The following is a 210,049-nucleotide window of genomic DNA, read 5'->3' as shown; positions in this document are numbered from 1 at the left end:
TACAAGAGCGAGTTCCTGGCGAACATGAGCCACGAGCTGCGCACGCCGCTCAACTCGCTGCTCATCCTGGCCCAGCTGCTGGCCCAGAACCACACGCGCAACCTGACGGCCAAGCAGGTCGAGTACGCCGAGATCATCCACTCGGCCGGCTCCGACCTGCTCCAGCTGATCAACGACATCCTCGACCTGTCCAAGGTCGAGGCGGGCAAGATGGACATCAACCCCGAACGCGTGCCGTTGCGCCAGCTTCTGGACTACGTCGAGGCCACGTTCCGGCCGATGACGTCGCAGAAGAGCCTCGACTTCACGATCACGAACGCCCCCGGCATCCCGGTGGAGGTCGTGACCGACGACTCGCGGCTGCGCCAGGTGCTGCGCAACCTGCTGTCGAACGCGGTCAAGTTCACCGAGACCGGCAGCGTCGAGCTGCGCATCGAGCCGGCCGCCCAGGACGAGCTGCCGGCCTCGGTGCGCCAGCACGGCGCGGCCATCGCCCTGCGGGTGGTCGACACCGGCATCGGCATCGCCGCCCAGCAGCTCGAAGCCATCTTCGGCGCGTTCCAGCAGGCCGACGGCACCACCAGCCGCAAGTACGGCGGCACCGGCCTCGGCCTGTCCATCAGCCGCGAGATCGCCCACCTGCTCGGCGGCGCGATCGGGGCGCAGAGCACGCCGGGCCAGGGCAGCGTGTTCACCCTCTACCTGCCGATCGCCCGGCCGGACTTCATCGGGCTCTCCCCGAAGAAGGCCCTGGCCGACCCCTCGGTCGTCGTCGAGGCCGCCCGCGTCACCACGCCCGAGCAGGAGGCGGCCGCTCCGGCCAGGTCCCACCAGCCGCAGCCGCGCCGCCTGCTCGTGATCGAGGAGCGGCCGCAGGGCCTGCTCTCGCACGTGGCCGAGAGCGTGGTGACGGAGCTGGCGCTGAGCAAGGACGAGACGATCGAGATCGTCACGGCCGCCGGAGCGCAGGAGGCCGCGGCCACGCTCGCCGCCGACCCCTGCCACTGCATCGTGCTCGACCTCGACCTGCCCGACCAGAGCGCCTACCGCCTGCTGGAGGCCATGGACGGCGACCAGGCCCTGAACTCGGTGCCGGTCCTGGCCTACAACAACTGGCGGGCCAGCTCCCAGCAGGCGGTGCCGTTGCAGACGCGCGAGGGCGGCCAGCCGCTGGAGCTGCTGTCCAGCCTGGACGAGCTGCGCGAGCGCATCGCCCTGCACCTGACCGCCGACCAGCCCGGCGACGTGCTGCCGCTGATCCGGGCCGGGAACGTCAACCAGCTCTCCGGGGCCGAGATCGACACCTCGCTGACGGGCCGGACCGTGCTGATCGTCGACGACGACGCCCGTAACCTGTTCGCGCTGACCAGCATGCTGGAGGTGCACGGCATCGACGTGCTGCACGCCGAGGACGGCCGCAAGGGCATCGACACGCTCGTCGCCCACCCGCAGATCGACCTGGTGCTGATGGACGTGATGATGCCCGAGATGGACGGCTACACCGCCACCGCCCGCATCCGCGCGATGGCCCAGTACGCCGACCTGCCCATCATCGCGGTCACGGCCAAGGCGATGCCGGGCGACCAGGAGAAGGCGCTGGCGGCCGGCGCGAGCGACTACGTGACCAAGCCGGTCGAGGCCGACCATCTGGTCGAACGCATCCGTCACTGGCTCGGCGCCTGACCCGTCCCCCCAAGGAGCAACGCAGTGCACCACCCGCACGATCCGGCGGCCGCCGTGCCGCCGGAGCGTACCGAGCCGCCCAATCTCGGCCGCCTGGCCGCGACGGTCGACCGCCTGCACAGCCAGATCCTGGAGGCCCAGCGGGCCGCCGAGGGCCGCGCCCTGGTCGAGGTGGCCAAGGGCGTGCTGGTCGAGCGCCTTCAGTGCAGCCTGGCCGCCGCCGCCAGGCAGCTCGCCACCCTGGCCGACCAGGCGGGGGTGACGCAGCTGGAACTGGCCGCCGACATCATCAACCAGGCCGCCCACGACCGCATCAGCGAGGCCGCCCGCGACTTCCTGAGCTCGGCCCGCGCCGAGGAGTCCGCGGAGGTGGCGGTGCGGCTGCGTACCGCCGAGAACGGGGCGCTGACCGCCACCGACGCGCAGGCCGTGGCGCAGTCGCTGCTGGAGCACGCCCTGTCCGCGCTCGGCGCGACGACGGTCGCCATCTGGGAGGCCGGGCCGGACGCGTCGCTCACCCTGGCCGGATACGCGGGGCTGGCCGACGAGGAGGCCAGGCGCTGGCGTTACGTGCCGCCGGGCGTCGCCACACCGGCCCGCCGCGCGCTGCTGGCCCGTGGCACGGTGTGGCTGGACGACCTGGCCGCCGTCGGCCTGCCCTCGATCGGGCAGCGCCAGACCCCCGGCGCGCGGGCGACCGCGCCCGCCGGGACGGGCGGCCGGATCCTGGGCGTGCTGGAGATCGGCTGGCCGCACGCGATGCCGCGGCCCGACGCGCGGGTCGTCAAGCAGATCGAGGTGCTGGCCGACCTGTGCGCCCACACCTTCGAGACCACCGACCAGGCCGTCCACGAGCCGCAGGTCCTGCCCGAGCTGATCGACCTGGCCGACGCGATGCCGGACGCGGCGCTGGTGCTGCGTCCGCAGCTGGGCACCGAGGGCCGGCTGACCGACTTCCGTATCGTGCACGCCAACCCGCGCTTCCTCGACCCCGCCGGGCGGCCGCGCGGCGAGGTCGTCGGGAGCCTGTTCCTGGAGGCGTACCCGCTGGCCGCCGAGGAGGGCGCGCTGCTGGCCAGGATCGAGCACGTGCACGCCACGGGCGAGACCTTCAGGGCCGAGAAGATGACGATCACGGCCCTGGTGGACCAGATCCCGCTGCACACCGTCGCGGGCATCGCGATCATCCGGCTCGGCGACGGCGTGCTGCTCATCTGGCGGCTGCAGGACCAGGACGCCCAGCTCGCCAACCTGCTCCAGCACGCCCAGCGGCTCGGGCGCATCGGCGGCTTCGAGGAGAACCTGCTCACCAGCGAGATCGTCTGGAGCGCCCAGCTCCACGACCTGTACGGCATGTCCCTCGACGAGCCGCCCATCCCGCTGGAACGCCTGGCCACGCACGCCCACCCCGACGACGCCGTGGCCATCGGCCGGTTCGTCCGGGCCGTGCTGCACCACCGCCGTCCGGCCTCCACCGCCTACCGGCTGCAGCGGTCCGACGGCACCGTACGGCACATCAGGGTGGTCGCCGAGCCCGTCTTCGACGACAGCGGCCTGCTGCTGTCCATCCGCGGCGCCTATCAGGACATCTCCTCCCAGCACTGGACAGAGGTGGCGCTGGCCGCCACCCGCGACCAGCTCGCCCACACCGAGCAGCAGGCCGCCGAGCGCAACCGGCTGGCCCTGCAGCTCCAGCAGGCGATCATGCCGCCGAGCCGGGAGCCGCTGGAGGCGTTCGACCTGCAGATCGCCGTGCGCTACCGGCCGGCCGAGAAGGAGCACCTGGTCGGCGGCGACTGGTACGACGCCGTCGTGCTGCCCACCAAGCAGATCCTGCTGTCGGTCGGCGACGTCGCCGGGCACGGCATCGAGGCGGCCACCGGCATGGTCGTGCTGCGCAACGCGCTGCGCGGCCTGGCCGCCACCGGCGCCGGGCCGGGCCAGCTGCTGACCTGGCTCAACCTGGTCGCCCACCACCTGACCGCGAACGTCACCGCGACCGCGATCTGCGGGCTGTTCGACCCCCGCACCCGCGTGCTGCGCTACGCCAGGGCCGGGCACCTGCCGCCCATCCTGGTCCGCGACGGCCAGGCCAGGGAGCTCGACATGACCAAGGGCCTGCTGCTCGGGGCGGTCGCCGAGGCCGAGTACGAGGAGACGCACGTGCAGCTCGCCTCCGACGACATCCTGCTCATGTACACCGACGGCCTGATCGAACGACGTGACGTCAACCTGCACGAGTCCCAGCAGCGGCTGCTGGACACCGCCCGGCATCCCGCGGCCACCCTGGAGCAGCGCCTCGACCACCTCCTGACGCACAGCAACTCCGACACCGACGACGACACGTGCATCATCGGCGCCCGCCTCCAGTAACCGTCCGCGCCGCGGCCGGGCGGCCCGGGAGTTTGCCGGGCTCCGGTCTGGTAAGCAACCAAAGCCGGGTTTCCCGCCACGCCACACCCAGGCAGGACTGATCAGACCATGGGCATGGAACCGGAGCTACGCTGTCCCATCAGCACCGATCTCGACGCCATCCGCGGCCTCGTGCGCGACCACGCCGGCCGCGGCGGGCTGTCCGGTGAGCGCCTGGACAACTTCGTGCTGGCGGTCAACGAGGCGGTCACCAACGTCCTCGACCACGGCGGCGGCACCGGCACCGTGGTGGCCCGCACCGACGCCGGCGGCGTCATGGTGGAGATCGCGGACGAGGCCGGCCGGCTCAGCGCCGCCCACCTGGCCGCGGCCGAACACGGCCGCGCCCACTCCGCGGGGTTCGGCTTCGGCCTGTGGCTGATCCAGCACCTGTGCGACCGCGTCGAGCTCGACCAGAGCCCGCGGGGCTCCCGGTTACGCCTGCACATGAGCGTGCGGACCGCCCACGACCGGCAGCCCGGCACCCTCGTCCCGCAGGGCTGCGACCGGCCGGGCCAGCCCGGCCTGGCCCGGCCGGATTTCCCGGAACCCTAGGATGAGGCAGGTGAAATACATGCTGCTCATCTACAGCAACCCCGCCGCCCAGCAGGCCGTCGCCGACGGCTTCGACCAGGTCATGGCCGAGGTCGACGCGCTCATGGCCGAGCTGGAGGCCAACGGCGAGCTGGCCGGGGGCCAGGCGCTGGGCGACCCCGCCTCCTCCAAGACCGTGATGGTGCGCGACGGCGTGCCCGCCGTCACCGACGGCCCCTTCCTGGAGGCCAAGGAGTACCTGGCGGGCTATCTGATCGTCGACTGCGCGAGCGTCGAGCGGGCCACCGAGATCGCCGCGCGCTGGCCGGACGCGCGACTGTGCGCCATGGAGGTGCGGCCGGTCATCGACGAGGTGGCGGAGTGATCGAAGGGCTGCTGCGCGAGCTGGCGCCGCAGGTGCTCGGCGTGCTCGTCCGCCGCTACGAGCAGTTCGACGCCTGCGAGGACGCCGTCCAGGAGGCCCTGCTCGACGCCGCCGTGCAGTGGCCCGACCAGGGCGTGCCGGACAACCCGCGGGCCTGGCTGATCACGGTCGCCTCCCGCCGGGTCATCGACCACTTCCGCAGCGAGAGCGCGCGCCGGCGGCGGGAGGAGAGCGCGGCGGTCGCCGTCCCGGCCGACGAGTTCGTCGAGCCGGCGCCGGGCGAGGAGCGCACGCCGTCCGGCGACGACACGCTGACGTTGTTGTTCCTGTGCTGTCACCCGTCGCTCTCGGAGCCCTCTCAGCTCGCGCTCACGCTGCGGGCCGTGGGCGGCCTGACCACGGCGCAGATCGCGGCGGCATTCCTGGTGCCGGAGGCGACGATGGCCCAGCGCATCAGCCGGGCCAAGCAGCGCATCAGGTCCACGGGGGTGCCGTTCGGGCCGCCGCCGGAGCAGGAGCGGGCCGAGCGGCTGCGCGTGGTGCTGCACGTGCTCTACCTGATCTTCAACGAGGGTTACACCGCCACCTCCGGGCCCGATCTGCAGCGGCCCGAGCTGACCGGCGAGGCGATCCGGCTGGCCCGGCTCGTCCACCGGCTGCTGCCCGGCGACGGCGAGGTCGCCGGGCTGCTGGCGCTCATGCTGCTGACCGAGGCGCGGCGGGCGGCGCGCACCGGGCCGGGCGGCTCGCTGGTGCCGCTGGCCGAGCAGGACCGCTCGTCGTGGGACCGGCGGCTGATCGAGGAGGGCGTCGAGCTGGTCAGCAAGGCGCTGGCCACCAGCGCGCTGGGCCCGTACCAGTTGCAGGCGGCGATCGCGGCCGTGCACGACGAGGCGCCCACGTCCGCCGAGACCGACTGGCCGCAGATCCTGGCGCTCTACGGCGTGCTGGCCGGGCTGGAGGACAACCCGGTGGTGCGGCTCAACCAGGCCGTGGCCGCCGCCATGGTGCACGGCCCGCGGGCCGGGCTCGACCTGCTCGACGGCCTGGCCGGCGACGACCGGCTCGCGGGCCATCACCGGCTGGCCGCCGTCCGCGCCCACCTGCTGGAGATGGAGGGCGACGCGGAGGGGGCGGCGCTGGCCTTCCGCGAGGCGGCCCGGCGTACGCTCAGTCTGCCTGAGCAGCGCTATCTGGAGGGCAAGGCCGCCCGGCTGGCTTGACAACGATTTTTTTCGGTGCGATCGTTCAGGCATGCACGAAGTGGCAGTGATCGAAGACGCGGCGGCCGCCGAGGCGTCGCTCGACCCGATGCGGTCGAAGTTGCTGGCCGAGCTGGTCGAGCCGGGCTCTGCCACGTCCCTGGCCGCCAAGGTGGGCCTGGCCCGGCAGAAGGTCAACTACCACCTGCGCACCCTCGAACGCCACGGGCTGGTCGAGCTGGTCGAGGAGCGCAGGAAGGGCAACGTCACCGAGCGCGTCATGCAGGCCACGGCCGCCTCCTTCGTGATCTCCCCCACGGCTCTGGCCGCCGTGCAGCCCGATCCCGCCCGGTCCCCCGACCGGCTGTCGGCGCGCTGGCTGCTGGCCCTGGCGGCGCAGCTCGTCCGCGACGTCGGCACGCTGATCACCGGCGCGGCCAAGGCGCAGAAGAAGGTGGCCACGTTCGCCATCGACGGCGAGGTGCGCTTCGCCTCGGCCGCCGACCGGGCCGCGTTCGCCGAGGAGCTGGCGCAGTGCGTGACCTCGCTGGTCAGCAAATATCATGACGAGTCCGCGGAAGGCGGGCGGGATCATCGTCTGATCGTCGCCGTGCACCCGTCCGTGAAGAAGGGCTCCTGAGGTGGGGCACGAGTTCGAGATCCCCCTCGAGTCCATGGTCGAGGCGACGCCCGAGCAGGTGTGGGAGGCCATCACCACCGGGCCGGGCATCGACTCGTGGTTCATGGGCCGCAACGAGGTCGAGGGCGGCGCGATCCGCACCGCCTTCGCCGGGGCCGAGCTGCCCGAGTCCAGGGTGACCGCCGAAGATCCGCTCAAGCGCTTCGCCCACTCCGGCGTCCCGGGCCCCGACGGCCGTTTCGTGGCCTACGAGTTCCTGCTGGAGGGCCGCGGCCAGGGCAGCACCCTGGTCCGCATGGTCACCAGCGGCTTCCTGCCCGGCGACGACTGGGAGCAGGAGTACGAGGCGATGTCCACGGGCCTGGCCCTGTTCTTCGCGACGCTGACGGAGTACCTCGGCCACTTCGCCGGCCGTACCGCGACCCCGCTCACCGAGTCCGGCCCGCCGGTGGGCGACTGGCCGCGCGCCTGGCGGTCCCTGTACGCCGCCCTCGGCGGCCGCCCCGAGCCCGGCGACACCGTCCGGCTCACGCCGCCCGGCCTGCCCCCGGTCCAGGGCGTGGTCTACTTCCGCAACGCCCAGAGCGTCGGCGTCCGCACCCCCGATGCCCTCTACCGGTTCGTCCAGGGCATGGGCGGCAGCATGCTCGCCATGCACCTGCTGTTCGGCGACCCCGCGCACCAGGCTCCGGCCTGGCAGGCCTGGCTGGAGGATCTGCCCGCGGATCGGGCATGACTCCTGGATGAACGTGGTGGCTCTGTCCGACACCCACGCGCCCAGGCGGTGGCGCACCTGCCCGCCCCGGGTGGCCGAGCACCTGCGTCGGGCCGACGTCATCCTGCACGCCGGCGACGTCTGCGTGCGCCCGGTGCTCGACGAGCTGGCCGCCTACGCCCCGGTGCACGTGGTGAAGGGCAACAACGACGGCCCCGACGTGGTGGCGCCGGAGACGCTGGAGCTGACCCTGGAGGGCCTGCGGATCGGGATGATCCACGACAGCGGACCCGCCAAGGGCCGTCTGGCCCGCCTGCGCCGCCGCTTCCCCGAGGCCGCCCTGGTGGTCTTCGGCCACTCCCACATCCCGCTCGACGAGTCGGGCGACGGGCTGCGCATCTTCAACCCGGGCTCCCCCACCGACCGCCGCCGCCAGCCGCACGGCACGCTCGGGCTGCTGACCGTCGAGGACGGCGTGCTGACCCGCGCGGAGATCGTGCCCGTCACCTGAGCGGCTCGACGGTGACGGGCACGCCGTTGAGCGCCGCGGTGCCGGTGAGCTCGTCCAGGAGGTGGGGGTCGGTGAGGTCGTTGGCGCTGGCGCCGCCGAGCGTGGTCGCGACCGACAGCAGCACGCCCGGCCGGTCGTGGCCGTAGCCGTGGGGCAGGCTGACCACGCCGGGCATGACGTCCTCGCTCGCGCCGACCTCCACCGTCACCTCGCCGCTGCGGGAGCGCACCAGGACCGGCGCGCCGTCGGTGAGCCCGCGGGCGCGCAGGTCGTCGGGGTGCATGAGCAGGTGGTGCCGGGGGCGGCCCTTGGCCAGCCGGGCGGAGTTGTGCAGCCAGGAGTTGTCGTCGCGCAGGTGCCGGCGGCCGATCAGCAGCAGCCCGGCGCGGGCGGTGGCGGGGGCGGGGGCGAGGAGCTCGGCGCGGGCGCGGGCGAGCCCGTCGAGCAGGACGGGCGGCGCGGCCTGGACGCGGCGGCCCGGCGTGCGCAGCCGGCCCGGCAGGCTCGGCTTGAGCGGGCCCAGGTCCAGCCCGTGCGGGTGGCGGCGTAGCCGCGCCACGCTCAGCCGGTACGGCCCCGCCCGCAGCCCGAGGTCCACGATCCGCTCCGGCGAGAGCCGCAGCATGAGCCGGTCGGACAGCGAGCCGGCCCGGACCAGGCGGCGGTATCGCCGGGCCAGCTCGCGCAGGATCTCCCAGTCGTGCCGGGCGCCGGGCGTCCTGGGCAGCACGGCCGGGGTGTAGCGGGCGTGGTCGCGGACCGCGACCAGGTTGAAGACGAGGTCGTAGTGGTCGCGTTCGAGCAGGTCGGTGGGCGGGAGGATGACGTCGGCGTGCCGGGTGGTCTCGTTGACGTAGAAGTCGAGGCTGACCATGAAGTCGAGCCCGGCCAGGGCCCGCGACAGCTCGTGCCCGCCGGGGGCCGAGCGCACCGGGTTGCCGGCGATGGTCACCAGCGCCCGCACCTGCCCCTCGCCGGGTGTGCGGATCTCCTCGGCGAGCGCCGCGGCGGGCAGCTCGCCGCCGAACTCCGGCAGGCCGCGCACCCGGCTGCGCCACCTGCCCTCGTGGCCGGGGTCGATCAGGCGGTTGCGCACCGGGTCGACGGCCGGCCTGCTCATCAGCGTGCCGCCGGGCCGGTCGAGGTTGCCGGTGACCAGGTTCAGCAGCTGGATCCCCCACTGGCACAGGGTGCCGAACCGCTGGGTGGACACGCCGATCCGGCCGTAGGCGGCGGCGGTGGGGGCGGCGGCGAACTCGGCCGCGATCCGGGTGATCACCTCGGCCGGCACGCCGGTGACGGCCGCGGCCCGCTCGGGCGTGAACGCCTCCAGCGCCGGGGCCAGCCGGTCGAGCCCGTCCACGTAGAGCGCGGGACGGGCGGCGCCACCGGCGATGATCAGGCCGACCATGGCCAGGATGAGCGCGGCGTCGGTGCCGGGGCGGACGAAGTGGTGCTCGTCGGCCAGCCGGGCGGTCTCCGTGCGGCGCGGGTCGAACAGCACCATCCGGCCGCCGCGGGCCCGCAGGTCGCGGATGCGCCGGACGACGCCGGGCGCGCTCATCACGCTGCCGTTGGAGACGGCCGGGTTGGCGCCGAAGGCCAGGAAGTAGGCCGTGCGGTCGATGTCGGGCACGGGGAGCAGCCACTGGCTGCCGTACAGGTGGCGGGCGACGTACTGGTGCGGGAGCTGGTCGAGGGAGGCGGCGGAGTAGCGGTTGCGGGTGCCCAGCAGGCGGGCGAACGGCGGCGCGTGCGTCAGCGCGCCCAGGCTGTGGACCACCGGGTTGCCGAGGTAGACGGCCACGGCGTCAGGGCCGTGCACGATGCGCGTACCGGCCAGCCGGGCGGCGACCAGGTCGAACGCCTCCGCCCAGGAGACCTCGCGCCAGCCGTCCGGGGTGCGGACCACGGGACGGCGCAGCCGGTCGGGGTCCTCGCGCACGTCCTGCAGGGCCACCGCCTTGGGGCACAGGTGCCCGGCCGACAGCGGGTCGTCCTCGTCGCCGCGGATGCCGGTGATCCGGTCGCCGTCCAGGTCGACGCGCAGGCCGCACATGGCCTCGCACAGGTTGCAGGTCGCGAGCCGGGTCACCATGTGACCAGGCTATGAGCGCACGCGCCCGTCCCCGAGGCGCCACCCCGGCGACCGTCCGACCAGGTCGGCGCGGTGTGTGCGGCGCGGGGTGGGTCAGGCGCCGCGGTCGCGGGTCAGGGCGCCGCCCGCCATCGGCGGCAGGGGCCGGTCGTGCAGCCACGCCGTCAGCAGCGCGCCGGCCGGCACGTGCCGTTCGGCGTGCGCGGCGAACTCCCGCGTGGTGACGCTGCCGTACCGGCGGCTGTCGGCCCAGGAGCGCAGGATCGTGAAGAACGCCTGGTCGCCGGCCGCCCGGCGGAGGGCGTGCAGGGTGAGCGCGCCGCGCTTGTAGACGCGGTCGTCGAACAGCGCGGCCGGGCCGGGGTCGGCCAGCACGAAGTCCTGCGGCAGCGCGGCGAGCCTGCGGTGCCAGCGCAGCGCGTGCTCGTCCGCTGGCGGGCCGCCCGAGCGCTCCGACCACAACCACTCCGCGTACGTGGCGAACCCCTCCTGCAGCCAGATGTCGTTCCACCCCGCCACGGTGAGGCTGTTGCCGAACCACTGGTGGGCCAGCTCGTGCGCGACCAGCCGCTCGCAGCCGCGCGCGCCGTCGACGTGGTTCCTGCCGAAGATCGACATGCCCTGCGCCTCGACCGGGATGTCCAGGTCGTCGTCGGCCACGACGACGGTGTAGCCGCTGAACGGGTAGGGCCCGAACAGGTCGCCGAACAGCGCCATCATCTCGCCCTGGCGGCCGAAGTCGTGCCGGACGCGGGCCGCCAGCCGCGCGGGGTGGGCCAGCCGCGTGCCGCCCACCTCCGACAGCTGGTAACGCCCGATCTGCACGCTGGCCAGGTACGTCGCCATCGGCTCGGCCTGCTCGTAGACCCACGTCGTGGTCCCGGACGCCCGCCGCCTGGCGGCGAGCACGCCGTTGGCGATCACCTGGTAGGCCGGCGCCGTCGTCACCGAGATCCGGTAGGACGCCTTGTCGTCCGGCCGGTCGTTGCACGGGAACCAGGAGGGCGCGCCGATCGGCTGACCGGCCACGAGCGCGCCGTCGGTCAGCTCCTCCCAGCCGAGCCCGCCCCACGGGCTGCGCACCGGGACGGGCGTGCCCGCGTACCGCACCTCGACGACGGCCCGCCCCCCGGCGGCCAGCGGCCCGGGCAGGGTGAGACGCAGCTTGCCCTGGCCGTGCGTGTGGCGGACGGCCCGGCCGTCCACCGTGACGCCCTGGACGCGGAAGTGGCCGAGGTCGAGGCCGAGGTCGCCGAGCGGCTCGGCGGCCGAGACCGTCAGGCGGGCCGTGCCGTCGAGCCGGTTGGCCCCGATCCGGTAGTGCAGCGCCAGGTCGTAGTGCTCGACCGCGTACCGGTGGTCGCCGTGCCCCGGGAAGTACGCCGTCATTGCCACGCCGAGACGGGGTTGCCGAACCACCGGCTGCCGCCGGGCAGCACCTCGCCGCGCATGACCAGGGACGCCGGCCCGACCGTCGTGCCCGCGCCCACCCGCGCGGCGGGCAGGACGACGCCGTGCGGGCCGAGCGTCGCGCCGTCCTCCAGCGTCACCGTGTCGATGCTCATGACGCGGTCGTGGAACAGGTGCGTCTGCAGCACGCATCCCCGGTTGACGCACGCGCCGTCGCCGAGTGTCACCAGATCCGCCTCCGGCAGCCAGTACGTCTCGCAGGTGACCCCACGTCCGATGCGTGCCCCGAGGGAGCGCAGCCACACGTTCAGCGGGGCGGTCCCCAGCCAGGGCTGGGCGAACCAGGGCGCCGCCAGCACCTCGACGAAGTTGTCCGCCAGCTCGTTGCGCCACACGAACGAGCTCCACAGCGGCCTGTTCCCGGCCGAGATCCGGCCGACCAGCGCCCATTTGGCGGCCGTCGCGACCGCCGCGGCGAGCACCCCGGCGGCCAGCACGACCAGCCCGCCCAGCGCGGCGGCGACGGCGAAGCCGTAACCGGCGGCCAGCCACTCGAACGCGGCCACGGCCAGGACGGCCAGCGCGACCACGCCCATCGCGGGCACCACCCGGCACGCCTCGACCAGCGCCCGCGCCGCCTTGTACCGCGCGGGCGGGTCGTAGGTCCTGCTGCGGTCGGCCTCCTCGGCCGTGCGGCGCAGCTTCATGGGCGGCATGCCCACGTACGAGGAGCCCGACTTGGCCTTCTTGGGCGTCGCCGAGAGCACGCCGACCAGGCCGTCCTTGGGCACCTTGCGGCCGGGGGCGGTCATCCCGGAGTTGCCGAGGAAGGCGCGTTTGCCGATCCGCGCCGAGGCCAGGCGCATCCAGCCGCCGTCCAGCTCGTACGGGGCCACCATGGTGTCGTCGGCCAGGAAGGCGCCGTCGCCGACGGAGGTCATCGTGGGCAGCGCGAGCACGGTGGACAGCTCGGCGCCGCGGCCCACCTTCATGCCGAGCGCCCGCAGCCAGACGGGCGTCAGGACGCTGGCGTACAGCGGGAACAGCCACACCCGGGCCGAGGCCATCAGCCGGCCGGTGACCCACGCCTGCCAGGCCGGACGGCTGTGCACCGGATGGTGCCCGGGGTGCAGCCCCAGGCCGAGCAGCCGGACGCCCGCCAGCGTGACCAGCGCGAAGGCGGCCATGCCGGCGACCGTGGCCAACGGTACGGCGGGCAGGGCGGCGGCCAGCGCGCCGCCGAGCGTGGGCTCGTCCCCGGCGAAGGCGGCCAGGACGGCGAGCGCGACACCGGCCGCGGCCACCGGGAGCAGGCTGAGCACGACCGCGCTCACGCCGTACAGGGCGACCCACGGGCGGGAGCGGGCGGCGCGTTCGGCCGGCCGGGAACGGCGCGGCCTGCCCTGGCGGAAGGCCGGGACGCCGGCCCAGCGCTCGCCCGACGGGACCGTCCCGGCCACCGCGGAACCGGGGGCGACCTGCGAGTTCTTGCCGACGCGCGCGCCGGGCAGCAGGGTCGAGCGGGAGCCGACGGTGGCGCCCGCGCCGATGCGGATCTCGCCGACGTGCAGCACGTCGCCGTCGTACCAGTGGCCGGCGAGGTCGACCTCCTGCTCGACGGAGGCGCCCCTGCCCAGCTTGAGCAGGCCGGTGATCGGCGGGGGCGAGTGCAGGTCGGCGTCCGGGCCGACGGTGGCGCCGAGCAGCCGGGCGTACCAGGCCATCCAGGGCGCGCCGGCCAGGTCGGGCACGCCGAGCCGTTCGGCGAACCGCTCGGCGAACCACAACCGCAGGTGCACGCCGCCGCCGCGCGGGTGGGCGCCGGGGCGCACGCCGCGCAGCAGCAGCCGGGCGACCGCCGCCGACAGGCCCATGCGTCCCATGGGGGTGACGAACGCCAGCGCGCCCAGCGTCACCCACCACCACGACAGCCGCGGCGCCCATGGCGGGGCGAGCACGTTGCCGAGCGCGGCCAGCGGCACGACCCAGCGCAGCGCGCCCACGGTGAGCAGCGGGATCATCAGCGCGGTCTGCGCCAGCGCGGCGCGTCCGGGCATGGGGGCGGCCGCGGCGTGCGCGGGGGCGTGGGTCCCGCCCCTGGCGGCCAGCAGCTCGGCCAGCCCGGCGAGGGTCGGGTGCGCGTAGACGTCGCCGACGGCCACGTCGGGGTGGGTGGCCCGCAGCACGGAGACCAGGCGGGCGGCGGCCAGGCTGGTGCCGCCGTCGGCGAAGAAGTCCGACTCGGGCCCTTCCGGGCGCACGCCGAGGATCTCGGTCCACTGCGCGGCCAGCAGCGCCTCGGCCGGGGTGAAGGCGGCGTCCGCAGCTGCCGGGCCGTCCAGCGGCCACGGGAGCGCGTCCCGGTCGATCTTGCCGGAGGTCCTGGTGGGCAGGACGTCCACGGGGGCCAGGCGGGGCACAAGCGCGGCGGGCAGCGACCCGGCCAGCAGCTCGCGGGCCCGTCCGGCGTCGAAGCCGGGCCCGGTGACGACGTAGCCGACGAGCACCTGGTGGCCGCCGCCCGCGGTGCGGACGGCGGCGGCCGCGCCGGTGACGCCGGGCAGCGCGCTCAGGGCGGCGTCCACCTCGCCGAGCTCGATCCGGCGTCCGCCCAGTTTCACCTGGTCGTCGGCGCGGCCGGCGAAGACGAGGCCCTCCGGCTCGGCGCGGACGAGGTCGCCGCTGCGGTAGGCGCGCTCCCAGCCCAGGGACGGCAGCGGCGCGTACTTCTCGGCGTCCTTGGCCGGGTCGAGGTAGCGGGCCAGGCCCACGCCGCCGATGATCAGCTCGCCGGTCTCGCCCATGGCGACCGGCTCGCCCGCGCCGTCCACGACGGCCAGGTCCCAGCCGTCCAGGGGCAGCCCGATGCGTACGGGGCCCTCCCCCGTCAGGCGGGCGGCCGAGGCCACCACGGTCGCCTCGGTGGGCCCGTAGGTGTTCCACACCTCGCGACCGGGCACGGCCAGCCGTTCGGCGAGCTCGGGCGGGCATGCCTCGCCGCCGAAGATGAGCAGCCGGATGCCGTCGAGGTGCGCGGCGGGCCAGAGCGCGGCCAGCGTCGGCACGGTCGAGACGGCGGTGACGCCCTGCCCGGCCAGCCAGGGGGCCAGGTCCATGCCGGTGCGCACGAGCGCCCTGGGCGCGGGTACCAGGCAGGCGCCGTGCCGCCAGGCCAGCCACATCTCCTCGCAGGAGGCGTCGAAGGCCACCGACAGCCCGGCCAGCACCCGGTCACCCGGGCCGAGCGGCCGGTCCTGCAGGAAGAGCCCGGCCTCGGCGTCGGCGAACGCGGCGGCCGACCGGTGCGTCACCGCGACGCCCTTGGGCCTGCCGGTGGAGCCGGAGGTGAAGATGATCCAGGCGTCGTCGTCCGGGGTGGGCCGCTCGGGCGTGGCCGCCTGCCGGACCGGCGTGGCCGGGCCGCCGTCGAGCACGGCGTCCACGGCGGCCTCGGCGAAGACGAGTTCGGCGCGTTCGTCCGGGTCGTCGGCGTCCACGGGGACGTACGCGGCGCCGGCCGCGAGCACGGCGAGGATGGAGACGTACAGCTCGGCGGTGCCGGAGGGGATGCGCACGCCCACCCGGGAACCGCGCCCGACGCCGGCCGCGGCCAGCTCGGCGGCGACGCGGTCGACCTCGGCGCGCAGCGACCGGTAGTCCAGGCACACGGCGCCGTCGTCCAGCGCGGGCGCGTCGGGGTGGCGGCGGGTGGTCTCGTCGAGGATGTCGATCAGGGTGCGCGGCGGCGGGGCCAGCATGCCCGCCGGGTAGACCGCCGACGCGGTCCTGAGTCTTAAGTCTGCCGAGTCGGTGCGCAAACGCTGCTCCTTCGGTCGGGCGGTCGGCCCCGGCCCGTCAATGCCACGGGCTGCCACTGGCGTGGCGTTCGCGCCACCTCCGTTCGCAACGGTCGTCGATTCGCCAACTATTCCACGATGTGACGGAGATCGCCGTGCCCGGCGGAGGCCGGACGGGTCAGTGGAGCCAGGCGTCGACGGCGGCCAGCAGGTCCGTCTTGAGGGCGTCCGGGGCGAAGGAGGCCCTGATCGAGGCGCGGGCCAGCTCGGCCAGGACGTCGTCGCCGTACCCGAAGACCTCGCGCAGCCGCAGGTACTCGTCGGCCAGCGCCGTCTCGCCGTCGGTGTTGACCGTGACCGCGAGCCCCGCCTCGCGCAGGCGCGGCAGCGGGTGCTCGGCCAGCGACGGCACCAGCCCGAGCAGGACGTTCGACGTGGGGCAGACCTCCAGCGGGACGCCGCGCTCGCGCACCTCGGCCACCAGCGCCGGGTCGTCCAGCACCCGGATGCCGTGGCCGAGCCGCTCGGTGCGGCCGAGGTCCAGTGCCTCGCGGATGCTCGCCGGCCCGGCCGCCTCGCCCGCGTGGTGCACCAGGTGCAGGCCCGCGTCCCCGGCCGCGGCGAACACCTCGGCGAAGGGGGCCAGCGGATATGCCTCGTCGCCCGCGAGCCCGAGGCCGATCACCTCGTCGTGGCGGGTGGCCAGCTCGTACGTCCGCCACAGCCGTTCCAGGGGCCGCCGCCTGGAGTGGTCGAGCAGCACCCGGGACTCGATGCTGTACCGCCTGCCCTCGGCCAGGCCGTCGAGCACCGCCTCCAGCGGCATCTCCGGGGCGCCCAGCCGTTCCCCGTGGGCGGCGGCGGTGAAGGTGACCTCGACGTAGCGGGTGCCCTGGGCGGCCTCGTCCTCGCAGAACTCCAGGGCGACGCGCCGGAAGTGCTCGGGGGTGCGCAGCAGGTCGCGCACCTTGGCCCGCTGGTCGGCGAACTCGCGGAAGCTGGTGAACCTGCCCTCGGGCTCGGGCGGGCCGCCCAGTTCGCGCACGGTCGCGGGCCGTACGGTGCTCTCCAGGTGGACGTGCAGGTGGGCCTTGGGCAGCAGGCGAAGGTCTCTCACTCTCCGGGAGGTTATCGCCGGGTGATACGGATTTTCGACTGTTTATGTGGGGACTGCTCCCAGTCGTCCATGAACGTCGCTTTCAGTCCGTACTGGCGGGCCAGCTCGACCAGCGTCTCGGTGCGGTAGTAGAAGTCCTCGCGCAGGACGTGATGCTCCTTGCCCTCGGTTCGGTCGAAGGTGAAGTCGAACCAGCCGTCCGGCTTCATGACCCGGCCCACGTTGGCGAAGCACTCCTCGATGACCTCGATCGGCGAGTGCGAGAAGACGCTGTGGGCGTGGACGACGTCGAAGTACTCGTCCGGCAGGAACGCCAGCCGCAGGTCGCGCACCGGCGCCAGGTACGGCAGCTTGTCCTGCAGGGCGTGCTTCTCGATCGTGTCCTGGGCGGCCAGCAGGATGTCGGGCGAGATGTCGATGCCGTAGTAGTTGCCGGTGAACAGGTAGCCGATGAACAGGCGGCCGGCGCGCAGGTTCCCGCAGCCGATCTCCAGCATCCGGCAGTCGGGCTTGAGCCCGTGCTCCACCAGGTAGTCGAACTGCATGCGTCCCAGGGCCAGCCAGCGCCGGTGCTTGTGCGACCCCACGGCGCCCTCGGGGTCGCGGGCCGTGTCGGACCTCATGACGGCGCGGTAGTAGGTGACGTGGTCGTGGGTGCGGAGCCGGAACCAGGTGTCGCGGGCCAGCCGGCGCAGGTGGGGGGCGATCCTGTGGGGGTGCCGGAACGCGTATGCGGCCTGGTGGACGAGGCTCGTACGGGAGCGTTTCACGTTGGGCAGAGTAGGTCCGGCCCAACCGGCCCGCCTTGAGCTCCACACACTCCAGAGCCCCCTTTTACCCCCTCTTTCCCACCCCAGGCCCCCTCCGGGCTTCGCCGGTTTCCCGCGGTCCCCGCCGGTGGGTGGCGGGGCGCCTCGTCGTAGCTCGCGGCACGCGGATGCCCGGGGGGCCGTCGCCGGGGCGGACGGAGGTCGTGCCTGTCGCTGGTCTCGCCGGCGGCGCGGCGGTCGGTTCGGTCGACAAGGCGGTGACGCTCCACGTCCACACGGCGAGCCCTGCTCGGCGTGTCGCGTGATGCTGCTCCCGGGCGCGAACGATCGGCTCGGACAGCGGCGTGCTGCCGCTCCCGGGATCGGGCGGTCAGCTCAGGTAGTCGCGCAGCGCCATGGCCCGGGAGGGGTGGCGCAGCTTGGACATGGTCTTGGCCTCGATCTGCCGGATGCGCTCACGGGTGACGCCGTAGACGCGGCCGATCTCGTCGAGGGTACGGGGCTTGCCGTCGGCCAGGCCGTAGCGCATCGTGATCACGCCCGCCTCGCGCTCGGAGAGCTGGTCGAGCAGGCTGTGCAACTGCTGCTGCAGCAGCGTGAACGAGACCGCGTCGGCCGGGGAGACGGCCTCGGTGTCCTCGATCAGGTCGCCGAACTCGCTGTCGCCCTCCTCGCCGAGCGGCGTGCTCAGGGAGATCGGCTCCCGGCCGTAGCTCTGCACCTCCGACACCCGCTCGACGTCGAGATCGGTCTCGGCGGCGATCTCCTCGGGAGTGGGCTCGCGGCCCAGGTCGGACTGCAGGCGGCGCTGCACGCGGGCCACCTTGTTGATCAGCTCGACCATGTGCACGGGGATGCGGATCGTCCGGGCCTGGTCGGCCATGGCGCGGGTGATGGCCTGCTTGATCCACCAGGTGGCGTAGGTGGAGAACTTGTAGCCGAGCCGGTAGTCGAACTTCTCGATCGTCCGGATCAGGCCGAGGTTCCCCTCCTGGATCAGGTCGAGGAAGAGCATGCCGCGGCCGGTGTAACGCTTGGCGATGGAGACGACGAGCCGGAGGTTGGCCTCCAGCATGCGGCGCTTGGCACGAAGGCCGTCGTCGGCGATCCACTCCAGGTCGGCACGCAGGTCGGAGGACAGGCCGGGCTCGCTGTCGAGCCGTTCCCTGGCGAACAGGCCGGCCTCGATGCGCTTGGCCAGCTCGATCTCCTGCTCGGCGGTGAGCAGCGGGACGCGCCCGATCTCCTTCAGATAGGTCTTGACCGAGTCGGCGCCGACGGTCGTGCCACCGTCGGCGATGGTGTCGTCCAGTTCGAGAACCTCTGCTGCTTGGGACAAAATTCTCTCCTCGCTCGCGTTGGGTGGACGCTCAGTGACTGAGCCGGCCTGCGGGCAGGGCCGGCGGGAAAACGTAGCGGGCCGATAGGCGTCGGGACCTTCAGGGCATGAGGGAACGGAAGAAGCGGGGCCTGGCAGGGCCGTCTCTGACCAGGCTACCCAACACTTCCTCGAACGTGGCTTCGACGAACACCCGATCATCGCTTCCCCGCCGGCGCCATCCGCCCCCTGACCAGCCCCCCAACCCCGTCCCCTCGCCACCACCCCCGCCGGCCGACGGCACTCCAGAAGACGCCCGCCCCCTCACCCCGCCTCTGATCGCGATGTCCGACCCGCACGCTTCGGTGAGAGCCGGTCGCCACGCGTTTGCGAAGACGCCGGCGATCAGGACCCTCGATGACGTCCGCCGCCATGGCGCTCGGGTGCTGGAACGCGAGGCCCGCCGGGCGATCGTCGGGGGGGCGGGCCGCATTCGGACAGGAACTCGGACCTCGGGTGCGCGTGCTGCCGTCCGGGTACGACACGGACGTCGACGGCAACCCCGGTTGCGTCATCCGACGCGCCCTTCCGGCTCGGCCACGGGCCACCCGTCCAGGTTCCGTTACGTGACCGAGCCGGAAGGGACCTACTTCCGGATCAACACCTGGTCAACCACGGCTTCGCCGCCTGATGGCAGGTGCACCGGCACTGGTCCGCTGGTTGTCTCGATGCACTAGGGGCATTGGATCATGCCGCCGCCGTCTCCTTCGCTGGAGACCTGGCTGAAGTGGATGTAGCGGTCCGGCTGGCCCTGGCCGCCACGCCAGGTGTACCAGCGGTTGTCCCCGCCGCTGTAGTCCCCACGAACCCAGCAGCGCGGGTAGATCTGCGTCCCCACATAGCAGGTGAAGAGGAAGTTGGGCCGTCCGAGCCGGGGAGAGCTGCGGACGTTGCCGTCGTACTTGCACTTGAAGATCAGGGCGGTGGCCGTGCCGGCCGAGGCCACTGCGGGAGTCGCGGTGAACAGCACGGCGACACCACCCAGCGCTACGACGGCGCTGCCCAGACCGGCGGTCAGACGTCGAAGCGGCATTTTATTGATCACGGATTGCCTCTCACGGCTCGATGAGGAGCACGCCCCAGTAGGCGTGTCAGGCTCAGTCTTGGCGGCTGGTGGATTGTCTGGAACCCGGCTGCGCCGGCCCAGACAACGTCGTCCGGTGCCCTACGAGGTGCCTGGCACCAGCCACTGACGCTGTTGCGACACCATGATCACGTGCGGTATTGATCACGGATGTCCTTGATACGGGTGATCACGGCCGCGGCCGAGCTGCTCGACAAGACCTCGCGGATGCGTGCGGGCCGGTCGTGGGAGGATCCCGCGCTGGAGCAGGCGCTGCGCCAGGTGCGGGCCGGACGGCTGGAGCCGGGCCTGGAGCTGGTCCGCCGGGCGCGCGACGACCACGAGGTGCGTGCGCTGCGCGTCGAGCAACTGGGGATCGCCGCCCGTGCGCACACCAAGGCGCTGCTCCGGCTGGCCGGCGACGACCCCGACGCGTTGCTCTGGCTCGGCGCCGCCCGGATCAGGCAGGCATGGGCGATCCGCGGCGCCTCCTACGCCACGTACGTGAGCGATCAGCGCTTCGCCCGCTTCCACGAGGTGCTGGCGGACGCCGCCGTCCCGCTGCGGCAGGCCGCCGAGGCCCGTCCGGACGATCCCGTTCCGTGGGAGCGGCTGCAGTGGCACGCGCTCGGCGCGCAGGCCGGCCGGCAGGAGCTCGACCGCCTCTGGACGGAGCTGACCGCCCGCGCTCCGCACCTGTATCTGGGCCACTACACCCGCGTCCAGGTGCTGTGCGGCAAGTGGTACGGCTCCGACGACGAGGTGCTGGCCTTCGCCCGCCGCACGGCGGACGCGGCGCCCCCGGGCGACCCGGTGACGGCAACGCTGGCGCTGGCCCACTTCGAAGTCGTGTGGGGCCTGATCGGCGAATCGGAGCGTACGGCGCGGGAGATCCTCGAAGGCTACTTCGGCGACCCTGAGGTGGCCGGCCCGCTGGTGGCGGCGTCCGACAAGTGGCGCGAGGGCGCCCGGCCGCATCCAAGGGCGCTGGACGCCGCGCACCTGTTCGGCGCGGCGCTCTACCACGGCGGCCACCTCACCGGCGCGCAGCGCCTGCTGGAGGGCTTGGGCAGGCGCATGCCGGAGAACCAGCCGTGGGCGGTCGGCAGCCTGCTGCCGGGCCGCCACTACGCCCGCGTGCGGCGGGACCTCGGCCTCGCCTAGCCAAGCCGTGCGCGCCGGACCTCGTCCTGGCCCGGCACGTCGGCGCGCCAGGACGGGTCAGAGGGTGACGTTCACCGACACCTCGGCCTACGTCGACCTCTCCGGCAAGACCGCCTTTCTGCGGCGCGAGGGCGTGCTGCAGTTCGGCAAGCCGGTCAAGGGCGGCCTGGGTGTCATCGTCGCCTCCGCCATCAAGGCGACGTACACGCCGCACGAAGGCGGGATCTTCAACTCCCTCGACGCCCTGCTGGGCGACGAACGCACGATCACCGTGGGCAAGGTGAGCTACAACAAGGGCGGCGCGCTCAACGGCGATGTTCCGTCGGGCAAGCCCTGGCTCAGGTACGACAGGCCGCTCCCTGGCGGGATCAGCGGGCTCTACAGCCAGCTGGTGAACCCGGCCGAACCCGCGACCCTCCAGGCCCTCATCAAGTCCGGCACGAAGTCAGGACGTACGTTCAAGGGCCACATCAGCCGGGCCGAACTGTGGCGGGTCTCCCCCTGGTACCGAGCCTCCGCCATGTCCAAGAGCAAGGACCGCGCGTTCGCCTTCGAGCTCACCCTGGGCCCCGACAACCTGCCACAACGGCTCGTCACCTCGCACCCGGCCGCGGAGCACCGGGTGCAGAGCCTGGTGGGCGACGACGTGATCACCGTGGAGTCCCGCTACACCAGATGGGGCGGCAAGCTGCGTGTGACGGCTCCGCCCGCCAAGCAGGTCTACTCGCGCAAGAAGGGCGGCAGCTGATCCCTGGGCGGGCCGTCGGGGTTCAGCTCGCGGCCGATGTGCCCGTCCAACCGCCTCGCGTAGTCGTCCAGCGTCTTCGGCCGGCCGTCATCTGCCCGGGGCAAGGAGGCGTTCCAGCGTTCGCGGCAGGGGATACACCCGCTCGGCGGGGAACAGCCGTTGGGCCTTGGCGGCGTGCCCGGTTTGTGTCAATGCCGTGGCCTTGCGGACCTGCGGGGTGAGGTCGGTGAGGCTGACGATCCAGTCGTCGGTGAAGGTGCGGATCAGGTCGCGGCCGATGCCGACCTGAATGCTGTAGTGGTTCAGCGCCGCTCCGCGCGACGAACGTTCCGGGTCCCACTGGACATGTACGGCTGCCCGGGTCACAGCTGCCGGATCCGCGGTCGTGAGCACGGCCCGGGACAGAGCCTCCTCCCAGCCCCGCCGGGTCATCCGCACGGCGAGGACGCGCTCCTGACCAGGTTTGCGGGCCCAGTTGCTGCGATGCATGAGCCACAGGAACGAGGGCTTGATCCAGGTCATCCTGTGGAACGAGAACGGCGCAACGAAACGGCCCGCGCGCAGCGCGGCGTCGGCTATGGCAGGTGCGTATGCCTGGTAGACCACGATCGTGTCAGCGTCGTAGTCTGCGCGGATCTCGTACTGGGGTGCCATGCATCGCACCCTGCCACCCGTTGCACTCACATCGCGAAGCCTTTTCCCCGGTCACAGCGACTCCCCGATGGTCAGCAGAAAGGGACAGGACCGAGCGATTCGATCCAGGACGCGAAGCCCGCGGCCACGACGTCGAAATACGCGGGCTCCAGATCGCCCAGACCGGAGGAGAACACGGCGGAGCCCGGGTCATCGGCACGCAGGAGGAATCCGCGGCCACCGCTGTCATCGCCGACGAGGAGGAATCCAGGTGCATATTTCGCCACTTCGTAGGTGGCGTTGCGTTCACCGATGTCCCCCGGTACACCGCGACCCCGGACTCCGTGTGCAGGCCGTCCCTCACGCTCCACAGCGCCACCAGCGGAGCTGGAAGGCTCATCGCCGTCTCGTCCCGCGCCCGCAGGACATCGTCCGGCGTTGCCGCCGGCCCCACCGACCCCGCCACCCTGCACCCCTCCCGACAGACTCCGGCCCCGACATGATCACCGACGCGCCTACCCGCAGACGCGGGCGTCGGCTGCACGGGCCCTACTGGTCGGCCGATCGTGGCGAACCGAGGTCGGGGTCCATTTCCGCTTTCCAGCGCCTCTGTTCTTCGAGCCAGTGCACGTAGCGCGGCGAGGCGTTACGCAGGTCGACGCTGAGGGGGTAGGGGTCGTACTCGTCCAGGAGCAGCGTGCGGAGGAATTCGACCATGCCACAGGGGAAGAGGGTGAAGTCCTCGCGGGTGTGCCGGCCGCAGACCAGGACGGGCCACCGGTCGGGGTCGGGGTCGGTGGTCAGCCAGCACAGGATGTCGGGGCCCGACGTGACGCCCCAGGCGAGGATGTCGTTCGGGTCGATGTCGAGACCTTCCTGACCGCCCAGCATCTCCCAGGTGTGACGGGCGTTCTTCGTCTCCTCCTCGAAGGTCCCGGGGTCCCACTGGATGTATTCCTTGGGCAACGGCATGAGGATGACGACCTCGGCGAACGAGCCCGCCCCGTAGACGGACATGAAGGACATGTAGTCACGCGGGAACCGCGTGCCCCACCGCGCCTCTGCTGCCGACCAGTCGATCTCCTCGTCCACGCCGAGATCTGGAGGCAGGATCTCGGTCAGCGCTGCGACACCTGTCGGGTCTTCCACGGCAATCCCTTCGACGACGTGGCCGGGGAGTCTACGAGATCACGCCGACACAACGCCGCAACGGGGTCAGTCGCACCAGGCTCTAGAGGGCCGGCCATGCCCCGCGGCCCAACAGGTCGAGGACGAGTGCCGCGATGTTCCACGCGTCGTCCTCGCCGCGGTGATGGCGTCCCTCGAGCGGCAGTCCGGCGATCTGCAGAGCGTGGTCCATGCCGGGTTTCCTGCGCAGCCCGTACGCCGCCGCGAACACGGCCTTGGCGTTGGTGTGGGTGCGTTCCGTTGGATGACCGAACGGGTAGGCCACCCCGTCGGCCCGACTCTGCCGAGCGAACTGCCGGCGGTCGTACTCGCCCCAGCTCGCCCAGGGGCGCTGCCCGGCGTCGTACTCCTCGGCAAGGACCCGGCATGCCTCGGCGAAGGTGACGCCCCGTTCCACCTCGGCTTGCGTCAGGCCGGTCAGTTCCGTGCAGAAGTCACTCACCGCCGATCGGACAGGGCGGACCAGGATGCGGTGCCGGGACACCCGGCGCCGCGCCGGCACGTCCACGACGGTGAGGCCGATCTCGATGATCTCGTTGACGGAGCCGGGCGGCGGCTGTCCGTCCCAGCAGGTGGCTTCCACATCGATGACGTTCAACAGGGCGGATTCGTGAGGCATGGGGCCGAGGCTAGGGAGGCACACCCTGCTCCGGCACCTCGATTTCACCAGCACCACAGAGGCGGCGACGCCATCGTGCCCAAGGCCCACAGTCTGCTCCGGGCGGGGTGGTCAGTTGGGTGGGGTGTGTTCGAGGGTGTAGGTGGTCGCGTCCGGTTCGGCGAAGGCGAGGAGCGCCAGCCCCTCCTCCTCCAGGACGTCCAGGGGCGTCGGGGCGGCGAAGGGGCTGATGAGGAGCTTGGCCTTCTTGCCGGACCGCTTGATCTGCCAGGTCCCCGCCGCGAACCCGTCCACCAGGTACGTGGCCTTGATCCGCAGGTTCTTGGTCGCGACCAGCGGCCTGAACTCGTCCGCCAGCACCCGCGTACGGTCGGCGTGCCCCAGGACGAGGTTGTCGAAGTCGGGCAGGAAGCGCACCGGCGCGGGCACGTCGCCGCCCGGCCGCGGCGCGCCGGGCAGGTCGAACAGTTCGCGTCCCGTCTCGTCGGCGAGCCTGTCCAGCTCCATCCCCTTCATGACGGCCCGCATCCCGCCCAGTCCCGACCAGGTCTGGACGTCGGCGGGCGTGGCCGGGCCGAACGCGGCGAGGTACCGCTCGACCAGGCGTTCCATGCTGGGCGCCGGGTCCAGTTCGACGCCGGGCAGCCCGAAGGCGGACTCCCGCGGGAAGCTCCACCGGTCCTGCGTCGGCACCATGACCAGCGGCGTCATCATGCGCACGGCGTACCCGAGCACCCGCTCGTCGGCGCCGGGGAACTCCTTCAGCAGCAGGGGCCGCAGCTCGTTGAAGGTGAGCGGGCCGTCGGCGAGCAGCCGGTCGGCGACCGCGGCGACGGCCTCGAAGTCGACGCCCTCGAACCGGCGCGCCGCGGCGGCCAGCATGGGACGCAGCAGCGGCCGGAAGGACACGAAGTCCTCCGCCGTCACCAGGTGCAGCGTGGCCCGCATCATCGTCGCCCGCACCAGGCCGCCGGCGTGCAGCGAGGCGTGCAGGTCGTCGCGCCGGAACCCGGCCAGCCGCGTCCACACCCCCAGGTAGGGCGGCCGCGGCTCCTGGGCCTGCAGCCCGGCCAGCCGGTGCACGACGTCGGCCGGCCGACCCTCGTGCCGGGCGAGGAGGTGCTGCCTGGCCAACGTGGCGCGGTTGAGGTCTCTGAGGGTGAGCATCTACTTATCATGCCTTTCCCCCTGGAGTCCGTACGTTCCTCCTATCCCGCGCTTTCCGATGGTTTCGCCTACCTTGACGGCGCGGCCGGCACCCAGACGCCGCAGCCGGTGATCGACGCCATCTCCGCCGCATACCGGGCCGGGCTCGGCAACGTGGGCGGGGCGTTCCCCGCCAGCCACCGGGCGGACGAGATCGTCGCCGCCTGCCGTGCCGCCGTCGCGGACCTGGTCGGCGGCCGTCCCGACGGCGTGATCCTCGGCCCGAACATGACGACGCTGACGTACCGGCTGGCCAGGGCGCTGACCGGGCCCGGCGACGAGGTGGTGGTCTCCAGGCTGGACCACGACGCGAACGTGCGCCCCTGGACCCAGACGGGCGCCGCCGTCCGCTGGGCCGAGGTGGACGCGGTGACCGGCGAGCTCCCGGTCGACCAGTACGCCGACCTGATCGGGGAGCGGACCAAGGTCGTCGCGGTGACGGCGGCCAGCAACATCCTCGGCACCCGTCCCGACGTGGCCGCCATCGCCGAGCTGGCCCACCGCGCGGGCGCCCTGCTGTACGTGGACGGCGTGCACGCCACCCCGCACGGCCCGGTGGACATGCGGGCGCTGGGCGCCGACTTCTACGCCACCAGCGCCTACAAGTGGTCGGGGCCGCACGTGGGGGCCGTCGTCGCCGACCCGGCGCTGCTGGAGACGGTCCGTCCGGCCAAGTTACGGCCCTCCCCCGACACCGTGCCGGAGAGGTTCGAGACGGGTACGTCCGCGTTCGCCGACCTGGCCGGGGTCACCGCGGCCGTCGACCATCTGGCCGCCATGGTCCCCGGCACCGGCACCCGCCGCGAACGCCTCCTCGCCTCGATGGCCGCCGCCGAGGAGCACGAGCTGGAGCTGTTCGCCGGCCTGATCTCCGGCCTGGAGACGATGCCCCACGTCACCCTGCACGGCAAGCCCGCCAGGCGCACCGCGACCGCCTACTTCACCGTCGCCGGCCACACCCCGCGCCAGGTCGCCGAGCATCTGGCCGGGCTGGGGGTCAACGTCTGGAACGGCCACAACTACGCCTGGGAGCTGACCGGCGCCCTCGGCGTGCGCGACTCGGGCGGCGCCGTCCGCGCGGGCCTGGTCCACTACAACGACCGCTCGGACGTCGACCGCCTCCTGGAGGGAGTGGCCGGCCTCTCCTGATGGGCCTCCTGGGATCGCACCGGCCCGCACGGGTGCGGCGTGACATCCTGAGGGGATGTTGCCCCCGATCGACGTGCTGCGCGAGCAGGTCACCGCCCATCTCGCCGCCTTCGACCGCCGGGAGGTGCCGCCCGTCACAGGGGTGCGCCGGGCGGCCGTGACGGTGTGCGTGCTGGAGGACGCCGAGCGCGTCCCGTACACGGTGCTGATCCGCAGGGCGGCGCGGGGGCGCAACCCGGGGCAGTGGGCGCTGCCGGGCGGGCGGCTCGACGACGGCGAGCTGCCGGTGGAGGCGGCGCTGCGCGAGCTGGCCGAGGAGGTCGGGGTGACCGGCGTGGCGGTGGCCGGGCTGCTCGACGACTTCGTCGCCGACTCCGGGTTCGTGATCACTCCGGTGGTGGCGTTCGGAGGCCGTCAGGAGCCGGTGGGCGACGCCCACGAGGTGGCCTCGGTGCACGCGGTGCCGCTGGAGCGTTTCCTCGCGCCCGGCGTGCCGCGCTGGCAGGGCGAGCTGCTGCAGATGCCGCTCGGGCCGGACATCGTGATCCACGCGCCGACCGGGGCGATCCTGTGGCAGTTCGCCGAGGTGGCGCTGCGCGGGCGCGAACAGCGGGTGTTCGACGTCGCGCAGCCCCACTGGACGAGAACCTGACCCACCGGGCCCCTCGTTCGGGCCCGGCCGGTCAGAAAGGGCCGGTCAGAAGGGGCCGGTCAGAAGGGGCCGGTGAGTTCGCCCAGCTTGCCGGTCAGCTCCAGGTTGGCCGCGTAGTCGACGGGCACCGCGATCACCGACACCGTCTCGTCGGCCAGCGCCTTGCGCAGCGTGGGCAGCAGCTCCCCGGCGCTGGTGATCCGGTAGCCGCGGGCGCCGAAGCTCTCGGCGTAGGCGACGAAGTCGGGGTTGCCGAAGCGGATGCCCGAGTGGCGGCCGAGCTCCAGGTCCATCTTCCACTCGATCAGCCCGTACGCGTCGTCGACCCACACCAGGACCGTGATCGGGATGCGCTCGCGGACGGCCGTCTCCAACTCCTGTGAGTTCATCAGGAACGCCCCGTCGCCGGTGGCGGCCAGCACCCTGCGCTCGGGGAAGGCCAGCTTGGCGGCCAGCGCGCCGGGCACCGAGAATCCCATCGATGACAGCCCGTTGGAGACCAGCATCGTGTTGGGCTCGTACGTCGGGTACATGCGGGCCATCCACATCTTCACCGCGCCGGTGTCGGCCAGCACGATGTCCTGGCGCCCCATGGCCTCCCGGATGTCGGCGACCACGCGCCGCGGCGACAGCGGGAAGCCGTCCTCCGAGCGCCCCTGCGCCAGCTCCTCGCGGATCAGGCGGCGGATCTTCTCGCCGGTGCCGTTGAGCTCGAAGCGGCGCGGGACGGCGTCGGCGAGCGCGTCCAGCGACCGGGAGATGTCGCCGTGCACCCCGACGGCCACCGGGTAGTGGTCGTCGACCTCGGCGGGGAACCGGTGGAGGTGGATGATCTCCTTGTCGCGGTTGGGATTGATCTTGACGGGGTCGAACTCCTGCAGCTCGTAGCCGACGCTGATCAGCACGTCGGCCTCGTCGAAGCCGAAGTTGACGTAGTCGTGCCGCATGAAGCCGACCGCGCCCAGCGCGTGCGGGTGGTCGTCGGGGAAGACGCCCTTGCCGTTGAACGTGGTGGCCACCGGCAGCCCGAGCCGCTCGGAGAAGCGCACCAGCGCGGCGGAGGCCCCGGCCCGGCCGGCGCCGTGCCCGGCCAGCACGATCGGCCTGCGCGCGCGGGCCAGCACGTCGGCCGCGCGGGCGATCTGCGCGGCCGAGGGGTCTTGGGGACGGACGACGTTGACCGGCAGCGGACCGAGGTCGGCCGGCACGGCAGCCGACTCGACGTCTTCTGGGATGGCCAGGTAGACGGCGCCGGGCCGCTCGGTCTGGGCGGTCTTGAACGCCTTGCGGATCATCTCGGGCAGGGCCAGGGCCGTCGGCGCCAGGTCGGCCCACTTGGTGATCGGCCGGAACAGCGACACCAGGTCGACCACCTGGTGCGACTCCTTGTAGATGCGGTCGAGGCCGACCTGGGCGGTGATCGCCACGACGGGGGTGCTGTTGGTGGTGGCGTCGGCCACGCCGAGCTGCAGGTTGATCGCGCCGGGGCCGAGCGTGGCCGAGGCCACCCCCGCCTTGCCGGTGAGCCTGCCGTAGATCTCGGCCATGAACGCCGCGCCCTGTTCGTGCCGGACGAGGATGTAACGGATGGAGGAGTCGTTGAGCGCGTCGACGAAGTGGATGTTCTCCTCGCCGGGGATGCCGAAGACGTACTCGACGCCTTCCGCCTCCAGGGCTCGCACGATCAGATGGGCCGCGTCCGCCTGCGGGGACATGGTTAACGCCTTCTTCCATGAGCGACTGCGTCCCTGACAGCACCCGGGAGGCGCGCTTCATTCCGGGACGCGGCCCTGTGCCCGCGCGACGGCGGATTCACGCGGGCACAGCGGGTCAGGAACCCAGCGCGCGCGTGGCCAGCGCGCCGAGGACCATGCCGACGACCATGCAGGCCGCGGCGGCGATGGCGGCCCACCTGCCCAGGGACTCGCCGCGGGTGTGGCCGACGATGCCCAGCACGATGCCGGCCAGGCCGAACAGGATCGGTATGAACAGGATGGCCACCGCGGCGCTGACGAACCCGATGATCGACAGAACCTGGGCGCCCTGCCGCTGCGGCGGCCCGCCGTAGGGCGGCGGCTGCGGCCGGCGCCCTTCACGTGTGTGCTCGTCGTCGCCCGGGGGCGGGTCTTGCGAAGCGGTCATTCTCCGGCTCCCTCGTGAAGTGAATCACATCACACACCAGAGCCGTGGGCCTGTCGAGCCGCCGAGTCCAGACATCTGCCCATTTCAGAAGGCTTATGACGGGCGGGAAAACTGAGGGGGAAGGGGTTCGGCGTGGACGACGTCGAGCCGGGAGACCGCGCGGGTGAGGGCGACGTACAGACGGTTGAGGCCGCGCGGTTCGGCCGCGACGACGGCGGCGGGCTCGGCGAGGACCACGTGGTCGTACTCCAGGCCCTTGGACATCGAGGCGGGCACGACGCTCAGCCGCTCGCCGAGGTCCAGGCCCTCGTTCCAGAGCGCGCAGGTGATCGCCTCGACGTGGGCGTCGGCCGCGATCACCCCGATCGACCCCTCGAACCCGCCCGCCTCCCGTACGGCCGCCACGACCCCCTTCTCCAGCTCGGCCGTCGCGATGACGCGCAGCCTGCCGTCGGAGCGGTAGGAGCGGGTGGGGGGCACGTCGGCGTCGAGCGCGGCCAGCAGCGTGTTGGCCAGCTCCACGACCACGCCGGGCACGCGGAAGCCGGTGGTCAGCTCGACGATCCGGCCGCCGGGGCTGCCGAGCAGCTCCAGGTGCTCGGGCCACGACCTGGCCGCCCACGGCGTGGTGCCCTGGGCCAGGTCGCCGAGCACGGTCAGCGAACCGTGCTCGCTGCGCCTGGCCACGGCGCGGCACTGCATGGGCGACAGGTCCTGGGCCTCGTCCACGATCACGTGGCCGTAGCCGCGGGGGCGTTCGAGCAGGCAGGCCAGCTCGTCCAGCAGCACCAGGTCGGCCTCGGTCCACTTGGCGCTCTTGGCGCCGCGCGGCGGACTGGGCCAGGCGAGTGCGGCGCGTTCGGCGTCGGTCAGCAGGCCCTCGGGCGGGGCGCTGAGGACCTCGTGCAGCACGTCCTCGGGGCGGACGGCGGGCCAGGTCGCGTCGAGCGCCGGGGTGAGCGCCCGGCCGATCCGGCGTTCCCAGGCGGCGTTGCAGGTCTGGCCGCGGGCCTCGGCCTGCCGCCGCATCGCCGCCACCGTCCTGGCCCTGACCCGTTCGCGGCCGACCCCGTACGGGAGCGCGGCCCGCCTGGTGTCCTCCACGATGCGGCGCAGCTCGTCCTCGCCGACGCGCCAGCGGTAGGAGCCGTCGGCCACCACGGCGGGCTCGGCGGGCCTGCGGATGCGGCCGTACAGCGCGCGGCGCAGCACTTCGGCCATCCGGACGTCGTGCTTGACCGCCGCGGCCGCCGCGGAGTCGGCGGCCCGTACGGGGTAGGCGCCGAGCAGCACTTCCAGGGTGGTCTGCTCGACGTCCACCTCGCCGAGCGCGGGCAGCACGGCCGAGATGTAGCCGAGGAAGGTGCGGTTCGGGCCGAGCACCAGGACGCCGGAGCGTTCGAGGCGCCGGCGGTGCGCGTACAGCAGGTAGGCGGCCCGGTGCAGGCCGACGGCGGTCTTGCCGGTGCCGGGGGCGCCCTGGACGCAGATGGTGGTGTCGAGGTCGGCGCGGACCAGGTCGTCCTGCTCGGGCTGGATGGTGGCGACGATGTCGCGCATCGGGCCGACGCGGGGGCGTTCGATCTCGGCCGCCAGGAGTGCGCCGCCGCCCTCCTCCCCCGCGCCGAGACGCTCGTCCTCGTACCCGGTCAGCGTCCTGCCCGACCAGCCGAAACGGCGGCGTACCTCGACGCCCTGGGGGTCGCGGGCGCCGGCGCGGTAGAAGGCGCGCGCCACGGGCGCGCGCCAGTCGATCACCACCGGCGGCCCGCCGTGCTCGCCGGTGATGTGCCGCCGGCCGATGTGGTACGCCCGCCCGCGGTGCTCGGCCGACTCCTGGCCGAAGTCGAGCCGGCCGAAGAACGGCGGCCCGTCGGGCTCCTCGCTCAGCTCCTTGGCCAGGCTCTTGAGATGGCGGCCGAGCCGCTCCGCGCTGTAGCGGTCGCCGGCGACGGTCTCGCCGACGATCACGTTCTCCCGCGCGCCCTCCAGCATCCTGCGCAGCCCCGCCCTGCACCGTTCGACGTGACGCCGTTCGTCGTCGAGCGTTCCCATGCCCACCCCCAAAGCGTTAACTCGGTTAAGACATTAACCAGGTTAACACTTTGCTAGACTGCGGTCATGACGGGACTGCGGGAGCTGCAGCGGCAGCGGGTGCACGAGGCCATCTCGACGGCGGCGATCGCACTCTTCCTGGAACGCGGCTTCGACGAGGTGCCGGTGACCGAGATCGCGGCGGCGGCCGGGGTGTCCAAGCCGACACTGTTCAAGTACTTCCCGACCAAGGAGGACCTCGTCCTGCACCGGTTCGCCGACCACAAGGGCGAGGCCGCCCGCGTGGTGCGCGGGCGGGCGCCCGGCGAGCACCCTGTCGCCGCCCTGCGCCGCCACCACCTCGACGGGCTGGCCGCCCACGACCCGGTCACCGGGCTCAACGACCACCCCGAGGTGCTGGCCTTCCACCGCATGGTGTTCGACACGCCCAGCCTGGCCGTCCGCCTGTTCCACCACATGACCCAGGACGAGGCCGAGCTGACCGAGGCCCTGGCCGAGAGCATGGACGAGCTGACCGCCGCGCTGCTGGCCGCGCAGGCGCTGACCGTGCAGCGGGTGCTCGCCCGCCGCACCTGGGCGCAGCTCGCCGGGGGCCGTCCCCTGGCCGAGGCCGAGGCCGACGCGGTGCGCGCCGCCGAACACGCCTACGCGCTGCTCATGGACGGCCCCGCCCGCCCCTGAGCTGCGGCGCGCAGGTCACGCGCGGCCCATGCGGCGGGCACGATTACCTCCAACGCCAGAGGCTGTGCTTAACTCGGAAATGCCGATGTGGCTGTGTCCCCCGGGCCGCAAATTACCGCCTTCACGGAATACCGTTCGGCTGGAACCGTGTTGTGCACCTCGCCGAGGAGGCGACCACCACATCGGCCTTAAAGCTTTCCGGGTGTCCCGCTGCCTTAGGGTGGCAAGGTTGACTGCCCATGATCCAGGAGAGCCCGTTGCTGTACGAAGTGGTCAAGTTCGCCGCCGCGCCGCTCGCCCACGCGATGTGCCGGCCGCACATCACCGGCGCCGCGAACGTGCCGAGGGTCGGCCCGGCCATCCTGGCAGCCAACCACCTCTCCGTGCTCGACTCCTTCCTGCTGCCCGCGCTGCTCCCCCGGCACGTCACGTTCACCGCCAAGAACGAGTACTTCGACGGCAACCCCGTCTCCGGCTTCTTCATGCGCCTGGGCGGCAGCCTGCCGATCGACCGCGAGAGCGCCCACGCCGCCCAGGCCATGCTCGACGCCGCCGCCGAGCTGCTGGAGCGCGGCGAGCTGTTCGGCATCCACCCCGAGGGCACCCGCTCCCCCGACGGCCGCCTCTACCGCGGCAAGGTCGGCGTGGCCTGGCTGGCGCTCAAGACGGGCGCGCCCGTGCTGCCGGTGGCGCTCAAGGGCACCGAGAAGGTGCTGCCGGTCGGGGCCAAGGTGCCCAGGCCCGCCAAGATCGGCATCTCCATCGGCCGGCCCCTGCGTTTCGAGGGCGACCACACCAAGGCGCGCGACCGGCGCCGGGTCACCGACGAGGTCATGGAGGCCGTCCAGAAGCTGTCCGGGCAGGAGTACGTGCCCGCGTACGCCTCCAGTTTCAAGACCACCAATGGAACGACGTGACCGGTCACCGCTAGGCTCTGACACCTGACGTCGAGGACCGGGGGGCTGACCAGTGGCGCGGGGCCGTACCATCGCGATCGTGTCGGTGTCCGCCGTGCTCGTGGCGGGGGCCGCGGGCGGGGGCGCCTACTACCTGCTACGCACCAAGGGCACACCGGGCGAGACGGCGCAGCGCTTCGCCGCCGCCTGGCAGGCCGGCGACAAGGCCGCCATGACCGCCGAGCTGGCCACCCAGCAGCAGCTCACCGCCTACGACCAGCAGCGCGCCGCGCTCGGCGTCGAGTCGGCCACGGTCAAGCTGGGGCGGGTCGTCGAGGGCGACGGCCGGGCCAAGGTCCCCTACACCGCGACCCTGGCGCTGAAGAACATCGGCTCCTGGTCCTACGACGGGCAGCTCGACCTCGTGGTGGCCGACCGCATGTGGAAGATCGACTGGCGGCCCACCACGCTGCACCCGCAGATGACCTCGGGCGCGGCGTTCGCCGTCAAGACGAGCTGGCCGCAGCGCGCGAAGATCACCGACGCCGACGGCGACCGCATCGACACCGGCACGTCCGGCGGCTCGGTTCAGCAGCTCGTCGGCTACCTCGACAAGGCCACCAAGAAGGACGTCGCCAAGCTCGGCACCTCCTACAAGCCGGGGCAGGCGATCGGGCGCGGCGGCCTGCAGGAGACGTTCCAGAAGCGGCTGGCCGGCACCCCCACCACGCAGATCCAGCTCGGTGGCAAGACCCTCGGCACCATCGAGGGCACCGACGGCAAACCCGTGGAGACCTCGCTCGACCCGCGGGCGCAGGCGGCGGCCGTGGCCGCGGTCAAAGACGTCCCCAAGCCCACATCCATGGTCGCCATCCGGCCCTCCACGGGCGAGGTCCTGGCCGTGGTCAACAACCAGGGCGGCTTCAACCGGGCCCTCGACGGCCGCTACCCGCCCGGCTCCACGTTCAAGGCGGTCACCGCGATCGGCCTGCTGGCGGCCGGCCTGTCGCCCGCCGACAAGGTCACCTGCCCGATGTACGCCACCGTCGGCGGGCTGAAGATCCGCAATTCGGAGAAGGAGGAGTTCGGCTCGCTGTCGTTCCTCGACTCCTTCGCCCACTCGTGCAACACCACCTTCGCGCCGCTGGCCGAACAGCGGCTCGGCGCCGACAAGCTGCTCAAGACGGCAGAAGGCGTCGGCTTCAACCAGCCGCTCAACCTCGGCGTGCCGGCCACGAAGGCCAGCTTCCCGCGGGCCCAGTCCGACGCCGAGCTGGCCGCCGAGTCCTTCGGCCAGGCCAGGATCACCGCGAGCCCGCTGTCGATGGCCTCGGTCGCCGCCGCCATCGCCGACGGCACGTGGCGGCCGCCGACGCTGGTGCCGTCGATCAAGCAGAAGGCCGGCGAGCAGGCGCTGCCCAAGGGGGTCAAGGAGCAGCTGCACAGCATGATGGCGGCCGTGGTCTCCAAGGGCACCGCCAGGGGCAGCGGCCTGCCCGCGGGCACCCACGGCAAGACGGGCACGGCCGAGTTCGGCACCGGCGACAAGCTCGACACCCACGCCTGGTTCATGGGGTTCAAGGGCGACGTGGCCTTCGCGGTGGTGGTGGAGGGGGGCGGCACGGGCGGCAAGGTCGCGGCCCCGGTGGCGGCGACCTTCCTCAAGGGCCTCTGACCCGCTCCTCCCGCCCGTTCCTCCAAGGGCTTCCGGCCCCTTCTCCTGCCCGTTCTTCCAAGGGCCTCTGACCCCTCCCGCCCGCTTCCCAATGACCTCCGCCCCCTCCTTCGCGAGCCTCCTGTCTCCGTGCGTTCCCCACCGGTCTGGAGCCGTCGCATGCATTGCATGCAATGTATGCAAAACGCTAGAGTCGTGTCCGTGCAGAGCGATGTGGCTTGGAGCCGGTTGCGGGAGCTGATCCTCGACGGGACCTACCCGCCGGGGGTGAAACTGACCGAGACGGAGGTCGCGGCGAGTCTGGAGATGAGCCGCACCCCGGTGCGCGAGGCGCTGCGAGCGCTGACCGCCGACGGCCTGGTGCGCCCGGCCGGGCGCGGGGTGGTCGTCGTGGCCCTGGAGGCGTCCGCACTGGAGGACGCCTACCAGGTACGGGCGGCCCTGGAGGCGCTCACGGCCGAGCTGGCGGCGACCCGCCAGGGCGAGGGCCGCATCGCCCCCGCCGACCTGGCTTCGCTGCGCGAGGTCGCCGACGCCACGGCGGCCGCCACCGCGCAGGGCCGGCTCGGCGAGGCCGTCGGGCTCAACCGCCGCTTCCACCGGCGGATCGCCGAGCTGGCGGCCAACGCCATCGCGCTGCACACCCTGGAGCGCGTGTGGGACCAGATCCAGGTCTCCACGTTGCGCTCGCTGGCGCCGCCGTCCCGTCCGGCACACGTCTCCGGCCAGCACGAACAGCTTCTCGCCGCGATCACCGAGGCCCGGCCGCAGGACGCCGCGGCCATCGCCCGCGCGCACGTCCTCGACACCCGCGCCGTCACTCACAGCAAGGACGAACCCGCATGACCCGCCACCACACGTACACCACCACCGTGACCTGGACCGGCAACCGGGGCACCGGCACCAGCGGCTACCGCGACTACGACCGCGACCACGATCTGTCCACCGAGGGCCGACAGGTCATCGCGGGCAGCTCCGACCCCGCCTTCCGCGGCGACCCCGCCCGGTGGAACCCCGAGCAGCTGCTGGTCGGCTCGCTCTCCCAGTGCCACATGTTGTGGTATCTGCACCTGTGCAGCGAGGCGGGCGTCGTGGTCACCGCGTACGCCGACCACGCGGTGGGCACCATGGCCGAGAGCGGCGCCGGCGGCCACTTCACCGAGGTCGTGCTCCGCCCCGAGGTGACCGTGGCCGCGCCGGAGATGACCGAGACCGCCGCCCGCCTGCACGAGGACGCCCACAAGGCGTGCTTCATCGCCGCCTCGGTCAACTTCCCGGTACGCCACGAGCCGACCGTGCGCACGGCCTGAGGCGCGACCGAAAGCCGCGAACGACCCGCGAACGATCCGGGACCGGTCCGGGAGCAGCCCCGGAGCGGTCAGCGCGAGGCGGCCAGCGCCACGGCGGTGGCGGCCTCGTGCTGGAGGACCATGATCAGCAGGGTGGCCACCAGCGTCGCGATGAGCACCCAGCTGATCACGATGATGACCGTCGACCGGCGTGGCCGCCTGTGGCCCGGCTGCCCCTTCGCCCGCGCCTCGCTGCGACGGGCCCGCTCGTTGAACGACTCGAGCCGGGCGACGAGACGTGGATCGTCGTCGACGAGGTGCTGCTCGATCTGGGCCAGCAGTCGTTCCTCGTCCTGCGACCAGGCCATAGACGCACCTCCGGAACGCAAGCACTGTGGCGTGTTCCTCCCCAACCATGAAGATCATTAGCCTTGACGTGACCCCCTAATTACCGCCTCTTTTCGGTTTGCGATCACGCTCGAACTTTTGTTCTAATCATGGGATGCGCTGGGACAACCTGCGCCTGACCGGCCCCGGTCAGGTCGATCCGGCCGTGCCGTTGTTCGCCCGCGGCGCGGTCACCCGTACGTTCGACACGCCCGAGTTCAGGGGCATGACCTTCTACGAGGTCCAGGCCCGGACCATCATCAACCGGGTGCCGGGGGCGAGCCGGGTGCCGTTCGAGTACACGATCAACCCCTACCGCGGGTGCGGGCATCGCTGCGTCTACTGCTTCGCCCGCAAGACGCACGAATACCTCGACCTCGACGCCGGGGCCGACTTCGACTCGAAGATCGTCGTCAAGGTCAACGCGGCCGAGCTGGCCCGAAAGGAGCTGGCCGCGGCCCGCTGGGGCGGCCACCACGTGGCCATGGGCACCAACGTCGACTGCTACCAGCGCGCCGAGGGCCGCTACCGGCTCATGCGGGGCATCCTGGCCGCGCTGCGCGACGCCGCGAACCCGTTCTCGGTGCTCACCAAGGGCACGCTGATCCTGCGCGACCTCGACCTGCTCACCGAGGCGGCCGAGGTCACCGACGTCAGCACGAGCATGTCGGTCGGGTTCGTCGACGAGGCGGTGTGGCGCGGGGTCGAACCCGGCACGCCCAACCCGCGCCGGCGGCTGGAGGCGTGCGCCACGCTCAACGACAACGGCGTGGCGTGCGGGGTGCTGATGGCGCCGATCCTGCCGTACCTGACCGACTCCCCCGCCCAGCTCGAACGCACGGTCAAGGAGATCGCCGAGGCCGGCGCCACCCATATCGCCCCGATCGTCCTGCACCTGCGGCCGGGGGCGCGCGAGTGGTGGCTGAGCTGGCTCGGGCGCGAGCACCCGCGCCTGGTGCCGCGCTATTTGGAGCTGTACGGCCGCGGCGCCTACGCCCCCGCCTCCTACCAGGACCGCGTCGTCGCCCAGGTCAAGGAGCTGGCCCGACGCCACGGGGTCGGCAGGGCCACCCCCGCCATGGCCCGCCGCGTACCGCCCCGCCGAACGCCCGACACCGTCGCCGCCGTCGCCGAGCCGGAGCAGCTTCGTCTGTTGTGACCCGGTTTAAATCGGTGGCCCGCCGGCCCGTCCCGGTGTCAGGATGACCGGGCACCAGCCGGACGACGTTCAGGAGCATGAGATGCGGCGCCGCCCAGAGATCTTCCAGCGCCCCATTGGCACGAGAGTTCTCGAGGGCTCCACCACTCATGCACATCCTGAACATCGGCATCCTCGCGCACGTAGACGCGGGCAAGACCAGCCTCACTGAGCGGCTGCTGTTCGAGACCGGGGTCATCGCGCGCCTCGGCAGCGTCGACGACGGCAGCACGCAGACCGACAGCGGCGAGATCGAACGCCGCCGCGGCATCACCATCCGCTCCGCGGTGGCCTCGTTCACCATGGGCGACCTGCGGGTCAATCTGGTGGACACACCGGGCCACGCCGACTTCGTGGCCGAGGTCGAACGCGCGCTCGGCGTGCTCGACGGCGCCGTCCTGGTGTTGTCGGCCGTGGAGGGCGTGCAGCCGCACACGCGGGTCCTGATGAAGACGCTGCGGCGGTTGCGGCTGCCCACGCTGATCTTCGTGAACAAGATCGATCGGATGGGGGCTCGGGAGGCGGGGGTGCTCGCCGAGATCCGGCGGTGGTTGTCGCCGCGGGCGGTTCCGCTCAACACGGTGAGCGGCATCGGCGGTCCGGCCGCCACCGTCCACCCCTTCACCTTCGCCCCGCCCCCCTTCGGCACCACCCCAAGCGCCCCCCCTCATCCCCTCGCCTTCAGTTCCCTTGCCTCCGGGCCCGCTCCCCGCGACCCGGCCGCTTCCCACCCCTTCACCTCCACTCCCCCGGCCTCCGGGGCCGCTTCCAGCGACCCGGGCCCCACCCCCCGCCCCCTCACCCCCTCGACTTCCGGGGTCGCTCCCAGCGACGCGGCCGCCGCCACCCACCCCCTCGCCCCCACTCCCCCGGCCTCGGGGGTCACTCTCCGTCCAGGGGTGGCGGGCGGCGGCTCGGAGGAGGTGGTGCGGGCCGGTGGGCCCGTCGAGGTCGAACCCGCCAAGGCGGAGGCCGACGCGGAGGCCGACGCGAGGCCCAAGGCGGGGCCCGACGCGGAGCACAGCGCGGAGCCCACCGCGGGGCCCGAGGCGGAGCACAGCGCGGAGCTCACCGCGGGGCCCGAGGCAGGGCCCGAGGCGGAGGACAGCGCGGGGCCTAACGCGAGGGCCGACCTCAGAGCCGACGCAGGGGCCGACGCGGCGGCTAACGCGCGGGCCGATGCAGGAGCCGACGTGCGGGCCGACGTGCGGGCCGACGGGGAGTATGGCGTCGAGGACGCTGGGATGGTGGCGGCTGAGGTGTTGGCTGAGGGGGATGACGGGCTGTTGGAGTTGCTCGTCGACGATGTGGTTCCGGGGGCGGAGCGGGTGCGGGAGGCGCTTGCGGCGCAGTGCGCGGCGGGCGAGGCGCATCCGGTGTTGTTCGGGTCGGCGATCACCGGTCAGGGGGTGGCCGAGCTGCTCGGGGCGGTCCGGCTGCTGCCCGCGGTTCCCCAGCCGCCGACCGGCCGGGACGGAGGCACCGACCGCGCGACGCCGAAGGCCACGACGGCAACGCTCGCGACGACCGCGCCCGCAACGGCGACGGCGACGGCGACGGCGACGGCGACGGCGACGGCGACAGGGACAGCGACGCCTGCGGCGACGGTGACCACGCCCGTGACGGCCACGTCCACGTCCACGACGGCTGCAGCTACGACGGCAACGCCCGCGACGGCAGCGACGGAGCCGGCAGCGACCGCTCCAGCGGCGGCGGGTGCGGCTGACGCGGCGGCGGGTGGCGCGGCGGCGGGTGCGGCGGCGGGTGCGGCGGCGACGGGTGCGGCTGGCGCGGCGGTGGGGGTGGTGTTTGTGGTGGAGCGGGGGCGGGGTGGGGAGAAGATCGCGTATCAGCGGATGTGGGGCGGGGAGCTTCGGGCGCGGGAGCGGGTGACGTTTCTGCGGCGAGAGCCGGGTGGGGGCGTCCACGCGTACGAGGGGCGGCCGAGCGGGGTGGCCGTCGTGGGGTCCGGGGGGCGGGTGGCGGTGGCGGGTGACATCGCGACGGTCCGGGGCGTGCCCGAGATCAGGGTCGGCGACCGGCTGGGCGAGCCGGGCCCGGCGGGGCAGGCCCACTTCACGCCGCCCAGCCTGGAGACCGTCGTACGCCCCCGGGTCCCCGGCCAGGAGCCGCGCCTGCACGCCGCGCTGGTCGCGCTGGCCGAGCAGGACCCCCTGATCGGCACCCGTACGCTCCCCGGCGGCCAGACGTCGGTCCTGCTGTACGGCGAGGTCCAGAAGGAGGTCATCGGCGAGACCCTGGTCAGGGACTTCGGCGTGGAGGCGGAGTTCGAGCCGAGCCGTCCGGTGCACTTCGAGCGTCCGGCGGGCACCGGCGCGGCCAGGGAGGAGATGCGCCAGGCCCGGGACGCGTTCATGGCGACCGTGGGCCTGCGGGTCGAGCCCGCACCGCCGGGCTCCGGCGTGCTCTACCGGCTGGAGGTCGACCTGGGTTCGCTGCCGCTGGCCTTCCACCGGGCGATCGAGGAGAGCGTGCGGCACAGCCTGGGCGCGGGCCCGCGGGGATGGCCGGTCACCGACGTGCTGGTCACGCTGACGGCGACGGGCTACGCCTCCCCGATCACGACCGCCGGCGACTTCCGCGGGCAGGCGCGGGTCGTGCTGGCCGAGGCGCTGCGCAGGGCCGGGACCAGGGTGTACGAGCCGTGTCACCGCTTCGAGCTGGAGGTGCCCGCCGACGCCTTCGCCGCCGTGTCGGCCCGCCTGGCCGGGCTGGGCGCGGTCCTGGACGGCACGAGCAGGCGGGCTGAGACGTGGGTGCTCGAAGGGGAGATCCCGGCGGCGGCCGTGCACGAGGTCGAGCGGCGGCTGCCGGGGCTGTCGCACGGCGAGGGGGTGTGGTGGTCGCGTCCGTCCGGAGATCGCCCGATTAGCGCACGATAGGCGGTATGTCGGATATCGGGGGTAGATGGGTATTAATTCGCCATAGTGTGCCAATCGGGCGCAACCGTTTCAGGGGGAAGACGATGGCTGACACGAAGAAGAAACCGGCCACCAAGTCGGGCAAGGCCAAGAAGCAGGCCATCAAGACGAGCCGGCAGGCCAAGGAGACCAAGAAGGAAACCAGAAGGACCGACGAGGGATGACCCCGTGAGGTGAATCGCGCAGCCGGGGGCCGGCGGCCCCCGGCTGTCCGGTGGAAGAGGAGCTGCGCACATGTCGGCCTATCTCCGCTTTCCCACTGTCTTTCAGGACGTGGTGGTCTTCGCCGCCGAGGACGACCTCTGGATGGTCTCGGCCCAGGGCGGCCGCGCGTTCCGCCTGACCGCCGGCGCGGCCGAGGCCGGCTACCCGCGCATCTCCCCGCGCGGCGACCAGATCGCGTTCGTCGGCCGCGAGGAGGGCCCGGAGGAGGTCTACGTGATGCCGGCCGTCGGCGGCGCCGCGCGCCGGGTCACCTTCCACGGCGCCCGCTGCACGGTCACCGGCTGGGACCACGAAGGCCGCATCCTGTACGCCAGCGACCAGTCCCAGCCGTTCGCCGGGCGCAAGTGGCTGCACCGCGTGGCGCCGGGCGGGGTGCCGCAGCGGCTTCCGTACGGACCGGCGAACTCGATCGCCCACGGCCCCGACGGGATGATCGTGCTCGGCCGCAACACCGCCGACCCCGCGCGCTGGAAGCGCTACCGCGGCGGCACGGTCGGCGACCTGTGGATCGACACCGACGGCGACGGCGAGTTCAGGCGGCTGATCCGGCTGCCGGGGAACCTGGCCTCGCCGTGCTGGAGCGGCCGGCGGGTCTGCTTCCTGTCCGACCACGAGGGGGTCGGCAATGTCTACTCCTGCCTGCCGGACGGCGGTGACCTGCGCAAGCACACCCATCACGACGACTACTACGCGCGCAACCTGTCCGGCGACGGCCACCGGCTGGTCTACCACGCCGGCGCCGACCTGTACCTGCTGGAGCCGGACGACGAGCCCAGGCGGCTGGAGGTGCGGCTGGCCAGCTCCAGGACGCAGCGCAACCGCCGGTTCGTCGACGCCGAGGACTACCTCGACAGCGCGACCCTCAGCCCGGACGGCAGCGCGCTGGCGATCACCTCGCGCGGCAAGGCGTACGCGATGGCCGACTGGGAGGGCCCGGTGAGCCAGCACGGCGAGCCGGACGGCGTCCGCTACCGCTTCCTGACCTGGCTGAACGACGGCGTACGGCTGATCGCCGCGGCCAGCGGCGAGTCCGACGAGGAGACGCTGGTCGTCCTGGAGGGTCACGAGGGCGGCTGCGGCGTCGAGGTGGCCCGGCTGGGCCGGATCAACGAGCTGGTCCCCGACCCCGCGCACGACCGGGTGGCCGTGGTCAACCACCGCCATGAGCTGTACCTGCTGGACCTGTCGACGGGCACGGCCACGCTGGTGGAACGCAACCCGCACGGCCCTCCCGAGGACCCGGCCTGGTCGCACGACGGCCAGTGGCTGGCCTACGCCGGGCCGCTCAACGCCCAGACGACCGCGATCAAGCTGCACCACCCGGAGACCGGCCGGACGGTGGCCGCCTCCGAGCCGGTGCTCAAGGACTCGATGCCGGCCTTCGACCCCCAGGGCCGCTACCTGTACTTCATCGGCCAGCGAGTCTTCTCGCCCGTCTACGACCAGTTGCAGTTCGACCTGGGCTTCCCGCTGGGCACCCGGCCGTACGCGATCGCGCTGCGGGCCGACGCGCCCGACCCGTTCGTGCCCGCGCGGCGCCCGCTCAACGGCAAGGACGAGGAGGAGGACGAGCCGGAGGAGGCCGTCCGGGTGGACCTGGACGGGCTGGCCGCCCGCGTCACCGCCTTCCCGCTGCCGGAGGGCCGCTACGAGGGGGTGGCCGGGCTCAAGGGCAAGGCGCTGCTGCTGACCAGCCCGCTGGAGGGCGAGAACACCCTGCACCTGTACGACTTCGCCAAGGGCAGGAACGAGACGTTCGCCGACGGCGTCACCGCGTTCGAGCTGGGCCGCGACCACAAGACGCTGCTGTACCGGGCCGGGAGCCGGCTGCGCGTGGTCAAGGCCGGCGAGGTGCCCGAGCACGACGACGACCCGCCGGGACGCGAGAGCGGCTGGATCGACCTGTCGCGCATCAAGGTGTCGGTGGCGCCGGAGTCGGAGTGGCGGCAGATGTTCCGCGAGGCGTGGCGGCTGCAGCGGGAGAACTTCTGGACCGAGGACATGGCCGGCGTCGACTGGCCGGGCGTCTACCGGCGCTACGAGCCGCTGGTGGACCGGGTCACCACCCGGGGCGAGTTCTCCGACCTGCTGTGGGAGCTGCACGGCGAGCTGGGCACCAGCCACGCCTACGAGAGCGGCGGCGAGTACCGTCCCGGGCCGGACTACAGCCAGGGCAAGCTGGGCGTCGACTGGGACTACCGCGACGGCGTCTATCACGTGCACGCGATCGTCACCGGCGATCCGTGGGACCCCGAGGCCACCTCGCCGCTGAACCGGCTGGGGCTGGACGTGCGGCCGGGGGACGCGGTGCTGGCCATCAACGGCGCGCCCATCGGCCGCGCGGCCACCCCGAACGAGCGGCTGGTCAACCAGGCCGGCGAGGAGGTGGAGCTGACCCTGCGGCGCGCGGAGCGGGTGTTCACGGTGACCGTGCGCGCGCTGGCCGACGAGCAGCCGGCCCGTTACCGCGACTGGGTGAACCTCAACCGCGCCGAGTGCCACGAGCGTTCCGGCGGGCGTATCGGCTACCTGCACGTCCCCGACATGGGCACCGAGGGGTTCGGCGAGTTCCACCGCGGCTTCCTGGCCGAGTACGACCGGCACGCCCTCATCGTGGACGTGCGCTTCAACGGCGGCGGGCACGTCTCGGCGCTGCTGCTGGAGAAGCTGGCCAGGCGGCGGCTCGGCTACGACTACCCGCGGTGGGGGGATCCGGAGCCGTACCCGCCGGAGTCGCCGCGCGGGCCGCTGGTGGCCATCACCAACGAGTGGGCGGGCTCGGACGGCGACATCTTCAGCCACACCTTCAAGCTGCTCAAGCTGGGCCCGCTGGTCGGCAAGCGCACCTGGGGCGGGGTGATCGGCATCTGGCCGCGCCACCGGCTCGCCGACGGGACCGTGACCACGCAGCCGGAGTTCTCCTTCGCCTTCGACGACGTCGGCTGGCAGGTGGAGAACTACGGCACGGATCCCGACATCGAGGTGGACATCACCCCGCAGGACTACGCCAAAGGCGTGGACACGCAGCTTGAGCGGGCCATCGACGTCGCCCTCGGCCTGCTTGCCGAGCATTCGCCGCATACGCCGGATCCGTCGCATCGGCCAGGTATGCAACCTTAGGAACCTCTTGGGCGTCTAAAGATCATAGGCGGGGAAAGCGCACAGGGGATGACATGTGCACTCCGCTCGCGCGCGGCTTGACGACCGGCCCCGCGCGTATGCGAATGCAACCGAGCACAAGGGGGATCGTCCAGGTGCGCGCACTGGCACGCAGGGGGAAGTCGGCGATGGTCCGGTTGTACCGGGGGTACAACCGCCGCAAGGCACGCAACGCGCCGCCGCCGTCGACCGACCGCATCCGAATCCTGCTCCTGCACGCCAACGGGATGGGCGGCACGATCAGGACGGTGTTCAACCTGGCCGGCTACCTGGCCGAGAAGCACGACGTCGAGATCGTCAGCATTCTGAAGGAGGCCGAGGAGCCGTTCTTCCCGATCGACCCGCGGGTGCGCTTCCGCTTCCTCGACGACCGGCTCAAGCCGAGCCCGGACCCGCTGCGGGCGATGTTGTCGAAGTTCCCCAGCAAGCTGATCCCGCCGGAGGAGACGGCCTACCACCGCTTCAACCTGTGGACCGACTACAAGCTGGCCCGCTTCATCCGTTCGCTCGACAGCGGCGTGCTCATGGCCACCCGTCCCGGGCTCAACCTGGCCATGGCGCAGTTAGCGCAGCCGGGCGTGATCACCATCGGGCAGGAGCACGTGGCCCTGCGCACCCAGGCCGAGCCGATGCAGAAGCTGATCAAGTGGCGGTACCGGCGGATGGACGCCCTGGTCACCCTCACCAAGGCCGACCTGCGCGACTACCGCAGCACGCTGCCGAAGAAGCCGAAGAAGCTGGCGCGCATCCCCAACGCCGTCCCGCCGATGAGCGGCGAGGTGTCCAGGCTGGACGCCAAGGTCGTCGTCGCCGTGGGCCGGATGACCCGGCTCAAGGGCTTCCACCGGCTGATCACCGCGTGGGAGACCGTCGCCGCCGCGCACCCCGACTGGAAACTGCGCATCTTCGGCGCCGGGCCGCAGGAGGACAACCTGGCGGCGCAGATCGTCGAGGCCGGACTCCAGGGCAAGGTGGAGCTGCCGGGGCCGACCAGCGACGTGGGGGCCGAGCTGGAGAAGGCGTCGATCTTCGTGCTCAGCTCGCGGCACGAGGGCTTCCCGATGACGATCCTGGAGGCCATGGCCAAGGGGCTGGCCATCGTCAGCTTCAACAGCCCGCACGGGCCCAAGGAGATGATCACCGACGAGGTGGACGGGCTGCTGGTCAAGCCGCGTACCAACGCCAACCTGGCGGCCTCGATCATGCGGGTCATCGAGGACGAGCCGCTGCGCCGGTCGCTGGCGGCGGGCGCGCTGGAGACGGCGCGCACGTACGACGTGGACGCGGTGGGCCAGAAGTGGGACGAGCTGCTGGCCGAACTGGTGGCCCGCCGCAACGGCACGTACGTCCGCCCGCCCCGCCCCGCCCCCGAGGCCGCCGAGACCACCGCGCCCGTCGAGGCCACCGAGCCGGCCGGACCCCGGGCTTAGCGGACGGACGTCACACCGCCGAGCCGGGAAGTCCGCCGGCTCGGCGAAGACAGGCGCCGGCGATCTGGCGGCCCGCGACCCCCTAGGTAGAGTTAGAGCATGGGAAGCCTCCCTCGCATGACCATGCCGACCATGCTCGTTCTCCACGCCCTGCTCGAAGACCCCGCCCGCGCCATGTACGGGCTGGAGATCCGCTCGGCGGCCGAGCTGCCCAGCGGCACGATCCATCCGATCCTGGCCCGGCTCGAAGGCTTCGGCTGGCTGGAGTCGAGCTGGGAGGAACTGGATCCGCGCGAGGAGGGCCGCCCGCGCCGCCGCTACTACCGCTTCACCTCCGACGGCGCCCAACTGGCCCGGCAGGCGCTCGACCGCGCCGCCGCCAAGCGCGCCGCCCTGCGGCTGCGGCCGTCCGAAGGTGTGGCGTGACCACCGTGGCACCGGCCTGTCCGGCGAGGGGTTACCAGGGCGGATCGGCCACCGCCTGAAAGCGGCGGCAGGGTGATCAGTGACGGAAGCCTTCCTGTGTCAAATCCGGCGATGGCGGGAATTCTCTAGACAACTTCGCCTACGGGAGCCACGGAGGGCTGCTTGAGCACGAAGGACGCCATCGCGATCCTCGCCGGAGCCGTCATCGTCGTTTCCTTCGTCGGCAGTGCCAAGAGCCCCGCCGCCACCGCCGCCAGCCCCCTGAGCAACGCCAGCGGGACGCTGCCCGGCCTCGCCCCCGTCCTGTCCGACGGCGACAAGGCCAGGGCGCGTACCCTCATCGGCCGCTTACGCGTCAAGGGCCGCGGCCCCAACACCGGCTACGCCCGCAGCCGGTACGGCGAGAACTGGGCCGACACCGCCACCGGCGTCCCCTACGCCCGCAACGGCTGCCGCACCCGCGACGACCTGCTCGCCCGCGACGGCACCGGCGTCGAGTACCGGCCGGGGTCGAGCTGCGAGGTCGTCGCCATGGAGCTGACCGACCCCTACACCGGCCGGCTCATCTCCTGGCACAAGGCCCAGGCCGACGAGGTGCAGGTGGACCACGTCGTGCCGCTCAACTACGGATGGCGCATGGGCGCGCCGCGCTGGCCGATGTCGAAGCGCCTCGACTTCGCCAACGACCCGCTCAACCTGTTACCCGTCGACGGCCGCGCCAACGAGGAGAAGGACGCCGCAGGCCCGGCCGGGTGGCTGCCTCCCCAGCGCCGCGTCCGCTGCGCGTACGTCACCCGCTTCGCCCAAGTCGCGCTCAAGTACGACCTGCCGGTGACCAGGGCCGACAAGAACGCCATGCTCGCGCAGTGCCGCTAGCCCCGGCCCAGGGCCCAGGGAAGAAGAATCCACCTTTCTCGGAACAAGAGGAGAAAGCGATCGATTTCTCTTCTTGCGAGGATCAATGACGTTAGGCAAGGGACTGCTGGCAGCGGTCCTGGCAGGCACGCTGGGCATGGGCGCGACGACGGGGACCGGCACGGCCGACGCCGGCCGGACAGGCCCCGGGCAGCCACGCTCGGGCACGGCGGGCAGTGTGACGCTGCTGACCGGCGACCGTGTCGTGGTCACGGGCCGGAGTTTCCGGGTGGAGCCGGGCACGGCCCGGGAGGTGCACTTCTCCTCCGGGTACCGCGACGGGCACCTGTACGTCGTCCCCTCCGACGCCGCGCCCCTGGTCGCCCAGGGGGTGCTGGACGAGCGGCTGTTCGATGTCACCCAGCTGCTCGCCTGGCGCTACGGCGACGCGGACACCCCCGACATCCCGCTGATCACACAGTCGCCGCACGGCACGGCCCCCGCGCTGCGGGGCGCGGCGACCACCCGGCGGCTGACCAGCCTGAACATGACAGCCCAGCGGGTGGCCAAGACGGGCGCGGGCGAGGCGTGGCGGAGCCTGCTCGGCGGGGCGTCCACGCTGGCCGCGGGCAAGGGCAGGATCTGGCTCGACGGCCGGCGTTCGTACACCCTGGACCGCAGCACCAGGCAGATCGGCGCGACCGAGGCGTGGCAGCGGGGATTCACCGGACAGGGCGTCACGGTCGCCGTGCTCGACAGCGGGTACGACCCCACGCATCCCGACCTGAAGGACGTGGTCACCCAGTCGCGGAACTTCTCCGACGAGCCCGACATCGTGGATCGTCTCGGCCACGGCACGCACGTCACCTCGATCATCGCCGGCGCCGGCGAGCGGTATCGCGGCGTGGCGCCGGGAGCCCGCATCGCCTTCGGCAAGCTGGGCACGAGGATCAGCGACTCCGGGATCCTGGCCGGGATGGAGTGGGCCGCCACGGAGGTCAAGGCCAAGATCGTCAACATGAGCTTCGGCGGCCCCGACGAACCCGGCCTCGACCCGATCGAGCAGGCGGTGAACACCCTGTCGCAGGCCACGGGCACCCTGTTCGTGACGGCCGCGGGCAACGACGGCGGCGAGGGCACCGTGAACAGCCCCGGCAGCGCGGACGCCGCGCTGACCGTCGGCGCGGTGGACCGCTCCGACCAATTGGCCCCCTTCTCCAGCACGGGCCCGCGCATCGGCGACCATGCGGTCAAGCCGGACATCACCGCGCCCGGCGTGGACATCGTGGCCGCCGCCGCGGCGGGCACCGCCGACGAAGCCCATGTGGCGATGAGCGGCACGTCGATGGCCACCCCACATGTGGCGGGCGCGGCGGCCATCCTCGCCCAGCGCCATCCCGGCTGGAGCGGGCAGCAGCTCAAGGCGGCGCTCGTCGGCAGTGCCCGGCCGACCGGCGGCGCCACGCCGTACCAGCAGGGCACCGGGCGGGTGGACGTGCTCCGCTCGCTGGCCCAGGAGGTGATCGCCGCTCCCACCGGCGTGTGGGCCGCGTTCCCCTGGGAGCAGCCGGGCGAGCGACGGGCCACCGGGAAGATCACCTACAGCAACACCGGGGCCACGCCCGTCACCCTGGACCTCGCGGCCGACTCCGACGTGCTCACGCTGTCGCCGCAACGGCTGGAGGTGCCCGCGGGCGGGCAGGCGGCGGTCATGGTGACGATCGACGCCGAGGGCAAGGGCCCCGGCGACCATCCCGGCATCGTCACCGCCACCGCCGGTGACACGGTGGTCCGCACCCCGGCCGGGGCCTACGTGGAGCCGGAGTCCCATGACGTCACGGTGACCGTCCGGGGCAGGGACGGGACGACCGCCGACGGCGTACAGGGCCGCGTCTACGACCAGGCGACCGGCACGCAGCGCACCCTCGTCTTCCACGGCGACACGGCCACGATCAGGCTGCCGAAGGGACGCTGGAACCTCTACACCGAGATCTGGGGGAAGGCGGAACACAGCCTGACGTTCGCGCACCGGCCGTTCGAGATCGACGACGCCGACGTGTCGCTGACGGTCGACGGGAGCAAGGCGAAGCGGATCACGTTCACGGTCGACGACCCCACGGCCGTCCCCGATCCCGCGCTCTCCCTCTCCGTGGTCAACGGGCCCTGGAGAACCGCGATGATCGCGTTCGGCTACTCCGGCGGCTTCTACCTCGTCCCGGTGCGGCAGCCGGGGCTCACCTACCTGGCCCAGACCGCCTGGACCAAGAAGGACACGACGCCCAGCCCGTACCGCTACGACCTCGTCGACCAGCGTACGGACGGCTTCCCCGACAACCCCGGGTACGCCGCGCGGACCCGGGACATGGTCAAGGCGACCGAGACCTACCGCTCGACCGTCCCGGGTGCCACCGGCACGCTGAACACGGGGCCGGTGCTGCCCGGCGACGTCCTCTCGCCGGGAATGAGCACGTGGGAGGACATGCCGCTGCCGAGCAGCCTGACGCGGTACCTCACCCCAGGGTTCGCGTGGAACGACGAGTTCAGCACGGGCGGCCTGATCGAGCACGGCACCGGCCCGGTGCGCGACAGGAACTTCACCCAGCTCTGGAACGCCGCGGTGACCGGCCCCTCGTTCGCCGTCCCCGGCGGCAGCCGGGCCGGCGACACCCTGGCCTTCCCCGCCGACGGGCTGTACAGCAGCGGAGTCGCCGGACGTACCGGCATGGACGCGGCCGCGACCGGCACCCTCACCCTGACCGGGAACGGAACGGAGATCGCCACGACCGGCATCACCGGCTGCCTCCCCTACCGCAGCGAGGAGTGCACGCTCACCGCCACGTTGCCGCAGGCCGACGCCGCCTACACGCTGACCGCCTCCTCCCGGCGGCCGGAGGCGAATCTGTCCACGGCGGTCGACGCCGTCTGGACCTTCCACTCCGCCCGTACGGCGAAGCCCGAGCCGCTGCCGCTGATGGCCGTGCGCTACGCGCCACAGGGTCTCGATGACGCCAACCGCGCCAGACCGGGATCACGAACCATTCTCCCGATCCAGGTCGAGCGCGCTCCCGGCGCCGCCAGGGCGGCGGTCTCCTCGATAAGGCTGGAGGCGTCCGCCGACGACGGCAGGACGTGGCGACCGGTGCACGTCCGGGCGAGCCGATCGGGCTGGACGGCACGGCTGGACAACCCCGCCACCGCGGGGTACGTCTCGCTGCGCGCGACCGTCACCGACAAGGCGGGCAACGGCGTCACCCAGACGGTGACCCGCGCCTACGCCGTGGGCTGACCCGGACGACCGGTGAGCTGAGGCTCCCGGCGCATCACGACTCGTCCGCCCCCGGGCCTTCCAGCCCGGGGGCGGACGAGTGAGCAGGCCCGTCAGCGGCCGCGCTCACCCGCGGGGCGCACGGAATCCCGCCTCAGCTCCGCACCGCAGGAAGCTGATCCGTCCACTCGGTGGTCACGGAGATGAAGTCGGCGCTGAACGCCGCGTCGCCGTCGTCGACGAGGACGAGGTTGGCCCGGACCACCCGGGCCGTCTCGGGATCGATGACCAGCTCGATGTCGCCACCACCGTCGGGGTTGGGAAAGCGCAGACGCTGGCCGCCTTCGACCGCGCCCGCGTTCTCCACCCCCGGTGTCGCGGCGAGCGCGCGGAACGCCGCCGAGCGGGCCTCCGCGGGCGTCGGCAGGTCGGTGATCAGCGCGAGCAGGGTGAGCGTGGGATCGCCGCGCAGCTCGGACGCGGACATGTCCCTCCCCTCGCCCTTGCGCGCGACGAGCCACGCCTTCAGCGCCTCCGGCTCCGTCGGCAGCCCTTCGAGCTCCTCGAAGCTCACCTTGGCGCCCTTGAGGCTGAGCGACTTCCAGGCCGGCGCCTGGATGACGGCGCCGGCGGGATCCCCCGGCACGGCCCTGGTCCAGCGCTTGCCGTCGCGCCGGGTCCAGCTCTCTATCGGCGGGGCGTCCGACCCGAGCCACCGGCGCGTGACGTGCCAGTACGTCCCGGAGCCCTGGGGCGTACGTTCAGCGCTGACGGCGGCCATGAGCAGGACCTCCTTGCCCGTGACCGGTGCGCCGTCGTTCGTGGGCGCCCCCGTGGCGAGCACGACCGCCGCGACGGCACCGGCGGCGGCCAGAGCCACTCCCGGGACGAACCAGCCGGCACGCCGGCGCGCCCGGCCCGCCAGCGCCCTTCGCTCCAGGCGCTCCCTGCCGCGCGCGACCGCCCCGGCGGACGGCTCCGGCTCCTCCAGCAAGGTGGCGATCTCTTCCAGGTCATTCATGGGTGGTCTCCTTGTCGGTGAGGGCCTGGATCTTGGCGCGGGCCCGGCTGAGCCGCGACCCCACTGTGCCGAGGGAAATGCCGAGCGCCTGGGCGATCTCGAGGTAACTGAGCTGGCCCAGCGCCAGGAGCAGCAGCACGTCACGCTCGCCGCCGTTCAGCGAGGCGAGCGCCATGGCCAGGTACGGCTGCGCGGTCGCGGCGGTGACGACCCGGTTCTCGTGCCCTTCCACGACCGGCACGGGGTCCAGCCGGGCCAGCGCCTTGTACCGGCGGGCCTCCTTGTGGCGATGCCGGGCCACCAGGTTCGTGGCGATGCCGAGCAGCCAGGGCCGCAGGGCACCTCGTCCCAGGTCGAAGCGGTCACGCCGGTCGAACGCCAGCAGAAACGTCTCCGCCGCGATGTCCTCGGCCACCTGGGCGCCGAGGCGTCCCGCCACGTACCGGTAGACGTCATGGAAGTACCGGTCATAGACGGCGGTGAACAGCTCAGGGTTGCGCCGGTAGCCGGCGACGAGGTCGGCGTCGGTCACCTGCTCGCCCACGTCGGCGGTCATGTGCCGGTGTCCGTCATGAGTGTGCCTTCCGGTGGGTGATCATCACTTTCACCCATCCTTCGCGGCGCACGCGGCTTTTCTTCCCGCGCGCCGAGAGGCGGCCACTCACCGGGACCGGCGGCCCGGACCTACGAGACCTCTGCGGAGGACCGGGCTAGCGCGGGTCCTCCCAGACGAAGCCGTGCTCGAACGTCTGCTCGGCCAGCGCCTTCTGCCCGGCGAGGTTGGGGTGGAAGAAGTCCCACTTGCTGACGTGGTCGAGCGTGAACGGGAAGGAGAAGATCGCGCCCTCGTCGGTGTCGCAGGAGGGCCCCATCGCCTCGCACGCCAGCGCCGCCTCCTTGTTGTAGGCCATCACCCGCGCCCGCACCCGGGCCCGCCGCTCGACGTCGGCCTTCTTCGTCGAGGCCGGGTCGGCCAGCATGGTCTGGCAGATCCTGCCGACGGTCCAGAACGTACGGGCCAGCGGGTTGCCCTTGCCGACCTGCCACAACCGCCGCAGGTCGGGGACGCTGGCGATGAACACCCTGGCCTGCGGCATGCCGGCGCGCAGGGCCGACAGCGCGGCGTCCATGCGCCGGCGGTAGAGCGCGACCGGCGTCATCTCCCGCTCGGTGCGCTTGCACGCGTCCTGGGCGCCTATGAGGATCGTCACATAATCGGCCTTCGCCGCGATCGCCTGGTTGACCTGGCCGAGCAGCTCGGCGCTCGTCGAGCCGGGCACCGCGAAGTTCTCCCGCTGGAGCGTTCCAGCCAGGCTCCGCAGCCGGAAGTAGTGGCTGCCCACCTGCGAGTTGTCGCCGGCCGCCCAGGAACGGGCCGCGCAGGAGACGTACCAGCCGCAGGAGTTGAAGCCCGTGGAGATCGAGTCGCCCAGCGCCGCCATCGTCTCAGGGACGGGCTGAGCTGCGGCGACGGCCTGCGCAGGACCCGAGGCGGCCAGAACGAGGACGGCGGTGACGACTGGGGACAGACGACCGATCATGGCCCCAAGGTAGGGAGTGGATCAAGGTCGCACCATGACCTTCCGGCGAGGTCTGCCATTTCAGGACCGTCTTCGTATCGCCGCTTGACAGTGCGTCCGCGAGCGGGGCGCCCTCAATAAACGTCAAGATCCGGTTATTTCCTGGCTCGCGGGCAGTAACACCGCATTCACGGGGGTCCGAGTCGAACGTGTTCAGTTCCCGCATAGAGTGTCTTGAGTGAGTGTCGCGCTCGGAACAACCCGCCCGCTACCGGTTCGCACCACCCCTGTCGGCGACCCCGGTGACCTGCTGGCATCCCTCCCGAAGACGGCGCCCTACGCCTGGATCAGGAACGGCGAGGGCCTGGTGGGATGGGGCCAGGCCGCCCGCGTCGCCGTGCCGCCGGGCCCCGGCCGCTTCGCCTGGGCCCGCGAGTGGCTGCGCACCGTCCTCGGCGACGCGCCCGCCGACGACGCCGGACGCGCCCCCGGCTCCGGCTCCGGCCCCGTCGCCTTCGGCAGCTTCACCTTTGACGAGGACGCCCCCGGGTCCGTGCTCGTCGTCCCCCGCGCCGTGCTCGCCCGCCGCGGCGGCCGCGCCTGGCTCACCACCGTCGGCGAGGCCCCGCTGGAGACGTTCAGCCCCATCCGCGAGCCCGGCCGCATCAGCTACGGCGACGGCAGCCTCACCGCCCCCGAATGGGAGCACGTCGTCGCCCGGGCCGCCCGCCGCATCCGCGACGGCGAACTGGAGAAGGTCGTGCTCGCCCGCGACCTGCTCGCCACCGCCGAGCACCCCATCGACGTACGCCTGCTGCTGACCCGGCTGGCCCGGCGCTACCCCGAGTGCTACACCTTCTCCGTGGCCGGCCTCGTCGGCGCCACCCCCGAGCTGCTCATCCGCCGCACCGGGCAGGAGATCGAGTCCCTCGTCCTGGCCGGCACCACCGCCCGCGGCACCGGCGCGGCCGACGACGTCGCCCGCGGCGCCGCGCTGTTCGCCTCCCAGAAGGACCGCCACGAGCACGAGTGCGCCATCGCCTCCGTGCGCCAGACCCTCGCCCCCCTCTGCTCCTCGCTGCACACCCCCGACGAGCCCGAACTCCTCGTGCTGCCCAACGTCCAGCACCTGGCCAGCCACGTCACCGGGCGGCTGGCCGACGGCGCGTCCGTCCTCGACGTGGTGGCCGCCATGCACCCCACCGCCGCCGTCGGCGGCACCCCGACCGACACCGCCATCAAGGTCATCCGCGAGCTGGAGGGCATGGACCGCGCCGGCTACGCGGGCCCGGTCGGCTGGATCGACGCCCACGGCGACGGCGAATGGGGCATCGCCCTGCGCTCGGGGCTGATCGAGGGCAACCGCGCCCGGCTGTTCGCCGGCGGCGGCATCATGGGCAACTCCGACCCGGCCGCCGAGCTGGCCGAGGCCCAGGCCAAGTTCCGCGTCATGCAGTACGCCCTGGAGGGCTGAGCGGCCTCAGCCGGGCACGTGCACGCCCTCGCCCAGCTCGACGCGGGCCCGGCCGGCCGTCAGCGCGGCCACCCACTCGCCGAACGCCGCCACCTCGTCCTCCCCCACCGCCACCGAGAACGTCACCCCGGCCGCGTAGGTCACCTCGCGCAGCGCGTAGCGGGAGGCGCGCAGGTCGTTCTCCACCCGGCCGGCCTGGTCGTGGGCCACCGAGACGCTCACCAGCCTGGCCGGGACCATCCGCACCGGCTCCACCAGGTCGAGCGTCTCGGTCACCGCTCCCCCGTAGGCGCGCACCAGCCCGCCCGCGCCCAGCAGGACGCCGCCGAAATAGCGGGTGACCACCGCGACCACGTCGTTGAACCCCCGGCCGACCAGCGCCTGGACCATCGGCGTGCCCGCCGTGCCGCCGGGCTCGCCGTCGTCGTCGCCCTTCTGCAGCCGCCCGCCGATCACGTACGCGCTGCAGTTGTGGGTGGCGCCGGCGTGCTCGCGGCGGCGGGCGGCGATGAACGCGGCGGCCTCCTCGACGGTACGGGCGGGGGCCAGCGCGCAGACGAACCGGGAGCGGCGCACCTCGGTCTCGTGCTCGACGCCGGTCGCGAGGGTGAGGTACGACTGGGACACGCCCGCCAGGCTACCGCCTTTACGTTGTAGATTTTTGGACGGGTAGGCGGGGTTGAGCGTGATGCACGGGAGGCGCCCCTTCCCTGTGCAGGACGCCCATGATCGCGGCGCCGCCCCGCGCATACGGTGCGGCGCATGACCTATCGCGTCGCCATGGACATCGGCGGCACCTTCACCGACGTCGTCTGCTACGACGAGCGCACGGGGGCCGTCACCGCCTCGAAGGCGCCCACCACGCCGGGGGACCTGGCCGAGGGCGTGTTCGCCGCGCTCGGCCGGGTCGTGGACGACCCCGCGGCCATCTCCTTCTTCGTGCACGGCACCACGCAGGGACTCAATGCCCTGCTGGAGCGCAAGGGCGCGCGGGTGCTGCTGCTGGCGAGCCGGGGCGCCGGGGACGTCTACCGGATCGCCCGCGGCAACCGCGACCGCATGTTCGACCTGCGCTACCGCAAGCCGTCGCCGCTCGTGCCGCGCCACGACGTCATGGAGGCCGGCGGCCGCCTCGACCACCGGGGCCGCGAGCTGGAACCCCTCGACGAGGAGGCGGTGCGGCGGGCCGCGCGGCGCGCCCGCGCGGAGGGCTTCGACGCCGTCGCCGTGTGCCTGCTGTTCTCCTTCGCCGACCCCGCGCACGAGCTGCGCGCGGGCGAGATCCTGCGGGCCGAGCTGGGCGAGGACGTGCTCGTGGTGCTCTCGCACGAGGTCGCGCGGGAGTGGCGCGAGTACGAGCGCACCTCCTCGGCGGTGCTGGAGGCCTACACCGGGCCGGTCGTGCGCAGGTACCTGGCCAGGATCGAGCGGCGCTTCGCCGAGCACGGCCTGTCGGTGCCGGTGCACGTGATGCAGTCGTCGGGCGGGCTGGTCAACGCCTCGTACGCGATGCGGCGGCCGTTGCAGACCCTGCTGTCGGGGCCGGTCGGCGGCACGATGGGCGGCGTCGCCGCGGCCCGCATGCTGGGCCGGGAGAACGCGATCTGCGTGGACATGGGCGGCACCTCCTTCGACGTCTCGCTCGTGGTGAACGGGCGGCCCGACGTCAGCGCCGAGGCCCGCATCGAGGGCTACCCGGTGCTCATGCCCATCGTGAACCTGCACACCATCGGCGCGGGCGGCGGCTCGATCGCCTACGCCGAGGCGGGCGCGCTGCGCGTCGGCCCGGAGTCGGCCGGGGCCGTGCCGGGCCCGGCCTGCTACGGCCGGGGCGGCACCCGGCCCACCGTGACCGACGCGAACGTGGTGCTCGGCCGGGTGGACCCGGCCTGGTTCGCGGGCGGGCTGATGACGCTGGACGAGGAGGCGGCGGGCGCGGCCGTGGTCACGCTGGCGCGGGAGCTGGACCTGGACCCGCTGCGGCTGGCCGAGGGCATCTGCGACGTGGCCAACGCCAAGATGGCCCAGGCGATCCGCACGCTGACGGTCGAGCACGGGGTGGAGCCGCGGGAGTTCGCGCTGGTCGCCTTCGGCGGCGCGGGCGCGATGCACGCCGTGTTCATCGCCCGCGAGCTGGGCATCTCCGAGGTGGTCGTCCCGCGGTTCCCGGGGGCGTTCTCGGCCTGGGGGATGCTGGAGGCGGACGTGCGGCGGGACCTGACGCACCCGTACTTCCGGCCGCAGGACACGCTCGACGGCGACGACATGTCCCGAAATCTGGTGACATTGGAGCGGGAGGCGCTGGAGGCGCTGGCCGGGCAGGGCGTGCCGGAGGAGCGACGCCGGGTCGAGCACGCCGTGGACATGCGCTACGAGGGCCAGGACTACACGCTCACCGTGCCGCTGCGCGACGCGGCCGAGCCCGGCGAGCCGGGCTTCCTCGCCGCGGTCGCGGCCCGCTACGCCGAGGCCCACACCAGCCGGTACGGCCACGCCACCCCCGAGGCGCCGGTCGAGTTCGTCATGCTGCGCAGCACCGGGTTCGGCTCGTTCCCGCGCGCCGCCGCCGGGGCCGCCGAGCCGCGCGAGGAGACGTCCGGGGACGTCCGGGACGTGATCTTCGACGGGGTGGTGCACCGCACGCCCGTGTTGCGGCGGGCGGGCCTGTCCGGCTCGTTCGCCGGGCCCGCGATCGTGGTCGAGGAGACCGCGACCACGGTCATCCCGCCGGGCTGCCTGGCGGCCGTCGACGACAACGGTTTCCTCATCGTGAAGGTGGACGTCCAGTGATCGACCCAGTGATCGACCCAATGATCGACGCCGTGACCACCGAGATCATCCGGTGCGCCCTGCTCCAGGCCGCCGAGGACATGAACACCACGCTGATCCGCAGCTCGTACACGCCGGTGATCTACGAGGCCAAGGACTGCGCGGTGGCGCTGCTCGACCGGGACCACAACGTGCTGGGGCAGTCGTCCGGCCTGCCGATCTTCCTGGGCAACCTGGAGGTGTGCACCCGCGAGACCGAGCGCATGTACGGCCGCGAGGTGTGGCAGGAGGGCGACGTGTGGGTGCTGAACGACTCCTACGTCGGCGGCACCCACCTCAACGACGTCACCGTCTACGGCCCGATCTTCGCCGGCGGCGAGCTGGCCGGGTTCGCCGCCTCGCGCGCCCACTGGCTGGACGTCGGCTCCAAGGACCCGGGCGGCTCGATGGACTCCACCTCGATCTTCCAGGAGGGCCTGCGGCTGGGCCCGGTGAAGGTGTACGCGGGCGGGCGGCCGTGCCGCGACCTGCACGAGGTGATCGCCCGCAACGTGCGCTTCCCGCACGCCACGCTCGGCGACATGCGGGCCCAGGTGAGCTGCGCGATGACCGGCCAGCGGCGGCTGCAGGAGATCGTCTCGCGCTGGGGCCTGGAGACGGTCATGGCCGCCCGGGACGAGATCTTCGCCCAGACCGAGCGCATGGAACGCCAGGCCATCGCCGCGATCCCGGACGGCGTGTACGAGGCGTCCGGCTTCCTCGACAACGACGGCATCGACCTGGCCACGCCGCTGCCGGTGAACGTGCGCGTCACGGTGTCGGGCGAGTCGATGCACGTGGACCTGACCGACTCCGCCGACCAGGCCCGCGGGCCGGTCAACTGCGGCGCGGCGCAGGCCGTGGCGGCGGTGCGGGTGGGGTACAAGCTGCTGGTGTCGGGGGACGTGCCGCTGAACGGCGGCTCCTTCCGCCCGCTGAGCGTCGAGACCCGGCCGGGCTCGATGCTGGCCGCGCGCTCGCCGGCCGCCTGCCAGTACTACTACTCCCACCTCGGGCTGCTCATCGACCTGGTGGTCAAAGCGCTGGCCCCGGCGCTGCCGGGCAAGGCGGCGGCGGCCTCGTACGGGGACTCGATGATCGTGCAGTTCACCGGGACGGACCCGCGTACCGGGAAGTTGTACGTCTCCCAGGAGGCCACGGTCGGCGGCTGGGGGGCGTGGGAGGGCGGCGACGGCGAGTCCTGCCTGATCAACAACGTCAACGGCTCGCTGCGGGACATGCCGATCGAGGTGCTGGAGACACTGTTCCCGGTCCGGGTGCGCCGTTACGAGGTGCGCCCGGACACCGGCGGCGCCGGGCAGTGGCGCGGCGGCAACGGCGTGGTGCGGGAGTACGAGTTCTGCGGCGACACCTCGTTGTCGTTGTGGTTCGAGCGCTCGGTCACGCCCGCGTGGGGCCTGGCCGGCGGCGCGGCGGGCGCTCCCCCGCGGGTGACGCTCAACCCTGGCACGGCGGACGAGCGCCGGATGCTCAAGGTCAACGCCCTGCCGGTGTCGGCCGGCGACGTGCTGCGCTGCGAGTCCGGCGGAGGTGGCGGCTACGGCCCGGCCGATCGCCGCTCCCCGTCGACGCGGGCGGCGGACCTGGCCGAGGGCATGATCACGAACTGATCCGCATTCGACCGAAAAACGCACGGATTGTTCTCCGGTCTGTGAAGATGATCGACAACGCGGGGGCACGCGCAAGCCTGGGGAGGCTGTGTCCCCGTCATGACCATCTTCACGAGGGGACTCACATGACTGCGTTACGAACGCGCCTTCTCGCGGGCTCGGCCGCGCTCGCCGCGGGCCTGGCCGGTGTCGCCGTGCTGACGCCGGCCGCGCCCGCCTCGGCCGCCAGGGTGGAGGCCGCCTGCTCCGACGCCCCCGGCGACGCCGCCGCGATCCAGGCCGCCATCGACTCCTCCAAGGACGGCGACGAGATCGTCATCAAGGGGCCGTGCCTGATCAACGCCACGATCAGCCTGGCCGACCGGCGCACCTACCGGGGCGACGCCAAGGCCGGCACGGTGCTCAAGCAGGCCGACGGCGCCAACCTGCCCGCCGTGCTGGCCTCCAAGGGCTGGCTGGAGGACACCGAGTTCAGCGGCGAGAGCGTGCGCGTCGAGCGGCTGACCATCGACGGCAACCGCGACCACAACACCGGCACGGTCGGCCTGCTGCTGCGGTCGTGGAACACCCGGGTCTACGACGTGGACATCTACGGCACGCCGTCCGACGGCATCCGCATCAGCAACCCGTCCAAGAACGGCACGACGCTGCGCAACACCATGGTCAACAGCGTCATCAGCGACGTCTACATCGAGGGCGCCGCCGAGGCCGGGATCCGCGTCGTCGACCCCGGCAACTCCGTCACCGACTGGACGCTGCAGCGCTCCTGGATCGGCTTCAGCGGCACCAACGCCATCCAGAGCGACAACGCGGCCGGCTGGACGATGAGCGGCCTGCACCTGTACGGGACGCCGAAGAACGCCATCGACGCCCACCGCTGCTTCGGCACCTCGATCCAGGACAACTACATCGAGGACTTCGGCGCCGAGAGCACGGCCGGCCAGACGTACTACGGCATCCGCTGCGACCTCCAGGGCGATGCCGCCACCACGATCACCGGCAACCGCGTGCACAAGTTCCTGCCGCCCCCGAACGCGCTGGCCGAGCTGCGCAAGGCCCGCCAGAGCGGTTCGGCGCCGCCCGAGCGCAAGATCGCCGCGACCGGCCCGCTCCCCGACGGCGTGGACTTCGTCTACCTGGCGCTGGACGCGGTCAACTACGGCGCGGGCCACGCCGCGATCACCGGCAACACCGTCGTCGGCCACGGCACCAAGCGCGAGACCGGCATCCTGCTGGCCAAGGGCGAGGGCGAGTCGATGTCGATCGCCTCGTCGGGCAACCTCCTCGACGGCGTCGGGAAGCGGCGCAAGGTCGGCGCGGGCGTCCGCCTCACCAGAGGTTACTGACCCGGCGACGCCGCCCCCGGCTCAGCGCAGCAGCACGTGACAGGCGAGCTGGAGCGCCAGGCGGGTGGCGGCGTCGTCCAGGTCGAAGCCGGCGGCCTTGATGCGGTCCAGGCGGGTGGTGACCGTGTTGCGGTGCACGCCCAGGCGTTCGGCGGCCTTGAGCGCGCCGCCCTCGTCCAGGACGGCGGCCAGCGTCACCAGCAGCGTGCCGTCCTTGTCGACGGCCAGCAGCGGCTGGAGCACGACGGTCGCCGGCGCGCGCAGCACCCCCGCCGGGAGCGCGCCGAGCAGCTCGGCCGGTCCCATCCGGTCGGCGCGGGCCACCGTGCCCGCGCCGGCCACGAACGCCGCCGCCTCGGCGCCGAGCAGCGACTCCCCCACCGCCTCCAGCCCCTCCACCGCCGCGCCCACCCCGGCCGCGCACGGCCAGGGCATGCCGTGCACGCAGCGTCGCAGGTGCTCGGCCAGCTCGCCGGGCGGCTCCGGCGACCACCCGGCCCACCCCTCGCCGCGCCGCAGCACCGGCACCTGGCCCAGCGCCGCGGTGACCAGCGCCTGCACCAACGGCCCGTCGTCGGCCAGCGCCCCCATCGGGCGGACGTGGTAGGCGGTCAGCGTGCCGCGCACCCCCCATCCCAGCGCGACGGCCTCGGCCGGGGCCCCTTCCAGCCAGATGCCGCCGTCGCCGGCCGGTTCGTGGGCCGGCCGGCCCGCCGCGAGCAGCCGCCGGGCCAGCGCCGACTGCAGCGCGAAGTCGCGCGAGGCGCGCAGGCGCTCCTGGGCCGCCCACGCCGCCAGCGGGGCCACCGCCAATCCCAGGACGGTCCGCACCACCGCCGGCCAGCCGGGCGAACGCGACGTGCCGGCGGCCACCAGCGTCCCGAGCGCGGGGCCCTCCTGGCCGGGCACCTCGACCTCGGCCGCCCACCGGGACCCCGGCGTTCGGGCCGGCTCGTGCTCGCCCGGCGCGCGGGTGGCGCTCTGGCGGCCGGCGACGTGCAGACCGTACCGGTCGAGGAAGGCCACCGACGTGCCGGGCAGCTCGGCGTTGAGCACCCCGAGCACCCGCCGCGCCGAGGGGCCCGCGTCGGCCAGCCGGGTCGCGCAGCGGGCGACGAGCTGGGTGCGGGCCGCCTCCGGCCTGGAGGCCGCCGAGGCGACCCGGACGGCGACGATCAGCGGGTCCTCGTCCACGAAGATCAGGGTCACGCCGAGCCGGTCGGCCAGCACCTCGCCCGACCCGGCGCTCAGGCCGCCCGACGGCGCGATCACGCAGGCCGCCGCCTGCTCCCAGGCCCGGCGCATGGCCATCTCGACCGCCCAGCCGCCGCCGGCCGCCGCCCCGATCAGCACGACCGCCGTGTGCGGCGTCACCGCGCCGAACACCGACAGGTCGTCCACGATGCGGACCTGGTGCACGGGGTTGTCGCCGCTGCCGTACATCCGGGCCCCGGCCAGCGGGCCGGTGTTGACCAGCTCCGCCACCGTGACCGGCGCCTCCCAGCCGGGCTCGCGCAGGCCGCTCACGGCGACTCCGCCCGCTGCTCGAAGGGGATCCCGAACGCCCGCAGCCCGCCCAGCGCGAGCCCCGCGTCCGTGTGCCAGACCGGCGCGGCCTTGACCACCATGACCTCCACCTCCATGCCGGGCGCCGCCTTGTCGACGTCCACGACCAGGCCATCGGCGGACGAGATCATGCAGACCTGGTCCGGCGCCATCGCCACCGGCGCCCCGTCGGCCAGGGCGAGCACGATCTCGTTGTGCGCCTCCAGCCGGACGAGCCTGCGCAGGCCGCCCGTCTCCTGCACCACGATGCTGGAGGGCAGCGAGGGCATGGCCACGTCGGCGCCGTGCCCCGTACTGCCCTCGACGGCCAGGATGCGGCCCGCGCACAGCGTGCGCACCCCGTACGGGGCGGCCGCCGAGCGCGGCGCGCCGGGCACCCCGGCCGCCAGCAGCAGGCTGACCGTGCCCGGCACCAGCACCCGGGCCAGGTCCCGCGCCGCCATCGGGTAGCAGGCGGCCACCGCCCAACCGCCCACCGCCAGCACGACGGGACGCAGCAGCTCCTCCACCCGGCCGCCCGCGGTCTCCAGCAGCACCAGCTCCCCCGACGCCCCGGCCAGCGCCAGCGGGGTCGCGCTGAGCCCGCCCAGCGTGTACGTCGTCTGCTCCACCAGCGGGAACACCCGGCCCGTCCCGTCGCCGTCGACCAGCGGCACGCCCAGGGCCGCCGCGGCGACCAGCGGGATCAGCGCGTTCTCGGCCGCCAGGTTGAGCGCCGCCACGGCCCCGGCCCGCTCCCCCAGCCGCCGCTCCAGCGCCCGCACCGCCCGTACGGGCTCGTCGCCCGCGGGCAGCTGCTCGCCCAGCGCGGTCGTGGACCCGACCAGGCTGACCACCATGCACAACGTCCCCGGGTCCAGCTCGTGCGCCGCGGCCAGCTCGACGCCGTCGCCGAGCACCGACTCCGCCCAGGCCAGGGTGAGGCCGTAGGAGGACTCGCCCGCGCCCGTGGCGAACAGCCGCGACCCCGCCGAGAAGCGGCGCAGCTCATCGGGGCCGACGAGCCGGGTCACGGCGTCGCGCCTTCGGCCGTGACGCGCACCCGGTAGAAGCCGTCGGGCAGGTAGGACAGCGGGTTGACGGTGGTCTCGGCGATCCGGGCGAAGCCGGGGGCGGCGCCGGCGCTGACCACGCGGGTCAGGGCCTCGTCCCTGGCGTCCTGCAGCGCCCGGTCCAGCTCGGCCCGGCCGCGGGCCTGCACGATGCGCTCCACCTGGGCCTCGGGACGGGCGAGCGCCGCCCCGTAGGCCGCGGCCAGCAGGTCGTCGCCCGCGCCGCCGGGCTCGATCACCTCGAACGGCGCCGGGACGTCCGCCGTGGCCAGGGCGGCCCGGCCGCGGCGCAGGCTGGTCGTGCCGCCGCGGTCGCAGGCCCGCGGGTACCTGCGGAAGTAGTGCGCCGACACCAGGCCGCTGCCGGTGCGGGCGAAGAACACCGGCACCCCGGGCAGCTCCCGCGCCACCCGGTCGGCGATCCGGCCCGCCTCGGGGCCGAGTGCGGCGTTCCTGATCGCGTGCGCCTCGCGTTCCCGCAGGCCGGGGCGGCCGAACTCGTACGACAGCGTGATCCTGGCCGCGGGCACCTCGGCGGCGATGATCGCGGCCACCGCCAGCTCGTGGTCGGCCAGCATCGGCGACCCGGTCGCCGTCACCGCGAAGTCGACCAGGCCGCAGCCGGCGGCGAACTCGCGTACCGCGCCGGTGTCCAGCGGAGCCAGCGGGCGGCCGGTCAGGCTGTGCCCGCCGCGCACGATCGTGGCCACCCCCGGGTCGGCCACCGGCCGCAGCACCGGCGGGCACGGTCCGCCGACGCGGATCGCGGCCACCGGCGCGCGCGGCATCCCGTCGAGGTCGACCGCCACGCAGGCGCGGACGGCCCGCGACGGCGGCGCGCCGTCGCCGACGGCCACCACCGCCGGCGACGGCCCGTCCAGCGCGACGCCGAGGATCACTCCAGCTCGCGCCCTTCGGTCTCGGGCAGCGGCATGGCCAGCAGCGCCGTGGCCACCATGAACGCGTTGATCACCAGCATCGTCGCGGTGAAGCCGGTGGCATGGGCCAGCAGCGCGCCCACGGCCGACGGCGCGACCGTGGTGGCCACGAGCTGGGAGGCCGTGGCCCAGGAGTAGCCGGTGCCGCGCAGGGCGGTCGGGTAGAACTCGCCGTTCCACGTGTTCCAGACGCCCCACGCGCCCAGGCTGAAGAACGACAGGACGAAGTTGCCCAGGTACAGGCCGGTCAGGCTGCTCGCGGTGGCGAACCACAGGCCGCCCAGCACGGCGGCGACGACGTAGAACAGGAAGACCTTCTTGCGGCCGAACCGGCCGGTCAGCAGGGACGCGCTCACGTACCCGGGGATCATCATCAGCGCGCTGAGCGCGGCGAAGCCGAGCGAGGCCGACAGCGACAGGCCCTTGGCCTGCAGCAGCGTCGGCAGCCAGGTCTGCAGCCCCCAGTAGCCCCAGTTGAAGACGAAGTTGAGCAGCAGCATGAGCACGGTGATCCGGGCCAGCCGGCCGCGGAACAGATCCAGGGGGTTGCCCGCGCGCTCGCTCGCCACCGTCCCGGCCACCGTGAATGTGGCCTCGGCGTCGGGGCTGCCCAGCACGCGCAGCACGGCCCGCGCCTCCTCCTGCCGCCCGCGGGCGGCCAGCCAGTACGGCGACTCGGGCACCCACGCCCTGATCGCGAACGCCCACAGCCCGGCCGCCGCGCTGGCGATGACCACGACGTGCCAGCCGAGCCCGCCGAGCGTCACCGAGGCGGCGATGGCCGCCAGCATGCCGATGGGCCAGCCGATCGACAGGTAGACCGCCGCCCGGCCCCGGTGCCTGGTCGGCAGCAGTTCCAGGAAGAGCGGGAAGGTGATCGTGTAGATTCCGGCCAGCGCGAGCCCGGAGCCGACGCGCAGCGCGACCAGGGTCGCCATGTTCGGCGCGAACGCCGAGGCGAGCGCGATCACGCCGTAGGCCAGCAGCGACCAGAACGCGGTCGGCCTGCGCCCGACGCGGTCGGCGAGCGGCCCCCAGACCAGCACGCCGGGGATCATGCCGAACGCCACCGCCGACAGCACGACGCCGATCCCGGCCTCGTCGATGCCGAACGCCGGCCCGAGGTCGCCGGCGACGTAGACCAGGGCGAGCTGCTCCCAGGACTCGATGACGAAGGCGATGAACAGGGCGAGCGCGATGAGCACGTGCCGGCGGGAGAACGGCATCCGGTCGAACGCCGCCCCGATGGGGAGCGTCGGTGCGTCGGTGGCGGTCATGCAAGCTCCTCGGAGGGGGGCGCGAAGTATTGCCGCACCATAGGGCCGTCCCCCTTTCGCCTCGGTGTGCGCGACGCCCGGCCGGGGCCGCCCCGGCTGTGCGCGGCGCACTGCCGGGGTCACTGCCCGGGTCACTGCCGGGACCGTCACACGGCGCGCCCGCGCCCGTTCACGTCGTCAGGGCGTGTCCTCGCGCACGTCGTCCGTGTGTGTCCTGGTGCACGAGCTGAGCGTGTTCTCGTGCACGTGGACGATCTTCCACTCGCCGTCCACCAGACGCAGCACGCTCGTCGTCCGGACCAGTTCCGGGTCGCCGTGCTCGAAATCCACCTGCAGCAGGTACCGGGCCAGGGCGGTGTCGCCCCACACGTCCACGATCTCGTCGAAGGCCCGGACGGAGGTCTCCGCCGGGCCGTCCGACGGACGCGCGTCGCGCACTCTGTCGAGCTGCCGCCTGTTGGTGATCAGGCCGGGCTCGGCGGAGTCCCAGATCGTGGCCTCCGGGTGGAGGAGCCGGTCGATGCCCTGCCTGTCGTCTCGCGCGTAGGCGTCGTACATGCCGGTAATAACGGCCCAGACAGCGTCGCGTGCCACGCTTCCGTACTCCTTTGTCTTGGTGGAGAAATATGGTTCTTTCTCACCGTATGGGCAGCGTGGAACGCAGGCGTCTTTACGTTGTAGATCAGGGCCTCAGCCACTCGCGCAGCTTGGCGACCGCCAGGCTCATGGCGGCCTTGTTGGCGTTGGTGTCGCGCAGCAGGTCCACCATGGCGAAGTCGTGCACCATCCCCGCCAGCTCGACCGCCGTGACGTCGTTGCCCGCCTCTCGCAGCCGGGCCGCGTACGCCTCGCCCTCGTCCCGCAGGACGTCGGCCTGGCCGTTCAGCACCAGGGCCGGCGGCAGGCCGCGCAGCTCCTGGTCGCTCGCGCGCAGCGGCGAGGCGTGGCTCTCCGCGCGCTGCGCCGGATCTGTCGTGTACTGGTCCCAGAACCACTTCATGCCGTCCCGGTTGAGGTAGTAGCCCGTGGCGAACTGCTTGTAGGACCCGGTGTCGAAGTTCGCGTCCGTGACGGGGTAGAACAACACCTGGCCGAGCAGCCGCACGTCACCGCGCTCCTTGGCCATCAGCGTCAGCACGATCGACATGTTGCCGCCCACCGAGTCGCCGGCCACGGCCATGCGGGAGGGGTCCAGCCCCTTCTCCGCGCCGTGCTCGGCCACCCACTGGGCGGCGGCGTAGTTCTGCTCGATCTGCGTGGGGTACTTCGCCTCGGGCGCGCGGTCGTACTCGGGGAAGACGACGGCGGCGCCGGTCCGCACGGCCAGCTCGCGTACGAGCCGGTCGTGGGTGTGCGCCGAGCCGAACACCCAGCCCGCGCCGTGGATGTAGAAGACGACCGGCAGCGTGCCCGTGGCCCCCTTGGGCTTGACGATGCGCACCGGGACGATGCCCGTCGGGCCGCCCTGGACCTGGATCCACTCCTCGTCGATCTCCGGCTTGGGCACGCCCGGGTCGGACTGCAGCTTCTCCAGCACCTCGCGGCCCTGCTCGGGCGGCAGCTCGTAGATGAAGGGCCGCTTGGCGTTGGCGTCGGCGAACTCCTGCGCCGCCTTCTCCAGCACGATCTGCTTGCTGATCATCGTCGTCACGGTGGCCGCCCCGGGTCGTCAGTCGTCGTCCACCCCGTTCCTGCCTTGGCGCACCTCGATCCGATCGCCCGGTTCCGTCAAATTCCGATCAAGCGGCTCTCATTCGCGCCGGAGCTCGTGGTCCAGCTCCGCCAGCTCCGCCCCGCCGGCCATCAGCGCGGTCAGCTCGTCCTTGCCGATGTCGGCCTTGGCGTACTCGCCCATGCCGGTCCCGCGGTTGAGCAGCAGGAACCGGTCGCCGACCGGGTAGGCGTGGTGCGGGTTGTGGGTGATGAACACCACGCCGAGCCCCCGGTCGCGGGCACGGGCGATGTAACGCAGCACCATGCCCGCCTGCTTGACCCCCAGCGCCGAGGTGGGCTCGTCCAGGATGAGGACGCGCGCGCCGAAATGCACCGCCCTGGCGATGGCGACCGACTGCCGCTCGCCGCCCGACAGCGTGCCGACGGGCTGGTCGACGTCCCGGATGTCGATGCCCATCGCGCGCAGCTCCTCCGCCGCCACCCGGCGGGCCCTGGCCACGTCGAAGGCCAGGCCCCTGCGGGGCTCGGAGCCGAGGAAGAAGTTCCGCCAGACCGACATGAGCGGGATCATCGCCAGGTCCTGGTAGACCGTGGCGATGCCGCGGTCGAGCGCCTCACGCGGGCTGGCGAAGCGCACCTCGGCGCCGTCCACCAGGTACGTCCCCGTGTCGTGCTGGTGCACCCCGGCCAGGATCTTGATGAGCGTGGACTTGCCGGCGCCGTTGTCGCCGAGCACGCAGGTGACCGAGCCCGCCTCGACGCCCATCGACACGCCGCGCAGGGCCAGCACCGAGCCGAACGTCTTGCCGATGTCGCGGGTCTGCAGGATCAATGCCGCACCTCCTCGGCGTAGCGCCGGACCATCCGGTTGGCCAGCGTGGCGAGCAGCAGCATGGCCCCGAGGAAGAACTTGAACCAGTCGGCGTCCCAGCCCAGGAACACGATGCCCTTGTCGGCCATGCCGAAGATCACCGCGCCGATGGAGGCGCCGACGGCGGAGCCGTACCCGCCGGTCAGCAGGCAGCCGCCGATGACGGCCGCGATGATGTAGATGAACTCCTGCCCGATGCCGATGTTGGCCTGGACGGAGGTGTAGCGCAGCGCCAGGATCGAGCCGACCAGCCAGGCGGCCACCGACGTGGTCATGAACAGCGCGATCTTCGTCCGGGCGGCCGGCACCCCGACCGCCCGCGCGGCCTGCTCGTCGCCGCCCACCGCGAAGATCCAGTTGCCCGGCCTTGAGCGCATGAGCACCCACGTGGCCAGCGCGGTGATCGCGATCCACCACAGGATCGCCACCCGGAACGACGTGCCGCCGATCTGGATCGTCCCGGCGAGGAGCGCGCTGGCGCCGTCGAACCCGGCCGCCCGGCGCAGCCCGCCGACCTGCACGGTCCCGGTGATGGCCTTGGTGACGCCGAGGTTGACGCCCTGCAGCATGAGGAACGTGCCCAGCGTGACGATGAAGCTGGGCAGCTTCGTCCGGGTCACCACCAGGCCGTTGGCGAACCCGACGGCGAGCGCCACGACCAGCCCGGCCAGCATCGCCGGCCAGACGCCGAACCCGTAACGGGTGGCCAGCGTGACCAGGATCAGCCCGCTGGTGCCGGTCAGCACGCCCGCCGACAGGTCGAACTCGCCGCCGATCATGAGCAGCGCCACCGCGACCGCCATGATCCCGAGCGTGGCGGCCGGGTCGAGCCAGTTGGCGATCCCGGCCGGCGAGCGGAAGACCTCCGACTGCGCGGCGAAGAACGCGAACACCACGACCAGCCCCACCACGGCGCCGAGCTCGGGCCGGACGATCAGGCGGCGGGCCAGGCCGACCCGGGCGACCCGCTCGTCGGCCCGCGCGGGAGCGGCCGTCATCGGCGGCCCTCCCCGCCCCGGCCCTCGTCCCGGCGGCCGCTCATCGGGTGCCCGCCTCGGCCAGCTTGGCCACCTGCTCGGCGTTGTCCTTGGTGACGAACCCGGGCCCGGTGTTGACCGGCAGCCCGCCGCCGACGGTGTTGAGGTTGTCCCTGTAGAGCTTCAGGAACGTGATCGGCAGGTAGCCCTGCAGGTACTGCTGCTGGTCGACGGCGAACAGGATCTCGCCGTCCTTGATCGCGGCGACCACGTCGCCCGACAGGTCGAAGGTGGCGAGTCTGGCCTGCGAGCCCGAGTCCTTGATCGCGTCCCTGGCCGCCACGGCGACCGCCGGGTTGAGCGCGAGCACGCCGTTGACCTGCTTGTCCGACTGCAGCTTGGCGGTGACCTTGGAGGTGACGTCGGCCAGGTTGGCGACGTCCACCTGCAGGCGCTCGACCGTGCCGCCGAGGGTCTGCTCGGCGCCCTTGCAGCGCTGGTCGAGGCCGACGTTGCCGGCCTCGTGCACGACGCACAGCAGCTTGGTGACGCCCGCGGCCTTGAGCTGCTCGCCCGCGCCGCGCCCGGCCACGTCCTCGGACTGGCCGACGTGGGTGAGGGCGCCGAACGCCTTGGAGGAGTCGGCCCCGGAGTTGATGGTCACGACCGGGATCCTGGCCGCGACGGCCTTGCCGATGGCCTCCTTGAGCGCGTCGGGGTTGGCCATGGAGACGACGAGGCCGTCCACCTTCTCCGAGACGGCCTGGTCGATGAGCTGCGACTGCTTGGCCGGGTCGCCGTCGCCCTGGTAGGTGACCTTGACGCCGTACTGCTTGCCGGCGGCCTCGGCGCCGTTCTTGACCACGTCCCAGAAGGCGTCCCCGGCGCCGCCGTGGGTGATGACGGCGAAGCTGCCGCCGGCCGCCGGGGCGGCGGCCGAGCCGGGCGCGGCGCTCTGCGCGCCCGGCTCGGCGGAGGAGGAACAGCCGGTCAGGGCCAGTACGCCGGCCAGCGCCAGCACGATCGGGGTACGTCTCATCGAATACCTCCAAGACCAACGGGCTAGCCTGGTTCTACCGCACTGTGATCTCTTTGTATAGACATACGGACCAGCGCTTCGATCTTCGCCGGAAGTAGAACGGAATCTTTCGTTCCCGTATGCTGAAGGCATGACCAGCGCACCCATGAGCGGCCGCAAGGCTCAGGCCGCCCGCAACGACGAGTTGATCCTCCAGGCGGCCAGAGCGGTCTTCACCGCCGATCCGGGCGCCCCCATCGCGGCCGTGGCCGAGAAGGCGGGCGTCGGGATCAGCGCGCTCTACCGCCGCTACCCCAGCAAGGAGGCGTTGCTGCAGAAGTTGTGCGGCGACGGGCTGAAGCTCTACGCCGCCGTGGCCCAGCGGGCGATGGACGACGAGGGCGACCCCTGGGAGGCGTTCGCCTCCTACCTGCGCGGCATCGTGGACGCCGACACCAACTCGCTGACGATCAAGCTGGCCGGCACCTTCCAGCCGACGGAGGAGCTCTACCACGACGCCGTCCACGCCGGCGACCTGGCCGCCCGGCTGCACCGCCGGGCGGTCGAGGCGGGTGTGCTGCGGGCCGACGTCACGGTGGCCGACATCGCGCTGCTGTTCGAGCAGATCGCCTCGATCAAGCTCGGCGACGAGGAGCGCACCGCCCAGCTCCGCCACCGCTACCTGACGCTGATGATGGACTCGCTGCGGGTGCCGCCCGCCCACCGCGACCTGCCCGGCCCGGCCCCGGCGGACGAGGAGCTGCAGGTCCGCTGGTACCCGTCCCGCTAGCCGTGCGCCGCCGGGCCCGCCGGGTCCGCGGGGGCGAGCCGGCGGGCCAGGTCCAGCACGCGGCGGGCCCTGGCGAGGACCGGGGCGTCCACGAAGCGGCCGTCGGGCAGGGCGACCGCCCCTGTGCCCGTGCCCGCCCGCTCGGCCGCCTCGACGATCTCGGCGGCCCGAGCCGTCTCCTCCTCGGTGGGGCGGAAGGCCCGCCGGATGGCCGGGAGCTGCGCGGGGTGGATGGCGGTCCTGCCGAACAGGCCGAGCGCGCGGCCGGCCCGGCAGGAGGCGAGGAGACCGTCCTCGTCCTTGATGTCGGGGTAGACCGACAGGGGCACCGGCGGCAGGCCCGCGGCCGCGGCGGCCAGGACGACCTGCAGCCTGAGCTGGTTCATGGCGGTCTCGTCGGTGAGGGACAGCTCGGCGGCCAGGTCCTGCTCGCCCAACGCCACGCCGGCCACCCGCGGGTGCGCGGCCACGGCGCGGGCCTCGACGATCCCGGCCGCCGACTCCAGCAGCGCGTACAGGGGGGCCGTGCCGGGCAGGGCGTCCAGCGCGGCGGCCGACTCGACCTTGGGCAGCCGTACGGCGTCGGCCAGCTCGCCCACGGCCGCCAGGTCGTCCAGGCCGCGCGCGGTCGTCACGTCGTTCACCCGGACGTGGATCCGCGGCCCCGCCTGCCTGGGCCCGCGCAGGTAGGCGACGGCGTGGGCGCGGGCGGCGTCCTTGGCGGCGGGCGCGACCGCGTCCTCCAGGTCGATGATGACGACGTCGGCGCCCGAGGCGACGGCCTTGGCGAAGCGCTCGGGACGGTCGCCGGGCACGTACAGCCAGGTGACGGGGGGGTTCACGCGATCACCCCGGCCTCGCGCAGGGCCGCGACGGTCTCGGCCGGGTAGTCCAGCTCGCCGAGCACCTCGTCGGTGTCGTGGCCGAGCGGGCGGCCGGGCCAGCGGATCTCGCCGGGCGTCTCCGACAGGCGGAACAGCACGTTCTGCAGGGTGACCGTGCCCAGCTCCGCGTCCGGCAGCTCGACGAACGTGCCGAGCGCGGCGTACTGCGGGTCGGTCGCCAGGTCGGTGACGTCGTAGATGGGGGCGACGGCGGCCTGGGCCTCCTCGAAGCGGGCGATCACCTCGTCGGCGTCGCGCGCGGCGATCCAGGTGGCGACCGCCTCGTCCAGCTCGTCCACGTGCTGGACGCGACCGTGACCGCTGGCGAACCACGGCTGCTCGACCAGGTCCGGCCGCCCGACGAGGGTGACGACCCGCTCGGCGATGGGCTGGGCGCTGGTGGAGATCGCCACCCAGCGGCCGTCGCGGGTGCGGTAGGTGTTGCGCGGGGCGTTGCTGCTGGACCGGTTGCCGGTGCGCCGCGGCACCACCCCGAGCGCCTTGTACGCGGTCATCTGCGGCCCGAGCAGGCCCAGGATCGGCTCGATGATGGCCAGGTCGATCACCTGCCCGCGGCCGGTCGCCGCGCGGGCGTGCAGGGCCACCATGATCGCGTACGACATGGCCAGGCCCGCGATGCCGTCGGCCAGGGCCAGCGGCGGCAGGGTCGGGGGGCCGTCCGGCTCGCCGGTCATGGCCGCGAACCCGCTCATGGCCTCGGCCAGCGTCCCGAACCCCGGCTGCCCGGCCATCGGCCCGACCTGCCCGAACCCGGTCATCCGGGCCACGATCAGCCGCGGGTTGGCCTTGAGCAGGTCCTCTGGGGCCAGGTTCCAGCGTTCCAGGGTGCCGGGACGGAAGTTCTCGATCAGCACGTCGGAGCGCTCGGCCAGGCGGCGCAGGATCTCCTGGCCCTCGGCGCGGGAGAGGTCGACGGCGGCGGTGCGCTTGTTGCGGGACAACGACTTCCACCACAGGCCCACGCCGTCCACCGAGGCGCCGTGGCCGCGCGAGGGGTCGCCGCGGCGCGGGTGCTCGATCTTGATCACGTCGGCGCCGAAGTCGCCGAGCATCATCGCGGCGGAGGGACCGGCGAACAGCGTCGCCGCGTCGATGACCCGCAGGTCGGCGAGACTTGTCATAGTTTGTAAGTTATAAGAAATAAGTAATAGCCGCGACCGGCCGTGCGAGAGACTGGGGACATGACAGCCAGCGAGCCCACGCCGCCCATGAGCAAGGCCGAGTACGTCTACAGCGTGCTGCTGGACGAGATCCGCGGCGGCCGCATCCCGGGCGGCACCGCCCTGCGCGCCGGGGCCGTCGCCCGGCGGCTCGGCGTCTCGGTCACCCCCGTGCGCGAGGCGCTGCGCCGGCTGGAGAAGGACCGGCTGATCAGCTACGAGGCCCACCACGGCGCGACCGTCATCGACCTCGGCGACGACGCCCTGGCCGAGTACTACGGGCTGCGCGCGGTCGTCGAGGGCCTGGGGGCGCGGCTGGCCGCCGCCCGGATCACCGCCGACGACCTCGCCCGGCTGCGCGACCTGCACCGCGAGATGGCCGCCGACGCCGAGCAGGGCAGGCACGACCGGCTGGCCGAGCAGAGCAGCCGCTTCCACCTGCGCATCGTCGACATCGGCGGCCCGGCCTTCCTCGGCGCCCACGCCAGGTCGGTGCGCAACGGCGTCCCGGTGCCCGCCGAGGCGTCGCTGTGGCTCGACCCGGCTCAGGTCGGGCGGCAGCTCCAGGCGCACGAGCGGCTGCTGGCCGCCCTGGAGGCGGGCGACGCCGAGGCCGCCGAACGCGTCATGATCGACCACATCCGGCAGGCGGGCGAGTACCGCAAGCACCACTGATGACAAACATCATCGTTCACCACCGGTTCATTGATTCACCGTGACGGGTGTTGCACGATGAGTCACTCTGATGGTCTTGCCGCGACCCCGACGCCGAAGGAGCCGACACTGTGGCGGACGCGTGGACGCTCAATCCCGACTACCGCACCCCCCGGGTCCCCGCAGACCAGGCCACCGAACCCGGCCCCTGGCGCCACCCCGACGGCCAGGTGATGAACGGCGCCTACGAGCGCAGGCGTCCCAAGCGGCGCACCGAGGTCGTCACCGTCTGGTACGGCTACGCGCTGAGCCGCTGCCTCGGCCCCCGCATGCCGCGCTTCAGCAGCCCGCTGGTCTCGGCCTGGAACCCGGTGCTGGCCCAGGGCCTGAGCTGCGACCCGGGGTCGCCGACGCCGTACCGCGACGAGCAGTGGTGCGACCGCTGGATCGCCGAGGCCCTGCTGTACGGGCGCAAGCCGTACGGCACCTTCACCCTGCCCGCCGAGGAGGCGCTGCGCTGGTTCGCCAAGAGCGGCGGCACCGGCCTGGTCTACCGGGCACGCGCCGACGGCGCGGCCGTCAGGGTCGTGGCGGGCACCACCGAGCCCTACGAGCGGCTCTTCGACCTCGACTCCCTGATCGCCGACTACCACGAGGCCCTGCCCCCCGAGCGGGCCGCGGCCGAGGTGGCGGCGCTGGAGTCGCATCGCGGCCTGTCCCCCGCCCTGGCCTACGTGCTGGGCGAGGACGCCGAGGCCCGCTTCGCCGGCGCGCCGCGCTCGGTGCGCGGCCTCACCCTGGGCTACCCGCCGCGCGAGACGGCGGCCCGCGTCGCCGCCGATATGCTCGCCGGGTGAGCGGCACCATCAAGGGCATCCTGTTCGACCTCGACGGCACTCTGCTCGACCATCGCGGCGCGGCCGATGCCGCGATCACCGCGTGGGCGTCGGAGCTGGTCCCCGGCCATTCCCGCCTGCCCGAGGTCGCCTCGCTGTGGGCGGCGCTGGAGATCCCCCACCTGGCCGCCTGGCAGGCCGGCGAGTGCTCGTGGCAGGAGCAGCGCCGCCGCCGGGTGCGCGCCCTGTGCCGGGAGCTGTCCGTCGAGGCGCCCGCCGACCTGGAGGCCGCCTTCGCGAGCTACGCCGACCACTACCGGCGCGGCTGGGCCGCCTACCCCGACGTGGCCCCGGCGCTCGCCGAGCTGCGCGGCTACACGCTGGGCGTCCTGACCAACGGCTCGCAGGGCGTGCAGGAGGCGAAGGTCCGCGCGCTCGGCCTCGACGTGGGCCCGGTGCTGACCGGCGAGTGCCTGGGCGGGCACTTCAAGCCGTCCGCCGCCTGCTACGCCGCGGCGGCGCGGGCCCTCGGGCTGCCGCCCGAGCAGGTGCTGCTGGTGGGCGACGACCTCGACAACGACGTACGCGGCCCGGCGGCGGCCGGCATGCCCTCGGTGTGGATCGACCGGCTGGGCGCCGAGGCGGCGCCGGCCGGATTCCCCCGCCTCACCTCGCTCGCCGGGCTGCCCGCGCTGCTCGCCACTCGCTATTTGTCTTGACATTCTGACCTCGGTTAGGCTGATCAGCATGACCCCGAACCTGGCCATCGACCTGGACCGATCCAGCCCTGTGCCGCTCTACTTCCAGGTGGCGGAGCAGATCGCCGAGGCGATCCGGCGCGGCGACCTGGCGCCCGGCTCCCGGCTGGACAACGAGATCCTGCTCGCCGACAAGCTCGGCCTGTCCAGGCCGACGATCCGCCAGGCGATCCAATACCTCGTGGACAAGGGCCTGCTGGTCCGCAAGCGCGGCGTCGGCACGCAGGTGGTGCACGGCCAGGTCAAGCGCTCGGTCGAGCTGACCAGCCTCTACGACGACCTGCGCCGCTCGGGCCAGGAACCGGCCACGCAGGTGCTCGCGCTGGAGCCGCGCCCGGCCGAGGAGGACAAGGCGGCCATCCTGGGCGTCGAGCCCGGCACCGAGATCCTCTACCTCGAACGCCTGCGTTTCGCCGCCGGCGAGCCGCTCGCCGTGCTGCACAACTGGCTGCCGCTGGGCCTGGCCCCGCTCTCCGCCGCCGACCTGGAGGGCCGCGGCCTGTACGAGGTGCTGCGCGGCGCGGGCGTGCGCATGCGGGTGGCCAACCAGCGCATCGGGGCCCGCGCCGCCGGCCAGGTCGAGGCCAAGCTGCTCGACGAGCGCCGCGGCGCGCCGCTGCTCACCATGATCAGGACGACGTACGACGACCAGGGCCGGGCCGTCGAGCACGGCTCACACGTCTATCGGGCCTCTCACTACTCCCTCGAGGTCACCCTCATCGAGCGCTGAGGCCGCGCGGCGCTTGAGGTAGAGCGTGGTGCCGATGCCGAACAGCACGGCCACCCCGAGCCCGACCCAGGAGAAGCCCTTCAGCCATTTCTCGGCCACCATCCCGAGATAGTAGATCACCGCGGTGGTGCCGCCCGCCCACACGATGCCGCCCAGCACGTTCGCCACGGCGAACCGCCAGTACGGCATGCGCAGCGCCCCCGCCAGCGGCCCGGCCAGGATGCGCAGCAGCGCGATGAAGCGGCCGACGAACACGGCCCAGACGCCGTACCGGTGGAAGTAGTCCTCGGCCTTGGCGACGTGGCGGGGGCCGAAGTGGCGGGGGAAGCGGCGGCCCAGCCGTTCGAACAGACGACGGCCGCCCTTGCGCCCGATGGCGTAGCCGGCGGAGTCACCCACGATCGCCCCCGCGCTCGCGCACACGCCGACGGCGACCGGGCTGACCACGCCCTTGGCGGACAGAATGGCGGCGCTGACCAGCACGATCTCGCCGGGCAGCGGGATGCCGAGGCTCTCCAGGCCGATCACGAGCGCGACCATCGCGCACAACCAGGCGGCGGGGATCGCTTGCAGCCATTCGTCGATATGCACGCGGCCACCCTAACCCCGCTCCCCACCTCCTCCATCCCTCCGCCACCCGACCCTCACTCCCGGGCCGCCGTTGGCGGGGCCCGCCGTACGGCGGTGGGGGTGCGGAGACGGAGGGGGCTCAGCCGAGCAGGCCGCCGAGGCGGCCCTCCAGGACGAGCAGCAGTTCGGCCAGCAGGTCGGCGAGCTGGCGTTCGCGGTCGCGGGGAAGCCCTTCCAGCAGCTCGGTCTCGTAGTCGAGCTGCTCGGGCAGCAGGCGCAGGATCAGCTCCCTGCCGCGTCCGGTCAGCGAGAGGTGGGCGACACGACGGTCCCGCTCGTCCACCCGACGGGCGACCAGGCCGATCTCCTCCAGCCGCCTGACCCGCTTGGTCACGGCGGCTCCCGAGGCGAACGTCTCGCGAGCCAGCCTGCCCGGCGTCAGCTCGCCGCCGACCCTGAGCAGGGCGCACAGCAGGTCGTACTCCGGGCGGCTCACCCCGGCCCGCCCGAGCGGGGCATCGGCGGCCTGCTGCAGGAGCGCGGCGCAGCGGTTGAGCCTGCCGATGACGGCGATCGTGTCGAGGTCGGCGTCGGGAAGGACCTGCCGCCATTGCCGCAACGCCTTCGCGACGGCGTCCTCCACGTGCTCGTTCCTCTCATCGTGCCGATCTTCCGGTGGCTCCGATCGTACGCGCCGACGGCGCCCCCTCGGCCCCGGGCAGAGCGATCAGGCGTACAGGGTGGCGAGTCTGCGGTGGCCGGCGCGCTCGGCGGCGGCGATGCGCTCGTGCGGGAGCGCCCCGGTCCACCACTCGCCCGCGGCCACGTCGGCCGCTTCGCGGACCTCCACCAGCGCCGCGCGGAGCCGGTCACGCTCCCCCGGTTCCGGCGTCCCGGCCAGGATCCGCTCCAGACGTACGAGCCCCGCCCGTACGCGCCGGGCCGCCCTCCGGTCCGGCACCAGCACGCAGGCCAGCAACCCGGCCACCGCGCCGAGACACGTGTCCAGCCATCGATCGGCCACGAGCTCGGCCACCGGCCGCGTCCCGGCGAACTCCCCCATGAGGATGGCCATCGGCGTGACGAAGACGCTCCCCAGCCAGTAGTTGCGCGTGATGGCCGCCTCCGTCGCGAACTGCAACGCCAGGACGGCCACGACGAGCGCCATCGCGCCCAGCCGGGTCACGGGGGCGACCAGGGTGAACAGCCCGACGCCGAGCAGGTTGCCGACGACGCGCTGGATGGCGCGGCTCCAGGAAAGGGTGGTGTTGGCCGCGAACACCGCCGCCGCCGTCACCACCGCCCAGTACGGCCTCCCCACCCCCAACGCCATCGACCCCCACCCGGCCACAGCGGCCCCGGCGAACACCATCCCGACCACCCGCCACCGTCTCGCCACCTCGACCATCACCCGCACGACGCCACCCCCTCCCCCGCACCGCACTCCACCGCCCGCTGCTGCGTGCCCCGGCCTGTCCGCTCCGGTCGTCGCGAACTCGTCCCGTTCAGCCGCGACACCGGCGAGTTCGGCCCGCTCGTCCGCGGGGAGCGCGACCCCGGGCGGGGACGGCAGTGGGCGGCCTTTGCGCAGGTCCCGGGCCCAGCCGGCGAACTCTCCGACGACGGCCCGCCGCGCGGCCCCGGAAGGGGCCGGAGCCCCAGAAACCCCCCGCCCCCCTGGAACGCCCCGAACGCCCTGAACACCCTGAACACCCTGAACGGCACGAAAGCCGCGAACTCCCTGAACACCCGAAGCGCCCGAAACACCTGAAGCGTCCGAAGCCCCGGGAGCGCCCGGAACCCTCGTAGCGCCCGGCCCGGTCTCCTCGGCTATCCCAGCGGCGGCCGACTCTGCGCGGACCAGCAGCCAGGACAGCGCGTCGCGACGCCGAGCGGGGACGCCGGAGCGCATGAGCGTCTGCCAGGCGGCGTTGACCGCCGCCGCAGCGGCATGGCGCGCCTGCCGAACCGCGGCGGACTCGCGTTCCTCGGAGAAATCGCCGGCCTCCGAGAGGTCGCAGGTCTCGGAGAGGCCGCGCCCCTCCAGGAGACCGCGGGGGTCGGGGAGGTCGCGGGGGTCGGGGAGGTCGCGGGGGTCGGGGGACGTACGCAGGAGGTGGGCGGTGGATTCGAGGGCGCGGGCGACGGCGATGCGTTCGGGGCCGTCGGGGCGGAGGAGGCCGGGGGCCATGCCGACCGTCCAGGCGAGGAGCCCGCCGAGCAGCCCGAGGCCGACGTGGGCGGGCACGTCGCCCAGTTCCTGCGGTACGAACACCGCACTGGCCGCGACGAACGTGAGCACGACGTTCCCCGGCGGCCCGATCCGGGTCGCGTCGCAGACCGCCTTGTGCAGCCCGGCCAGCAGGGCGGCCACCGCAACCCGGACGGCGACCGAGCCGGTGAGGGCCGAGGCGACCAGCGCGACCGCCGTGCCGGACGTCATGCCCAGCACCACCCAGGCCAGCGCCCTGGCACGGGCCACGTACGGCAGGCCGTGACCGTACAAGGCGCACATCGAGCCGGCGGCGGCGTAGGGCACCAGGTCGAGCCGTCCGGCCCACAGGAGGGCGAGCAGCGGGACGGCGAGGGCGACGACGGCGCTCAGGGCGGGCTTGTGCCAGATGTCGCCAACGGGCCCCAGACGCAGCGCCGCCCGCACGGGCAGCCGCGCACGCCACCCCGACAACGCCCACGAGGACGCCCACGAGGACGGCCCTGACGGCGATCCCGACGGCGATCCCGAGAGGGTACCGAGCGACGGCGAGGCAGGGGACGGCACGGATCGGGCACGAGGTCGGAGGGCACTGGTCATCCCAAAAAGATTACCAGGTGTTTTACTAGTGAAATAAACCAGGTCGGCGACGGGATCTTGCAACCGGCGATCAAGCGGCGGTCAAGCCGTCCCGGCTAGAAAGTCCTTCGAGATCGAACGGAACGAGCCGCCCGGACGCCGGGCGGAGGACAGAACTGGGGAAGCACAGTGACCACGGGAATCTTGCTGGCTGTGGCGATCACCGCCGGGACGACGCTGATCACGGCCGCGGTCGGCGTGCCGTTCCTGATCATGGCGAGGAACGGCCAGCGGCTCCTGGCGACCGGGATTCCCGCGCAGGCCGTGGTGGAGTCGATGGCCGACACCCACATGTCCGTCAACGACCAGCCCGTCGTCAGCTTCGGCCTGGTGGTCCAGCCGCATGAGGGCCCCGCCTACCGGGTCGCCCACCGCCAGACGCTGCCGCGCATCCCCATGGGCCTGGTGGTCCCGGGCGCGGTGCTGCCCGTGAAGGTGGACCCGGCCCGGCCGGACCGGGTGCGCATCGACTGGGCGGCCTGGCGCCCCTCCCCCGCCGACGCCCCCTGGCGCCCGGCCACCCACTGACCGCGCCACTGACCGCACAACTGAGCACACGACCGAGCACGCCGACAGGAACCGGCACCCGGCCCGAGCACCGCGCGACCGGGAGTGGTCCTCACACAACCGGGGCAGACGGCCGGGCGGCGCCAGGACGGCCGCGGCTGATGCCCGACCGGCCGGTCTGGCGCCCGTACAACCCGAGCTGGCACCCGTACGACCGGGCCTGACGCCCGTACAACCCGAGCTGGCACCCGTACGACCGGGCCTGACGCCCGTACGATCCGAGCTGATTCCAGGGTGACCCGAGCTGGTGTCCGGGCGGTGGCCCAGCGGCTGGGGCCGGGGCTCGATCGGTCAGGCCTGCCGCCCCGCGGCCACCCGTTCGACCTCGAAGACCAGCGCCGAGGCCGGACGCAGCGCGGGCCCCGGCAACCCCAGCTCGGCCAGCGCCGCCCCCGGTACCCGCGCCGGCGCGAACACCCACTGCGGCAGCCCGGCGCCCTCCGGCAGCGGCCCCGCGGCGCGCACCTCGTACAGCGCGGCCGGGTCGAGCCCCGGCAGCCGCAACGGTTCCGGGCTGACGGTGACCCGGCTGGTGAGCTGGACGCAGGCGAACACGGCCCGTTCGGGCAGCACGACCCCGTGCAGCAGCGTCGAGGGGTCGGGGTGGTCGGCCCGCACGACCCGGCCCGCGTGCAGCACCGGCCGCAGCCGCTTGTGCAGCGCGATCCAGACGCCCAGCTCCGCCAGCTCCTGCGGGCTCGCCGAGGTCAGGTCCCACTCCACGCCCATGTGGCCGAACATCGCGGTCGCCGCCCGGAAGGCGAGCGGCAGCGCGCGGCCGGTGATGTGGTCGTGGGGCGCGCCGACGTGGCAGCCCATGCGGTCCGGCGGCACCAGCAGCCCGGTCCAGCGCTGGATGGCCTGCCGGTCGAGGGCGTCGTTGCTGTCGGAGGCCCACACGCGGTCGGTACGGGCCAGGACGCCGTAGTCGATGCGCGCGCCACCCGACGAGCACGACTCGATCTCCAGCCCGGGGTGGCGACGGCGCAGCTCGTCGATCAGCCGGTAGACCGCGGCCGTCTGCGCGTGCACGCCGGGCGTCCCGTCGTGGACGGCCTCGGCCAGGTCCCGGTTGTGGTCCCACTTGATGTAGTCCAGCGCGTACTCGCGGGTCAGCGTGTCGAGGCGGTCGAGGAGGTGGTCGTAGACCTCGGGCCGGGCCAGGTCGAGCACCTGCTGGTTGCGCCAGAGCGCGGGCGGGCGGTCGGCGCGGGCGAGGATCCAGTCGGGGTGGGCGCGGGCCAGGTCGGAGTCGGGGTTGACCATCTCAGGCTCGAACCACAGGCCGAACTGCAGGCCCAGCTCGCGCACGTGCTCGGCCAGCGGGTGCAGGCCGCCGGGCCAGACGTCCTCGTCGACGTACCAGTCGCCGAGCCCGGCCCGGTCGTGGCGGCGGTGGCGGAACCAGCCGTCGTCGAGCACGAACCGTTCGATGCCGGCGGCGGCCGCCTTGTCGGCCAGCTCGCGCAGCCGGTCGAGGCCGTGGTCGAAGTAGGTCGCCTCCCAGTTGTTCAGGGTGACCGGGCGCACCGGGAGCGGACGGGCGGCGCGCAGGTGGTCGTGCAGGCGGCCGGCGGCCTCGTCCAGGCCGCTGCCGGACCAGGTGAAGTAGATCCACGGGGTGCTGTAGGCGCCGTCCTGGGCAAGGGTGATCTCGCCGGGTTCGAGCAGTTCGCCGGCGGCCAGCACGGCCTGGCCCTCGACGAGCCGTTCGGCGTAGTGCACGTGGCCGCCGCTCCACCCGGCGTGCACGGCCCACACCTCGCCGGAGCGGAAGCCGAAGCCGGGCGTGCCGGCGACGAGCAGGCCGGTCGCGTCGTGGCCGGTGCGGCCGCGGCGGCTCTCCCGCGACCACACCCCCTGCCCGAACTCCCTGCGCTGCGGCACCTTCTCCAGCGCCCACCGTCCGGTGAAGTCCAGCAGTTCGCCGGCCCTGGCGGGCAGCGGCAGCGCGCACGTCAACCCCTGCAGCCGGTACGGCGAGGCGGCGGTGTTGGTCACCGTGTGCCGCATCATGACGACGCCGGAGGCGTCCATCACCAGCTCGCTGAGCAGCCGCAACCCCGCCTCGGCGTCCACGGCGGCGACGGTGACGCGGCCGCCCGCGCCCGGCTCGGCCGCCGTCTCGACGCTCTCGGCGCTCCAGCGCACCGGCCAGTGCTCACCGGCCCGGTCACCGGACAGGCCCGGCCGGCCGAACCAGGACTCGTCCTGGCCGGGCAGCAGCGCCAGCGCGGGGGTCAGCGACAGCAGGGCGGGTGCCAGGTCGGCGCCGGTGACCGGCCCGAGGTCGGCGCCATAGTGCCGCACCCGCGGCAGGCCGGGGCCGGAGTCGTCGAACACCAGGGCCGAGCCGGCGGCGGAAAGGATCACGGGGGGCACGTCACGCTCCTCAATGTCAGTACATCAGGTGGAACGAGACGTTACCGGGCAGTACGCCCCCGCCCGCAACGCCCGCGGCGCCGGTCTTGTCGGGCTCTTCGCACGGAGGGGGCCTGCTCCGCGAGCCCGGACAGGAGGGCATGTACACTCCTCTTCGGAAACAGACCGTAGCGCTGCGTGACGATCATCGCATCCGGCGCCTTCGGCCAGGGGCGGGTCCCCGTAGTCAGCACCACTTCCCCCGCCCGGACCAACAGCGGGGAGCCGACATGGATTCTCTTCACCTGACCACCAGCCGCCACGACACGACCGTGACCGTCTCCCTGAGCGGCGAGCTCGACATCGCCACCACCGAGGCCGTCCGCGGCCACCTGCTCGGCGTGCTGGAGGAGGCCGGGCGCGCGCGGCGGCCGGACATGTCGGTGGTGATCGAGGTGGGCGGCCTGTCCTTCATCGACGCGGCCGGGCTCGGCATCCTGGTCTCCCTGCACAACCAGGCCGCCCGCGGGCACACCAGCCTGCGGCTGGCCAACGTCCCGCCCAACATGAAGCGCCTGCTGCGCATCACCGGCCTCGACGCCCACCTGACGCCCCAGTAGTGACGGTACGCCCGCCTTGAGTAGGTTGTGGGCGTGTCGATGATTCAGGTTCCTGGCCCGATCCCCGCCAGGCTGGAGGACGGGTTCGACCGCGTGCTGCGCGAGCAGCGGCTGCCCGCCGGGTTCCCCCAGGACGTGCTCGACGAGGCCGACTGGGTGGCGCAGGTGCCCAGGCTTGACGCCGAAGACCTGACCCACGTGCCGTTCGTGACCATCGACCCGCCGGGCTCGATGGACCTCGACCAGGCCCTGCACCTGGAACGGCTGCGCGACGGCTACCGCGTCTGGTACGCCATCGCCGACGTCGGCGCCTTCGTCCGGCCGGGCGGCCGGGTCGACGCCGAGGCCCGTACCAGGGGGGAGACGGTGTACCTGCCGGTGGGCAGGGTGCCGCTGCATCCCAAGGTGCTGTCGGAGGGCGCGGCGAGCCTGCTGCCCGGAGCGATCCGGCCGGCCGCGGTCTGGCGCGTCGACCTCGACGCCGAGGGCCGGATCGTCGGCGCGGACGTGCAGCGCGCCCGGGTGCGCAGCCGCGAACGGCTCGACTACGCCTACGTGCAGGCGGCCGTGGACACCGGCACCGCCGACGGCACCCTGAGCCTGCTGGCCGAGATCGGCGCGCTGCGGCTGGGGCTGGAGCGGGCGCGCGGCGGCGTCACGCTGCCCACGCCCGAGCAGGAGGTCGTCCGGGACGACGACGGCGGCTACCGGCTGGAGTACCGCATGCCGCTGCCCGCCGAGGCGTGGAACGCCCAGATCTCGCTGCTGACCGGCATGGCCGCCGCCTCGATGATGCTGGACGCCGAGATCGGCATCCTGCGCGTGCTTCCCGCGCCGCAGCCGGAGGACCTGGCCAAGGTGCGCAGGGTCGCGCAGGCGCTCGGCGTGCCGTGGCCCGAGGGCGCCGGTTACGGAGAGGTCGTGCACGACCTCGACCCCAAGAACCCGCAGCAGGCGGCGTTCCTGCAGGAGTCGAAGGTGCTGCTGCGCGGCGCGGGGTACGCGGCCTTCGACGGCGCGCCGCCCAAGCTGGCCGAGCACTCGGCGGTGGCGGCGCCGTACGCGCACGTCACGGCTCCGCTGCGGCGCTTGGTGGACCGGTACGCGACCGAGGTGTGCCTGGCGGTCGCGGCGGGCGAGCCGGTGCCCTCGGACGTCCGGGCCGCGCTGCCGCTGCTGCCCGACATCATGTCGGCGACCGGCCGCCGCGCCGGTGCGGTCGACCGGGCCTGCGTGGACCTGGTGGAGGCGTTCCTGCTGCGGGAGCGGATCGGGCAGGCGTTCGAGGCGATGGTGATCGACGTGGACGAGCGCCGCGGCGGCGGCCAGGTGCAGCTCGTCGAGCCGGCCGTGATCGCCCGCTGCGACGGCGTCCTGCCCCTGGGCGAGCGGGTCACCGTCCGCCTGACGCAGGCCGACCCGGCCACCCGCGAGGTCCGCTTCACCCTGGCCTGACGCCGGGCCGGGCGCCCACGGGCACGGCGAGGGGCCGCGCGCGGGACGATCTCGCGCACGGCCCCCGGTGGACCCGCCCTCACCGCTTGAGCGGCGACCATCCCGCGCCGACCCCCAGCAGGTGGAGGGCGACGCACAGCAGCCCGGCCGTGGTGAGCGTGCCCGCGGTGAGCACGTTGCCGACGGCGGTGCCGGCGATGTCGAGGATCAGGGCGAGCAGGAAGAACAGGGCGGCGATGAGAGCGAACACGGGTTACCTCCCGAGCTGACCGGACCCCGGCCCGATGGGCCTGAAGGGGAGTCCCTTTCCTACGCCTTGGGGATGTCCGCCGGATTCGGCGGAGAAACTGCCTCGAGGGTGACGATCTGTAGCCATATGACGACACACCCTTGACCGGCCGGTCAGTCGGGCTCGGGCCGCCCGCCGTACCTCACGACCGGTCACCTCACCCCGGCGCGCATGCCGTCGCACATCACGGCCGCCATCCGCCCGGCCGCGCCCCTGCCCCGCGCGCGGCGTTCGGCCACCAGGGCGCCGCGCAGCAGGTCGCGCACGTCGTCGGCGGACAGGTCGCGGCGCACGGCTCCGGCGCGCTGCGCGCGGGCCAGCAGCCGCCCGATCGCGTCGGCCAGGTCGGCCTCCAGCGTCGAGCCGGGCCGCGGCGCCGGCCCCGCGCCGCCTTCCAGCAGGTCGCACAGCACCTGGTGGGCCGCGGCTTGCTCGGCGACCCGGCAGAACCAGCCGAAGAAGGCCCGCCCGGCGTCCTCGGCGGTGGCCAGTGCGCGGGCGTCGGCCACGAAACGTTCGGCCCGGCCCAGCAGCACCGCCTCCAGCAGCGCCTCCTTGGTGGGGAAGTGCCGGTGAACGGTGCCGACCCCGAACCCGGCGCGGCGGGCGATCTCGTCGAGGGAGATGGTCAGCCCGTCGGCGGCCAGCGCCTCCTGCGCGATCTGCAGGACCCGCTCGCGGTTGCGGCGGGCGTCGGCGCGTAACGGCCGGGCGGAGCTGTGGTCGCCCATGGGGAACCTGCCTTCGGCAAGCGGAGGGAGGGCTCCGATTCTACCGGGCGGTAGCCCGGCGTGGCGCGGCCGCCCGCCCTGGCCGGAGCCAGGAGGGGCGGCCGCATGGGACCTGTCACACCGGCCGCTCAGGGCGGCGCCGCCAGCGGCGGCCTGAGGCCGAACGAGCCGACGCGCTTGAGCCGGATGCGCTCCTCGCGGGGCAGCGGCTCCAGCTCCACGGCTCGCGCGCCCTCCGGCACGTGACGCAGGTCGTGGGTGATGAGGATGGTCGTGCGCCCGGCCATCAGCCGCCGCAGCGGCTTCATGACCTGGGCGACGGTGGCGTCGTCCAGCCCGGTCATCGGCTCGTCGAGCACCAGGACGGGCGCGTCGCGCAGGATGGCCCTGGCGATCCCGATCCGCTGCCGCTGGCCGCCGGACAGCAGCCGGCCCCGCTGACCGACCGGGGTGTCGTACCCCTGGGGCAGCAGCTTGACGAAGTCGTGCACGCCCGCCGCCTCGGCCGCCCTGATCACCTCGTCGAGCGAGGCGCCCGGCCGGCCGTAGGCGATGTTGTCGCGTACGGACCCCGAGAACAGCAGCGTCTCCTGGTGCAGGATCGCCACGTTGGCACGCAGCGACTCCCGCGTCAGGCCCCTGATGTCGCGGCCGTCGAGCAGGATGCGGCCGCGTTCCGGGTCGTAGAAGCGCAGCAGCAGCTTGGCCAGCGTCGACTTGCCGCTCCCGCTGGGCCCGGTGCAGACGATCAGCTCGCCGGGCCCGGCGGTGAACGACACATCGCGCACGGCGGGCCGTGTGCGTCCCGGATAGGTGAAGCCGACGCCGTCGAACTCCACCCGTCCCTCGGCCCGGCCGGGCAGCGCCACCGCCCCCTCGCGGTCGGTGACGAGGGGCCGGGCGCGCAGGACCTCGATCACGCGGTCGGACCCCGCCGCCGCCTCCGACACCGTCAGCGCGAGCTCCCCCAGGCTCTGCACGGCCGGGTAGAGCATCGCCAGGTAGGCGGCGAAGGCGAGCAGGCCGCCCAGGGTGAGCCGTCCGGAGACGATCTCCCAGGCGCCGAACCCGATGATGACGATCAGGCAGACCGTCTCGATGACCTGGACGACGGGCTGGTAGAGCCCCGACAGCCAGGCCTGGGACAGGTTGGCGCGCAGCCAGTGGCGGCCCTCGCCGTGCAGGCGCCCGGACTCGGCCCCCTGCCGGTTGTAGGCCTGGACGAGCGCCTGGTTGGCCAGACCCTCCTCCAGCACGCTGTTCATGGCGCCGTTGCTGAGCCGCTCGCGCGCCGCCGCCGTCCTGAACCTGGCCGCGAACAGCTTGGAGACGACCAGGAACGCCGGGATCAGCGCCATCGTGATGAGCGCGAGGTCCCAGCGGATGAGGAAGGCGGCGCCGGCGAAGAACACCACGCTGGCCGCGGTGGTGAACAGCTTGACCAGGCCGGAGCCGACCAGTTCCTCGATGGCCTGGACGTCGTCGGTCAGCCGGGCCATGAGGTCGCCGAGCCGCCGGTTCTCCGAGAAGTCCGGCGACAGGGTCTGGATGTGCGCGAACACGCGGTCGCGCAGGGCGAGCAGGAAACGTTCCGCGCCGTAGGCCGTGGCGTACGTCCCGACGAAGGACGTCACCCCGGCGAAGGCGGCGAGCCCGAGCCAGGTGAGGGCGGGCGCCCAGAAGGCGTCCAGATCGCGTGTGGCGAGCACGTCGTCGGTGATGTGCCCGAACAGGCGGATCGCGGCGACCTCGCAGAGTGCTGCAAGGACGGCGAACACCACGCCACACGCGAAGAACCGGCGCAGACCTTTGGTGTCCGGCCAGAACTCGCGAAATGTTCGGCGGATGGAAACGGCGGGAGCGAGTTCACGGCCGGAGAGCGTAAGGGAGAGCCGGCGGCTGGGCCGCCGGCTCTCACGGGGTTGCTCTACCACCCCCAGCCCCACCACCTGCGGTAACCGCAGCAGCGGCGGCGGGCCCACCGGCGCCGGCGACAGCGCCAGGACTCCTGGAAGCCGGCCTGGGTCAGCTGGTTGTTAGCCATGTCTTCCTCCCCCGTATGGCTGTTCCATTCGACAAATGGGACGATACCCACGAATTCGCCGCAAATCACCCGAAGTTCAGCCGTTAAAGGGAGAATTGACCGGTGAATCCCGGCCACAAAGGCACTTCTGCCGGCCACTTAAATGAGCCGTAAATCGCGAAAACCGCTGATAGCGGTAACGGGACGCTCAAAGATGCTACTCAGAACTGGTTCTCACCTAATCGGAAAACCCGAAGGGCGGGCGGATCCGGCCGGATCCGCCCGCCCTTCGCGGGCATTCCCGCACGTCAGGCGAGCCCTCAGGTGAGCCCCTCAGGTGAGTGACGAGTACGCCACGACGCCACGTCGCATGGCGTCCATCGCCTTGCCCGCGGTCTGCTTGATCTTGCTGCCCTCGGGAGCCGCGCTCCCGAGCTGGCCGAGCAGGTCCATCAGCTGCTTGATCCACCGCACGAAGTCGCCGGCCGCCAGCTCGTTGCCGGCCACGCCCTCCAGCAGCACCGCGTCGAGGCTGTGGCCCTTGGCCCACCGGAACGCCGCCCACGCGAACCCCAGATCGGGCTCGCGGATGGTGGACAGCCCGTGGTCGGACTCGATGCCCTCCAGCTCGCCCCACAGCCGGACCATCGACGACAGCGCGTCCTGGGCCCGCCCGGCCGGGATCTTGGGACGGCGCGCGTCGTCGGACTGCCGCGACTCGAAGACCAGCGCCGACACGCACGCGGCCAGCTCGGCCGGTTCGAGCTCCTCCCACAGGCCGCCGCGCAGGCACTCGGCGGTCAGCAGGTCGAGCTCGGTGTAGAGGCGGCCCAGGCGGCGGCCCTCGTCGGTGACGGTCTCGCCGTCGAGGTAGCCCAGCTGCTCCAGCACCGAGCAGATGCGGTCGAAGGTGCGGGAGATGACGTGGGAGCGGCCCTCGACGCGACGGCGCAGCCCCTCGGTCTCGCGCTGCAGCTTGTAGTAGCGCTCGGCCCAGCGGGCGTGGTCCTCCCGCTCGTCGCAGCCGTGGCACGGGTGCTGGCGGATGCGCCGGCGCAGCTCGTTGACCTCGTCGTCGTCGACCGAGTGGTCGCGCGCCCTGACCGGCTTGCCGAGATCGCGGTCGCCCATCTTGGCCAGCAGGGTGGAGACGAGGTTGGCACGCTCCTTCGGCGAACGACCGTTGAAGTTCTTCGGGATGCGCAGCTTCTCCAGCGGCTCGACCGGCACCGGGAAGTCGGCCGGGTCGAGCTTCTTGATCTGCTTGCCGATCGTCAGCACCAGCGGGCTCGGACCGTGGCCGCGCGGGTTGCGGCCGGGGTCGAGCACGATCGCCAGGCCCGCCCTGCGCCCGCCCGGCACCCGGATCACGTCGCCCGGCTCCAGCGCCTCCAGCGAGCGCACGGCGGCCGCGCGCCGGGCCGCGCCGCGCTGCTTGGACAGCTCGGCCTCCCGGTCCGACAGACGCCGGCGCAGCGCGGCGTATTCGGGGAAGTCGCCCAGGTGGCACGTCATGGCCTCCTGGTAGCCCTCCAGGGCCTCCTCGTGCTTGCGCAGCTGCTTGGCCAGGCCCACGACCGCCCGGTCGGCCTGGAACTGCGCGAAGGACTCCTCCAGCAGCGTGCGGGCGCGCTCCCGGCCGAACTGGCCCACCAGGTTGACGGCCATGTTGTAGGACGGCTGGAAGCTGGAGCGCAGCGGGTAGGTGCGGGTGCCGGCCAGCCCGGCCACCGACAGCGGGTCCATGCCCGGCTGCCACAGCACGACCGCGTGCCCCTCGACGTCGATGCCGCGCCGCCCGGCCCGCCCGGTGAGCTGGGTGTACTCGCCCGGGGTGAGGTCGGCGTGGGTCTCGCCGTTCCACTTGTCGAGCTTCTCGATCACCACGCTGCGCGCGGGCATGTTGATGCCCAGCGCCAGGGTCTCGGTGGCGAAGACGGCCTTGACCAGGCCGCGGGTGAACAGCTCCTCGACGACCTCCTTGAAGGCCGGCAGCATGCCCGCGTGGTGGGCGGCCAGGCCGCGCTCCAGGCAGTCGCGCCATTCCAGGTAGCCCAGCACGGCCAGGTCTTCGTCGGGCAGGTGGGCGGTGCGCTCGTCGACGAGCTGCCTGATCTCGTGGCGCTCGCGGTCGGTGGTCAGCCGGATGCCGGCGTAGAGGCACTGCTGCACGGCCGCCTGGCAGCCGGCCCGCGAGAAGATGAACGTGATCGCCGGGAGCAGCCCCTCGGAGTCGAGCTTCTCGATCACCTGGACGCGGTCGGGCGGGCGTGAGCGGTGGACCTTGCCGTAGCCGCCGCGCCCGCGCCGCCCGGCCATGAGCCGCTCGGCGTCGCGTGTCACCCGCATCAGCGCGGGGTTGATGCGCAGCGTCAGGTCGTCGGTCATGAACATGTCGTAGACGCGGTTGCCGACCATCATGTGCTGCCACAGGGGCACCGGCCGGTGCTCGTCGACGATGACCGTGGTGTCGCCGCGCACCTCGCCCAGCCACTCGCCGAACTCCTCGGCGTTGCTGACCGTGGCCGACAGCGCCACCAGGCGCACCGACTCCGGCAGGTGGATGATGACCTCTTCCCACACCGCGCCGCGGAAGCGGTCGGCGAGGTAGTGGACCTCGTCCATGACGGCGAAGCCCAGCCCGGCCAGGGTGGCCGAGCCGGCGTAGAGCATGTTGCGCAGCACCTCGGTGGTCATGACCACGATCGGGGCCTCGCCGTTGACGCTGTTGTCGCCCGTCAGCAGGCCGACCTTGGCCGTGCCGTAGCGCTTGACCAGGTCGTTGTACTTCTGGTTGGACAGCGCCTTGATGGGGGTGGTGTAGAAGCACTTGCGGCCCTGCTCCAGGGCCAGGTGGACGGCGAACTCGCCGACGACCGTCTTGCCCGACCCGGTGGGCGCGGCCACCAGGACGCCGTCGCCCGCCTCCAAGGCCCGGCAGGCGTCGAGCTGGAAGTCGTCGAGCTCGAAGTCGTAGAGACCGCGGAACGATCTCAGCGCCCCTCCGTCGTCTCCGTGCTTCTGACGGAAGGCCGCGTAGCGTTCCGCTGGCGTTGTCATACCCGTCAGCCTACCGAAATCGCCATTCCGGTCCGTCCCGGCGGACTCGGCCCGCGGCGAACAGCCTTCACGTCGTGGATCAGGTGATCACACGGAGCGCGCCGGGCTGGATCTCGCAGGTGACCGGCACCGGCCCCACGCGCTCGCCGTCGGCGTAGGCCACCACGTCGGCCGCCTCCAGCGTGACCCGGCGGGCCCGCCGCACCGACACCGCCGGGTGCCCCACGTGGGTGCCCCGGTAGACGCCCGGGAAGACGCGCAGGAACTCGCGCTTGGACACCGCGCCGACCATCATCACGTCGAGCAGGCCGTCGTCGGGCGAGGCGTCGGGGCACACCCGCATGCCGGCCCCGTAGGAGCGGGTGTTGGCCACGGCGACCATCATGGCCTCCTGCTCGACCACCTCCCCGTCGTCGAGCGTGACCCGGAACGGGATGGGCCGGAAGGCGCGCAGCTCCTCGGCCACCGCCACCAGGTAGCGGCCCTTGCCGGGCGGCCAGGTGCGCCGGTTGGCGCGTTCGTTGACGCGCGAGTCGAAGCCGCAGCACAACACCCCGGCGAACAGCTCCTCCGACTCCCCGGCCCGTACGCGGGCCGCGTCGACCGGCCGGGCCCGCATCCGCAGCACGGTCCTGGCCGCGGCCAGCGGGTCGCGGTGGGCCAGGCCCAGGGCGGCGGCGAAGTCGTTGCCGGTGCCGGCCGGGATGATGCCGAGCGGCACGTCGGTGCCCGCCACAGCCTGGACGGCCAGGTGGACCAGCCCGTCGCCGCCGAAGGCGACCAGCGCGTCGGGACGCTCGGCGACGGCGGTGCAGGCACGTTCGAGGGCGTCGGCGGCGTCGGTGCCGACGATCACCGACAGCTCGGCGCCGCCGGCGCGCAACCGGCGGGCGACGGGTTCGAGCAGTCGCAGGGTGCGCCCGCCGCGTGCGGCGGGGTTGACGAGCAGGGCGATTTGGGGGGCCACGCCCGGAACCTATCGCCTATCGGGCGCCGTCGGAATCCTCGGCGTCGGGCGGGACGTCCGCCAGCGGCGAGGCCTCGTCGTCGGACAGGTGCGAGAAGTCCTCGCCCGCGGGCCTGCGGCGCTCCCGCACGTACATGAAGAGCTCGGCGAGGAAGTACAGGATGATCATCGGCGCGGCCAGCGCCATCATGGTGAGCGGGTCGCCACCGGGGGTGATGACCGCCCCGAACACGAACATCGCGAAGATCACCGTACGCCGGTGCTTCTTGACGGTCGCGTGCGACAGGACGCCGATGACGTTGAGGAAGACCAGCAGCAGCGGCAGCTCGAACGACACGCCGAAGATCATCAACATGATCAGGACGTAGTCGAGGTACTCGTCGATCGAGATCGTCGCGACGGTGTCCTCGAGCGAGAAGCTCAGCAGGATGCCGAGGCTGGTGTCCATGATGACGTAGGCCAGGCCCGCGCCGAACACGAACAGCGGGACGGCCAGGCCGAGGAACGCGATCGAGTAGCGCTTCTCGTTGCGGTAGAGGGCCGGGGTGACGAAGGCCCAGATCTGGTAGAGCCAGACCGGTGAGGCCACCACGACGCCCACCATCGCCGCGACCTTCAGCGTGATGAAGAAGGACTGGAAGATGCCGTTGTAGACCAGGCTGCAGTGACCGTTGAGCTGGCGCGACTGCACCGTCTCGCAGTAGGGCGCGCGCAGCGCCTCCCACACCGGGTCGAACAGGATCCAGCCGACGACGATGCCCACGACCACCGCGAGAACCGAGATGAGCAGCCTGTTGCGCAGCTCACGCAGGTGCTCCATGAGCGGCATCCGGCCCTCGGGGTCGGGGGCCGATCCGGAATCACTCGACCGTTTGAGCAGCGCCATTCGCAGTCCAGGGGTGAAGGAGGAGGAAGGGGGGTCAGCCTTGCTTGTCGGCCTGGGCGGCGCTGGCGCGCAGGCGGGCGGCCTGCTCCTCGAGCTGGCGGGCCTGCTCCTCGGCCGAGAGCGCCGGGGCGGCGGCGGGGGCCGGGGCGGGAGCGGGGGTGATCGGCTGCGGTACGGGCTGCTGGGCCGGAGCCGGGGCCGGCTGCGCCTGGACCGTGGTGTGGGGCGTGTCGTCGTCGTCATCGCGGAGCTTGGCGGTCTCCGACTTGAAGATGCGCAGCGACCTGCCGACGCCCCTGGCCACGTCGGGCAGCTTCTTCGCACCGAACAGCAGGACGAGCACGCCTGCGATGATCAGGAGCTCGGGAACTCCAAGGTTCGACATGAAACGTCCTTTATCAGCGAGTGCCGGTCTTCAGCCCCGATGGTACGCCCCCAGGGGCCGTGGTCTCATCCTCCCGGGGCGTCAATCTGGCCCGCCCCGGCTCCAGACGCGCCTTCGCCGCGGCGACCTCCCTCTTCAGGGTGCGTGCCGCGGCGGCGGCCCTGGCGCCCGCGACGCCGAGCACGGCCAGCCCGGCCAGGACCAGCCCGGCGGCCAAGAAGATCCACGTCATGGGTGCTGAGCGTACAGGGCCAGGGCCCGCTCGGCCTCCCCGCGCACGGTCTCGGCCATCGCCGGCGGGGAGACGACCCGGCCGGTGTCGCCGAGCCGCAGCGCCAGCTTGACGATCCAGTCCTCGTCACGCGCCCGCAACGTTATCTTCAGCCGCCCTTCACCGAGCTCGGCGACCTCCTCGCACGGGTAGTACTCGGCCACCCACCGCCCGGCGGCGCTGACCTCCAGCTCGACCAGCTCGTCGGTCGGCGAGGGACGGAAGACGCCGCGGGTGACGTCGATGGGCTCGGCCTCGGCCGGCGGGTCGGCCGGCACGTCGAGCACGTCGACGCCGAGCACCCGGTCGAGCCGGAACAGCCGCATCGCCTCGGCCCGGTAGCACCAGCCCTCCAGGTAGGTGCGGCCGTCGACGACCACGACCCGGGTCGGGTCGACCTCGCGCGGGGTGACCTCGTCGCGCCCCGGCACGTAGTAGCGCAGCGACAACCGGCGCCGGCCGGTGAGCCCCTCGCGCACCCGGCCGAGGGCGTCGGGGGCGGCCTCGACGTCGAAGGCGACCTGGCTGCTGACGGTGGCCGCGCCCTCGCCCGCGGCGCGCTCCAGCTTGGCCACCACGCGCGGCAGCGCATCGCCGGCGGCCACGTCGGCCAGCTCGGGCGTGGCGGCCAGCATGCGCAGCGCGACCAGCAGCGCGCTGGCCTCGTCGATGCCGAGCCGCAGCGGCCGGGCGATGGTGTCGGCGTTGTCGATGATGATCTCGCCGCCGTCCCAGGAGACGTCGATGAGGTCGCCGGGGGTGTGGCCGGGCAGGCCGCACATCCACACCAGTTGCAGGTCGTCGATCAGCTGCTTCTCGCTCAGCCCGAACACCTCGGCGACCTCGCCGACCTGGGCCCCCGGGTGGGACATCAGGTACGGCACCAGCGCCAGCAGCCTGGGCAGCCGGTCAGCCGAACCGCTCATGCCAGGGCTCCCTTCAGTCGGCGGATGACGGCCTCGCGGGCGTCAGGAGGCTCGACCACCTCGACGTCGGCGCCGAGGCTGGCCATCCAGCCCGCGAGGCGTTCGGGGTCGGCGAAGGCCAGCTCGGCCTCGTCCCAGCCGTCCTCGCGCGGGTGCACGGCCCTGGCGAGCTGGCGCAGGCCCTCGCAGGTGCCCCGGCGCACCCGGATGACGGCCACGCGCTCGTCCACGGGCTCCTCGGGGAAGCCGACCATGGCCCGCAGGTCGACCCCGTGGGGCACCTCGACGACGCCGGCGCGGCCGAGTGCGGTGACCGCCCCGGCGATGCGGCTGAGGCGGAAGGCGCGCGGCGCGTCGCGGTCGCGGTCGAATCCGGCCAGGTACCAGCGTCCGCGCCGGCTGACCACGCCCCAGGGCTCGACGGTGCGGGCGCGCACGGTCTCGCTGCCGGAGGCGCGGTAGTCGAAGCGCACCACGCGGCGGTCGCGCACGGCGTTCCACAGGGCGGGGAAGGCCGGGTCGCGGGTGTCGACGCGCAGTTCCAGGGCGCCGCCGCCGATCGGGCCGCCGACCGGCTCGTCGGTGGCCACGCCGGCGGCGCGCAGCTTCAGCAGCGCCCCCGAGGCGGCCTCGGCCAGGCTGGCCCGCTGCCACACCTGCGCCGCCAGGCCCAGCACGGCGGCCTCGTCGGGCTCCAGGGTGATCTCCGGCAGCTCGTACGACTGCGGGTCGATGCGGTAGCCCGGCTCGTCCTCCCACGGGTCGCGTACGACGTCGATGGGGATGCCGATCTCACGCAGCTCGTTCTTGTCGCGTTCGAACATGCGCTGGAACGCCTCGTCGCCGTCGCGGTCGTAGCCGGGAACCGCCTGGCGGATCTGCTCGGCCGACAGCGGGCGCCGGGTGGCGAGCAGGCAGATCACCAGATTCAGCAACCGCTCGGTCTTACGGCGCGACATCTGCCTCACTCCTCCTTCATCGACGCTACCCTGCCCCCGTGATCAGATGGCGCAAGGGCGAGGTTGTCCGGATCCGACGCGAGTGGCCGGGAGCGGTGGAGCTGGATGTCGCCGTCCCCGAAGGTGAGTGCCGGGCACTGGCCTACCCCCCGTTGGTGGGCCGCCCGGAACCCGGTGACGAGGTCCTGCTCAACACGACCGCACTCGCGATGGGTCTCGGTACGGGAGGTTACGCCATGGTGGTGGCCGTCCCGAACCGTTTGCCGCAAGATCCGGTGGGTCCAGGGCACCTGGTGAAGGCCCGCTACACGCCGCTGCAGGCCACGGTGCTGGGCGCCGACGAGCAGGATTCGCAGTTCCACGACGTCCTGAGCGAGGCCGACGACCTGGCCGGGATGCCGGTGATCGTGGCCGATCTGCACTCGGCGCTGGCCCCGATCCTGTCCGGACTGTACGACGGCGCCCCCGGCCTGCGCGTGGCGTACGTGATGCAGGACGGCGGCGCGCTGCCCGCCTGGTTCTCGATGTCGGCGGCCCGGCTGCGCGAGACCGGCTGGCTGGCCGGGGTGGTGACGACGGGCCAGGCGTTCGGCGGCGACGTCGAGACGGTCACCGTCCACACCGGGCTGCTGGCGGCCCGGCACGTGCTGCGGGCCGACGTGGCGATCGTCACGCAGGGGCCGGGCAACCTGGGGACGGGCACCCGCTGGGGCTTCTCGGGCGTGGCGGCCGGCGAGGCGGTCAACGCCGCCGGGGTGCTGCGCGGCCGTCCGGTGGCGGCGCTGCGGGTCAGCGAGGGCGACGCGCGCGAGCGGCACGTCGGCCTCTCCCACCACTCGCTGACCGCCTACGGCCGGGTCGCGCTGTCGCCGGCCGACGTGGCGGTGCCGGAGCTGCCCGGCACGTTCGGCGAGCGGGTGCGCGAGCAGGCCGAGCCGCTGGCGGCCCGGCACCGGCTGGTGCCGGTGCCGGTGGACGGCCTGCACGAGGCGCTGCGCGCCGCGCCCGTGAAGCTGTCCACCATGGGCAGGGGCCTGGAGGAGGACCTGCCCTACTTCCTGACCTCGGCGGCGGCGGGCAGGCTGGCGGCCTCGCTGCTGTCGTAGGAGTCCTTGTACGTGAACGCCTCGGGGCTCGGCCCCTCGGTCCTGAGGCGTTCCAGCCGCCGCATGCCCTCGGCCAGCGAGGGGATGTGCCCCTCGGGCACCCACCACATCACCATGTACGGCTCGGCCACGCGCAGGAACCACTCCCTGCGCCGGCGCAGCACGCCCAGGTGGACGCTGCGGTAGGTGAAGTCCCACAGGGTCTCCAGCGACTCCCACACCGAGAAGTTGATCAGCAGGTGGTCGCCGAAGTCGTGCACCACGGTGGCGGTGGGGTCGCTCTCGCTCTCCTTCATCCGCCACACGAAGCCGGGGGCCTCGTCGGCGACGGCGTTGACGGGTTCGAGCAGGGCGACGAACTCGGCGAGTTCGGGGGCGTCGATGGGCGCGCGCAGGTGCGCGACGTTGAGCTGGGCCAGATGCATGGGGCTCAGCACATCACTCTCGCGGCTTCTATGTCAATCTTCATTTGTTTTAGAAAGCGAGACGCAGCACTCCCCCGGCCTCGGATCCAGCCGCGCCCTGCCCGGGTCCTCGCCCATGCCCTCCAGCAGCCCCTGGCACAGCGCCAGGTTCATCGAGCACACCAGCAGCGGCTGCTCCTGCGACAGCAGGTGGAAGGGGCAGTTGCGCAGCCGCAGCGCGCCGCCCTCGTCGTAGGGTTCGTAGCCGCGCTCGCGCAGCACGCGGTCGACGGGCTCGCCGCAGCGCCCCCTGCCGATGCGCGCGCCCGCCCGGCGGGCCGCCTGCTCGGCCTGCTCCTCGGCGCCGAGCAGCTCCACCACGTCGGCCAGCACCGAGGCGGGCGTCGCGTAGTCGCGCGGGGGCAGGCTGACCGTGCGCTCGCCCTTGGCCCTGCGGTAGACCTTGGCCGGGCGGCCGCTGCCGGGGCCCTTCCTGTCCTGGGGGCGAAAGCCGCTCTCCAGCAGCCCGGCCTCGACGAGCTTGTCGAGGTGGTGGCCGGCCAGCGTCCGGGACACGCCGGCCGCCTCGGCGGCCTCGCCCCTGCCGACGTCGCCGCCGCCGGCCGTCACGGCCTCGTACAGGCTGCGGCGCACGGGGTCGTGCAGCAGGCCGAGCGCCTGCAGGTCGTCGTCACTGCTCACAGCCGGAGTCTACGGAGCCTCAGTAGGCGGCCAGGACGTCCACGACGAACACGAGGGTGTCGGAGCCCTTGATCCCGTACGCGGGATGGCCCGGCGCGCCGTAGCCGTAGGCGGGCGGGACGATCATCAGCACCCGGCTGCCGACCGGCACCCCGACCAGCGCCTTGTCCCACGCCTTGATCACGGCGCCGTCGCCGATCCGGAACGCCTTCGGCAGGCCGGTCGACCAGGTGGCGTCGAAGACCTCGCGCCGGGCCCAGATCGCGCCCTCGTACTGGGTGACCAGGAGCTGCCCGGCCTGCGCCGGGCCGCCGCTCCCCCGCCGCAGCACCTTGGCGGCGAACGCCCGCGGCGGCGCGGCGGACGGGATCGACAACTCCGGCCGCTCGCCCCCGGTCACGCGGACGCCGGCCAGCGACCCGCCGGCCGCCTCGACCGCGGCGCCCTTGCGGTGGGCGCCCAGGATGTCCACGACGTAGACCAGGTCGTCGGCCGGGCCGACGCCACGCGGCGGGGTGGCGCCGAAGCCCTGATCGGGCGGGACGGCCGCGAGCACCCTGCTGCCGACCGTACGGCCGCGCAGCGCCCTGCCGAGCCCCGGCAGCAGCGAACCCACCGGGAAGGCCGCCGGGGCGCCCCGGTTGAAGCTGGAGTCGACCAGGCGGTTGTCGCGGCCGTCCCAGACGTGCGCGGTGTACTGGACGACCGCGACGTCGTCGTCGCCCAGCCGGTCGCCGCCGCCCGTGGTCAGCTCGTCGACCTGGAGATCGGCGGCGGGCCGGCCGGCGGGGAAGACGATCGTGGGCCGGGCGCCGAACGCGCCGCCCACCTTCAGGTCGAGCTGTCCGCCCGCCTTGGCGGCGGGGTCGCCGGCCGTCGGGCCCGTGCAGGCGGCCAGCAGGAGCAGCGACGCCAGCGACGGCACGATCGTACGGCGGCGCATCTGCCCTCCCACGACGGAGTGGCCCGGCGGCGAGACGCCACCGGGCCACGAGATGCTACCGCGTCGTCGGACGGCCCGTCAGGAGATCACCCGGTCAGGAGGCCGCCAGCACGTCGACCACGAACACCAGCGTGCTCTTGGCGGGGATCTTGTCCTGGGCCTGGTCGCCGTAGCCGAGGTCCGGCGGGATGCTCATGACGACCCGGCTGCCGACCGGCACCCCGGCCAGGCCCTTCTGCCAGCCCTGGATCACGTTCGCGAGCGGGAACTCGGCCGGCTCGCCGCGCTCCCAGCTGGAGTCGAACTGGCTGTCGGTGCCCCAGACCTTGCCCGTGTAGTGGACCGTCAGCGTCTGGGTGGGCTGCACCTTGGCGCCGGTGCCCTCGATGAGGGTCTTGACCACCAGCTCCTTGGACGGCTTCTCGTCGGTCTTGGTGGTCAGCGTCGGGGCCTTGTCCCCACCCGGGCTGACGACCTTGACGCCCTTGAGGGTCTGGCCGGTCTCCTTGCCCGTGGCCGCCTTCAGCGCGGCGGGCCGGGCGCCGACCACGTCGAGCACGAACACCTTCGTCGGCTCGGCGCCGGCCGTGGCCTGCCCCGCCGGAGCCGAGTCGTTGGCCAGCACGGCCAGCAGCCGGCCGCCGTGCTTGACCTTCGTGAAGCCGTCGCGCAGCACCTGCGGGAGCTGCTCGTTGACCGGGACGGTCTCGGGCTGCTTGGTGTCGTAGGAGGAGCCCTGGATCGCGTTGCCCTTGCCGTCCCAGTTGTAGACGGTCAGGTTGACGATCAGCTTGTCGCCGGTCTTGACCTCGGGGCCGGTGCCCGGCTGGATCACCTCGTAGGAGGACTTCGTCGCCGGCGAGCCGGCGGGGAAGGTCACCGTGGGCTTGGCGCCCACGTTCCCGGTGACCTTGAGCCCGGCCGAGCCGGTGCTGGTGGCGGCGCCTCCGTTCGCCCCGGCGTCGGTGTCGCCGCACGCGGCGGCGAAGAAGATCAAAGGCACGGCTGCCAGTACGGCCAGAGCGCGGCGCATGGATTTCCCTCGGAAAAGACGTCAGATTCGCGTCACCCTACCCGACATCGAGGTAGGGCCGAGGTAAACACCACGCCCCGGCCGTTTCCTCACATGCCGGCGATGAGCTTGTCGACGCGCTCGTCCACGCTGCGGAAGGGGTCCTTGCACAGCACCGTGCGCTGGGCCTGGTCGTTCAGCTTCAGGTGAACCCAGTCGACGGTGAAGTCGCGCCGCTTCTCCTGCGCCTTGCGGATGAACTCGCCGCGCAGGCGTGCCCTGGTGGTCTGCGGCGGCACCGACTTGGCCTCGAAGATCTTCAGGTCGGAGGCCACCCGCTCGACCGAGCCGCGCTTCTGCAGCAGGTAGAACAGGCCGCGCTTGCGGTGGACGTCGTGGTAGGCCAGGTCGAGCTGGGCCACCCTGGGCGAGGACAGCGGCAGGTCGTACTTCTTGCGGTAGCGCTCGATCAACTGGTATTTGGTCACCCAGTCGATCTCCCGCGAGACCAGGTCGAGGTCGCCGGTCTCGACGGCGCGCAGCGTGCGCTCCCACAGCTCCAGCACCCGGCGGGTGATGGCGTCGCCGCCGCGCCGGTCGACGAAGTCCTGGGCCTTGGACAGGTACTCCTGCTGGATCTCCAGGCTGGAGGCCTCCCGGCCGTTGGCCAGGCGCACCCGGCGGCGGCCGGTCATGTCGTGGGAGACCTCGCGGATGGCCCTGATCGGGTTCTCCAGGGACAGGTCGCGCATCACCGTGCCGGCCTCGATCATGCGCAGCACCAGGTCGGTCGCGCCGACCTTGAGCAGCATCGTGGTCTCGCTCATGTTCGAGTCGCCGACGATCACGTGCAGGCGGCGGAAGCGCTCGGCGTCGGCGTGCGGCTCGTCGCGGGTGTTGATGATCGGCCGGGACCGGGTGGTGGCGCTGGAGACGCCCTCCCAGATGTGCTCGGCCCGCTGCGAGACGCAGTAGACGGCGCCGCGCGGCGTCTGGAGCACCTTGCCCGCCCCGCACACGATCTGCCGGGTCACCAGGAACGGGATCAGCACGTCGGCCAGGCGGCCGAACTCGCCGTGCCGGCCCACCAGGTAGTTCTCGTGGCAGCCGTAGGAGTTGCCGGCCGAGTCGGTGTTGTTCTTGAACAGGTAGATGTCACCCGCGATGCCCTCTTCGCGCAGGCGTTTCTCGGCGTCGACGAGAAGGCCCTCAAGGATGCGCTCGCCCGCCTTGTCGTGGGTGACGAGTTCGATGACGTTGTCACACTCGGGTGTTGCGTACTCAGGATGGCTGCCCACGTCGAGGTAGAGACGTGCGCCGTTGCGGAGGAAGACGTTGCTCGATCGGCCCCAGGACACGACCCGCCGGAACAGGTAGCGCGCGACCTCGTCGGGGGACAGCCTGCGCTGTCCCCTGAACGTGCAGGTCACGCCGTACTCGTTCTCCAGCCCGAAGATGCGACGATCCATCACCTCACACTATGCCCACGGATCGGCGATCGGGAGAGATCTTCACAGGTGTTTTCCGGCGGACGTCCCATTTGCCAGATTTGCTGGGTGGGTTTTACCAGGTCCGCGCCCGCCCCCGCGAAGCGCGGAGCCGGGATCACGGGGTGTAGATCTCCTGAACCTTGACGATCTTGCCCTGGTACACCGTGATGAGGGACGGCTGCCGCTGCTTGTCGTGCCGCTTGACCAGGACGGACGTGGGGCAGCGCTTGGCGCCCAGGCCGGTGTGGCGGTCGACGGTCATGGCCGCCATCACCGGCTTGCAGCCGTAGGCGGACAGGAAGACGACGTCCTTGGCGATCGGGGAGGCGTAGGCCGTCACGTCACCCTCGGGCGGGCCGACGAAGTAGCCCTCGGTGGTCTTGGACCGCTTCCACTTGATGGGCTCGTACTCGGCGACGCCGTCGCGGACGTCGGTGATCCAGCCGCGCAGGATGCCGTTGCGGCGGGAGTGGATGCCCTTGGTGAAGTCGTGACCGGGGTCGGCCTGGAAGCTCGTGCCGAAGATCGCGGGCTTCTTGTACGCCGGGTAGGCCGCGGTGGCCCCGCTCGCGGTGGCGGCGGTGGCGGCGGTGGCCGCCTGGGCGGCGACGCCGGAGGCCAGCAGCGCGGCGGCGGCGGTGCCGCCGGCGAGGAGGGTGCGCATCGTTGTGTTCACGCTTGCTGAGATCCCACCTCGCGCCCCGGGGTTCGCCGCCACGCCGGTGATACAGGTCACACAGCGCGGCCCCTCGCGGCCCCTGTGGCGGGCGGGAGCCTCACGGGACAGGGCGGGGGCCGCCATCGCGGCCCCCGCCCTGTCCCGGCGGTCTTCGAAGGCTCAGAGCGGCCCGGAGCCGTCGTCGACGTCGCCCTCGGGGCCCGTGGGCGGACCGGTCGGCGGCGCGGCGGGCGGAGTGGCGGGCGGGGTCTCAGGCGGGGTCTCAGGCGGGGTCGCGGACGACTCCGCGGCGGCCCCGGCCGGCGGGGTCGCGGGCGGGGTGGCGGACGTCGTCGTCTGGGCGAGCAGGCGCTCCAGCCGCGCGCCCGTCAGCCGCAGGAACTTGCGGTGCTCGCGGTTGCGGTCGAGGACCGCGACCTCGAGCTGGGCGACCGGCGGCCGCTCGCCGCCCGGCTCGGTGAGCGCGGCCAGCGCCACCTCAAGGGCGTCGGCCAGCGACATCGACTCGCGGTAGCGCTCCTTGAGCCGCCCGGCCACGGCGTCGGCCTGGCCGCCCATGGCCGCGAAGCCGTGCTCGTCGAACACCGAGCCGTCGAAGGTCAGCCGGTAGATGGCGTCGCCGTCGGGGGTGTCGCCGACCTCGGCGACGACGACCTCCACCTCCAGCGACTTGATCGACTCGGTGAAGATGCGGCCCAGGTTGGAGGCGTAGAGGTTGGCCAGCCCGCGGCCGGTCACGTCGGAGCGGTCGTAGGTGTAGCCGTTGATGTCGGCGTAGCGGATGCCGCCGAGGCGCAGCTCCTCGAACTCGTTGTAGCGGCCGACGGCGGCGAACCCGATGCGGTCGTAGATCTCGCTGATCTTGTGCAGCGCCCGCGACGGGTTGGGCGCCACGAACAGGATGCCGTCGACGTACTGCAGCACGACGACCGACCGGCCCCGCGCGATGCCCTTGCGCGCGTAGTCGGCCTTGTCCCGCATGATCTGCTCAGGGGACGCATATCCAAAAGGCATGGACACGGGCAGTGGTCCTTTCTAGCGCAGCGGGGCGATGGGGCCGTCGGGCGAGATCATCCGGGCCTCCAGCATCTGTTCGACCTTGGCGGCCACCTGCTGGTCGGTCAGCTTGCGGAAGCCGTCGGCGTCGATCACCGACACGATCGGCCAGATCTTCCTCGACACGTCGGGCCCGCCGGTCGCCGAGTCGTCGTCGGCCGCGTCGTAGAGGGCCTGGATCACCGTCATCACCATGTCGTCGGCCGAGGCGCCGTCGCGGTAGAGCTTCTTCAGCGAGCCGCGGGCGAAGATCGAGCCGGAGCCGATGGCGTCGTACCTGTCGCGCTCGTAGGGGCCGCCCGCCACGTCGTAGCTGAAGATGCGGCCCTCGTCGCGGTCGGGGTCGTAGGCCGCGAACAGCGGCACCACCACCAGGCCCTGCATCGCCATGCCGAGGTTGCCGCGGATCATGGTGGCCAGGCGGTTGGCCTTGCCCGCCACCGAGAGCGTGCGGCCCTCCATCTTCTCGTAGTGCTCCAGCTCCACGCGATAGAGGCGGGCCATCTCGATGCCGGTGCTGGCCGTGCCCGCGATGCCCATGCACGAGTAGTCGTCGGAGCGGAACACCTTCTCGATGTCACGCTGCGAGATGATGTTCCCCGACGTGGCCCGCCGGTCGCCCGCCATCACCACGCCGCCGGCGAAGGTGGCGGCCACGATCGTGGTCGCGTGCGGGACCTGGTCGCCGATCGGAGTGGCCAGCGCCTGGTGACGCTGGGGCAGCAACTCGGGCGCGTACGAGCCGACGAACTCGGTGAACGAGGAGTTCCCTGAGTTTCGGAAAAGCTGGTCCACCAGGCCGACGGGCAGATCCCTGTTCGGTGCCACGCGACTCCCTCCCAACATCAGTGTCTCTAGGCCGACCCTACTCATGTTGCGTTGCTGTCTGCACTTCCCACGATCAGCTCACGGCGAACCGTTCATCAGATCGTTTCTTTACGCCCGCCACACCCCGTGCGATTGTCGGTATGTCTGCACGTCCTGAACAGGAGGCCGACTTGCGACTCCCCAGCCGGCCCGCGCTCGTCGCGGCCGCAGCCGTCCTGGCCCTCACCTCCTGCGGCTCCGGCACCCAGTCCGGGGGCAGCATCACCCTCACCATCACCGCCAACTCCATCGAGGGCGGCAAGAACTCCGAGTCCGCCGCCTGGATCAAGAAGTGGGTCATCCCCGAGTTCGAGAAGACCCACCAGAACGTCAAGGTGCTCTTCCAGGGCAACGGCGTGGACGACGAGCAGTACAAGACCAAGATCGCTCTGGACCTCAAGTCCAGGACCGGGGCCGACGTCATCGACCTCGACGGCATCTGGGTCGGCGAGTTCGCCCAGGCCGGATACATCAAGCCGCTCACCGAGGTCGGCGGCGCCGGCGTCGAGCAGTGGGAGGGCTGGTCGCAGATCCCGCAGGCCGTCCAGGGCCTCGGCATCTTCGACGGCAAGAAGTACGGCCTGCCCCAGGGCACCGACGGCCGCGTGCTGTTCTACAACAAGGCGCTGTTCAGGAAGGCCGGTCTGCCCGAGACCTGGCAGCCGACCAGCTGGCAGCAGATCATCGACGCCGGCGTCAAGCTCAAGGCCGCCGGGGTGCCCACGCCCGTCCAGATCGACGCCGGCACCGCCATGGGCGAGGCCACCACCATGCAGGGCGTGCTGCCCCTGCTGGCCGGCGCCGGGTCGGAGATCTACGCCTCGGGCAAGTGGACCGGCGCCTCCCAGGCCGTCAAGGACGTCCTGGGCTTCTACCAGCAGGTCTACGGCGGCAGCGGGCTCGGCGACCCCAAGCTCCAGCAGGAGGCCAAGGGCCGCGACAAGTCCTTCGCCCAGTTCGCCGCCGGCAAGATCGCCATCCTGGCCGAGAGCGACTACTTCTGGCGCTCGGTCATCGAGCCCAAGGCCGGCGTCGCCCCCATGCCCGACCGCGACCAGGTCGTGGGCTACGCCAAGATCCCGGCCAGGCAGCCCGGCGGCGGCATCCGCGGCCAGGACTTCGTCAGCATGTCCGGCGGGGCCGTCCGCGTGCTCAACCCCTTCTCCAAGAACCCCAAGGCGGCCTGGGAGCTGCTGGCCTTCATGCACTCGGCCGCCGCGACCAAGTCGCAGCTGGCCGGGCAGGCCCGCGTCAGCGCCCGTACCGACGTCAACGAAGAGGTGCTGACCGCCGACCCCATGCTCAAGTTCGTCGCCGTCGAGGTGCTGCCCATCACCGCCTACCGGCCGGGCCTGGCCGTCTACCCGCAGGTCTCCACCGCCCTGCAGGAGGCCACCGCGGCCGTGGTGGCCGGCAGGAGCGCCGACGAGGCGGCCGCGGCGTACCGGAGCAAGCTGGAGGGACTGGTCGGTGGCGCGGCCAACGTCGGCGGCTGACGCCGCGGGGCTGGGCCGGGGCAGGGCGGTCGCGTTCGTCCTGCCCGCCCTGGTCCTGATCGGCGTCTTCCTGCTCTTCCCGGCCCTGTGGACCATCTACCTCGGCCTGACCGACTACCGGCTGACCGGCCTGGCCGCCGCCGACCCCCAGGTCGTCGGCCTGGACAACTACACCGCCGCGCTCGCCGACCCGCGTTTCCTGTCCTCGCTGTGGCTCACCCTGCTGTACGTCGGCGGCTCGGCCGTCGTCGGGCAGGCCGGGCTGGGCTTCGCCCTGGCCTGGATCCTGCGCTCGCGCACCGGCCCGCTGCGCCGGGTCGTCGAGGGCGCGGTGCTGCTGTCGTGGATCCTGCCCAGCACCGTGGTCGGCATGTTGTGGTTCGCGCTGCTCGACCGCGACGACGGCACGCTCAACGCCCTGCTGCACACGCCCGGGTTCGCCTGGCTGCTGGACTACCCGCTGCTGTCGATCATCGTCTTCAACGTGTGGCGCGGCACCGCGTTCTCGATGATGCTCTACTCGGCCGCCCTGGAGAACGTGCCGCCCTCGCACCTGGAGACCGCCCGGCTGGCCGGCGCGAGCGTGCCGCAGCAGCTCCGCGACGTGGTGCTGCCGGCCATCAGGCGGCACGTCCTGACGAACCTGCTGCTGATCAGCCTGTGGACGTTCAACGACTTCACGCCGTTCGTGCTGACCGGCGGCGGGCCCGAGGGCCGCTCGGAGATCCTGCCCGTGTACGTCTACCGCGTCGCCCTCCAGGACGGGCAGCTCGGCGTCGGCGCCGCCATCTCCTTCCTCATCCTGCTGATCAACCTCGTCTTCGCCCTGGCCTACCTGCGGTTGCTGCGCGGACGTCGCCGCACGCGGGAGGTCGCCGCCGCCGGAGGACCGCCCGCATGATCCGCCACACGCTCGGACGGCTGGCCGCCACCGTGTTCGTCGCCGTCGTCCTGGCCTTCTTCGCGCTGCCCATGCTCTGGCTGGCCAGCGCGCCCTTCGACGACACCCCGACGATCACCACGTCGATCCCCGAGTTCACGTTGCGCAACTTCGCCGCCGTCCTGGACAACCCGTACGCGCTGGGCTCGATCCGCAACTCCCTGATCCAGGGGGGCGGGGCGGCGGTGCTGGTCGTCGTCCTGTCGGCGCTGGCCGCCTACGCCCTGTCGCGGGTGCGGCTGCCCGGCCGCGACGTCCTGCTCTACCTGCTCCTGCTGCTGTCGTCCGTGGTCACCGGCACCGCGGCGATGGTGCCGATCTTCGAGCTGGCCACCCGGCTCGGCCTCATCGACACCCATCTCGGCGTCGTCCTGGTGGTCTCGGCCGGCCTGCTGCCCGCCGCGATCTTCATCCTGAAGGACTTCATGGACGAGACGCCCACCTCCTACGAGGAGTCTGCCCGGGTCTTCGGCGCCTCGTCGCTGCAGATCCTGCGGCACATCGTGGTCCCGCTCGTGCGGCCGGGGCTGGCCACCATCGCCGTGTGGGCGCTGGCCAGCGTGTGGGGCGGATTCCTGTTCCAGTTCATCCTGCTGCGCGACCCCGAGAAGGCGCCCGGCTCGATCATCCTCTACACGCTCTACACCGAGGGCGGCGCGCCCCGGCTCGACCTCATCTCCGCCTTCTCGCTGCTGTACTCCCTGCCGGTGGTCCTGATGTACCTGTTCGTCTCCCAGCGGTACGGCTTCCGCTTCCACGGAGGAATCAAGCGTTGATCTCCCTGCACGGCCTGACCAAGGTGTTCCCCGGAGGCGTACGCGCGCTCGACGACCTCGCGCTCACCGTCGCCGACGGCGAGTTCTTCGCCCTGCTCGGCCCCTCCGGCTGCGGCAAGACCACCCTCCTGCGCAGCATCGCCGGCCTGGAGACCCCCACGTCCGGGACCGTCGCCATCAACGGCAAGGACGTCACCGCCCTGCCGCCGGGCGAGCGCGACGTCGCCATGGTCTTCCAGGACTACGCGATCTTCCCCCACATGGACGTCACCGCCAACATCGCCTACCCGCTGCGCATCAGGAAGGTCCCCCGCGCCCGGCGGACGGAGAAGGCGGCCGAGGTCGCGGCCCGGCTCAGCCTCACCGAGCTGCTGCTGCGGCGTCCGTCGGAGCTGTCCGGCGGCCAGCAGCAGCGGGTGGCGCTGGCCCGCGCGATCGCCTGCCACCCGGCCGCGTTCCTGTTCGACGAGCCGCTGTCCAACCTCGACGCCCGCCTGCGCCTGGAGGCGCGCACCTTCCTCAAGCGGCTGCAGCGGGAGCTGGCCGTCACCACGGTGTTCGTCACCCACGACCAGGCCGAGGCGCTCGCGCTGGCCGACCGCATCGCCGTCATGTCCAAGGGCTCGATGATCCAGGTCGGCACCCCCGCGGAGATCTTCCACCGGCCTGCCACCACGTTCGTGGCCTCCTTCATCGGCTCCACCCCGATGAACCTCCTGCCCGCCCGGGTCACCGACGCCGGGCTCGAGGTGGCCGGCGCCCTGCGCCCGCTGCCCGAGGGCCTGACCCCGGACGACGACGCCCCCGTGACGTACGGCGTGCGCCCGGAGTACATGGACCTGTCCCCCGCCGAGCGCCCGGACGCCTTCCCGGGCGTCGTGTCCGTCCTGGAGAACATGGGCACCCACACCCTCATCACCCTGGAGTCCCCCGGCGGGCTCATCCAGGCCGTCGTGCCGGAGGGCGAGGAGCCGCCGCTCGGCGCCGCCCGCTGGGCCGTGCCGCGCCGCTCCCTGGTCTACCGCGACGACCGGCTGCTGTGAGCCTGGGCGACCCGGGCTCGCATACTGGACTCATGGCCAGGTCCTGGATCCTGCACGTCGACCTCGACCAGTTCATCGCCGCCGTCGAGCTGCTGCGCCATCCCGAGTTGCGCGGCCGGCCCGTCGTCGTGGGCGGTTCCGGCGACCCCGCCCAGCCGCGCACGGTCGCCGCCACCGCCACCTACGAGGCCCGCGCGCACGGCGTGCACTCGGGCATGCCGCTGCGCACCGCGCTGCGGCGCTGCCCCGACGCCGTCTTCCTGCCCAGCGACCCGCCCGCCTACGAGGCCGCCTCCGAGCGCGTCATGGCCGCCCTGCGCGAGCTGCCGGTGCTCGTGGAGGTCTGGGGCTGGGACGAGGCCTTCGTCGGCGCCACGACCGACGACCCCGAGGCGCTGGCGGCCGGGCTGCGGCAGGTCGTGCTCGACCGCACCACGCTGAGCTGCTCGGTCGGCATCGGCGACAACAAGCACCAGGCCAAGCTCGCCTCGGCCTTCGCCAAACCGGCCGGCGTCTACCGCCTGACCGGCGAGAACTGGGCCGAGGTGATGAACGACCGGCCGACCGACGCGCTGTGGGGCATCGGCGCCCGGACGGCGAAGAAGCTCGCCGGGCTCGGCCTGCGCACGGTCGCCGACCTGGCCGCCGCCGACCCCGCCGAGCTGGCCCGCGCCTTCGGCCCGGTGAACGGCCCCTGGTACCGCTATCTGGCCCTCGGCAAGGGCGAGGCCGAGGTGGACACCAGTCCCTGGGTGGCCCGCGGTCACAGCCGCGAGATCACCTTCCCCCGTGACCTCACCGATCGTGAGGCCGTCGCCGGCCAGGTGGCCGGTCTCGCCGGGCAGGTCGCCCGTGACGCGGTGGCGGCGGGGCGTCTGTGCGCGCGGGTGACGGTCAAGGTGCGCTTCACCCCGTTCCTGACCCGTACCCGGCAGTGCACGCTCCCCGAGCCCACGGCCGACCCCGGCGCGCTGACCGAGGCGGCGCTGGCCGCGCTGGGCCGCTTCGACCTCGACCGCCCGGTGAGGCTGCTCGGCGTGGCGGTCGACTACACGGCGCTCGACTGAACCCTGGCTGAGCAGGGCCCGAGGAGTGAGCCCCGGCCGCATCGGCCGGGGCTCATCCTTCCCCATGGTCAGAGCGGTGAGGACAAGGCCCTACTGGCCCTACTCGCCACCCTTTTGCACATAGGAACGCACGAATTCCTCGGCGTTCTCTTCGAGCACTTCGTCGATTTCGTCCAGGATCGCGTCGACATCGTCAGTGAGCTTCTCCTGTCGCTCCTGCACGTCCGGCGCCGCCGAGGCCTCGGTCTCCTCAACTTCGGCCTCACGCCGGCCGGTCTGCTTCTGCCCGCCGGTGTCCTTGGTTGCCATGTCCTACCTCCGCTTGGGGGACTGCCTCTAAGGCATATCTTCCCCGAACCGGACGACATTTCGCGTCGAACGCCCTGCGATCTTGGCGGCTTGACTGGATAGCACTCCTATCCAATAATGGATCCACCTATACACAAGGAGATCCCGACATGTCGCCCTCTTCGCTGCACACGGCAGGTGTGCTCCTCATCACAGTTCCCGGCGTCGCGTTCGGCGGCGTGACCCTGCTGCGTTTCCTCATGCGCAACGAGCCGGGCTATCTGGACAACCCCGTCCGCAGGGGCCTGTGGCGGGCCGGGCACGCGCACGCGGGCGTCCTGGTGCTGTTCAGCCTGGTCGCGATGCTGTACGTGGACCAGGCGAGCCTGCCCGAGGGCGTGAAGGCGCTGACGCGCACGCTCATCGTGGCCGCGCCCATCCTGATGCCGCTCGGCTTCTTCCTGTCGGTGCTGCGTCCGCGCGACACCAAGCCGAACCGGCTGATCTGGCTGACCGCGGTCGGCGGCGCGTCGCTGGCCGCGGGCACGCTGACGCTCGGCATCGGCCTGCTGTGAGCCCCGGGACGGCCCGGGGCCCCGGCTACTCCCCGGTGCCGGTCAGCGCGGCGACCAGCTCGGCCGCGGTGCGGCAGCGGTCGAAGAGCTCGCCGACGTGGGCCTTGGTGCCGCGCAGCGGTTCGAGCGTGGGCACGCGCTGCAGGGACTCCCGGCCGGGGATGTCGAAGATCACCGAGTCCCAGGAGGCGGCGGCCACCGACTCGCTGTACTGGCTGAGGCAGCGCCCGCGGAAGTAGGCGCGGGTGTCGGTCGGCGGCAGCTCGATCGCGCGCTCGACCTCCTCCTCGCTGATCAGGCGCTGCATGCGCCCGCGCGCCACGAGCCGGTTGTACAGGCCGCGGTCGGGGCGGATGTCGGAGTACTGGAGGTCGACGAGCTGCAACCTCGGGTGGGACCAGGGCAGGCTGTCGCGGGTGCGGTAGCCCTCCAGCAGCTCCAGCTTGGCGACCCAGTCGAGCTCGCGCGAGAGCTGCATCGGGTCCTCGGCCAGGCGCGTGAGCACGGACTCCCAGCGGTCGAGGACGTCCTTGTTCATCTCGTCCTGGGCGGTGCCGCGTTCCTCGACGTACTTGCGGGCCTGCTCCAGGTACTCCATCTGGAGCTGCACGGCGGTGAGCTTGCGGCCGTCGCGCATCGGGATCTCGTAGCGGCAGGTCGGGTCGTGGCTGACCGCCCGCAGCGACTGGACGGGGTTCTCCACGGCCAGGTCGCGGGTCAGGAAGCCCTCTTCGATCATGGCCAGGACGAGCGCGGTGGAGCCGAGCTTGAGATAGGTGGAGATCTCCGACATGTTGGCGTCGCCGATGATCACGTGCAGCCGGCGGTACTTCTCGGGATCGGCGTGCGGCTCGTCGCGGGTGTTGATGATGGGCCGCTTGAGCGTGGTCTCCAGGCCGACCTCGACCTCGAAGAAGTCGGCGCGCTGGCTGATCTGGAAGCCCTCGCCGCGGGAGTCCTGGCCGATGCCGACCTTGCCCGCGCCGACGACGACCTGCCGTGAGACGAAGAACGGCGTCAGGTGCCGGACGATGTCGGCGAACGGCGTGGCGCGCCGCATCAGGTAGTTCTCGTGGCAGCCGTAGGAGGCGCCCTTGGCGTCGGTGTTGTTCTTGTAGAGCTGGATCGGCGCGTTGGACGGGATCGCCGAGGCACGGGTGGCGGCGTCGTACATCACGCGCTCGCCGGCCTTGTCCCAGATGACCGCGGCCCGCGGGTTGGTGCACTCCGGCGAGGAGTACTCCGGGTGGGCGTGGTCGACGTAGAGCCTGGCCCCGTTGGTGAGGATGACGTTGGCCAGCCCGAGGTCCTCGTCGGTGAGCTGGCTGGGGTCGGCGACCTCGCGGGCCAGGTCGAAGCCGCGCGCGTCGCGGAGCGGGTTCTCCTCCTCGAAGTCCCATCGCGCTCTGCGCGCACGGGCCGCCGAGGCGGCCAGGTAGGCGTTCACGACCTGGGAGGAGGTCACCATCGCGTTGGCGCCTGGCTGACCTGGTACGGAGATGCCGTATTCGGTCTCGATGCCCATCACCCGACGCACCGTCATGCAACACCCTCTGTTCGTCCGGATCTGCCTATCCGCCGTTTATATGCCCGAGCCTATGCCCTTCACAGTGCCCCGAGGCCACAGAGTTATGGCACCGACGCCTTCTGAATCTGTACGGCGGAGCTTGTTGTGGTTTGCGGTGATCTGCGGGGCTTGAGGAGTCGCTGGATCGGCCGTTCGGCAAAGGAGTAGATCAGATACGACAGCACGACGGCGGCCACAGTCGTGACCAGGGCCACCGCCCAGGGGGGCAGGTCGCCGGTGAGCAGCGGGATGAGCGCCGCCGCGGTGACCCCATGGAAGAGGTAAAGCGGGTAAGTGGTGGCGCCCAGCGCGGTGAGCGTCCTGGAGGGTTTGAGGCGGATCAGGCCGAGGGCGACCAGGGCCATGGCGGCGAAGATCAGGGTGAGGGTGACGATCACGCTGGTGTCGGTGACGGGCATGTTCTTGAACCCGGCGGCGTCGATGCGGCGGTGCACGCGGCCCAGCGCGGCGGGGACGGCCATGGCGTACCCGGCGGCGACGTACAGCCACGGGAGCAGGGCCTTGCGGTTCTGGTGGATGAGATACAGGGCCATGCCGGCGACGAAGTAGGGGGCGTAGTCGGGCATGACGATCTCGTTCAGCACGTCGTTGTCCACGAACCTGGCGGCCAGCGCGGCGGCCAGCCAGACGCCCGAGAAGACCAGCACGCGTGCGTACGTGACGCCGGCGATCACCAGGATCGCGATCAGCAGGTAGAAGCGCAGCTCGGCCCAGAGCGACCAGTAGACGCCGCTGGCGTCGGCCACCTTGAACAGCCGCTGGAACATGGTGGCGTTCACCAGGTACTGGCCTGGTGAAAGTTTTGGGTCCAGCGCGGTGGCGCCGGTCAGCCCGTACAGGGCCGCCACGGCGCCGAGGCTCAGCCAGTACGCCGGGTAGAGCCGCACCAGCCGCGACCGGGCGAACGCCCCGAGCCCCCGCCCCCACACGGTCATGAGGATGACGAACCCGCTGATGACGAAGAACAGCTCGACGCCGAGGATGCCCAGCCCGGCGAACGGCGCCAGCGCCGGGAACAGCGCGGCGGGCCTGGCCTCCCAGACCGAGGCGAAGGCCACCAGGTAGTGGAAGGCGACGACCGCCAGGGCGGCGAGGAAGCGCAGCAGGTCGAGCTCGGCCAACCGGCCGTCTCCCCGAGCATGCTTTGGCCGGTTAGCTTGATGCACGCCCCTTTGACGACCCGCTGATCACTTTGGTTCCACAGGTCCCTCTGTTCCCACCAGCAACACGCGTGCGGCCGGGCCGAGGGCGATCGCCTCGCGGGTGCCCGGGTCGAGGGCGAGCAGCCCGGCGGCCCCCGCCGCGCCGCACTCCGACAGCGACACCCCGCGCTCGGCCAGCAGTGCGGCGGCCTGCGCGGCCTGCTCGTCGGCCACGGTGACGAACAGGTCGGCCTGGCGGCTCAGCAGGTCGAAGGCGATCAGGGACGGTTCGAGGCAGTCGAGCCTGCCCAGGCGCGTGGGCGAGCCCGTCGCGTGCACCGGCCGGCCCGCGCGGGCGCTCTCCAGCAGGCAGGGCGCGCCGTCGGGCTCGACCACGACGATCCTCGGCTGCTCGCCCCAGCGGTCGCGCGTGTACCCGGCCGCGGCGGCGGCCAGCCCGCCCACCCCGGCCTGCACGAACACGTGGGTGGGCGGGATCTCGATCTCGTCGAACAGGACGGTGTAGCCGCGCATCACGTCCAGGGGGATGTCGTCGTAGCCCTCCCAGGAGGTGTCGGCGACCAGGCGCCAGCCGTGCTCCTGGGAGGCGTGCAGGGCGGCGGCCAGGCTGGCGTCGTAGTCGCCGCCCTCGCGGCGGACCTCGGCGTCGAGGGCGCGCAGCCGGTGCGCGAACGGCTCGGGCACCTGCTCACTGAGGTAGACGACGCAGTGCGCGCCGAGCTCCCTGGCCCCGGCCGCGACCGAGATGCCGTGGTTGCCGGCGCTGGCGCAGACGTACGTGGTGCCGCCGCCGTCGCGTTCGGACAGCCGGTGCACGGCGTAGGCCCCGCCGAGCGCCTTGAAGCTGCCCAGCCCCATGCGGCCGCTCTCGTCCTTGACGTGCACGGTGCCCGCCCCGCCGATGTCGGTCAGGGTGTGCACGGGCGTGGGCCGGTAGGCCGGGTGCCGGGCGAAGTGGGCGCGGGCGAGCCGGGCGTGCTCCACACCGATCAGCTCACGGTCGCGCTCGGCGAACGGAGTGCGGCCGGGGTTGAAGAAGTGCATGATCGCCATGCTAGGACGGGCCGGGCGACGTTCCCCGGCACCTGGCGGGCGCGTCCGGCCGCATGTCACGAGGAGCGGTCGCGGGCGGCGGCCACGGCGGCCTGGCCGAGGCTGAGTCCGCCGTCGCCGGGCGGCACCCGGGTGTGGGTGAGCACCCGGAACCCGGCCGCGCGCAGGCGCTCGACGGCCCGTTCGAGCAGCAGCGCGTTCTGCAGCACCGAGCCCGACAGCGCCACGGTGTTCAGGCCGGTGCCGTCCCTGAGCATGACGCAGCAGCGCACGACGGCGTCGGCCACGCCGTTGTGGAAGCGTCCCGCGATCGAGCCGGTGGCGATCCCGGCCGCGACGTCGGCGGCGGCGGCCCTGACGAGGTCGGCGGCGTGCACGACGAGCAGGTCGCCCTCGGTGATGGTCGCCGGGTACGAGCCGCTCTCGGCCGGGTCGGCGCGCTGTTCGAGCTCGGCGGCCGCCTGCCCCTCGTAGGTGACGGTGTCCCGGATGCCGAGCAGCGCCGAGACGGCGTCGAACAGCGGCCCGGCGCTGGAGGTCATGGGCGCGCCCAGCCCGCTGCGGGTTCGGGCGAGCACGTCGGGCCAGTGGGCGGCGTTGCGGCGGACGACGTCCAGGTGCGGGTGCTCGTCGCGCAGGTAGGCGGCGGCCATGCGCCACGGCTGGCGGGCCGCGGCGGCGCCGCCGGGCATCGGGACCAGGGCCAGGTGGCCGAGCCGCTGGACGGAGGTCAGGTCGGCGCGCAGGAACTCGCCGCCCCACAGCGTGCCGTCGAGGCCGTGGCCGGGGCCGTCGAGGGCCACGCCGAGCACCGGGCCCGTCTCGCCGTTGTCGGCCAGGCAGGAGGCGATGTGGGCGTGGTGGTGCTGGACGCCGACGAGCTCGACGCCGGTCAGCTCCAGGGCGTGCCTGGTGGACAGGTAGCCGGGGTCGAGGTCGTGGGCGACGACCTCGGGACGGATGTCGAACAGGCCGCAGAAGTGGTCGATGCCCTCGACGAAGGAGCGCAGGGTCTCCTGGTCGTCCAGGTCGCCGATGTGCTGGGACAGGAACGCGCGCCGGCCGCGTACCAGGCAGAAGGTGCTGCGCAGCTCGGCGCCGCAGGCCAGCACCGGGCGGGGCGCGGGACGGCGCAGCGTGAGCGGCTCGGGCGCGTGGCCGCGGGCGCGGCGCAGCACGGTGTGCCCGCCGGACCAGGGTCGCAGCACCGAGTCGTCGGCGAGGACGTGGATGGCCCGGTCGTGGAGGAGGAAGGCGTCGGCGATGCCGCCGAGCCGGGTGACCGCGTCGGCGTCCTCGTGGGCGATGGGCTCGTCGCCGACGCTGCCGCTGGTCAGGACCATGGGTTCGGCCAGCTCCGCGAGCAGCAGGTGGTGCAGCGGCGTGCAGGGCAGCATCAGGCCGAGGTCGCGGCTGCCGGGCGCGACGGCGTCGGCGACGGGCGCGCCGGGCAGCCGGGGCAGCAGCACGATCGGGCGCGCGCGGCCGGTGAGCAGCGCGGCGCCCTGCCCGTCGACCGCGCACAACCGGCGGGCCTGGTCGAGGTCGGCGACCATGACGGCGAACGGCTTCTCCGCGCGGTGCTTGCGGGCCCGCAGCGCCGCGGCGGCCTCCTGGTGGGCGGCGGGCACGGCCAGGTGGAACCCGCCCAGCCCCTTGACGGCGACGACGCGGCCGGCCCGCAGCAGGGTCGCGCAGGCGCTGACCGGGTCGCCGCACAGCTCGGCGCCGCGGGCGTCCAGCAGGCGCAGGGACGGGCCGCAGGCGGGGCAGCAGGTGGACTCGGCGCGGAAGTGGCGGTCGCCGGGGTCGTGGTACTCGGCAGAGCAGTCGGCGCACATCGCGAACCCGGCCATGGTGGTCAGCAGCCGGTCATAGGGCACGCCGCGCACGACGGTGAAGCGCGGCCCGCAGTTGGCGCAGGCGATGAACGGGTAGCGGTGGCGCCGGCCGGCCGGGTCGGCCAGCTCGCGCAGGCAGTCGTCGCAGGTGGCGAGGTCGGCCGGGACGAGGGCGCGGCGCGGGCCGGCCGGGTCGCCGGCGGCGATGCTGAAGCCCCGGTGGCCCGCGGGCGCGCCGCTGACGACGGTGACGCTCTCGATCTCCGACAGGGCGGGCGCGTCGCGCTCCAGCGCGGTCAGGAACTCCTCGACCCCGGCCAGGGCGCCCTCGACCTCGATGAACACCCCCTCGACGTCGTTGCGCACGCGGCCGGCCAGGCCGAGCCTGCTGGCCAGCGAATACACGAAGGGGCGGAACCCCACGCCCTGGACGACGCCTTCGACGCGGACGTCCACCCGCTTACGGACGGTCACAGGCCCCAGTGTGCGCCTCGCCGGGGCGGCTTGTACGGCGGACGACGCGTGTCGCGCGCCCTTCTCTCAGAAGTCGTGCGCCCATCTCCCCGGAAGTCACGCGCCCTTCTCCGCGGAAGTCACGCGCCCTTCTCAGGAGTCACGCGCCCATCTCCCCGGAAGTCACGCGCCCGTCTCCCGGAAGGCGTCCCCGGCTCTCGCCCGCGCTCTCCCCCCGGGGGTTCCCGCTCTCCCCCGGAAGCCCCGACTCTCCCGGGCGCGTTCTCCCGGCTCTCCGCCGGAAGCCTCCCCCAGGTCTCCCAGGCGGGTTCCCTGTGCTCTCCCCGGGAAGCTGCCCTGGCTCTGTCAGGGGCTTTCCCCGGCGGGCATGGAAAGGGCCGCGCGGACGGCCGCGCGGCCCTTTCCAGACGGTTCCCTACAGGTACTGGCCGGTGTTGGCGACCGTGTCGATCGAACGGCCGGCCTCTGTGCCCTGCTTGCCGGAGACCAGCGTGCGGATGTAGACGATCCGCTCGCCCTTCTTGCCGGAGATGCGGGCCCAGTCGTCGGGGTTGGTGGTGTTGGGCAGGTCTTCGTTCTCGGAGAACTCGTCGACGCAGGCGGTGAGCAGGTGTTGCACCCGCAGACCCTTCTGGCCGCTCTCCAGGAACTGCTTGATGGCCATCTTCTTGCCCCGGTCGACGATGTTCTGGATCATCGCGCCGGAGTTGAAGTCCTTGAAGTAGAGGACTTCCTTGTCACCGTTGGCGTACGTCACCTCGAGGAAGCGGTTCTCCTCGCTCTCGGTGTACATGCGCTCGACCACACTCTGGATCATGCCGTGGATCGTCGCCTCGCGAGAGTCGCCGTGCTCGGACAGATCGTCGGGGTGCAGGGGGAGCTCGGCCAGCAGGTACTTGGAGAAGATGTCCTTGGCCGCCTCGGCGTCGGGCCGCTCGATCTTGATCTTCACGTCCAGGCGGCCCGGCCGCAGGATCGCGGGGTCGATCATGTCCTCGCGGTTGGAGGCGCCGATCACGATGACGTTCTCCAGGCCCTCGACGCCGTCGATCTCCGACAGCAGCTGAGGGACGATGGTGTTCTCCACGTCGGACGAGACGCCCGAGCCTCGGGTGCGGAAGATCGAGTCCATCTCGTCGAAGAACACGATCACCGGGGTGCCCTCGGAGGCCTTCTCACGGGCCCGCTGGAAGACCAGGCGGATGTGCCGCTCGGTCTCGCCGACGTACTTGTTGAGCAGCTCCGGGCCCTTGATGTTGAGGAAGAAGCTCTTGCCGGACTGGCCGGTCTTCTCCGCGACCTGCTTGGCCAGGGAGTTGGCGACCGCCTTGGCGATGAGCGTCTTGCCACAGCCGGGCGGGCCGTAGAGCAGCACGCCCTTCGGGGGACGGAGTTTGTGCTCGCGGAACAGGTCGGCGTGCAGGTAGGGCAGCTCGATGGCGTCCCTGATCTGCTCGATCTGCCGCATGAGCCCGCCGATCTCCTCGTAGGAGATGTCGGGGACCTCCTCGAGCACGAGCTCTTCGACTTCGGACTTGGGTATGCGCTCGTAGACGTAGCCGGAGCGGGGTTCGAGCAGGAGCGAGTCACCGGCCCTGATGGGCTGGCCGACCAGCGAGTCGGCCAGTCGCACGACGCGCTCCTCGTCGGCGTGCGAGATGACCAGGGCCCGCTTGCCCTCGTCCAGCAGTTCCTTGAGCATGACGATCTCGCCGACCTCTTCGTAGCCGAGCGCCTCGACCACGTTGAGTGCTTCGTTGAGCATGACCTCCTGGCCACGGCTCAGCGAGTCGACGTCGACGGCGGGGCTGACGTTCACCCGGAGCTTGCGCCCTCCGGTGAACACCTCGATCGTGCCGTCTTCTCGGGCTTCAAGGAAGGTGCCGAAGCCGGACGGCGGCTGAGCCAGCCGGTCGACCTCCTCCTTGAGAGCGACGATCTGGTCCCGGGCCTCCTTGAGTGTGGCCACCAGGCGCTCGTTCTGGCCTGTCACGGCCGCGAGATTCGCCTGTGCCTCATGGAGACGCTCTTCGAGGACTCTGGCCTGACGGGGTGACTCGGCCAGCTTCCGCCTCAGCGCGGTGATCTCCTCCTGGAGGAAGGAGACCTGTGTTGAAAGATCAGCGACCTCCCGTTCGCGCTGCGCGGCTCGAGCCTCAGCATCATCGCGAGCTGCCACGCCCCGTCACCTCCTTCCCAGTCGAGGGCGACTACTAAGGACCTTACCTATCTCGGGCCCCTCCGTAACCTGGCCGGGCAGTGTTCGTCGAGTGACATGCAGTATTCGGTGAATAATCCCCAATGGTGCGTTTAATACTCCCAGCATATGAACACGGCGATCTGTTCCCGTGTCACGCACCAACGCACCCTCGTGGCCAAATCGTCATAGTTCCTCGGTGGTTCCCTTCGGTCGGCGGCGTCGCGGTGGCGGCGTCACTCCGTCTGCCATGCGACGGGCGCTGACGAGGAAGCCGGTGTGGCCGATCATCCGATGATCGGGACGAACCGCGAGCCCTTCGACATGCCAGTCGCGAACCAGGGTCTCCCACGCATGAGGCTCGGTGAAACACCCGTGATCGCGAATGGCCTCCACGGTCTTGGACATCTGGGTGGTGGTGGCGACATAGCAGCAGATGACGCCGCCCGGCGTGAGGGCCTTGGCGGCGGCGTCGACGCACTCCCAGGGGGCCAGCATGTCGAGGATGACGCGGTCGACGTCGGCCTCGTCGATCGAGGAGACCAGGTCGCCGAGGGCCAGGCGCCAGTTGTCGTCCATCGGGCCGCCGAAGAACTTCTCCACGTTCTTGCGGGCCACCTCGGCGAACTCCTCGCGGCGCTCGTAGGAGGTGACGTGGCCCTCGGGGCCGACGGCGCGCAGCAGGAAGCAGGTCAGGGCACCGGAGCCGACGCCGGCCTCGATCACCCGGGCGCCGGGGAAGACGTCGGCCATGCCGACGATCATCGAGGCGTCCTTGGGGTAGATGACGGCCGCGCCGCGCGGCATCGCGAGCGTGTAGTCCTGCAGCAGGTGGCGGAAGGCGAGGTAGGCGGTGCCGCCGGAGGACCGCACGACGGAGCCTTCAGGCTGCCCGATCAGGTCGCTGTGCGGGATGGCGCCCTTGTGCGTGTGGAAGACGCCGTCCTGCTTGAGCGTGATCGTGTGGCGCTTGTTCTTGGGGTCGGTGAGCTGCACCTGATCCCCTGCCTGGAACGGCCCATGCCTGCGGAAACCCATGGCGGCAAGGTTATATGGGTTTCTCACGCGCGCGGACGCACGGTATCTATGGTGGATGCTCCCGCGCGACGTGATCTCCACCGGCCCCCTGATCCTGCGAATGCCCGCCGACCCCGACGCGGAGGCGATCGCGCGCATGATGGACGACCCCGTCACCGCCCGGCATCTGCCGCTGCTGCCGTCGCCGTACCGGATCGAGGACGCCCGCGCCTACCTGAAGTTCGCCGAGGACAAGTGGGCGTCGGGCGGCGCGGAGTGGGCCGTCACCGAGGACGGCCGGTACGCCGGCGCGATCGGGGTCCGCCCGCCCGACCGCTGGGGCACGGCCGAGATCGGCTACGTGGTGGCGCCCTGGGCGCGCGGCAGGGGCGTGGCCGCCCGGGCCGCCAGGGCGGTGTCCGACTGGCTGGCCGACCAGGGCGTGCACCGGGTGGAGCTGCAGGCCGAGGTGGAGAACGTGGCCAGCCTCAAGGTCGCGCTCAGGGCGGGGTTCCGCGAGGAGGGCCGGCGGCGCAAGGCCAAGCGGCTGCGCGACGGGCGGTGGGTCGACCTGGTGTCCTTCGCCAGGATCGCCGGGGAGCCGGCGCCGGCCGAGGAGCCGTACCTGCCCTTCTTCGACGGCGGCGAGCTGACCGACGGCGTGGTGCGGCTCGTGCCGCTCTCGGTGGAGGACGCCCCGGAGTACCACCGGATGATGTGCGACCCGAGCGTGACCGCCTACTCCCTGACCCCGCCCGCCTCCCTGGAGGAGGACGAGCAGCGCTGCCGGTGCACCGGCTACTGGTGGGTCACCGGGCAGCGGATCGAACTGGCGGTCAGGGACGCCGCCACCGGCGCGTTCGCCGGGCACCTCCAGCTCATGCAGGTCGTCCCCGTGCTCGGGCAGGCCATGATCGGCTACTCGCTGGTGCCTGACTTCCGCGGCAGGGGGTTCATGACCCGCGCGGTGCGGCTGCTGGTCGACTGGGCGTTCGCGCGCACGGCCCTGCACCGGGTCGTGGCGGGCACCGACGTGGTGAATGCGGCCTCGCACGCGGTGCTGGAACGTGCCGGTTTCAGCAGGGAGAGCCTGCACCGGGAGCTGTTCCCGAAGCCGGACGGCACGCGGGCGGACGACGTGGAGTGGGTGCGGCTGCGCCCGTCGTGAAGGGCTCGACCGGCCCTGCCTGCGAAATGCGGAAAAATCGCAATTTCCTGTTGAGGGGTAGTCAAGAGCCGCGTCGAGGGTGATACTCCGGGGCACCGTTCGGAGATTCGCGTGATCGGGCCGCGCGATCTCTTCGCCCTCCACCCGAGGGAATCACCGCGATGCCAAACAACCGTGTCGATATCGCCATGCGTGAACTCATCACCGCGTTCTCCTGTCTGGAGGTCGCCGACGTGATCGATCGGCTCGCGCGCGCCGCGGCGGCCGTGGCGGGCACCGCGTACGCGGGGTTCGTCCACGTGGACGTGCTGCGGCGGGACGCCCGTCCGCTGCACGTCCACGCGCCGCCGGGAGACCCGCTGCGGGTGCGGCGGTGGTTGTCGGGGTCCGGGGTGCTGAAGGAGCTGGCCGCCGCGGAGGGGGCGCTACGGCTGGCGCGGGACGAGACGATGGGTGAGCCGGGGTTCCTGGCCGTGCCGGTGCCGGCGCAGGTCCGCGACCACACGTTCGTGTGGGTGGCGGGACGGGGGTTCCAGGAGGGGGACGAGCACCTGCTGAGCCGGTTCGCGACGGCGGCGGGGCGGGCGGTGGAGGGGGCGCGCGGGCTGGAGGCGGCCGTGCGGCTGCTGCGCGGCGTCCGCACCTTCCGCCCCGGCTGACCCGCCGGCCTGACTTGCTCTCCGACCCGGCTGACCCGCCGGCCGACTGCCCCTCCGGGGCGCCCGCCCCTTCGGAACGGCCGTTCCCCTCGGGACGGCTGCTCCATTACGACGGCCCCTTCTGGACCGCCGACCCGTTGGAACCTTTGGGACGGCCCGGATCCCGCCGTCGCAGAGGGCCGCGAACCCGGGCCCACCTTTTCCGGATATGTCGCCCGGCACCCGCGAAATACCCTTTATCGCCTCATCCCCCGACTCCGGCAATTTCCATTCAGCCGTTCGCCCCCGGCCATTCCTGACGCATTTCCCAAAAGGTTTTCCGGAAACACGAACGCCCGCACCCCGGGAAATCAGGTGCGGGCGGACGGGTGCCGGGATCAGCCCCGGTGGGCCTCGAAGCGGAGGGTGCGGGAGACGCCCACACGGACCGTCGTGCCGGGGGCGATGGTGACCGGCTCGTTGGGCGGGATGTCGTAGAAGTTGGGATCGCCGGGCGGCTGGATCTGGGTGCCGTTGACCGAGCCCAGGTCGACCAGGTTGACGTCCCAGCCGTCGAGGGCCACCCGCAGGTGGCGGCGCGAGACCGAGCCGTCGGGGCTGGTGACCTTGGCGGGCCTGGCCGAGCCGCCCGCCACCTCGGGCGCGCGCTCGGGGTCACGGCCCAGCAGGTAGTCGCTCTCCAGCGGCAGCGCCGTGCCGTCGTCGAGGATGAGCACCCCGAGCGAGGGCCGCGGCCCCTTGTACGGCACCAGCGTCCGCTGCACCAGGGCGATGCCGCAGACGGCGCAGTAGGGCACCCTGGGGTCGTTGAAGTGGTCGTTCTTGCAGTCGACCCCGTAGACCAGCGGGCGGTCGCCGTGGTCGCCCTGCTGCTCCTGCGGCGGCGGCCCCGGGTGGTCGAAGTGCTCCGGCGGGCCGAGCACGGGCGGGGCCGGCTGGTCGAAGTGATCGGGCGGGCCCATGTGCTGCTGCGGCTGGTCGGCCATGCCGTTACCGGACGGCGGCAGCTCGTCGTAGGACGGGAACTGCTGCTGGGGCTCGGGGTGGGGCTGCTCCTGCGCGGGCAGGAAGGGAGGCTGGTCCTGGGGCGGGAGGTACGGCGGCTGCTCGTGCCCGAACGGGGGCTGCTCGTGGCCGAAGGGCGGCTGGTCGTGCCCGAACGGCGGCTGGTCCAGCGACGGAGGGCCCGAGTGGGGACCGGGTTGGGGGCCGGAGTGAGGACCGGGCTGGGGGCCCGGGTGCGGGACGCCGGCCTGCGCGCCCGAGGACGGACCCTGGACGAGCGGCGGCTGGTCGGCCAGCGGGTAGGGAGGTCGCTCGACCGGCCGCTCGGGCGGCGGGGCCAGGTCGGGCTCCATGTGCAGGGCCGTGTTGGGCATCTCGCTGGTGAGCGGCCTGGACCGGTCGGCCGCCTGCCCCTGCGGACGGACGTGCAATGGCTGGTCGGTGAGGTCGCCGATCAGGCCGCCGCCGTGGACGACGCCGCCCTCGAAGCCGACCGCGGGATGCGGGCCGCCGGCGCCGGGCAGGGTGAGCTCGACACGCTCGACCGGGCCGCTGATCAGCCGGTCGGCCCAGGTCAGGGAGTCGCTGCCGGCCAGGCGGGTCTCGCCGCCGGAGGTGCTGACCGAGGCCGAGGCCGAGCCGCTGACCAGCACGGCCACGCCGCCGCCCACCGGACCGGCGACCGCGCACGTGGCCGGGTCGCCCGCCATGTTGGCGGCCAGCACCTGCGCCGCGCGGCGGGCCAGCGCCCGGCCGTCACCGCCGGAGGCCGCCGTCTCGCGCAGCGCCTCGATCAGGCCGTCGGCGGCCGCCTCGCCCGCGTCGCACACCAGCAGCAGCCCGCCGATGTAGGCGACCAGCCCGTCGCCGGGAAGGGGACGCACCACTCCGAAGCCCTGGCCGCTCATGCGCCCTCCCTCATGACGACCGTGCTGCGCTCATCGGTGCCCTCGCTGCGCTCGGTCACTCAACTCTCCTCCCCGGAAGCCGGCGATATTACGGCACCCGCACTGCCGTGCCGGCCACCAGCCATACGCATACCCAGACGACGACGCCGTGTCGCGGCCCAGGCGTCTCGATTCGGTGAACCGGTGGACCACGACCAACCCGTCAACTGTGCAAGTTCGGCCAAACAGAAGACTATCGGCCTGCCGTCCTGGCATCGAAATCGCCGGGCTACGGGTAGTGGCCGGACAAGACCTTAGCCGCAAACGCGCCGGGCATGTCAGACCCCGGTGAAGACGCGGTTGACGTCGGCGGTGGCGAGCACGCCGTAGATCTCGCCGCCATGCTCCACCAGCAGGTACTCCCCCGCGGGGGCCGAGCGCATGGCGTCGATGAGCGGCTCGCCGGTCAGGTCGGCGGCCAGCACCATGGTCGGTTCGAGCGCCTTGGCCAGCGAGCCCACGTCGACCCACGGGCGCCGGTGCTCGGGGGTGGCCTGGACGGCGGCCTCGTTGACGATGGCGACCGGCCGTCCGTCGTGGTCGACCACCACCAGGGCGCCCGCCCGCTGATCGGCGGCCTGCCGCAGCGCCTCGGCCAGCGGCGTCTCGGCCGCCACCGGGATCGCCCTGCGGGCCAGCGCCCGCGCGTTGACCTGCGGGATGCGGGCGCGGATGCGGGCCACGCGCAGCGACTGGGTGGCGCCCATCCAGATGAAGGAGGCCAGCACCACCGGCCACAGCAGCTCGACGGGGTCGAACTCCTGCCCGCTCGTCATCGACGTCGCGAACGGCAGGACGACCAGCAGCACGGCCAGCACGCGCCCGCCCCAGGCGGCCACGACCGTGCCGGAGCCGGGGTTCCTGGTCAGCTTCCACACGCCCGCGCGCAACATCCGGCCGCCGTCGAGCGGCAGGCCGGGCAGCAGGTTGAACACGCCGACGATGAGGTTGGCCACCCACAGCTGCCAGATGAGCACCTCGGCGATGCCGCCGTCGTTGATCACGTACGTGTCGGCGAGCAGGCCGAGCCCGGCCAGGCCCAGCGACAGGGCCGGCCCGGCGGCGGCGACCAGGAACTCCTTGCCCGGCGTGGGCGGCTCCTTCTCGATCTCCGACACGCCGCCGAGGAAGTAGAGGGTGATCCGGCGCACCGGCAGGCCGAACATCTTGGCCAGCACGCTGTGGGCCAGCTCGTGCAGCAGCACCGAGACGTAGAGCAGCACGGCGAAGACGAAGGCCACCGCGTAGGCGACGGTGTTGTCCAGCTCGGGCAGCATGTCGCGCATGCGGGGGCCGAACATGACGGTGATGAAGGCCGCGACGATGAACCACGTCCAGGAGACGTACACCGGGATGCCGAAGGGCCGCCCCATCCGAATGCCGGGGAACTCCTGACGGGGCCTCTGCTCGCTCACCGCACTCCTCGTACGTCCATTACGTGCTGTTGCTGCCTCGATGCTACGCGCCCGATCACGTGATCCTCGTCCCGGCGAGGGTTATTCTGTCGGGCTCTTGACCTAGAGTGCGGTGCATGACGTTGACCGAACCGGTGATCATCGGAGCTCTCTCCCCGTCCCGGGCAGGCGATTTCATGACCTGTCCCCTGCTCTACCGGTTCCGGGTCATCGACCAGCTGCCCGAGAAACCCTCCCCCGCGGCCGTGCGCGGCACCGTGGTGCACGCCGTGCTGGAGCGGCTCTACGACCTGCCGGCGCCGCGCCGGTCGGTGCAGGCGGCCCTGGAGCTGCTGGAGCCCCAGTGGCAGCGGTTGCTGCAGGAGGACGAGCAGTACGCGCGGATGTTCGCCGACGACGCCGAGCAGGCCGAGTGGCTGGCGCAGGCGCGGGCGATGCTGGAGCGCTACTTCACGCTGGAGGACCCGACCCGGCTGGAGCCCGCCGAGCGCGAGCTCTACGTGCAGGCGGTGCTGGACGGCGGCCTGATGCTGCGGGGCTACGTCGACCGGCTCGACGTGGCGCCCACCGGCGAGGTCCGGGTGGTCGACTACAAGACGGGCAGCGCGCCCGGCCCCGACTTCGAGGCCAAGGCGCTGTTCCAGATGAAGTTCTACGCGCTGGTGCTGTGGCGGCTGCGCGGGCAGGTGCCCCGGCTGCTGCAGCTGGTCTACCTGGGCGGGCGCGGCGAGGTGCTGCGTTACGCCCCCGACGAGGCCGACCTGCTGGCCACCGAGCGCAAGGTGATGGCGCTGTGGACGGCGATCGAGCGGGCGCTGGAGACCGGCGAGTGGCGGGCGCGCCGCAGCCGGCTGTGCGACTGGTGCGACCACCAGGCGCTGTGCCCGGAGTTCGGCGGCACCCCGCCGCCGGTGCCCGACCGTCAGCCCGGCGACACCGTGCGCAGCAACCGGCGCGCGGCCACCGACGAGCTGTAGCCCTGGGCCGGTAGCCCTCCGACAGGCCGCTCCTTATCCTCCGAAGGGAGGAGTTCCAGGCTCTCACCTGGGCCTACAGTGAAGCGGTGCGGATCGACCGACCCCTGTTCCACGACACGGCCCTGGCCGTCGTGGTGGCCGCGGCCTCGGTGACGCTCTTCCTCCTCTACGGGCCCGAGCGCCTGGAGCCGGCGGAGCTGACGGCGGGGAGCATGCGCGCGCCCGACGGGCTCGGGGCGGCGCTGCTGGTGCTGGCCGCCGCGCCCATCGCGGTGCGCAGGCGCTGGCCGCTGGCGGCGCTGTGCGCGGGCCTGATCCCCGAGACGGCGCTGACCGCGCTGGGTTACGGCACCGGCGCGTCGGGGGTGTCCAGCCTGGTGCTGGTGTACTCGGTGGCCTCCAACCGGGGGCTGGCGGTGGCGCTGGGCGGGCTGCTGGTCTCGCTGCTGACGTACGCGGTGGGGGCGCTGGCCGGCCCGGTCACGCCGCCGGGCGCGAGCGGGCACGTGGTGGCGGTCCTGGTGCTGCTGGCGGTCTGGGGGGCGGGCAGGAGCCTGCGGCTGCGGCGGGCGTACCTGGAGGAGCTGCGCGACCGGGCGGCCAGGCTGGAGCGGGCCCACGCGGCCGACACGCGGGCCGCGCGGGCCGAGGAGCGCTCGCGCATCGCCCGTGAGCTGCACGACGTGGTGGCCCACCACGTGAGCGTGATGACGGTGCAGGCGGCCGCGGCGCGGCGGGTGCTGGCCGCCGATCCCGACCTGGCGCGGGAGGCGCTGTCGGCGATCGAGAACACCGGGCGGCTGGCCATGTCCGAGATGCGCAACATCGTGGGCGTGCTGCGTACCGACGCGCGGGCCGAGCTGGGGCCGCAGCCCGGCGTGGGCGACCTGCCGGGGCTGGTGGAGCAGATGCGCGAGGCGGGGCTGCCCACGCGGCTGCGCGTGGAGGGCGAGCCGCGGCCGTTGCCCGCCGGGGTCGACCTGGCCGCCTACCGGCTGGTCCAGGAGGGGCTGACGAACAGCCTGCGGCACGCGGGGGCCGGGGCCGAGGCGGTGGTCACCGTCTCGCACGCCCCCTCCGGCCTGGACGTACGCGTCGAGGACGACGGCAGGGGCACGGCGCCGGCGGCCGACCGGCCGGGCCACGGCCTGGTCGGCATTCGCGAGCGGGTCGCACTCTATGGTGGAATTCTGAACATCGGTCCGCGACCGGGGGGCGGTTTCGAGGTGCGGGCGAGGTTCCCGTTGAAGGACGGCCAATGACGATCAGAGTGCTGCTGGTGGACGACCAGCCGCTGCTGCGCACGGGATTTCGCCTGATCTTGGAGGCCGAGTCCGACATCACGGTGGTCGGCCAGGCCGGCGACGGTAAGGGCGCGATGGAGCAGACCAGGGCGCTGCTGCCCGACGTGGTGCTCATGGACATCCGCATGCCGGGCGTCGACGGCATCGAGGCGACCCGCCGGATCGTGCGGGAGGCCGCGCCCACGGCGCACGTGCCGAAGGTGCTGGTGCTGACCACGTTCGACCTCGACGAGTACATCGTGGAGGCGCTGCGGTCGGGTGCCTCGGGCTTCCTGCTGAAGGACGTGCCGCCCGACGAGCTGGTGCAGGCGATCCGGGTGGTGGCGGCGGGCGACGCGATCGTGGCGCCGAGCGTGACCAGGCGGCTGCTCGACCGGTTCTCCAAGCGGCTGCCCTCGGCCTACGAGCAGGCCACGCCGGCCCGCCTCGACCGGCTGACCGAGCGGGAGCTGGAGGTGCTGCGGCTGATCGCCAAGGGCATGTCCAACGCGGAGATCGCGGCCAAGCTCGTGGTGAGCGAGACGACGGTCAAGACGCACGTGGGCAACGTGCTGACCAAGCTGGGGCTGCGCGACCGGGTGCAGGCCGTGGTGCTGGCGTACGAGACCGGGCTGATCACGCCCGGCGCGATGTCCTGAGGCCGCAGCCCCCGGCGGGATGTCCTGAGGCCGCCGCCCCGGCAGGAGGGCGGCGGCCGCAAGGTCTCAGGCCCGGGTCAGGCCTGCGTCGTCGCGGCGGTCGCGGCGGCGGGCGCGTTCTCCGGGAAGTGGCAGGCCACGCGGTGGCCGCCGGCCAGCTGCTCCAGGGGCGGCTCGACCGTCTTGCAGATCTCCTGCGCCTTCCAGCAGCGGGTGTGGAAGCGGCAGGCGGGCGGCGGGTTGAGCGGGCTCGGCACGTCGCCGGTGAGCCTGATGCGCTCGCGTTCCTTGCGCACCTTGGGGTCGGGCACGGGCACGGCCGACAGCAGGGCGTTGGTGTAGGGGTGCATCGGCGAGCTGTAGAGGCTCTTGCGGTCGGCGATCTCGACGATCTTGCCCAGGTACATGACCGCGACCCGGTCGCTGATGTGGCGCACCACCGACAGGTCGTGGGCGATCACGACGTAGGTCAGGTCGAGCTCGTTCTGCAGGTCCTCCAGCAGGTTGACGACCTGGGCCTGGATGGACACGTCGAGCGCCGAGACCGGCTCGTCGGCGATGATGAGCTTGGGCTTGAGCGCGAGCGTGCGGGCGATGCCGATGCGCTGCCGCTGACCGCCGGAGAACTCGTGCGGGTAGCGGTTGTAGTGCTCGGGGTTGAGCCCGACCAGGGCGAGGATGTCCTGGACCGCCTTCTTGACGCCGTTCTCGGTCTGCACGCCCTGGATGCGGAACGGCGCGCCGACGATGGTGCCGACGGTGTGGCGGGGGTTCAGGGACGAGAACGGGTCCTGGAAGATCATCTGCATGTCGCGGCGGAGCGGCCTGAGCCTGCCCTGCCCCATGTGCGTGATGTCCTGGCCCTCGAAGACGACCTTGCCGCCGGTCGGCTCGAGGAGCCTGGTGACCAGGCGGCCGGTGGTGGACTTGCCGCAGCCGGACTCCCCTACCAGGCCGAGCGTCTCGCCCTTGAAGACGTCGAAGCTGACCCCGTCGACCGCCTTGACGGCGCCGACCTGCCGCTTGAGCAGGCCCTTCGTCACCGGGAAGTGCTTCTCCAGCCCTTGGACGGAAAGAAGCGGCTCGTTCGCGGTCACCGTCTCGCTCACTGGCTCTCCAGCACTGGCTTGATCTCGTTCTCCCACAGCTCCCGCCGCTCCGTCCTGGTCATGTGGCAGCGCACCAGGTGGCCGCCCTCGGTCTCGATCAGGCCGGGCACCTCACTGCTGGACTTGCCCCCGGTGCGCTCGGCGTAGGGGCAGCGGGGGTGGAAGGCGCAGCCCGGAGGCACGTTGATCAGGGACGGCGGCGAGCCCTTGATCGGCAGCAGCCGTTCGGTGGGCTCTCGGTCGAGGCGGGGCATCGATCCCAGTAGACCCCATGTGTAGGGGTGCTCGGGACGGTAGAAGATGTCGTCGGCGGTGCCGTACTCGATGCACTTGCCGCCGTACATGACCAGGATGTCGTCGGACAGCTCGGCCACCACGCCCAGGTCGTGGGTGATGATGATCAGCGCGGAGTTGAACTCGCGCTGCAGGTCGACCATGAGGTCGAGGATCTGGGCCTGCACGGTCACGTCGAGCGCGGTGGTCGGCTCGTCGGCGATGAGCAGTTCGGGGTCGCACGACAGCGCCATGGCGATCATCGCGCGCTGGCGCATGCCGCCGGAGAACTCGTGCGGGTAGGAGTCGACGCGGCGCTGAGGCTCGGGGATGCCCACGCGGCCCAGCATGTCCACGGCGTGCTTCTTGGCGACGGACTTGGAGACCTTGTGGTGGATCCGGTACGCCTCGACGATCTGGTCGCCGACCGTGTAGAAGGGGTGCATCGCCGACAGCGGATCCTGGAAGATCATCGCCATCTTCTTGCCACGCAACCCGCGCACGTGCTCCTGCGAGGCGCCCACGAGCTCCTCGCCGTCGAGCCAGATCTCGCCCGAGACGTTGGCGCCCTTGCCCTTGTGCAGGCCGAGGATGCCGAGGCTGGTCACCGACTTGCCCGAGCCGGACTCGCCGACGATGCCGAGGGTCTTGCCGCGTTCGAGGCTGAAGGTCAGCCCGTCGACGGACCTGACCAGGCCGTCGTCGGTCGGGAAGTGAATCTTCAGGTCCTTGACGTCGAGAAAGGGACTCACGCCAGCCTCACTCTCGGGTCAACGACCGCGTAGAGCAGGTCGACGATCAGGTTGGCCAGGATGATGAAGGCCGCCGCGACGATCGTGACGCCCATCACCTGGGGAAGGTCGTTGTTGCTGATGGCGTCGACGGCGTACTTGCCGATGCCGGGCAGCGAGAAGGTGCTCTCGGTCAGGACGGCGCCGCCGAGCAGCAGCCCCAGGTCGAGGCCGAACATGGTGACCACGGGGGTGAGCGTGGCCCGCAGCCCGTGTTTGAGCACCACCTTCCGCTCGGGCAGGCCCTTGGCCCTGGCCGTGCGGATGTAGTCCTCCGACATGGTCTCCAGCATGCCCGCTCGGGTGAGGCGGGCGTAGCCGGCGGCGTACAGGAAGGCGAGCGTCACCCAGGGCAGCATGAGGTTGTTGGCCCAGGTGAGCGGGTCTTCGCTGATCGGCACCCAGTCGGCCACGTCGCCGACCAGCCCGAGCTGGTCGCGGAAGATGGCCAGGGAGACGATACCGGTGAAGAAGATCGGCAGCGAGACGCCGGCCAGGGCGATGCCCATGGACAGCCGGTCGAAGAAGCTGCCGCGGCGCAGCGCCGACAACACGCCGGTGGCCACGCCGAAGATGACCCACACGACGGCCGCGCCCAGCGCCAGCGACAAGGTGATCGGCAGGCGGTTGAGCAGGTCGGGCAGGACCGGGTTCTGGCTGACGTAGCTGTAGCCGAAGCAGGGCGCCGGGCAGTGCTCGATGCCGGGGCCGTAGTTGCGGTCGACGCCGACGAAGATGCCCTGCACGAAACGTCCGTACTGGACCAGGATGGGGTCGTAGAAGCCGAGGCGCACAGCCGTGTCGTGGATCACCTCGGCGTTGGCCGCCTTGCCCACGTACCGGGAGGCCAGGTCGTCAGCGGACATCCCAGCGAGCCGAGGCACGAGGAAGAAGATGGCGAACGTCGCGATGCTCACCACGAAGAGCAGCATGACGGCCGCTATCAACCGTCTGAGAATGTATGTGAACACTGATCTCGGCAATGGCGGCCGGGCCTTGTGGGCCCGGCCGCCGAAGCCTTCACCTGCTTTCGGTACGGGACGTTCCGGCAGTTAGCGCCGTTGCTACTGGGTGCTCAGCGTGAGGAACTCGTACATGCCCCAGTTCTGGGAGACGAAGACGTTCTTCAGCTGCGGCGGACGGTAGAACAGGCCGTGCGCCCAGACGTAGGGAAGGATGTAGCCCGACTCCATGACCTGCTTGTCGACGGCGGCCCAGATGCTGTTGCGCTTGGTCGCGTCGGTCTCCCCGGCGGCCTGGTCGATCAGCTCGTCGATCTTGGGGTCCTTCACGCCGAGGTTGGTGTTACCGGCGGGACGGATGACCCGGCTGTCGACGATCTGCTGGAAGAAGCCGAAGCCCTCAGGGTAGTCGGCGCCCCAGCCGTAGACCATGAGGCCCAGGTTGTTCTTCTTGGCGAAGTCGGGCTTGCCGGCGTACAGCTTGAAGTAGTCACCCTGCGGGAAGCCCTTGAGCTCCAGCTTGATGCCCACGCGGCCGAGCGACTGCTGCAGCGACTCGGCGGTCTGCTTCTCGGCCGAGCGCTCGTTGCGGAAGGAGATGGTGGTGCTGAAGCCGTTGGGCTGGCCGCAGGCCGCCAGTTCTTCCTTGGCCTTGGCGATGTCACCGGTCGGGTTGGCCTCGACGCCGTAGGGGTCGATCTTCTCGTAGCCGGTCATCTTGGCCGGCATGAGGCTGAGGGCCACGTCGCCACCGGCGTCCGGGCCGCCGTAGGCGCCCTGGATGGCCGAGCGGTCGGTCGCGTACAGCACGGCCTTGCGGCAGTGGATGTTGTCGAACGGCGGCACGTCACCGTTGATGTTGGTGAACCAGGTGCGGTCGATCGGGGCCGAGTCGGCGTACTGCTTGACCTTCTCGTCGGTCAGGACCGTCTTGCGGGCGTTGGCCGCCACGCCGGTGCTGTTGACCTTGACGTCGATCTTGCCGGAGAGCAGGCGCTGGTCGAGGTCGTCCTCGTTCTGGCCCAGCAGCACTTCGATCGAGTCGTTGAGCTGCTTGCGGTTGGGGTCGGTCGCCGCGTCCCAGTTCGGGTTCTTGACGAGCTCGATGCGCTTGGTGAGCTCGTGCGCCTTGAACATGTACGGGCCGGTCGCGACCGGGTGCTCCTTGTACTTCGAGCCGGTGTCCTTGGCCACGGGCACGGGGGCCGTCTGCGGGAGCATGGCGAAGTAGTCGAAACCGCCGTACGCCTTCTTCAGGTGGAAGACGATGGTCTGGTCGTCAGGGGTCTCGATCGCCTTGAAGTCGTCGAGCTTGTTCTTCATCTTGTACGGGCCGGTGTAGCTGCCGACGTCGAGCCAGTCGTTGAAGTACGTCGGGCCGCTGGGCAGGATGTCCTTGTCCAGCGAGCGCGCCACGCCGTACTTGACGTCCTTGGAGGTCACCGGGGTGCCGTCCTCGAACTTGATGCCCTTGCGCAGCTTGTACGTCCACGTCTTGCCGCCGTCGCTCGGCGTGCCCAGGCCCTCGGCCAGGTCGCCGACGAGCTGCAGGCCCTCCTCGCCGGGGACCGGCTTGAACATGGTGAGCGCGCGCGTGTAGAGGCGGGCGAAGTTCCAGGCGTAGCCGTAGTACATGTCGCCCGGGTCGACGGAGTCGAAGTCGCCGGGCATGCCCATGTGAAGGGTGCCGCCGACCTTCTCCGACGGGTTGATGACCGCCGTCACGCCCGCGTTGTACTTGCTGGACGGCTTGTCGTCGCTGCCCGAGCCGCTGGTGTTCTTGCTGCCACCGCCGCCACCACACGCGGAGACGACCACGGCGAGAGCGGCGGTCACCGCGATCGCCGACGCCTTAGATCTCATCTTCATCGACCTGACACACCCCTTGAATCTAGGAGTTGAGAGAACTTGCGGATAACTACTCACGAGGCCTTATCGGGCCTTGGGATCGAAGGCGTCCCGAAGACCGTCACCGAGCAGGTTGAACGCCAGCACGGTGATGAAGATCGCGAGGCCGGGGAAGATCATGAAGTTGGGCGCCACGTCGTAGTTGTGGACGGCCTCAGCCAGCATGCCTCCCCACGTCGGGGTCGGCGGCCGCACGCCCACGCCGAGGAAGGAAAGTGCGGCCTCGAACAGGATGTTCGACGGGATCAGTAGCGTCGAGTACACGAGGATCGGCGCCAGCAGGTTGGGCAGGATCTCCTTGAACAGGATCGTGTGACTGCGCGCGCCCAGGCTTCTGGAGGCGTCGACGAACTCCCGCTCGCGCAGGGAGAGCGTCTGGCCCCGGATGATGCGCCCGATGTAGGGCCAGTTGAAGAAGCCGATGATGAACACCAGCAGGCTGATCCTGAGGGTGTCGCCCGACATGCCGAACGCCTTGTCGGGGATGACGCCGGCCAGCGCCAGCGCGAACACCAGCAGCGGGAAGGCGAGGAAGATGTCCATGAGGCGGGAGATGACGGTGTCGATCCAGCCGCCGAAGAAGCCGGCGATCATCCCCATCACGGTGCCGATCACCACGCACAGCAGGGTCGCGAAGAACGCGATCAGCAGCGAGATGCGGGCACCGTACAGGATTCGGCTGAACAGGTCGCGGCCCGTGGTGGGCTCGACACCGAACAGGAAGTCCCAGCTCATGCCACCGAAGGCGCCGATCGGAGCCTGGATCGCCGGGTCGATCTTCTCCCGGTGCCATTCGGCCGGGTCGTGACCGAACCACGACACCAGCAGCGGCGCGAAGATCGCCACGAGGATCAGCAGGATGATGACGATGCCGCCGATCATCGCGATGCGGTCGCGCTTGAGGCGCATCCAGGCGATCTGCCCGAGGGAACGCCCCCGGATGACTGAAGACTCCGCCCCCTCAAGAACGGTCTCCGGCCCGGCCTCGACGGCCGAGTCAGGAACATCGAGCGGTGCGGTCATGCCAGTGGCCCCCTGGATTCCAGACGACGTCGTCCGTGTCGGCGCGACCCGGTCAGGGTAGTGCGCCCGTGCAAGGCGAGTCCGCAGAGTCGCGGCCCCAGGAGGCAGAATCTATGGCCTGAGCTGGTGTGACCAGTCCCTCAGCGCTCGATGTGGCTCAACTGTGATTGACGCGAAACTTATTCGTATCGATCTTGATGTGAATGTCTACGGCCCGTCCCGGTTGGGTCTCGGAACTGTGACAGTGCCGATCCTGGACCGTTTCTGTCCGAAATCAGCTGATGCCGCGGCGCTTCAGAAGCGCTTCGATATCGGAGAAGTCATCGTCGTTCTTGGGGGCCTTCGGGGCCACCGACGGCTGGGGTTTGTTCGCTACGGGCTGAACCGGCGGCTTCCCGCCCGGCTCGGGAGCGGCCTTCTTCTTGCGCCCCAAGGACAGCCTGCGGCCGCGCATCACCCCGGAGACCACGAACAGCACGGCGGCCAGACCCGCCACGGCCACACCGGCCCACACCATCGGGTTGAGCACCAGCCCGGTGACGAACCCCACCGCGGTCGCCCCGATCGTCCACAGCGCGCTGAGCGCGCCGGTCAGGTAGGCCGCCACCGGCAGCAGGGACCAGGCCGCCAGCCTCATCCCCGCGGCCGCGCCCCGGCGCCTGAAGGCCAGGAAGCTCAGCACCAGCCCTACCGCCGTCACCCCGGCGCACAGCGGCAACCAGGCGATCTGATTGAACATTACGGCCGCCCCTCGTCTCGACTACGCCTTCCATCCTGGCACGCGAAACGCCGGGAGCCTCTCCTCCGCGAGGACCAGACGCCCCCTAGGGGATCAGGGCGCGCAGATCGGCGACGCCGACGTCGGCCAGCGAGGAGACCACCAGACGGCCGGGGGCCGGCTCGACCGGCAGCAGGTTGGGGACGGCCACGACGGCGCAGCCCGCCGCCGTGGCGGCCGCCACGCCGTTGGGGGAGTCCTCCAGCACCACGCAGCGCACCGGCTCGACGCCGAGCAGCCCGGCGGCCTTGAGGTAGGGCTCGGGGTCGGGCTTGGTCCGCTCGACGTCGGCGGCGGTGACGACGAGGTCGAAGCGATCTTCGCCGAAGCCCTTCAGCACGGCGTCGGCGATCTCCCGCATCGACGAGGTGACCAGGCCGACCGGCACCCCCTCGTCGCGCAGCGCCTCCAGCAGCTCCGCGGCCCCCGGCATGACGGCGACGCCGTCCGCCAGGCGCTCGACCATGCCGGCGACCATCCACTCCTGCACCGTCGGCGCCGGCACGTCGGCCCCGGAGACTGCGAGCATGTAGTCGAGCGTGCGCTCCATGGACCCGCCGACCAGGTGCGCCTGGTGCTGCGGCGTCCATTCGGCGCCGAGCCTGGCCATCACCCTGGTCTCGATCTCCAGCCAGACCTTCTCGCTGTCGACGAGCAGGCCGTCCATGTCGAAGAAGACCGCTTCCACGTGCTTTCCCCCGATGACGAACTAGACGTTGAAGTACTTGGCCTCGGGGTGGTGCGCGACCAGCGCCGAGGTGGCCTGCTCGGGGTGGAGCTGGAACTCCTCCGACAGGCTGACGCCGATGCGCCCCGGGTCGAGCAGCTCGAACAGCTGCTGCTGGTCCTCCAGGTTGGGGCAGGCCGGGTAGCCGAAGGAGTAGCGGCAGCCCTGGATGTTGACCTTGAGCATGTCGTCGAGCGTCTCCTGGCCGCCGATGCCCCACTCGGCGCGCACCCGGGCGTGCCAGTATTCGGCCAGCGCCTCGGTGAGCTGCACCGACAGGCCGTGGAGCTCCAGGTAGTCGCGGTAGGCGTCCTTGGCGAACAGCTCGGCGGTGGCCTGGGAGATCTTCGCGCCCATGGTGGCCACCTGGAAGCCGACGACGTCGACCTCGCCGGAGTCCTTGCCCCGGAAGAAGTCGGCCAGGCACAGGTGCCGGTCGCGGCGCTGGCGCGGGAAGGTGAAGCGGGTGCGCTCGTTGCCGTCGTCGCCCAGGATGATCAGCGAGTCGCCGTCGCTGACGCACGGGAAGTAGCCGTAGACGACGGCCGCCTCCAGCAGGCCCTCGGTCTGCATGCGCTCCAGCCACATGCGCAGCCTGGGCCGGCCCTCGGTCTCGACCAGCTCCTCGTAGCCGGGCCCGTCGCCGCCCCTGGTGGGCTTGAGGCCCCACTGGCCCAGGAACAGGGCGCGCTCGTCGAGGAAGGCGGAGTACTCGGCCAGCGAGATGCCCTTGACCACGCGGTCGCCGTGGAAGGGCGCCGCCGGCACCGGGTTGTCGGCGGCCACGTCGGAGCGGGCCGGCAGCTCCTCGACCGGGGTGCGCTGCAGCACCGCGCCGGTCTTGACCCGCCGCTCGCGCAGCGGCGGCAGCGTGGCGCCCGCGACGCCGCGCTTGACGGCCATGAACGAGTCCATCAGCCGCAGCCCCTCGAACGCGTCGCGGGCGTAGCGCACCTCGCCCTCGAACAGCTCGGCGAGGTCCTGCTCGACGTAGGCGCGGGTGAGCGCGGCGCCGCCGAGCAGCACCGGGTACTTCTCCGACAGGCCCCTGGAGTTCATCTCCTCCAGGTTCTCCTTCATGATGACCGTCGACTTCACCAGCAGCCCGGACATGCCGATCACGTCGGCCTTCTGCTCGTCGGCGGCCTCCAGGATGGCCGAGACCGGCTGCTTGATGCCGAGGTTGACCACCTGGTAGCCGTTGTTGGACAGGATGATGTCCACCAGGTTCTTGCCGATGTCGTGCACGTCGCCCTTGACCGTGGCCAGCACGATGCGGCCCTTGGTCTCGCCCTCGACGCGGTCCATGTGCGGCTCCAGGTAGGCCACGGCGGCCTTCATCACCTCGGCCGACTGCAACACGAACGGCAGCTGCATCTGGCCGGAGCCGAACAGCTCGCCGACCGTCTTCATGCCGTCGAGCAGCACCTCGTTGATGATCTCCAGCGCGGGCCGCTGGGTGAGCGCGTCGTCGAGGTCGGCCTCCAGGCCCTTGCGCTCGCCGTCGATGATGCGCCGCTTGAGCCGCTCCCACAGCGGCAGCGCGGCCAGCTCCTCGGCCTTGCCGGCGCGCATGGCCGCGGCGTCGACGCCCTCGAACAGGTCCATGAAGCGCTGCAGCGGGTCGTAGCCCTCGCGGCGGCGGTCGTAGACCATGTCGAGCGCGACCTGGCGCTGCTCGTCGGGGATGCGGGCCATCGGCAGGATCTTGGAGGCGTGCACGATGGCCGAGTCGAGGCCGGCGTTGACGCACTCGTTGAGGAACACCGAGTTGAGCACCATGCGGGCGGCCGGGTTGAGGCCGAAGCTGATGTTGGACAGCCCCAGCGTGGTCTGCACGCCCGGGTAGCGGCGCTTGAGCTCGCGGATGGCCTCGATGGTCTCCAGGCCGTCGCGCCTGGTCTCCTCCTGGCCCGTCGCGATGGGGAAGGTCAGGCAGTCGACGATGATGTCCTCGACGCGCATGCCCCAGTTGCCGGTCAGGTCGTCGATGAGGCGGGAGGCCACGCGCACCTTCCAGTCGGCGGTGCGGGCCTGGCCCTCCTCGTCGATGGTCAGCGCGACGACCGCCGCGCCGTGCTCGCGCACCAGGCGCATGATCTTCTGGAAGCGGGAGTCGGGGCCGTCGCCGTCCTCGTAGTTGACGGAGTTGACGGCCGCCCGGCCGCCGAGCATCTCCAGGCCCGCCTGGAGCACGGCGGGCTCGGTGGAGTCGAGCATGATCGGCAGCGTGGAGGCGGTGGCGAAGCGGAAGGCCAGCTCCTTCATGTCGGCCACGCCGTCGCGGCCGACGTAGTCGACGCACAGGTCGAGCATGTGGGCGCCGTCGCGGGCCTGGTCGCGGGCGGTCTCCACGCAGTCGTCCCAGCGGCCTTCCAGCATCGCCTCGCGGAAGGCCTTGGAGCCGTTGGTGTTGCAGCGCTCGCCGATGGCCAGGTAGGAGGTGTCCTGGCGGAAGGGGACCGTCTGGTAGAGGGAGGAGGCGCCGGGCTCGGGGTGGGGGCGGCGCGTGACCGGCTCCTTGCCGCGCACCCGCTCGACCACCTGGCGCAGGTGCTCGGGGGTGGTGCCGCAGCAGCCGCCGACCAGCGACAGGCCGTAGTCGCGGGCGAAGGTCTCGTGCGCGTCGGCCAGCTCCTGCGCCGACAGCGGGTAGTACGCGCCGTCGGAGGTGAGCACCGGCAGGCCGGCGTTGGGCATGCAGGACAGCTTGAGCCGGGAGTGGCGGGCGAGGTAGCGCAGGTGCTCGCTCATCTCGGCCGGGCCGGTCGCGCAGTTGAGCCCGACGATGTCGACGCCGAGCGGCTCGATCGCGGTGAGCGCGGCGCCGATCTCCGAGCCGAGCAGCATCGCGCCGTTGGTCTCGATCGTCACCTGGGCGATGATCGGGACATCCCGGCCGGCGGCCTCGACGGCCCGCTTGGCGCCGATGACGGCGGCCTTGACCTGGAGCAGGTCCTGGCAGGTCTCGATGATGAGCGCGTCGGCGCCGCCCGCGATCAGGCCGGCCGCGTTGTCGCGGTAGGCGTCGCGCAGGCTCCGGTAGGGCAGGTGGCCCAGCGTCGGCAGCTTGGTGCCCGGCCCCATCGAGCCGAGGACGAAGCGCGGCTGCTCGGGCGTGGACCAGTGGTCGGCCCGCTCGCGGGCGATCCGGGCGCCGGCCTCGGAGTACTCGAAGACGCGCTCGCCGATGTCGTACTCGCCGAGCGCGGCCAGGTTGGCGCCGAAGGTGTTGGTCTCGACGCAGTCGACGCCGACGGCGAAGTACGCGTCGTGCACGCCCTGGACGATGTCGGGGCGGGTGACGTTGAGGACCTCGTTGCAGCCCTCGTGCCCCTCGAAGTCGTCGAGCGTCGGGTCCTGCGCCTGGAGCATCGTGCCCATAGCCCCGTCGGCCACGATCACGCGCTGGGACAACACTTCTCGGAAGGACGGGGAGATGCTCATGCCGTAGAGCTTATCGGCTGAGTCCCGACGGCCTATTCTTCCGCCTGTCAATTGACCCGGCGTCCAATAGCGGCGGGCCCGCCCGGCTCCTTCCGTGTCGTTCCGGCGGGCGGTCCGCCCCCTTCCGGGGTGATCCGCTAGGGGCGAACGGAAGGGAGGGGTGAGCGCGGTGGGACGGGGGATAGTCGCGTGGTGGGCTGGGCGAAAGGGGTGGGCCGGTGGCTCGGAGCGTTCGCGGGGAGATCGGTGACGCCGACGCCTGCTTACCGCATAGGCTTAGCGCGATGAGGGAGAGAGGAGGCGACACGTGATCGAGCTCGAAGGGCTCCCCGAGCTCGTCGACCCGGTGCTCATTGCCGCGTTCGAGGGGTGGAACGACGCGGGCGAGGCTTCCAGCGGTGTGATCGCCCATCTCGAGTCGTCCTGGAAGGCCGAGCCGCTGATCGCGCTCGACCCCGACGACTACTACGACTTCCAGGTCACCCGTCCCGTGGTGGAGATGGGCGACGGGCTGACCCGGTCCATCGTGTGGCCCACTACGCGGCTGTTCCACGCCCGTCCGCCGGGCAGCGAGCGCGACGTCGTGCTGCTGCGCGGCATCGAGCCCAACATGCGCTGGCGCTCGTTCTGCGCCGACATCATCCAGGTCTGCCGGGAGCTGGGCGTCGAGCTGGCGGTGATGCTGGGCGCGCTGCTCAACGACTCGCCGCACACCCGTCCCGTGCCGATCCTGGGCGGGGCCACCGACGAGGCGCTGGCCCGTTCGACCAACCTGGAGCTCAGCCGCTACGAGGGCCCCACCGGCATCGTCGGCGTGCTCCAGCACGCCTTCGGCGAGGCCGGGCTCGACGCGATCTCGCTGTGGGCCTCGGTGCCCCACTACGTCGCCCAGCCCCCCAACCCGAAGGCCACCCTCGCGCTGCTGCGCCGCATGGAGGACGTGCTGGAGATCCCGATGCCGCTCGGCGACCTCGACGAGGAGGCGCGCGCCTGGGAACGCGGCGTCGACGAGCTGGCCTCGCAGGACAGCGAGGTGGCCGAATACGTCAAGGAGCTGGAGGAGCGCAAGGACGCGGCCGAGCTGCCCGAGGCGAGCGGCGACGCGATCGCCGCCGAGTTCGAGCGCTACCTGCGCCGCCGCGACCGCGACACCGACAGCTGACCCGCGGCACATCGCGGCTCGAGCCGTCACACCCGACGGCCTGCTCCCCTGGCAGTCCCGCGGCACGGTCCTCCACATCCGACGGCTGACTCCGCGAGCAGTTCTGAGCGCCAGGCCGGGGCTTGAAGTCGGGTAGCTACATCCCAGGCCGGACTCAGGAGGTCGCACGTCTGCATCCATGAGGCCAGGGCTGTGAGGTCGCGTGCCTGCATCCCGAGGCCGGAAGCTGAGGGGTCGCTCGGCCACCTCCTAGGCTGGGGCTGTGAGGTCACTCGAGGGCCGCCACGCCTGACAGTTGACTCCGAGACGCACCCCGGCTCGGGCCGCCCGCGCCCGACGGCTGGCTCCGGGGCTCATCCCAGCTCTGGCCGCCCGCACCCGACGGCTGGTTCCGGAGCTCATCCCGGCTCAAGTCATCACACCCGACGGCCTGCTCCCCTGGCAGTCCCGCGGCACGGTCCTCCACACCCGGCGGCTGACTCCGCGAGCACTCCTGAGGGCCAGGCCGGGGCCCTGAGGTCGTGTGGCTACATCCCCGGGCCGGACTCAGGAGGGCGCACGTCTGAATGCCTGTGAGGTCGCGTGGCTGGATTCCGGGGCATGTGAGGTCGCGTGGGTGGATTCCGGGGCACTTGAGGTCGGGTTACCTCTGGGCGGGGGCCGGGTGGGGGCGTCGGTGTTTGACGGACTGGTCGTAGCGGTGCCAGATCAGGGCGGTCACGGCGGGGTCCGGGGCGAGCGGGGCGGTGACGAGGTCGGCGCCCGAGGCGTCCAGCCGGTCGTGGAAGAAGCCGGGGGCCAGCACGTACGAGGCCACCACCACCCGGCCACGAGACGTCCTGCGCGCCTGGTCCACCGCGTCGGGCAGCGACGGCGTTCCCGAGGTGGCGAAGGCCGCCGTGACCGGCCGCGACAGGCGTACCGAGAGCCGCCGGGCCGCGGCGCGCACGTCGGCGAGCCCCGCGGGGTCGGACGAGCCCGCCGCTCCCAGGATCACCGTGTCGGCGGCGCGCAGCCCCGCGTGGGCCAACGTGCGGACGAGCGCCGAGGTCAGCAGGCCGTGTGGCCCCAGCCGGCCGGCCACCAGCGCGTCCGGACGGCGGGCGGCGACGACCTCGGGCAGGTCGACGTGCACGTGGTAGCCACCGGCCAGCAGCAACGGCACGACCACCACCGGCCCAGGCACGGCCGGCAGAACGTCGGCGAGGAGCGGCGAACTGATCTCCAGAAAGCTCATCTCGACCCGGCACCCCGGCCGTGCCCTGCGGACCGAACGGGTCAGCGCGGCCAGGGCCCGCTCCCCCGCCGCGCTCCGCGTCCCATGCGCAGCCAGCACCAGCGTGGGCAGCGGCCCGTCCTCGGGCACGGACTCACTCGCCAAAGGGGTCGCACCCACCAGAGCGGACGCGCGCACGAGAGCAGGTGCGCGCACGACATCGCACGCACCCACGACATCGGGCGCACGCACGACATCCGGCGCATTCACGAGACCCAGCGCACGTACGAGGACCGGCGCACGCACGAGAGCTGGCCCGCCGCCCGGCGGCGGGTCGGGGTGGGTGGGGTTGGAGGGGTTGGTCGCGGTTCATGGGGTGGGGTGGCTGGGGTTCGTGGAAGTGGCTGGGGTTCGTAGGGGTGGCTGGGGTCCGTGCGGGTGACTGGGGTCCGTGCGGGTGACTGGGGTCCGTGCGGGTGACTGGGGTCCGTGCGGGTGACTGGGGTCCGTGCGGGTGACTGGGGTCCGTGCGGATGGCTGGGGTCCATTGGGGGTGCTGGGGTTCGTGGGGTGTTGGGGTACTGGGGTGGCTGGGTTGCTGGGGGATGGGGTGGTGAGGTGGTGGGGGTCATGGGGTTGGCTCGTGGGGGCAGGCCAGGCGGTAGCCGCGTTTGACGACCGTCTCGACGATGCCGCTCGGCCCCAGGGCCCGGCGCAGCCGGGTGACGGCCATCTCCACCGCGTGCTCGGCCGAGTCGCGGACGGCGCTGCCCGGCAGGACCGTACGCAGGTCGGCGCGGGAGACCACGTGGCCCGGCTTGTCGGCCAGGCGTTTGAGCACCGCCATCGGCGCGGGCGGCAGCGGACGCAGGTCGCCGTCCACGACGACGGCGTGGCCGCGTACCTCCAGGCGGTGGTCGCCCGCGACCAGCCGGGTGACCCCGTGCTCGGGCAGGTGTCTGGCCAGGGCGCGGGCCAGGGCGCCGAGACGGGAACGGTCGGGCTGCAGGACGCGTACGCCACGAGAGGTCAGCGGCTCGGCCGTCACGGGCCCCACGCAGGCGGCCACGACGGGCCCGCCGAACGCGGCCAGCAGCGCGTCCTCCAGCCCGTCGGAGCGGGCCGCGCCGAGCATGGCGTGGACGGCGGGCGCGCTGGTGAAGGCCACCGCGTCCACGGCGCCGGAGACCGTCTGGCTGATCAGGCGGCGCAGGGGCGAGCCGTCGCGGCAGGGCAGCCACCGGTAGACCGGGATCTCGATCACCTCGGCCCCGGCCGCGCGCAGGTCGGCCACGAAGGCGGTGAGCGGCTCGCCGTGCTGCTGGACCGCGATGCGCCGGCCGCGCAGGTCCTGGGCGAGCAGGTACTCCTTGACCTCGTCGCAGGACTCGGTGACGGGGGTCCAGTGGTCGGTCAGCCCGGCGGCCCGTACGGCTCCCTTGGCCTTGGGGCCGCGGGTGAGCAGCCGGGCCCGGCCGAGGTGGTCGCCGAGGTCGGCGGACAGGCCCCAGCCCTCGGCGGCGGCCATCCAGCCGCGGAAGCCGACGCCGGTGGTGACGACCACGTCGTCCAGGGGGGCCTGGAGGGTGCGCCGGGTGGCGGCGAGCAGGTCGGCGTCCTCGGCCAGGGGCACCAGGCGGATGGCGGGGGCGCTGACGACACGGGCGCCGCGCCGCGCCAGCAGCGCGGCGAACTCCTCCCGCCGCCGCGTGGCGGTCACCCCGACGGTGAACCCGGCCAGCGCGTCGGGCGCCGTCTCGGGAGACCCTTCAGAAAGGGTGGTCATGCCGGTACCTCCGGGCTGGCGGGGCCCGGCCGGGCCCCGAGCGCCCGGCCGGGCATCACAGGCGCGGGCGACGCAAGTGAGATCACCCCCGATCCTGCTTTCGGGTGGTTTCGCCCTTGGGTCTCCGCTGTTACCGCTGTGCTACAAGGCCCGGCCTTCAGGGTTGAGGGGATCCGGCGACGGGAACCGTTCCGCATGACGATCGCGGCGTTTCGGGGAGTTGCGGGTGACGGTCCGGCCTATTCGCGTGTTCGACGATCCGGTGCTCCGCGTGGTGGCGGAGCCGGTGCACGACTTCGACCGGGAGCTGCGGCGCCTGGTGAAGTCGCTGACGCTCACCCTGCGGGCGGGCACGGGCCGGGCCGGCCTGGCGGCCCCGCAGATCGGCGAGCCGGTGCGGGTGCTCGTCTACTCCTACGACGGTCGTTCCGGTCATCTGGTCAACCCGCGGCTGGAGCTGTCGGAGCGGCGGATCACCGCCGACGAGGCGTGCCTGTCGGCGCCGGGCCTCTGGCGTCCGCTGGAACGCTCCTACATGGTCACGGCGCGCGGCCGCGACATGTTCGGCAAGCCGGTGACGCTACGGGCGCTGGGCGTGCTGGCGAGGGTGCTGCAACACGAGGCCGATCATCTCGACGGGGTGCTGTTCAGCGACCACCTCGAAGCTGAGGAGCGGGAACGCTTTCTTGCCGAGGCACTGCCGGCGAGCTGAGCTCACGCCGCTGTTCGGGGTCGGTGCCGCCCCACACGCCGTGCGCCTGCCGGGTGTCCAGCGCGTACTGCAGGCAGGGCCGGCGCACGGGGCACCGGCCGCAGATCGTCTTGGCCTTCTCGACCTGCGAGCGGCCGGGGCCTTCGAGCGAGATCGGGAAGAACAGTTCGGGGTCCAGTTCCAGGCAGGCTGCCCTGCGTGACCAGTTGAGCATCATCATGCTCATCGCGCCTACCCATGCCTTTCGGCGTCATACCTGTCAGATCCCGGCTCAGTTCCCAGCTCACATCCCGGCTCGGATCCCGGCTCGGATCCCGGCTCAGATCTCGGCCAGCAGCCGGTCCCAGTCCCGCAGGAACCTGGGCAGGCCGTAGCGGGCCAGCGCGGCGGCCCGCGCGGCCTTGCCCGCCTGGGCGGCCCGCTCGGGGTCGGTGACGAAGGCGTGCAGGGCGTCGGCCAGCACGTCCACCCTGGTGGAGATCACCCCGGCCTCCTGCGGCACCGCCTCGACGGCCTCGGTCGTGGCCAGCGCCACGACGGGCAGGCCGAGGGTCATGGCCTCGATGAGGGCCAGGCCCAGCGACGTCCAGCGGTAGGGGTGCAGGTAGGCGCGTCTGCGGGCCAGGGCGGCGTGCATGACGTGCTGCGGCAGGTCTTCGTAGGTGCCGTACGGCAGGCCGTCCACCTTCATGCCGAACACGTCCAGCGGTACGCGCTCGGCGAAGCGCGGCAGCAGGTCGGTGCCGGCGACCCTGGTACGGCGTACCGGCTCGTTGACCACGACGCCGGCCCTGGCCAGCTCGCCGGTGTACAGGTGGCCGGGGTCGGGGACGCCGTGCTCGATCACGCGGGTGGGCGCCCGGCCGTTGTCCCAGAACAGCTCGTTGAAGTGGGTCACATGGACGATCGTGATGTCACTCTGGCCGGACAGCGGATGCCTCGTGCGCGGGACGTCGCCGGCCGGGGTGTTGTGCTCGACGTACACGCCGGGCACCGCGCGGCCGAGCCATTCGCGGGCCAGGTCGATCTCGTGCGGCCGCTGGTAAACGACCACGTCGATCGGCTCGTCGCGGAGCCGGTCGTAGGGCACCTCGCGGACGTTGTCCGGCCAGTCGTAGGTGGCGGCGCGCCCCCGGCCGTCGGGACCCCGTCCGGGGACGAGCGGCAGCACGTAGTCGTGGCCCCCGCTGACGAAGGCGCTGGTCCACGAGCCGTGGACGTGCCAGATGAGGATCCTCACCAGCGGCTCCAGCCCATGGCCCGGGCCCAGGGCGCGGACGAGGCCGCCGCCACGGGCACCTCGGGCGCGCTGAGCACCCGGTCGACGACGTCGGTGAGATCCTCGGCGACCTCGGCCGCCTGCTCGATCTCCTCCTCCAGCGTCTGCCTGGTCGGCACGAGGATGCCCCGGGCCCCCGCGGCCCTGGCCGCCTCCATGTCCCGGCCGATGTCACCGACCACCACGCAGTCGCGCGGGCTGACGTCGAGGACGGCGGCCGCCCTGATCACCAGCCCCGGCGCCGGTTTGCGGCAGGTGCAGCCGTCGGCGTCGTCGTGCACGCAGATGGCCCAGGCGTCGAACGGCCCGAGCAGTTCCTCCACCCTGGCGTTCACCTGGTCCATCTCGTCCGGCGAGAGCAGGCCCTTGGCCACGCCGGACTGGTTGGTGACCACCGCGACGGGCACGTCGGCCCGGCGGAGCCTGCCGAGCGCCTCGACCGCTCCCGGCATGGGCTCGACGAGGCGAGGGTCGCCGTTGTACGGCACGTCTTTGATCAAGGTTCCGTCCCGGTCGAAGAGGACGGCCCCGGGACGTCGCTTTTCGAACACCTTTCACCTCCGTCGCGTGATCCGGCAGCTACCCGGGCCGCCACCCGGCAAACAACTACTCAGAGTGACCAACCCCAGGCGATTACGCCCGTTTTCGCATCTCCCGAGGTAGTCCCAGGTTTGAGAGCCGCTTCTCTCGGTAGCGGTTCTTGACATCTGCGGGGGAGGAAACGATGAAGTTTCTCGGCATCAACGCGATCTTCCACGACCCGGCCGCGGCCCTGGTCGTCGACGGGAAGATCGTGGCCGCGGCGGAGGAGGAGCGCTTCAGCCGCCGCAAGCACGGCAAACGGCCGCTGGCGTTCTCCGCCTGGGAGCTGCCCGAGCAGGCCGCCGCCTGGTGCCTGCAGGAGGCGGGCCTGTCCCCCGAGGACCTGGACGCCGTGGCCTACTCCTACGACCCGGCGCTGGTCGTCCAGCGGCCGGAGGGCGACTGGGAGGACCTGCGCACCCGGTACGCCGTCAGGGCCCCCGCCTTCCTGGCGACCGCGCTGCCGGGCCTGGACGCCGGGCAGGTCTCGTACGTGCCGCACCACGTGGCGCACGCCGCCTCGGCCGGCCTGGCCTCCCCCTGGCGCGACTGCGCGGTGCTGGTGTGCGACGGGCGCGGCGAGAACGTCTCGCACCTGGCCGGCCGCTACCGCGACGGCGAGCTGGAGGTGCTGGCCGCCCAGGAGCTGCCGCACTCGCTCGGCCTGATGTACGAGGACGTCACCCAGCACCTGGGCTTCCTGCGCTCCAGCGACGAGTACAAGGTCATGGCCATGGCCTCCTACGGCCGGCCGCGCCACCTGGAGTCGCTGCGCGAGATCATCTACACGACCGGCGACGGGGGCTTCCGCGTCGAGCCGGTCGACTGGAACGTCTACGTCAAGGCGCTGGCCATGGGCGAGCCCTGGACCTCCGACCACGCCGACCTGGCCGCCAGCGTGCAGGCCCGGCTGGAGGAGGTGCTGCTGGAGCTGGCCCGCTGGCTGCACGAGCGCACCGGCGAACGGCGGCTCGCGCTGGCCGGCGGAGTGGCGCTGAACTGCGTGGCCAACACCCGGCTGCTGGACGAGGGGCCGTTCGACGAGGTGTGGGCCCAGCCGGCCGCCGGCGACTCCGGCACGGCGCTGGGCGGCGCGCTGCACCTGGCGCAGACCTACGGCGAGCCGGCCGGTCCCATGCCGGGCGCGGCGCTCGGGCGCGGGTTCACCGACGAGGAGCTGGGCGCCTGGCTGGACGTGGCGCGGGTGCCGTACACGCGGCCGGCCGACCTGGGCGCGGCGGTGGCCGCCGAGCTGGCCGCCGACCGGATCGTGGCCTGGTTCCAGGGCCGGTCCGAGTACGGGCCGCGGGCGCTCGGACGCCGCTCGCTGCTGGCCCATCCGGGGCACCCGGGCAACACCGAGCGGCTCAACGACGTCAAGGGCCGGGAGCAGTTCCGGCCGATCGCGCCCATGGTCCTGGAGTCCAGGGCGCCGGAGATCTTCGGGCGGGGGCCGGTGCCCTCGCCGTACATGCTGTTCGTGCACGACGTGCGCGAGCCCTGGCGGGACCGCATCCCGGCGGTGGTGCACGTGGACGGCACCGCGCGCATCCAGACGATCTCGCCGGCCGACGACCCGCTGATGGCGCGGGTGCTGACCGAGTTCGAGGCGCGCACTGGGCTGCCGGTGGTGGTCAACACCAGCCTGAACACCGCGGGCCGGCCGATGGTCGACGACCCGCGGGACGCGCTGGAGTGCTTCGGCTCCTCGCCGGTGGACGTGCTGGCGCTGGGGCCGTACCTGGTGCGGCGCGGGGAGGTGTTCGCCTCGTGATCACCGTCGTGATCCCCACCATCGGCCGCGCCACGCTGCGGGAGACGCTGGCGGCGGTGGGCCGGACGGTGCCGGTGATCGTGGTGGACGACCGCCGGGCGGCCGCCGCCGCGCTGGAGCTGCCCGACCATGTGCGGGTCGTGCGCTCGGGCGGCCGGGGCCCGGCCGCCGCGCGCAACGCCGGCTGGCGGGCCGCCGGGACGCCCTGGGTGGTGTTCCTCGACGACGACGTGATCCCCGCGCCCGGGTGGGCCGAGGCGGTCTGGAAGGACCTGGTGGACCTGCCCGACGACGTGGGCGGCAGCCAGGGCCGGATCGAGGTGCCGCGGCCGGCCGGCCGGCGGCCCACCGACGCCGAGCGGCACACGCTGGGGCTGTCGGACGCGCTGTGGGTGACGGCCGACATGGCCTACCGGCGTTCGGTGCTGGAGCAGACGGGCGGGTTCGACGAACGTTTCCCCCGGGCCTACCGGGAGGACGCCGACATCGCCCTGCGGGTGGCACGGGCGGGCCACCGGCTGGTCGCGGGCGAGCGGGTGACCACGCACCCGGTGCGCGAGGACGGGTTCTGGGCGAGCGTGCGCTTCCAGCGCGGCAACGCCGACGACGCGCTGATGCGGCACCTGCACGGGCCGCGCTGGCGTCAGGCCATCGGCGGCTCGGGCGGCCGGCTGCGCCGCCACGCCGTCACCTCGGCCGCCGCGTTCACGGCCGCCGCCCTCGGCCTGGCCGCCACCGTGGCCCGCCCGTCCGGGAGAGGGCGCCCGGACCGGTGGCCCGAGAGGCGGCCCGGCAGGCGGCCCGGCAGGCGGCTCGACCAGCGGCCCGGCAGGCGGGGCGCGGCCGGCGGGTGGCGGGCGTTGCCGGTGCTGGCCGCGGTCGCCGGAGCCCTGTGGGCCGCGATGACCGCCGAGTTCGCCTGGCGGCGCATCGCCCCAGGGCCGCGTACCCCGCGCGAGGTGTGGCGCATGGCCGTCACCAGCGTGGTGATCCCGCCGGTCGCCTGCGTGCACCGGCTTCGGGGGGAATGGAGGTGGCGGCGATGAGACGTCGCGATCCGGCGGCTCGGTGCGGCCGCAGCCGTGCGAACGCCACGCAGCGCCGCGGCAAGGCCGGACGGGCCGCCCACAAGCCCGCGGCCACGGAGGCCGCGCCCGCGGAGACCACGGCGGAGACCACGGCGGCGGCCGGCACGCTGGAGGCAGCGGTGTGCCAGGCGGCGGCAGAGCACGGCGGCGGCCGGGGACGCGTCCTGGTGGCGCGGCTCGACGACGCCGGAGACGTCCTGCTGGCCGGGCCCGCCACCCGGGCCGTGCGCACGCTCGCCGACGAGCTGGTCTTCCTGGCCGGCCCCAACGGCCGGGCCGCCGCCGAGCTGCTGCCCGGCGTGGACCGGGTGATCGAGTGGCGGGCGCCGTGGATCGACCACTCCCCCGCCGCCGTGTCCAACGCCCAGGTCGCCGACCTGATCGCCCGGGTCCAGGGCGTGGACGAGGCGCTGCTCCTGACCTCCTTCCACCAGTCGGCGCTGCCGCTGGCCCTGCTGCTGCGGATGGCCGGCGTGCGGCGCGTCTGCGCGATCAGCAACGACTACCCCGGCTCGCTCCTGGACGTCCGGCACGTCGTGGACGAGACGCTCGACGTGCCCGAGGCCGAGCGCATGCTGGCCGTCGCGCGGGCGGCCGGGTTCGATCTGCCACCCGGCGACGACGGCAAACTGGCTGTTCGGCGGCCCTTGCCGGATATCGGCCGGGAAAGCGGGCATTTCCTAGGCGTCGGCGGCGCTGCCGATGAACGCTCGTACGTCGTGGTGCATCCAGGGACGTCAGCCCCCGCCAGAACGTGGCCGGCCGAGAGGCATCGGCAGGCCGTCAGGGAGCTGGTGGACGACGGGCACCAGGTCGTCGTGACCGGCAAGGAACGTGACCTCACCGCCTACGTGGCCTGCGACGCGGCAGTCGACCTCGGAGGCAGGACCACGCTCGCCGAACTGGCCGCCGTGATCGAAGGCGCCAGTGTGCTGGTGGCCGGCAACACCGGTCCCGCGCACCTGGCCGCGGCGGTCGGCACACCGGTCGTGAGCCTGTTCGCCCCTGTCGTCCCCGCCGCTCGATGGGCCCCGTACGGCGTGCCCACGGTGCTGCTCGGCGACCAGCAGGCGCCCTGCTCGGGAAGCAGGGCGCGCACCTGTCCGGTGGCCGGGCACCCGTGCCTGTCCCTGGTGACAAGTGAGCAGGTGGTCAAGGCAGTGAGGGAGCTGACGCAGTGAAGGTCGATCTCATCTCCGAACACGCCGATCCGCTGGCGGCCATCGGTGGCGTGGACGCGGGCGGGCAGAACGTCTACGTCGCGCACCTGGCCGTCGCACTGGCCGAGCGCGGGCACACGGTCGTCGTCCACACCAGACGCTCGGCGCGGTCGCAGCCCGACGCGGTGACCATGGCGCCCGGCGTCACGGTCGAGTACGTCACGGCGGGCCCGGCCGCGGTCGTGCCGAAGGACGAGCTGCCGCCGTACATGCCGGAGTTCACCGAACGCCTGGCCGACCGCTGGGCGTCGGACCCGCCGGACGTGGCCCACGCGCACTTCTGGATGAGCGGCCAGGCGGCCCTGCGGGCCGCCGGGGGCGTGCCGGTGGTGCAGACCTTCCACGCGCTCGGGACCGTGAAGCGGCGCTGGCAGGGCGAGGCCGACACCAGCCCGGCGCACCGGATCGACACCGAGCGCGAGATCGGCAAGCGGGCCGACGCGGTGCTGGCCACCTGCAGCGACGAGGTGAGCGAGCTGTGCGCGATGGGCGTGCCCGAGCGGCGCGTCACGGTCGTGCCCTGCGGGGTGGACCTGACGGCGTTCCGCCCGCAGGGGCCGGTCGCGCCGCGCGCGGGCGCCAAGGTGGTGCTCAGCATCGGCCGGATGGTGCCGCGCAAGGGCGTGGACACCCTGATCGCCGCGCTGCGCCAGATCCCGGACGCCGACCTGGTGATCGCCGGCGGCGGCCCGGACGACGAGGAGGAGACCGAGCGGCTGCGCGACCTGGCCCTCGCCTATGGGCTCCAGAACCGGGTGCACCTGATCGGCAGCGTCCCGCGCACGCACGTGCCGGCGCTGATGCGCTCGGCCGACGTCGTGGTCACCGTGCCCTGGTACGAGCCGTTCGGGATGGTCCCGATCGAGGCGATGGCCTGCGGCGTGCCCGTCGTGGCCTCGGCGGTCGGCGGCCACCTGGACACGGTCGCCGGCTGCGGCGTGCTGGTCCCCCCGCGACGCCCGCGGGCGCTGGCCAGGGCGCTGCGCGACGTGCTCGCCGACCCGGGCAGGCGGGCGGCGCTGGGCGCCGCGGGAGCGCGGCGGGCCCGCGAGCGGTACGGCTGGTCCCGCATCGCCGAGCAGACCGAGGCGGTGTACACGCAGGTCATCGACGGCAGGCTCTGCCGCCTGGCCGCTCTGGGGGGTTGATCATGGACAGACATCTGGAAAAGCTCTGGACCACGCTGGAGAAGGTCGACGACCACGCGGTCACCATCCGTGCCTGGGGCGGGAAGCTGGCCGGCGTGCTGTCGGCCGGCGGCCGGCTGCTGGCCTGCGGCAACGGCGGGTCGGCGGCCGAGGCCCAGCACCTGACGGCCGAGCTGGTGGGCCGCTTCAGGGCCGACCGGCCGCCGTACGCGGCGATCCCGCTGCACGGCGACAGCTCCTCGATGACCGCGATCGCCAACGACTTCGGCCACGAGGAGGTCTACGCCCGCCAGGTGCGGGCGCACGGCCGTCCCGGTGACGTGCTGATGTGCCTGTCGACCAGCGGTGGCAGCCCGAACGTGCTGGCCGCGGCCAGGGCGGCGCAGGAGGTCGGCGTCGTCGCCTGGGCGCTGACCGGGCCCGCGCCGAACCCGCTGGCCGACCTGTGCGACGAGGCGGTGGCCGTGCCCGCGCAGGAGACGGCCACCGTCCAGGAGGTGCACCTCGCCATGATCCACCTGCTCTGCGACGCCATCGAGGAGGCCGTCTGATGGGCCCCCTCGTCGTCATCGGCGACACACTGCTCGACGTGGACGTCGAGGGCGACAGCGAGCGGCTGTGCCCGGACGCGCCGGTCCCGGTGGTCGACATCGCGGCCGAGCACGCCCGCCCCGGCGGCGCCGGGCTGGCCGCGCTGCTGGCCGCGCGGGACGGCGCGGAGGTGGTGCTGATCACCGCGATCGGCGACGACCCCGACGGTCACCGCCTGTGCGCGCTGCTGTCGGAGGAGGTCGAGCTGGTACGCCTGCCGCTGAACGGCGGGACCGTGCGCAAGACCAGGGTCAGGTCGAGGGGCCAGACCATGCTCAGGCTCGACAGCGGCGACGGCCTCGCCCGGTCCGACCCGCCCGGCGAGATCCCCGAGGAGATCACGGCCGTGCTGGCCCGCGCCGGCGCCGTGCTGGTCTCCGACTACGGCAGGGGCGTGGCCGGCATGGCCCGGGAGCTGCTGCGCGAGGCCCGCGTACCGGTCGTGTGGGACCCGCATCCCCGGGGCGGGCCGCCCATGCCGGGCTGCACGCTGCTGACGCCGAGCGAGGCTGAGGCCAGGATGTTGTGCCCGGACGGCTACCGCGGCCCCGACCATGCGGCCCGCCGCCTGGTGCGGGAGCTGCGCGCGGGAGCCGTGGCGGTCACCACCGGCGGCACCGGCGCCACGCTGGCCGTCCAGGGCGGCCCGCTGACGCGGGTGCCGCCCCCGGTGACGGCGGCCGGGCAGGACGCGTGCGGCGCGGGCGACCGGCTCGCCGGCGCCGCGGCGCTCGCGCTGCGCGACGGCGCGGACGTCGAGGAGGCGGTCACCATCGGCGTCGGCGAGGCCTCGCGCTTCGTCGAGCGCGGCGGGGCCGCCACCGTCAGGACCCAGGAACAGCGGCTCGGCGACCGGCCGCGCACCGCGCTGGAGGTGGCCAGGCTCACCCGCGCGCAGGGCGGCCGGCTGATCGCCACCGGCGGCTGTTTCGACCTGTTGCACGCGGGGCACGTGAGCCTCCTGCGGCGGGCCAGGGCGCTGGGCGACGCTCTCGTCGTCTGCGTCAACTCCGACGACTCGGTGCGCAGGCTGAAGGGCCCGTCCAGGCCCGTCGTCGACGCGCGTGACCGGGTCGAGGTGCTGCGGGCGCTGAGCTGCGTGGACGCGGTCCTGGTGTTCGAGGAGGACACCCCGGCCGAGTCCATCGAGCTGCTGCGGCCCGACGTGTGGGTGAAGGGCGGGGACTACGAGGGGGAAGTCCTGCCCGAGTCAGAGGTCCTGGAGCGGCTCGGCGCCGAGTTCGTCGCGCTCAGCACGCTGCCGGGACGTTCGACCAGCAATCTGATCAGGGAGATCCAGTGAATATTTTGATCACCGGGGGCGCCTCCGGTCTCGGCCTGGCCACCGCCGAGGCGGTCGAGAAGGAGGGCTGGCGGGCGCTCGTCGTCGACGTGCGCGAGCCGGACCAGCGCTTCGACCACGTCACGGCCGACCTGGCCGACCGCGGGCAGGCCGAGCGGGCCGTACGCGAGCTCGCCGAGCGGGCCGGCGGCCTGGACGGTGTGGTGACCGCGGCCGGCATCGACGCCTGCGGACGCCTGGAGGACGTGCCCGCCGACGACTGGGAGCGGGTGATCCAGGTCAACCTGCTCGGCACGGCCGCCGTCGTCCGGGCGGCGCTGCCGTACCTGAAGCGGACCCGCGGCAAGGTGGTGACCTGCGCCTCGACGCTCGGGTTGCGCCCGCTGAGCGACGCCTCGGCGTACTCGGCCTCCAAGTTCGGCGTCGTCGGCTTCACCAGGGGGCTGGCGGTCGAGCTGCGCGGCGAGGTGGGGGTGACCCTGCTGATCCCGGGCGGCATGCGGACGGGCTTCTTCGACGGGCGTCCCGAGCAGTACAAGCCGGGCCCGGAGGCGGGGCTGAACGACCCGGCCCACGTCGCCCAGACCGTCGTGTTCGCGCTCCGGCAGCCGGCCGGGTGCGAGGTCAGAGAGCTGGTCGTCTGCCCCTCCACGGAGACGTCATGGCCCTAGAACTGCTGGCGCTGCGCGGGCTCGGCCTGGGCGACCTGCTCACGGCCGTCCCCGCGCTGCGGGCGCTGCGGCAGTCCTTTCCCGGGCACCGGATCACGCTGGCCGCGCCGAGGTCCCTGGAGGCCCTGCTGCCGCTGATCGGCGCGGTGGACGCCCAGGTGGACGTGTCGGGGCCGGGCCCGGTGCCGTTCCAGCGGCCCGACATCGCGGTCAACCTGCACGGCAAGGGGCCGCAGAGCATCGAGGCGCTGCGCGCCACCGACCCGGGCCGGCTGATCAGCTTCGGCGTCGGCCCGCCGTGGCAGGACGGCGTGCACGAGGTGCGGCGCTGGTGCGGCCTGCTGGAGTGGCACGGCATCCCCGCCGACCCGGAGGACCTGACGCTCGGCATCTCCGACCGGACGGGTCCGGTGATCGTGCATCCGGGGGCCGCCTACCCGGCGCGGCGCTGGCCGCCCGAGCGGTTCGGCAAGGTCGCGGCGGCGCTGGACGACGTGGTCGTCACCGGCAACGCCGACGAGGTGCCGATCGCCAGGAAGGTCGCCGAGCTGGCCGGGCTGCCGCCGGAGCGCATGCTGGCCGGCCGTACCGGTCTGGCCGACCTGATCGACCTGGTCAGCCGGGCCCGGCTGGTGGTCTGCGGCGACACGGGGGTCGCGCACCTGGCGACGGCGTTCTGTGTGCCGTCGGTGGTGCTGTTCGGCCCGGTGCCGCCGTCGGAGTGGGGGCCGCCGCCCGGATGGCGGCACGTGGCCCTGTGGGCCGGCCGCAAGGGCGACCCGCACGGCCTGCGCCCCGACCCCGGCCTGCTCAGGATCGAGGTGTCGGAAGTGGTCGACGCAGCTCTGGAGGTCACGTCATGAGGGCTCTGGTCACCGGCGGAGCCGGCTTCCTCGGTTCCTACCTGTGCGAACGCCTGCTGGACGAGGGCGCCGAGGTCATCTGCATGGACAGTTTCCTGACCGGCGGCCCGCGCAACGTCGAGCACCTGCTGGACAACCCGGCCTTCCGGCTCATCGAGAGCGACCTGACCGGGTACGTGCACGTCCCGGGCCGGGTGGACCTGGTGCTGCACTTCGCCTCGGCCGCCTCGCCGGCCGACTACCTGCGCTACCCGATCGAGACGTTGCGGGTGGGCAGCGTGGGCACCCTGCACGCGCTCGGGCTGGCCAGGGAGAAGGGCGCCCGGTTCGTCCTGGCGTCCACCAGCGAGGTGTACGGCGACCCGCTGGAGCACCCGCAGAAGGAGACGTACTGGGGGAACGTCAACCCGGTCGGCCCGCGCAGCGTGTACGACGAGGCCAAACGCTTCGCCGAGTCGCTGACCACCGCCTACCGGCACTCGCGCGGCACCGACACCGGGATCGTGCGCATCTTCAACACCTACGGCCCGCGGATGCGGCCGTTCGACGGCCGGGCGATCCCGACGTTCATCCGGCAGTCGCTGAAGGGCGAGCCGCTGACCATCACCGGCGACGGCTCCCAGACCAGGTCGATCTGCTACGTGGACGACACCGTCTCGGGCATCCTGGCCATGGCCCGCAGCGACTTCACCGGCCCGGTCAACATCGGCAACCCGGACGAGCTGACCATGCTGGACCTGGCCACCCTCATCCGCGACCTGACCGGTTCGGCCTCGGAGATCGAGTTCATCGACCGGCCCGCCGACGATCCGAAGGTGCGCCGGCCCGACACCACCCTGGCCGCCGAACGGCTGGGCTGGCGGGCGGAGGTGCCCGCCAAGGAGGGCCTGCGGCGCACGATCGAGTGGTTCACCGCGGAGCTCGCCGCGAACGACAGGTTCGAGGAGCTGCGTGTGTGACGGAGAACGCCGAGCGATCGGCGACTCCACGGGAGGTCGTGGGCCGGGTGCGAGAACCCGGCCCACGACCATGTCACCCGGACGCCACGCCCCCGCCTGTGCCTGGGGCCGGGCGGCCGGTCAGAGGGCGATGCCGAGCAGGGCGTCGGTCAGGTCCTTGACCAGGCCGGGCTCCTGCGGGCCGCCCTCGGCCAGCGCCCGCTCGGCCCAGGCGTCGATCGCGGCCAGCGCGCCCGGCGAGTCGAGGTCGTCGGCCATCCGCCCGCGGACCGTGGCCAGCAGCTCCTCCGCGTGCGGCGCGCCCCCCAGGGCGACGGCCGAGCGCCACAGCGCGAGCCGGCGCTCGGCGGCGGCGAGCTGGTCGGGCGTGTACTCCCAGTCCTCCCGGTAGTGGTGGGCCAGCAGGACGAGCCGCACGGCCATCGGGTCGTGCTGCTGCCGCAGCCGGCTGACGAACACCAGGTTGCCCTTGGACTTCGACATCTTCTCGCCGTCGAGCGCCACCATGCCCGCGTGCGTGTAGAACTTGGCGAACGGCCACTCCCCCGTCGCCGCGTGCCCCTCGGAGGCGCCGCACTCGTGGTGCGGGAAGATCAGGTCGGAGCCGCCGCCCGCCACGTCGTAGCCGGGGCCCAGGTTGCGCAGCGCGATCGCGGTGCACTCGATGTGCCAGCCGGGACGCCCCCGGCCCAGGCTCGTCTCCCAGGCCGGCTCGCCGGGCCGCTCGGCCCGCCACAGCAGCCAGTCGAGCGGGTGCCGCTTGCCCGGCCGGTCGGGGTCGCCGCCGCGCTCGGCGGACAGGGCCAGCATCTCGGCCTCGTCGTAGCCGGACACCTGGCCGAACTTGGGGGCGTCGGCCACCTTGAAGTAGACGTCGCCGTCGAGGTCGTAGGTGCAGCCCTTGGCGGCGAGCTCGGTGATCAGGTCGGCGACGTGGCCCACGACCTCGGTGACGCCGACGTACTCGCGCGGCGGCAGGATGCGCAGGGCCTCCATGTCGGTGCGGAACAGCTCGATCTCGCGCTCGGCCAGTTCCTGCCAGTCGATGCCGGTCTGGGCGGCCCGTTCCAGCAACGGGTCGTCCACGTCGGTGGCGTTCTGGGTGTAGTGGACCTCGTGCCCGGCGTCCCGCCACATCCGGCCCACCAGGTCGAAGGCGTGGTAGGTGTTGGCGTGGCCGAGGTGGGTGGCGTCGTAGGGGGTGATGCCGCAGACGTACATCCGGGCGGTCGGGCCGGGATCGGTCTGCCGCACCTGCCTCGTCGTCGTGTCGTAGAGACGCAGCGGAATGCTCTCACCTGGGAGCTTGGGGATGTTCTGGGCAGACCACGATCTCATGCCTTTGAGCCTATCCGTGCCGTAAGGTCCGTGAACTCGTAGCCGGTGTCGTCCTGCCCCAGGGTGACCCGCATCACCGACAGCGAGGCGTAGACGCGGCCGTCGGGCAGGGTGTTGCGCACCAGGAGGGCGTCCGGCCGGTCGGAGTGCGCGCCGGTGATCAGCTCCGCCCAGTCGGGCGCGCTCGCGAAGCGCGGCAGGTGGGCCCGTACGCGGTCGGCGTCGGGGTCGAGGCCGGTGTTGACGACCATGCTGGTGCCGTCGGGCAGGGCGGAGGCGGTGAGGCGGTCGCCGTCCCAGCTGAACAGCCGCACGCCGGACAGGTCGGCGAGCACGAGGTGGAAGGGGTCGTAGCGGGTCAGGTCGACGTCCGGGACGCCGCCCGTGGAGACCGCGATCAGGGCCAGGTCGCCGCGGGAGACCCTGGTGGTCTCGGGGGCCTGCCTGCCGTGGCCGTTGAGGAGGGCGGCGGCGCGGCAGGCGGACGGGGAGACGGCCATCCAGGTGCCGCCGCCCTTGAGGTCACGGCCGCCGATCACCCCGGGATGCTCGGGCCAGTGCTCCCCCGGCGCTTCCCAGGGGCGGTCGGCGAGCTCGTCCCGCACGCCCATGAGGGTCAGCGGCTCACCGGTTCTCACGATCAGCGTGCACATGCGGCAAAGGGTATAAAACCCCCGCCACTCCTCAGATGGGGGGCCAGGGAACGGCCGGCCACCCTTCCGACGGGTACGGATGCACGCCGGTGTCCAGCAGCCGCCTGACCCGCCGCCAGGTGGCCTCCACCTCGGCCAGCGTGAGCAGCTCGCGCAGCCGCCGCCCCAGCGAGCCCGACTCCAGGTCGCGCTCCAGCTTGGCCAGCACCGCCACCGCCTCGCGCGCCAGCGGCTTGCCCCGCCACTGCCACAGCACCGTACGCAGTTTGTCCTCGACCGAGAAGCAGACGCCGTGGTCGACGCCGTAGACGTGCCCGGTGGGCAGCGGCAGCAGGTGACCACCCTTGCGGTCGGCGTTGTTGACCACCGCGTCGAACACCGCCATCCGGCGCACCACCGGGTTGCGGCTCTTGACCAGCCGCATCAGGTCGATCTCGCGCTCGGTGTCGATCCACAGCTGGCACATGCCGGGCCCGAACGGGCCCTCGCGGTAGACGGTCGGCGGCACGATGCGCCAGCCGGTCGCCTGGGAGACCTCGTAGGCGGCCACCTCACGGGCGGCGAGGGTGCCGTCGGGGAAGTCCCACAGGGGGCGCTCGCCGCGTACGGGCTTGTAGACGCAGGCGGCGCTGCGGCCGCCCAGCTTGATCGAGCAGTAGAGGGTCATGTTGGTGGCCTCGACCAGGCGGCCGGCCACCTCCAGGCGCCCGTCGCGCAGCAGCGTGAGCGCCTCCTCCTCCTGCATGATCGGCCCTTGTGGCGGCTTGACGGCCGGTTCGCTCTCAGGAGCGGTCATGAAGCCGCCTCACCCCCGCGGTAGCCGTTGAGTCGGACGCAGACATGGCCTTCGGCGTCGAGCGGCTGCCCGCACAGGGGACAGGGAGGCCGGCCCGCCGCCACGATCTGGAGCGCCCTGCGGGTGAAGGCACGCGCGGCGCCGGCGCTGATCCGCACCCGCAGCACGGCCGGGTCGGGGCCGTCGAGGTCCTCCTCGTCGATGACCTCCTGCGCCTCTATCACCACCTGGGACTTGTCGTCGTCCCAGGCCAGCGCCATGGTGCCGACCCGGAAGTCCTCCGCGACCGGCACGTCGAGGGGGGCGTCGTCGGCCAGGTCGGCCGGAGCCAGCGCGGGCACGTGCGCGGTGCCCCCGCTGAGCCGCAGAACCTCGTCGAGCAGCTCGTCGAGCCTGCCCGCGAGCGCAGCCACCTGCAGCTTCTCCAGCGCCACGGTGGTCAGTCTGCCCTCGGCCCTGGCCTGCAGAAAAAAGACCCGCGCGCCCGGCTGCCCCAGGGCGCCGGCGACGAACCTCTCCGGTGGGTCGTAGTCGAAGACCGGCATAGCCTGACCTTACGTGGTCCCGGGTCCACCGCCGACGGCGGCATCGCTCCCGGTGATGTTTTCTCCCCCGTCTTTCTCCTCCGAATCCTCGGGCAACCGCAATTCCCCCATATCGTTAATCCTGAGAACAAAGGGACGCAAGGGGGCATAGCGAATCACGGTGAGGGCCGCAGGATCGGCTGTTATCCGCTGAAAATGATCGAGGTGCAGCCCCAGAGCGTCCGCCACGATCGCCTTGATGACGTCTCCGTGGGTGCACGCCAGGTAGACACCCTTCAACCCGAGGCGTCGATTCCACTCCCGGACCGCGGCGACCGCCCGATGTTGCATATCGGCCAGCGACTCCCCTTCCGGAAATGTCACCGCACTTGGATGCGCCTGCACGGTCTGCCAGAGCGGCTCCTGCGCGAGCTCCTTGAGCGGGCGGCCCGTCCAGGTGCCGTAGCCGCACTCGATCAGCCGCTCGTCGACGAGGACGTCCGCCCCGCGGCCCTTCGCGACGGCCTCGGCGGTCTCGCGGCAGCGTTCGAGCGGGCTGGAGACGACGGCGTCGAGCCGGACCCCGGCGATGCGGCCGGCCAGCGCCTCGGCCTGCGCCCGTCCGGCCTCGCTCAGGTGCACCCCCGGGGTGCGCCCGGCCAGCACCGGCCCGGTGAGGTCGGTCAGCCCGTGGCGGGCCAGCAGAAGGGTGGTCACATGAGCAAGTGTCGCAGGCGCGGATCACCATGTTTCACGCACCTGCGAGAAAACTTCGCATCCACCCGCCGCCACGCTCCTCACCAGGCAGGACATTGGAGCGCCGGACTGGCGGGCGGGCCCGTTCTTGGTAACCTGGCGGGATCATGGAGCAGCGCTATGTCGGCCGCAGCGGCCTGTCGGTGTCCCGGCTGGGGCTCGGCACGATGACCTGGGGCCGTGACACCGACCCGGAGGAGGCCGCCGCCCAGCTCCGTTCGTTCGTCGACGCGGGCGGCACCCTCGTCGACACCGCCGACGTCTACACCGGCGGCGACTCCGAGCGGCTGCTCGGCCGCATGCTGCGCGACTCCGTGCCGCGCTCGGAGCTGGTGATCTCCACCAAGGCCGTGGTCACCCCGACCGGCCGCCGGCCGCGCGACGCCTCCAGGCGCCACCTGATCGCCGCCGTCGACGAGTCGCTCAACCGGCTCGGCCTCGACTACGTCGACCTGTGGCAGCTCCACACCTACGACGCCGAGGTGCCGCTGGAGGAGACCCTGGCCGCCCTCGACGCGATCGTCTCCTCCGGCCGGGCCGTCTACGCCGGCGTGTGCGACTACGCGGGCTGGCAGCTGGCCGCCGCCGCGGTCACCCAGAAGTCGGTCCCCGGCCGCATCCCGATCACCTCGGCCCAGGTCGAGTACTCGTTGCTGGCCCGCGAGCCCGAGCGCGAGCTGCTGCCCGCCGCCGCCCACCTCGACGTCGGCGTGCTGGCCTGGTCGCCGCTCGGCCGGGGCGTGCTGACCGGCAAGTACCGCACCGGCATCCCGGCCGACTCCCGCGCCGCGACGCCGCACTTCGCCGACTTCGTCCGTCCCTATCTGGACGAACGCGGCCGCAGCGTGGTCGAGTCGGTCACCACCGCCGCCGACGGGCTCGGCGTCTCGCCGCTGGCGGTGGCGCTGTCATGGGTGCGCGACCAGCCGGGGGTGGCCTCGGCGATCGTCGGCGCCCGTACCCACACCCAGCTCAAGGGCATCCTGTCGGCCGAGGACGTCGTGCTCCCGATCGAGATCCGGGAGGCGCTCGATGACGTGTCCTCGCTCGACTGACGACGAACGAGAATCCATCTCGCGTATCACTAGTCGATACCGAATCGCAACTTTACCGGGAAAAAGCCTGCGTCTGACGGGCCTTGTCCATAAGGATTTCCTCCTGAAGCGACACAGGAGGGGACGGATGGGGAGCAGGACCGCGATCTCGGCCGGGGTGCTCGCGGTGGCGCTGGGGGCGATCCCGGCGGGGGCGCCGGCCGCTTCCGCCGCTGCCGTGCAGGGCTGCCCGGGTGAGGGGGGCCTGCTCTCGGGCGTGACCGACACGCTGTGCGACGTCGTCGGCGCGCTCACGGGCACGGTCGACGACGTGACCGGCGGCAAGGCCGACCCGGTGACCAAGGGCGTCGAGAAGACCACCGACGAGGTGCTCGGCACCGTCGGCGACGCCGTGCCGACCGGCAGGCCCGCCAAACCGTCCCGATCGGACCGCCCCTCCCCCAGCCCCAGCCACACCGACCTGGTGCCCGAGACGCTGAAGGACGTGTGCCTGCCGGTGCTGGCCTGCGGCGACCAGGGCGTGCTCCAGTCGCTGACGCCCCACCCCACCGCGACGGCCTCGCCCGGGACCGAGACCGGACCCGACACCGGGACCGACACCGAGGCCGGGCGCCGCCGGACCGACCGGCCGCGCGGGCGCGAGACCGACGAGGCGACCGCGCCGCTGCCGACGCAGCCGCCCACCCCGCCGCAGCACAGGCCGTACACGCTGGACGACGAGCGGCCGGTCACCGCCGAGGAGCCGACCGCCGATCCCGACGACTCGCGGGTGGAGCTGCTGTGGCCCAACCCGTTCGGGCGGGAGCTGGCCGTGCCGCTGCGCGACCAGCGGGTGGTGCGGCCCAGCCCGCCGGCTCGCGACGTGCTGGGCACGGTGCTGACGATCGTCCTGCTCGGGTCGGCGGTGCTGGCCACCCGGATCGTGCAGCAGCGGCGGCACCGGGCCGAGCCGAGCGAGTCGATCCCGTTCGAGCCGGCCCCGGCGGGCAGCGGCAGGCACCGCCTGGCGTGAGGGGCGCTCAGCCGCCGATCGCGTGCGCGCCGCCGTCGACGTGCACGATCTCGCCGGTGGTGGCGGGGAACCAGTCGGACATGAGCGCCACGCACGCCTTGGCGGCCGGGACGGTGTCGGTGAGGTCCCAGCCCAGCGGCGAGCGCTCGGGCCAGCTCTCCTCGAACTCCTTGAAGCCCGGGATCGACTTGGCGGCCATCGTGCGCAGCGGCCCGGCCGAGACCAGGTTGACCCGGATGTTGTGCTTGCCCAGGTCGCGGGCGAGGTAGCGGCTGCACGACTCGAGGCCCGCCTTGGCCACGCCCATCCAGTCGTAGACCGGCCAGGCCTTGGACGCGTCGAAGTCGAGGCCGACGACCGCGCCGCCCTCCTTCATCAGCGGCAGGCAGGCCACGGCCAGCGACTTGAAGGAGTACGTGGAGACCTGCAGAGCGGTGGCGACGTCCTCCCACGGCGTGTTGAGGAAGTTGCCGCCGAGGGCGCTCTGCGGCGCGAACCCGATGGAGTGCACGACGCCGTCGAGCCCGTCGACGTGCTCGCCCACGCGGGCGGCCAGCGTGTCGAGCTGGTCGGTGTCCTGGACGTCGAGCTCCAGCACCGGCGGGGTCTGGGGCAGCCGCTTGGCGATGCGCTCGACCAGGCTCAGCCGGCCGAACCCGGTGAGCACCACCGTGGCGCCCTCCTCCTGGGCCAGCTTGGCCACCGAGAAGGCGATGGAGGCGTCGGTGAGCACGCCGGTCACGAGGATCCGCTTGCCTTCGAGAATTCCCACGTCAGTGCCCCATTCCGAGTCCGCCGTCGACCGGGATCACGGCCCCGGTGATGTAGGAGGCGTCGTCGCCGGCCAGGAAGCGGACGACGCGCGCGATCTCCGCGGGGGCGGCCTGCCGCCCGAGCGGGATGTTCTTGACGATGGCCTCCTGGTCGAGGCCGGCCGTCATGTCGGTGGCCACGAAGCCGGGCGCGACCACGTTGACGGTGATGTTGCGCGAGCCGTACTCGCGGGCCAGTGAGCGGGCGAAGCCGACCAGGCCGGCCTTGGAGGCGGCGTAGTTGGCCTGGCCCGCCTGGCCGGACAGGCCGACCACGGAGGAGATGAGGATGATGCGGCCGCGCTTGATCTTCATCATCGGCCTGATGGCGCGCTTGGCCACGCGGTAGGCCCCGGTCAGGTTGGCGTCGATGACGTCGGTGAAGGTCTCCTCCTTCATCATCGCCAGCAGGGTGTCCTTGGTGATGCCCGCGTTGGAGACGAGGACCTCGACCGGCCCCTGCTCGGCCTCGACCTTGTCGAAGGCGGCCTCGACCTCGGCCGTGCTGGTGACGTCGCAGCGGACGCCGAACAGGCCCTCCGGCGGCTCCCCCGATCGGTAGGTGACCGCGACGGCGTCGCCGGCCGCGGCGAGTTCACGGGCGATCGCGAGGCCTATGCCGCGATTGCCTCCGGTGACGAGTACAGAGCGTGCCATGGCATCTGACGCTATCTCTTACTGGCGAGAATCCGCTTGTCCGGGTGGTACAAGATCACAGGGTTAGGATCGTGGACATGCGCCAGATCGATCCCGATTTCCTGGAACTGCCGCTGCGGCAGCTCGCGGACGCGGCCCTGCAACGCGCCCGCGACCTCGGCGCCGAGCACGCCGACTTCCGGCTCGAACGCGTCAGGGCCGAGACGCTGCGCCTGTACGACGCCCGCCTTGAAGGCGCGCTCGACGCCGACGACCTCGGCTACGCCGTCCGTGTCGTCAAGGGCGGCACATGGGGGTTCGCGGCCGGCATCCACCTGACCCCGCAGGCCGCCGCGGCCGTGGCCGAGCAGGCGGTGCGGGTGGCCGAGGTGAGCGCGCCGGTCAACCGGGAGCCCATCGAGCTGGCGCCCGAGCCGGTGCACTCCGACGTGGTGTGGGTCTCCGACTACGACGTCGACCCGTTCGACGTGCCCTCCGCCGACAAGGTGGGGCTGCTGGCCGAGTGGTCGGCGGGGCTGCTCAAGGGCGCCGACCACGTCTCGGCGCGGCTGCTGCAGGTCAAGGAGCAGAAGTTCTACGCCGACACCGCCGGCACCGTGACCACGCAGCAGCGCGTGCGGGTGCACCCGTCGCTCAACGCGATGAAGGCGCACGAGGGCGGCTTCGACGACATGTCCACGATCGCGCCGCCGGTCGGCCGCGGCTACGAGTACCTGACCGGCACGGGCTGGGACTGGCCGGCCGAGCTGGGCCGGCTGCCCGAGTTGCTGGCCGAGAAGCTGGCCGCGCCCTCGGTCGAGGCGGGCGACTACGACCTGGTGATCGACCCGTCCAACCTGTGGCTGACGATCCACGAGTCGATCGGCCACGCCACCGAGCTCGACCGCGCCCTGGGCTACGAGGCCGCCTACGCCGGCACCAGCTTCGCCACCTTCGACCAGCTCGGCGAGCTGGTCTACGGCTCGCCACTGATGAACGTCACCGGCGACCGCACGGTCACCCACGGCCTGGCCACGGTCGGCTACGACGACGAGGGCGTGCGGGGGCAGAGCTTCGACATCGTCAAGGACGGCGTGCTGGTGGGCTACCAGCTCGACCGGCGGATGGCGCTGATGAAGGGGTTCGGGCGCTCCAACGGGTGCGCGTTCGCCGACTCCCCCGGCCACATGCCGATCCAGCGCATGGCGAACGTGTCGCTGGCCGCCGCGCCCGACGGGCCCTCCACCGAGGAGCTGATCGCGGGCGTGGAGCGTGGCCTGTACATCGTGGGCGACAAGAGCTGGTCGATCGACATGCAGCGGTACAACTTCCAGTTCACCGGGCAGCGGGCGTACCGGATCTCGCACGGGAAACTGGCCGGGCAGGTCAGAGACTTCGCCTACCAGGCCACCACGACCGATTTCTGGCAGTCGATGGACGGCGTCGGCGGGCCGGGCACGTACGTGCTGGGCGGCGCCTTCAACTGCGGCAAGGGCCAGCCGGGGCAGGTCGCGCCGGTCAGCCACGGATGCCCGTCGGCGCTGTTCAGGGGCGTGCGCGTGCTCAACACGGTGCAGGAGGGCGGCAAGTGACTACTCCGCAGGAGATGGTGGAGAGGGCTCTGGAGCTCTCCGCGAACGACGGCTGCGTGGTGCTGGTGGACGAGGGCTCCACGGCCAACCTGCGCTTCGCGGGCAACACGCTGACCACCAACGGCGTGGCCCGGTCGTCCCGGCTGACCGTGATCTCGGTGGCCGGGCAGGGCGTGGGGGTGGTCTCGCGCTCGGCCGTGCGCGCCGACCAGCTCCCCGACGTGGTCGCGGCGGCCGACCGGGCGGCCCGCGAGGCCCGGCCGGCCGAGGACGCGCGCCCGCTGGTCGAGGGCGGCCCGGCCGCGCCCGGCTGGGACGACGAGGTGCGGCCGACCGACATCGGGGTGTTCGAGCGGTTCGCGCCCGCGCTCGGCGAGGCGTTCTCGGCCGCCGAGTCCGGCGACAGGAAGCTCTACGGCTTCGCCGAGCACTCCCTCACCTCGACCTTCCTCGGCACCTCCACCGGCGTGCGGCTGCGGCACGACCAGCCGACCGGCCGCCTCGAGCTCAACGCCAAGTCCGGCGACCTGAAGCGGTCGGCCTGGACCGGCGTGTCCACCGAGGACTTCGCCGACGTCGACGTGGCCGCGCTCGGCGCCTCGCTGGCCCAGCGCCTCGAGTGGGCCAAGACCCGGGTCGACCTGCCCGCGGGCCGCTACGAGACGCTGCTGCCGCCGAGCGCGGTGGCCGACCTGATGATCTACCTTTTCTGGTCCTCGGGCGCCAGGGACGCGCTCGACGGCCGTTCGGTGTTCTCCGGGCCGGGCGGCGGCACGCGGGTGGGCGAGCAGCTCGCCACGCTGCCGATCACGCTGTCCAGCGCCCCCCGGGCCGCGGGCATCTCGTGCGCGCCGTTCGTCACGGCGCACGCCTCCAGCCGCGACAGCTCGGTGTTCGACAACGGGCTGCCGCTGGGCCCGACCGACTGGATCAGGGACGGCCGCCTGGAGTCGCTGCTCCAGACGCGCTACTCGGCCGAGCTGAGCGGGCTGCCGGTGACGCCCGGCATCGACAACCTGGTCATGTCCGGCCCGGCGGAGGGCGCCCGTTCGCTGGAGGAGATGATCGCCTCCACGCGGCGCGGGCTGCTCGTCACGTGCCTGTGGTACATCCGCGCGGTCGATCCCCAGACGCTGCTGGTCACGGGCCTCACCCGCGACGGCGTCTACCTGGTGGAGCACGGCGAGGTCGTCGGCGAGGTGAACAACTTCCGGTTCAACGAGAGCCCGGTCGACCTGCTGGGGCGCGTCACGGAGGTGGGGGCGGCCGAGCGCACGCTGCCCCGCGAGTGGAACGACTACTTCCAGCGCACGGTAATGCCGCCGGTGCGGGTGCCGGACTTCAACATGTCGACGGTCAGCCAGGCGAGCTGACCCCGCCGTACGTCACGGCCCGTACGTCACGGCCGTACGCGCCCGCCGTCCCGCGATCGAGCGGGGCGGCGGGCGTCGTCGTGCCGGCGGCCGTCCTGGAGGCCCCCAGCGTGCCGCAGGGCGGGCCGGGGACGGGACGGGTGTCAGTGTGCCGGGGCGCCGGCCCCGGGCCGTCCGGGGACGGTCAGGAGTCCTCCAGGCGGAAGCCCACCTTCATGCCCACCTGGTAGTGCGCGATCTCGCCTCCGTCGAGGTGGCCGCGGATCTCGGTGACCTCGAACCAGTCCAGGTGGCGCAGGGTCTGCGAGGCCCGCTGGAGGCCGTTGCGGATGGCCTGGTCAAGGCTCTCCCCCGACGTGCCGACTATCTCAGTGACCCGATACGTTCGATCCGTCATCTCCCCATCCTCCTTACTCGAAGGCCATGATCGCATGACCCTCCTCATCGCCCGGCCGCGCCGTCGCGCCCTGCCCGTACGAGGTCTACCGTGGAAGGTATGAAGGGGTGGCGCAAGAAGCCGGACGTCCACCAGGTCACCGACGCCAGACCCTCGCTCACAGCGGACATCCGCAAGCGTGAGGTCGCCTACCTGATCAAGATGGGCATCCGGACGATCTGCCTGATCCTGGCGGTCGTGGTGCCGGTGCCGTGGCCGTACCGGCTGCTGTTCATCGCCGGGGCAGTGTTTTTGCCATACATTGCCGTAATCGGGGCCAATGAGCGCAGCGAGGGCGCGCCGCCGCCCCACTTTCAGTCCCCCGAGGCTAACCAAACCGAGATACCGCTGCATCGACGCGAGATCGGGTCGTGACTAAGTCTTGACGCATCCCATGGGTTGTAGGTGTACGCTTTAGGCAAGCGCTCCGGTCCCCCGTCGGAGTGCTGGTGCCGGCGTTCCGGGCCCCCGTCGGAACGCCGATGAAGCGACGCCGGGTGGTTTGCCCCCGTAACCACCCGGCGTCGCCCTTTTCCTGGCCAGCCCTTTGCATTGGACGATCAGTCCCCCGTGCCGGCCGGAGTCCGATAGGACCGCTTTCCCGAAATCGTTTACACCGGCCTCCTCCTCGCAATTCACAGGAAATCTGGAGGAAGCGGTCGGCTTGACTTCAAGAGTTCGTTCGAGTGTCAGCCGTCAGTCAGCGTCTCGGTGGTCGCCTGCTCCCAGTTCTTCGCCAATGTGATCAATCTGGCCACGGCGTCCTCAGGGGCACTTCCGGCCCCCTGGGCCAGCCCGAGCAGGTAGGCGGTGAGCGGCGCGGCGGGCCTGGCCACCCCGTGGGCAACCTCCTTGGTCAGGTCGAGGACCAGGTCGCGGTCCACCCGGGCGGGGTCGACGCCCAGCTCCCTGCACACCAGCGCCGTCCACTCGGCGAGTACGTTCATGCGAGCCTCCTTCAGGTCGTCCATCGTGTCGCAGTCGAACCACGGCCGGCCCGGCGAGGCCAGCCGCGTTCCGGTCAGGGGGCCGAGCAGGCCCTTGAGTGACCGCCCGGCGTAGGCGTCGAGCGCCGCCCGCAGCTCCGGCACCGGCCAGGCGCCGACGAGCCACTGCTCGCGGCCGTCGTCGTCGACCATGACCGCCCCCGCCCCAGGACGGGCCGCCGCCAGCAGCTCCCGCACGTGCGCGGCCGTCAGGAACGGCAGGTCGCCGGCGAGCAGCATCAGCCACGGCGCGTCGACCTCGCGCAGCCCGGCGGCCAGCGCGGGGACGGGCCCGCCGCCCGGCGGTTCCTCCCGGGTGAAGACGACCCCGGGCAGCTCCCGGCGCGGACCGACGACGACCGTGCGGCGCGCGCCGGACGCCGCCGCGGCCACGCGCTCGACCAGCGGACGGCCGCCGACGGCCAGGCCGGGCTTGTCCGCGCCGCCCAGGCGGCGGGCCGCTCCCCCGGCCAGGATCACCGCGTCGAAGGGCACCTCAGCCGCCGATGGCCGACATCGGCCTGGACGGCTGGAGGAAGGACGGGTCGTCGATGCCGTGCCCGGCGCGCTTGCGGGCGACCGCGGCGACCCAGCGGGCGGCCAGGTCGTCGTCGGAGGCGCCCGCGCGCATGGCGGTCTTGAGGTCGGACTCCTCGGTGGCGAACAGGCAGTTGCGCACCTGGCCGTCGGCGGTGAGCCGGACCCGGTCGCAGGCGCCGCAGAACGGGCGCGTCACCGAGCCGATCACCCCGACCCGGGCCGGGCCGCCGTCGACCAGGAACCGCTCGGCCGGGGCGCTGCCGCGCTGCTCCAGGTCGTCGGGCGTCAGCTCGAACGCGGCCGAGAGGCGTTCGAGGATCTCGTCGGCGGTGATCATGCCTTCGCGGGTCCAGCCGTGCTGGGCGTCGAGCGGCATCTGCTCGATGAAGCGCAGCTCGTAGCCGCGGTCGAGGCAGAAGCGCAGCAGCGGCACGGCCTCGTGGTCGTTGACGCCGCGCATGAGCACCGCGTTGACCTTGACCGGGCGCAGGCCCGCCGCGTCTGCGGCGGCCAGCCCCGCGATGACGTCGGCGTGCCGGTCGCGGTGGGCGAGCTGCTTGAACGTGGCCGCGTCGAGCGTGTCGAGCGAGACGTTGACCCGGTCGAGGCCGGCCCGCGCCAGCGGCTCGGCCACCCGGGCCAGGCCGATGCCGTTGGTGGTGAGCAGCACCTGGGGACGCGGGTCGAGGGCGGTGGTGCGGGCGACGATGTCGACCAGCTCGCGCCGGAGCAGCGGCTCGCCGCCGGTGTAGCGCACCTCGGTGATGCCCAGCCGCTCGACGCCGACGCGCACCAGCCGGACGATCTCGTCGGCCGTCAGCAACTGGGCCTTGGGCAGCCAGTCGAGCCCTTCGGGCGGCATGCAGTACGTGCAGCGCAGATTGCACTTGTCCGTGAGGGACACCCGCAGATCCGTGGCCACCCGTCCGAACGAGTCTCGCAACATGGGGCGTCACCTCCTGTCCGTTTCGCCAGAGAGCCAGACTACGACGGGTGTCGCGCGGCTCTCAAAACCGCCTGCCTCTCTCCTGGCAGGCAACGCGCCGCGCCTGTGATCGATTCCGCGAAGGGGCCGCCGGGACGGGCCCGTCAGGGGTGGGCGGCGTGCCAGGACTCGCGGGCGTCGATGAGCTCCGACAGGTGCCGCCTGGACCACTCGCAGCCGGCCGCCATGGGGGCGAGCAGGCTGCGGCCGAGAGGGGTCAGCGCGTACTCGACGCGGGGCGGGATCTCGGCGTAGGCCGTGCGGGTGAGCAGGCCGTCGCGTTCCATGGCGCGCAGGGACTCGGTGAGGACCTTCGGGGTGATGCCGCGCAGCGGGACCTGCAGCTCGGTGAAGCGTCTCGGGCCCTGCTCCAGACAGCGGATGATCTTGGCGGTCCACTTGTCGCCGACGCGGACGGGGGTGACGTGGACACAGGCGGCGAACATGTCGGGGTCAAGGGGTTCGGCCATGGCGTCCATGCTAGGCGGCGGGAGCTCACTATCGTTGCGGGAAGTGACCTCAGGGCGTCTACCGTCTGCCGGGCGCGGCCGGGTGTGCCGGCCGCCGGACGGAGTGGTGGACGATGGGCAGGATCGTGGTTTTCGGCGGCGGCGGACGGGCCGGCGCGCGGGTGGTCGGGCAGGCCCTGGAGCGGGGGCACGAGGTGACGGCCGTGGTGCGCGACCCGGCCCGGTACGCGGGGCCGTCCGGCGACGGCGTGCGCGTGGTCGCCGGGGACGTGACCGACCGGGAGAGCGTGGCGGCGGTCGCGGCGGGGCACGACGTGGCGGTGCAGGCGAGCGTCCGGCTGGACGTGCCGTCCGCGGAGTTCTACACGGCGGCGGCGCGGGCGCTGACCGGCGGGCTGGCCGGGGCAGGTGTGCCCCGGCTGGTGGCGCTGGGCATCGGCACCCTGCTGGAGGTCGCGCCGGGGACGCGGCTGGTGGACACCCCCGGCTTCCCCGAGGACGCCCGGACGTTCTCCCTCGGGCACGCCGCCGAGCTGGAGGTGTTCCGCGAGGAGGGCGGGGCGCTGGACTGGGTGGTGATCGCGCCGCCGCCGGTGGTGCTCGACGACCGGGCGGAGCGCAGCGGGCGGCACCGGTTCGGCGGGGACCAGGTCATGGCCGCCGAGGAGGGCGGGCCGGTGTTCTCCTACGCCGATCTGGCGGCGGCGGTGCTGGCGGAGATCGAGGACCCGCGGCACCACCGGGTGCAGGTCGCCGTGGGGTACTGACGGCGACGACAGGCCCGGAAAAGACCTGGAGCGGCCCGTGCAACGCGCAGAACGGGCCCGGAAAAGGGACGGAACGGGCCCGGACATGCCGGAAGCCCGGCCTCGCGGCCGGGCTTCCGCCGGGTGGTGCTAGTGGCGGCGGCCGCCGTAGACCTTCACCCAGTCCTTGCCCTCGGAGGGGGCCAGGTACCTGGAGCCCTCGAAGACGGCGCGCCAGGTACCCGAGGTGTAGGCGCGCTCGGTGGTGCGGAAGGAGCCGTCGCGGTTGGTCCGCACCGACTCGACGTAGTCCCACTCGTTGCTGCCGTCGGCCTGGAAGAGGATCACGACCCGCTTCCACGCCAGACGGTGCCAGCGCTCGCTGTCCTTGCAGTAGTCGGCGTGGTGCACCGCGACGAACCCGCTGATGTAGTCCTCGTCGCAGGACACCGACAGCTTGCCCTGGATGTCGAGGGCCCTGCCGCGCCGCGCCGGCTCGGGGTTGACGTCGAGCTGGAGGCTCGTGCTCCCGCCCTCGAAGTCGGGATCGGGGTCCGTGTCCGCCAGGGCGGGCGCGGCGGCGGTGGCCACCATCGTGGCGCCCAGAGCGGCCGCGGCCAGTCCGGCGGCTAGACGTCGCATCATCAAAACAAATTCCTTCCCCGTCTCGGACGCGCCCCAGGGACGGGGCACGTCAACGCCTAATGACGCGTCAGGGTAAAGAAAAGTTGCGATACGACAGATCACGATTGAATAACGACAAATACCTCGGTGGCTTTTTGTGCGTGTTTTATAACACTAACTGGCGATTTGTCGGGGTTTAGTGGTGTATGGCGCGTAGTGGGGGTTTCCGGGGAAGTGCACCCGCCACAGGCCGCCCCTCCTGGACGGCACCGTCTGCACGAACGCCCCGGCCGCGTCGGTCGTCGTCTCGGCCACGTCCTCCCAGGTCGGCGAGCCCTCCTCGCGCCACTGGAGCCGCAGCCGCTGCTTGGCGTACGGCCCGAAGTCGGTGAAGCCGCGCGGGTCGATCCTGGTCAGCGAGCCGCGCAGCCGCACGCCGCCGGCGGACTTCGGCGACCTCTCCACCCGGACGGACGACAACCTGGTCGCCCTCCTGAGCTCGAAGGAGGCGTATTCGGTGACCGTGGCGCCGTCCGCGTCCCGGGCGGTGGCGCTGATCGTCCAGGTGCCGGTCGGGTAGAAGCGGTTCAGCTTCTTGTCGGGCAGGAAACGCCAGGTCTGCCAGTCGGCCGCCATCCGGGCCGCCCCCTCTCGCCACACCAGCCGGGGCGGCGGCGTGCCCGTGGACGGGGCCTTCTGCAGGTCGATCCGAGGATCGGCGGCGACCGTCAGGGGCAGCGGCATCAGGGCTCGCAGGCCCTCGCCCGGGCCGCCGGAGGCCGGATCCGCGTACGCGCTCCCCGGCGCGACGGCGGCCGGGCCGGGCAGCGACGCCGAAGATCCGGAGGGCCCGGCGGACTCGGCGGATTCAGCGGGCGCCGAGAACGACCCGGGCTCAGAGGACGTCCCAGGCATCGAGGACGTCCCGGGCATCGAGGACGAGGCGGACGACGGCGGCCCGGAAAGGGCCGGCGGCTGGAGGCCGGGTTCGGCGGCGGGCGGGAGATCGGTGGTGTCCTCGACCGGGGGCTTGGCCGACAGCAGCGGGCCGGGCGGGGCGCCGGGCTCCACCTTGACGGTGACGCCGTTCTTGCCGCGCGCGCCCCGCGCGATCACGTCGATCACCAGGCTCACGGAGTCGTGGGCCCCGACGACCGGGTTCGCGGGCCGTACGGTGATGGCGCGGATGGCGAGCTCGGTCGCGGCGGGATACGCAGGCACGGGCGCCGTGAGCGACCCCGCCGCGAGCGAGACGAGAAGGAGGCTTCTGGTCATGAGCGAGACGCTAGGAACCGCCCGGTCATGACCAGGACCGCGACACGCACCCCTTATGGCAAAGCCGACGGGGCCGACGGGGCCGCAGGTCAGCGCGCGTCGCCGTAGAGGGACTCGATGATGTCGGCGTACTTGGCGTGGATGACGCGCCGCTTCAGCTTCAGGCTCGGGGTGAGCTCCTCGGTCTCGGCGGTCCACTCGGTGCCGAGCAGGGCCCACCGCTTGACCTGCTGCACCCTGGCCAGCCTGGCGTTGGCGGCCTCGACGGCGGCCGAGACCTCCTTGAGGACGTCGGGGTGCTCGGCCAGTTCGGCCAGGGAGGTGAAGCCGATGCCGCGGGCCTGCGCCCATCCCGGCGCCGTCTCGCCGTCGAGGGTCAGGACGGCCACCGGGTGCGGGCGGTTGTCGCCGTAGGCGAGGGCCTGGCCGATGAGCAGGTGCTCCTTGAGGTGGTTCTCGATCTCGGCGGGCGAGACGTTCTCGCCGCCGGCGGTGATGATGAGCTCCTTCTTGCGGTCGACGACGCGGTAGAAGCCGTCGTCGTCGACCGTGCCGATGTCGCCGGTGTGCAGCCAGCCGTCGTCGTCGAGGAGTTCGGCGGTGGCCTCGGGGCGGTTGAGGTAGCCGCCGGTGTTGAGCGGGCTGCGGGTGAGGATCTCGCCGTCCTCGGCGATGCGGACCTCGACGCCGGGCTCGGCCCTGCCGACGGTGCCCAGGCGGTAGCAGGAGGGGCTGTTGCCGGTGAAGGCGCCGGTGGTCTCGGTCATGCCGTAGACGTCGATGACCTTGAGGCCAAGGCCGGCGTAGAAGTGCTGGACCTCGGCGGGCAGGGGGGCGGCGCCGGTCGCGGTCCACTCGGCGCGGTCGAAGCCGATCATGCCGCGGACGACCGACAGCAGGGCCGCGTCGGCCTTGTCGTAGGCGGCCTGGATCTCGGGGGTGATCGTGCCGCCGTACTGGCCGGCCTCGACGTAGGCGGCGCCGGCGGCCATGGCCTCGCGTACGGCGGCCTGCTGCTCGGGCGGCTGCGTGGCGAGCACCGCCAGCAGCCGGGCCATCATCTTCTCCCACACGCGCGGCACCCCGAAGAACATCATCGGCCTGACCTGGCCGAGCGTGGCGCCGAGGTTGGCCAGGTCGGTGCAGAAGTGCACGTGCGACATCTTGACCAGCGGGAGGTAGAGGCTGAGGATGCGCTCGGCGATGTGGGCGTAGGTGAGGTAGGAGATCTGGGTGCCGTGCGTCGGCAGCGAGGTGATGCGGTCGGTGGCGGCGGCCTCGTAGAAGACGTTGGTGTGGGTGAGCGGCACGCCCTTGGGCATGCCGGTGGTGCCCGAGGTGTAGAGCACGGTGACGACGTCGCCGGCGGCCACCTCGCGGGCGCGGGCCTCGACGGCGGCCTCGTCCTCGGCCAGGCGGGCGCGGCCCAGGTCGAGGAAGTCGGCCCAGGACATGAACCGCTCGTCGTCGGGGGCGCCGTCGAGCATGATGATCCGGCGCAGGCCGTCGAGCCGGTCGAGCACCGGCTGCCAGCGGGCCAGCTCGGCGGGGCCGCCCAGCACGGCGAAGCGGGCGCCCACGTCGCCGGCCACGAACGCGATCTGGTCGGGCGCGAAGGTGGAGTAGACCGTGCAGCCCACGCCGCCGGCGTGCACGGCGCCGAGGTCGGCCAGCACGTGCTCGCTGCGGTTGACCATCATGATCGCGACGGACTCGCCGCGTTCCAGGCCGAGGGCGGCGAAGGCGGCCGCGATCTCCAGGATGCGCCGCCGCGCCTGGCCGTAGGTCAACGTCGTCCAGCCGCCGGAGCCGCCCGAGCCGTCGGGGGCGCCGGGGTCGGAGTACGCGGGCGCGTCGGGGTGCCTGGCGGCCACCTGCCTGAGCTGTTCGCAGACCGTGCGACCGGCGATCTCCCGCTCGATGTCGGCCCGTACGTCGAGGACTTCGGCCATGGCACCCACCTCCAGTCAGTAATCACTTGCACAGGTGGCATGCATCGCACCACACCCTCTGGGCAGCGGCAAGACCCAGGCGGGAAACTGTCGGACCGGTCACGTAGAGTGATCGTCCAGGTGCCGTACGTGTCTCGGGAGGGCGTGCATGAGCAAGGGCGGAAGGACCTTCTTCGGGCATCCGTGGGGTTTGGCGACCCTGTTCTCCACGGAGATGTGGGAGCGCTTCAGCTGGTACGGCCTGCGGGCGATCCTGGCCACGTTCATGGCCGCCTCGCCCGCCCACAAGGGTCTCGGCATGTCGCAGGAGACCGCGCAGGCGGTGGTCGGCGTCTACGGGGCGCTGATCTACCTGGTGGCGCTGCCCGGCGGCTGGATAGCCGACCGCGTGCTCGGGGCGCGCAGGTCGGTGTTCTGGGGCGGGTTCGTCATCATGCTCGGCCACATCAGCATGGCGATCCCCGTGACGACCCCGTTCTTCGTCTGGCTCGGCCTGTTGCTCATCATCAGCGGCACGGGCCTGCTCAAGCCGAACATCTCGGTCATGGTCGGCCGCCTCTACGGCGAGGACGAGGACGGCCGCCGCGACGCCGGCTTCTCCCTGTTCTACCTGGGCATCAACCTGGGCGCCTTCTTCGCGCCCCTCGTCGTCGGCTGGCTGGCCGCGGGCGACCGCTGGCACCTGGGCTTCAGCGCCGCCGCGGTCGGCATGGCCCTCGGCCTGCTGCAGTACGTCTGGGGCGGCCGGAACCTGCGCGGCATCGGCGAGCGTCCCGGCGTGCGGCTGACGCCGCCCGAGCGCCGCCGGTTCGGCCGGGTGACCGGGGCGGGCGTGGCGGTGACCGCCGTCGCGCTCGGCGCGTGGGCGGCCACGGGCACGCTCACCATCGACCGCCTGGCGCTGGCGATCACGATCGTCATCCTGATCGTGCCGGTGGTCTACTTCGCCTACATCCTGCTGGGCAGCCACAGCCTCACCGACGAGGAGCGCAGCCGGATGAAGGCCTACATCTGGCTGTTCGTCGCGGCCGCGATCTTCTGGATGATCTATGATCTGGCGCCGAGCAAGCTGCTGTTCTTCGCCGCCGACCACACCCGGCTGGAGCTGTTCGGGGTGCCGATCCAGGCGGCGACGACGCAGTCGTTCAACCCGCTGTTCATCATGATCTTCGTGCCGGTGTTCGCGGCGTTGTGGGTGAAGCTCGGGGTGCGGGTGAGCACGCCGCAGAAGTTCGGGTTCGCGCTGGTCATGGTGGGGCTGAGCTTCGTGGTGATGGCGATCGCCGCCGGGCTGGCGACCGGCGGCCGGGTGTCGGTGTGGTGGCTGGTGCTGGTCTACCTGATCCAGGTGTTCGGCGAGCTGTCGCTGAGCCCGGTCGGGCTGTCGGTGACGACGAAGCTGGCGCCGGAGGCGTTCAAGGGGCAGATGCTGGGGATCTGGTTCATCGCGGTGTCGGTGGGCGACGCGGTCGGCGGCCAGACGGGGCGGCTCACCCACTACCTGTCCGACCCGATGTACTACCTGGTCCTGGCGATCATGGCGATCGCGGCCGGGGTGGCGATGTTCCTGTTCACCCGGAAGCTGCGGGTGCTCATGGCCGAGCACTACCATGCGGCGGCCATGCCGCCGATCCGGTAAAAACATCCAACGTGTCTGAAATTCTCGACCTTGTCGGTATTTTTGTCTTCGCACTGACCGGTGCGCTCATGGGTGTGCGCAAGCGGCTCGACGTGGTCGGGATGGGCGTCCTGGCCGAGATGACCGCGCTCGGCGGCGGGCTGGTCCGCGATCTCATTCTCAACGTGCGGCCGGCCGCCTTCCAGAGCCTGGGTTACGTGCTGGTTCCGGTGGCCGCCACGGTGATCGTCTTCTTCTGGCACCCGCACGTGGCCCGCGTGATGCCGGTCATCCTCGTGCTCGACGCGGCCGGCCTCGGCCTGTTCGCGGCCGTCGGCACCGAGAAGGCCCTGGAGTACGGCCTCAGCCCGCTGCACGCCACCATCCTCGGCGTCACGACGGCCGTCGGCGGCGGCGTGATCCGCGACGTGCTGGCCGGCGAGATCCCCACGCTGCTGTACGACCGCCAGCTCTACGCGGTGCCCGCCCTGCTGGGCTCGGCCGTGATGGCGGGCCTGTCCACGGCCGGGCTGCACGGCTGGCCGGCCACGCTCGCCGCCGCGCTGCTGGCCTTCGGCCTGCGCATCACCGCGATGCGCCGCAACTGGCGGGCGCCCCTGGCCAAGGGCGCCGAGGAGCCCTCCTAGCCCCCCACCCCATCAGCACCCCTCCTGGCCCCGCACACCACGCACGAGCGAGTCGCTCACACCATCGGCAGGAGCGAGTCGGGGTGGCGGCGGGCGCCGGTGGGGCCCTGGGAGCGGGCGCGGGCGATGCGGGCGACGGCGTCGGCCACGGTCTCGGGCGGCAGGGTGAACGGCAGGCGCAGGTAGCCCTCCAGGGTGCCTTCCAGGCCGAACCAGGGCCCGGGAGCCAGGCGCACGCCGTGGGAGACGGCGGCGTCGGCGAGCGTGGTGGAGGTGTCGCCGTTGAGCCGCACCCACAGCGTGCCGCCGCCGCGCGGCAGCGTGTACGTCCACTCCGGCAGGTGCCGGGCCAGCGCGGCGGTCAGCGCGTCCCGCGAGGCGCGCAGGCCGCGGCGGCGTTCGGCGCGGGTCTGCGCCATCCGCTCGAACAGGCGGGCGGTGACGAGTTGCTCCATGACCGGGCTGGAGATGTCGACGACCGCGCGGTGCCGGGCCAGCCGGCGGGCCAGGGCGGCCGTGGTGCGGATCCAGCCGATGCGCAGGCCGCCCCACCACAACTTGGACGCCGACCCGATGCTGATCACCCGGCTGTCGGTGTCGAAGGCGGCCATCGGCGCGGTGCGCGGCACGTCGTCCAGGGCCAGTTCGCCCCAGGTCTCGTCGACCAGCAGGATGACGTCGTTGCGGCGGGCCGCGCCGGCGACGGCGGCGCGGGTGGCGTCGTCCATGAGGGCGCCGGTGGGGTTGTGGAAGTCGGGCATGAGGTAGGCCAGGCGGGCGGCCGACTGCCGCATCGTGGCGGCCATCAGGTCGGGCTGCCAGCCCTCGTGCGAGATGCCGAAGGGCACGATCCGGGCGCCGTGCTGGCGGGCCACGTCGATGGCGTGCGGGTAGGTCGGCGACTCGACCATGACGGGGTCGCCGGGGCCGATCAGCAGCCCGGCCACGAGCTGGATGGCGTGCTGGGAGCCGGTGGTGACGACGATCTGCTCCGGCCGGGTGGCCAGGCCGCGCTCGGTGTATCGGGCGGCGACGCGCTCGCGCAGGACCGGCAGGCCCATGGGGTCGTAGCCGTTGCCCATGCCGTACCTGGGCAGGTCGTCCAGGGCCTCGGCCATGGCCTCGCGCAGCGCGGACGGCGCGGGCGGGGCGGCGCAGTGGAGCTGGATCAGACCGTCGTCGCCGGTGGACAGCCAGGGGTTCTCGCGGGTGGTGGCCGGGTCGGGCAGGGTGGTCCAGCTTCCCGAGCCCTGCCTGCTGTCCAGGTAGCCGCGCTCGCGCAGCAGGTCGTAGGCGGAGGTGACGGTGGTGCGGCTGACGCCCAGGGTCTCGGCCAGGTGGCGTTCGGCGGGCATGCGCACGCGTACGGGGATCTGGCCGTCCATGATGAGCGCGCGCACGCCGTCGGCCAGGGCGCGGTAGTACGGGCGCGCGGCCGGATCGACGTCGACCAGCCGGGCCACCTGCGCAGCCGACAAATGCCTCATAAGGCCACTTTCCACGATTGGCCCTGTTTTGGCAAACCATTGGCCTGCCACGATGAGGCCATCATGAGCGAAGCAACCGTCCCCCGCCTGAGTTCCCTCCCCTCCCGTCTCCTGCGCCTCTACGGCGGCCTGGCCCTGTACGGCGCCGGCATCGGGCTGCAGGTGGAGTCGGGCCTCGGCAACGACCCCTGGGACGTCTTCCACCAGGGCGTGGCCCTGCGGCTGGACGTGTCCATCGGCACCGTCATCATCGGCGTCGGCGCCCTGGTGATGCTGCTGTGGATCCCGCTGCGCCAGCGGCCCGGCCTCGGCACGATCAGCAACGTGGTGTTCCTCGGCCTGTTCGCCGACGCGGCGATCCTCCTGTTGCCCACGCCGTCCCACCTGGCCGTCCAGTCGCTGTACGTGGCGCTCGGCGTGGTCGCGATCGCGCTGGCCACCGTGCTCTACATCGGGGCCGGCATGGGCCCGGGGCCGCGCGACGGCGTCATGACCGGCCTGGTGCGGCTCGGGCTGTCCGTGCGGCTGGCCCGGTTCCTCATCGAGCTCACCGTGCTGGCCGTGGGCTGGCTGCTCGGCGGCAGCGTCGGCGTCGGGACGCTCGTCTTCGCCCTCGCCATCGGCCCGCTGACCCAGTTGTTCACCCGCTGGTTCCCCTTGTCGTGATCCCGCCCCGGGTCCGTCCTGACGCGACAGGCCGGACCCGGCGCGGGATCACCCGCGCGCGAGTAGCGTCTTCGGCATGCGGATTGAGGACTACGCGCTGATCGGAGACATGCAGTCGGCCGCACTGGTGGCGAGGGACGGTTCCATCGACTGGCTCTGCCTGCCCAGGTTCGACTCCCCCTCGTGCTTCGCCGCCCTGCTCGGCAGCGAGCGCAACGGCCACTGGTGGCTGGGCCCGACGGCCCGGCGTCCGGCCACCCGGCGCCGCTACCGGCCTGACACGCTCATCCTGGAGAGCGAGTGGGACACCCCGACCGGCACGGTCCGGGTGATCGACTTCATGCCCCCGCGCGACCGGAACCCCGACGTCGTGCGCATCGTCGAGGGGGTCTCGGGCAGCGTCGAGGTCTCCACCCAGCTGCGCGTGCGCTTCGACTACGGGCGCATCGTGCCGTGGGTGCGCCGGACGAACGGCCACCTGCAGGCCGTCGGCGGCCCCGACTCGGCGTGGCTGCACTCCCCCGTCCCGCTCAAGGGCGGCGACTACGCCCACCGGGCCACGTTCACCGTCGAGGCGGGCGACCGGCTGCCGTTCGTGTTCACCTGGCACCCCTCCCACGAGCCGATGCCGCCGCGCATCGACGCCGAGGAGCAGCTCGCCGAGACCGAGACCATGTGGACCGAGTGGGTCGGCAAGTGCGCCTACCAGGGCCCCTACCGGGAGGCGGTGACCCGGTCGCTGATCACGCTGAAGGGCCTGACGTACTCGCCGACCGGCGGCATCGTGGCCGCGCCCACCACGTCCCTGCCCGAGGACATCGGCGGCGTGCGCAACTGGGACTACCGGTTCTGCTGGCTGCGCGACGCCACGATGACGCTCGACGCGCTGATCAGCTCGGGCTATCTCGACGAGGCCGCCGACTGGCGTTCCTGGCTGCTGCGCACCATCGCCGGGCGTCCCCAGGACCTGCAGATCATGTACGGCGTCGCCGGCGAGCGCCGGCTGCCCGAGCTGCGCCTCGACTGGCTGGACGGCTACGAGGGCTCCCGCCCGGTCCGCATCGGCAACGAGGCGGTCCAGCAGCTCCAGCTCGACGTCTACGGCGAGGTGATGAACTGCCTGTACGTCTCCCGAACCCGCGGCCTGGCCGCCGACGAGCGCGCCTGGTCGATCCAGCGCCGGCTCCTCGACTACGTGGAGGAGCACTGGGACGAGCCCGACGAGGGCCTGTGGGAGGTGCGCGGCCCGCGCCGGCACTTCGTGCACTCCAAGGTGATGTGCTGGGTCGCCCTCGACCGGGCCGTCAAGTACGTCGAGAGCTTCGGCCGCACCGGCCCGGTCGACAGGTGGCGCGCGTTGCGCGACGCGATCCACGCCGAGATCTGCGACAAGGGCTTCGACCCCCACCGCAACACCTTCACCCAATCGTACGGGTCGTCGGAGCTGGACGCGGCGCTGCTGATGATCCCGGTGGTGGGCTTCCTGCCGCCCGACGACCCCCGCGTGACCGGCACGGTGGCGGCGATCGAGAAGGAGCTCATGTCCGACGGGTTCGTCCTGCGTTACCCGCTGGCCGCCGACAACGACGTCGACGGCCTGCCCGGCGGTGAGGGCGCGTTCCTGGCGTGCAGCTTCTGGCTGGTGGAGGTGATGGCGATGCAGGGCCGCAAGGAGGAGGCGCGGGAGCTGTTCGAACGCCTGCTGGAGCTGCGCAACGACGTCGGGCTGCTGGCCGAGGAGTACGACCCGCGCTACGGGCGCCTGGTGGGCAACTTCCCGCAGGCGTTCAGCCACGTGCCCCTGATCCACGCCGCCCGCGCGCTGTCGCGGGCCTGACCCGGCGGGAACGGGTTTCCCCCACCGCGCCGAGTGGGACAAGACCTCGCATGGGTGAGGAATGGGACCTGGCGGTCGTGGGCGCGGGACCGGCGGGCTCGGCGGCGGCGCTGCGGGCCGTCCAGCTGCGTCCGGACCTGCGCGTGGTCCTGCTCGACCGGGCCGGCTTCCCCCGCGACAAGCCGTGCGGCGACGGCATCGCCGCGCACGGGCGCGACGAGCTGGACCGGCTGGGACTGCCGGGCCTCATCGACGACTACCGGCCCACGCCCCGGCTGACCGTGGTCTCGCCGGGCGGGCTGCGCGTCTCGGCCGAGGCGGCCCGGCCCAACCACGTGGTGCCGCGCCGGGTGTTCGACGCGCGGCTGGTGGAGGCGGCCGGGGCCAGGGGCGTCGAGGTGCGCCGCCACCGCGTCAGGGAGCTGGCCCACGACGGGTCCTGGGTCGTCCTGGACGGGCGGCTGCGGGCCCGTGCGGTGGTGGCGGCCGACGGAGCCTACTCGGCGGTGCGTCGGCTGATCGGCCTGCCCGCGGCGGGCGAGCGGCACACCGCCCTGGCCGTGCGCGGCTACGCCGACGTGCCCGAGGCCGACGACGTGCAGCTCATCGCGATGCAGCGGGCGGGCTGGCCGGCCTACGCGTGGTCGTTCCCGATCGGCGACGGCACCGCGAACGTCGGGTTCGGCATGCTGCTGCCCCGGCTGCGGGCGGCGGGGGCGCCGGGCCGCCAGGTGCTGCACGGCAGGCTGGCCGAGCTGCTGCCCGACCGGCCCGCGCGCGACCTGCGCGCCCATCACCTGCCGCTGTCGACCGGGCGGCCCGCGCCGGGCGCCGGGCGGGTGCTGCTCGCCGGGGACGCGGCGGGGCTGATCAACCCGCTGACCGGCGAGGGCATCTACTACGCGCTGCTGTCGGGGCGGCTGGCGGCCGAGGCGGTGGTCGAATCGGCGGGTGAGGCGGCGGGCGACCCGCTGGCGCGGTACCGGGCCAAGCTGCGCGGCGCGCTGGGGCGGCACCTGCGCACGACCGACGTGCTGGCCCGGCTGGCGCAGTCGCCGGGATTCATCGACGCGGCCATCGCGACCGCCGCGCGCCGCAAGGAGGTGTTCGACCTGCTGGTGGAGGTCGGGCTCGGGGCCGGGACGGTGCCCGCGCCGCTGGCCCTGGCGGTGGGCCTGCGCTGGCTGCGCGGCGCGGCGCGCCTGCCCCGCTGAACCACCGCCACGGCTCGCGCCGGGGAGTGCGGCGGCGCGGCTCAGGGCAGCGCCACGACTCAGGGCAGCGCCACGGCTCAAGGCCGTCAGGGCGGCGCCTCGGCTCAGGCCGTCAGGGCGGCGCCGTTGGCGAGCAGCAGGAGCACGTCCACGGCCGCCACGGCGATGGCGGTGACGAACGGCGCCCGCGCGGACCGGCCGGCCAGCACCGCTCCCCCGGCCGCGAGCAGCACCGCGGCCGCCATGGCCGCCCACCCCGCCACGCCGGGGCCGCCCGCGGGCCCGAGGACGAGCAGGCAGGTGGCGGCCAGCAGCGGCACCGGCACCAGCACCCGGACGCGCGCCGCCCCCAGCCGCTGCGGCCACCCGCGCACGCCGGTCGCCAGGTCGCCCTCGATGTCGGGCAGCACGTTGGCCAGGTGTGCGCCCACGCCGAGCAGCGCCGCCGCCGCGACGGCCCACCACGCCGGCCACGGCTCCCCGGGCAGGCCCAGCGTCACGAACGCCGGCAACACCCCGAACCCGACGGCGTACGGCGCCCACGACAGGACGGTGGCCTTCAGGCCGAAGTCGTACCCCCAGGCCCCCAGCACGCCCACCAGGTGCGCCAGCCCCGCCGTACGGCCCGAGGCCAGCGAGAGCGGCACGCACAGGGCCAGCGCCGCCAGCGCGGCCACCCGCACGGCGGTCACGCTCACCGTGCCGTCGGCGGCCGGTTTGCCCGTGCGCCCGGCGGCGGCGTCGCGCCCTGCGTCGAGCGCGTCGTTGCACCAGCCGATCGACAGCTGCCCGGCCAGCACGGCGGCGGCCACCAGGACGCAGCCCGCCGGGCCTCGGCCCGCCGCCACGGCCAGCGCGGTGACCAGGGCGGTCACGGCCACGGTCGGGCCCGGGTGGCAGGCCAGCGCCAGCACGACGGCCGTACGGACCGGCCCGCCGCGCACGACGGCCGCGGGCACGGGATCCGGGTCGGTCACACGGTGATCGTAGACCGGAAGATCCGGGGCGAGAATTCCCACGCGCCGCGTATGGCTTAAATGACCATCCTTGCGGGAAGCGTGCGGGGAGTGAGTGTTGTGGGCGACCTGTCGAGGGAGCACTGCATGACCCGAATCTCCGCAGTCCGTTGCGCGTTCCCTCCTCACCGTTACCCGCAGTCCGAGCTCACCGACATGGCCGCCCGCCTGTGCCTGCCCGACGGCGCCGACCGCCGCCTCCTCGACCGCCTGCACCGCAGCGCCCGCGTGGAGCACCGCAACCTCGCCCTCCCCATCGACCGCTACGAGAAGCTGAACGGCTTCGGCGCGGCCAACGACGCCTTCGTCTCCGTCGCGGTCGAGCTGGGGCTGGAGAGCGTGAAAGCCGCCCTGGACGCCGCCGAGCTGGAGCCGACCGACGTGGACATGATCATGTTCACGTCGGTGACCGGCATCGCCGCGCCGTCCGTGGACGCCCGGCTGGCCGCCGCGCTCGGGCTGCGCCCCGACGTCAAGCGGGTGCCCGTCTTCGGGCTGGGCTGCGTGGCGGGCGCGGCGGGCATCGCCCGGCTGCACGACTACCTGCGCGGCTGGCCGGACCACGTGGCCGTGCTGCTGTCGGTGGAGCTGTGCTCGCTGACCCTGCAGCGCGGCGACTCCTCGCCCGCGAACCTGGTCGCCAGCGCGCTGTTCGGCGACGGCGCGGCGGCCGTGGTCGCCAGCGGCAGCGGGCGGGGCACGGCGGGGCCCACTCCCGGGCCCACTCCCGGGTCCACTGCCGGGCCCGCTGCCGGGCCCACGGTCGTCGCCACCCGCAGCCATCTGTATCCCGGTTCCGAGCACGTCATGGGCTGGCAGGTGGGCGACACCGGGTTCCGGGTCATGCTGGACGCCAGCGTCCCCGCCGTGGTGCGCCGCTACCTGGCCGACGACGTGCACGGGTTCCTGGCCGAGCACGGGATCACGGCCGAGGACGTGACGGCGTGGGTGTGCCATCCGGGCGGGCCGAAGGTGCTGGAGGCGGTGTCGGAGGTGCTGGAGCTGCCCGCGGGCGCGCTCGACGTGACGTGGCGCTCGCTGGCGGCCAACGGCAACCTGTCGTCGTCCTCGGTCCTGCACGTGCTCGGCGACACCCTGGCCGGGGAGCCGCCCGCGCCGGGGAGCTGGGGGCTGGTCATCGCGATGGGCCCCGGTTTCTGCTCCGAGCTCGTCCTGCTGCGCTGGTAGTGCCCCGTCCCTGCGATCCGCTGGTGGTTGGCCTGTGACCTGGTATCTGGTGCTCATCGTGCTCGTCGGCCTGGAACGCCTGGCCGAGCTGGTCGTCGCCAAGCGCAACGCCGCGTGGAGCATGGCGCGCGGCGGCGTCGTGACCGGGCGGGGGCACTATCCGTGGATGGTGGCCCTGCACACCGGGCTGCTGGTGTGCGCGCCGCTGGAGGTGGCCCTGGCCGGGCGGCCGTTCGTGCCCGCGCTCGGCTGGCCGATGCTGGCGGTGGTCGTGGCGGCTCAGGCGCTGCGGTGGTGGTGCATCACCGCGCTCGGGCCGCGCTGGAACACGCAGGTGATCGTGGTGCCGGGGCTGCCGCTGGTGCGGCGGGGGCCGTACCGGCTGGCGTGGTTGCGGCACCCCAACTACGTGGCGGTGGCGGCCGAGGGGCTGGCGCTGCCGCTGGTGCACACGGCGTGGCTGACGGCGCTGGCGTTCACGCTGCTCAACGCCGCGCTGATGGTGGTGCGCATCCGCTGCGAGAACGCCGCCCTCGCCCTGGCGGCCAGGGGGTGAGCCGGTGATCGACGCGCTGGCGGCGGGCCGCCGGGAGGTGGGCCGGTGATCGACGTGCTGGTGGCGGGGGGCGGGCCGGCGGGGCTGGCCACGGCCATTCACGCGGCGCTGGCCGGGATGGAGGCGGTCGTCGTCGAGCCGCGGGCCGCGCCGGTGGACAAGGCGTGCGGCGAGGGCGTCATGCCGGGCGGGGTGGCCGCGCTGACGGCGATGGGCGCGCCGGTCGAGGGGCGGGGGTTCCGCGGCATCCACTACCTCGACGGGCGGCGGGAGGCGCGGGCCGCGTTCGCCGCCGGGCCGGGGCTCGGCGTCCGGCGCACGAGCCTGCACGCCGCGCTCTGGCAGCGGGCCGCCGAGCTGGGCGTCAAGACGGTCACCGGCCGCATCACCCGCGCCGACCAGGACCGCGACGGCGTGCGCGCGATCGGGCTGCGGGCCCGCTGGCTGGTGGCCGCCGACGGCCTGCACTCGCCGCTGCGCCGCTCGCTCGGCCTCGACCTGCCGGTACGCGGCCCCCGCCGGTACGGCTTGCGCAGGCACTACCGGATCGAGCCGTGGAGCGACTTCGTCGAGGTCCACTGGTCGGGGGCGGGCGAGGCGTACGTCACGCCGGTCGGCGACGACCTGGTGGGCGTCGCGGTGCTCAGCTCGGCGCGGCGCGGCTTCGAGGAGCACCTGCGCGGCTTCCCCGGGCTGGCCCGCCGCCTGAGCGGCCCGGCCGTCACCCCGGTGCGCGGCGCGGGCCCGCTGCGCCAGGCGGTGCGCTCCCGCCGCGCCGGCCGCGTACTGCTGGTCGGCGACGCCGCCGGTTACGTGGACGCGCTCACCGGCGAGGGCGTCTCGCTGGCCGTGCGCTCGGCGGAGCTGCTGGTCGGCTGCCTGGCGGCGGACCGCCCGCAGGACTACGACGGCGCGTGGCTGCGCCTGTCGCGCACGCACCGGCTGCTGACCGCGGCGCTGGTGCAGGCCGCCCGCCGCCCCGGCACGGCCCGCCTGGTGGTCCCGGCGGCGCGCCGGCTGCCCCGCCTGTTCGCCGGTGTGGTCCGCGTCCTGGCCTGAGCCTTCCCCGGGCCCCGGCCGGATGCGGATAATGAACCCCCACGGTCCCCGTCAAGGACGGTCGCCATGACAGACAAGCTCGTGCGGCAGGTGCTCGACCAGGTGGACGCCCCCGACCCACGGGTCGGCGAGATCGTCTCCGCGCTGATCGCCCACCTGCACGCGTTCGTGGACGAGGTGCGTCCCACCGAGGCCGAGTGGCGGGCCGGGCTCGCCTTCCTCACCCAGACCGGCAGGTGGTGCACGCCGGACCGCGACGAGTTCGTGCTGCTCTCGGACATGCTCGGCCTCACCTCCGCCGTGGACGACGTCAACCACGCCGGCCCGGAGAACATGACGCCCTCCTCGGTCGAGGGCCCCTTCCACTCCCCCGCCCCCGGGCGCGAGCCCGGCGCGTGGATCAGCGAGGGGCCCGAGCGCGGTCGCGGGACGCCGATGGTCGTGCACGGCCGGGTGCTGTCCTGCGACGGCACGCCGCTGCCGGGCGCGACCGTGGACCTGTGGCAGGCGGCCGACAACGGCCTGTACGACAGCCAGGACGACGCCCAGCGGCCCGGCAACCTGCGCGGCCTGTTCACCGCCGACACCGAGGGCCGCTACTGGTTCCGCACGGTCCGCCCGAGCAGCTACCCGGTGCCCACCGACGGCACCGCCGGCCGGCTGCTGCGCGCGATCGGGCGGCACCCGATGCGCCCGGCCCACCTGCACTACCAGGTCACCGCGCCCGGCCACCGGCCGCTGACCACGCACGTGTTCCTGGCCGGCGACCCCTACCTGGGCTCCGACGCCGCGTTCGCGGTCAAGGAGGAGCTGGTGCGGCGGCCGGTTCCGCGGACCGGGGGCTGGGAAATGGACGGGCCGTACGAGGAGGTCGAGTTCGACCTCAGGCTGGTGCCGCTCGGGTGGGCGCCGGGCCGGTGAGCCGCTCCGGGGGGCGCAGGCCGTCCATGATCAGGCCGAACAGGTGGTCGCCGCGGGCGGCCAGCGAGGGGGCCTGGTCGGCGATCCAGCTCACCGCGCTGGCCAGCGCGAACAGGTCGAGCCCGGTCACGTCGGCGCGCACCTCGCCGGCGGCCTGGGCGCGTTCCAGCAGCCGTCCGCCCGCCTGGCGCATGGCGTGGCAGGAGGCGTGCAGCGGCGAGCCCTCGTCGTTGATCGTGGCCATCATCGAGGCGGCCAGCCCCCGGTAGGCGCCCGCGCCGGCGACGAACGAGCGCAGCCACTCCACCAGCGCCTCGTGCGGCGCGGCGCCGGCCAGCGTCCTGGCGCGTTCGGCGAGCAGGTCGAAGCGCTGCCGCAGCAGCGCCTCCAGCAGCGCCTCCCTGGTCGGGAAGTGCCGGTAGAGCGTGCCCAAGCCGACCTCGGCGCGGCGCGCGACGTCGCGCAGGGACGCCTCCGTGCCCTGCTCCTCGATGACGGCGGCGGCCACGGCCAGGATGCGCTCCCGGTTGCGCTGGGCGTCCGCGCGCTGGTTCCGGGGTGTGGAGGTCATCCGATACCTTCCGGCGATTGACAAACGGAGCAGTGCTCCGATTATGATCCGGAACACTGCTCCGCATCATAGCGGCGCCCGTCTCCCCGAGGAGAATCGATGATGAAGGCCATCCGCGTGCACGAGATCGGCGGCCCCGAGGTCCTGCGGCTCGAGGAGATCCCCGTGCCCGTGCCGAAGCCGGGCGAGGTCCTGGTGCAGGTGCGCGCCGCCGCGCTCAACCCGCCCGACTGGTACGCCCGCCGGGGGTTCGCCGACATTCCGCCCTCGATGCGGCCGCAGATCACGCTGCCCTTCACGCCCGGCTCGGACGTGTCGGGCGTCGTGACGGCCGTCGGCGACGGCGTCACCGAGTGGCGGGAGGGCGACGAGGTGTACGGCCTCGTCCGCTTCCCGCGCATCGGCGACGAGGGCGGCAGGGGGTACGCCGAGTACACCACCGCCCCGGCCGGCCACCTGGCCCGCAAGCCCGCCTCGGTGGACCACGTCACCGCCGCCGCCGTGCCGATGGCCGGGCTCACCGCCTACCAGTACGTCCACGACATCATCGGGCTGCGGTCCGGCAGCCGGGTCCTGGTCAACGGCGCGGCCGGCGGCGTCGGCCACTTCGCCGCCCAGCTCGCCGCGGACCTGGGCGCGTACGTCATCGGCGTGGCCTCCGGCCGGCACGAGGCGTTCCTGAAGGACCTGGGCGTGGCCGAGTTCGTCGACTACACCCGGGTCCGGCCGCAGGACGCGGTGCGCGACGTGGACTGCCTGATCGACACCGTGGGCGGCCCCGGCGGCCACACGCTGCTGCCCGCGCTCAAGGACGGCGGCACGCTCAGCCCGGTCTTCCACGGCGACTACCACGACGAGGAGCTCGCCCGGCGCGGCATCGTGCGCCGCGGCGGCCAGGTGCACTCCGACGGGGCGCAGATGGCCGCGCTGGCCGAGCTGATCGACGCCGGGCGGCTGCGCGTCGGCGTCGACAGCGTCTTCCCACTGGCGGCGGCCCCGGAGGCGCACGAACGCGCCGAGCGGGGCCACATCCAGGGGAAGATCGTCCTGCACGTGTCCTGAGCACGGCCTGGGTGCGGCCTGGGTGCGGCCTGAGCCGGGTCAGGCCCGGGTCCACCGCTGGTTGGCGCCGCCGTTGCAGGTCCAGATGACGAGCCTGGTCCCGTTGGCGGTGGCGTTGCCGGGTACGTCGAGGCACTTGTTCGCGCCGACGGCCGTGACCGTGCCGTCGGCGCCGAGCCGCCACTGCTGGTTGCTCTGGCCGTTGCAGTCCCAGATGATCACGCGGGTGCCGTCGGCGGTGCCGCGGTCGTACACGTCGAGGCACTTGCCGCCGTAGACGCGCAGTTCGCCCGCGGCGGTGGGGGTCCACTGCTGGTTGGCGCCGCCGTTGCAGTCCCAGATCTGGACCTGGGTGCCGCTGGTCTGGGACGCGCCGGGCACGTCCAGGCACCTCCCGGAGCCGGCGCCCTTGAGCGCGGTGGCCGCGGGGGGCGCGCCGCCGCCGGTGACGACGTACATGGCGGCTCCGTGGGCGGGGACGGAGGCGCTGATCGTGCCCGCCGAGGAGCCGGTCGTGTGGGCCCACAGGTCGCGTACGGAGTAGGTGGCGGCGGCGCCGAGGCCGAGCGCGGAGGCGGTGGTGGAGACGGTGGCCGCGGCGCCGCCCCGGTTGAGCAGCACGACGGCGGCCGAGCCCGTGCCCGTGCCGGTCGCGGCCATCGGCTTGCGCCAGACCTCCAGGTCGCCGCTGTCGGCGATCTTGTGGCCCTGGCGGCCGCCCCAGTCCTGGTCGACGGCGATGACCTCGCCGTTGGTGAGGATCGTCCGGGTCTCGGCGCTCATGGAGCGCAGGTCGTTGCCCGCGACGAGCGGCGCGTTGAGCAGCGCCCACAGGCTGAAGTGGGCCCGTGACTCGGTGGCCGTGAGCCCGGCGTTGCCGACCTCCAGCATGTCGGGGTCGTTCCAGCCGCCCGGCCCCGAGTATGCCGCGAGCCCCGCCTGGCTGTCCAGAATGCCCATGACCGAGCCCCAGTTCGCCTGGATGTCGCCCGTGGTGCGCCAGGAGTTGCCGACCGGCATGCCCCAGGTCCAGACGCTGTCCTGGCCCCAGTTGCACAGGCTGTAGAGGATGGGCCGGCCGGTGGCGGCCAGCGCGTCGCGCATGGCGGTGTAGCGCTGCTGCGCGCTCTGCCCGAGGTGGTCGCCGCAGTTGTCGTACTTGAGGTAGTCCACGCCCCAGGACGCCCACAGGGCCGCGTCCCTGCGCTCGTTGCCCAGGCTGGCCGGGTAGCCGGCGCAGGTCGTGGTGCCGGCCGAGGAGTAGATGCCGAGCTTGAGCCCCTTGGCGTGCACGTAGTCGGCGACCGCCTTGACGCCGCCGGGGAACTTCTGGGGGTCGGGGACGAGGTCGCCGGCCGCGTCGCGGGTCCTGGTGGACCAGCAGTCGTCGATGTTGACGTAGGTGTAGCCGGCCGCGGCCATGCCGGAGGCGACCATGGCGTCGGCCGTCTGCCTGACGAGGGTGTCGCTGACCGAGCAGCCGAAGCTGTTCCAGTCGTTCCACCCCATTTGAGGCGTTCTGGCCAGGCCGTTCTCCAGGGCGGCGGCGGGGGGCGCGACGGCGGTCAGGCAGGTCGCGGCAAGGGCCAGGGCGAGGGTTGACCGAAGGATCGCACGCATGGGACTCCTTCAACACCGAGCGGGGGAACCCAACATGATCCGACTAAATCAAACAGGATCGTCCGGGGGTTCGCGTGTGAAGTCAAGGGGTCTTGAGGGATTCTGTTGCCTGCCGTTCAGCGCGCAAAGGGCTTCCGAAGGGGTGACACGGAGCCCTCCGGGCCGCGTTTCAAGTCGCTGACCTGCGGTTACTATCTGTAGCGGTTAGATCATCGACAGTGATTGGATCGGTGTGATGCGACGACTCATCGCAACACTTGTCTCTTGCGCCACCGCAGGCGCTCTTCCGCTCGTCACCGCCGGTCCGGCTGCCGCCGACCCGGGCCCGGAGCCGTTCTCGTACGTGGCTCCGGACTACGACGTCAGGGGTCCGTACATCCTCGCCGACGACCCGTGGTGGCACAACCACCACAGGCACCACGGCGACCACCACTGGGACGGCGACCGTCCGTGGGACGGCGACCGCGACAAGGACGACCGGCACAAGGACGACCGCTGCAAGGACGACGACCACGGCGACGACTACTCCTGGTGGCAGGACGACGACCGGCACAAGGACGACTGCAAGGACGACGACCACCACGGCAAGGAGCACGCCTGGTACAAGGACGACGACCAGTGCAAGGACGACGACCACCACGGCAAGGAGCACGCCTGGTACAAGGACGACGACCGGCACAAGGACGACTGCAAGGACGACGACCGGTACGACGACGACGACCGCTACCGGGACGACGACCGCTACCGGGACGAGGAGCGCGACGACGACCGCTACCGGGACGGCGACCGCGACTGGGGCTACAACTACCGGTACGTGACCTCGCTCCGCTGCCGCCTCGGCGGTGGCGCCGTGGTCCGTAGCTGGCACAGCCCGACCAGGCTGGCCTGCTACGGCGGACGGTACAACGGATACTGGGTGGTCAGCTACGGGCTGTGATGCCCGTGGCTGCCATCAGGGCGGGTCCGCACCACGCGGGCCCGCCCTTCTCGTGCCCGCCTACGGCGCGCACATGGTGAACCTGACCGCCTTCGTCCTGGGCGACGGGGTCAGGATCCGGTAGGCGACGGTGTGCCTGCCGCCCGCCGGGGTGATGAGCCTCCTGGAGCTCACGTAGCCGCTGCGGCTGTCCGCGGGGAAGCGGGACGAGCCGCGCTCGATGACCCTGCCGTCGTAGAGCCACTGGTAGGAGTAGGCGGCGCCGGGGCGGGTCGCGTTCACTCCGGCGGCGAAGTTCACCGCGCCGGTGTAGCAGGTGACCCCGGCGGAGTTGATCTTCGAGGAGCCCTGCACGCGCACGTACGCCAGGGCGAACCCGGCCCTCCGCATGGTGGCGGGCGGCGTCGTGGAGCGTTCCGCCGGGACCGTGGCGGTGGGGGTCGGGCGGGTCGCGCGGCCCTGCGGCGTCCTCGTGGGCCTCGACGCGGCCGTGCCGTGCCTCGACGGTCCCGCCGAGGCGGACGTCCGCACGGGCTCACGGGCGGAACGCACCTCGGCGTCCGCCTGGCGCTTGCCGGAGTTCCACACCACCACGCCGGCCGCCACCGACACGGCCACCGCCCCGGCCGCCAGCACCAGCACCGGCGACCGCCGTCCCACGGCCCACCTGGACCGCTCCGCCGGTAGTGGGACCGGACCATCGGCCGCCTCCTCCGGAGCGTCCCGGCGGTGAGAGTCCTCGGCAGGCTCCGCGGCGGCGGCGTGCGGCTCGCCCAGCACGAGGGGCAGGACGGCCGTCATGGGCGGGCGGGCCTGCGGATCCTTGGTCAGGCAGGCGCGGACGATGTCACGCAGCGGGTCCGGCAGGTCGCCGAGCTGGGGGTCGCCGCGCAGGATGCGTCCGGCGACCGCGGGCGGGGCGTCGTCGCCGAACGGCGGCCGGCCCGTGGCCGCGAACACCATCACCGACGCCCAGGCGAAGACGTCCGCCGCCGCCCCGGCCGCGCGCCCGTCCAGTTGCTCCGGCGCCATGTAGGCCACCGCGCCGCCGTCGGAGCCGTGCCCGGGGCCGGTGCCCGCGCCGGCGCGGCCGGAACCCGGGCCGGTGCCCGCGGTGCCGAAGCCGACCAGGCGCGCGCCGTCGCGGCCGAGCAGCACGCTGGACGGCTTGAGGTCGCCGTGCGTGAGCCCCGCCCGGTGCACCGCGGCCAGCCCCGTGGCCGTGCCGACCGCCAGGTGGCGCAGGTTGCCGCCGCCGAGCCGGCCCACCTCGGCCAGCGACGGCCCCTCCACGTACTCGCTCACGATGTACGACAGCCGTCCCCAGGCCGCGTCGAGCACCCGCGCGACGCCCGGCGAGTCCACCCGGCGGGCCGCCTCCGTCAGGGCGGCGAACCGCTCACCGGCCACGATCCCGTGCAGGACCTTGACGGCCACGGGCCGCCCGTCCGGCCCCTGGCCGAGGTAGACGACCCCCTGCCCGCCGGAGGCCAGCCATCCGGTGATCCGGTGGGCCCCCAAGGACGTGGGATCTCCTGGACGTAAGGGCTCGGCGTTCGGCATGAGGCGGTGACTCCTGGGACAGCAGCGGTACCGAATCATGAACTTTAGCGGGATGAATCAGGATCCGCCGCCCCCCGGGTTCACCTCGGCCTTCGCGCGTGAGCCCTGGCTGGACAGCCGCCAGGTCCTCGCACTACGTTAATCATCAGTGCTACTGACGATCAGTTGTACTGATGACAAGGAGTTGGGGTAATGATCCTCATCACGGGCGGGCTCGGCTTCATCGGCACGCACACCGCGCGAGCGCTGCTCGACCTCGGCGAATCCGTCGTGCTCGTCCAGCGCCGGGCCCCCGAGGTGCCCGCGCCGCTGGCCGGCGAGGCCGAAGGGCGGCTCGTCGTCGAGCGGGCCGACCTCACCGACCGGGCGGCGCTGCTCGCACTGGGCGACCGGCACAGGATCACCGGAATCGTGCACCTGGCGGGCTCGGTGCCCTGGCCGGTCGGTGCGTACGAGCCGGTCGAGGGGGTCGAGAAGTCCGTCGCGAGCCTGCTCAACATCTTCCACGCCGCCACCGAATGGCAGGTGTCCCGGCTCGGCCTGGCCAGCACCATCGGCGTCTACGGCGGCGTCGAGGCCCCGAGCCCGCTGGCCGAGGACCTGCCGCTGACGATGGCGGCCGGTCACCCGATCCCGACGTTCAAGAAGATCGGCGAGCTGATGGCCGGCCATCTGGCCGAGACCGCCGGGCTGGAGCTGGTCAACCTCCGCATCGGCGCGATCTGGGGGCCGCTCGGCCACGCGCGTTCGCCGTTCTTCCTGCTGCCGCAGCTCGTGCACGCCGCCGTGCGGGGCGCCGCGCCGGACCTGACGAGCCCCGCCTGGGGCGCGTACGCCGGGGACGGCGGCGACCTGTGCCACGTCAAGGACTGCGGGCGGGCCATCGCGCTGCTGCAGACGGCCGAGCGGCTGCGCCACCGCACGTACAACGTCGCCACCGGCCGGATGACCACCAACGGCGAGGTCGCCGCGGCGATCCGGCGGGCCGTGCCCGGCGCGCACGTCGAGCTGCGCGAGGGCCGCGACCCCGCCGGCCCCGGCCGGGACATGTGCCTCGACATCACCCGGCTGCGCGAGGACACCGGCTTCGAGCCCGCCTACGACACCGGGTCCGGGGTCGCCGACTACGTCTCCTGGCTGCGCGCGGGACACGCCCGCTGACCGGGCCGGCCCGCCGGGCCGGCCGCCCGGCGGGTGGCGCGCGCGGAGGACCGCTCAGCCGTCGTCGGCGACTGGTCCGGGGTGATCCCGTACGGCGAGTGGACGCGCGTGCTCTCGCTGCTCCCCGACGTCACCTGGGTCGACATCTCCGGCGAGTACGAGTCGCTCGCGCTGGTCAAGAGCCCGGAGGAGCAGGTCCTCCTGCGCCAGGCCGCCTGCGCGGCGTTCGTCGGGCAGGCGCGCGAAGGCGCGAACGAGCACGAGATCGCCGCCGCCTCCTTCCAGGCGGTCATCGCCGGGGGCGGCTGGACGCGCCGGCCGTTCATGCTGGAGCGCGCGGGACGGTCGGGCTTCGCCTGGAACATCCCCGAGTGGTTCGGCATGGGCGGCGCGCCGCACGTTCTCCGGCGCGGCGACACCGTCGCGGCGGAGATCTTCGCCTTCTACGGGGGCATGGAGTCGCAGCAGCAGATCGACGTGTGCGTCGGCGAGCCGGACGCGCTGCTGCGCGAGCTGGAGGAGGTGTGCCGGGAGTCCTACGAGGCGGGGCTGGCCGCGCTCCGCCCCGGGCTGCGCTTCTCCGAGCTCGCGGCGGTCATGGAGGAGCCGCTGCACCGCTCCCGCACCTGGAACACCGGCCCGATGGTGCAGACGGTCTCGCCGCTCTACAACAGTGCCACCCGCCTGCACCCGGAGGTCGACCCGGCGCTGTCGCGCCTGGAGAGGCTGCCGAGCGGCATGGGGCTCGACGGCGACTTCGAGATCACCGAGGGGCACGCCTTCGCGTTCGAGCCGAACGCCCTGCGCGACGGCAAGCGCGTCTGCATCGGCGGCACCGTGCTGCTGACGGCGGACGGCCCGGAGGAGCTCAACACCATCCCGAACCGGCTGAACGTGGTCGACTGACGGCGCCGCCCGCCGCGGCCCGCCGAATGCTCAGCGCCGCTCCAGGCAGCCCTGCCGGCCCAGCAGCCGGAACGCCCGCGCGGCCGGCGGCGGCAGGGCGCGGTAGGACCTGGGGAACACCGTCCGCACGGCGGCGGCGTCCTCGCGGGCGGGGAGCCGGTCCTGGGCCCCGCCGGTGGTCCGGTGTTCCGCGGGGAGGTCGCCGTCGAGGTCGCTGACGAGGTCTTTCATGGTGAGCGACGGGTTCACGACCAGGTGCTCGGCCAGGATGCGCAGGGCCAGCGGGAGGTATCCGCACAACCGCGTCATGCCGGCGACGGCCCGGGGCTCGGCGGCGATGCGCTCGGCGCCGGCGGCGGCGGCCAGCAGGTCGGCGGACTCGGCGGCGGTCAGGGTGCTCAGCGCGATGTGGTGGGCGCCGTCCCGGGCGACCAGTCCGCCCAGCCGGTGGCGGCTGGTCACCAGCACCAGGCATCCGGGGTTGCCGGGCAGCAGCGCGCGGACCTGGTCCGTGGCGGCGGCGTCGTCCAGCAGGACGAGCATGCGCCGGCCGCCGATCAGGCTGCGGAACAGGGCCGCCCGCTCCCCCACGTCGCCGGGCAGGCGCCGCAGGTCCGGGGCGAGCGCCCGGACGAGCTGGGCCAGCGCCTCGGCGGGCGGCAGCGGCCCCCGTTCGGCGTCGGAGCCGCGCAGGTCGAGGTGGAGCTGGCCGTCCGGGAACCGGCCGGCCACGCGGTGCGCGAAGTGCACGGCGAGCGCGCTCTTGCCGACGCCGGCGACGCCGTCGATCACCGCGATCGCGATGGCGTTGCCGGAGTCCGGCATCAGGTCCGCCAGGCGGGCGAGCTCGGCGGAGCGGCCGGTGAAGCCCGGCACGTCGTGCGGGAGCTGCGCCGGACGCCGCCGCTCGGGAGGACCGGCCACGGCCAGCTCCCACAGCGCCACCAGGCGCGCGGTGTCGCCGCGGCACGCCTTGCTGATGGCCTCGACGGCCTGGCGGGGCGGCAGCAGCTTGCCGCTGAGGTAGCGCTGGAGCGAGGACTTGCTGCAGTGCGTGTGCCCGGCGAGCTGCACCAGCCCGAGCCCGGACGCGGCCTTGAGCAGGCTGAGTTCGGCCGCGAGCATGCGGGCGTGGATGCCGTTCACCACTGCGGGGCTCATACGCCCGCCTCCTTTTCCGGTGTTCGCATGACGTTCCGGGCGCGGGTGACCGGGGGGTCAGGCGTTCGCGAAGTAGGCGTACAGGTCGACGTCGACGCTCACCTGCCCGGTGCCCTCGTTCTTCAGCACCACCGACCCGTCGGCGCGCAGGGCGGCGGTGGTGAACCCGACGGCGTCCTTGCCCGCCGGGTAGGAGACGACGCGGGCGGTCGAGGGCCCGCTCTGCGGCAGCACCGAGACGGTCCCGGCGGCCGCACCCCGCGCGGCCACGGTCAGCGCGACCGCGGTGACGCCGGTGGCGGGCAGGCCGGTGAAGCGCACGGTCCTGGTGCCGCCCGCCGGGATCGCCAGGGCCCGTCCCGCCGACGTGGGGCGGACGGCCTTGACCGGCGCGCCGCGCCGCTCGGTGGTGAAGTAGCCGGTGACGTCCACGGAGATCTCGACGTTGTCGTAGCCGAGGTTGTGCACGTTGATCTTGGCGTCCTGGCCCGGTTTGACGATCGTGTGGAACTGCGTGGTGACGTTCGCCGGGTAGTCGACGTTGGCGTCGACGGGGTAGGCGTCCCCGGCGGCGTACACGCGGACGGTGCCGGTCGACGGGCTCTTCAGGACGACCGTGAGGGCGACCTGGGCGACCCCGGTGGCGGGCAGGCCGTTCATGCCGGCGACGGACAGCTCGTGGTTGCCCAGCGCGGGGATGACGGTGTGGTCGGCCACCCGGGCGGGCGTGACGGGCAGGTAGGTGCCGCCCACGACGGCGGCCGCCTTGTCGAGGGTGTGCCCGTGCGCGTCGAGCGTCACCTTGACGGGGCCCGTCCCGCGGTTGACCACCTTGACCTTCCCGTCGGCGCCGACCCTGGCGATGATCATGGTGGAGGCGTAGCGGGAGGTGTCGTAGGCGAGCACCTTGCCGTCCGGTTCCTGCTCGTCGGAGGCGTGCACGGTGATCGTCCCGGTGTTGAAGAAGTCGCCCTTGGCGCTGACGTTGAGCGCGACGGCCCGCACGCCCTGCGCGGGCAGCCCGGCCACGCCCGCCACCTGCACGGCCATGGTGGAGTTGGCGCTGATCCGGACGTTGTCCAGGATCCTGCCCCGCGAGTGGAAGTACTGGTCGGGCCCCGGCCTGGGCGTCGCGTCCAGGGCGGCGGCGTCGAGCTGAAGGCGAGGCGTGGTGGCGCCGGTGTAGGAGATCGCGCGCCCGGTCTCCTTGAGCTTGGCCTCCAGAGCCGCCGGGCCGAGCCCCGGGAACGCCTGGCCCAGCACGGCGAGCGCCCCGGCGACGTGCGGCGCGGCCATGGACGTGCCGCTCATCGAGGCCCAGCGGTCGCCGGGCACGGAGGAGACGATGTCGCTGCCGGGGGCCAGGAGGTCCAGGAGCGGCCCGCGGTTACTGAAGGAGGACAGGGCGTCGGCGTCGGTGGTGCTGCCCACGGCGACGGCCGACGAGACGCAGGCGGGGGCGGCCACCGCGTTCGGGTAGGCGTCGTTGCCCGCCGCGACGACGGTGGCGACCCCGGCCGCCAGCAGGGCGTCGATCGCGGCCTTGCGCGGGTCGGTGTCGCAGGCCGCGGTGTGCATGCCGCTGCCCAGGCTCAGGTTGACCGCCACGATGGGCAGGGTCGCCTTCAGCGTCTGGACCTTCTCCAGCGCGGCCAGCTGGGCGCTGGAGAAGCTGAGCAGGCACGGCGCGCCGCTGGAGCCGCAGAAGTCGTCGGAGTCGAACCTGCTGAAGATCTGGATGGCCACGAGGTCGGCGCCCGGCGCGACCCCGCTCCCGTCGTCGCCGTCGATCCCTTCGCCGTCACCGGCGATGATCCCGGCCACGTGCGTCCCGTGGGAGCAGTCCAGCAGCTCGTCGGAGCAGCCGCCGCGCTCGGCGTCGGCCGAGCCGGGGCCGTCCTGCCTGGCGGCGCCGTCCGGGCACAGGCTGGTGGCGGAGTAGTCGGGGTCGGCGGGCGAGAAGCACGCCTCGGCCACGACGCGGCTGCCGAGGAAGGGGTGGCCGGTGGCGACGCCGGTGTCCAGCACGGCCACGGCGGTGCCCGCGCCGGTCAGCCCGGCCGCCCTCGTGCGGTCGCCGCCGATCAGGGGGACGCTCTGCCCGAGGGCCGGCGGCACCGGCCGGTCCTCGGACACGCTGAGCACGCCCGGCCGGGCGGCGAGCCGCTGCAGGCCCGCCTGGTCGGTCCGCAGGGTGACCACGGGCAGGCGTGACAACGTCTGGAGCACCTGGCCGGCGCCGGAGCCGGCGACGGCGGCCAGCTCGTCGCGATCCCTGGTCACGACGTTGACCCGGAGCCTGCCTCCGGCGTCGAGCCTGCCGGCCAGTCCGGGTTCCACCCACGGTCCCGCGTCCGTCCGCGGTCCCGCGTCCGCCCTCTGTCCGGCCGCGGCGGCCGGCGCTGCGGTCGCGACGGTGAGCGAGGAGAGCAGGATCGCCGTCAGGACGAGCACGCGGTGGACGGCCGCCCTGACGGTGGCTGATCGCCTCATGAGGCTCTCCTTCGGCGCGGGACGATGATGCCCGCGCAATGTACGCGGCCCCTGTTGCCACCCGTTTGCCAGCGACGTCAGCGGCCCTCGCGGCTGCCGATCCGGCTGAAGATGGCGGTCGACTCCTGGCGGGCGGCGCCGGCGTGCGCGGCCTCGCCGTCGCGCGACTCCAGACGGGCCAGGACGGAGAGCGTGCGGGCCCGCCACAGCGGCAGCTCCAGCGTGTCCCACAGGTCGAGGGAGGCGGACAGCGCGGCTCTGGACTCGGCCGTCGCGTCCTGCTCCAGGCGCAGTTCGCCGAGCGTCCGCAGGCCGAGCGCGCGGCCGAAGCGGTCGTCCTGGCGGGTGAAGACGCGGAGGCTAGCCTGGAGCGCCCGCTCGGCCTGCGGCAGGTCGCCCACGCGGATCCGGATCTTGGCCAGGGACTGGTCGGCGTAGGCCGCCCCGTGCGGGTCGGACAGGACGGTGAACAGGCGGCGGGACTCGCGGGTCCTGGTCGCGGCGTGCCCGTACTCGCCCCTCGCCCGGTGCACCAGGCCGATGCTGCGCTGGAGCAGGGCCTGGCAGCGCAGGTCACCGATCTTCTGGTACGTCTCCAGCGCCCGGCTGAGCAGCCACAGCGCCAGCTCGTCGTCGCCGCGTTCGCGTTCCACGAAGCCCAGCATGTAGATGGCGTGCGCGTGCCCGGCCTGGTCACCGAGGGCGGAGAAGAGGGAGGCCGCCTCCAGCAGGTCGGTCTCCCCCTCGGCGAACCAGCCGCCCTCGGCCCGTACGGTGCCCAGCCCGGACAGGGCGGCCGCCAGGTGCCGCCGGTCGCCGAGCCGCTGGAAGGCCCGCCGGGCCTCCTCGTAGGCGGCCACGGACTCGGTGAAGCGGTCCTGGGCGAAGCGGATCCGGCCCAGGCCGAGCATCACCAGCCCCTCCCCCTCCAGGTCCCCGGACCTCCTGACGGTCTCGGGGCCGCCGGCGCCGCCCTGCCCGGCCCGGCCGCCGAGCCGGGGGTCGCCGCGCAGGATGTCCAGGCGCAGCCGTACCAGGGCGGGGCCGGGATCGAGCCCCAGTTCCTCGCTCAGGTGCGCGCGTGACCGTTCGAAGGCGTCCAGGGCCTCGGCGATGCGGCCGGAGCGGTAGAGCGCGAGCATCAGCAGGCCCACCAGCCGTTCCCGGGTGGGGGCGGTCGCCACCTCCTCGGCCAGCGCGCCGAGGACCTGCCGGTGCCGGCCGAGCCGCAACGACGCCTCGGCGTGCTCCTCGATCGCCTCGCGCCGCGCCTCCTCCAGCCTGACGCAGAGCGTGTCGCGGGCGGCGCCGACCGCCGCCTCGTCGAGCACCGGGCCGCGCCACAACTCCAGCGCCTGCCGCAGCAGCCCGGTCTTCTCCTCGTCGTCGTCACTGGCCCCGGCCCGCTCCTTCAGTACGGCGAAGCGGTGGGCGTCCACGGCCATGGGGTCGATGCGCAACCCGTAGCCGGAGCCGGTGGCGAGCACCTCCACGTCGCTCCCGGCGGCGCCCGCGAGCAGGCCGCGCAGCCGCGAGACGAGCACCTGGACCTGCCTGCGCGCGCCCTGCGGCGCCCCCTCGGGCCAGAGCACCTCGACCAGCCGCTGGAGCGGGACGATCCGGCCGGCCGACAGGGCCAGCACGCCGAGCAGCAGCCGCTGCTGCCGCCTGCGCAACGCCACCGGCGCCCCCGCCCACCGGAACTCGACCGCCCCGAGCACCCGGACGCCGTCGTTCGGTGAATCGATCACCTCCCCATGATTGACCGATTGTCGAAGCCCACCGTCAACCGATATTCAACCGAGACAAATCCCGCATTTGTCCGACGAAACCTTGGCGGCTCCGATACGTGGGCGATATCCGACTGAGACGAACCAACCGCCAAGAGGAGGCAAGTCACATTCCGTAACGCTTACTCGAACATAAACAGCGCGTCACGGACACATGCAGAAGTCGTTTCCCCGGCACCCGAGACCGGCTTCACGGGGGTGAAGCCGGTCTCTCCGGCGTGCAGGGCGGGCACTAATCCACGTAGCCCTTTCTGCCGTGATCGACGCGCACCGCGGAGATGATGTCCGCCTCGACGGATATGGCGACCCAGTAATCCTTCCGGCAGTTCTCGCACTCGACATAGCCGGCGCCTTGGAAGTCGCCTCCTTCGGGGCGCACCGAGGGAGATCGCAAGCCCTTCGTCCCCCACTCGACACGGTCCCCCACCCGGTAAGGCCGCAGTTCGAGGAGCCCGAACTGGAACTCCGCCTCGGCCTCGCCGGTATATCCGCACCTGGGGCACGTTTCCGTGAAGGACAGCAGGTTGTAACTGCTCACTAGGGCATCACCCTGCGGAGGGGCACCCCCGGGAGCCGGAGGGTCTGTGTGACGAAATTGGTCAGGTTTCGCTCCATCGTCACCGCGGTCATCCCGCTGGCGGCAGCGAAGCCCACCAAGGCGGCGTCACCGCGTCCCTTCTCCCCCACCACGGCGTTGAAGGCCGTCCGGAATTCCGAGGAGGAGGCCCACTCCTCGGCCTGCTGACCGGTGATCGTCTGGATGTTGTTCTCCTGGAGGAAACGACGCCGTGCGTTCAGCCCATTGGTGACGTTGAGGAATTCGTGTCGCTGGTTCGGCGTGATGTACACCGTCGAGGCGTTCTGGATCTCGGCCAGCGCCCGGGTGTGGCCCCCCATCGCCTTCACCATGAGGTCGTTGTCGGCGAGGATTCCGCAGTTGTGAACGAGGACCGAGGTGTCCCCGGTGACCACATAGTACGTGTGGAGGTCGGCGACGGTGAGGTTGTGGACGCGGGCTTGGGCGGTCCACGCCCTGACCGCCTTGATCTGGACGTAGGTGCCGGCGGCCGTACGGAGGAGCTGGCCGGGACGTAAGTCCTTGGCCTCGCGCCAGCTCCCCGCGTCCGCCACCCAGAAGGGGTGACCGTCGGTGGCGACGATGTCGCGGGTGCTGCCGCCGCCACCGTCCACGGTGACGGTGACCAGGTTCTTGGGGCCCTCGCCGGCGATGGTGGCGGTGACGTCCTTGGCTTCGGTACGGCCGGTCTCCGGGTCGGTGGCCAGGACCTTGTCGCCGGGTTTCAGCTGGTCGATAGGTTTACTGAAGCCGCCGGCGAGCAGGACCCTGGTTCCCGGGACGAAGCTGTTGGACAAGGGGCAGGAGCCGCCCGCCGATGGGTTCTTGCTGCGTTTCGCGACGCGGGCGAGGAGCCCGTCCAGGGCGGCGATCTTCTTGTTGATGTCGTCGATCTTGGCGTCGATGGCCTCTATGGCGCGGCGGGCCGCCTTGATGACGCCCTGCACCTTCTTGTAGATCTTGATGCCCATCCGGACCCTGGTGGACAGTTTCCAGATCAGGCCGCCGATCTTCTTGGCCGGCACGAATTCCAGGATCAGGCTGACGCAACTGCCGACGCTGCCGCCCAGACAGCCTTTTATGTCGTCTATTTTCAGGAAATCTTTGATGAATCCGATGCCTGCGGCCTTCAAGGCTTCGAGCACCGCGTTCCGTTTGGCGGTCTGCTGGTGCTGCTGCCGCTCGTTCTGTGCCGAGTCGCGGGCGTTGCCGAGGTTCTTCCTGGCTCCGCCCGGATCGCAGGGGCCCTCGCAGTCAGGGCTGTCGTAGTCCCCGGGCGCGCAGGGAGGAGCCATGGAGTGGAAGCAGGCGACGCCGGTGCAGCAGGGTTTCTTGCCTGAGGGGTCGGCGAGCGTGGACGGATTGTTGTTGGCGTAGTTGTAGCCGTTCATCTGCTGGGAGTCGCCCATCTGGATGAGGGGGTCGACGGAGATGAAGCGGCCGGTGAGCGGGTCGTAGCTGCGGGCGCCGAGCGTGGTCAGGTCCGTGCTGGTGTCGTTGATGCCGCCGACGAACCCGCGCTGGTGATCCTGGGGCCAGGCGCCCTGGCTGCCGCGCAGGGTGCCGAAAGGGGTGTAGCGGCGCTGGCTGAGGGCGCCGGTCTCGGCGTTGACGGCCAGTTCGGCGGTGCCGTGGTGGTCGCCGAGGACGTAGGTGACCCCGGTGGTGGTCCGCATGGCGTTGCCGACGTAGCGGCTGGCCGTGGGGCTGGTGGCCCCCTTGACCAGGTGCACCTCCAGATCGGGCAGGTACAGCGTGGTGCCGTCCTTGTCGCGCCGGATGAGCCGGTCGCCGTCGGCGGTGTAGAGGAAGCGGGTCTCGCCCTTCTTGTCGTCGTCGACCTTGACGAGCTCGCCCTCGGCGTCCCAGGTCAGCGTCTGGTTGCTCGCCTGGGTGCGGCGCTCGACGGTGTTGCCGGAGGCGTCGTAGGCGAAGGAGGCGGCGCCGGGGACCGTGGTGAGGCGGTGGACCTTGGCCGGGTCGTAGACGTAGGTGCGGTCCGACTGCTGGACGCCGCCCGCCGGGCCGGCGCCGTGGAGCGACTCGCTGCGACGGTTGCCGGTGTCGTCGTAGGTGTAGGCGGCCCGGTAGGGGGCCGGCCCGCCGACGGTGGCGTTCGCGCCGGTGGCGGCGCAGGCCGCGTCGCCGTCCTGGGTCCAGGCCTCCGACAGGCGGGACAGCTCGTCGTAGCGGAAGCACTGGTTGTCGACGCCGTCGCGGGAGGTGTCCTTGATCTGGGTGATGTTCCCGGCGGGCTGGTAGGCGTACTGGGTGCTGCGGTCGGTGCCGGACATGCCGAAGTGCCAGGTGGTGGCCTTGGCCAGGCGGCCGGTGCCGAACTCGTAGTCGAAGGTCTGGTCGATCTGCTTGCCGTCGCCGCCGGACTGCATGCGCAGGCCGATGACCCGGCCGGTCTTGGTGTAGTCGGTGCCGACGACGTACGTCGACAACTGGGACTTGGTGGAGACCAGGCGGCCGAGGTCGTCGTAGGTGTAGGCGATGTTCTCCGCGGGCAGCCCGCCGACGGCGGGGCTGCTGGTCGCGGCGACGCTGCCGTCGAGGTTGTAGCTGGTGTCGAAGACGTACCCCTGGGCGGGCGCGAGGCCGCCCTCGACGGCGGGCAGGATCACCCTGCTGCGCTGCGGGCGGTCCAGGTTGTCGTACGCCTCCACCTGCGTGGTGTACCGGTCGTTGCCGACGATGCGGGTGGAGCTGGTGAGCTGGCCCTTGCGGACGGTGTCGTACACCCACTCGGCGACCTTGGTGCCGGGCGACGACGTGGTGGCGTCGTACCTGGCGACCATGCGGTCGAGCCCGTCGTACTCGATGCCGATCTTCTGGTTGCGGGCGTCGGTCATGAGGACCGGCCGGTCCAGGTTGTCGTAGGCGGTCTTCTCGACGCCGCGGTCGGGGTCGTTCGACTGCACCCGGCGGCCGAGCAGGTCGTAGCCGTAGGACCAGACCTGGTTGCCGGGGCCGGTCACCGACTCCGGCTGGCCGCGGTGGTTGTAGGCGAACTTCGTGACGACCGGCCCGGAGGCCGTCTGCTGCTGGATCTCACGGGTACGGCCGTGCACATCGGTGTAGGTGGTGACCGGGGTGCCGCCGGACGGGGGGACGACCTTGGTCCAGTCGCCGCCGTACTCGTAGCGGGTGTTCCACAGCTCGTTGGTGTCGCCGTCGCTGTTGCCGGACAGCAGCCGTTCGGCGAGCAGCCGCCCGCGGCCGTCGTAGGTGTTCCACAACTGCGACTCCACCGCGCCCACGGTCGCCACCCCGAACCGCTTGGGCTCGGGGTCGCCGTCGGCGTAGTAGGGCGCGAAGGTGTAGTGCACCTGCCCGGCCCCGTTGTAGACGCTGTCGGAGACGATCCGGCCCTTGGCGGTGCCGTTCTTGCCGGGTGCCTGCGACTGCCTCGGCCGCAGCCATCCGTCGAACAGCGTGTACGACGTCTGCTGGCCGCCTTCGTTGGTCAGCGTCTTCGCGCCCACGGCCACGATCGCGCCGGCGCTGACCAGGTACTGGTACTCGTTGTCGGGCGTCATGCTGGTCGTGCGGCCCGGCCCCCAGACCTTCGAGGTGCGGCCCAGCGCGTCCCGCTGCGCGATGGTCACCTTGCCGGCCGGGTTGGTCTCCTTGGTCGCCAGGCCCCAGGCCGGGTCGAGCACCCGGGTCGTGATCATGGCCGAGTCGGGGTCGTCGGCGCGGGCCCGCGGGGTGGTGGTGGTCACCTGCGTGGTGACGCCGTGCGTCTCGCTGTAGTCGGTCGAGGTGGTCAGCCCGGCGGCGTCGGCGACGGTCTTGGGGCGTCCCAGGTCGTCGTAGCTCGACCGGGCCATCACCTGGTAGCCGGTGATCGCGGTCGCCGAGGCGGCGCTGCCCCGTTCGGTCCTGGTCACGTCGCCGTGCTCGGGCGCCGCCTTGAACGCCTTGTCGTCGTAGTAGGTGCGCGCGTCGGCGATCAGATCGGTGAGCAGGTTCGGGGTGTCGGCGCACCGGCGGGCCACCGTGGTCACCCGGGCCGGCAGGCGCAGCACCCGCGCTCCGTCTGCGGTCAGCTCGGTCCTGGTGCACTCCTCGTCGCCGGCGACGCCCACCTCGCCCTCGTCGTCGGTGGTCAGCGCGGCGCCGGTGGTCAGGTCGAACTCGGTCACGGTCGAGCGGGTCTGCTGCCAGGACAGGCCGACCAGGCCGAAGCTCCGGGTGGACCTGGTGCCGGTCAGGTTGGCGGTGATCGTGCCCCAGGGACGGGATCTGGAGGCCGTCTGGTGGTACCACGGCGTGCTGATCGACTTGCTCACCGGCACGCCGCCGGCCTTGTCGTAGGTCACGGTGCGCAGGGTCGTGCCGTGCAGGGACTCGTGGTCGGTGTACGTGCCGCCCTCGCCGTCCTCGACGGTGACGGACCTGGTGCCGCCGGAGACCGCCGCGCGGTCGCCGTGCATGCCCTGGAAGTACCAGTAGTCGGTCTGGGACGGGGTGCCGCCGCTGGCCGCGCTGGTGGCGCCGCCGATCACGCGGACCTTGTCGAAGCCGCGCCAGGCCGACCACGTCTTGAACTTCTCCGGCGTGATGCCGTCGTCGTCGGCGTAGTGCCAGGCGGGCTTGCCGATGCTGTAGTCGTAGCGGGTGACCATGTCCGAGCCGCCGCCGGTCAGGTCGGTCTGGATCAGCTCGCGGACGACGTACTTGTGGAACCAGTCCAGGCTCGGGTCCGCGCCGCCGTTGGAGTTCTGCCAGAACGTCGGGAAGCACAGCCGCCGGTTGCTCGCCGGTTGCGGCAGGTCGGAGGGGCTGCAGTCCATCCCCGAGTAGGTGACGTCGAGCTTGCCGCCGGTCTCGTTCTGGATCGAGGCCACCCGCTCCTTGACGAACGGGCCGACGTCGTCGCCGAGCTTGTCCACCCGGTTGGCCAGCTGCTGGTAGACGAAGCTCACCGGCGGCATGGTGACCGGCTCCGCGCCGGCGTGCCCGGTGTGGACGATGTCGGTGAGCTTGAGCTGCCGGTCCACGTCGGCGATGCCCCACAGGTGCTTGAACTCCCAGGAGTCCACGTCGCGGTGGCCGGTGCCCGCCGCGTTGACGACCTTGGTGGTGACCTTCGTCAGGCGCTTGCGGGTCCAGAAGCTCGGCGAGGCCGTGCCCTTGCCGTCCTTGCACTCGGTGCCCTCGTCGCAGTTCATGTCCCAGGGCACGTCCGGCCAGCGGGCCGGATGGGCGGCGATGTCGGCGCATTCGGCCGCGGTCAGCAGGCAGCGCTCGGCGTTGGTGAAGTCGACCCGCGCGGGCGGCGTGGCCGGGAAGAGGTCGTCGCGGCGCAGGCCGTACTGGATGGAGGTCAGGTAGCCGCCGCGGTCGTAGGCGGTGTCGTCGGCGGCGCGCAGGTTGCGGCCGTAGCGGTTCTGCTCCTTGGCGTAGGAGAAGGTCACGGCGTTGCCGTGGGTGTCCTCGATGTAGTCGAGGTTCCACCGCCAGGTCTGACGGCACCAGGAGTCCTTGAAGGCGTCCTTGTGGCAGGGTTCGCCGGCGTCGTCGCCGAACACCGGGACGTCCCAGGCGGAGTTCGTCTGGGGTTTGCCGGCGGTCCAGCCCGGCAGGCGGTTCTTGCCGAAGTAGTACCGGGTGCCGTCGGCGGTGGTCACCCGCCAGTACTCGTTGTCGTCGTCGCCGTTGGCGGTGTCGGTGCCGGTGCCGGTGAGGCGCTGGACCCGGGTGCCGTCGTCCCTGGCCAGGACCCAGGTGTCGGGGCCGGTCGGGACGAGCTCGCCGCCCGATCCGCCGAGGGCGAGCGTGGCGTTGTCGTAGGCCCAGCACTGGTCCATCGGCTCGACCTGGTAGGTCGGGTCCTTGGGGACGCCGTCGTCCTTGCACGACTTGTACTTGCGCTCGATGTACCCGGGCGACAGCTCGAAGCCGTCGCCGAGCCAGGACGCCTGGTTGTTGGTGGTCGCGGTGCGCCCGTCGATGGAGGCCGCGGAGTAGTTGACCACCAGGTTCGGCACCAGCCCGCCGGGCACCGGCGGCACCCGCAGCGGGTAGGACCAGGTGAAGTCGCCCGTCTGCGGGCTGACCTGCCAGGTCGCCGACGGCGACAGCGAGGTGACGCCGAAGTCGCCCTTGTCCCCTGACGTCCCGGAGGTCACGGCCAGCACCATCGGCTCGGCGGCGAGATCGACGTCGGCGCTGAGCGTCCTGGCCGCGGTGTCGTTGCGGCCCTTCAGCGGCACGGCCCGGCGGCACTCGGCCTTGTCCGGGCTGGTCAGCGCACATGCGGGCAGGGCCGCCAGGCGCACCCGGGAACCGAAGCCGCCTCCGTAGGCTTCGGCGAAGGGGGCGTAGTCCACCTTCATCGTCACCTTGCCCGGCGATCTGGACGTGCGGGCCGCGGTGAAGATCGGGCCGCCGACGCCCGCGCGCTGCGAGGCCGCGCGGTCGTGGGTCTGGATCCGCACCCGCCCGGCGGAGGAGGCGTCAGCCGGCGTCGCCGACAGCGCGCCCGCCTTGCGGGCGGCGGCGGACGCCGGGGACGCTGGGGGCGCGGCCAGGTCCACCTCGACCGTGCCCGGCGCGGGCCAGGCCGCCACGGGGTCGGGGGCCTTGCGTTCGGTGATCCGTGGTTTCACCGCGGCGGGCCGGCCGGGCACGACCCGTTCCCGGTCGACGGGTTCGGGCCGATCTCGCCCGGACGCGGCGTTCGCGGACGGGAGCGTCGCGGGCACGACCATCAGGCCGGCCGTGAGCAGCAACGTGAGGGCCGCGCGGAGCAGCCGGGACCAGGAAGAGCGACGTCGGCGTGCGGCATGGACGCGCATGCCGTACCTCCCAGGGAAGAGAGCGGAAGCAAGGAGGAGGGACGGCGGGGGCGCCGGCGCGGCGCCCCCGCAGCGGGGTCAGTCAGGGGTGTTGTCGTTGAGCGCGTCTTCGGAGACGGTCGTCATCTCCGACCACAGGGACAACAGGTCGATCAGGCTCTCGTCGGCGGGGCCGCGCAGCACCCACACGTCGTCGACGTGGCCCGACCAGTTGAGTCCCGTCCCGCCGCGGCCGAGCTGGGCCGAGGTGATGGGGCCCGCCAGGGTGACGTCGTTGCGGTAGGACTTGACCTCGGCCTCCGGAGCCGCTTCGAGGGTGCCGTTCACCCAGAACTCCAGCGTCTTCTCCCGTGCCCGGTAGACGATCGCCAGGTGGTCCCAGTCGCCGAACCCGGTGTGGAAGGCGGGGTGTTCCACGGCGGTGCCGCCGGGGATCTCCACGACGTACCGGCCGGTCTCGCCCATCTCCGGGTCGCCGCGGGCGGGGTCGAACTTCACGGTCAGGGCGCTGCCGGTGGCCATGGGCAGGTTCAGCAGGGTCATCGCCTTGCGCGCCTGGCCGCTGGTCTCCACCCAGGCCGAGAGCGTGAAGCTCTCCCGCGGATCCAGCACGGCCGACTCGACGGCCGCGTAGTCGCCGGTCGCGCCCGGCAGACGCAGAGATCCGGGCACCACGCTGTTGCTCATGGGGGTCTTGGCCACGAAGCGGGCCGCGCCGTACAGCTTCACGGGGGTTCTGGGCGCCTCGCCGCTGTCGTCGGGGACGTTGTTGAGGTGCCACTTGTGCGTCACCGTCAGCATCTCCTTGGACAGCGCCGCCGCCTCCTCGACGCTGACGATCCGGTCGTAGACGCGGACGTCGTCGATCTTGCCGGGGAAGTGGTCGAGCTGCTGGGTGCCCCACAGGACCCGGCCGATGGTGAGCGGGCCGTTGGCCGCCCAGGCGCTGGTGTAGTCCATCTCGGTGCCGGGCTCGCCGTTGACGTAGATGCGCACCTTCTTGGCCACCGAGTCGAAGACGCCCATCAGGTGCGTCCACTCGCCGGGTCTGGCCTGTTTGGCCGACCACGCGCTGGCGGAGGCGGCCGAGGTCGAGTCGGCGTTCATGCGCCAGAACACCCATTTGCGGTTCGGCGCGTCGTACCGCAGGCAGAAGCCGGACACGTTGGCGCCGTCCTGGGCCAGCACGGTGGCGTAGGACGAGGGCAGGACGTCCGGCAGCTTCGCCCACGCGGTCACCGTGAAGCTCTTGGTGGTGTCGAGCACCGCGGCGTCGGTACGGGCGAAGGCGGTGGTGCCGTTGCCGCCCATCGCCGTGCCGCGGGAACCGGCCACGCCGAGCTGCGGCGTGCCCGCGGTACGGGCCGGGTAACGGCCGCCGGTCTCCGCCAGGGTGGTGGATCCGGCCGGGTCGTTGAGCTTCCAGTGGGCCTTCGGCCCGCGGCCGGGCGCGACCCGGAACCGGTAGACGGCCGAGCCCTTGGAGTAGTTGCCCGCCTGGTCCTTGACGCGGACGTAGAGGCTGTTGCTGCCGACGACCTTGGGCAGGATCTGGACCGTCTCGGTGGCGCTGCCCGCGGTCCTCTTGCGGAACTGGGTGGGGTCGTCGTTGACCGCGTACGCCCACTCGGTCACCGACGGGTCGAAGGTGATGACGAACCGGCCGTAGCGGCCCAGGCCGTCCTGCGGCGTCTGCGCCGGGTCGAGGGGGTTCTCCGCGACGTACCCGTCGGCCCCGGACGAGGTGATCACCGGCAGCGGCGGCGCCTTGGTGTCGAAGACGAAGTAGCAGGCGGTCGCCGCCCCTGCCGAGCTCCACGGCCCCTTGCCCTTGCGGCTGTCCTGGGCGCGGACCTGCCAGTTGACGACGGTGTTCTCCGGCAGCAGCCCGCGCGGGACCTGCGCCATGAAGCTGTTGCCCGCCTTGCCGGACTTGGCGCTCTTGGCCGGCGTGAGGTACCGCCATTCCTTGTTCTGGCCGGCGGCGTTCTTCCACGACACCAGGAACTCCGCCTGCACCTTGTCGGCCGTGCGGTTGTAGGTGTCGGGGTCGCGGAGGTTCTTGGCGATCAGCTTCGGCGTGGACCAGTTGAACACCGACGGGCTGCCCGGCCCCTTGCACGGCCCGCCCGGCTCCATCTCCAGCTGGCTCATCCTCGGCTGCAGCGGCGGCCGGTTGTAGTGCACGCGGAGGTAGGCGCGCGACTCGAACCGTTTCCAGCCGAGCTGGTCGCCCTCGTCGGCGGCGCGCAGGCCGAACGTGGTGTCCCGCCAGCCCTTCTGCGCCGCCTCCTTGACGCCCGAGGTCACGTTGAACAGCACGTCGCCGGCCGGGCAGGACTTGGCGGCGCATCCCGACCAGCCCTTGGCCACGTTGCGGCTGTCCAGCTTGCGCAGCCAGTTGTCGGAGGTGGAGTTCCAGGTGGAGTTCTTGCCGAACGCCTTGGCCAGGTGGATGTTGACCGGCCGCTTGCTGCCGGAGGCCGCCCACACCTCCCGTACGTGGAACTCGGCGGACAGGACCTGCTTGCCGGCCAGCCAGCCGGTGGGGATGCGGTAGAACAGCCGCTTCTTGTGCGGGGAGCCGCAGCTCTTGCCGCTGGAGGGCAGGCCGATCGGGCATCGGCCCATGCCCTGGTCCTTGGTGAAGTTGTAGATCTCGAACCCGCTGCTGGCCACCATGAGGTTCGCCGAGCTCATCGGCGTGCGGTACATCGGGTCGATGTAGATGGGGAACGTCGTGTCGGCCGCGGTCAGCATGGCCGGGTCGGGGGTCAGCGTGAGCTGTCCCTGGCCCAGTTCGGTGCCGATCGTGGCGATCTTCGAGGCGTCCCCGGGGGCGCCGTCCGTGGCGTGGGTGGTCGGGGGGTCGACGGGGCCGTCCTCGCCCACCAGGGCCGTGCCCGCCGCGGGGGGCGCGGCCGCCGAGTCCCACATGATGGGCCTGGGCGCCTCGAAGATCACCGCGCCGTTGTCGGGGTCGACCGCCTCCTGCGTGCCGTCGGCGCCGGTGCTCACCGTCAGCGTCGGCGCGGACAGGCCGAGGGTCAGGCTGGCCAGCCGGGGGTCCTGGGCGGCGGCGGGGGTCTTCACCACCAGCGTGTGCGCGAAACCGTCCGCGGTGGCCCGCACGCGCAGGTCCACGTCCGGCCCGAGCACGCCGGCGTACACGGCGGTGTCGCCGTCCAGGCTCGGCGTGGGCAGCGTGGTCGGCCAGGTCAGGGACATGGTGTGGCCGGAGCGGGTGAGCGTGGCCATCGGCCCCGTCCCGCCGGCCGACAGCCTGAGGTCCACCAGCGAGGAGTACGGCCGTACCGTCCCGTCCTGGAACCGCAGGCCGTTGTACAGGGGGACCCACGTGTCGCCCTGCTTCTTCCTGATCGGGGTGAGCCGGTCGTTGACGTACATCGTGCCCTCGGGGGTGGCGTACACCTCCCGCGTCTCGCCCCGCTCGGCCAGCACCTCCACCAGCTGTCCCGTGGCCTCGGCGGAGGCCAGCGCCTCGGCCTCGGCCTGTTTGGGATCGGTGGAGACGGTCCACTTCTGCTCGGTCAGCGAGACGTTGTCCAGGTAGGCCGTCAGCGCGCCCTGGCCGCCGAACTGGAAGGTGAGCGCCCCGGTGGTGGTGTCGGCGGTGGAGTCGAAGGTGAAGGAGAAGTGTTGCGGCTGGTCCGGCAGCTCCACGTCCGTGGCGAAGATCTCCGGGCAGGTCTCGACGTCCTCGCAGAGCACGGCCTTGATGGTCGCCGCGGCGGTGGCGTGGGCGTCGAAGGAGAGCGTGTACGTCTTCTTGGCCTGCAACGTGCGCCCGAGCTGGCGCAGGTGGGCCTGCCCCGGTTCGGTGGTGCCGTCGGCCACGGTGACCTTGAGCACGCCGTTCTCGACCGCCGTCGTGGTCGGCCCGGCGGCCTCCCATGACGTGGCGTCCGTGGTGAACTCCCCGTTGAGCAGCAGCTTCTTGCTGAACGAACCCCGTCCGTAGAAGGCGACCTTCTGGTACGTCCAGCCTTCGGCGAGCGCGCGCGCCTTCTCCGCCTCGCCGACCGCGTACCGGTGGGAGGGGCCCTTGACGAGCTGGTGGACGGGGAGCAGCCCGTCCCCGGCCGCGGCCTGCGCGTGGAAGCGCACGCCCTCGTCCACGTAGCCCTGCGCGACGGCCTGGTCGCGCTCGCCCTGGTCGAGGGTGAACATGCGGTCGCCGCCCGGCTTGCGCAGGCCGGAGACCGGGGACAGCCCCGTCACCGCCTCGCGCGAGACGTGCAGCACCTGGCCCTCAGGGGTGTAACCCCATTTCGTCACCGCGCTGTCGTACTCCGTCTCCCAGGAGGTGAACAGCGTGTTGTCGGTGCCGGTGGTGCTCCGTAGCCGGAACAGGGGTTTGACCATCCACGCGGTGGCGGCGTCCACCGCTTCGGCGACCGCCTGCGGCGGCGTCCACACCGTGCCGGCCAGGCCGCCCACGGCCAGCGACGCCGCTGCCAGGACGGCCGTCCACCTTCGTAACCCCATGCGTACTCCCCTGGTACACGATCACGTGGCATGCGTTCCGCCACAGCATCGATCGCCGCCGGCCCGCCGGGGTAGGCCACGGCGACCGGTTGGGAAAACGTGGGAAACGGTTCCGGCCCGGCCCGGTTCCGGCGGGCCCGGCGTGGCAGCATGAACGCGACCGCCGACACCCCCGGGAAGGGCCCCCATGAACACCGCGGACCTGTACGACGAGCGCGGCGACGAGCTCGACTCCTGCGACCTGCAGCTGCGCCAGTACGGCGGCCGCCGCGCCTTCCACGGCACGATCGCCACCGTGCGCTGCCACCAGGACAACGCCCTGCTCAAGGAGGTCCTGTCGGAGCCCGGCGCGGGGCGGGTCCTGGTGGTGGACGGCGGCGGCTCGCTGCACGCCGCGCTGATGGGCGACATGATCGCGGGCGCGGCGGTGGCGGCCGGGTGGGCGGGCGTGGTGATCCACGGCGCCGTCCGGGACGTGACCGCGCTGCGCGAGCTCGACCTCGGCGTGAAGGCCCTGGGTTCCAACCCGCGCAAGAGCGGCAAGACGGGCGCGGGCGAGCGGGACGTGCCGGTGACGTTCGGCGGCGTCACGTTCTCGCCGGGGGCCGAGCTGTTCAGCGACGACGACGGGATCCTCATCACCCGCGTACCGGGCTGACCCCGCCGCCCGCCGGGCTTCCACGGGGACGCCGGGGTGTGGTTTCGTGACAGGACATCACGATCCGGAGGCGGACCATGGCATTCCAGCTCATCGTTCTCTACCACCACCCCGAGGACGTCGCGGCCTTCGACAAGCACTACGACGAGATCCACGCGCCCCTTGCGGCCAGGCTTCCCGGCCTGCGGGCCTACACCGTCCAGCGGCCGGTGGCCGGCGGCGGGCAGCGGCCCCCCTACCACCTGGTCGCGGTGCTGACCTGGGACGACGAGCAGGCGTTCATCGCGGCGATGAGCAGCCAGGAGGGGCAGGCGGCGGTCGCCGACGTGGGCGAGTTCGCCGGGTCGGGGGTCACGATGACGACCGGGCCGTCGGGTTCGGTGCTCTGAAGGACATGCGAGAAGGGCGTCCCCCGCGGGGAACGCCCTTCTCCTGTTCGTGCGTGTTACTTCTTGACCGACAGCGGGGCCGTGCCGGTGTCCTGCTGACGCCAGGCACCCGTGTCGAACGCCACCGGAGCAGCCTTCCTGCCCACACCGTCACCCCACTTGGTGACCACATACTGGATCTT

General features: G+C 72.5%; 180 protein-coding genes and 1 pseudogene. 81 read left to right on the top strand and 100 right to left on the bottom strand.

Annotation, left to right across the window (positions count from 1 at the left end):
- From ABZ459_RS30710 to ABZ459_RS30675, 8 genes are all read left to right on the top strand, one after another.
- A partial coding sequence (locus ABZ459_RS30710) for a response regulator (protein WP_357977577.1) occupies window positions 1-1,683 on the top strand: 1,683 nt, incomplete at its 5' end.
- Between the two features lie 24 nt (window positions 1,684-1,707).
- Window positions 1,708-4,056: a SpoIIE family protein phosphatase gene (locus ABZ459_RS30705; protein ID WP_357977575.1), complete on the top strand. Its 2,349-nt coding sequence runs from the start codon at window positions 1,708-1,710 to the stop codon at window positions 4,054-4,056.
- A 114-nt stretch (window positions 4,057-4,170) separates the two neighbouring features.
- Window positions 4,171-4,650 (top strand): ATP-binding protein, encoded by a 480-nt coding sequence (locus ABZ459_RS30700; protein ID WP_357977573.1) that lies wholly within the window; start codon window positions 4,171-4,173, stop codon window positions 4,648-4,650.
- Window positions 4,651-4,669: 19 nt separating this feature from the next.
- On the top strand, window positions 4,670-5,014 hold the full coding sequence (locus ABZ459_RS30695; RefSeq protein ID WP_352331477.1) for a YciI family protein: 345 nt from the start codon (window positions 4,670-4,672) through the stop codon (window positions 5,012-5,014).
- Complete coding sequence (locus tag ABZ459_RS30690; protein WP_357977570.1) at window positions 5,011-6,237, top strand: sigma-70 family RNA polymerase sigma factor; 1,227 nt, start codon at window positions 5,011-5,013, stop codon at window positions 6,235-6,237. Before ABZ459_RS30695 ends, ABZ459_RS30690 begins: the two co-directional genes overlap by 4 nt.
- 31 nt (window positions 6,238-6,268) lie before the next feature.
- Window positions 6,269-6,856 carry a helix-turn-helix domain-containing protein gene (locus ABZ459_RS30685; protein ID WP_357977567.1) on the top strand — a complete coding sequence of 196 codons (588 nt, stop codon included), beginning with the start codon at window positions 6,269-6,271 and terminating at the stop codon, window positions 6,854-6,856.
- A gap of 1 nt (window position 6,857) precedes the next feature.
- On the top strand, window positions 6,858-7,592 hold the full coding sequence (locus ABZ459_RS30680) for an SRPBCC domain-containing protein (RefSeq protein ID WP_357977564.1): 735 nt from the start codon (window positions 6,858-6,860) through the stop codon (window positions 7,590-7,592).
- A gap of 7 nt (window positions 7,593-7,599) precedes the next feature.
- Window positions 7,600-8,082 carry a metallophosphoesterase family protein gene (locus tag ABZ459_RS30675; protein ID WP_357977560.1) on the top strand — a complete coding sequence of 161 codons (483 nt, stop codon included), beginning with the start codon at window positions 7,600-7,602 and terminating at the stop codon, window positions 8,080-8,082.
- Here the strand turns inward: ABZ459_RS30675 and ABZ459_RS30670 are convergent.
- From ABZ459_RS30670 to ABZ459_RS30640, 7 genes are all read right to left on the bottom strand, one after another.
- Entirely contained in the window at window positions 8,075-10,180 is a 2,106-nt protein-coding gene (locus ABZ459_RS30670) for a molybdopterin-dependent oxidoreductase (RefSeq protein WP_357977557.1), read from the bottom strand. The two genes, ABZ459_RS30675 and ABZ459_RS30670, sit on opposite strands and share 8 nt — an antisense overlap.
- Window positions 10,181-10,273: 93 nt before the next feature.
- Window positions 10,274-11,569: a M1 family metallopeptidase gene (locus ABZ459_RS30665; RefSeq protein WP_357977591.1), complete on the bottom strand. Its 1,296-nt coding sequence runs from the start codon at window positions 11,567-11,569 to the stop codon at window positions 10,274-10,276.
- On the bottom strand, window positions 11,566-15,348 hold the full coding sequence (locus ABZ459_RS30660) for a Pls/PosA family non-ribosomal peptide synthetase (RefSeq protein WP_357977554.1): 3,783 nt from the start codon (window positions 15,346-15,348) through the stop codon (window positions 11,566-11,568). The genes ABZ459_RS30665 and ABZ459_RS30660 overlap by 4 nt, the downstream gene beginning before the upstream one ends.
- A gap of 217 nt (window positions 15,349-15,565) precedes the next feature.
- The gene (gene add, locus ABZ459_RS30655) at window positions 15,566-16,504 is read right to left on the bottom strand and encodes an adenosine deaminase (RefSeq protein ID WP_357977551.1); all 939 of its coding nucleotides are present in this window, start codon (window positions 16,502-16,504) and stop codon (window positions 15,566-15,568) included.
- 11 nt (window positions 16,505-16,515) lie between these two features.
- Window positions 16,516-17,274, bottom strand: coding sequence for a class I SAM-dependent methyltransferase (locus ABZ459_RS30650; protein WP_357977548.1), 759 nt, complete (start codon window positions 17,272-17,274; stop codon window positions 16,516-16,518).
- A 370-nt stretch (window positions 17,275-17,644) separates the two neighbouring features.
- Complete coding sequence (locus ABZ459_RS30645; RefSeq protein WP_357977545.1) at window positions 17,645-18,814, bottom strand: RNA polymerase sigma factor; 1,170 nt, start codon at window positions 18,812-18,814, stop codon at window positions 17,645-17,647.
- A 511-nt stretch (window positions 18,815-19,325) separates the two neighbouring features.
- Window positions 19,326-19,685 (bottom strand): hypothetical protein, encoded by a 360-nt coding sequence (locus ABZ459_RS30640; protein ID WP_357977542.1) that lies wholly within the window; start codon window positions 19,683-19,685, stop codon window positions 19,326-19,328.
- 201 nt (window positions 19,686-19,886) lie between these two features.
- Here ABZ459_RS30640 and ABZ459_RS30635 point away from each other — a divergent pair, with 201 nt between their 5' ends.
- A complete protein-coding gene (locus ABZ459_RS30635) occupies window positions 19,887-20,879 on the top strand; it encodes a hypothetical protein (protein WP_357977539.1) in 993 nt (330 codons plus the stop codon).
- A 64-nt stretch (window positions 20,880-20,943) separates the two neighbouring features.
- Window positions 20,944-21,627: a hypothetical protein gene (locus tag ABZ459_RS30630; RefSeq protein ID WP_357977536.1), complete on the top strand. Its 684-nt coding sequence runs from the start codon at window positions 20,944-20,946 to the stop codon at window positions 21,625-21,627.
- Window positions 21,628-21,714: 87 nt separating this feature from the next.
- Here the strand turns inward: ABZ459_RS30630 and ABZ459_RS30625 are convergent, their stop codons facing one another.
- The 5 genes from ABZ459_RS30625 to ABZ459_RS30605 form a co-directional block, all read right to left on the bottom strand.
- Window positions 21,715-22,281 (bottom strand): DUF4291 domain-containing protein, encoded by a 567-nt coding sequence (locus ABZ459_RS30625; RefSeq protein ID WP_357977533.1) that lies wholly within the window; start codon window positions 22,279-22,281, stop codon window positions 21,715-21,717.
- A 71-nt stretch (window positions 22,282-22,352) separates the two neighbouring features.
- On the bottom strand, window positions 22,353-22,631 hold the full coding sequence (locus ABZ459_RS30620) for a hypothetical protein (RefSeq protein WP_357977530.1): 279 nt from the start codon (window positions 22,629-22,631) through the stop codon (window positions 22,353-22,355).
- A gap of 178 nt (window positions 22,632-22,809) precedes the next feature.
- Window positions 22,810-23,409 carry an SMI1/KNR4 family protein gene (locus ABZ459_RS30615; RefSeq protein WP_357977526.1) on the bottom strand — a complete coding sequence of 200 codons (600 nt, stop codon included), beginning with the start codon at window positions 23,407-23,409 and terminating at the stop codon, window positions 22,810-22,812.
- 82 nt (window positions 23,410-23,491) lie between these two features.
- Complete coding sequence (locus ABZ459_RS30610) at window positions 23,492-24,067, bottom strand: 3'-5' exonuclease (protein ID WP_357977523.1); 576 nt, start codon at window positions 24,065-24,067, stop codon at window positions 23,492-23,494.
- A gap of 111 nt (window positions 24,068-24,178) precedes the next feature.
- Window positions 24,179-25,234, bottom strand: a complete 1,056-nt coding sequence (locus tag ABZ459_RS30605) for a winged helix DNA-binding domain-containing protein (RefSeq protein WP_357977520.1) — start codon at window positions 25,232-25,234, stop codon at window positions 24,179-24,181.
- A 9-nt stretch (window positions 25,235-25,243) separates the two neighbouring features.
- Between ABZ459_RS30605 and ABZ459_RS30600 the strand changes: the two genes are divergently transcribed.
- Together ABZ459_RS30600 and ABZ459_RS30595 are read left to right on the top strand one after the other, a co-directional pair.
- Entirely contained in the window at window positions 25,244-26,422 is a 1,179-nt protein-coding gene (locus ABZ459_RS30600; protein ID WP_357977517.1) for a cysteine desulfurase-like protein, read from the top strand.
- Between the two features lie 55 nt (window positions 26,423-26,477).
- Window positions 26,478-27,074 carry a CoA pyrophosphatase gene (locus ABZ459_RS30595; RefSeq protein WP_357977514.1) on the top strand — a complete coding sequence of 199 codons (597 nt, stop codon included), beginning with the start codon at window positions 26,478-26,480 and terminating at the stop codon, window positions 27,072-27,074.
- 59 nt (window positions 27,075-27,133) lie between these two features.
- On the opposite strand, the gene ABZ459_RS30590 is transcribed toward ABZ459_RS30595, so the two are convergent.
- The 3 genes from ABZ459_RS30590 to ABZ459_RS30580 all read right to left on the bottom strand — a co-directional run bounded on the left by ABZ459_RS30590 (window position 27,134) and on the right by ABZ459_RS30580 (window position 31,271).
- Entirely contained in the window at window positions 27,134-28,789 is a 1,656-nt protein-coding gene (locus ABZ459_RS30590; protein ID WP_357977511.1) for an acetolactate synthase large subunit, read from the bottom strand.
- Window positions 28,790-28,904: 115 nt separating this feature from the next.
- Window positions 28,905-29,216 carry a hypothetical protein gene (locus tag ABZ459_RS30585; RefSeq protein WP_357977509.1) on the bottom strand — a complete coding sequence of 104 codons (312 nt, stop codon included), beginning with the start codon at window positions 29,214-29,216 and terminating at the stop codon, window positions 28,905-28,907.
- A gap of 93 nt (window positions 29,217-29,309) precedes the next feature.
- The gene (locus ABZ459_RS30580; protein ID WP_357977507.1) at window positions 29,310-31,271 is read right to left on the bottom strand and encodes an ATP-binding domain-containing protein; all 1,962 of its coding nucleotides are present in this window, start codon (window positions 31,269-31,271) and stop codon (window positions 29,310-29,312) included.
- 66 nt (window positions 31,272-31,337) lie between these two features.
- Here ABZ459_RS30580 and ABZ459_RS30575 point away from each other — a divergent pair, with 66 nt between their 5' ends.
- From ABZ459_RS30575 to ABZ459_RS30555, 5 genes are all read left to right on the top strand, one after another.
- Window positions 31,338-31,952 carry a TetR family transcriptional regulator gene (locus ABZ459_RS30575; protein ID WP_357977504.1) on the top strand — a complete coding sequence of 205 codons (615 nt, stop codon included), beginning with the start codon at window positions 31,338-31,340 and terminating at the stop codon, window positions 31,950-31,952.
- Between the two features lie 239 nt (window positions 31,953-32,191).
- Window positions 32,192-32,869, top strand: a complete 678-nt coding sequence (locus ABZ459_RS30570; protein ID WP_357977502.1) for a lysophospholipid acyltransferase family protein — start codon at window positions 32,192-32,194, stop codon at window positions 32,867-32,869.
- Between the two features lie 79 nt (window positions 32,870-32,948).
- Window positions 32,949-34,523: a penicillin-binding transpeptidase domain-containing protein gene (locus ABZ459_RS30565; protein ID WP_357977499.1), complete on the top strand. Its 1,575-nt coding sequence runs from the start codon at window positions 32,949-32,951 to the stop codon at window positions 34,521-34,523.
- A 201-nt stretch (window positions 34,524-34,724) separates the two neighbouring features.
- Entirely contained in the window at window positions 34,725-35,369 is a 645-nt protein-coding gene (locus tag ABZ459_RS30560) for a GntR family transcriptional regulator (RefSeq protein ID WP_357977495.1), read from the top strand.
- The gene (locus ABZ459_RS30555; RefSeq protein ID WP_357977493.1) at window positions 35,366-35,833 is read left to right on the top strand and encodes an OsmC family protein; all 468 of its coding nucleotides are present in this window, start codon (window positions 35,366-35,368) and stop codon (window positions 35,831-35,833) included. Before ABZ459_RS30560 ends, ABZ459_RS30555 begins: the two co-directional genes overlap by 4 nt.
- 68 nt (window positions 35,834-35,901) lie before the next feature.
- On the opposite strand, the gene ABZ459_RS30550 is transcribed toward ABZ459_RS30555, so the two are convergent.
- The gene (locus ABZ459_RS30550; RefSeq protein ID WP_357977490.1) at window positions 35,902-36,180 is read right to left on the bottom strand and encodes a DUF3040 domain-containing protein; all 279 of its coding nucleotides are present in this window, start codon (window positions 36,178-36,180) and stop codon (window positions 35,902-35,904) included.
- Window positions 36,181-36,314: 134 nt separating this feature from the next.
- Here ABZ459_RS30550 and ABZ459_RS30545 point away from each other — a divergent pair, with 134 nt between their 5' ends.
- From ABZ459_RS30545 to ABZ459_RS30510, 8 genes and pseudogenes are all read left to right on the top strand, one after another.
- On the top strand, window positions 36,315-37,358 hold the full coding sequence (locus ABZ459_RS30545) for an Rv2578c family radical SAM protein (RefSeq protein WP_357977487.1): 1,044 nt from the start codon (window positions 36,315-36,317) through the stop codon (window positions 37,356-37,358).
- A gap of 149 nt (window positions 37,359-37,507) precedes the next feature.
- Window positions 37,508-38,818 (top strand): annotated as a pseudogene (locus ABZ459_RS30540) (GTP-binding protein); the annotation flags it as partial.
- Between the two features lie 435 nt (window positions 38,819-39,253).
- Window positions 39,254-40,300 (top strand): hypothetical protein, encoded by a 1,047-nt coding sequence (locus ABZ459_RS30535; protein WP_357977588.1) that lies wholly within the window; start codon window positions 39,254-39,256, stop codon window positions 40,298-40,300.
- A 273-nt stretch (window positions 40,301-40,573) separates the two neighbouring features.
- Window positions 40,574-43,684: a PDZ domain-containing protein gene (locus ABZ459_RS30530; RefSeq protein ID WP_357977483.1), complete on the top strand. Its 3,111-nt coding sequence runs from the start codon at window positions 40,574-40,576 to the stop codon at window positions 43,682-43,684.
- Window positions 43,685-43,818: 134 nt separating this feature from the next.
- A complete protein-coding gene (locus ABZ459_RS30525; protein ID WP_357977480.1) occupies window positions 43,819-45,153 on the top strand; it encodes a glycosyltransferase family 4 protein in 1,335 nt (444 codons plus the stop codon).
- A 99-nt stretch (window positions 45,154-45,252) separates the two neighbouring features.
- On the top strand, window positions 45,253-45,579 hold the full coding sequence (locus ABZ459_RS30520; RefSeq protein WP_357977477.1) for a helix-turn-helix transcriptional regulator: 327 nt from the start codon (window positions 45,253-45,255) through the stop codon (window positions 45,577-45,579).
- 162 nt (window positions 45,580-45,741) lie between these two features.
- Window positions 45,742-46,455 (top strand): HNH endonuclease family protein, encoded by a 714-nt coding sequence (locus ABZ459_RS30515; RefSeq protein ID WP_357977474.1) that lies wholly within the window; start codon window positions 45,742-45,744, stop codon window positions 46,453-46,455.
- 85 nt (window positions 46,456-46,540) lie between these two features.
- A complete protein-coding gene (locus tag ABZ459_RS30510; protein WP_357977471.1) occupies window positions 46,541-49,720 on the top strand; it encodes a S8 family serine peptidase in 3,180 nt (1,059 codons plus the stop codon).
- A 133-nt stretch (window positions 49,721-49,853) separates the two neighbouring features.
- Here the strand turns inward: ABZ459_RS30510 and ABZ459_RS30505 are convergent, their stop codons facing one another.
- From ABZ459_RS30505 to ABZ459_RS30495, 3 genes are all read right to left on the bottom strand, one after another.
- A complete protein-coding gene (locus ABZ459_RS30505; protein ID WP_357977468.1) occupies window positions 49,854-50,720 on the bottom strand; it encodes a CU044_5270 family protein in 867 nt (288 codons plus the stop codon).
- Window positions 50,713-51,276: an RNA polymerase sigma factor gene (locus ABZ459_RS30500; protein ID WP_357977465.1), complete on the bottom strand. Its 564-nt coding sequence runs from the start codon at window positions 51,274-51,276 to the stop codon at window positions 50,713-50,715. Before ABZ459_RS30500 ends, ABZ459_RS30505 begins: the two co-directional genes overlap by 8 nt.
- A gap of 154 nt (window positions 51,277-51,430) precedes the next feature.
- Window positions 51,431-52,261, bottom strand: a complete 831-nt coding sequence (locus ABZ459_RS30495) for a GDSL-type esterase/lipase family protein (RefSeq protein WP_357977462.1) — start codon at window positions 52,259-52,261, stop codon at window positions 51,431-51,433.
- A gap of 217 nt (window positions 52,262-52,478) precedes the next feature.
- Here ABZ459_RS30495 and ABZ459_RS30490 point away from each other — a divergent pair, with 217 nt between their 5' ends.
- Window positions 52,479-53,714 carry an isochorismate synthase gene (locus ABZ459_RS30490; protein ID WP_357977459.1) on the top strand — a complete coding sequence of 412 codons (1,236 nt, stop codon included), beginning with the start codon at window positions 52,479-52,481 and terminating at the stop codon, window positions 53,712-53,714.
- Window positions 53,715-53,720: 6 nt separating this feature from the next.
- Here ABZ459_RS30490 and ABZ459_RS30485 read toward each other — a convergent pair whose 3' ends face one another.
- Window positions 53,721-54,341, bottom strand: coding sequence for a YigZ family protein (locus ABZ459_RS30485; RefSeq protein ID WP_357977456.1), 621 nt, complete (start codon window positions 54,339-54,341; stop codon window positions 53,721-53,723).
- Window positions 54,342-54,476: 135 nt separating this feature from the next.
- On the opposite strand from ABZ459_RS30485, the gene ABZ459_RS30480 reads away from it, so the two are divergent.
- From ABZ459_RS30480 to ABZ459_RS30470, 3 genes are all read left to right on the top strand, one after another.
- Entirely contained in the window at window positions 54,477-56,504 is a 2,028-nt protein-coding gene (locus ABZ459_RS30480; RefSeq protein WP_357977454.1) for a hydantoinase/oxoprolinase family protein, read from the top strand.
- Complete coding sequence (locus tag ABZ459_RS30475) at window positions 56,501-58,153, top strand: hydantoinase B/oxoprolinase family protein (protein ID WP_357977451.1); 1,653 nt, start codon at window positions 56,501-56,503, stop codon at window positions 58,151-58,153. The genes ABZ459_RS30480 and ABZ459_RS30475 overlap by 4 nt, the downstream gene beginning before the upstream one ends.
- A 125-nt stretch (window positions 58,154-58,278) precedes the next feature.
- Window positions 58,279-59,499: a right-handed parallel beta-helix repeat-containing protein gene (locus ABZ459_RS30470; RefSeq protein ID WP_357977448.1), complete on the top strand. Its 1,221-nt coding sequence runs from the start codon at window positions 58,279-58,281 to the stop codon at window positions 59,497-59,499.
- Window positions 59,500-59,520: 21 nt separating this feature from the next.
- Here the strand turns inward: ABZ459_RS30470 and ABZ459_RS30465 are convergent, their stop codons facing one another.
- From ABZ459_RS30465 to ABZ459_RS30425, 9 genes are all read right to left on the bottom strand, one after another.
- The gene (locus ABZ459_RS30465; RefSeq protein WP_357977445.1) at window positions 59,521-61,026 is read right to left on the bottom strand and encodes a helix-turn-helix domain-containing protein; all 1,506 of its coding nucleotides are present in this window, start codon (window positions 61,024-61,026) and stop codon (window positions 59,521-59,523) included.
- Complete coding sequence (locus ABZ459_RS30460) at window positions 61,023-62,078, bottom strand: DUF917 domain-containing protein (protein ID WP_357977443.1); 1,056 nt, start codon at window positions 62,076-62,078, stop codon at window positions 61,023-61,025. The genes ABZ459_RS30465 and ABZ459_RS30460 overlap by 4 nt, the downstream gene beginning before the upstream one ends.
- Window positions 62,075-63,016, bottom strand: coding sequence for a hypothetical protein (locus ABZ459_RS30455; protein ID WP_357977442.1), 942 nt, complete (start codon window positions 63,014-63,016; stop codon window positions 62,075-62,077). The genes ABZ459_RS30460 and ABZ459_RS30455 overlap by 4 nt, the downstream gene beginning before the upstream one ends.
- Complete coding sequence (locus ABZ459_RS30450; RefSeq protein WP_357977439.1) at window positions 63,013-64,332, bottom strand: MFS transporter; 1,320 nt, start codon at window positions 64,330-64,332, stop codon at window positions 63,013-63,015. The genes ABZ459_RS30455 and ABZ459_RS30450 overlap by 4 nt, the downstream gene beginning before the upstream one ends.
- Before the next feature lie 177 nt (window positions 64,333-64,509).
- Window positions 64,510-64,926, bottom strand: coding sequence for a nuclear transport factor 2 family protein (locus ABZ459_RS30445; RefSeq protein ID WP_357977436.1), 417 nt, complete (start codon window positions 64,924-64,926; stop codon window positions 64,510-64,512).
- An 88-nt stretch (window positions 64,927-65,014) separates the two neighbouring features.
- Entirely contained in the window at window positions 65,015-65,974 is a 960-nt protein-coding gene (locus ABZ459_RS30440) for an alpha/beta hydrolase (RefSeq protein WP_357977433.1), read from the bottom strand.
- 108 nt (window positions 65,975-66,082) lie between these two features.
- On the bottom strand, window positions 66,083-66,838 hold the full coding sequence (locus tag ABZ459_RS30435; protein WP_357977430.1) for an ATP-binding cassette domain-containing protein: 756 nt from the start codon (window positions 66,836-66,838) through the stop codon (window positions 66,083-66,085).
- Complete coding sequence (locus ABZ459_RS30430; RefSeq protein ID WP_357977427.1) at window positions 66,835-67,875, bottom strand: ABC transporter permease; 1,041 nt, start codon at window positions 67,873-67,875, stop codon at window positions 66,835-66,837. The genes ABZ459_RS30435 and ABZ459_RS30430 overlap by 4 nt, the downstream gene beginning before the upstream one ends.
- A gap of 40 nt (window positions 67,876-67,915) precedes the next feature.
- Entirely contained in the window at window positions 67,916-68,893 is a 978-nt protein-coding gene (locus tag ABZ459_RS30425) for a sugar ABC transporter substrate-binding protein (RefSeq protein WP_357977424.1), read from the bottom strand.
- Window positions 68,894-69,023: 130 nt separating this feature from the next.
- Between ABZ459_RS30425 and ABZ459_RS30420 the strand changes: the two genes are divergently transcribed.
- Window positions 69,024-69,662 (top strand): TetR/AcrR family transcriptional regulator, encoded by a 639-nt coding sequence (locus tag ABZ459_RS30420; RefSeq protein WP_357977421.1) that lies wholly within the window; start codon window positions 69,024-69,026, stop codon window positions 69,660-69,662.
- On the opposite strand, the gene ABZ459_RS30415 is transcribed toward ABZ459_RS30420, so the two are convergent.
- Together ABZ459_RS30415 and ABZ459_RS30410 are read right to left on the bottom strand one after the other, a co-directional pair.
- A complete protein-coding gene (locus ABZ459_RS30415) occupies window positions 69,659-70,504 on the bottom strand; it encodes a CoA ester lyase (RefSeq protein ID WP_357977418.1) in 846 nt (281 codons plus the stop codon). The two genes, ABZ459_RS30420 and ABZ459_RS30415, sit on opposite strands and share 4 nt — an antisense overlap.
- Complete coding sequence (locus ABZ459_RS30410; RefSeq protein WP_357977415.1) at window positions 70,501-71,688, bottom strand: CoA transferase; 1,188 nt, start codon at window positions 71,686-71,688, stop codon at window positions 70,501-70,503. The genes ABZ459_RS30415 and ABZ459_RS30410 overlap by 4 nt, the downstream gene beginning before the upstream one ends.
- Window positions 71,689-71,748: 60 nt before the next feature.
- On the opposite strand from ABZ459_RS30410, the gene ABZ459_RS30405 reads away from it, so the two are divergent.
- The 4 genes from ABZ459_RS30405 (at window position 71,749) to ABZ459_RS30390 (ending at window position 74,705) form a co-directional block, all read left to right on the top strand.
- On the top strand, window positions 71,749-72,402 hold the full coding sequence (locus tag ABZ459_RS30405) for a GntR family transcriptional regulator (RefSeq protein WP_357977412.1): 654 nt from the start codon (window positions 71,749-71,751) through the stop codon (window positions 72,400-72,402).
- Window positions 72,403-72,512: 110 nt separating this feature from the next.
- A complete protein-coding gene (locus ABZ459_RS30400; protein WP_357977409.1) occupies window positions 72,513-73,238 on the top strand; it encodes a hypothetical protein in 726 nt (241 codons plus the stop codon).
- On the top strand, window positions 73,235-73,936 hold the full coding sequence (locus ABZ459_RS30395; protein ID WP_357977406.1) for an HAD family hydrolase: 702 nt from the start codon (window positions 73,235-73,237) through the stop codon (window positions 73,934-73,936). Before ABZ459_RS30400 ends, ABZ459_RS30395 begins: the two co-directional genes overlap by 4 nt.
- 28 nt (window positions 73,937-73,964) lie before the next feature.
- On the top strand, window positions 73,965-74,705 hold the full coding sequence (locus ABZ459_RS30390) for a GntR family transcriptional regulator (protein ID WP_357977403.1): 741 nt from the start codon (window positions 73,965-73,967) through the stop codon (window positions 74,703-74,705).
- Here ABZ459_RS30390 and ABZ459_RS30385 read toward each other — a convergent pair.
- The 3 genes from ABZ459_RS30385 to ABZ459_RS30375 form a co-directional block, all read right to left on the bottom strand.
- On the bottom strand, window positions 74,649-75,296 hold the full coding sequence (locus tag ABZ459_RS30385) for a DedA family protein (protein WP_357977400.1): 648 nt from the start codon (window positions 75,294-75,296) through the stop codon (window positions 74,649-74,651). The genes ABZ459_RS30390 and ABZ459_RS30385 overlap by 57 nt on opposite strands.
- Window positions 75,297-75,414: 118 nt before the next feature.
- Window positions 75,415-75,918: a MarR family transcriptional regulator gene (locus ABZ459_RS30380; RefSeq protein ID WP_352364113.1), complete on the bottom strand. Its 504-nt coding sequence runs from the start codon at window positions 75,916-75,918 to the stop codon at window positions 75,415-75,417.
- Window positions 75,919-76,002: 84 nt separating this feature from the next.
- Window positions 76,003-77,961, bottom strand: a complete 1,959-nt coding sequence (locus ABZ459_RS30375; protein ID WP_357977396.1) for an FUSC family protein — start codon at window positions 77,959-77,961, stop codon at window positions 76,003-76,005.
- A gap of 294 nt (window positions 77,962-78,255) precedes the next feature.
- Between ABZ459_RS30375 and ABZ459_RS30370 the strand changes: the two genes are divergently transcribed.
- The gene (locus ABZ459_RS30370; protein WP_357977393.1) at window positions 78,256-78,654 is read left to right on the top strand and encodes a DUF3592 domain-containing protein; all 399 of its coding nucleotides are present in this window, start codon (window positions 78,256-78,258) and stop codon (window positions 78,652-78,654) included.
- 330 nt (window positions 78,655-78,984) lie between these two features.
- On the opposite strand, the gene ABZ459_RS30365 is transcribed toward ABZ459_RS30370, so the two are convergent.
- Window positions 78,985-81,075, bottom strand: a complete 2,091-nt coding sequence (locus tag ABZ459_RS30365; protein WP_357977390.1) for an alpha-galactosidase — start codon at window positions 81,073-81,075, stop codon at window positions 78,985-78,987.
- A 269-nt stretch (window positions 81,076-81,344) separates the two neighbouring features.
- On the opposite strand from ABZ459_RS30365, the gene ABZ459_RS30360 reads away from it, so the two are divergent.
- Together ABZ459_RS30360 and ABZ459_RS30355 are read left to right on the top strand one after the other, a co-directional pair.
- The gene (locus ABZ459_RS30360; protein ID WP_357977387.1) at window positions 81,345-81,674 is read left to right on the top strand and encodes an STAS domain-containing protein; all 330 of its coding nucleotides are present in this window, start codon (window positions 81,345-81,347) and stop codon (window positions 81,672-81,674) included.
- A 39-nt stretch (window positions 81,675-81,713) separates the two neighbouring features.
- A complete protein-coding gene (locus ABZ459_RS30355; protein WP_357977586.1) occupies window positions 81,714-83,129 on the top strand; it encodes an RNB domain-containing ribonuclease in 1,416 nt (471 codons plus the stop codon).
- A gap of 79 nt (window positions 83,130-83,208) precedes the next feature.
- Here the strand turns inward: ABZ459_RS30355 and ABZ459_RS30350 are convergent, their stop codons facing one another.
- The 10 genes from ABZ459_RS30350 to ABZ459_RS30305 form a co-directional block, all read right to left on the bottom strand.
- Complete coding sequence (locus tag ABZ459_RS30350) at window positions 83,209-83,379, bottom strand: hypothetical protein (RefSeq protein ID WP_357977384.1); 171 nt, start codon at window positions 83,377-83,379, stop codon at window positions 83,209-83,211.
- Window positions 83,380-83,570: 191 nt separating this feature from the next.
- On the bottom strand, window positions 83,571-84,149 hold the full coding sequence (locus tag ABZ459_RS30345; protein ID WP_357977381.1) for a helix-turn-helix domain-containing protein: 579 nt from the start codon (window positions 84,147-84,149) through the stop codon (window positions 83,571-83,573).
- Window positions 84,150-84,277: 128 nt separating this feature from the next.
- Complete coding sequence (locus tag ABZ459_RS30340; RefSeq protein WP_357977378.1) at window positions 84,278-85,927, bottom strand: ABC transporter ATP-binding protein; 1,650 nt, start codon at window positions 85,925-85,927, stop codon at window positions 84,278-84,280.
- 578 nt (window positions 85,928-86,505) lie between these two features.
- Window positions 86,506-89,232 carry a DEAD/DEAH box helicase gene (locus ABZ459_RS30335; protein ID WP_357977375.1) on the bottom strand — a complete coding sequence of 909 codons (2,727 nt, stop codon included), beginning with the start codon at window positions 89,230-89,232 and terminating at the stop codon, window positions 86,506-86,508.
- Between the two features lie 79 nt (window positions 89,233-89,311).
- Window positions 89,312-90,199 carry a YegS/Rv2252/BmrU family lipid kinase gene (locus tag ABZ459_RS30330; protein WP_357977372.1) on the bottom strand — a complete coding sequence of 296 codons (888 nt, stop codon included), beginning with the start codon at window positions 90,197-90,199 and terminating at the stop codon, window positions 89,312-89,314.
- Between the two features lie 16 nt (window positions 90,200-90,215).
- Window positions 90,216-91,085 (bottom strand): twin-arginine translocase subunit TatC, encoded by an 870-nt coding sequence (tatC, locus tag ABZ459_RS30325; RefSeq protein ID WP_357977369.1) that lies wholly within the window; start codon window positions 91,083-91,085, stop codon window positions 90,216-90,218.
- Window positions 91,086-91,119: 34 nt separating this feature from the next.
- Window positions 91,120-91,470 carry a Sec-independent protein translocase subunit TatA gene (gene tatA / locus ABZ459_RS30320; protein WP_357977366.1) on the bottom strand — a complete coding sequence of 117 codons (351 nt, stop codon included), beginning with the start codon at window positions 91,468-91,470 and terminating at the stop codon, window positions 91,120-91,122.
- Window positions 91,471-91,483: 13 nt separating this feature from the next.
- On the bottom strand, window positions 91,484-91,702 hold the full coding sequence (locus tag ABZ459_RS30315; protein ID WP_357977363.1) for a hypothetical protein: 219 nt from the start codon (window positions 91,700-91,702) through the stop codon (window positions 91,484-91,486).
- Entirely contained in the window at window positions 91,699-92,667 is a 969-nt protein-coding gene (locus tag ABZ459_RS30310) for a WYL domain-containing protein (protein ID WP_357977361.1), read from the bottom strand. Before ABZ459_RS30310 ends, ABZ459_RS30315 begins: the two co-directional genes overlap by 4 nt.
- Complete coding sequence (locus ABZ459_RS30305) at window positions 92,664-93,626, bottom strand: WYL domain-containing protein (protein WP_357977358.1); 963 nt, start codon at window positions 93,624-93,626, stop codon at window positions 92,664-92,666. The genes ABZ459_RS30310 and ABZ459_RS30305 overlap by 4 nt, the downstream gene beginning before the upstream one ends.
- Before the next feature lie 38 nt (window positions 93,627-93,664).
- Here ABZ459_RS30305 and ABZ459_RS30300 point away from each other — a divergent pair, with 38 nt between their 5' ends.
- Window positions 93,665-94,732 carry a DUF3866 family protein gene (locus ABZ459_RS30300; RefSeq protein WP_357977355.1) on the top strand — a complete coding sequence of 356 codons (1,068 nt, stop codon included), beginning with the start codon at window positions 93,665-93,667 and terminating at the stop codon, window positions 94,730-94,732.
- On the opposite strand, the gene ABZ459_RS30295 is transcribed toward ABZ459_RS30300, so the two are convergent.
- The 8 genes from ABZ459_RS30295 to prcB all read right to left on the bottom strand — a co-directional run bounded on the left by ABZ459_RS30295 (window position 94,678) and on the right by prcB (window position 101,846).
- Window positions 94,678-95,157 carry a DUF3291 domain-containing protein gene (locus ABZ459_RS30295; protein ID WP_357977352.1) on the bottom strand — a complete coding sequence of 160 codons (480 nt, stop codon included), beginning with the start codon at window positions 95,155-95,157 and terminating at the stop codon, window positions 94,678-94,680. The two genes, ABZ459_RS30300 and ABZ459_RS30295, sit on opposite strands and share 55 nt — an antisense overlap.
- Window positions 95,158-95,190: 33 nt before the next feature.
- Window positions 95,191-95,838 carry a helix-turn-helix domain-containing protein gene (locus ABZ459_RS30290; protein ID WP_357977349.1) on the bottom strand — a complete coding sequence of 216 codons (648 nt, stop codon included), beginning with the start codon at window positions 95,836-95,838 and terminating at the stop codon, window positions 95,191-95,193.
- Between the two features lie 19 nt (window positions 95,839-95,857).
- The gene (locus tag ABZ459_RS30285) at window positions 95,858-96,781 is read right to left on the bottom strand and encodes an FKBP-type peptidyl-prolyl cis-trans isomerase (RefSeq protein WP_357977346.1); all 924 of its coding nucleotides are present in this window, start codon (window positions 96,779-96,781) and stop codon (window positions 95,858-95,860) included.
- A gap of 94 nt (window positions 96,782-96,875) precedes the next feature.
- Window positions 96,876-97,784, bottom strand: a complete 909-nt coding sequence (locus ABZ459_RS30280) for an FKBP-type peptidyl-prolyl cis-trans isomerase (protein WP_357977343.1) — start codon at window positions 97,782-97,784, stop codon at window positions 96,876-96,878.
- A gap of 119 nt (window positions 97,785-97,903) precedes the next feature.
- Window positions 97,904-99,262 (bottom strand): Pup--protein ligase, encoded by a 1,359-nt coding sequence (gene pafA, locus ABZ459_RS30275; RefSeq protein WP_125642647.1) that lies wholly within the window; start codon window positions 99,260-99,262, stop codon window positions 97,904-97,906.
- 136 nt (window positions 99,263-99,398) lie between these two features.
- The gene (locus tag ABZ459_RS30270) at window positions 99,399-99,959 is read right to left on the bottom strand and encodes a hypothetical protein (protein ID WP_357977340.1); all 561 of its coding nucleotides are present in this window, start codon (window positions 99,957-99,959) and stop codon (window positions 99,399-99,401) included.
- 162 nt (window positions 99,960-100,121) lie between these two features.
- A complete protein-coding gene (gene prcA / locus ABZ459_RS30265) occupies window positions 100,122-100,976 on the bottom strand; it encodes a proteasome subunit alpha (protein WP_357977337.1) in 855 nt (284 codons plus the stop codon).
- A 21-nt stretch (window positions 100,977-100,997) separates the two neighbouring features.
- On the bottom strand, window positions 100,998-101,846 hold the full coding sequence (gene prcB / locus ABZ459_RS30260) for a proteasome subunit beta (RefSeq protein ID WP_357977334.1): 849 nt from the start codon (window positions 101,844-101,846) through the stop codon (window positions 100,998-101,000).
- A gap of 170 nt (window positions 101,847-102,016) precedes the next feature.
- Here prcB and ABZ459_RS30255 point away from each other — a divergent pair, with 170 nt between their 5' ends.
- From ABZ459_RS30255 to ABZ459_RS30235, 5 genes are read left to right on the top strand one after another with little or no spacing between them, the layout of a single operon-like run.
- A complete protein-coding gene (locus tag ABZ459_RS30255; RefSeq protein WP_357977331.1) occupies window positions 102,017-103,381 on the top strand; it encodes an extracellular solute-binding protein in 1,365 nt (454 codons plus the stop codon).
- Window positions 103,356-104,282, top strand: a complete 927-nt coding sequence (locus ABZ459_RS30250) for a sugar ABC transporter permease (RefSeq protein WP_357977328.1) — start codon at window positions 103,356-103,358, stop codon at window positions 104,280-104,282. Before ABZ459_RS30255 ends, ABZ459_RS30250 begins: the two co-directional genes overlap by 26 nt.
- Complete coding sequence (locus tag ABZ459_RS30245) at window positions 104,279-105,097, top strand: carbohydrate ABC transporter permease (protein ID WP_352364067.1); 819 nt, start codon at window positions 104,279-104,281, stop codon at window positions 105,095-105,097. Before ABZ459_RS30250 ends, ABZ459_RS30245 begins: the two co-directional genes overlap by 4 nt.
- A complete protein-coding gene (locus tag ABZ459_RS30240) occupies window positions 105,094-106,140 on the top strand; it encodes an ABC transporter ATP-binding protein (RefSeq protein ID WP_357977325.1) in 1,047 nt (348 codons plus the stop codon). The genes ABZ459_RS30245 and ABZ459_RS30240 overlap by 4 nt, the downstream gene beginning before the upstream one ends.
- A 32-nt stretch (window positions 106,141-106,172) precedes the next feature.
- Entirely contained in the window at window positions 106,173-107,207 is a 1,035-nt protein-coding gene (locus ABZ459_RS30235; RefSeq protein WP_357977323.1) for a DNA polymerase IV, read from the top strand.
- Between the two features lie 99 nt (window positions 107,208-107,306).
- Here ABZ459_RS30235 and ABZ459_RS30230 read toward each other — a convergent pair whose 3' ends face one another.
- Complete coding sequence (locus ABZ459_RS30230; protein WP_132622197.1) at window positions 107,307-107,516, bottom strand: ubiquitin-like protein Pup; 210 nt, start codon at window positions 107,514-107,516, stop codon at window positions 107,307-107,309.
- Window positions 107,517-107,665: 149 nt separating this feature from the next.
- On the opposite strand from ABZ459_RS30230, the gene ABZ459_RS30225 reads away from it, so the two are divergent.
- Window positions 107,666-108,070: a hypothetical protein gene (locus ABZ459_RS30225; protein ID WP_357977321.1), complete on the top strand. Its 405-nt coding sequence runs from the start codon at window positions 107,666-107,668 to the stop codon at window positions 108,068-108,070.
- Window positions 108,071-108,095: 25 nt separating this feature from the next.
- On the opposite strand, the gene dop is transcribed toward ABZ459_RS30225, so the two are convergent.
- From dop to ABZ459_RS30195, 6 genes are all read right to left on the bottom strand, one after another.
- Window positions 108,096-109,613 (bottom strand): depupylase/deamidase Dop, encoded by a 1,518-nt coding sequence (gene dop / locus ABZ459_RS30220; RefSeq protein ID WP_357977319.1) that lies wholly within the window; start codon window positions 109,611-109,613, stop codon window positions 108,096-108,098.
- Between the two features lie 86 nt (window positions 109,614-109,699).
- Window positions 109,700-110,779 carry an acyltransferase gene (locus tag ABZ459_RS30215; RefSeq protein ID WP_357977316.1) on the bottom strand — a complete coding sequence of 360 codons (1,080 nt, stop codon included), beginning with the start codon at window positions 110,777-110,779 and terminating at the stop codon, window positions 109,700-109,702.
- Window positions 110,780-110,845: 66 nt separating this feature from the next.
- Entirely contained in the window at window positions 110,846-111,865 is a 1,020-nt protein-coding gene (locus ABZ459_RS30210) for a pyridoxal-phosphate dependent enzyme (RefSeq protein WP_357977313.1), read from the bottom strand.
- Between the two features lie 65 nt (window positions 111,866-111,930).
- Window positions 111,931-114,189: a carbamoyltransferase HypF gene (hypF, locus tag ABZ459_RS30205; protein ID WP_357977310.1), complete on the bottom strand. Its 2,259-nt coding sequence runs from the start codon at window positions 114,187-114,189 to the stop codon at window positions 111,931-111,933.
- 415 nt (window positions 114,190-114,604) lie between these two features.
- A complete protein-coding gene (gene arc / locus ABZ459_RS30200; RefSeq protein ID WP_125642617.1) occupies window positions 114,605-116,368 on the bottom strand; it encodes a proteasome ATPase in 1,764 nt (587 codons plus the stop codon).
- A gap of 204 nt (window positions 116,369-116,572) precedes the next feature.
- Window positions 116,573-117,424 (bottom strand): tRNA (adenine-N1)-methyltransferase, encoded by an 852-nt coding sequence (locus ABZ459_RS30195; RefSeq protein WP_357977307.1) that lies wholly within the window; start codon window positions 117,422-117,424, stop codon window positions 116,573-116,575.
- 55 nt (window positions 117,425-117,479) lie between these two features.
- Between ABZ459_RS30195 and ABZ459_RS30190 the strand changes: the two genes are divergently transcribed.
- Both ABZ459_RS30190 and ABZ459_RS30185 read left to right on the top strand, forming a co-directional pair.
- Window positions 117,480-118,571, top strand: coding sequence for a GNAT family N-acetyltransferase (locus ABZ459_RS30190; protein ID WP_357977304.1), 1,092 nt, complete (start codon window positions 117,480-117,482; stop codon window positions 118,569-118,571).
- A gap of 188 nt (window positions 118,572-118,759) precedes the next feature.
- Window positions 118,760-119,230: a hypothetical protein gene (locus ABZ459_RS30185; protein WP_357977302.1), complete on the top strand. Its 471-nt coding sequence runs from the start codon at window positions 118,760-118,762 to the stop codon at window positions 119,228-119,230.
- Window positions 119,231-119,607: 377 nt separating this feature from the next.
- On the opposite strand, the gene ABZ459_RS30180 is transcribed toward ABZ459_RS30185, so the two are convergent.
- Window positions 119,608-121,143, bottom strand: coding sequence for an FHA domain-containing protein (locus ABZ459_RS30180; RefSeq protein WP_357977299.1), 1,536 nt, complete (start codon window positions 121,141-121,143; stop codon window positions 119,608-119,610).
- A 317-nt stretch (window positions 121,144-121,460) separates the two neighbouring features.
- Entirely contained in the window at window positions 121,461-122,597 is a 1,137-nt protein-coding gene (locus ABZ459_RS30175) for a site-2 protease family protein (RefSeq protein WP_357977295.1), read from the bottom strand.
- A gap of 116 nt (window positions 122,598-122,713) precedes the next feature.
- On the opposite strand from ABZ459_RS30175, the gene ABZ459_RS30170 reads away from it, so the two are divergent.
- The 3 genes from ABZ459_RS30170 to ABZ459_RS30160 all read left to right on the top strand — a co-directional run bounded on the left by ABZ459_RS30170 (window position 122,714) and on the right by ABZ459_RS30160 (window position 125,516).
- On the top strand, window positions 122,714-123,574 hold the full coding sequence (locus ABZ459_RS30170) for a RecB family exonuclease (RefSeq protein ID WP_352364040.1): 861 nt from the start codon (window positions 122,714-122,716) through the stop codon (window positions 123,572-123,574).
- An 86-nt stretch (window positions 123,575-123,660) separates the two neighbouring features.
- Window positions 123,661-124,836, top strand: a complete 1,176-nt coding sequence (locus ABZ459_RS30165; RefSeq protein WP_357977292.1) for a sensor histidine kinase — start codon at window positions 123,661-123,663, stop codon at window positions 124,834-124,836.
- Entirely contained in the window at window positions 124,833-125,516 is a 684-nt protein-coding gene (locus ABZ459_RS30160) for a response regulator transcription factor (RefSeq protein WP_357977289.1), read from the top strand. Before ABZ459_RS30165 ends, ABZ459_RS30160 begins: the two co-directional genes overlap by 4 nt.
- 77 nt (window positions 125,517-125,593) lie before the next feature.
- On the opposite strand, the gene ABZ459_RS30155 is transcribed toward ABZ459_RS30160, so the two are convergent.
- The 8 genes from ABZ459_RS30155 to metH all read right to left on the bottom strand — a co-directional run bounded on the left by ABZ459_RS30155 (window position 125,594) and on the right by metH (window position 136,534).
- The gene (locus ABZ459_RS30155; RefSeq protein WP_357977286.1) at window positions 125,594-126,625 is read right to left on the bottom strand and encodes a dipeptide ABC transporter ATP-binding protein; all 1,032 of its coding nucleotides are present in this window, start codon (window positions 126,623-126,625) and stop codon (window positions 125,594-125,596) included.
- Entirely contained in the window at window positions 126,622-127,650 is a 1,029-nt protein-coding gene (locus tag ABZ459_RS30150) for an ABC transporter ATP-binding protein (RefSeq protein ID WP_357977283.1), read from the bottom strand. Before ABZ459_RS30150 ends, ABZ459_RS30155 begins: the two co-directional genes overlap by 4 nt.
- Complete coding sequence (locus ABZ459_RS30145; protein ID WP_352364030.1) at window positions 127,647-128,660, bottom strand: ABC transporter permease; 1,014 nt, start codon at window positions 128,658-128,660, stop codon at window positions 127,647-127,649. The genes ABZ459_RS30150 and ABZ459_RS30145 overlap by 4 nt, the downstream gene beginning before the upstream one ends.
- A 93-nt stretch (window positions 128,661-128,753) precedes the next feature.
- Window positions 128,754-130,520: an ABC transporter substrate-binding protein gene (locus tag ABZ459_RS30140; RefSeq protein WP_357977280.1), complete on the bottom strand. Its 1,767-nt coding sequence runs from the start codon at window positions 130,518-130,520 to the stop codon at window positions 128,754-128,756.
- Window positions 130,521-130,583: 63 nt separating this feature from the next.
- Window positions 130,584-131,582 carry an ABC transporter permease gene (locus ABZ459_RS30135; protein WP_357977277.1) on the bottom strand — a complete coding sequence of 333 codons (999 nt, stop codon included), beginning with the start codon at window positions 131,580-131,582 and terminating at the stop codon, window positions 130,584-130,586.
- 274 nt (window positions 131,583-131,856) lie between these two features.
- Window positions 131,857-132,321: a cellulose synthase gene (locus ABZ459_RS30130; RefSeq protein WP_357977274.1), complete on the bottom strand. Its 465-nt coding sequence runs from the start codon at window positions 132,319-132,321 to the stop codon at window positions 131,857-131,859.
- Between the two features lie 85 nt (window positions 132,322-132,406).
- Window positions 132,407-133,048, bottom strand: coding sequence for an HAD family phosphatase (locus ABZ459_RS30125; protein WP_357977271.1), 642 nt, complete (start codon window positions 133,046-133,048; stop codon window positions 132,407-132,409).
- Between the two features lie 21 nt (window positions 133,049-133,069).
- Window positions 133,070-136,534, bottom strand: coding sequence for a methionine synthase (gene metH, locus ABZ459_RS30120; RefSeq protein WP_357977268.1), 3,465 nt, complete (start codon window positions 136,532-136,534; stop codon window positions 133,070-133,072).
- Between the two features lie 307 nt (window positions 136,535-136,841).
- Here metH and ABZ459_RS30115 point away from each other — a divergent pair, with 307 nt between their 5' ends.
- Window positions 136,842-137,696 (top strand): PAC2 family protein, encoded by an 855-nt coding sequence (locus tag ABZ459_RS30115; RefSeq protein ID WP_352325653.1) that lies wholly within the window; start codon window positions 136,842-136,844, stop codon window positions 137,694-137,696.
- Window positions 137,697-138,339: 643 nt separating this feature from the next.
- On the opposite strand, the gene ABZ459_RS30110 is transcribed toward ABZ459_RS30115, so the two are convergent.
- On the bottom strand, window positions 138,340-139,077 hold the full coding sequence (locus ABZ459_RS30110; RefSeq protein ID WP_357977264.1) for a CbiX/SirB N-terminal domain-containing protein: 738 nt from the start codon (window positions 139,075-139,077) through the stop codon (window positions 138,340-138,342).
- Window positions 139,078-139,540: 463 nt separating this feature from the next.
- Entirely contained in the window at window positions 139,541-140,698 is a 1,158-nt protein-coding gene (locus ABZ459_RS30105; RefSeq protein WP_357977261.1) for a uroporphyrinogen-III synthase, read from the bottom strand.
- Between the two features lie 247 nt (window positions 140,699-140,945).
- Between ABZ459_RS30105 and ABZ459_RS30100 the strand changes: the two genes are divergently transcribed.
- The gene (locus ABZ459_RS30100) at window positions 140,946-141,410 is read left to right on the top strand and encodes a peptide deformylase (RefSeq protein WP_357977258.1); all 465 of its coding nucleotides are present in this window, start codon (window positions 140,946-140,948) and stop codon (window positions 141,408-141,410) included.
- Here the strand turns inward: ABZ459_RS30100 and ABZ459_RS30095 are convergent.
- The 3 genes from ABZ459_RS30095 to ABZ459_RS30085 form a co-directional block, all read right to left on the bottom strand.
- Complete coding sequence (locus ABZ459_RS30095) at window positions 141,346-141,630, bottom strand: WhiB family transcriptional regulator (RefSeq protein ID WP_357977583.1); 285 nt, start codon at window positions 141,628-141,630, stop codon at window positions 141,346-141,348. The two genes, ABZ459_RS30100 and ABZ459_RS30095, sit on opposite strands and share 65 nt — an antisense overlap.
- 99 nt (window positions 141,631-141,729) lie before the next feature.
- On the bottom strand, window positions 141,730-142,650 hold the full coding sequence (locus ABZ459_RS30090; protein ID WP_357977255.1) for a glycosyltransferase: 921 nt from the start codon (window positions 142,648-142,650) through the stop codon (window positions 141,730-141,732).
- Complete coding sequence (locus tag ABZ459_RS30085) at window positions 142,647-143,240, bottom strand: HAD-IIIA family hydrolase (protein WP_357977253.1); 594 nt, start codon at window positions 143,238-143,240, stop codon at window positions 142,647-142,649. The genes ABZ459_RS30090 and ABZ459_RS30085 overlap by 4 nt, the downstream gene beginning before the upstream one ends.
- A gap of 173 nt (window positions 143,241-143,413) precedes the next feature.
- Between ABZ459_RS30085 and ABZ459_RS30080 the strand changes: the two genes are divergently transcribed.
- Genes ABZ459_RS30080 through ABZ459_RS30040 form a run of 9 tightly spaced genes read left to right on the top strand, consistent with a single transcriptional unit; the run spans window position 143,414 to window position 152,888 of the window.
- Window positions 143,414-145,045 carry a carbamoyltransferase C-terminal domain-containing protein gene (locus ABZ459_RS30080; protein WP_357977250.1) on the top strand — a complete coding sequence of 544 codons (1,632 nt, stop codon included), beginning with the start codon at window positions 143,414-143,416 and terminating at the stop codon, window positions 145,043-145,045.
- The gene (locus tag ABZ459_RS30075) at window positions 145,042-146,091 is read left to right on the top strand and encodes a glycosyltransferase (protein WP_357977247.1); all 1,050 of its coding nucleotides are present in this window, start codon (window positions 145,042-145,044) and stop codon (window positions 146,089-146,091) included. Before ABZ459_RS30080 ends, ABZ459_RS30075 begins: the two co-directional genes overlap by 4 nt.
- Window positions 146,088-147,314, top strand: coding sequence for a glycosyltransferase family 9 protein (locus tag ABZ459_RS30070; RefSeq protein WP_357977244.1), 1,227 nt, complete (start codon window positions 146,088-146,090; stop codon window positions 147,312-147,314). The genes ABZ459_RS30075 and ABZ459_RS30070 overlap by 4 nt, the downstream gene beginning before the upstream one ends.
- Window positions 147,311-148,501, top strand: a complete 1,191-nt coding sequence (locus tag ABZ459_RS30065) for a glycosyltransferase (RefSeq protein ID WP_357977241.1) — start codon at window positions 147,311-147,313, stop codon at window positions 148,499-148,501. Before ABZ459_RS30070 ends, ABZ459_RS30065 begins: the two co-directional genes overlap by 4 nt.
- Before the next feature lie 2 nt (window positions 148,502-148,503).
- The gene (locus ABZ459_RS30060; RefSeq protein WP_357977238.1) at window positions 148,504-149,052 is read left to right on the top strand and encodes an SIS domain-containing protein; all 549 of its coding nucleotides are present in this window, start codon (window positions 148,504-148,506) and stop codon (window positions 149,050-149,052) included.
- Entirely contained in the window at window positions 149,052-150,395 is a 1,344-nt protein-coding gene (locus tag ABZ459_RS30055; RefSeq protein ID WP_357977235.1) for a PfkB family carbohydrate kinase, read from the top strand. Before ABZ459_RS30060 ends, ABZ459_RS30055 begins: the two co-directional genes overlap by 1 nt.
- The gene (locus ABZ459_RS30050) at window positions 150,392-151,066 is read left to right on the top strand and encodes an SDR family oxidoreductase (protein WP_357977232.1); all 675 of its coding nucleotides are present in this window, start codon (window positions 150,392-150,394) and stop codon (window positions 151,064-151,066) included. Before ABZ459_RS30055 ends, ABZ459_RS30050 begins: the two co-directional genes overlap by 4 nt.
- On the top strand, window positions 151,057-151,929 hold the full coding sequence (locus tag ABZ459_RS30045; RefSeq protein ID WP_357977229.1) for a glycosyltransferase family 9 protein: 873 nt from the start codon (window positions 151,057-151,059) through the stop codon (window positions 151,927-151,929). The genes ABZ459_RS30050 and ABZ459_RS30045 overlap by 10 nt, the downstream gene beginning before the upstream one ends.
- On the top strand, window positions 151,926-152,888 hold the full coding sequence (locus tag ABZ459_RS30040) for a UDP-glucuronic acid decarboxylase family protein (RefSeq protein ID WP_357977226.1): 963 nt from the start codon (window positions 151,926-151,928) through the stop codon (window positions 152,886-152,888). Before ABZ459_RS30045 ends, ABZ459_RS30040 begins: the two co-directional genes overlap by 4 nt.
- A 120-nt stretch (window positions 152,889-153,008) precedes the next feature.
- On the opposite strand, the gene mshC is transcribed toward ABZ459_RS30040, so the two are convergent.
- Genes mshC through ABZ459_RS30015 form a run of 5 tightly spaced genes read right to left on the bottom strand, consistent with a single transcriptional unit; the run spans window position 153,009 to window position 156,916 of the window.
- Entirely contained in the window at window positions 153,009-154,226 is a 1,218-nt protein-coding gene (gene mshC, locus ABZ459_RS30035; protein ID WP_357977223.1) for a cysteine--1-D-myo-inosityl 2-amino-2-deoxy-alpha-D-glucopyranoside ligase, read from the bottom strand.
- Window positions 154,223-154,879, bottom strand: coding sequence for an NRDE family protein (locus ABZ459_RS30030; protein ID WP_357977220.1), 657 nt, complete (start codon window positions 154,877-154,879; stop codon window positions 154,223-154,225). Before ABZ459_RS30030 ends, mshC begins: the two co-directional genes overlap by 4 nt.
- A 31-nt stretch (window positions 154,880-154,910) precedes the next feature.
- Window positions 154,911-155,675 (bottom strand): SCO1664 family protein, encoded by a 765-nt coding sequence (locus ABZ459_RS30025; RefSeq protein ID WP_352327876.1) that lies wholly within the window; start codon window positions 155,673-155,675, stop codon window positions 154,911-154,913.
- Window positions 155,672-156,220, bottom strand: coding sequence for a DUF3090 domain-containing protein (locus tag ABZ459_RS30020; RefSeq protein ID WP_352363409.1), 549 nt, complete (start codon window positions 156,218-156,220; stop codon window positions 155,672-155,674). Before ABZ459_RS30020 ends, ABZ459_RS30025 begins: the two co-directional genes overlap by 4 nt.
- A 9-nt stretch (window positions 156,221-156,229) precedes the next feature.
- Window positions 156,230-156,916, bottom strand: coding sequence for a histidine phosphatase family protein (locus ABZ459_RS30015; RefSeq protein WP_352327878.1), 687 nt, complete (start codon window positions 156,914-156,916; stop codon window positions 156,230-156,232).
- A gap of 146 nt (window positions 156,917-157,062) precedes the next feature.
- On the opposite strand from ABZ459_RS30015, the gene ABZ459_RS30010 reads away from it, so the two are divergent.
- Both ABZ459_RS30010 and ABZ459_RS30005 read left to right on the top strand, forming a co-directional pair.
- Complete coding sequence (locus tag ABZ459_RS30010; protein WP_352363413.1) at window positions 157,063-158,010, top strand: aldo/keto reductase; 948 nt, start codon at window positions 157,063-157,065, stop codon at window positions 158,008-158,010.
- Window positions 158,011-158,137: 127 nt separating this feature from the next.
- Window positions 158,138-159,022 (top strand): hypothetical protein, encoded by an 885-nt coding sequence (locus ABZ459_RS30005; protein WP_357977215.1) that lies wholly within the window; start codon window positions 158,138-158,140, stop codon window positions 159,020-159,022.
- A 7-nt stretch (window positions 159,023-159,029) separates the two neighbouring features.
- On the opposite strand, the gene fabI is transcribed toward ABZ459_RS30005, so the two are convergent.
- Window positions 159,030-159,794, bottom strand: a complete 765-nt coding sequence (fabI, locus tag ABZ459_RS30000) for an enoyl-ACP reductase FabI (protein WP_352327881.1) — start codon at window positions 159,792-159,794, stop codon at window positions 159,030-159,032.
- Window position 159,795: 1 nt separating this feature from the next.
- Entirely contained in the window at window positions 159,796-160,491 is a 696-nt protein-coding gene (locus ABZ459_RS29995; protein WP_352363417.1) for a beta-ketoacyl-ACP reductase, read from the bottom strand.
- Between the two features lie 77 nt (window positions 160,492-160,568).
- On the opposite strand from ABZ459_RS29995, the gene ABZ459_RS29990 reads away from it, so the two are divergent.
- Together ABZ459_RS29990 and ABZ459_RS29985 are read left to right on the top strand one after the other, a co-directional pair.
- Window positions 160,569-162,062 (top strand): TldD/PmbA family protein, encoded by a 1,494-nt coding sequence (locus tag ABZ459_RS29990; RefSeq protein WP_357977211.1) that lies wholly within the window; start codon window positions 160,569-160,571, stop codon window positions 162,060-162,062.
- 14 nt (window positions 162,063-162,076) lie between these two features.
- Complete coding sequence (locus tag ABZ459_RS29985; RefSeq protein ID WP_357977580.1) at window positions 162,077-163,435, top strand: metallopeptidase TldD-related protein; 1,359 nt, start codon at window positions 162,077-162,079, stop codon at window positions 163,433-163,435.
- Window positions 163,436-163,619: 184 nt separating this feature from the next.
- On the opposite strand, the gene ABZ459_RS29980 is transcribed toward ABZ459_RS29985, so the two are convergent.
- The gene (locus ABZ459_RS29980) at window positions 163,620-163,832 is read right to left on the bottom strand and encodes a dodecin (protein ID WP_125642491.1); all 213 of its coding nucleotides are present in this window, start codon (window positions 163,830-163,832) and stop codon (window positions 163,620-163,622) included.
- A gap of 99 nt (window positions 163,833-163,931) precedes the next feature.
- Here ABZ459_RS29980 and ABZ459_RS29975 point away from each other — a divergent pair, with 99 nt between their 5' ends.
- Window positions 163,932-164,246, top strand: coding sequence for a DUF3099 domain-containing protein (locus ABZ459_RS29975; RefSeq protein WP_357977208.1), 315 nt, complete (start codon window positions 163,932-163,934; stop codon window positions 164,244-164,246).
- A gap of 314 nt (window positions 164,247-164,560) precedes the next feature.
- On the opposite strand, the gene ABZ459_RS29970 is transcribed toward ABZ459_RS29975, so the two are convergent.
- The 3 genes from ABZ459_RS29970 to ABZ459_RS29960 form a co-directional block, all read right to left on the bottom strand.
- Window positions 164,561-165,352, bottom strand: a complete 792-nt coding sequence (locus tag ABZ459_RS29970) for an NTP transferase domain-containing protein (RefSeq protein ID WP_357977205.1) — start codon at window positions 165,350-165,352, stop codon at window positions 164,561-164,563.
- Window position 165,353: 1 nt separating this feature from the next.
- Window positions 165,354-166,343, bottom strand: a complete 990-nt coding sequence (gene moaA / locus ABZ459_RS29965) for a GTP 3',8-cyclase MoaA (RefSeq protein WP_357977202.1) — start codon at window positions 166,341-166,343, stop codon at window positions 165,354-165,356.
- 143 nt (window positions 166,344-166,486) lie between these two features.
- On the bottom strand, window positions 166,487-166,852 hold the full coding sequence (locus ABZ459_RS29960) for a helix-turn-helix domain-containing protein (protein ID WP_357977199.1): 366 nt from the start codon (window positions 166,850-166,852) through the stop codon (window positions 166,487-166,489).
- 113 nt (window positions 166,853-166,965) lie between these two features.
- Here ABZ459_RS29960 and ABZ459_RS29955 point away from each other — a divergent pair, with 113 nt between their 5' ends.
- On the top strand, window positions 166,966-167,619 hold the full coding sequence (locus ABZ459_RS29955) for an NAD(P)H-binding protein (RefSeq protein WP_357977196.1): 654 nt from the start codon (window positions 166,966-166,968) through the stop codon (window positions 167,617-167,619).
- Window positions 167,620-167,748: 129 nt separating this feature from the next.
- Here the strand turns inward: ABZ459_RS29955 and ABZ459_RS29950 are convergent, their stop codons facing one another.
- From ABZ459_RS29950 to ABZ459_RS29940, 3 genes are all read right to left on the bottom strand, one after another.
- Window positions 167,749-168,243: a hypothetical protein gene (locus ABZ459_RS29950; RefSeq protein ID WP_357977193.1), complete on the bottom strand. Its 495-nt coding sequence runs from the start codon at window positions 168,241-168,243 to the stop codon at window positions 167,749-167,751.
- Window positions 168,244-168,396: 153 nt separating this feature from the next.
- Complete coding sequence (locus ABZ459_RS29945) at window positions 168,397-169,497, bottom strand: hypothetical protein (RefSeq protein ID WP_357977190.1); 1,101 nt, start codon at window positions 169,495-169,497, stop codon at window positions 168,397-168,399.
- Window positions 169,498-169,586: 89 nt separating this feature from the next.
- Window positions 169,587-171,449, bottom strand: coding sequence for an AMP-dependent synthetase/ligase (locus tag ABZ459_RS29940; protein WP_357977187.1), 1,863 nt, complete (start codon window positions 171,447-171,449; stop codon window positions 169,587-169,589).
- 148 nt (window positions 171,450-171,597) lie between these two features.
- Between ABZ459_RS29940 and ABZ459_RS29935 the strand changes: the two genes are divergently transcribed.
- Complete coding sequence (locus tag ABZ459_RS29935; RefSeq protein ID WP_357977185.1) at window positions 171,598-173,088, top strand: oligopeptide:H+ symporter; 1,491 nt, start codon at window positions 171,598-171,600, stop codon at window positions 173,086-173,088.
- Between the two features lie 11 nt (window positions 173,089-173,099).
- Complete coding sequence (locus tag ABZ459_RS29930) at window positions 173,100-173,714, top strand: trimeric intracellular cation channel family protein (protein ID WP_357977182.1); 615 nt, start codon at window positions 173,100-173,102, stop codon at window positions 173,712-173,714.
- A gap of 56 nt (window positions 173,715-173,770) precedes the next feature.
- Here the strand turns inward: ABZ459_RS29930 and ABZ459_RS29925 are convergent, their stop codons facing one another.
- Window positions 173,771-175,201 (bottom strand): PLP-dependent aminotransferase family protein, encoded by a 1,431-nt coding sequence (locus ABZ459_RS29925; protein WP_357977179.1) that lies wholly within the window; start codon window positions 175,199-175,201, stop codon window positions 173,771-173,773.
- A gap of 63 nt (window positions 175,202-175,264) precedes the next feature.
- Between ABZ459_RS29925 and ABZ459_RS29920 the strand changes: the two genes are divergently transcribed.
- The 3 genes from ABZ459_RS29920 (at window position 175,265) to ABZ459_RS29910 (ending at window position 178,918) form a co-directional block, all read left to right on the top strand.
- The gene (locus tag ABZ459_RS29920; protein WP_357977176.1) at window positions 175,265-175,867 is read left to right on the top strand and encodes a hypothetical protein; all 603 of its coding nucleotides are present in this window, start codon (window positions 175,265-175,267) and stop codon (window positions 175,865-175,867) included.
- Window positions 175,868-175,943: 76 nt separating this feature from the next.
- Window positions 175,944-177,704 (top strand): glycoside hydrolase family 15 protein, encoded by a 1,761-nt coding sequence (locus ABZ459_RS29915; protein ID WP_357977173.1) that lies wholly within the window; start codon window positions 175,944-175,946, stop codon window positions 177,702-177,704.
- Between the two features lie 50 nt (window positions 177,705-177,754).
- Entirely contained in the window at window positions 177,755-178,918 is a 1,164-nt protein-coding gene (locus ABZ459_RS29910; protein WP_357977170.1) for an NAD(P)/FAD-dependent oxidoreductase, read from the top strand.
- A 104-nt stretch (window positions 178,919-179,022) separates the two neighbouring features.
- Here the strand turns inward: ABZ459_RS29910 and ABZ459_RS29905 are convergent, their stop codons facing one another.
- A complete protein-coding gene (locus tag ABZ459_RS29905; protein ID WP_357977168.1) occupies window positions 179,023-179,895 on the bottom strand; it encodes a UbiA family prenyltransferase in 873 nt (290 codons plus the stop codon).
- A 126-nt stretch (window positions 179,896-180,021) separates the two neighbouring features.
- Here ABZ459_RS29905 and ABZ459_RS29900 point away from each other — a divergent pair, with 126 nt between their 5' ends.
- The 4 genes from ABZ459_RS29900 (at window position 180,022) to ABZ459_RS29885 (ending at window position 183,658) form a co-directional block, all read left to right on the top strand.
- Window positions 180,022-181,122, top strand: coding sequence for a 3-oxoacyl-[acyl-carrier-protein] synthase III C-terminal domain-containing protein (locus tag ABZ459_RS29900; protein WP_357977165.1), 1,101 nt, complete (start codon window positions 180,022-180,024; stop codon window positions 181,120-181,122).
- Window positions 181,123-181,156: 34 nt separating this feature from the next.
- Complete coding sequence (locus ABZ459_RS29895) at window positions 181,157-181,678, top strand: isoprenylcysteine carboxylmethyltransferase family protein (protein WP_357977162.1); 522 nt, start codon at window positions 181,157-181,159, stop codon at window positions 181,676-181,678.
- Between the two features lie 45 nt (window positions 181,679-181,723).
- Window positions 181,724-182,737 carry an NAD(P)/FAD-dependent oxidoreductase gene (locus ABZ459_RS29890; RefSeq protein WP_357977159.1) on the top strand — a complete coding sequence of 338 codons (1,014 nt, stop codon included), beginning with the start codon at window positions 181,724-181,726 and terminating at the stop codon, window positions 182,735-182,737.
- A 66-nt stretch (window positions 182,738-182,803) separates the two neighbouring features.
- Window positions 182,804-183,658, top strand: coding sequence for a dioxygenase (locus ABZ459_RS29885; protein ID WP_357977156.1), 855 nt, complete (start codon window positions 182,804-182,806; stop codon window positions 183,656-183,658).
- Here ABZ459_RS29885 and ABZ459_RS29880 read toward each other — a convergent pair.
- Window positions 183,621-184,229, bottom strand: coding sequence for a helix-turn-helix domain-containing protein (locus tag ABZ459_RS29880; protein WP_357977153.1), 609 nt, complete (start codon window positions 184,227-184,229; stop codon window positions 183,621-183,623). The genes ABZ459_RS29885 and ABZ459_RS29880 overlap by 38 nt on opposite strands.
- A 99-nt stretch (window positions 184,230-184,328) precedes the next feature.
- Between ABZ459_RS29880 and ABZ459_RS29875 the strand changes: the two genes are divergently transcribed.
- Complete coding sequence (locus ABZ459_RS29875) at window positions 184,329-185,291, top strand: NADP-dependent oxidoreductase (protein WP_357977150.1); 963 nt, start codon at window positions 184,329-184,331, stop codon at window positions 185,289-185,291.
- Window positions 185,292-185,330: 39 nt separating this feature from the next.
- Here the strand turns inward: ABZ459_RS29875 and ABZ459_RS29870 are convergent, their stop codons facing one another.
- Window positions 185,331-186,911: a lectin gene (locus tag ABZ459_RS29870; protein WP_357977147.1), complete on the bottom strand. Its 1,581-nt coding sequence runs from the start codon at window positions 186,909-186,911 to the stop codon at window positions 185,331-185,333.
- A 235-nt stretch (window positions 186,912-187,146) separates the two neighbouring features.
- Between ABZ459_RS29870 and ABZ459_RS29865 the strand changes: the two genes are divergently transcribed.
- A complete protein-coding gene (locus tag ABZ459_RS29865) occupies window positions 187,147-187,848 on the top strand; it encodes a hypothetical protein (protein ID WP_357977144.1) in 702 nt (233 codons plus the stop codon).
- A gap of 60 nt (window positions 187,849-187,908) precedes the next feature.
- Here the strand turns inward: ABZ459_RS29865 and ABZ459_RS29860 are convergent, their stop codons facing one another.
- Window positions 187,909-189,411 carry a serine/threonine-protein kinase gene (locus ABZ459_RS29860; RefSeq protein ID WP_357977141.1) on the bottom strand — a complete coding sequence of 501 codons (1,503 nt, stop codon included), beginning with the start codon at window positions 189,409-189,411 and terminating at the stop codon, window positions 187,909-187,911.
- Between the two features lie 192 nt (window positions 189,412-189,603).
- On the opposite strand from ABZ459_RS29860, the gene ABZ459_RS29855 reads away from it, so the two are divergent.
- Together ABZ459_RS29855 and ABZ459_RS29850 are read left to right on the top strand one after the other, a co-directional pair.
- Complete coding sequence (locus ABZ459_RS29855; protein ID WP_357977139.1) at window positions 189,604-190,572, top strand: NAD(P)-dependent oxidoreductase; 969 nt, start codon at window positions 189,604-189,606, stop codon at window positions 190,570-190,572.
- 33 nt (window positions 190,573-190,605) lie between these two features.
- A complete protein-coding gene (locus ABZ459_RS29850; RefSeq protein ID WP_357977136.1) occupies window positions 190,606-191,478 on the top strand; it encodes a M24 family metallopeptidase in 873 nt (290 codons plus the stop codon).
- Between the two features lie 30 nt (window positions 191,479-191,508).
- Here ABZ459_RS29850 and ABZ459_RS29845 read toward each other — a convergent pair whose 3' ends face one another.
- The 6 genes from ABZ459_RS29845 to ABZ459_RS29820 all read right to left on the bottom strand — a co-directional run bounded on the left by ABZ459_RS29845 (window position 191,509) and on the right by ABZ459_RS29820 (window position 208,820).
- On the bottom strand, window positions 191,509-192,639 hold the full coding sequence (locus ABZ459_RS29845) for a helix-turn-helix transcriptional regulator (RefSeq protein WP_357977134.1): 1,131 nt from the start codon (window positions 192,637-192,639) through the stop codon (window positions 191,509-191,511).
- 57 nt (window positions 192,640-192,696) lie between these two features.
- Window positions 192,697-195,132 carry a S8 family serine peptidase gene (locus tag ABZ459_RS29840; protein WP_357977131.1) on the bottom strand — a complete coding sequence of 812 codons (2,436 nt, stop codon included), beginning with the start codon at window positions 195,130-195,132 and terminating at the stop codon, window positions 192,697-192,699.
- 77 nt (window positions 195,133-195,209) lie between these two features.
- A complete protein-coding gene (locus ABZ459_RS29835; protein WP_357977128.1) occupies window positions 195,210-196,883 on the bottom strand; it encodes a BTAD domain-containing putative transcriptional regulator in 1,674 nt (557 codons plus the stop codon).
- Window positions 196,884-197,154: 271 nt separating this feature from the next.
- Window positions 197,155-197,460: a hypothetical protein gene (locus ABZ459_RS29830; protein ID WP_357977126.1), complete on the bottom strand. Its 306-nt coding sequence runs from the start codon at window positions 197,458-197,460 to the stop codon at window positions 197,155-197,157.
- The gene (locus ABZ459_RS29825) at window positions 197,460-204,311 is read right to left on the bottom strand and encodes a polymorphic toxin-type HINT domain-containing protein (RefSeq protein WP_357977123.1); all 6,852 of its coding nucleotides are present in this window, start codon (window positions 204,309-204,311) and stop codon (window positions 197,460-197,462) included. Before ABZ459_RS29825 ends, ABZ459_RS29830 begins: the two co-directional genes overlap by 1 nt.
- A gap of 78 nt (window positions 204,312-204,389) precedes the next feature.
- Entirely contained in the window at window positions 204,390-208,820 is a 4,431-nt protein-coding gene (locus ABZ459_RS29820) for a LamG-like jellyroll fold domain-containing protein (RefSeq protein WP_357977120.1), read from the bottom strand.
- A gap of 187 nt (window positions 208,821-209,007) precedes the next feature.
- On the opposite strand from ABZ459_RS29820, the gene rraA reads away from it, so the two are divergent.
- Together rraA and ABZ459_RS29810 are read left to right on the top strand one after the other, a co-directional pair.
- A complete protein-coding gene (gene rraA, locus ABZ459_RS29815) occupies window positions 209,008-209,478 on the top strand; it encodes a ribonuclease E activity regulator RraA (RefSeq protein WP_357977117.1) in 471 nt (156 codons plus the stop codon).
- A 77-nt stretch (window positions 209,479-209,555) separates the two neighbouring features.
- Entirely contained in the window at window positions 209,556-209,867 is a 312-nt protein-coding gene (locus ABZ459_RS29810; protein ID WP_357977114.1) for an EthD family reductase, read from the top strand.
- Window positions 209,868-210,049: the final 182 nt, after the last annotated feature.

It is taken from the genome of Nonomuraea sp. NPDC005692 (assembly GCF_040631115.1).
Classification (GTDB): Bacteria; Actinomycetota; Actinomycetes; order Streptosporangiales; family Streptosporangiaceae; genus Nonomuraea.
This window is presented reverse-complemented; position numbering and strand designations above follow the sequence as displayed.

Bases quoted from the DNA above. Each gene is read 5' to 3' on its own strand.
- ABZ459_RS29915 (WP_357977173.1), top strand. From the start codon at position 175,944: ATGCGGATTGAGGACTACGCGCTGATCGGAGACATGCAGTCGGCCGCA.
- ABZ459_RS30140 (WP_357977280.1), bottom strand. From the start codon at position 130,520: ATGAAGATGAGATCTAAGGCGTCGGCGATCGCGGTGACCGCCGCTCTC.
- ABZ459_RS30210 (WP_357977313.1), bottom strand. From the start codon at position 111,865: ATGCACTTCTTCAACCCCGGCCGCACTCCGTTCGCCGAGCGCGACCGT.
- ABZ459_RS30535 (WP_357977588.1), top strand. From the start codon at position 39,254: ATGTGGGGCGGGGAGCTTCGGGCGCGGGAGCGGGTGACGTTTCTGCGG.
- tatC (WP_357977369.1), bottom strand. From the start codon at position 91,085: ATGGCGCTGCTCAAACGGTCGAGTGATTCCGGATCGGCCCCCGACCCC.
- ABZ459_RS29995 (WP_352363417.1), bottom strand. From the start codon at position 160,491: ATGGCACGCTCTGTACTCGTCACCGGAGGCAATCGCGGCATAGGCCTC.
- ABZ459_RS30305 (WP_357977358.1), bottom strand. From the start codon at position 93,626: ATGTCGCGCCGTAAGACCGAGCGGTTGCTGAATCTGGTGATCTGCCTG.
- ABZ459_RS29945 (WP_357977190.1), bottom strand. From the start codon at position 169,497: ATGACCAGAAGCCTCCTTCTCGTCTCGCTCGCGGCGGGGTCGCTCACG.
- ABZ459_RS30670 (WP_357977557.1), bottom strand. From the start codon at position 10,180: ATGGTGACCCGGCTCGCGACCTGCAACCTGTGCGAGGCCATGTGCGGC.
- ABZ459_RS29975 (WP_357977208.1), top strand. From the start codon at position 163,932: ATGAAGGGGTGGCGCAAGAAGCCGGACGTCCACCAGGTCACCGACGCC.
- ABZ459_RS29935 (WP_357977185.1), top strand. From the start codon at position 171,598: ATGAGCAAGGGCGGAAGGACCTTCTTCGGGCATCCGTGGGGTTTGGCG.
- ABZ459_RS30595 (WP_357977514.1), top strand. From the start codon at position 26,478: ATGTTGCCCCCGATCGACGTGCTGCGCGAGCAGGTCACCGCCCATCTC.
- ABZ459_RS30040 (WP_357977226.1), top strand. From the start codon at position 151,926: ATGAGGGCTCTGGTCACCGGCGGAGCCGGCTTCCTCGGTTCCTACCTG.
- ABZ459_RS30010 (WP_352363413.1), top strand. From the start codon at position 157,063: ATGGAGCAGCGCTATGTCGGCCGCAGCGGCCTGTCGGTGTCCCGGCTG.
- ABZ459_RS30005 (WP_357977215.1), top strand. From the start codon at position 158,138: ATGGGGAGCAGGACCGCGATCTCGGCCGGGGTGCTCGCGGTGGCGCTG.
- ABZ459_RS29940 (WP_357977187.1), bottom strand. From the start codon at position 171,449: ATGGCCGAAGTCCTCGACGTACGGGCCGACATCGAGCGGGAGATCGCC.
- ABZ459_RS30080 (WP_357977250.1), top strand. From the start codon at position 143,414: ATGAAGTTTCTCGGCATCAACGCGATCTTCCACGACCCGGCCGCGGCC.
- ABZ459_RS29845 (WP_357977134.1), bottom strand. From the start codon at position 192,639: ATGAGCCCCGCAGTGGTGAACGGCATCCACGCCCGCATGCTCGCGGCC.
- ABZ459_RS29920 (WP_357977176.1), top strand. From the start codon at position 175,265: ATGAGCGAAGCAACCGTCCCCCGCCTGAGTTCCCTCCCCTCCCGTCTC.
- ABZ459_RS30495 (WP_357977462.1), bottom strand. From the start codon at position 52,261: ATGATCGGTCGTCTGTCCCCAGTCGTCACCGCCGTCCTCGTTCTGGCC.
- ABZ459_RS30430 (WP_357977427.1), bottom strand. From the start codon at position 67,875: ATGACGGCCGCTCCCGCGCGGGCCGACGAGCGGGTCGCCCGGGTCGGC.
- ABZ459_RS30610 (WP_357977523.1), bottom strand. From the start codon at position 24,067: ATGCCTCACGAATCCGCCCTGTTGAACGTCATCGATGTGGAAGCCACC.
- ABZ459_RS30310 (WP_357977361.1), bottom strand. From the start codon at position 92,667: ATGAGCGGTTCGGCTGACCGGCTGCCCAGGCTGCTGGCGCTGGTGCCG.
- ABZ459_RS29840 (WP_357977131.1), bottom strand. From the start codon at position 195,132: ATGAGGCGATCAGCCACCGTCAGGGCGGCCGTCCACCGCGTGCTCGTC.
- ABZ459_RS29825 (WP_357977123.1), bottom strand. From the start codon at position 204,311: ATGCGCGTCCATGCCGCACGCCGACGTCGCTCTTCCTGGTCCCGGCTG.
- ABZ459_RS30420 (WP_357977421.1), top strand. From the start codon at position 69,024: ATGACCAGCGCACCCATGAGCGGCCGCAAGGCTCAGGCCGCCCGCAAC.
- ABZ459_RS29910 (WP_357977170.1), top strand. From the start codon at position 177,755: ATGGGTGAGGAATGGGACCTGGCGGTCGTGGGCGCGGGACCGGCGGGC.
- ABZ459_RS30245 (WP_352364067.1), top strand. From the start codon at position 104,279: ATGATCCGCCACACGCTCGGACGGCTGGCCGCCACCGTGTTCGTCGCC.
- ABZ459_RS30355 (WP_357977586.1), top strand. From the start codon at position 81,714: ATGATTCAGGTTCCTGGCCCGATCCCCGCCAGGCTGGAGGACGGGTTC.
- ABZ459_RS29990 (WP_357977211.1), top strand. From the start codon at position 160,569: ATGCGCCAGATCGATCCCGATTTCCTGGAACTGCCGCTGCGGCAGCTC.
- ABZ459_RS30625 (WP_357977533.1), bottom strand. From the start codon at position 22,281: ATGGCACCCCAGTACGAGATCCGCGCAGACTACGACGCTGACACGATC.
- ABZ459_RS30405 (WP_357977412.1), top strand. From the start codon at position 71,749: ATGACAGCCAGCGAGCCCACGCCGCCCATGAGCAAGGCCGAGTACGTC.
- pafA (WP_125642647.1), bottom strand. From the start codon at position 99,262: ATGGATCGTCGCATCTTCGGGCTGGAGAACGAGTACGGCGTGACCTGC.
- ABZ459_RS30160 (WP_357977289.1), top strand. From the start codon at position 124,833: ATGACGATCAGAGTGCTGCTGGTGGACGACCAGCCGCTGCTGCGCACG.
- ABZ459_RS30095 (WP_357977583.1), bottom strand. From the start codon at position 141,630: ATGATGATGCTCAACTGGTCACGCAGGGCAGCCTGCCTGGAACTGGAC.
- mshC (WP_357977223.1), bottom strand. From the start codon at position 154,226: ATGAGATCGTGGTCTGCCCAGAACATCCCCAAGCTCCCAGGTGAGAGC.
- prcA (WP_357977337.1), bottom strand. From the start codon at position 100,976: ATGCCTTTTGGATATGCGTCCCCTGAGCAGATCATGCGGGACAAGGCC.
- ABZ459_RS30020 (WP_352363409.1), bottom strand. From the start codon at position 156,220: ATGCCGGTCTTCGACTACGACCCACCGGAGAGGTTCGTCGCCGGCGCC.
- ABZ459_RS30230 (WP_132622197.1), bottom strand. From the start codon at position 107,516: ATGGCAACCAAGGACACCGGCGGGCAGAAGCAGACCGGCCGGCGTGAG.
- ABZ459_RS29900 (WP_357977165.1), top strand. From the start codon at position 180,022: ATGACCCGAATCTCCGCAGTCCGTTGCGCGTTCCCTCCTCACCGTTAC.
- ABZ459_RS30605 (WP_357977520.1), bottom strand. From the start codon at position 25,234: ATGCTCACCCTCAGAGACCTCAACCGCGCCACGTTGGCCAGGCAGCAC.
- ABZ459_RS30055 (WP_357977235.1), top strand. From the start codon at position 149,052: ATGGGCCCCCTCGTCGTCATCGGCGACACACTGCTCGACGTGGACGTC.
- ABZ459_RS30590 (WP_357977511.1), bottom strand. From the start codon at position 28,789: ATGTCCCCGCAGGCGGACGCGGCCCATCTGATCGTGCGAGCCCTGGAG.
- dop (WP_357977319.1), bottom strand. From the start codon at position 109,613: ATGACGGTGCGTCGGGTGATGGGCATCGAGACCGAATACGGCATCTCC.
- ABZ459_RS30665 (WP_357977591.1), bottom strand. From the start codon at position 11,569: ATGACGGCGTACTTCCCGGGGCACGGCGACCACCGGTACGCGGTCGAG.
- ABZ459_RS30295 (WP_357977352.1), bottom strand. From the start codon at position 95,157: ATGCATCTGGCCCAGCTCAACGTCGCGCACCTGCGCGCGCCCATCGAC.
- ABZ459_RS30530 (WP_357977483.1), top strand. From the start codon at position 40,574: ATGTCGGCCTATCTCCGCTTTCCCACTGTCTTTCAGGACGTGGTGGTC.
- ABZ459_RS30450 (WP_357977439.1), bottom strand. From the start codon at position 64,332: ATGACCGCCACCGACGCACCGACGCTCCCCATCGGGGCGGCGTTCGAC.
- ABZ459_RS30660 (WP_357977554.1), bottom strand. From the start codon at position 15,348: ATGCTGGCCCCGCCGCCGCGCACCCTGATCGACATCCTCGACGAGACC.
- ABZ459_RS30130 (WP_357977274.1), bottom strand. From the start codon at position 132,321: ATGTTCAATCAGATCGCCTGGTTGCCGCTGTGCGCCGGGGTGACGGCG.
- ABZ459_RS30105 (WP_357977261.1), bottom strand. From the start codon at position 140,698: ATGACCACCCTTTCTGAAGGGTCTCCCGAGACGGCGCCCGACGCGCTG.
- ABZ459_RS29985 (WP_357977580.1), top strand. From the start codon at position 162,077: ATGGTGGAGAGGGCTCTGGAGCTCTCCGCGAACGACGGCTGCGTGGTG.
- ABZ459_RS30070 (WP_357977244.1), top strand. From the start codon at position 146,088: ATGAGACGTCGCGATCCGGCGGCTCGGTGCGGCCGCAGCCGTGCGAAC.
- ABZ459_RS30570 (WP_357977502.1), top strand. From the start codon at position 32,192: ATGATCCAGGAGAGCCCGTTGCTGTACGAAGTGGTCAAGTTCGCCGCC.
- ABZ459_RS29855 (WP_357977139.1), top strand. From the start codon at position 189,604: ATGATCCTCATCACGGGCGGGCTCGGCTTCATCGGCACGCACACCGCG.
- tatA (WP_357977366.1), bottom strand. From the start codon at position 91,470: ATGTCGAACCTTGGAGTTCCCGAGCTCCTGATCATCGCAGGCGTGCTC.
- ABZ459_RS30695 (WP_352331477.1), top strand. From the start codon at position 4,670: ATGCTGCTCATCTACAGCAACCCCGCCGCCCAGCAGGCCGTCGCCGAC.
- ABZ459_RS30315 (WP_357977363.1), bottom strand. From the start codon at position 91,702: ATGACGTGGATCTTCTTGGCCGCCGGGCTGGTCCTGGCCGGGCTGGCC.
- ABZ459_RS30440 (WP_357977433.1), bottom strand. From the start codon at position 65,974: ATGATCAGCAAGCAGATCGTGCTGGAGAAGGCGGCGCAGGAGTTCGCC.
- ABZ459_RS30345 (WP_357977381.1), bottom strand. From the start codon at position 84,149: ATGGGCGACCACAGCTCCGCCCGGCCGTTACGCGCCGACGCCCGCCGC.
- ABZ459_RS30505 (WP_357977468.1), bottom strand. From the start codon at position 50,720: ATGAATGACCTGGAAGAGATCGCCACCTTGCTGGAGGAGCCGGAGCCG.
- ABZ459_RS30700 (WP_357977573.1), top strand. From the start codon at position 4,171: ATGGAACCGGAGCTACGCTGTCCCATCAGCACCGATCTCGACGCCATC.
- ABZ459_RS29820 (WP_357977120.1), bottom strand. From the start codon at position 208,820: ATGGGGTTACGAAGGTGGACGGCCGTCCTGGCAGCGGCGTCGCTGGCC.
- ABZ459_RS30390 (WP_357977403.1), top strand. From the start codon at position 73,965: ATGACCCCGAACCTGGCCATCGACCTGGACCGATCCAGCCCTGTGCCG.
- ABZ459_RS29810 (WP_357977114.1), top strand. From the start codon at position 209,556: ATGGCATTCCAGCTCATCGTTCTCTACCACCACCCCGAGGACGTCGCG.
- ABZ459_RS30235 (WP_357977323.1), top strand. From the start codon at position 106,173: ATGGCCAGGTCCTGGATCCTGCACGTCGACCTCGACCAGTTCATCGCC.
- ABZ459_RS30185 (WP_357977302.1), top strand. From the start codon at position 118,760: ATGCGTGAACTCATCACCGCGTTCTCCTGTCTGGAGGTCGCCGACGTG.
- ABZ459_RS30575 (WP_357977504.1), top strand. From the start codon at position 31,338: ATGACGGGACTGCGGGAGCTGCAGCGGCAGCGGGTGCACGAGGCCATC.
- ABZ459_RS30470 (WP_357977448.1), top strand. From the start codon at position 58,279: ATGACTGCGTTACGAACGCGCCTTCTCGCGGGCTCGGCCGCGCTCGCC.
- ABZ459_RS30190 (WP_357977304.1), top strand. From the start codon at position 117,480: ATGCTCCCGCGCGACGTGATCTCCACCGGCCCCCTGATCCTGCGAATG.
- ABZ459_RS30640 (WP_357977542.1), bottom strand. From the start codon at position 19,685: ATGCCGCTTCGACGTCTGACCGCCGGTCTGGGCAGCGCCGTCGTAGCG.
- ABZ459_RS30225 (WP_357977321.1), top strand. From the start codon at position 107,666: ATGTCGCCCTCTTCGCTGCACACGGCAGGTGTGCTCCTCATCACAGTT.
- ABZ459_RS30600 (WP_357977517.1), top strand. From the start codon at position 25,244: ATGCCTTTCCCCCTGGAGTCCGTACGTTCCTCCTATCCCGCGCTTTCC.
- ABZ459_RS29955 (WP_357977196.1), top strand. From the start codon at position 166,966: ATGGGCAGGATCGTGGTTTTCGGCGGCGGCGGACGGGCCGGCGCGCGG.
- ABZ459_RS29885 (WP_357977156.1), top strand. From the start codon at position 182,804: ATGACAGACAAGCTCGTGCGGCAGGTGCTCGACCAGGTGGACGCCCCC.
- ABZ459_RS30520 (WP_357977477.1), top strand. From the start codon at position 45,253: ATGGGAAGCCTCCCTCGCATGACCATGCCGACCATGCTCGTTCTCCAC.
- ABZ459_RS30550 (WP_357977490.1), bottom strand. From the start codon at position 36,180: ATGGCCTGGTCGCAGGACGAGGAACGACTGCTGGCCCAGATCGAGCAG.
- ABZ459_RS30195 (WP_357977307.1), bottom strand. From the start codon at position 117,424: ATGGGTTTCCGCAGGCATGGGCCGTTCCAGGCAGGGGATCAGGTGCAG.
- ABZ459_RS30060 (WP_357977238.1), top strand. From the start codon at position 148,504: ATGGACAGACATCTGGAAAAGCTCTGGACCACGCTGGAGAAGGTCGAC.
- rraA (WP_357977117.1), top strand. From the start codon at position 209,008: ATGAACACCGCGGACCTGTACGACGAGCGCGGCGACGAGCTCGACTCC.
- ABZ459_RS29865 (WP_357977144.1), top strand. From the start codon at position 187,147: ATGCGACGACTCATCGCAACACTTGTCTCTTGCGCCACCGCAGGCGCT.
- ABZ459_RS30645 (WP_357977545.1), bottom strand. From the start codon at position 18,814: ATGATCGGGTGTTCGTCGAAGCCACGTTCGAGGAAGTGTTGGGTAGCC.
- ABZ459_RS30030 (WP_357977220.1), bottom strand. From the start codon at position 154,879: ATGTGCACGCTGATCGTGAGAACCGGTGAGCCGCTGACCCTCATGGGC.
- ABZ459_RS30555 (WP_357977493.1), top strand. From the start codon at position 35,366: ATGACCCGCCACCACACGTACACCACCACCGTGACCTGGACCGGCAAC.
- ABZ459_RS30410 (WP_357977415.1), bottom strand. From the start codon at position 71,688: ATGACAAGTCTCGCCGACCTGCGGGTCATCGACGCGGCGACGCTGTTC.
- ABZ459_RS30180 (WP_357977299.1), bottom strand. From the start codon at position 121,143: ATGAGCGGCCAGGGCTTCGGAGTGGTGCGTCCCCTTCCCGGCGACGGG.
- ABZ459_RS30135 (WP_357977277.1), bottom strand. From the start codon at position 131,582: ATGACCGCACCGCTCGATGTTCCTGACTCGGCCGTCGAGGCCGGGCCG.
- ABZ459_RS30545 (WP_357977487.1), top strand. From the start codon at position 36,315: ATGCGCTGGGACAACCTGCGCCTGACCGGCCCCGGTCAGGTCGATCCG.
- ABZ459_RS30635 (WP_357977539.1), top strand. From the start codon at position 19,887: ATGTCCTTGATACGGGTGATCACGGCCGCGGCCGAGCTGCTCGACAAG.
- ABZ459_RS30285 (WP_357977346.1), bottom strand. From the start codon at position 96,781: ATGCGCCGCCGTACGATCGTGCCGTCGCTGGCGTCGCTGCTCCTGCTG.
- ABZ459_RS30675 (WP_357977560.1), top strand. From the start codon at position 7,600: ATGAACGTGGTGGCTCTGTCCGACACCCACGCGCCCAGGCGGTGGCGC.
- ABZ459_RS29980 (WP_125642491.1), bottom strand. From the start codon at position 163,832: ATGACGGATCGAACGTATCGGGTCACTGAGATAGTCGGCACGTCGGGG.
- ABZ459_RS30425 (WP_357977424.1), bottom strand. From the start codon at position 68,893: ATGAGACGTACCCCGATCGTGCTGGCGCTGGCCGGCGTACTGGCCCTG.
- ABZ459_RS30510 (WP_357977471.1), top strand. From the start codon at position 46,541: ATGACGTTAGGCAAGGGACTGCTGGCAGCGGTCCTGGCAGGCACGCTG.
- ABZ459_RS30685 (WP_357977567.1), top strand. From the start codon at position 6,269: ATGCACGAAGTGGCAGTGATCGAAGACGCGGCGGCCGCCGAGGCGTCG.
- ABZ459_RS29960 (WP_357977199.1), bottom strand. From the start codon at position 166,852: ATGGCCGAACCCCTTGACCCCGACATGTTCGCCGCCTGTGTCCACGTC.
- ABZ459_RS30335 (WP_357977375.1), bottom strand. From the start codon at position 89,232: ATGACAACGCCAGCGGAACGCTACGCGGCCTTCCGTCAGAAGCACGGA.
- ABZ459_RS29880 (WP_357977153.1), bottom strand. From the start codon at position 184,229: ATGACCTCCACACCCCGGAACCAGCGCGCGGACGCCCAGCGCAACCGG.
- ABZ459_RS29875 (WP_357977150.1), top strand. From the start codon at position 184,329: ATGATGAAGGCCATCCGCGTGCACGAGATCGGCGGCCCCGAGGTCCTG.
- ABZ459_RS29860 (WP_357977141.1), bottom strand. From the start codon at position 189,411: ATGCCGAACGCCGAGCCCTTACGTCCAGGAGATCCCACGTCCTTGGGG.
- ABZ459_RS29950 (WP_357977193.1), bottom strand. From the start codon at position 168,243: ATGATGCGACGTCTAGCCGCCGGACTGGCCGCGGCCGCTCTGGGCGCC.
- ABZ459_RS30480 (WP_357977454.1), top strand. From the start codon at position 54,477: ATGACCTATCGCGTCGCCATGGACATCGGCGGCACCTTCACCGACGTC.
- moaA (WP_357977202.1), bottom strand. From the start codon at position 166,343: ATGTTGCGAGACTCGTTCGGACGGGTGGCCACGGATCTGCGGGTGTCC.
- ABZ459_RS30045 (WP_357977229.1), top strand. From the start codon at position 151,057: ATGGCCCTAGAACTGCTGGCGCTGCGCGGGCTCGGCCTGGGCGACCTG.
- ABZ459_RS30170 (WP_352364040.1), top strand. From the start codon at position 122,714: ATGACGTTGACCGAACCGGTGATCATCGGAGCTCTCTCCCCGTCCCGG.
- ABZ459_RS29925 (WP_357977179.1), bottom strand. From the start codon at position 175,201: ATGAGGCATTTGTCGGCTGCGCAGGTGGCCCGGCTGGTCGACGTCGAT.
- ABZ459_RS30500 (WP_357977465.1), bottom strand. From the start codon at position 51,276: ATGACCGCCGACGTGGGCGAGCAGGTGACCGACGCCGACCTCGTCGCC.
- ABZ459_RS30585 (WP_357977509.1), bottom strand. From the start codon at position 29,216: ATGACCGCTTCGCAAGACCCGCCCCCGGGCGACGACGAGCACACACGT.
- ABZ459_RS29870 (WP_357977147.1), bottom strand. From the start codon at position 186,911: ATGCGTGCGATCCTTCGGTCAACCCTCGCCCTGGCCCTTGCCGCGACC.
- ABZ459_RS30025 (WP_352327876.1), bottom strand. From the start codon at position 155,675: ATGACCGCTCCTGAGAGCGAACCGGCCGTCAAGCCGCCACAAGGGCCG.
- ABZ459_RS30360 (WP_357977387.1), top strand. From the start codon at position 81,345: ATGGATTCTCTTCACCTGACCACCAGCCGCCACGACACGACCGTGACC.
- ABZ459_RS30580 (WP_357977507.1), bottom strand. From the start codon at position 31,271: ATGGGAACGCTCGACGACGAACGGCGTCACGTCGAACGGTGCAGGGCG.
- metH (WP_357977268.1), bottom strand. From the start codon at position 136,534: ATGAGCATCTCCCCGTCCTTCCGAGAAGTGTTGTCCCAGCGCGTGATC.